Annotated in this window: 207 protein-coding genes, 2 tRNA genes, 1 other RNA gene and 2 other annotated features; of the genes, 182 read left to right on the top strand and 28 right to left on the bottom strand. The window is 47.2% G+C overall.

The features are described from left to right. Positions 1-60 precede the first annotated feature (60 nt). Positions 61-1,125 (bottom strand): ABC transporter substrate-binding protein, encoded by a 1,065-nt coding sequence (locus tag HP548_RS25845; RefSeq protein WP_175383207.1) that lies wholly within the window; start codon positions 1,123-1,125, stop codon positions 61-63. Positions 1,126-1,292: 167 nt separating this feature from the next. On the opposite strand from HP548_RS25845, the gene HP548_RS25840 reads away from it, so the two are divergent. Beyond that, positions 1,293-2,369, top strand: coding sequence for a FecCD family ABC transporter permease (locus HP548_RS25840; RefSeq protein ID WP_217504848.1), 1,077 nt, complete (start codon positions 1,293-1,295; stop codon positions 2,367-2,369). 2 nt (positions 2,370-2,371) lie between these two features. Then, a complete protein-coding gene (locus tag HP548_RS25835; protein WP_175383205.1) occupies positions 2,372-3,139 on the top strand; it encodes an ABC transporter ATP-binding protein in 768 nt (255 codons plus the stop codon). A gap of 223 nt (positions 3,140-3,362) precedes the next feature. Here HP548_RS25835 and HP548_RS25830 read toward each other — a convergent pair whose 3' ends face one another. Continuing rightward, positions 3,363-3,965 (bottom strand): TetR/AcrR family transcriptional regulator C-terminal domain-containing protein, encoded by a 603-nt coding sequence (locus HP548_RS25830; protein ID WP_143764563.1) that lies wholly within the window; start codon positions 3,963-3,965, stop codon positions 3,363-3,365. Positions 3,966-4,196: 231 nt separating this feature from the next. On the opposite strand from HP548_RS25830, the gene ssuD reads away from it, so the two are divergent. Next, positions 4,197-5,354, top strand: coding sequence for an FMNH2-dependent alkanesulfonate monooxygenase (ssuD, locus tag HP548_RS25825; RefSeq protein ID WP_175383204.1), 1,158 nt, complete (start codon positions 4,197-4,199; stop codon positions 5,352-5,354). A 71-nt stretch (positions 5,355-5,425) separates the two neighbouring features. On the opposite strand, the gene HP548_RS25820 is transcribed toward ssuD, so the two are convergent. Then, positions 5,426-5,992 carry a DUF421 domain-containing protein gene (locus HP548_RS25820; RefSeq protein WP_175383203.1) on the bottom strand — a complete coding sequence of 189 codons (567 nt, stop codon included), beginning with the start codon at positions 5,990-5,992 and terminating at the stop codon, positions 5,426-5,428. 225 nt (positions 5,993-6,217) lie between these two features. On the opposite strand from HP548_RS25820, the gene HP548_RS25815 reads away from it, so the two are divergent. The 12 genes from HP548_RS25815 (at position 6,218) to HP548_RS25760 (ending at position 18,712) form a co-directional block, all read left to right on the top strand. Further along, positions 6,218-6,709 carry a HEAT repeat domain-containing protein gene (locus tag HP548_RS25815; RefSeq protein ID WP_217504814.1) on the top strand — a complete coding sequence of 164 codons (492 nt, stop codon included), beginning with the start codon at positions 6,218-6,220 and terminating at the stop codon, positions 6,707-6,709. Between the two features lie 81 nt (positions 6,710-6,790). After that, complete coding sequence (gene rnhA / locus HP548_RS25810; protein WP_175383201.1) at positions 6,791-7,453, top strand: ribonuclease H; 663 nt, start codon at positions 6,791-6,793, stop codon at positions 7,451-7,453. Positions 7,454-7,648: 195 nt separating this feature from the next. Next, a complete protein-coding gene (locus HP548_RS25805) occupies positions 7,649-8,518 on the top strand; it encodes an alpha/beta fold hydrolase (protein WP_076288017.1) in 870 nt (289 codons plus the stop codon). Between the two features lie 155 nt (positions 8,519-8,673). Then, a complete protein-coding gene (locus tag HP548_RS25800; protein WP_076288018.1) occupies positions 8,674-9,663 on the top strand; it encodes a serine/threonine protein kinase in 990 nt (329 codons plus the stop codon). Between the two features lie 254 nt (positions 9,664-9,917). Then, positions 9,918-11,231: an ABC transporter substrate-binding protein gene (locus HP548_RS25795; protein WP_343054931.1), complete on the top strand. Its 1,314-nt coding sequence runs from the start codon at positions 9,918-9,920 to the stop codon at positions 11,229-11,231. 68 nt (positions 11,232-11,299) lie between these two features. Then, positions 11,300-12,181 (top strand): carbohydrate ABC transporter permease, encoded by an 882-nt coding sequence (locus HP548_RS25790; protein WP_076288019.1) that lies wholly within the window; start codon positions 11,300-11,302, stop codon positions 12,179-12,181. A 26-nt stretch (positions 12,182-12,207) separates the two neighbouring features. Then, positions 12,208-13,026 (top strand): carbohydrate ABC transporter permease, encoded by an 819-nt coding sequence (locus HP548_RS25785; RefSeq protein ID WP_076288293.1) that lies wholly within the window; start codon positions 12,208-12,210, stop codon positions 13,024-13,026. Positions 13,027-13,053: 27 nt separating this feature from the next. Next, the gene (locus HP548_RS25780) at positions 13,054-14,607 is read left to right on the top strand and encodes a DUF4127 family protein (protein WP_175383200.1); all 1,554 of its coding nucleotides are present in this window, start codon (positions 13,054-13,056) and stop codon (positions 14,605-14,607) included. Between the two features lie 17 nt (positions 14,608-14,624). Beyond that, positions 14,625-15,314: an N-acetylmannosamine-6-phosphate 2-epimerase gene (locus HP548_RS25775; RefSeq protein WP_217504846.1), complete on the top strand. Its 690-nt coding sequence runs from the start codon at positions 14,625-14,627 to the stop codon at positions 15,312-15,314. A gap of 6 nt (positions 15,315-15,320) precedes the next feature. Next, the gene (locus HP548_RS25770; RefSeq protein WP_076288021.1) at positions 15,321-16,148 is read left to right on the top strand and encodes a MurR/RpiR family transcriptional regulator; all 828 of its coding nucleotides are present in this window, start codon (positions 15,321-15,323) and stop codon (positions 16,146-16,148) included. A gap of 28 nt (positions 16,149-16,176) precedes the next feature. After that, positions 16,177-17,130, top strand: coding sequence for an ROK family protein (locus HP548_RS25765; RefSeq protein ID WP_175383199.1), 954 nt, complete (start codon positions 16,177-16,179; stop codon positions 17,128-17,130). Beyond that, entirely contained in the window at positions 17,120-18,712 is a 1,593-nt protein-coding gene (locus HP548_RS25760) for an FAD-dependent oxidoreductase (protein WP_175383198.1), read from the top strand. The genes HP548_RS25765 and HP548_RS25760 overlap by 11 nt, the downstream gene beginning before the upstream one ends. Positions 18,713-18,894: 182 nt before the next feature. Here the strand turns inward: HP548_RS25760 and HP548_RS25755 are convergent, their stop codons facing one another. Beyond that, the gene (locus HP548_RS25755) at positions 18,895-19,572 is read right to left on the bottom strand and encodes a hypothetical protein (RefSeq protein ID WP_175383197.1); all 678 of its coding nucleotides are present in this window, start codon (positions 19,570-19,572) and stop codon (positions 18,895-18,897) included. Here HP548_RS25755 and HP548_RS25750 point away from each other — a divergent pair. The 8 genes from HP548_RS25750 to HP548_RS25715 all read left to right on the top strand — a co-directional run bounded on the left by HP548_RS25750 (position 19,564) and on the right by HP548_RS25715 (position 28,580). After that, positions 19,564-24,123: an RHS repeat-associated core domain-containing protein gene (locus tag HP548_RS25750; protein ID WP_175383196.1), complete on the top strand. Its 4,560-nt coding sequence runs from the start codon at positions 19,564-19,566 to the stop codon at positions 24,121-24,123. The genes HP548_RS25755 and HP548_RS25750 overlap by 9 nt on opposite strands. Before the next feature lie 2 nt (positions 24,124-24,125). Beyond that, on the top strand, positions 24,126-24,431 hold the full coding sequence (locus HP548_RS34150; protein WP_099859436.1) for a hypothetical protein: 306 nt from the start codon (positions 24,126-24,128) through the stop codon (positions 24,429-24,431). A gap of 27 nt (positions 24,432-24,458) precedes the next feature. Continuing rightward, positions 24,459-24,962 (top strand): SMI1/KNR4 family protein, encoded by a 504-nt coding sequence (locus HP548_RS25740; protein WP_099859437.1) that lies wholly within the window; start codon positions 24,459-24,461, stop codon positions 24,960-24,962. 360 nt (positions 24,963-25,322) lie between these two features. Then, entirely contained in the window at positions 25,323-25,712 is a 390-nt protein-coding gene (locus HP548_RS25735; protein ID WP_175383195.1) for a hypothetical protein, read from the top strand. 135 nt (positions 25,713-25,847) lie between these two features. Further along, positions 25,848-26,429, top strand: a complete 582-nt coding sequence (locus HP548_RS25730) for a hypothetical protein (protein ID WP_099858423.1) — start codon at positions 25,848-25,850, stop codon at positions 26,427-26,429. A 42-nt stretch (positions 26,430-26,471) separates the two neighbouring features. Further along, complete coding sequence (locus HP548_RS25725) at positions 26,472-27,374, top strand: nucleotidyl transferase AbiEii/AbiGii toxin family protein (RefSeq protein ID WP_343054930.1); 903 nt, start codon at positions 26,472-26,474, stop codon at positions 27,372-27,374. Between the two features lie 141 nt (positions 27,375-27,515). After that, a complete protein-coding gene (gene imm48, locus HP548_RS25720; RefSeq protein WP_099858424.1) occupies positions 27,516-27,959 on the top strand; it encodes an Imm48 family immunity protein in 444 nt (147 codons plus the stop codon). Between the two features lie 84 nt (positions 27,960-28,043). Continuing rightward, positions 28,044-28,580, top strand: a complete 537-nt coding sequence (locus HP548_RS25715) for an RNA 2'-phosphotransferase (RefSeq protein ID WP_099858425.1) — start codon at positions 28,044-28,046, stop codon at positions 28,578-28,580. A 188-nt stretch (positions 28,581-28,768) separates the two neighbouring features. Here the strand turns inward: HP548_RS25715 and HP548_RS25710 are convergent, their stop codons facing one another. The 5 genes from HP548_RS25710 to HP548_RS25690 all read right to left on the bottom strand — a co-directional run bounded on the left by HP548_RS25710 (position 28,769) and on the right by HP548_RS25690 (position 33,411). Then, complete coding sequence (locus HP548_RS25710; protein ID WP_175383193.1) at positions 28,769-29,626, bottom strand: SDR family oxidoreductase; 858 nt, start codon at positions 29,624-29,626, stop codon at positions 28,769-28,771. A 136-nt stretch (positions 29,627-29,762) separates the two neighbouring features. Beyond that, entirely contained in the window at positions 29,763-30,188 is a 426-nt protein-coding gene (locus HP548_RS25705) for an Rrf2 family transcriptional regulator (RefSeq protein WP_063567255.1), read from the bottom strand. 110 nt (positions 30,189-30,298) lie between these two features. Next, a complete protein-coding gene (locus HP548_RS25700) occupies positions 30,299-31,123 on the bottom strand; it encodes a carbohydrate ABC transporter permease (RefSeq protein ID WP_175383192.1) in 825 nt (274 codons plus the stop codon). Beyond that, a complete protein-coding gene (locus HP548_RS25695; protein ID WP_175383191.1) occupies positions 31,124-31,996 on the bottom strand; it encodes a carbohydrate ABC transporter permease in 873 nt (290 codons plus the stop codon). A gap of 116 nt (positions 31,997-32,112) precedes the next feature. After that, the gene (locus tag HP548_RS25690; protein WP_175383190.1) at positions 32,113-33,411 is read right to left on the bottom strand and encodes an ABC transporter substrate-binding protein; all 1,299 of its coding nucleotides are present in this window, start codon (positions 33,409-33,411) and stop codon (positions 32,113-32,115) included. A gap of 176 nt (positions 33,412-33,587) precedes the next feature. Here HP548_RS25690 and HP548_RS25685 point away from each other — a divergent pair, with 176 nt between their 5' ends. Both HP548_RS25685 and HP548_RS25680 read left to right on the top strand, forming a co-directional pair. Continuing rightward, positions 33,588-35,468 (top strand): cache domain-containing sensor histidine kinase, encoded by a 1,881-nt coding sequence (locus HP548_RS25685; protein ID WP_175383189.1) that lies wholly within the window; start codon positions 33,588-33,590, stop codon positions 35,466-35,468. Between the two features lie 11 nt (positions 35,469-35,479). Then, a complete protein-coding gene (locus HP548_RS25680) occupies positions 35,480-36,232 on the top strand; it encodes a response regulator transcription factor (protein ID WP_246318208.1) in 753 nt (250 codons plus the stop codon). A 52-nt stretch (positions 36,233-36,284) separates the two neighbouring features. On the opposite strand, the gene HP548_RS25675 is transcribed toward HP548_RS25680, so the two are convergent. The 4 genes from HP548_RS25675 to nirB form a co-directional block, all read right to left on the bottom strand. Continuing rightward, positions 36,285-36,914, bottom strand: a complete 630-nt coding sequence (locus tag HP548_RS25675; protein WP_064636321.1) for a YfbR-like 5'-deoxynucleotidase — start codon at positions 36,912-36,914, stop codon at positions 36,285-36,287. Between the two features lie 187 nt (positions 36,915-37,101). After that, positions 37,102-37,884, bottom strand: a complete 783-nt coding sequence (locus tag HP548_RS25670; protein WP_175383187.1) for a formate/nitrite transporter family protein — start codon at positions 37,882-37,884, stop codon at positions 37,102-37,104. Positions 37,885-37,938: 54 nt separating this feature from the next. Continuing rightward, a complete protein-coding gene (gene nirD / locus HP548_RS25665) occupies positions 37,939-38,265 on the bottom strand; it encodes a nitrite reductase small subunit NirD (RefSeq protein ID WP_076288043.1) in 327 nt (108 codons plus the stop codon). Between the two features lie 70 nt (positions 38,266-38,335). After that, positions 38,336-40,765: a nitrite reductase large subunit NirB gene (nirB, locus tag HP548_RS25660; RefSeq protein ID WP_175383186.1), complete on the bottom strand. Its 2,430-nt coding sequence runs from the start codon at positions 40,763-40,765 to the stop codon at positions 38,336-38,338. Between the two features lie 298 nt (positions 40,766-41,063). Between nirB and HP548_RS25655 the strand changes: the two genes are divergently transcribed. After that, a complete protein-coding gene (locus tag HP548_RS25655; protein ID WP_175383185.1) occupies positions 41,064-41,771 on the top strand; it encodes a metal-dependent hydrolase in 708 nt (235 codons plus the stop codon). Between the two features lie 228 nt (positions 41,772-41,999). Here the strand turns inward: HP548_RS25655 and HP548_RS25650 are convergent, their stop codons facing one another. Continuing rightward, complete coding sequence (locus tag HP548_RS25650) at positions 42,000-42,317, bottom strand: hypothetical protein (RefSeq protein WP_076288046.1); 318 nt, start codon at positions 42,315-42,317, stop codon at positions 42,000-42,002. A gap of 201 nt (positions 42,318-42,518) precedes the next feature. Next, the gene (locus tag HP548_RS25645) at positions 42,519-43,592 is read right to left on the bottom strand and encodes a M42 family metallopeptidase (protein WP_099858432.1); all 1,074 of its coding nucleotides are present in this window, start codon (positions 43,590-43,592) and stop codon (positions 42,519-42,521) included. A gap of 616 nt (positions 43,593-44,208) precedes the next feature. On the opposite strand from HP548_RS25645, the gene spoVAC reads away from it, so the two are divergent. The 17 genes from spoVAC (at position 44,209) to leuS (ending at position 61,105) form a co-directional block, all read left to right on the top strand. Continuing rightward, the gene (gene spoVAC, locus HP548_RS25640) at positions 44,209-44,712 is read left to right on the top strand and encodes a stage V sporulation protein AC (RefSeq protein ID WP_076288048.1); all 504 of its coding nucleotides are present in this window, start codon (positions 44,209-44,211) and stop codon (positions 44,710-44,712) included. Then, positions 44,709-45,725 carry a stage V sporulation protein AD gene (gene spoVAD, locus HP548_RS25635; RefSeq protein ID WP_076288049.1) on the top strand — a complete coding sequence of 339 codons (1,017 nt, stop codon included), beginning with the start codon at positions 44,709-44,711 and terminating at the stop codon, positions 45,723-45,725. Before spoVAC ends, spoVAD begins: the two co-directional genes overlap by 4 nt. A gap of 3 nt (positions 45,726-45,728) precedes the next feature. Further along, a complete protein-coding gene (spoVAE, locus tag HP548_RS25630) occupies positions 45,729-46,079 on the top strand; it encodes a stage V sporulation protein AE (RefSeq protein WP_053781314.1) in 351 nt (116 codons plus the stop codon). Positions 46,080-46,286: 207 nt separating this feature from the next. After that, positions 46,287-47,243 carry an AAA family ATPase gene (locus tag HP548_RS25625; protein ID WP_053781313.1) on the top strand — a complete coding sequence of 319 codons (957 nt, stop codon included), beginning with the start codon at positions 46,287-46,289 and terminating at the stop codon, positions 47,241-47,243. 3 nt (positions 47,244-47,246) lie between these two features. Next, the gene (locus tag HP548_RS25620) at positions 47,247-48,494 is read left to right on the top strand and encodes a DUF58 domain-containing protein (RefSeq protein ID WP_099858434.1); all 1,248 of its coding nucleotides are present in this window, start codon (positions 47,247-47,249) and stop codon (positions 48,492-48,494) included. After that, entirely contained in the window at positions 48,491-50,704 is a 2,214-nt protein-coding gene (locus tag HP548_RS25615; protein ID WP_175383184.1) for a transglutaminase TgpA family protein, read from the top strand. Before HP548_RS25620 ends, HP548_RS25615 begins: the two co-directional genes overlap by 4 nt. 109 nt (positions 50,705-50,813) lie before the next feature. Next, complete coding sequence (locus tag HP548_RS25610) at positions 50,814-51,341, top strand: YqeG family HAD IIIA-type phosphatase (RefSeq protein ID WP_076288052.1); 528 nt, start codon at positions 50,814-50,816, stop codon at positions 51,339-51,341. After that, a complete protein-coding gene (gene yqeH, locus HP548_RS25605; protein WP_024628522.1) occupies positions 51,338-52,465 on the top strand; it encodes a ribosome biogenesis GTPase YqeH in 1,128 nt (375 codons plus the stop codon). Before HP548_RS25610 ends, yqeH begins: the two co-directional genes overlap by 4 nt. A 41-nt stretch (positions 52,466-52,506) precedes the next feature. Then, positions 52,507-53,370, top strand: coding sequence for a shikimate dehydrogenase (gene aroE / locus HP548_RS25600; protein ID WP_175383183.1), 864 nt, complete (start codon positions 52,507-52,509; stop codon positions 53,368-53,370). An 88-nt stretch (positions 53,371-53,458) separates the two neighbouring features. Further along, complete coding sequence (yhbY, locus tag HP548_RS25595; protein WP_063567269.1) at positions 53,459-53,752, top strand: ribosome assembly RNA-binding protein YhbY; 294 nt, start codon at positions 53,459-53,461, stop codon at positions 53,750-53,752. A gap of 15 nt (positions 53,753-53,767) precedes the next feature. After that, positions 53,768-54,358, top strand: a complete 591-nt coding sequence (locus HP548_RS25590; protein ID WP_175383182.1) for a nicotinate-nucleotide adenylyltransferase — start codon at positions 53,768-53,770, stop codon at positions 54,356-54,358. Beyond that, the gene (gene yqeK / locus HP548_RS25585) at positions 54,342-54,908 is read left to right on the top strand and encodes a bis(5'-nucleosyl)-tetraphosphatase (symmetrical) YqeK (protein WP_072734523.1); all 567 of its coding nucleotides are present in this window, start codon (positions 54,342-54,344) and stop codon (positions 54,906-54,908) included. Before HP548_RS25590 ends, yqeK begins: the two co-directional genes overlap by 17 nt. A 22-nt stretch (positions 54,909-54,930) precedes the next feature. Beyond that, on the top strand, positions 54,931-55,278 hold the full coding sequence (gene rsfS / locus HP548_RS25580) for a ribosome silencing factor (RefSeq protein WP_072734522.1): 348 nt from the start codon (positions 54,931-54,933) through the stop codon (positions 55,276-55,278). Then, a complete protein-coding gene (locus HP548_RS25575; RefSeq protein ID WP_063567272.1) occupies positions 55,275-56,180 on the top strand; it encodes a CvfB family protein in 906 nt (301 codons plus the stop codon). Before rsfS ends, HP548_RS25575 begins: the two co-directional genes overlap by 4 nt. 139 nt (positions 56,181-56,319) lie before the next feature. Beyond that, positions 56,320-57,090, top strand: coding sequence for a class I SAM-dependent DNA methyltransferase (locus HP548_RS25570; protein WP_076288056.1), 771 nt, complete (start codon positions 56,320-56,322; stop codon positions 57,088-57,090). Between the two features lie 177 nt (positions 57,091-57,267). Continuing rightward, the gene (locus HP548_RS25565; protein ID WP_175383181.1) at positions 57,268-58,224 is read left to right on the top strand and encodes a phosphotransferase family protein; all 957 of its coding nucleotides are present in this window, start codon (positions 57,268-57,270) and stop codon (positions 58,222-58,224) included. Positions 58,225-58,322: 98 nt separating this feature from the next. Further along, positions 58,323-58,589: a binding site (T-box leader), on the top strand. A gap of 71 nt (positions 58,590-58,660) precedes the next feature. Continuing rightward, positions 58,661-61,105: a leucine--tRNA ligase gene (gene leuS, locus HP548_RS25560; RefSeq protein ID WP_175383180.1), complete on the top strand. Its 2,445-nt coding sequence runs from the start codon at positions 58,661-58,663 to the stop codon at positions 61,103-61,105. On the opposite strand, the gene comER is transcribed toward leuS, so the two are convergent. Beyond that, entirely contained in the window at positions 61,086-61,931 is an 846-nt protein-coding gene (gene comER, locus HP548_RS25555; RefSeq protein WP_064636343.1) for a late competence protein ComER, read from the bottom strand. The two genes, leuS and comER, sit on opposite strands and share 20 nt — an antisense overlap. A gap of 186 nt (positions 61,932-62,117) precedes the next feature. On the opposite strand from comER, the gene HP548_RS25550 reads away from it, so the two are divergent. The 3 genes from HP548_RS25550 to HP548_RS25540 all read left to right on the top strand — a co-directional run bounded on the left by HP548_RS25550 (position 62,118) and on the right by HP548_RS25540 (position 66,307). Beyond that, entirely contained in the window at positions 62,118-62,723 is a 606-nt protein-coding gene (locus HP548_RS25550) for a ComEA family DNA-binding protein (RefSeq protein WP_246318207.1), read from the top strand. Positions 62,724-62,819: 96 nt separating this feature from the next. Then, positions 62,820-63,341: a deoxycytidylate deaminase gene (locus HP548_RS25545; RefSeq protein WP_076288061.1), complete on the top strand. Its 522-nt coding sequence runs from the start codon at positions 62,820-62,822 to the stop codon at positions 63,339-63,341. Between the two features lie 104 nt (positions 63,342-63,445). Further along, entirely contained in the window at positions 63,446-66,307 is a 2,862-nt protein-coding gene (locus tag HP548_RS25540; RefSeq protein WP_246318206.1) for a ComEC/Rec2 family competence protein, read from the top strand. A 621-nt stretch (positions 66,308-66,928) separates the two neighbouring features. Here the strand turns inward: HP548_RS25540 and HP548_RS25535 are convergent. Then, positions 66,929-67,231, bottom strand: a complete 303-nt coding sequence (locus tag HP548_RS25535) for a hypothetical protein (RefSeq protein ID WP_053781298.1) — start codon at positions 67,229-67,231, stop codon at positions 66,929-66,931. Between the two features lie 457 nt (positions 67,232-67,688). Here HP548_RS25535 and HP548_RS25530 point away from each other — a divergent pair, with 457 nt between their 5' ends. The 3 genes from HP548_RS25530 to holA all read left to right on the top strand — a co-directional run bounded on the left by HP548_RS25530 (position 67,689) and on the right by holA (position 70,769). Next, positions 67,689-68,237 carry an RNA polymerase sigma factor gene (locus tag HP548_RS25530; protein WP_024628507.1) on the top strand — a complete coding sequence of 183 codons (549 nt, stop codon included), beginning with the start codon at positions 67,689-67,691 and terminating at the stop codon, positions 68,235-68,237. Further along, positions 68,234-69,493, top strand: coding sequence for an anti-sigma factor family protein (locus tag HP548_RS25525; RefSeq protein WP_099858440.1), 1,260 nt, complete (start codon positions 68,234-68,236; stop codon positions 69,491-69,493). The genes HP548_RS25530 and HP548_RS25525 overlap by 4 nt, the downstream gene beginning before the upstream one ends. A 259-nt stretch (positions 69,494-69,752) precedes the next feature. After that, the gene (holA, locus tag HP548_RS25520) at positions 69,753-70,769 is read left to right on the top strand and encodes a DNA polymerase III subunit delta (protein ID WP_175383179.1); all 1,017 of its coding nucleotides are present in this window, start codon (positions 69,753-69,755) and stop codon (positions 70,767-70,769) included. 167 nt (positions 70,770-70,936) lie between these two features. Here holA and rpsT read toward each other — a convergent pair whose 3' ends face one another. Continuing rightward, on the bottom strand, positions 70,937-71,209 hold the full coding sequence (rpsT, locus tag HP548_RS25515) for a 30S ribosomal protein S20 (protein WP_024628504.1): 273 nt from the start codon (positions 71,207-71,209) through the stop codon (positions 70,937-70,939). A gap of 175 nt (positions 71,210-71,384) precedes the next feature. Here rpsT and gpr point away from each other — a divergent pair, with 175 nt between their 5' ends. From gpr to HP548_RS25425, 18 genes are all read left to right on the top strand, one after another. Next, on the top strand, positions 71,385-72,386 hold the full coding sequence (gene gpr, locus HP548_RS25510; protein WP_063567283.1) for a GPR endopeptidase: 1,002 nt from the start codon (positions 71,385-71,387) through the stop codon (positions 72,384-72,386). Between the two features lie 164 nt (positions 72,387-72,550). Further along, complete coding sequence (locus HP548_RS25505) at positions 72,551-73,846, top strand: stage II sporulation protein P (RefSeq protein ID WP_175383178.1); 1,296 nt, start codon at positions 72,551-72,553, stop codon at positions 73,844-73,846. A gap of 54 nt (positions 73,847-73,900) precedes the next feature. Then, entirely contained in the window at positions 73,901-74,260 is a 360-nt protein-coding gene (locus HP548_RS25500; RefSeq protein ID WP_099858442.1) for a DUF3679 domain-containing protein, read from the top strand. 146 nt (positions 74,261-74,406) lie between these two features. Next, entirely contained in the window at positions 74,407-76,221 is a 1,815-nt protein-coding gene (lepA, locus tag HP548_RS25495; RefSeq protein WP_099858443.1) for a translation elongation factor 4, read from the top strand. A 68-nt stretch (positions 76,222-76,289) separates the two neighbouring features. Then, on the top strand, positions 76,290-77,474 hold the full coding sequence (gene hemW / locus HP548_RS25490) for a radical SAM family heme chaperone HemW (RefSeq protein WP_024628499.1): 1,185 nt from the start codon (positions 76,290-76,292) through the stop codon (positions 77,472-77,474). A gap of 117 nt (positions 77,475-77,591) precedes the next feature. Next, on the top strand, positions 77,592-78,062 hold the full coding sequence (locus tag HP548_RS25485) for an N-acetyltransferase (RefSeq protein WP_063567287.1): 471 nt from the start codon (positions 77,592-77,594) through the stop codon (positions 78,060-78,062). A gap of 253 nt (positions 78,063-78,315) precedes the next feature. Next, a complete protein-coding gene (hrcA, locus tag HP548_RS25480; RefSeq protein ID WP_076288070.1) occupies positions 78,316-79,347 on the top strand; it encodes a heat-inducible transcriptional repressor HrcA in 1,032 nt (343 codons plus the stop codon). Positions 79,348-79,386: 39 nt separating this feature from the next. Then, positions 79,387-79,962 (top strand): nucleotide exchange factor GrpE, encoded by a 576-nt coding sequence (gene grpE, locus HP548_RS25475; RefSeq protein WP_076288071.1) that lies wholly within the window; start codon positions 79,387-79,389, stop codon positions 79,960-79,962. A 156-nt stretch (positions 79,963-80,118) separates the two neighbouring features. Continuing rightward, entirely contained in the window at positions 80,119-81,963 is a 1,845-nt protein-coding gene (dnaK, locus tag HP548_RS25470) for a molecular chaperone DnaK (RefSeq protein ID WP_076288072.1), read from the top strand. 129 nt (positions 81,964-82,092) lie between these two features. Next, entirely contained in the window at positions 82,093-83,217 is a 1,125-nt protein-coding gene (gene dnaJ, locus HP548_RS25465) for a molecular chaperone DnaJ (RefSeq protein ID WP_099858444.1), read from the top strand. A 152-nt stretch (positions 83,218-83,369) separates the two neighbouring features. After that, positions 83,370-83,738 carry a hypothetical protein gene (locus tag HP548_RS25460; protein WP_063567301.1) on the top strand — a complete coding sequence of 123 codons (369 nt, stop codon included), beginning with the start codon at positions 83,370-83,372 and terminating at the stop codon, positions 83,736-83,738. Between the two features lie 270 nt (positions 83,739-84,008). Then, entirely contained in the window at positions 84,009-84,188 is a 180-nt protein-coding gene (locus HP548_RS25455) for a YfhD family protein (RefSeq protein ID WP_024628492.1), read from the top strand. Beyond that, complete coding sequence (locus tag HP548_RS25450) at positions 84,181-84,573, top strand: hypothetical protein (RefSeq protein ID WP_076288074.1); 393 nt, start codon at positions 84,181-84,183, stop codon at positions 84,571-84,573. Before HP548_RS25455 ends, HP548_RS25450 begins: the two co-directional genes overlap by 8 nt. A 162-nt stretch (positions 84,574-84,735) precedes the next feature. Beyond that, positions 84,736-85,701, top strand: a complete 966-nt coding sequence (gene prmA, locus HP548_RS25445) for a 50S ribosomal protein L11 methyltransferase (protein WP_076288075.1) — start codon at positions 84,736-84,738, stop codon at positions 85,699-85,701. 3 nt (positions 85,702-85,704) lie between these two features. Beyond that, complete coding sequence (locus HP548_RS25440; protein WP_076288076.1) at positions 85,705-86,382, top strand: site-2 protease family protein; 678 nt, start codon at positions 85,705-85,707, stop codon at positions 86,380-86,382. A gap of 138 nt (positions 86,383-86,520) precedes the next feature. Beyond that, positions 86,521-87,285 (top strand): 16S rRNA (uracil(1498)-N(3))-methyltransferase, encoded by a 765-nt coding sequence (locus HP548_RS25435; protein ID WP_163761701.1) that lies wholly within the window; start codon positions 86,521-86,523, stop codon positions 87,283-87,285. Positions 87,286-87,287: 2 nt separating this feature from the next. After that, positions 87,288-88,634 carry a tRNA (N(6)-L-threonylcarbamoyladenosine(37)-C(2))-methylthiotransferase MtaB gene (gene mtaB / locus HP548_RS25430; protein ID WP_063567295.1) on the top strand — a complete coding sequence of 449 codons (1,347 nt, stop codon included), beginning with the start codon at positions 87,288-87,290 and terminating at the stop codon, positions 88,632-88,634. Positions 88,635-88,746: 112 nt separating this feature from the next. Then, positions 88,747-89,181 carry an NUDIX hydrolase gene (locus tag HP548_RS25425; protein WP_175383177.1) on the top strand — a complete coding sequence of 145 codons (435 nt, stop codon included), beginning with the start codon at positions 88,747-88,749 and terminating at the stop codon, positions 89,179-89,181. A 53-nt stretch (positions 89,182-89,234) separates the two neighbouring features. On the opposite strand, the gene HP548_RS25420 is transcribed toward HP548_RS25425, so the two are convergent. After that, positions 89,235-90,236, bottom strand: a complete 1,002-nt coding sequence (locus tag HP548_RS25420; RefSeq protein ID WP_099858450.1) for a Na/Pi cotransporter family protein — start codon at positions 90,234-90,236, stop codon at positions 89,235-89,237. 368 nt (positions 90,237-90,604) lie between these two features. Between HP548_RS25420 and HP548_RS25415 the strand changes: the two genes are divergently transcribed. The 30 genes from HP548_RS25415 to rnpB all read left to right on the top strand — a co-directional run bounded on the left by HP548_RS25415 (position 90,605) and on the right by rnpB (position 128,354). After that, on the top strand, positions 90,605-91,981 hold the full coding sequence (locus HP548_RS25415; protein WP_099858451.1) for a class I SAM-dependent rRNA methyltransferase: 1,377 nt from the start codon (positions 90,605-90,607) through the stop codon (positions 91,979-91,981). A gap of 198 nt (positions 91,982-92,179) precedes the next feature. Continuing rightward, positions 92,180-95,683, top strand: a complete 3,504-nt coding sequence (gene addB / locus HP548_RS25410) for a helicase-exonuclease AddAB subunit AddB (protein ID WP_175383176.1) — start codon at positions 92,180-92,182, stop codon at positions 95,681-95,683. Further along, positions 95,680-99,999, top strand: coding sequence for a helicase-exonuclease AddAB subunit AddA (addA, locus tag HP548_RS25405; protein ID WP_175383175.1), 4,320 nt, complete (start codon positions 95,680-95,682; stop codon positions 99,997-99,999). Before addB ends, addA begins: the two co-directional genes overlap by 4 nt. Before the next feature lie 71 nt (positions 100,000-100,070). Beyond that, positions 100,071-101,255: an exonuclease SbcCD subunit D gene (locus HP548_RS25400; RefSeq protein ID WP_175383174.1), complete on the top strand. Its 1,185-nt coding sequence runs from the start codon at positions 100,071-100,073 to the stop codon at positions 101,253-101,255. After that, entirely contained in the window at positions 101,252-104,671 is a 3,420-nt protein-coding gene (locus HP548_RS25395; RefSeq protein ID WP_175383173.1) for an AAA family ATPase, read from the top strand. Before HP548_RS25400 ends, HP548_RS25395 begins: the two co-directional genes overlap by 4 nt. A 430-nt stretch (positions 104,672-105,101) precedes the next feature. After that, positions 105,102-105,440 carry a hypothetical protein gene (locus HP548_RS25390; protein WP_076288085.1) on the top strand — a complete coding sequence of 113 codons (339 nt, stop codon included), beginning with the start codon at positions 105,102-105,104 and terminating at the stop codon, positions 105,438-105,440. Between the two features lie 205 nt (positions 105,441-105,645). Continuing rightward, complete coding sequence (locus HP548_RS25385; RefSeq protein WP_076288086.1) at positions 105,646-106,005, top strand: histidine triad nucleotide-binding protein; 360 nt, start codon at positions 105,646-105,648, stop codon at positions 106,003-106,005. Positions 106,006-106,194: 189 nt separating this feature from the next. Continuing rightward, entirely contained in the window at positions 106,195-106,368 is a 174-nt protein-coding gene (gene rpsU, locus HP548_RS25380) for a 30S ribosomal protein S21 (protein ID WP_005547957.1), read from the top strand. Between the two features lie 15 nt (positions 106,369-106,383). After that, a complete protein-coding gene (locus HP548_RS25375) occupies positions 106,384-106,827 on the top strand; it encodes a GatB/YqeY domain-containing protein (RefSeq protein WP_024628476.1) in 444 nt (147 codons plus the stop codon). A 336-nt stretch (positions 106,828-107,163) separates the two neighbouring features. Beyond that, complete coding sequence (locus HP548_RS25370) at positions 107,164-108,486, top strand: NfeD family protein (RefSeq protein ID WP_099858506.1); 1,323 nt, start codon at positions 107,164-107,166, stop codon at positions 108,484-108,486. A gap of 162 nt (positions 108,487-108,648) precedes the next feature. Next, complete coding sequence (floA, locus tag HP548_RS25365; RefSeq protein ID WP_076288088.1) at positions 108,649-109,659, top strand: flotillin-like protein FloA; 1,011 nt, start codon at positions 108,649-108,651, stop codon at positions 109,657-109,659. Positions 109,660-109,672: 13 nt separating this feature from the next. Then, positions 109,673-110,290 (top strand): hypothetical protein, encoded by a 618-nt coding sequence (locus tag HP548_RS25360; protein ID WP_099858457.1) that lies wholly within the window; start codon positions 109,673-109,675, stop codon positions 110,288-110,290. Positions 110,291-110,461: 171 nt separating this feature from the next. Beyond that, entirely contained in the window at positions 110,462-110,755 is a 294-nt protein-coding gene (gene yqfC, locus HP548_RS25355) for a sporulation protein YqfC (protein ID WP_024628472.1), read from the top strand. Then, positions 110,752-111,945: a sporulation protein YqfD gene (yqfD, locus tag HP548_RS25350; RefSeq protein ID WP_175383172.1), complete on the top strand. Its 1,194-nt coding sequence runs from the start codon at positions 110,752-110,754 to the stop codon at positions 111,943-111,945. Before yqfC ends, yqfD begins: the two co-directional genes overlap by 4 nt. A 6-nt stretch (positions 111,946-111,951) precedes the next feature. Further along, positions 111,952-112,923 (top strand): PhoH family protein, encoded by a 972-nt coding sequence (locus tag HP548_RS25345; RefSeq protein ID WP_076288091.1) that lies wholly within the window; start codon positions 111,952-111,954, stop codon positions 112,921-112,923. Between the two features lie 15 nt (positions 112,924-112,938). Further along, entirely contained in the window at positions 112,939-115,188 is a 2,250-nt protein-coding gene (locus HP548_RS25340) for an HD family phosphohydrolase (protein WP_175383171.1), read from the top strand. A gap of 34 nt (positions 115,189-115,222) precedes the next feature. Then, entirely contained in the window at positions 115,223-115,720 is a 498-nt protein-coding gene (gene ybeY, locus HP548_RS25335) for an rRNA maturation RNase YbeY (protein WP_063567028.1), read from the top strand. Continuing rightward, complete coding sequence (locus HP548_RS25330) at positions 115,720-116,091, top strand: diacylglycerol kinase family protein (protein ID WP_163755376.1); 372 nt, start codon at positions 115,720-115,722, stop codon at positions 116,089-116,091. Before ybeY ends, HP548_RS25330 begins: the two co-directional genes overlap by 1 nt. A gap of 242 nt (positions 116,092-116,333) precedes the next feature. Then, on the top strand, positions 116,334-116,747 hold the full coding sequence (locus tag HP548_RS25325; protein ID WP_076288093.1) for a cytidine deaminase: 414 nt from the start codon (positions 116,334-116,336) through the stop codon (positions 116,745-116,747). A gap of 41 nt (positions 116,748-116,788) precedes the next feature. Continuing rightward, positions 116,789-117,688 carry a GTPase Era gene (era, locus tag HP548_RS25320; RefSeq protein WP_076288094.1) on the top strand — a complete coding sequence of 300 codons (900 nt, stop codon included), beginning with the start codon at positions 116,789-116,791 and terminating at the stop codon, positions 117,686-117,688. A 104-nt stretch (positions 117,689-117,792) separates the two neighbouring features. After that, positions 117,793-117,933, top strand: a complete 141-nt coding sequence (locus HP548_RS25315; protein ID WP_076288095.1) for a YqzL family protein — start codon at positions 117,793-117,795, stop codon at positions 117,931-117,933. Between the two features lie 33 nt (positions 117,934-117,966). Continuing rightward, complete coding sequence (gene recO / locus HP548_RS25310; RefSeq protein WP_076288096.1) at positions 117,967-118,719, top strand: DNA repair protein RecO; 753 nt, start codon at positions 117,967-117,969, stop codon at positions 118,717-118,719. Positions 118,720-119,126: 407 nt separating this feature from the next. Next, positions 119,127-120,014: a glycine--tRNA ligase subunit alpha gene (glyQ, locus tag HP548_RS25305; RefSeq protein ID WP_024628463.1), complete on the top strand. Its 888-nt coding sequence runs from the start codon at positions 119,127-119,129 to the stop codon at positions 120,012-120,014. Further along, positions 120,007-122,082 (top strand): glycine--tRNA ligase subunit beta, encoded by a 2,076-nt coding sequence (glyS, locus tag HP548_RS25300; protein ID WP_175383170.1) that lies wholly within the window; start codon positions 120,007-120,009, stop codon positions 122,080-122,082. The genes glyQ and glyS overlap by 8 nt, the downstream gene beginning before the upstream one ends. A gap of 207 nt (positions 122,083-122,289) precedes the next feature. Then, positions 122,290-122,778, top strand: coding sequence for a YaiI/YqxD family protein (locus HP548_RS25295; RefSeq protein WP_090901596.1), 489 nt, complete (start codon positions 122,290-122,292; stop codon positions 122,776-122,778). 47 nt (positions 122,779-122,825) lie between these two features. Next, positions 122,826-124,646: a DNA primase gene (gene dnaG / locus HP548_RS25290; protein ID WP_076288099.1), complete on the top strand. Its 1,821-nt coding sequence runs from the start codon at positions 122,826-122,828 to the stop codon at positions 124,644-124,646. Positions 124,647-124,689: 43 nt separating this feature from the next. Next, positions 124,690-125,829 (top strand): RNA polymerase sigma factor RpoD, encoded by a 1,140-nt coding sequence (rpoD, locus tag HP548_RS25285; RefSeq protein ID WP_024628459.1) that lies wholly within the window; start codon positions 124,690-124,692, stop codon positions 125,827-125,829. A 184-nt stretch (positions 125,830-126,013) separates the two neighbouring features. Then, positions 126,014-126,772 carry a tRNA (adenine(22)-N(1))-methyltransferase gene (locus HP548_RS25280; RefSeq protein ID WP_099858458.1) on the top strand — a complete coding sequence of 253 codons (759 nt, stop codon included), beginning with the start codon at positions 126,014-126,016 and terminating at the stop codon, positions 126,770-126,772. Continuing rightward, positions 126,748-127,863 (top strand): Nif3-like dinuclear metal center hexameric protein, encoded by a 1,116-nt coding sequence (locus tag HP548_RS25275; protein WP_175383169.1) that lies wholly within the window; start codon positions 126,748-126,750, stop codon positions 127,861-127,863. Before HP548_RS25280 ends, HP548_RS25275 begins: the two co-directional genes overlap by 25 nt. A gap of 81 nt (positions 127,864-127,944) precedes the next feature. Further along, positions 127,945-128,354, top strand: an RNA gene (gene rnpB / locus HP548_RS25270) — RNase P RNA component class A. Positions 128,355-128,604: 250 nt separating this feature from the next. Here rnpB and HP548_RS25265 read toward each other — a convergent pair. Continuing rightward, complete coding sequence (locus tag HP548_RS25265; RefSeq protein ID WP_099858460.1) at positions 128,605-129,834, bottom strand: aminotransferase-like domain-containing protein; 1,230 nt, start codon at positions 129,832-129,834, stop codon at positions 128,605-128,607. A gap of 109 nt (positions 129,835-129,943) precedes the next feature. Here HP548_RS25265 and pdxR point away from each other — a divergent pair, with 109 nt between their 5' ends. Together pdxR and HP548_RS25255 are read left to right on the top strand one after the other, a co-directional pair. Beyond that, on the top strand, positions 129,944-131,464 hold the full coding sequence (pdxR, locus tag HP548_RS25260) for a MocR-like pyridoxine biosynthesis transcription factor PdxR (protein ID WP_175383168.1): 1,521 nt from the start codon (positions 129,944-129,946) through the stop codon (positions 131,462-131,464). An 85-nt stretch (positions 131,465-131,549) separates the two neighbouring features. Further along, entirely contained in the window at positions 131,550-131,807 is a 258-nt protein-coding gene (locus tag HP548_RS25255; RefSeq protein ID WP_064636406.1) for a hypothetical protein, read from the top strand. A 95-nt stretch (positions 131,808-131,902) separates the two neighbouring features. On the opposite strand, the gene HP548_RS25250 is transcribed toward HP548_RS25255, so the two are convergent. Next, a complete protein-coding gene (locus HP548_RS25250) occupies positions 131,903-133,780 on the bottom strand; it encodes a S8 family peptidase (protein WP_076288104.1) in 1,878 nt (625 codons plus the stop codon). 287 nt (positions 133,781-134,067) lie between these two features. On the opposite strand from HP548_RS25250, the gene HP548_RS25245 reads away from it, so the two are divergent. The 6 genes from HP548_RS25245 (at position 134,068) to thiI (ending at position 138,990) form a co-directional block, all read left to right on the top strand. Then, the gene (locus HP548_RS25245; RefSeq protein WP_063567014.1) at positions 134,068-134,574 is read left to right on the top strand and encodes a YpuI family protein; all 507 of its coding nucleotides are present in this window, start codon (positions 134,068-134,070) and stop codon (positions 134,572-134,574) included. A 165-nt stretch (positions 134,575-134,739) separates the two neighbouring features. Continuing rightward, on the top strand, positions 134,740-134,958 hold the full coding sequence (locus HP548_RS25240; protein WP_064636410.1) for a DUF1540 domain-containing protein: 219 nt from the start codon (positions 134,740-134,742) through the stop codon (positions 134,956-134,958). Positions 134,959-134,992: 34 nt separating this feature from the next. Then, positions 134,993-135,412 carry a hypothetical protein gene (locus HP548_RS25235; protein ID WP_175383167.1) on the top strand — a complete coding sequence of 140 codons (420 nt, stop codon included), beginning with the start codon at positions 134,993-134,995 and terminating at the stop codon, positions 135,410-135,412. A gap of 242 nt (positions 135,413-135,654) precedes the next feature. Next, positions 135,655-136,416: a lytic transglycosylase domain-containing protein gene (locus tag HP548_RS25230; RefSeq protein ID WP_076288106.1), complete on the top strand. Its 762-nt coding sequence runs from the start codon at positions 135,655-135,657 to the stop codon at positions 136,414-136,416. Between the two features lie 174 nt (positions 136,417-136,590). Then, positions 136,591-137,739, top strand: coding sequence for a cysteine desulfurase family protein (locus tag HP548_RS25225; protein WP_175383166.1), 1,149 nt, complete (start codon positions 136,591-136,593; stop codon positions 137,737-137,739). 6 nt (positions 137,740-137,745) lie between these two features. Further along, positions 137,746-138,990 carry a tRNA uracil 4-sulfurtransferase ThiI gene (gene thiI, locus HP548_RS25220; protein ID WP_076288108.1) on the top strand — a complete coding sequence of 415 codons (1,245 nt, stop codon included), beginning with the start codon at positions 137,746-137,748 and terminating at the stop codon, positions 138,988-138,990. A 130-nt stretch (positions 138,991-139,120) separates the two neighbouring features. Here thiI and HP548_RS25215 read toward each other — a convergent pair whose 3' ends face one another. Next, entirely contained in the window at positions 139,121-139,822 is a 702-nt protein-coding gene (locus HP548_RS25215; protein ID WP_062326458.1) for a TerC family protein, read from the bottom strand. Positions 139,823-139,925: 103 nt separating this feature from the next. Between HP548_RS25215 and HP548_RS25210 the strand changes: the two genes are divergently transcribed. The 6 genes from HP548_RS25210 (at position 139,926) to HP548_RS25185 (ending at position 145,690) form a co-directional block, all read left to right on the top strand. Further along, a complete protein-coding gene (locus tag HP548_RS25210; protein WP_076288109.1) occupies positions 139,926-140,585 on the top strand; it encodes a TerC family protein in 660 nt (219 codons plus the stop codon). 288 nt (positions 140,586-140,873) lie between these two features. Next, positions 140,874-141,368: a hypothetical protein gene (locus HP548_RS25205; protein ID WP_076288110.1), complete on the top strand. Its 495-nt coding sequence runs from the start codon at positions 140,874-140,876 to the stop codon at positions 141,366-141,368. Between the two features lie 177 nt (positions 141,369-141,545). Next, positions 141,546-143,390 (top strand): translational GTPase TypA, encoded by a 1,845-nt coding sequence (typA, locus tag HP548_RS25200; RefSeq protein ID WP_076288111.1) that lies wholly within the window; start codon positions 141,546-141,548, stop codon positions 143,388-143,390. Between the two features lie 299 nt (positions 143,391-143,689). Then, positions 143,690-143,986: a YlaH-like family protein gene (locus tag HP548_RS25195; protein WP_036614990.1), complete on the top strand. Its 297-nt coding sequence runs from the start codon at positions 143,690-143,692 to the stop codon at positions 143,984-143,986. 90 nt (positions 143,987-144,076) lie between these two features. Continuing rightward, positions 144,077-145,138 (top strand): LCP family protein, encoded by a 1,062-nt coding sequence (locus HP548_RS25190; RefSeq protein ID WP_076288112.1) that lies wholly within the window; start codon positions 144,077-144,079, stop codon positions 145,136-145,138. 99 nt (positions 145,139-145,237) lie between these two features. Beyond that, positions 145,238-145,690, top strand: coding sequence for a pyridoxamine 5'-phosphate oxidase family protein (locus HP548_RS25185; protein ID WP_063567005.1), 453 nt, complete (start codon positions 145,238-145,240; stop codon positions 145,688-145,690). A 7-nt stretch (positions 145,691-145,697) separates the two neighbouring features. Here the strand turns inward: HP548_RS25185 and HP548_RS25180 are convergent, their stop codons facing one another. After that, positions 145,698-146,393, bottom strand: coding sequence for a YhcN/YlaJ family sporulation lipoprotein (locus HP548_RS25180; protein ID WP_064636421.1), 696 nt, complete (start codon positions 146,391-146,393; stop codon positions 145,698-145,700). A 153-nt stretch (positions 146,394-146,546) separates the two neighbouring features. Here HP548_RS25180 and HP548_RS25175 point away from each other — a divergent pair, with 153 nt between their 5' ends. Both HP548_RS25175 and HP548_RS25170 read left to right on the top strand, forming a co-directional pair. Then, the gene (locus tag HP548_RS25175) at positions 146,547-147,881 is read left to right on the top strand and encodes a PhoH family protein (protein ID WP_076288113.1); all 1,335 of its coding nucleotides are present in this window, start codon (positions 146,547-146,549) and stop codon (positions 147,879-147,881) included. A 222-nt stretch (positions 147,882-148,103) separates the two neighbouring features. Beyond that, on the top strand, positions 148,104-149,384 hold the full coding sequence (locus HP548_RS25170; protein ID WP_175383165.1) for an ABC transporter substrate-binding protein: 1,281 nt from the start codon (positions 148,104-148,106) through the stop codon (positions 149,382-149,384). On the opposite strand, the gene HP548_RS25165 is transcribed toward HP548_RS25170, so the two are convergent. Both HP548_RS25165 and HP548_RS25160 read right to left on the bottom strand, forming a co-directional pair. Next, positions 149,376-150,455 (bottom strand): coiled-coil domain-containing protein, encoded by a 1,080-nt coding sequence (locus HP548_RS25165; RefSeq protein WP_083678793.1) that lies wholly within the window; start codon positions 150,453-150,455, stop codon positions 149,376-149,378. The genes HP548_RS25170 and HP548_RS25165 overlap by 9 nt on opposite strands. Before the next feature lie 181 nt (positions 150,456-150,636). Continuing rightward, the gene (locus HP548_RS25160; RefSeq protein WP_053781237.1) at positions 150,637-150,873 is read right to left on the bottom strand and encodes a DUF2626 domain-containing protein; all 237 of its coding nucleotides are present in this window, start codon (positions 150,871-150,873) and stop codon (positions 150,637-150,639) included. A gap of 315 nt (positions 150,874-151,188) precedes the next feature. Between HP548_RS25160 and HP548_RS25155 the strand changes: the two genes are divergently transcribed. From HP548_RS25155 to HP548_RS24975, 37 genes are all read left to right on the top strand, one after another. Beyond that, positions 151,189-151,839 (top strand): RsfA family transcriptional regulator, encoded by a 651-nt coding sequence (locus tag HP548_RS25155; protein ID WP_063567002.1) that lies wholly within the window; start codon positions 151,189-151,191, stop codon positions 151,837-151,839. A gap of 143 nt (positions 151,840-151,982) precedes the next feature. Next, the gene (locus HP548_RS25150; RefSeq protein WP_175383164.1) at positions 151,983-152,945 is read left to right on the top strand and encodes a ketopantoate reductase family protein; all 963 of its coding nucleotides are present in this window, start codon (positions 151,983-151,985) and stop codon (positions 152,943-152,945) included. Then, positions 152,945-153,319, top strand: coding sequence for a DUF3397 domain-containing protein (locus HP548_RS25145; protein ID WP_076288116.1), 375 nt, complete (start codon positions 152,945-152,947; stop codon positions 153,317-153,319). Before HP548_RS25150 ends, HP548_RS25145 begins: the two co-directional genes overlap by 1 nt. A 151-nt stretch (positions 153,320-153,470) precedes the next feature. After that, positions 153,471-155,168 carry a peptide ABC transporter substrate-binding protein gene (locus tag HP548_RS25140; protein WP_076288117.1) on the top strand — a complete coding sequence of 566 codons (1,698 nt, stop codon included), beginning with the start codon at positions 153,471-153,473 and terminating at the stop codon, positions 155,166-155,168. Between the two features lie 190 nt (positions 155,169-155,358). Further along, a complete protein-coding gene (locus HP548_RS25135; RefSeq protein WP_076288118.1) occupies positions 155,359-156,291 on the top strand; it encodes an ABC transporter permease in 933 nt (310 codons plus the stop codon). 47 nt (positions 156,292-156,338) lie between these two features. Then, positions 156,339-157,220: an ABC transporter permease gene (locus HP548_RS25130; RefSeq protein ID WP_371121656.1), complete on the top strand. Its 882-nt coding sequence runs from the start codon at positions 156,339-156,341 to the stop codon at positions 157,218-157,220. Between the two features lie 17 nt (positions 157,221-157,237). After that, complete coding sequence (locus HP548_RS25125; protein WP_099858468.1) at positions 157,238-159,001, top strand: ABC transporter ATP-binding protein; 1,764 nt, start codon at positions 157,238-157,240, stop codon at positions 158,999-159,001. A gap of 155 nt (positions 159,002-159,156) precedes the next feature. Then, complete coding sequence (bshC, locus tag HP548_RS25120; protein ID WP_175383163.1) at positions 159,157-160,788, top strand: bacillithiol biosynthesis cysteine-adding enzyme BshC; 1,632 nt, start codon at positions 159,157-159,159, stop codon at positions 160,786-160,788. Between the two features lie 45 nt (positions 160,789-160,833). Then, positions 160,834-162,099, top strand: coding sequence for an adenosylhomocysteinase (locus HP548_RS25115; RefSeq protein WP_076288121.1), 1,266 nt, complete (start codon positions 160,834-160,836; stop codon positions 162,097-162,099). Positions 162,100-162,374: 275 nt separating this feature from the next. Continuing rightward, positions 162,375-162,812, top strand: a complete 438-nt coding sequence (gene mraZ, locus HP548_RS25110; RefSeq protein WP_017687291.1) for a division/cell wall cluster transcriptional repressor MraZ — start codon at positions 162,375-162,377, stop codon at positions 162,810-162,812. An 18-nt stretch (positions 162,813-162,830) separates the two neighbouring features. Then, the gene (rsmH, locus tag HP548_RS25105; RefSeq protein WP_076288122.1) at positions 162,831-163,781 is read left to right on the top strand and encodes a 16S rRNA (cytosine(1402)-N(4))-methyltransferase RsmH; all 951 of its coding nucleotides are present in this window, start codon (positions 162,831-162,833) and stop codon (positions 163,779-163,781) included. A 27-nt stretch (positions 163,782-163,808) separates the two neighbouring features. Beyond that, positions 163,809-164,237, top strand: a complete 429-nt coding sequence (locus tag HP548_RS25100) for a hypothetical protein (protein WP_175383162.1) — start codon at positions 163,809-163,811, stop codon at positions 164,235-164,237. 50 nt (positions 164,238-164,287) lie between these two features. Then, entirely contained in the window at positions 164,288-166,618 is a 2,331-nt protein-coding gene (locus HP548_RS25095) for a penicillin-binding transpeptidase domain-containing protein (RefSeq protein WP_175383161.1), read from the top strand. A gap of 93 nt (positions 166,619-166,711) precedes the next feature. After that, entirely contained in the window at positions 166,712-168,676 is a 1,965-nt protein-coding gene (locus HP548_RS25090) for a stage V sporulation protein D (protein ID WP_053781224.1), read from the top strand. 130 nt (positions 168,677-168,806) lie between these two features. Then, a complete protein-coding gene (locus tag HP548_RS25085; RefSeq protein ID WP_099858473.1) occupies positions 168,807-170,294 on the top strand; it encodes a UDP-N-acetylmuramoyl-L-alanyl-D-glutamate--2,6-diaminopimelate ligase in 1,488 nt (495 codons plus the stop codon). After that, positions 170,294-171,706, top strand: coding sequence for a UDP-N-acetylmuramoyl-tripeptide--D-alanyl-D-alanine ligase (locus HP548_RS25080; protein ID WP_343054940.1), 1,413 nt, complete (start codon positions 170,294-170,296; stop codon positions 171,704-171,706). The genes HP548_RS25085 and HP548_RS25080 overlap by 1 nt, the downstream gene beginning before the upstream one ends. 12 nt (positions 171,707-171,718) lie before the next feature. Next, on the top strand, positions 171,719-172,687 hold the full coding sequence (gene mraY, locus HP548_RS25075) for a phospho-N-acetylmuramoyl-pentapeptide-transferase (protein ID WP_063566988.1): 969 nt from the start codon (positions 171,719-171,721) through the stop codon (positions 172,685-172,687). Between the two features lie 3 nt (positions 172,688-172,690). Then, positions 172,691-174,112, top strand: coding sequence for a UDP-N-acetylmuramoyl-L-alanine--D-glutamate ligase (gene murD, locus HP548_RS25070; RefSeq protein ID WP_175383159.1), 1,422 nt, complete (start codon positions 172,691-172,693; stop codon positions 174,110-174,112). A 48-nt stretch (positions 174,113-174,160) separates the two neighbouring features. Next, positions 174,161-175,258 carry a stage V sporulation protein E gene (gene spoVE / locus HP548_RS25065; RefSeq protein WP_099858475.1) on the top strand — a complete coding sequence of 366 codons (1,098 nt, stop codon included), beginning with the start codon at positions 174,161-174,163 and terminating at the stop codon, positions 175,256-175,258. Between the two features lie 7 nt (positions 175,259-175,265). Next, entirely contained in the window at positions 175,266-176,375 is a 1,110-nt protein-coding gene (gene murG / locus HP548_RS25060) for an undecaprenyldiphospho-muramoylpentapeptide beta-N-acetylglucosaminyltransferase (protein ID WP_076288129.1), read from the top strand. Between the two features lie 148 nt (positions 176,376-176,523). After that, entirely contained in the window at positions 176,524-177,429 is a 906-nt protein-coding gene (murB, locus tag HP548_RS25055) for a UDP-N-acetylmuramate dehydrogenase (RefSeq protein ID WP_076288130.1), read from the top strand. 17 nt (positions 177,430-177,446) lie between these two features. Next, positions 177,447-178,730, top strand: a complete 1,284-nt coding sequence (gene murA, locus HP548_RS25050; protein WP_175383158.1) for a UDP-N-acetylglucosamine 1-carboxyvinyltransferase — start codon at positions 177,447-177,449, stop codon at positions 178,728-178,730. Positions 178,731-178,788: 58 nt separating this feature from the next. Further along, complete coding sequence (locus tag HP548_RS25045) at positions 178,789-179,556, top strand: cell division protein FtsQ/DivIB (protein WP_163755308.1); 768 nt, start codon at positions 178,789-178,791, stop codon at positions 179,554-179,556. A gap of 293 nt (positions 179,557-179,849) precedes the next feature. Beyond that, on the top strand, positions 179,850-181,136 hold the full coding sequence (ftsA, locus tag HP548_RS25040) for a cell division protein FtsA (protein WP_076288132.1): 1,287 nt from the start codon (positions 179,850-179,852) through the stop codon (positions 181,134-181,136). A gap of 150 nt (positions 181,137-181,286) precedes the next feature. Further along, on the top strand, positions 181,287-182,399 hold the full coding sequence (gene ftsZ / locus HP548_RS25035; RefSeq protein ID WP_063566980.1) for a cell division protein FtsZ: 1,113 nt from the start codon (positions 181,287-181,289) through the stop codon (positions 182,397-182,399). A gap of 255 nt (positions 182,400-182,654) precedes the next feature. Then, entirely contained in the window at positions 182,655-183,635 is a 981-nt protein-coding gene (spoIIGA, locus tag HP548_RS25030) for a sigma-E processing peptidase SpoIIGA (protein ID WP_063567038.1), read from the top strand. Positions 183,636-183,646: 11 nt separating this feature from the next. Then, positions 183,647-184,369 carry an RNA polymerase sporulation sigma factor SigE gene (gene sigE / locus HP548_RS25025; RefSeq protein WP_017687308.1) on the top strand — a complete coding sequence of 241 codons (723 nt, stop codon included), beginning with the start codon at positions 183,647-183,649 and terminating at the stop codon, positions 184,367-184,369. A 111-nt stretch (positions 184,370-184,480) separates the two neighbouring features. After that, positions 184,481-185,263 carry an RNA polymerase sporulation sigma factor SigG gene (sigG, locus tag HP548_RS25020; protein WP_024628410.1) on the top strand — a complete coding sequence of 261 codons (783 nt, stop codon included), beginning with the start codon at positions 184,481-184,483 and terminating at the stop codon, positions 185,261-185,263. A gap of 200 nt (positions 185,264-185,463) precedes the next feature. After that, positions 185,464-185,853 (top strand): YlmC/YmxH family sporulation protein, encoded by a 390-nt coding sequence (locus HP548_RS25015; protein WP_409347677.1) that lies wholly within the window; start codon positions 185,464-185,466, stop codon positions 185,851-185,853. A gap of 51 nt (positions 185,854-185,904) precedes the next feature. Then, positions 185,905-186,798, top strand: a complete 894-nt coding sequence (gene pgeF, locus HP548_RS25010) for a peptidoglycan editing factor PgeF (protein ID WP_175383157.1) — start codon at positions 185,905-185,907, stop codon at positions 186,796-186,798. A gap of 6 nt (positions 186,799-186,804) precedes the next feature. After that, positions 186,805-187,506: a YggS family pyridoxal phosphate-dependent enzyme gene (locus tag HP548_RS25005; RefSeq protein WP_090901480.1), complete on the top strand. Its 702-nt coding sequence runs from the start codon at positions 186,805-186,807 to the stop codon at positions 187,504-187,506. Then, a complete protein-coding gene (locus HP548_RS25000) occupies positions 187,497-187,964 on the top strand; it encodes a cell division protein SepF (RefSeq protein ID WP_063566976.1) in 468 nt (155 codons plus the stop codon). The genes HP548_RS25005 and HP548_RS25000 overlap by 10 nt, the downstream gene beginning before the upstream one ends. Positions 187,965-187,971: 7 nt before the next feature. After that, complete coding sequence (locus tag HP548_RS24995; RefSeq protein ID WP_205524745.1) at positions 187,972-188,241, top strand: YggT family protein; 270 nt, start codon at positions 187,972-187,974, stop codon at positions 188,239-188,241. Positions 188,242-188,257: 16 nt separating this feature from the next. Then, on the top strand, positions 188,258-189,040 hold the full coding sequence (locus tag HP548_RS24990) for a YlmH family RNA-binding protein (protein WP_175383156.1): 783 nt from the start codon (positions 188,258-188,260) through the stop codon (positions 189,038-189,040). Between the two features lie 241 nt (positions 189,041-189,281). Next, positions 189,282-189,791: a DivIVA domain-containing protein gene (locus HP548_RS24985; protein WP_063566974.1), complete on the top strand. Its 510-nt coding sequence runs from the start codon at positions 189,282-189,284 to the stop codon at positions 189,789-189,791. Between the two features lie 58 nt (positions 189,792-189,849). After that, positions 189,850-190,141 (top strand) — a binding site (T-box leader). A gap of 590 nt (positions 190,142-190,731) precedes the next feature. Further along, on the top strand, positions 190,732-193,830 hold the full coding sequence (gene ileS, locus HP548_RS24980; RefSeq protein ID WP_076288136.1) for an isoleucine--tRNA ligase: 3,099 nt from the start codon (positions 190,732-190,734) through the stop codon (positions 193,828-193,830). Positions 193,831-194,059: 229 nt separating this feature from the next. After that, complete coding sequence (locus HP548_RS24975; protein WP_175383155.1) at positions 194,060-194,416, top strand: DUF5665 domain-containing protein; 357 nt, start codon at positions 194,060-194,062, stop codon at positions 194,414-194,416. Between the two features lie 12 nt (positions 194,417-194,428). On the opposite strand, the gene HP548_RS24970 is transcribed toward HP548_RS24975, so the two are convergent. Then, positions 194,429-195,166, bottom strand: a complete 738-nt coding sequence (locus HP548_RS24970; RefSeq protein WP_175383154.1) for a TraR/DksA C4-type zinc finger protein — start codon at positions 195,164-195,166, stop codon at positions 194,429-194,431. A gap of 220 nt (positions 195,167-195,386) precedes the next feature. Between HP548_RS24970 and lspA the strand changes: the two genes are divergently transcribed. The 8 genes from lspA to HP548_RS24930 all read left to right on the top strand — a co-directional run bounded on the left by lspA (position 195,387) and on the right by HP548_RS24930 (position 201,937). Further along, positions 195,387-195,881 carry a signal peptidase II gene (gene lspA / locus HP548_RS24965; protein WP_024628399.1) on the top strand — a complete coding sequence of 165 codons (495 nt, stop codon included), beginning with the start codon at positions 195,387-195,389 and terminating at the stop codon, positions 195,879-195,881. After that, positions 195,874-196,857, top strand: a complete 984-nt coding sequence (locus HP548_RS24960; RefSeq protein ID WP_143764570.1) for an RluA family pseudouridine synthase — start codon at positions 195,874-195,876, stop codon at positions 196,855-196,857. The genes lspA and HP548_RS24960 overlap by 8 nt, the downstream gene beginning before the upstream one ends. A gap of 109 nt (positions 196,858-196,966) precedes the next feature. Then, a complete protein-coding gene (locus HP548_RS24955) occupies positions 196,967-198,220 on the top strand; it encodes an LL-diaminopimelate aminotransferase (protein WP_063567860.1) in 1,254 nt (417 codons plus the stop codon). 210 nt (positions 198,221-198,430) lie between these two features. Next, entirely contained in the window at positions 198,431-199,321 is an 891-nt protein-coding gene (locus tag HP548_RS24950) for a decaprenyl-phosphate phosphoribosyltransferase (protein ID WP_076288301.1), read from the top strand. A gap of 32 nt (positions 199,322-199,353) precedes the next feature. After that, positions 199,354-199,986 (top strand): HAD-IB family hydrolase, encoded by a 633-nt coding sequence (locus tag HP548_RS24945; protein WP_175383153.1) that lies wholly within the window; start codon positions 199,354-199,356, stop codon positions 199,984-199,986. 26 nt (positions 199,987-200,012) lie between these two features. Next, positions 200,013-200,303 carry an EamA family transporter gene (locus HP548_RS24940; protein WP_090810048.1) on the top strand — a complete coding sequence of 97 codons (291 nt, stop codon included), beginning with the start codon at positions 200,013-200,015 and terminating at the stop codon, positions 200,301-200,303. A 4-nt stretch (positions 200,304-200,307) separates the two neighbouring features. Continuing rightward, positions 200,308-200,610 (top strand): DMT family transporter, encoded by a 303-nt coding sequence (locus HP548_RS24935; protein ID WP_076288302.1) that lies wholly within the window; start codon positions 200,308-200,310, stop codon positions 200,608-200,610. 25 nt (positions 200,611-200,635) lie between these two features. Then, positions 200,636-201,937, top strand: a complete 1,302-nt coding sequence (locus HP548_RS24930; protein WP_175383152.1) for a DUF6080 domain-containing protein — start codon at positions 200,636-200,638, stop codon at positions 201,935-201,937. 154 nt (positions 201,938-202,091) lie between these two features. Here HP548_RS24930 and HP548_RS24925 read toward each other — a convergent pair whose 3' ends face one another. Further along, positions 202,092-204,767 (bottom strand): YhgE/Pip domain-containing protein, encoded by a 2,676-nt coding sequence (locus tag HP548_RS24925; RefSeq protein WP_175383151.1) that lies wholly within the window; start codon positions 204,765-204,767, stop codon positions 202,092-202,094. 791 nt (positions 204,768-205,558) lie between these two features. On the opposite strand from HP548_RS24925, the gene pyrR reads away from it, so the two are divergent. From pyrR to HP548_RS24805, 24 genes are all read left to right on the top strand, one after another. Beyond that, on the top strand, positions 205,559-206,122 hold the full coding sequence (gene pyrR, locus HP548_RS24920; protein ID WP_076288144.1) for a bifunctional pyr operon transcriptional regulator/uracil phosphoribosyltransferase PyrR: 564 nt from the start codon (positions 205,559-205,561) through the stop codon (positions 206,120-206,122). Then, the gene (locus HP548_RS24915) at positions 206,122-207,033 is read left to right on the top strand and encodes an aspartate carbamoyltransferase catalytic subunit (protein ID WP_094939311.1); all 912 of its coding nucleotides are present in this window, start codon (positions 206,122-206,124) and stop codon (positions 207,031-207,033) included. The genes pyrR and HP548_RS24915 overlap by 1 nt, the downstream gene beginning before the upstream one ends. A 126-nt stretch (positions 207,034-207,159) precedes the next feature. Next, complete coding sequence (locus HP548_RS24910) at positions 207,160-208,464, top strand: dihydroorotase (RefSeq protein WP_175383150.1); 1,305 nt, start codon at positions 207,160-207,162, stop codon at positions 208,462-208,464. A gap of 406 nt (positions 208,465-208,870) precedes the next feature. After that, entirely contained in the window at positions 208,871-210,013 is a 1,143-nt protein-coding gene (carA, locus tag HP548_RS24905) for a glutamine-hydrolyzing carbamoyl-phosphate synthase small subunit (RefSeq protein ID WP_053784194.1), read from the top strand. Between the two features lies 1 nt (position 210,014). Beyond that, positions 210,015-213,233 carry a carbamoyl-phosphate synthase large subunit gene (carB, locus tag HP548_RS24900; protein WP_175383149.1) on the top strand — a complete coding sequence of 1,073 codons (3,219 nt, stop codon included), beginning with the start codon at positions 210,015-210,017 and terminating at the stop codon, positions 213,231-213,233. A 111-nt stretch (positions 213,234-213,344) separates the two neighbouring features. Next, positions 213,345-214,085, top strand: a complete 741-nt coding sequence (gene pyrF, locus HP548_RS24895; protein ID WP_076288148.1) for an orotidine-5'-phosphate decarboxylase — start codon at positions 213,345-213,347, stop codon at positions 214,083-214,085. Next, positions 214,082-214,723, top strand: coding sequence for an orotate phosphoribosyltransferase (pyrE, locus tag HP548_RS24890; protein ID WP_062326374.1), 642 nt, complete (start codon positions 214,082-214,084; stop codon positions 214,721-214,723). Before pyrF ends, pyrE begins: the two co-directional genes overlap by 4 nt. Positions 214,724-215,012: 289 nt before the next feature. Then, positions 215,013-215,933 (top strand): ABC transporter ATP-binding protein, encoded by a 921-nt coding sequence (locus HP548_RS24885; RefSeq protein WP_246318205.1) that lies wholly within the window; start codon positions 215,013-215,015, stop codon positions 215,931-215,933. Further along, complete coding sequence (locus tag HP548_RS24880; protein WP_099858485.1) at positions 215,896-217,011, top strand: efflux RND transporter periplasmic adaptor subunit; 1,116 nt, start codon at positions 215,896-215,898, stop codon at positions 217,009-217,011. Before HP548_RS24885 ends, HP548_RS24880 begins: the two co-directional genes overlap by 38 nt. Further along, positions 217,011-219,917, top strand: a complete 2,907-nt coding sequence (locus HP548_RS24875; protein WP_175383148.1) for an ABC transporter permease — start codon at positions 217,011-217,013, stop codon at positions 219,915-219,917. The genes HP548_RS24880 and HP548_RS24875 overlap by 1 nt, the downstream gene beginning before the upstream one ends. Positions 219,918-219,919: 2 nt before the next feature. Then, positions 219,920-220,783 carry an ABC transporter ATP-binding protein gene (locus HP548_RS24870; protein ID WP_063567873.1) on the top strand — a complete coding sequence of 288 codons (864 nt, stop codon included), beginning with the start codon at positions 219,920-219,922 and terminating at the stop codon, positions 220,781-220,783. Between the two features lie 21 nt (positions 220,784-220,804). Beyond that, positions 220,805-222,259, top strand: a complete 1,455-nt coding sequence (locus HP548_RS24865) for an ABC transporter substrate-binding protein (protein WP_076288152.1) — start codon at positions 220,805-220,807, stop codon at positions 222,257-222,259. A gap of 132 nt (positions 222,260-222,391) precedes the next feature. Further along, positions 222,392-222,556 (top strand): hypothetical protein, encoded by a 165-nt coding sequence (locus HP548_RS24860; protein WP_167666091.1) that lies wholly within the window; start codon positions 222,392-222,394, stop codon positions 222,554-222,556. 72 nt (positions 222,557-222,628) lie between these two features. Beyond that, positions 222,629-222,702 (top strand) — tRNA-Met (locus HP548_RS24855). A gap of 56 nt (positions 222,703-222,758) precedes the next feature. Beyond that, positions 222,759-222,832 (top strand) — tRNA-Ile (locus HP548_RS24850). 241 nt (positions 222,833-223,073) lie between these two features. Further along, positions 223,074-223,442 carry a hypothetical protein gene (locus tag HP548_RS24845; RefSeq protein WP_175383147.1) on the top strand — a complete coding sequence of 123 codons (369 nt, stop codon included), beginning with the start codon at positions 223,074-223,076 and terminating at the stop codon, positions 223,440-223,442. 23 nt (positions 223,443-223,465) lie between these two features. Continuing rightward, positions 223,466-224,698: a sialidase family protein gene (locus HP548_RS24840; RefSeq protein ID WP_076288154.1), complete on the top strand. Its 1,233-nt coding sequence runs from the start codon at positions 223,466-223,468 to the stop codon at positions 224,696-224,698. Positions 224,699-224,880: 182 nt separating this feature from the next. Continuing rightward, positions 224,881-225,078, top strand: coding sequence for a hypothetical protein (locus HP548_RS24835; RefSeq protein ID WP_175383146.1), 198 nt, complete (start codon positions 224,881-224,883; stop codon positions 225,076-225,078). 221 nt (positions 225,079-225,299) lie between these two features. After that, positions 225,300-225,725 (top strand): hypothetical protein, encoded by a 426-nt coding sequence (locus tag HP548_RS24830; RefSeq protein WP_076288156.1) that lies wholly within the window; start codon positions 225,300-225,302, stop codon positions 225,723-225,725. A 239-nt stretch (positions 225,726-225,964) separates the two neighbouring features. Next, on the top strand, positions 225,965-227,515 hold the full coding sequence (locus HP548_RS24825) for a tetratricopeptide repeat protein (protein WP_175383145.1): 1,551 nt from the start codon (positions 225,965-225,967) through the stop codon (positions 227,513-227,515). 87 nt (positions 227,516-227,602) lie between these two features. Continuing rightward, a complete protein-coding gene (locus tag HP548_RS24820; protein WP_175383144.1) occupies positions 227,603-227,773 on the top strand; it encodes a hypothetical protein in 171 nt (56 codons plus the stop codon). A gap of 172 nt (positions 227,774-227,945) precedes the next feature. Next, positions 227,946-228,629, top strand: coding sequence for a hypothetical protein (locus tag HP548_RS24815; protein WP_175383143.1), 684 nt, complete (start codon positions 227,946-227,948; stop codon positions 228,627-228,629). A gap of 107 nt (positions 228,630-228,736) precedes the next feature. After that, positions 228,737-228,859: a sporulation protein YjcZ gene (locus HP548_RS24810; protein WP_083678795.1), complete on the top strand. Its 123-nt coding sequence runs from the start codon at positions 228,737-228,739 to the stop codon at positions 228,857-228,859. Positions 228,860-229,030: 171 nt separating this feature from the next. After that, positions 229,031-229,360: a DUF1904 family protein gene (locus HP548_RS24805; RefSeq protein ID WP_175383142.1), complete on the top strand. Its 330-nt coding sequence runs from the start codon at positions 229,031-229,033 to the stop codon at positions 229,358-229,360. A gap of 80 nt (positions 229,361-229,440) precedes the next feature. Here HP548_RS24805 and HP548_RS24800 read toward each other — a convergent pair whose 3' ends face one another. Continuing rightward, positions 229,441-230,634 carry an MFS transporter gene (locus tag HP548_RS24800; protein ID WP_175383141.1) on the bottom strand — a complete coding sequence of 398 codons (1,194 nt, stop codon included), beginning with the start codon at positions 230,632-230,634 and terminating at the stop codon, positions 229,441-229,443. Positions 230,635-230,686: the final 52 nt, after the last annotated feature.

Raw genomic sequence — 230,686 nt, 5'->3', positions numbered from 1 at the left:
GAAATCTTTTCTCCTGCTCTTCCGATTTTCCATTCAAAATTGGAAGCAGATGTCCTGCAATTACTTGATCGGATTTGCTTTCATTTCCTGTTCCATCTTCTCAATGCCGTCCAGAATTTGATATCCATAACCCCAGAACTGACTGAAATCTGTTACGTAAATTTGTTTGTTTTTGATGGCATTCATGCTTTGCAGTGCAGGGTTGGCATACAGATTTTGAATCAGCTTGTCGATATCCGGTGAACCGGCATAAGCGGATAAGAGCAAGTAGTCTGGGTTTGCCGTGATTAGCTGTTCCACACTGACTTCGCCTTGCACGCCATCAAATGTATTTTTCAGTTTCAACAGGCTCAGTGCATCTAACTGATACGTATCATTATGCATACTGCTCACAGTAATCGTGTCTTCCGTAGCAGGAACGATGTAGGCAAAACGATGCTCAGATTGATCCGCCACACTTGACTTGATGGCTTCAACACGAGCTTTCAGGCTTTCTGTGAATTTTGCGGCGTTGTCCTGTACATCGAAGATTTGACCCAACTGTGCAATATCATTATAGAGGCTGTCCAATGTCCCTTGATGATTCGTGGTTTGCAGGAAGGTCCGGATGTTCATGTCGTTCAAGCCATCCACGGTACCTACACCCCAGTCTGCGTCTGCAAAGAGGTCCCCACGTCCCAGCACCAGATCCGGACTTGCGCCTACAACGAGCTCTTTACCCACGTAATCTTTGGACAAGACAGGAATTTTCGCAAAATCATCTGCGACATCAGGAGTAACCGTGCCATACAGTGCGGCGACTCCAACCATTTTATCGGTTAGCCCAAGCTTGATCAGCATCTCTGCAGCAGATTGGGTATTCGCGACGACACGCTCGGGGGCTTTCTCGAATGTTTGTGATTTTGGTTTCCACTCGCCACCTTCACCTGAGATGGTAAAGTTCTCAATCGTGAGCGGATAGGATGTTTTGCTTGTATTTTCTACTTGTGTTGCCGTTTCGGATGAATTGCTTCCCTCCACAACGGGGGTGGTAGTGGTGGAAGATGCTGCATTGGAACATGCGGCAAGCAAGAGTAACAGGAGACTTAAAGAAGCGAACCAAACGGTTCTGAATTTGAATTTCATCTAGCGACGAGCCCCTTTTCTTTATGTTTTTTAAATTGACAAAGATAATCATTCTCAATTATAATCCGAGAAAATGCTTTGTAAATAGCTAAATTTTTATTATTCAAATTCAAGTGATATTGATGGGGGAAAAGATGGCACAGACGGCTCAGATTCAGAAGCAGCGTATGGGAAAAAGGGAATCACTGATTCACAGCAAATCCGGTTTTGCAGTATTGATTGCCGCTTTAATCATCGTAATGGTTGTTTCGGTTGGGATTGCTGTATCCATTGGACAGGTGAGCATTCCGCTTGCCGAGTCTTATCGTATTCTGTTGTACAAATTAACCGGATTTCAATTCGGCTCTACGCCGATTGAGGCGGGGTCCTTTACGGATATCATCTGGCAGATTCGCTTTCCGCGTGTACTGATGGCCATGTTTATCGGTGCCGGGTTAGCTTTATGTGGTGCAGTTATGCAGGCTGCCGTGCAGAATCCTCTTGCAGACCCGTATATACTGGGGATCTCCTCAGGAGCTTCACTCGGGGCTACGTTTGCCATTCTGATCGGATTCGGCGCGATTGGCTGGCTTGGTCAGACCGGGGTGGCCTTCTGGGCATTTGCCGGAGCGATGGGTGCGTCCTTGCTGGTCCTCGCTCTCGCAGGTATTCGGGGGAAAATGACATCGGTCAAGCTGGTGCTTGCCGGGATGGTCATTAATGCACTGTGCAGTGCCTTTTCGAACTTTATCATTTATTTTGCCAACAATGCCGAAGGCATCAAGACCGTAACATTCTGGACCATGGGCAGTCTTGCCTCATCCGGATGGAACAAGCTTCCGCTGATTAGCATCGTTGTGCTCGTAGCCATTCTGTTCTTTCTGTTGCAATCCCGGGTCCTTAATACGATGCTGCTGGGTGACGAAGCCGCGGTTACGCTAGGGATTAATCTCAGTGTATATCGCAGGTTGTATATGCTGTTAACGGCTCTCGTCACCGGCGTAATGGTGGCAAGCTGCGGCATGATCGGTTTTGTTGGATTGATTATTCCGCATGTTGTGAGAGGGCTGGTTGGATCTGACCATCGTAAAGTCATGCCAGTATCCGTACTATTCGGTGCCATCTTCCTGATCTGGACGGATGTTATTGCACGATCACTGATTTCCAGCGTTGAATTGCCAATCGGGATCATTACAGCGATGATTGGTGCGCCGATGTTTATGTATATGTTAGTCAAAAAAGGCTACGGTTTTGGAGGAAAATAAACATGAAACTGAATGTAGAAAATGTATCCATATCGGTGCTGAACACGGATATTATCCGGGACATTTCTTTACAGGTAAAGGGCAAGCAATTCGTAGGCCTGATTGGCCCGAACGGTTGTGGCAAATCAACGCTGCTCAAGAGCATCTATAAAGTGATCAAACCACAGCAAGGAAAAGTATTTCTCGATGATACGGACATTTTGAAATCCAGCCCCAAGGTCGTGTCCTGGCATATGGGCGTTGTGGGTCAGTTTAACGAATTGAGCTTTGATTTTACTGTGCGTGAAATGGTCATGATGGGTCGCACTCCTCACAAGAAGCTGCTGGAGACGGATAATGAACGGGATTATGAAATCGTGGAACAGGCGCTGGAAAAGGTACATCTGACCGGACATGCGGACCGCAATTACGTGTCCCTGTCCGGCGGGGAGAAGCAGCGTGTGGTCCTCGCCCGAGTGCTGGCGCAGCAGCCCGAATTTCTGATATTGGACGAGCCTACCAATCATCTGGATATCAAATATCAGCTTCAGATCCTCAACATTGTGCGGAGTCTGGATATCGGCATATTGGCTGCGCTTCATGATCTCGAACTCGCTGCAGCGTATTGTGATTACCTCTATGTTGTGAAGCAGGGACAGATTGTGGTTCATGGCAAACCCGCCGATATCTTGACCCGTGAAATGATTGGTGAAGTATTCGACGTGGAATGTGAAATCTATGAAAATCCGGTTACCGGTGGCTTGGGTATTGCCTATTTGAGTACACGGTGAGACAAGGACTGTCTTAGCTGAAACTCACACATGTTCTCTCATTATCTCTTCCACTATAACTCCGGTTGCACAGGCAATTATGGACTAAGTAGCAGAAGAAGAACTGTCTTTAAGCGGAATATATGCTTAAATGACAGTTCTTTTTGTTCTAGAGTCTCAAGTGTCACATGTCACGTGTATTCAGATGTTGTGCATCACCTTTTTGGAGATGTGGCTATTCCCTCTAAACCAATGCTCCCATCGCTTTATATGTTCCTAACAGGGCAATGCGGGTTAATTGAAGAGCCATATGATGAGGTGAGTTTACCTTACTGTCAGCAAGCCATTTGTGAATAATTCCAATGGTGGAGAAGCTGATATGATCCAGCAGAATATCGAGAGGCACTTCTTTTTGCTCCATACCTAACTGGGATATCCGATCCAAAAACATCTCTCTAATCACTTCATTCATCCGGCTGTTGAAATTCCCAGCAGGATTAATGAGTACCATCACCCTATAGAATTCTTCATGCTCCAATATATGCTCGAACAATACTGCATAAATGGGATCTGGCTCGTTAAATGAAGGTAGACTCCCAAGGTGGGAATTCCGTTCCGCCAGTAACTGTTCAAGCAGTTGAAATTTCTCATTCACCATGCTATCCAATAAATCATCCTTGTCCAGAAAGTGGGCGTAAAAGGTAGATCGATTGATATTCGCTTGCTCGGCGATGTCTACGACACTAATTTCGGTAAAGGCCTTGTGTGGCAAAATTTTCAGGAGAGCTTTGGAAATCATCACACGGGTCCGTAAAATTCTTCGATCCACTCCACGGGATTCATTCACTTCTCATCACCTCGAAAACAACGGATTGTTCAACTTTGTTGAGCCTTCAAATGGTTTGGGGATGTAGATGAATAAGACATTTCGCAACACATCGGTCAAATGCGTTGTTTAACCGTCAGATTCTGGCTAATTGATCGTTGATATCCAACGGATAATAGCTATCATAATAAATAAAACACACCAAATCAATCGGAAAAATAAAATATAAGAAATAGGAATGAGGTCATACCTATGGAACTGTTTTGGTTTATTCCCACGCACGGGGATGGCAGGTATCTTGGAACAAAAGAAGGAGCTCGGGCAGTCAGTTATCATTACTGCAAGCAGGTGGCACAAGCCGCGGATGAACTTGGATATGCCGGTGTTTTGTTACCTACGGGAAAGTCGTGTGAAGATGCCTGGATTGTTGCTTCATCGCTGATTTCTTCCACGGACAGGCTTAAGTTTCTTGTCGCGGCGCGTCCAGGTCTGATGATGCCAACCACAGCTGCACGTATGGCCGCAACACTGGATCGTTTCTCCAAAGGAAGACTGCTGATCAATGTGGTGGCTGGTGGAGATCCAATTGAGCTTGAAGGAGAAGGGCTGTTCCTGGACCACGATGAGCGCTATGCGTTAGCCGATGAATTTCTGACCATTTGGCGGAAGGAATTGGAGGGAGAGGCTGTTGACTATGAAGGTAAATATCTGAAGGTTAAGGGTGGTTCCGTCCTGTATCCGACCATCCAAAAGCCACATCCACCACTCTATTTTGGTGGTTCCTCGGAAGCCGCAATGGAAGTGGCAGCGGATCATGTCGATGTGTATTTAACGTGGGGTGAGCCTCCGAGTCAGGTGCAAGCCAAAATTCATCAAATGCGGGAACTGGCTGCAAAGAAAGGAAGAAGCATTCGTTTTGGCATACGTATGCATGTTATTGTGCGTCCGACAGCAGACGAAGCATGGAAGGCCGCTAATGAGCTGATCTCCCATCTGGATGAGGAGACAATAACCGCTGCCCAGAAGATCTATGCCCGCATGGATTCCGTAGGACAGCAGAGAATGGCCAAGCTGCATAATGGGGATCGTTCCAACCTAGAGATTAGCCCCAATCTGTGGGCGGGTATCGGCTTGGTTAGGGGTGGTGCCGGAACCGCACTTGTTGGTGATCCCGATCAGGTCGCAGCCAGAATCAGAGAGTATGAAGAACTGGGGATCGAGACCTTCATTTTATCAGGTTATCCGCATCTGGAAGAATGTTATCGTACCGCGGAGCTGTTATTTCCAAAGCTTCAGTACTCGCAACATGGAGAAAGCGGCGATTCCTTTGTTGGTCCATTTGGAGAAATCATTGCCAATAACAACATTCCGGATCACATGGTCAAATCGGAAGTTTCCTCCAAGTCCTAATTTCATAACGGATTGCAGATTAAGGCAAAAAAAGACACCTGAAGGCATTCGCATTCGGGTGTCTATTTCATTTACTGTATCTTGGAGTCAATTGGACGCGAGTGTCCATCCTGGATGACCTCCTGGAACAGTTCATTGGATTCCGTGGACCACGTACCTTGCTTCAGGAGTGCTTCCAAATCGCCTACGGTTACTGGGCGTGCGTGCCGTTTGAGCACGTAACCGAGTTGCCCGTTTGGTTCCATCGTGGCCGTTTCCAGATCGGCAATACTTGTAATCCCTTTCTCCCGCAACTGCATCTCCAATTGGTCCACGGAGAAGCGCATGCGTTTCAAATTCGGCAGATTCAACTTCCCATCTTCCACAACAACCTTCGATTTTCCGCTCATCAGTTTTTCAAACCAATTAAACTTCAATTGTAACTGTTCAACAATCAGAAGTGTGAGGATAAATACCGCCGCTGACCCAATCGCTTTACCTAACTCATGATTCGCAATTGGCTGCACGATCGTTGTTCCGATCGAGATAATAATGACCGTTGTGGCTACACTCATTTGCGAGATAGATTTACGTCCAGCAATCCGCAGTAGAAACATACCAATCAGTACAAGCAAGATGGATTTCCATATCCAGTCCATTTGTTGTATTCCTTTCTGTACCAAATCATGTGTCGTATTTCTTAGCCTGTTCCTGATCTGGTTGAAATATACAATTGTTTAGGACAAGAGATGTGGATAAGGAAAATAGTCCCGACATTATAAGGACCATTATACTACATCCTAAAATAAGGAAATGACCGATATTATTATGGAGAGCTTTCTTCTAAAAAATGAGGAGTGATACAACGTACAATGTATACAAACATGTTACAAAAGCATCTTTCCCAAGGAGATATGGAAGGCGTTGTTAAACAAATAGCATATATTGGTGAAAAAAAGGATATAACTCAATTCGCTTTCTTGATTGAACTCCTGAAATCTACGGACAACGCCATACTACGCAACACAATTGCTATCGCTTTATCTGACATTGGAGATGATCGAGCAGTCGAACCGTTAATTGAAGTCATCACAGACTCCAAGACATCAGGAAGCAGAGGCACATTGCTATACGCTCTTGAAAACCTGAATTACATAGTACATATTGAGAACATTATTCCATTTATCGGTGATTCCAGTCTTGAAGTGAGCGCGCAGTCATTCATGTTGCTGGAGCAAATGATGGATAAGTTATCTGATTTACAAAACCTTAGGTGTCAAACAATTATTGAAATGCAAATCTCACATAACCAAAGCAAGCTTCTGGAAGTAGCATTAGAAATGTTGAAGAAATGGAGGTATCAAGTGCAGGGATAAGATAAACACGCTTCTTTCATTCTCACCTCCCTATCGTTTACAATAAGGAATTGAATGCAGCAAACGAAGGAGCGGGTCATATTGGCAAAGCAGAAATACTATGTCGTCTGGGCAGGAAAGCAGCCTGGCGTATACAGCACATGGGCGGAATGCAAAGCACAAACGGATCATTTTACCGGAGCAAAATATAAATCGTATGAATCGAAAGCCGCCGCCGAAGAGGCATATCGTGCAGGATGGAAAGGAAACTGGGGTACGGGTGCCAGTGGTTCAGGCGCTTCTTCGAAGACGAAGTCTGGCAGTAGCGGAAGAAGTGTGGGCATGGAGACCTCTGCAGAAATTGACTATGACAGCATCTCGGTTGATGTTGGTACGCGTGGGAATCCAGGGCCGGTGGAATATAAAGGCGTAGATACCCGCACGGGTGAGATTATTTTCTCCGTTGGGCCAATCTCCAAAGGTACGAATAATCTGGGTGAATTTCTGGCAATCGTACATGCCTTGGCGTATCTCAAAAAAGAGGGTAGTAGTAAGACGGTTTATACGGACTCCGTCAATGCGATGAAATGGTTGAAGCAAAAAGCGGTGTCCACCACGCTCGCAAGGGATGCTTCCACCGAAGAGATCTGGCTGATGATTGACCGTGCAGAGCAGTGGCTGCGGACGAATACGTACAGCAATAAAGTGCTAAAATGGCAGACCAAGCAGTGGGGCGAAATCAAGGCAGATTACGGCCGAAAATAGCCCTATTTCTCTACAATTTCTATATTATTAATTTTCTATGAGAAACGATGTTTACAATTTCCAGTTTCCATTCTATAATCAGTTCATTATGATAAGTTACACATATGAAGGAGCCTGTCATCAGCGGGCTCTTTTATATTTATGGACCTTAAAATCCATAAAATGTTGAAAGAGTATACTTTGCAGGAGGCAGACATGAGTTCCATTTATAGAAGTGAAGAAGGCAAGAGCAGCATACTTGAGGAATACGAAGCGTATGTTGAGCAATTGGGCGAAGGTTTTACACGAGAGTACGTCGAGACACGTTTTGGACAAACGCATGTTTTATTAACAGGTCCAGAAGACGGTAAGCCGCTATTTATTCTCCAGGGCGGAAATTGTGTGAATCCGATGACGTTGTCATGGTTCTCTTCTCTTTTCAAAGATTACCGGATTATCGCGCCGGATACGATCGGTCATCCAGGCTACAGTGAAGAAACACGAATTTCGGCAAGGTTTGATAGTTTGGCTTTGTGGATTTCTGATTTGCTGGATCACTACAAGATCGAAAAAAGTGCGTTTATCGGTCCTTCCTTTGGAGGCGGAATTATCCTAAGACTGGCAACTTACATTCCGGACCGAATTGCATGTTCTGTTCTGGTAGCACCCGCTGGACTGGCCGTAGGATCCAAAATTAAAATGGCTCAGGATATCGTGTTGCCACTCGTAACGTACAAAATGACTTCTTCTCCAACTTCTTTGCAAAAGATCGCGGATATCATGTCATGCAGTTGTATGAAAGAAATAGATAAAAATATAATCGGGAAAATCTTCAAATACGTCAGTCTGGAGCAGGATATGCCCAAGCTTACGGAGCAGGACGAATTGGTGAATTATACATCGCCAACTCTGCTGCTGGTGGGAGAAAAGGATGTCTTTTTCCCGGCAGATAAGGTCATTGAAAGAGCTCAGAAGATTATTCCGAATGTCAAAGCAATCAAATACGACACAGGTCATTTTCCTTCTCAAGACGTGTTGAAGCAGATGAACCAAGAAATTCAGCAATTTTTACAGAAGAATTATTAAATATAGAAATTTTTTAATATTTCCGCATGGTTGTGATTCAAATTGCATCATTTGGTTTATATACATGGTTGGCGATGAAACGCCTGTCTGGTTGGACCAAATGATGCAACATGCGGCAAGTCTTCCGATCGACAAGGTTGAAAAGAGGGTCTGTTATGAAAAAGGACAATTGCAAAATGGCATTGCAACGCAATGTAATTTTAAATGATACATATCAGGTAAGACATCTCATGGCTAGCAGTGAGCTGGCTATTGTATATGCAGGAAGAGATCGGAATACAGGTGCAAAAGTAGCAATCAAGGAGTTTTTCCCCCAGAGGCTTGCAGCACGTCAGGCTGACAAACGGGGAGTGTTCTGTTCTTCACGAGGTTTCAGTGGTCAGTATCAGGAACTTCTTGCTGCATTTTTGGTAGAAGGAGAGCTGTTATCGACATTGAATCATCCTCATATTGTGTCGTATGTGGATCATTTCGAAGAAAATGATACAGGGTATCTTGTTATGGAATATTGTACAGGGGTAACCTTAACCGAATATCTGATTGAGCGAAATCATGCGCTGGACGCGGCATTTATTACGGAGACATTGCTCCCGCTGGTAGATACACTGGACTATATTCATAAGCAGGGAATTCTTCATCGTGATGTGAAGCCATCCAATATTATGGTAATGGAAGACGGTACGCCCAAACTACTGGACTTCGGTTCAGCAGCTCGTTGGCCTGTACAATCCGGGGAAAAACAGGCGATCTTTACATCGGCCGGGTATTCGCCGCTTGAGTTCTACTCGGAGAAATCCAGTCAGGGACCGATGTCAGACATATATAGCCTGGCAGCGTTGCTTCATTATTGGACATGTGGGCAGCCCCCTATGGATGTTAAACAGCGACTGTTCCGCGATGAATTGCCATCTGTGCGTTCTCATAATGAGTATGTGAACCGGTGGCTCGCACGCGTTATTCACTGGGGATTATCAGTTCGTTCCGAGCAACGTTGTGCGTCTCTCGCATGGGTTAAGAGATCACTTCAAGTACAGGCCTGGATGTGGAAAATACGCAAACCTGGCACGGTAGAATGGGCTTTAGCTGAAAATGAACATACGCAAGTCTATGAAGCAGAGCCGAAGAAACAGCATGAGACGGCTTAATTGCAGCCTTGTCTTATACATATATTCGTAACACAAAAAAGCCAGTTTGGTCCTTACACGGACCGAACTGGCTTTTTTGTGTGTTTTTTTAACCTAAAAGAAAAATTATTTCTTTTTTTAATTTATTTCTGGAAGAATACTTCATTCTAACTCCAGGGTCTGCATATACTCCATTGGAAAGATGGAGTAATTAGTCAGGAAATCTGACGTAATCGCCGGCTCCCGTCTTATACCAAACTGAGGGGGAATGTTGTGTGACCACCAACAGAAAGGGCTTCACAGTATCTTTGCTGCTAGTCGTTATGATGTCTATGCTGCTTGCCGCCTGCGGAGGAAATGACAATACGGCTGGTACGCCGAGTCCGGGAAGCACTGGGGAGACGGGTGCGGAAGCGGGAAAGCCGGTGACGCTGGAGTTTTGGACGATTGCTTTACAGCCAACGTTCAACGATTATTTCAATGAATTGATTGCCAAGTATGAGAGCAGTCATCCTGGCGTGAAAGTCGAGTGGAAGGACTATCCATATGATGCCATTTCACAGCGTTTATTGACCAGTACGGCCAGTGGCAAAAGCCCTGATGTTGTGAACCTCAATACCGAATTCGCCAGTCAATTGGGAAGTAAGGGAGCGCTGCTGAATCTGAATGAATACCTGACAGATGAGGAAGCGAAGAGTTACTTTGAAGGCATTTATAATTCTACTGTTTTGGATGGCAAAGCTTACGCGCTTCCTTGGTACACAGGTACCGAAGTGCTGTTCATGAATACCAAGCTGGTGAAGGAGGCAGGCCTTGATCCGGCAAATCCGCCGCAGACCCGAGAGGAACTTGTGGAGTGGGCCCGTCAGGTCCATGAAAAGACCGGAGTGGCCGGTTATGCGCAGCAGCTTATTTCCAAGTTATTTCCAATCGACGGCATTCCGATTCTAAATGAGGACAAAACGGCCGCCGCTTTCAATACGCCGGAGGCAGAGGCGATGATCGCTCAAATGCGTGATCTGATGGCCGAAGGCGTGGTGCTGAAGGAGGATGCGGAATTCAGCAAGCAGATCCAGTATTTTTCCGGGGAGCAGGTCGCTTTCCAGTTGTCGGGTCCAACCTTTATCAACTTCATCAAGAAGTCTGCACCGGATGTTTACAAAAATACGATTGCTGTAACGCTCCCAACGGGCAAAGCGAACCTGCGGCTCTCCAATTCCATGGATCTCGTTGTGCCACAGAAATCCAAAAACCCCGAGCAAGCGGTGGAATTTGCCGCCTTTATTACCAATGCAGAGAACCAGACTGCCTTCTCCAAGGTAGCCAACACGCTGCCGTCGAGCAAAGCCTCCATTGAAGATCCGTTCTTTACGCAATCCGACGGATCGCTGGAAGCCGAAGCCAAGGTAGCCTCCTCTCAAAGTCTCGATAAAGCCACTGATTACATGGTCGGCGTACCGAATGCAGGAGATATCAACTCCGCATTGGCACGGGGCTTGCAGGAAATTTTGATGAACGGAGCAGATATTAAAGAAACGTTGAACGCAGTGGAGAAGGAAGTTAACCAAATTCTTAACCAGGAATCCTGAACTTATGCGGTACAGTCTGATGAGGGGGAGTACTCCCCCTCAATCCTAGAAGAGAGGGAGGCGTAGCCGTGTACAAGGCGATTCGATCCGAATCTTTTGCTGCATGGGCGTTTATGGCACCGGGATTGTTGTTTCTGGCAGTTTTCACCTTTTGGCCGATTATTTACGGGGTACCCCTCTCATTAACCGATTATTCTGTCATTACAGAGACACATTTCGTTGGTTTGGATAACTTTACCCGGGCCTTTCAAGATCACAATTTCCTGATTTCGCTGTGGAATTCGTTGGTGTATGTGTTGGTTGTGCCGGTGATTCAAATCATCTCTATCCTCATGGCCATTCTGGTTAACAGCCGAATTCCAGGTGTCAAAATGTTCAGGGCTGCCTACTACATACCGGTTGTAACTTCCATGGTCGCGGTGGCACTGATCTGGAGCTGGCTGTTGGGCAATAACGGCGTGGTCAATTACCTGCTGCTGAAGGTTGGCATTCTTAGTGAGCAGGTCTCCTGGCTTTCCACGAGCAGTACGGCGCTGTATGTGCTGATGTTCATCACCATGTGGAAGGGTCTCGGCTATTATATGATGCTCTATCTGGCTGGGCTTCAGGGAATTCCGGCAGATCTATACGAAGCCGCCAGAGTGGATGGAGCAGGACCACTGAGACTGATTATTCATGTGACGCTTCCGTTGCTGCGGCCGCATATTCTCTTTTGCACCGTAATTTCGGTGATGGGTGCCGTTCGTGTATTCGATGAGGTCTATATTCTCACCAAGGGCGGGCCGGGAACGTCCACGCTGACCTCAAGCGTTTATATTTTTCAAAAAGGGCTGGAGCAATTCAATTTCGGGTATGCCTCGGCGCTTGGGCTGATCGTCAGTGTGATGGTAGCAGCGCTCAGTGTGTTGGTGTTCCGGCTGAACCGGAGAGGCGGGGTGAATACCTATTGATTCGGCATACGCTTTCGTCTAAAAAAATGAAAAAAGCCCTTCGTCATTTGATCATTTATGTACTGTTGATTTTGCTCGCCCTGTTTATGATGGGTCCTTTTCTGTGGCTGCTCAGCGTATCGCTGATGCCTGGTCGTAATGTGTTTGCGAATCCACCAGCAATTCTACCAACCTTCATCGCTTTCGATAACTACGTGCAGGTGTGGGAGTTCATGGATTTTCCACGCTACATCATAAATACGGTGGTGATTACGCTCCTTGGGGTAGTGTTTAACATCTTCTTGTCCTGCCTAACGGCGTATCCACTCGCGACCTTTCGGTTCAGGGGACGTAATCTGGTGTTCACGCTGCTGATCTCGACCATGATTATTCCTTCGGCAACGGCGATGATTGTGCATTATTTAACGATTCAGGCCTTTCACTTGGGCAATACGTTTCTTGGTGTTGTGCTTCCGGCCGCGGTGTCGGTTTTTAACATCTTTCTGATGCGGCAAACGTTTCTGGGCATACCGACGGATATTCGGGATTCTGGCAAAATGGATGGAGCTTCCGAGTTCCGTATCTTCGTGCAGCTTGTCATGCCATTGGTTAAACCAGGTATTGCCGTCATTGGCTTGCTTGAAGTTATGGCATTCTGGAACAATTTCCTGTGGCCGATTGTCGTGCTGGATGATCCGCAGAAATATCCACTGGCAGCGGCCCTGACGTATCTGAACGGTCAATTCTCGTATAACTTCGGCTGGATTGCCGCCGGCACCATGATTTCGGTGCTGCCGATTATCATTGTTTTCCTTTTCACCCAAAAATACTATATGGAAGGCATCGCCGGAGCGATTAAAGGATAAAAAAACACAGAAAGGGTGAACGCATTCATGCCGAAGCAGTATAAGCTAACCTTTGTTCCGTTAGATGAACGGCCTTGCAATTATGAGTTTCCTTATTTGTTGGCACAGGGAACGGAATTCAAAGTTGAGCGTCCCCCACTTGAAATCATGGGCCTGAAAAAACGTCCGGGCGATGTGGAACAGTTATGGACCTGGTTTGAGGAGAGCTGTGCAAGGGCAGATGGAGCAATCGTTGCCTTAGATACGTTGCTCTATGGCGGGATTATTCCTTCCCGGCTACATCGGTTGAAGCCAGATGAACTGACGGCGCGTCTGGAGCGCCTTCGGGGGATCAAGCAGCAGTACCCGCAGCTAACCCTGTATGCGTTCCAACTGATTATGCGCTGCCCGCAATATTCCCTGTCCGATGAGGAGCCGGATTATTACGCCGACTGGGGAAGAGAGATTTTTCGCAAAGGTTTCATCAGCCATCGGATGGAGCTGGGGATTGCGACGGATGAGGAAATCCGCGAGCTGGCCGATATCGATAACCGTCTACCAATGGAAGTGCTGGAAGATTACCTGGGACGCAGGGCCATAAATATTGAAGCTAACAAGCAAGTGCTGGCTCTGGTCCAGGAAGGAATTATCGACTTCATGATTGTGCCGCAGGATGATTCGGCGCCTTATGGACATACAGCCAAGGATCAGGAGAAAGTGCGAGCCCGGATTACCGCCCTGGATCTGGAACTTAAAGTCTACATGTATCCTGGTGCGGACGAAGTTGGTTGCGTACTGCTCTCCAGAATGATGAACAAGGCTCGCGGCCGGATGCCGCTGGTGTACCCACGATTATCATCTGTTCAGGGGGCGTTTGTTACTCCGCTATTCGAGGATCGATTTTTCTATGAGACGCTCAAATATCAGATTTTGGCTGCAGGTGGGTTAATTGCATCCAGTGAGACTGAAGCAGATCTAGTGCTGTTGATTAGCACACCTGGAGAGACGATGGCGGAAGCGGTGTCGCAGCAGCATTCTTTTTACAGCTATGATGTATACCGAAACCTGATGGAACTGGTGGAATATGGACACTTTCTGCTCAGGAGCAAGAACAAGCCGGTGGCTGTAGCGGATGTGGGATATGCCAATGGTGGGGATCAGAAGCTGGTCAAGATGCTGCGGCAAAAAGACATGTTATTTGATCTGGCTGGATATGCCGCCTGGAATACCAGCTCCAACTCGCTAGGAACCGTCATTTCGCAGGCCATGATCTATCTGCTCTATGGTCGTACACAATCGCATCTTGATTTCCTCGCTCTCCGCTATGCTGAGGATGTTTGCTATTGTTCAGTCGTTCGGGGAGAACTTAGCAATGGCCCGGTACAGGAGATGGGATATGGCAAGTACTTGCTGGATGGGTCTCGTGGCCTTGTTGCTGCCCGAGTAGAGGAAAGGTTGCGACAAGAGCTTACTGTGCGGATCGATACTACAGCAGGGAGTATCCAGATTACCGATTGTTATATGCCATGGAACCGGATGTTCGAAGTGGGCCTGTCTGTACGATTCGTACCATCCAACCCAGGTAAGGAAAGCAGAATATAAGAGAGAGGGTGGAAACCCTGACAAAGGTAGTGCTGGAGAAACTGCATTTGGGGCTAATTGTTTCCTGCCAGGCGCTGGCTGACGAACCGCTGCATGGCGCGGCGATGATGGCTCGTATGGCAGCTGCTGCGGAGGAAGGAGGGGCCGCGGGTATTCGGGCGAATGGGGCAGCAGATGTACGTGCGATCAAGCAGACCGTCTCATTGCCGGTTATTGGCATCGTGAAGCGCAATTACCCGGATTCTGCTGTATATATCACCCCAACTCTCAGAGAAATTGACGAGCTGCTAGAGGCCGGAGCGGATATCATTGCATTTGATGCGACCCGCCAGAGCAGGCCGGAAAATCATACATTGGAGCAAATCACCGCCTATCTGAACGCAAATGGAGTAGTTTCCATGGCAGACATCTCCATTCTGGAGGAAGCTTTATATGCTGAGTCACTTGGAGTCAGCTGTGTTTCGACTACACTATCGGGTTATACACCGTATTCCCGGCAGCAGGAAGGGCCTAATTTGGAGCTGCTGGGAATGTCCGCACAGCGGTTGAAGATTCCGGTCATTGCCGAAGGGCGGATTAGTAAACCTTTTCAGGTAGAAGAAGCGCTTGATCTGGGGGCATACGCGGTTGTGGTGGGCTCCGCAATAACTCGGCCACAGCTAATTACCCGACAGTTCGCAGCAGTGACCAGAAAAAAGCGAGGATGAAGAGTAATGGAGATGAATGACCGAATTAATACGTATTATCCTTCCATGACCAAGTCGGAGCAGAAGGTGGCCAGGTGCGTACGGGACAATCCGGATAATATAATCTATTTTTCTGTGACTGAGCTGGCTGATTTTGCTGGTACCGGAGAGACCACGGTGATGAGATTCTGCCGTAAAATCGGGTTTAAAGGCTATCAGGATTTCAAGCTGATGCTGGCCCAGGGGCTGCCGAAACGGCAGAACCAGCCAGACGGCGAGCAGGGAGAGGACGATTACGCCGACCATTTATATGCCTCGATGGTGGGTGTGCTGCAATCCAGCTTGGGTATGCTGGATCGTAGCCAGTTGGAGCAGGCAGTAAAGTGTCTGGACAGTGCACGACATGTGCAATTCTTCGGCGTGGGCTCGTCAGGTATTACCGCTATGGATGCCAAGAACCGTTTTCTGCGTATCGGCCGACGTGCGGAAGCGAATTCCGACAGTCATATTCAGTCCATGATGGCGGTAACGATGGGAGAAGGTGACGTGGCTTTTGGCATCAGTGTGTCCGGCAGTACGCTGGATACCAACGATATGCTGATGAAGGCTAAACAAAACGGGGCTAAGGTGATTGCCATGACGAACTATGCCAAATCCCCCATTGCTTCTATTGCGGATATCTTGCTCTTGACCGCGGGGAAGGAGTCTCCCCTTGAAGGCGGTTCTGTAGGAGCTAAAATCTCTCAGCTGTTTATTATCGACTTGCTCTGCCAGGGACTGGAGCGCGAGCATGGTGAAGAGACTAAAAAGATGAAGGAATTAACGGCCAGGGCGGTTATCGACCGTATTTATTGAAGGGCTTGTGTGAATAGGGGGAAAGCGAATGCCGCAGGTCATTGGCGTAGATGTAGGTGGCACAGGCATTAAAGGGCTTGTGGTCAATGAAGCCGGAGTCGTTCGGGTGGAGGCTACATGTGCAACCGAGGCCCGGTTGGGCCGGAAGGCTATACTTGGCCAGCTGTGCGAGTTAGTAAGTGAACTGTTGTCTAGATGTGAAGAAGTGAAGGCCCTGGGTATTGCCTCGGCAGGAAGGGTGAATGTGGAGACGGGTGAAGTGATCCACGCAACGAATAATTTACCTGGCTGGCAGGGAATGCCACTGACACAGTGGGCAACAGCGGAATTTGGCCTGCCTTCAACTGCTGATAACGACGCCAATGCTGCACTGCTCGGCGAGGCGTGGCTTGGCACCGGCCGCGGTAAGCAGAACCTGGTTATGCTGACACTCGGAACTGGGGTCGGTGGGGCCAATATGGCATTTGGCAGGATGTTACGGGGAGTAGACTGGCGCGGTGGGGACTGGGGGCACAGTGTGCTGGTGCCTGACGGTCGGCCTTGCAATTGTGGCAAACGCGGCTGCGTGGAGCAATACATTTCCGGTAGTGCACTGATGCGGCTGGCGCGGGAACAGAAGGGCAACACGTATACTCACGGCCGAGAGATTATGACCGCTGCAAGACAGGGAGAAGCAATAGCGTTGTACATTCTAGAGCGTTACATATCTGATTTGGCCTCGGTTATTGCGAATATATCTGCCTCGATAGATCCGGAATTGATTATTCTTGGTGGCGGTGTGACCCATGATCAGGCTATATGGTGGCCGATGCTTACCGCTAAGTTGTCCAGTGTCGGATTGGCAGACCGGGTTGCAGTGGCTGAATTCGGTAACTGGGCAGGCTGTTTCGGGGCGGCGCAGCTGGCCTTGGAACACCTGCGTAAGGACGGCGTTGGCTGGTCTGAAGGCAGTGACAGGGAGGAGACAAAGCATGGGGATTGAGCAGGAGAAACGCAGTGATATCGTCATTATTGGCGGTGGTCTTGGCGGGACTGCAGCTGCGCTGGCTGCAGCCAAGGCAGGGCAACGGGTGCTTTTGACGGAAGAGACGGACTGGCTTGGCGGTCAATTGACCTCACAGGCGGTGCCACCGGATGAGCATCGCTGGATTGAGCAATCTGGCAGTACAGCATCGTATCGTGAGTTCCGCAGCCGAGTCAGAGATTACTACAGACGGAACTACCCGCTTACGGATGTCGCCAAGAGCGATCCTGTTCTTAACCCCGGTAATGGCTGGGTGAGTCGCTTGGCGCATGAGCCGAAAGTTGCGCTTGCCGTTTTGCATGAGATGCTTGCGCCTTACGTGAACACCGGTCGAATCGAGGTGCTCTATCATACTGTGCCAGTTCAGGTAGATACAGCAGGAGACCGGGTGACTGGCGTGACTGTGCGTGAAGAGCGAATTGGGAGATTAATTAAGCTCCAGGGTGCCTATTATCTGGATGCTACAGAATGCGGTGATCTGCTTCCCCTTGCGGGAGTAGAGTATGTAAGTGGAGCGGAATCTCGGCGGGATACGGGTGAGCCACATGCCCTGGATGAAGCGAACCCGCTAGACATGCAGTCGATTACCCATGTGGCGGCAGTGGATTATGTGCCGGGAGGAGACTTCACGATCCCTCGTCCGAGGGATTATGATTACTGGCGTCAGTATGTTCCCTCGTTCTCACTGTATCCGATCCTGAGCTGGTACGCTTCGGATGCCAATGATACATCCAAGCTGAAAGAGTTCACGATGTTCCCGAATGATCAGGGCATAACCCCCCTGTGGGATTATCGGCGGATCGTTGACCCGGCTATATGGTCAGAGTCACTGAATGATGGTGAAGTCACGCTGCTCAACTGGGCACTGAACGATTATTACGCCGGGCCAATCATTGGCGTATCGCCGGAGGAACGCGAGCGGCATCTCGAAGCGGCGAGGCAACTAACTCTTTCCTTAGTATACTGGCTTCAGACAGCAGCTCCCCGACTGGACGGCGGAAAGGGTTATCCGGGAGTAAGGCTGCGTGGAGATGTGCTCGGTACGGAAGACGGTCTCGCAAAAGCGCCGTATATTCGGGAATCACGGCGAATCCGAGGCGTATATACCATTACCGAGCAGGATGTGAGCAAGGAATTGTGCGGAGCAGAGGGAGCCAAACGTTACGAGGATAGTGTGGGTGTCGGCAGTTATCATCTGGATCTCCATCCAACAACCGTGAGTCAGCGGACTTTTTATATACCGAATCATCCCTATGAGATTCCGCTGGGTGCACTCATCCCGGTGCGAGTCAAGAACTTGCTCCCAGCTTGCAAAAATATCTCCATGACCCAGATTGCGAACGGTTGTTACCGTCTGCATCCCACCGAATGGAATATTGGCGAGGCTGCCGGAACCCTTGCCGCTTATGCCATTTCACAGCAAGTAGAGCCCTCAGAGGTGAGGGCTTCGGCGAAGCATCTTCACGACTATCAGGCACAGCTGATTCGCCAGGGTGTTCAGCTTCATTGGACAGATGCGGAACTGGCAGGGGAGTGTTAGACAGACTTTTAAGAGAACGTTGCTATCTTCAGAACACATAAGCACTCGAGATACCAAAGGGATAAAAAAATGATTCCTGTTCTGAACAGGAATCATTTTCTATAAGTCGATTAATTCTCTTTATGCATCTGTTTTTACAATAGTGTCATTGCAGATGATCGTTCTCATCAACACTGCGATGATTATCCCATGGTCTGCTGTGGATCTTTCTTTTGTCCTACATAGATATTAGTACTTGGTTTGATGGCTTTGTATCGAATTTCAATCTCCGTGACTCCATCTTCAAACGTAATATACAACTTTTCATTATACTCCAAAGCTTCTGTATGTCTGGGTTTCACTGGTGTTCGTCCCCGAACGACTGTGCAGTTCGTATCATGACGTACCAATAACGTTTCCTTTTTACCAGCCTCCAGCCAGATTCGTCCTGACTCCGGTACCTTAACCCCAATGTCCATACGATCAAATAGTTCACTGAGACTTACTTTTCGTCGCTCCAATGAAGTCAGTGGCCAATTCGTCACGGGAATATCTTCTCCGTTTGCAGTGGCCAAGAAATATCCTTCCAGCCTTCCGCGGAATACAGGTTTTGGTTTCAGCACAAACCAATACAGGGCGAAGATACCCCCGGCTGCGAGGAGACCGAGTCCCGTATATAGAAGTATCTTTTCACGTAAAGAATGAATTTTCAACTGGATGTCTGCGGTTACACTCGCGCCTTCAGAATCCGTGGCGGTCACCGTAATGGATGAACTACCGGTGTGGAGCGAAGACCAACGCAGTATATTACCTTCAATGACAGCGTCTCCGAGTTTGCGCTCACTCCCACCTTCTGCGAGGGCGAGAGGTTTATGTTTCATGAGGGCAATTGGGTCAATGCGATTGGAGGTAAGCAGGACTATCGCCTGATCGAATATGAGGATGCATCGGGGTATGTACTCATCGGCCCTGACAGGATAACGTACGAGTATGACGAGAAAGGGCGTTTGAGCAGCGTTGCGGACCGGTCAGGGAACCGGACGCGACTGGAGTATAACGATAACGGTATTAGCCGTCTGATTGCACCCGGCGGAAAGACTGTCTTGATGGAGTGCCGGGATGGTTTGTTAATACGGATGACCGACAATATTGGCAGATCCGTGATTTATGAATATGACGGCGACCTCCTCATGCAGGTAACCTATCCCAACCAGGGGAACATTCAATATACGTATTCGGAGCAAGGCTATCTTGAGAGCATAACGGACCAGAACGGAAATACCTATGTGACTAACATCTATGATGCAGCTGGCAGAGTAATCCGGCAAAGGGATGCTTACGATCAAATGACCGATATCCATTATAATGATGCTGATTCTGAAACGACATTTACTTTCCATGCGACGAATGTCGTGGAGACGTATCGCTATAATACAGATTACCTTGTAACCGATATCGTCTATCAGGATGGGACACGGGAATCCTTCGAGTATGATACGTATCAATTCAAGTGTGCACATACGGATACAGGTGGCCGGACTACTCGCTGGGAATATGACATCCATGGGCAATTGCTTACGGAGATTGCAGCGGATGGTACACAGCATAGCCAAGTCTATGATGAACAACTCAACCGCATCTCCGTATCGGTCAATAACATCGTGGAAAAGACATATGCCTATGACACGTTCGGACGTGTGCTGGAAGAGATACAAGCGATCGATGCCGAGCGTCGGGCGGTCACTGCCTATACCTATGATGTACAGGGTAGGACTCTCACCCGTCAGGATGCGCTTGGTCATGTAACCACATATGCCTATGAAGTTGTTCATTCGAATTCACCATCGTATGTCAGAGATGCTGAAGGCCAAGAATACCGTTACGCATTCGACGATGTGGCTCGGGTTATCCGTATAACGACGGCGTATGGATCAGTTGAATTTGAGTATAACCATCTCAATAAAAGAACCCGGATTGTGGATGCCGAAGGCAATACCACGCTGATGTTCTACGACAAGATGGGCAACATGATCAAGCAGGTGCAGCCGAATGATTACGTGGAACGAATCGATAACGGTAAAGGAACGGAGTATCGCTATGATGCATTGGATCATCTGATCCGGATCACCGATCCGCTTCATCAAACCCGAAGGTACCACTATGACATGTATGACCATGTACTGAAAGATGTGGAGCCGAACCAATATGATCCGGTACTGGATGATGGTCAAGGCACGGAGCATGTATATGATCATCGCGGCAACCGCATTCAGACCATACTACCCGATGGAGGGATTCATCGATTTAAATATGATGCCGCCGGTAATCTCGTGAAGTCCATCGGTCCAGAGCAATACGATCTGAAGACGGATGATGGACCGGGAACAGAATACGACTATGATGCCATGGATCGTCTGGTTCAGGTGACCAATGCAGAAGGGCATATCGAACGGCGTTACGCATATGATGCAGCCGGGCGGGTCGTCAAAGAAATGGACGGCAAAGCGGTGGACAGTGGTGACCAAGATGCCGAACGGTTCGGCACGTTGCATGGATACAATACGGCAGGATGGTTAATCGAAAAGCGGGAACCTGTTCAGGAAGGGATTTCCTCTGAAAGTGAGTCGAAGGTTAACGGGCACGTATTGTACCGCTTGTCCCGTTACGAATATGACCTTGCCGGCAACCTGGTGAAGGAAGAGCGAACGTCGGAATTCGTGACACGGGAGGGATATCCGGCGACGTATCACGGTATTACGTACGCTTATGATCGTAATCACCGCGTGACTCGCATCACGGACGACACGGGAGCAGACATTCGATATACATACGATTGTCTGAATCAGCGGACTTCCGAACGTTACAAGCTGAGTGAAGGCAAGGAGCGGCACATCCGCTACGAATATGACAAAGCGGGCAGGCTATTGCGCCAGCTAGACGTGCTTGACGGGGAAGACCTGCGTGATGAGCGCCAGGGAACGGTCACCGCAGAGACCAAATATGGGTATGATCGTAACGGGAACATGACCTACATCCGTTCGCCCGAAGGGTACGAAACGGAGATTAGCTATGATAGCACTGATCGGATCGTACAGATCAGCCGCCGGGAGCATGCGGGTGCGAAAGCCAGTTCCATGTACCTGAAGTACGACCGTAGCGGCAACATGACAGAAGAAACGGATACGCTGGGGCATAGGATACAGTATGCATACGATGTTCGGAATCGGCCAATCCGTTTTGTGGGCAAGGGCGGCAGAGTCAACCGTCTTTTCTACAATCCCGAAGGGAAAGTGGCGAAAAAAGTGTCCCCTGGCCTGTACGATGCAGCCCGTGACGATGGGGCAGGAATGGAATACACGTATGACGTGCTGAACCGTCTGACCGAAATCCGCAATCCGTTGGGCGAGATCATTCAGCAGCATGCTTTTAACCGGTACGGGGAGCAGGAAGCCGTGACGGAATACGGCGTCGAAACGAGGTATGCCTATACGTTGGCTGGCCAAGTGCGTCAAGTGTGGGGCAATGGCCCAAATCGTATCTCAGTCTTGCGACAGGAATACGAGTACGATGCCGCAGGGCATGTCGTAGGGATTCGGGATGGAGAAGGGCGGATGACGCGCCGTACACTGGACGGATGGGGCAACATTACGGCACTGACACGGCCGGACGGCACAACGGAGCACTATGACTATGACGTGGCGGGTAATCTGACTCGTTCTACGGATGCGAAGGGACATGCGACTCAGTATGCGTATAATTCCCTTGGTGAAGTGTCCGCGATTACAGGTCCAGACGGCTTGCCAATTACGTATCAGTATGACCGGGAAGGCCGCCTGGCCCGGCAGCAGGACCGGAACCAGCGAGTACTGGACATGGTCTACAATTTCAATGACCAACTCGTTCGCAGACGGGAGTTGTCCAGCGGTGAGGAAGAAACATACACCTACCGCGAAGACGGCCAGCTGATCTCGTCCGCGAATAACGAGGTGCGTTATGACTACGACTATAACGAAGACGGTTTGCTAACGGCCAAATATCTGAGCCGAATGGATGGCCTGACGAAACAGGCGAAGGACACGGCTCTGCGTCCAGTGCTGCGCTACGAATATGATGCAGAAGGCCAAACGGTGGCTCGCACGGATGCTGGCGGAACGCGCGTCGAATACGCATATGATCCGGTGGGGCGGGTTGTTGCCATCCGGCAAGGTGAGAAAGATCTGGCTCAGTACACTTATGCAGCGGGCAACCGAATCGCGTCCATGCTATACGGCAACGGTGTGCAGACCGCATATGAATACACGCCGGATGGACAGGTATCGCGGCTCCACACCCGCGCAGCGGATGGAACAGTATTGCTCGACAACCGATATGCGTATGACCAAAGCGGGAATACGGTTGGCTGTTATGGAACGGAAGATCGCGCAGAGTATCGTTACGATGCACTGGATCGACTGGTGGAAGCCCGGTATGCTGGATACGGTACGGAGCAATTCGCCTATGACGCCGCAGGCAACCGAGTCTCCCGTGTCTGGAACGGACAACGGACAAGTTACACTTACGATACAAGGAACCGCCTGCTCAGCCTGATTGAAGAAGCGTTGCGGGAAGAGCATGGGGAGCAAGGTGTAACGACCGATGAGAGGGCGAACGGGAAAAACATACGCTATACTTATGATGCCCAAGGCAATTTGATTCAGGAGCATCAAGGGGAGCAGGCGATAAACTATGCCTATGATGCATTCAACCGGACGATTCACGTGGAGCAAGCCGATGGCGGTGTGTTACAGCACGGCTACGACCCGGAAGGCTTGCGAAGCAGGCTGGATACGAATGGAACTGTACGTCACTTCGTGCATGACGGCTGGCATGTCGTCAATGAGTTGGACGAAACGGAGCGAGTGCAGGCATCTTATATACGCGGTCATGAATGGCTAACACAACTGGACGATCAGGGCGATGTGGCTTATTATGTAAATAATATCCACGGTGATGTGACTCACCTGACCGCACAACATGGTGAGATTCTGAACGCATACACGTACGATGCCTTTGGGAACATGCTGTCTGCACGAGAGCAGCGTGTAAATTCTTTCCGATATGCGGGAGAAATGCAGGACGCGCTGACGGGACATTACTATCTGCGCGCCCGGTTTTATAACCCGCTGATCGCGCGGTTCACGCAGGAAGACACGTACCGTGGCGATGGATTGAATCTGTATGCGTATGTCGCCAACAACCCGATCCGATACGTAGACCCGAGTGGGTATATGTGTGAGGTGAAGGGTGAAACGTATGCTAATCCAAAAGATAAAGTTGTTAAAGAGTATGATGTGGTACCCTATAGACCGACAACTGGGAAATATGGGCTTGAAAATCATCATGGTGTAATGAATGGGCTAAACAAAATGTACCGGGATATACTACATTTGTAAACGTGTCTCCTACAGTAGCTTTAAGTGTAGACAACCATAAGCTGACCAAAGAGATTTTTAGAGAATGGAGTCGAGAAAATTACGGTAGACCAGTTGGGGCTAAGATCGAATGGACTAAGATGTCTCCACAACAAATTCAAAAACTTTCTGAAGATATGTTTAATGCTTCTAAAACTCCCGATTCTGCACGTAGAGAATATTACAGAACGTTGAATCAATTTTTGTACAATTTACCTTCGTCGGGGGTAACGAGTAGGACTCAGAAAATGGAATTTTCAAATCAAATAAGGGATCTAATTTATAGGTGAAAATACAATCACAAAGGAGAAGAATAAATGAAAATAAAAACTATTGTTAAACAAATTGAACAATTCGATGATTGTATGATTTCTCCTCCTATAGGTTTACCTAGACTCAGTGAGAACCATATACTTCCTGAAGATGTGAAAGAGTTTTATCAAATATGTGGAGGGATAAAACTGTTTGAAGGGAAAGATTTTGGAGTTGATATTGTTTCTCCAGAAAAATTTGTTTTGGCAAACCCGGTCATAGTTAATGAGTTGTGCGAATATGATATTTCTTCTAATTGGTACATTATAGCTGATGATCGTAATGGAGATTTTCTTACAATGGATCTTCATAAAGATAGATTAGGGAGATGCTACGATAGTCACTGGGATACACATGCTGTTGCAGGAAGTTGTGCGATCATTTCTAATAGCTTTACAGAATTACTAAATAATCTTGTTGAAACGAAGGGGCAAGGGACTACATGGTTTTGGGATGAAGATGATTTTGAACCATTAGGAGACGCATATGATAATCTAACGAATGAATAGAGTTGTAACGTGGTACGGTTTATAATTATCACTTGTATTGTTTGTCTGCTTTAGATTTTTATATAGGAAGAGATAGTTAATATATCTTCCGTTCAGAAAGTACATTGAGTCGATACTTGATTGTAGTATGAAGCGCAAAATGTGCTCGAAATTTTAATTGCTCAAGCAATCACTTTATTATATCGAAGGTCTATTCCTATTAGGAATAGGCCTGTTTTATAATCTGTGGTTCAGAATTGAACTCAATTCGGTGATGCTGTAGACAGACGAATAACCTACACTTATGATGCATTCAACCGTACCATTCGAGTCGAGCAAACAGATGGCGGTGTTGTACAGCATGGTTACGACCGGGAAGGTTTGCGAAGCAGACTGGATACGAACGGAAGTGTAAGCTACTCCGTGCATGACGGCTGGCATGTCGTCAATGAGTTGGATGAAACGGAGCGAGTGCAGGCATCTTATGTACGCGGTCATGAATGGCTAACACAACTGGACGATCAGGGCGATGGGGCTAATATCCACAGTGATGTGACCCACCTGACGGGCCAACAGGGCCAGATTCTAAACGCGCATACGTATGATGCCTTCGGCAACATGCAGTCTACAAGAGAGGAACGAAGCAAGCCGTTTCTAATATACGGGAGAAATGCAAGAAGGCAAGTTAGTTTTTGTCTCCAAAAATTCTATATTACGGAGTGCCAACATTTTAATAAAGAATACACGAAGTTCTATGTTGTGATGACTTAATATAATTAAGATTATGAAAATAGCTGAACAATATAAAACAGGAAACCGATGAATAATTTAGAAGGTTATTCAGAAACTTCGATGACAAATAACGATTACATATAGCATCATAGAGAAATGACAGGGAGTGAGCGAATGGAATTTGAGTTTCATATTACAGTGAATGATTTAACGTTTGAAGAGAAGGAAAGCTTTATTGAACTGTGTCAGGTGGAGCAAGTTAAACCGGTTATGATCGTGCTGGATCAGGGGGAATACATCCATCAGCCGATGATTACAGGCTTAATACATAGTACTGATTTTGATGAAGTGAACAGCATCATTAAACAGATGGTCATAAGGTTCCAAGATAACGACTTTACAGTTGTACGAACAAAGGTAGAGGTTCCAGCGAAGGAAGAGAAGTATTTTCATCAACGAATGGTTGCGCATTCCATCCCGTATTTTGAATGGCATGGCAAAGTACAAGTGGATGATGTAGAAAGATTAAAGGAGCTATGTGAAGGCGATGGTGGGCATATTTCAAGGAACTCGCTGAATGCGAATGGGAAAATTAGATTTGTTACGGTCAGAGAATATAATAGTTCTGAAAAATTCTACAGAAGAGTAGAGAAGATACATAATATCTTACAGCAGAACAAGATCGAACTGTTAAAACAGCAATATGAACTCTGCATCTACGACAGCCGGGAAGAACTGGATCGTGGATGGATCTAACCGAATGTTGAGTACGATGAGATGAATAGAGGAGGAGAACAGGTGTCTGGAAAAAATGTACAATTACATAGTTTGAATGAGGATGAGAGATTCATTGTTGTATTAGAAGCTCTATTGAAGCGCGCTTCTCTGGTGAATAGTCCATTTGTATTAAAAGGAAGTTTGCTAACAAGACAGTATTTGGAGAATCCCAATATTCGTTACGTAGACGACATCGACTTTTTGTATGTAGGTCGAATTGAGACTGAGGACCAAGCCAATGAAATATTTACAGACTGGATGATCCGGGTGACGGAGATGGACCTGAATGACGGTATCGTATTTCGAAGCTTTAGTGAGAATGCCTTCTGGCGCAGAATAGACTACGCGATGGCGGATGATTTCCCAACGGTGAACACGGAGCTTGCCTTTTATATTGATAGTGAACCAAGGAGCGAAAATGAGTATGAAGATGAGGATGAGCTGCATCTTGATATATCCTTTAACCTCGAATTGAATGAGAAGTCTATCGCTCTATCGTACCAACCTATGGTTGGAGAAGCTTTTGTCGTTCCTCACACCGTGCCACTCTCCATTCAAATCGCTTGGAAGCTGCATCAAACGATAGTGAGGCCCCGATTCAAAGACTTGTATGATTTGCAGCATCTGTTGTCTAACCCGTCATACGATCAACAGGCTCTGCAGGAGACACTACAGACCCTGGTCAACGAGTGCAATATAGACCCAGCAATTACAAGAGAGGATATGAAAAAGGTACTGGTTAACGAACTGCATGATGTGTATTCGAGGTTAAACTACGATTACGACCTGCAATATTATGCAGGAAGTCGCAGTCCTGAAGTTTACTTTATGGAGTTTGTTTCGGAGCTCCGCAAAACGATGAATCACGCCGGGATTAATAGTTACGCTTATGATCATTTACCAAGTTGTACTACGCACAAATAGAGCTTCTCATATACAAGTAAGTTGAATCATTGTTTGTCTAACCGTAGATGAATTTGAAAGGAACACCCTATCTCCGATACAATGTTCTCATAGAGTCTGAGAGAATGGATCCAATATGGCTCAGAAATGGAGAATTACAATATGACTGATTTTATCAACGCTGACGATATTAACGACGTGATTTTGGCTGCGGCGGCTTCAGAGTTGGAGCAGATGGTGGGCAAAATATGTGAACTGATCGGTACGCCTTTGGAACAGACAACGGAACTGGAGCGTCAGGTGATAGCTGCTTTTGGATTTGGCGCGGTATATGGCATCACTCATCGGGATCAGCTGGCGGAGCCACAGGCTCATGCACTGAGCATCCGTATGCTGATTAAACCTTTTAACTATAGTGAGCAGCAGGCTGTAGATTTTGCCGATGATCTGATCCGGGTGGCTTCCGATCGGGAAGTTCATCCGGTGATGAACACGATTATTCATCGTGGCATCGATGGACACCGCCAGTTTAATCAGGAAGATGATGAGGGACTCGCCCGCAACATTCAGGAGATTTTAGCGGCGGTAAAACCGGAGAGAACCTGAAGAAGCAGAGCGATCACCCTTTCATGTAGTGGTACAGACAATATATGTCTATTGAATTGTTAACTTAATTGGGAGATGATCGCAATGGATCTGATGAAGTTAAGTAAAGAGCTCTCGTACGCCTTGCGTCACGCCCCTTGGGAGTATGAGCTGGAGCTGGACGAAGAGGGCTGGGTGGAGATTCCGCAATTGCTGGTGGCTTTACATGAAAGTCCACAGTGGAAAGACGTCACGGAAGCGGATCTGGAGCAGATGATTCAAGCTTCTGAGAAAAAGAGACATGAAATCTGTTCTGGCCGCATCCGGGCATTATATGGTCATTCGACTCCGCAAAAGATATCCAAAACACCTGCCGATCCACCGGAGATACTCTATCATGGCACCCCACTGCGGTCGGTTGCTTCCATTGTGGAGCAAGGTTTGCAGCCTCGTCAGAGGCAGTATGTTCATCTATCTGCAGATATGGATACCGCCAATCAGGTGGGACGAAGACGTGATGACGAGCCGGTAATATTGAAAATTAATGCCGCTCAAGCGGCCAAGGACGGAATTCTTTTCTATCATGGCAACGAAAATATTTGGCTGGCCGATCACATTCCGGTACGATATATCGAGCAATGATCGATGTAACGTTGATGGAGATTACCGATATCTAAATCGAATTCAAGTCACAATTAAACTAGTTTAGTATAAAGAGTACGTTCAACTGCTATATCTTTTTATAGATCGCTGTTACACCAAAAGGGACACATCCAACATTCGCTGGTGTGTCCCTTTATGATTCGAACTCTATTATCTTCTGCTTAAACTTACTTGCCCAAAATCGCTTTAACACCCTCACTCAATGGTTGAGCCGGACGGCCAAGTAATGTCTCCAGTGTATCACTCTCTACAGCCAGCGCGCCTTCACGGATGGCACTTTGCATATCAACGAGCATAGAGACTACAAAGTCAGGTAGACCTGCACCCTTCATGATGTCCGCATACGCAGCATCATCTACGTTTTGCACGTTGATGTCCTGTCCAAGTACTTCCCCAACGATGGCTGCTAACTCAGCTTGAGTACGAAGTTTACCAGACAACTCATATACTGAATTCTCATGTCCCTCACCTGTCAGTACTGCAGCGGCAGCATGCGCATAGTCACTGCGAGTAGCCCAGCCGACTTGGCTGGCGTTAGTTGCATGCACCCAAGGTGCGCCCTGGGTAGCTGCTTGAACGCTGCCTGCTTCATTTTCCAGGTACCAGTTGTTGCGCAGGAAGGAATAAGCAATGCCGGATTCGCGGATAGCCTGTTCTGTGGCACGATGTACTTCAGCCAGTGAAAGGGTGTTTTTCTCCGCATTCACAACGCTGGTATAAGCGATGAATCCAACGCCTGCTTTCTTGGCAGCGTGCACGGCAGCTTGATGTTGGCGAATACGGGTTTCATTGTCACCGTCTGTGGAGATCAGCAGCAGCCGATCCACGCCTGCAAATGCTTTTTCCAGCGTTTCCGGTTGATCGAAATCACCTTGACGAACGTCAACACCTTGAGCACGCAATGCTTCCGCTTTCTCCGGGTTGCGTACACTTACAGCCAAATCCCCAGCAGATACCGTTTGTAACAGAGCCTCTACGACCAGTGAACCCAAATGACCTGTTGCTCCAGTAACTAAAATTTTCATTGTATTTTCCTCCTATAAGGTATATTTTGTGTCGACACAAAAGTGAAATGTTAACTACATGAATAGATGTAATCGTATATGTTATAACAGGTGTGATTACAACGAAAGGTTTAAAAAAAGCTCGTAATGAGCTTTTTTATTCAGAGACATGAACCTGATCCATCATCTGTTGTATCGTTACACGTTTCAAACGCTGCTCCATAGCTAGCTGAGCCTCAATAAGTTCGGCGCGCAAGGTTTGTTCGATCATGCTGCCAACCGGACAATTAGGGTTCGGATGCTTGTGGAAGTTAAACAACTCGCCATCCTCCACAACCTCAAGCGCACGATATATATCCAAAAGGGTAATATCGGCGGGGTCCTTCAACAAAGAAGCACCGCCGACACCAGGTCTGACCTCAATCAGGCCGGCCTGTTTCAGCTTGGACATAATGCGCCGAATAATGACGGGATTGGTATTTACGCTTTTGGCGATAAAATCTCCCGTGCACTCATTGGGCACAACAGCGACCAGGGACAGCGTATGAACCGCAATGGAAAAGCGACTGCTGATTTGTTTCATGCATGATCACCACCGTTGTAACTATAATAGTTACAAATAAACGTGATGTCAATTATAAATTTCGAATTAGCTAAGTGCATTGAGTCCTCTGTTCTCATTTCGGATACATCTCAACCCTTAACCGCCCCGGAAGTCAGACCACCCACAATATATTTTTGCCCAATCAGGAACACAATCAACACAGGTAGGGAAGTAAGCACGATATCCGCACTGACCAGATTCCACTGAGCACTGAATTGTCCGAAGAAGTTATAGACAGCAAGCGTCATTGGCCACATCTCCACCGTGTTCAGCATATAGAGTGGAGCAGTAAACTCATTCCAGACACTCAGAAAATTAAGAACAAATACCGTAACCAGTACAGAGGTTAACAAAGGCACAATAATCCTGAGAAACAGCTTGATCCCGTTGCATCCGTCCATGATCGCTGCTTCATCCAGTTCTTTTGGAATATTGGATACAAACGCATATGTGATGAATAGCGAGATCGGAATACCCATCGCGGTATAGAGCAGAATCATGCCCACATGTGAATTAATCATGCCCAGCGACTTCATGACCTCCATTAATGGAATGTAGTTTAAGGGCAGCGTAATGCCCAGAATAAGAAAGAAATATAGGAACTTGCTTAACTTCGAATAATTACGTGATAACGTGAAGGCTGAGAACGCCACAACAAACACCAGCAGCAGGGAAGAAGCCGTTGAATGCAGCAAACTGTTGAAAAAGGAACCACCCAGGTGTCCCTGCTCATAGACGATTTTATAATTTTCAAAGATGAACTTCTCGGGCAGGGTCAGTTTGAGCACTTTGGCTTCGGCATCGGACTTGAATGAATTCAGCACAATGACGACAAAAGGAATCAGGACCACCAGGCTAAGAAGCCAAGCGAGTACATTTAACCCGATGGAAACCAGCTGTTTTTTCACACGCATCTAGTATTCCACCTTTCGGTTCATCAAGCGGATGATGAAGAAGGAGATGACAGCCATAATGACAAAGAGAATCGTGGATAATGCACTGCCGAGCCCCCAATAGCCTTTAGCAAAAGAGGAATACACCGCTGTGTTAATCACATCTGTAGCGTTGCCTGGTCCGCCATTGGTCAGTACATATACCGCATCAAATACCCGCAGCCCATACGTAATATTGAGTACCGTGGCGATGGTAATCGTCGGCATCAGCATTGGAATCGTGATTCGAAACAGCTTCTGCCAGAAGCCGGCACCGTCAATCGATGCCGCTTCATAATAATCGCGAGGAATGGCAAGCAGTCCAGCAATGAACAGCACCATAATGTACCCCATGCCTTTCCACGTATCCACCGCCATAATGGATGGCATTGCCCAAGTAAGGGAGCCCAGCCAGTTCTGGGCCAGAAAGTCCAGCCCCAGCGAACGCAGCGTCACGTTAACGAAGCCGTTGTTGGGGTCGAGCAGGCTTTTGAAGACCAGGCCAACAATCAGGAACGAAAGTACTTGGGGTGAAAATATGATCATGCGATGCAGATTGGCGGCCTTCACACCGCTGACGAGCAATAGAGCTAGAAATAGGCCCAGAACCGTCTTGGCGATCGCAGTGATCAGGGTGAAAAGGACTGTATTTTTAATAAAAAGTAAATACGTTGGATCACCCGCCAGAATGGTTCGGAAATGCTCCAGACCAATAAAGTTTTTCTCCGAACTGTAGCTGTTCCAATCAGTGAAGGAATAATAGATGCCCAGCAGGGCGGGAGCGACGATGAACAGCAGATACAGCACAATCGCTCCGGATGAGAAATACCAGGGATAGATCTTGTTCACATTCATAACCTGTTACACCTGTCCTTCCTGCCAAAATGCATGAGTGCATGGTGCCTCACCTCGCTGCATGTAATGGTGGTCAGCCACATGCCTCATGTGTTCATCCAGAATATGCGCTGTTATTACCAGGCCTCATCCTTCAGCACTTTGGCTTGTTCAGCCCGGCGTTTATCAATATTTTGCAGAATCTGATCCGGGGTCATCGCTCCGGCGAACATGCCGGAAAGATCCTTGCCGATATCCATCCATTGCGGATCAATGTACTTCACAGCGGCCTGCATGACCGTGCCTTTCTCATGATTTTTCTCGTAGTCGATATAGTCCTGTGTCAGCTTCGGTTCAATTTCAGGCCAGCAGATGGTCAGGTTGCCTTCACCCTCATCGAATACACGCTGCAGATGATCATGCTCCGTAATCCACCGGAAAAACTTCAGTACCTCTTCCGGGTGCTTGCTGTTTTTGTTGCCAAACATGGCTGCTGAACCGCCCGGATTCACACCAATCGTCTGATTATCGCCCCATGGCATCACGAAAAATCCCATATTGTCCTTCATGTCCGGATAGGCCTCAGACACTTCCTTTTCGGTGCCTGGGACTCGGAGCAGCATCGCTGCCTTCTCCTGACCAAAGGATTCAATGCCAGCCTCGACCGTGTTGGACAGAAAATCCTTGCCGAAGTAACCAAGATCCGCAAATTCCTTTAATTGTTCAATGACCGTCTTGAGCTGCGTCAAATCTGCCACTTTCATCTCATTGTTGTTCAGCTTCTCGTACGTTCCCGGCGTAGCTTGCTCATAGTTTGGACCGGTTTCGAATAAAGGCAGTACCTGATACCATCCGCTGGCAGGTGCCTGATAGAACGGAATGATGTCCTTGTCCTTGATCTTCTGACTGATTGCCTTAAACTCGGCGTAGGACGTTGGCGGCTGGATGCCGAGTTCTTCAAAAATGCGTTTGTTATAGTACACATACCATATTTTCGTTGGTGCAAAAGAAACCCCATACACCTTCTCTTTATAGCTAACCGTTGGTAAAATCTCTTCGGACATGCGTCCTGTAAATTCCTCATTGGTCAGATCGATTGCATTTTCCTCAGGTCTTACGTTGGCAGGCATGCTAAGTGGGTCTACATCGACATTAAAAATATCAGGAGCTTCGCCGGAGGCGAGCTTCACCTTAATCAGGTCACGCCACTGGGCATCAGGGACCACCTGAAAGTCAATTTTCACACCCGTTTCCTGCTCATATTCTTTAGCCATCGTTTGCATGATACCCGTACGTGGAATGCCGCTCTGACTTGTTCCGAACGTTAGCGTTACCTTCCCTGAACCTTCGGAACTTTCACCGGAGTTGCACCCGGCAAGAAGCAGGCTAGACAGCAACAGCGCACCTACAAGGGATAACAGAAATCGTTTTCTCATCAATGAACCTCCCATGGAATAAAGAATAATAGCTCTTGCCGAAACGCTTCATGTAAGCGTATTCTTATGTGGATAACTTTACGCTGAACGAAGAATGCGCTCAATAGACAAAAGCGTCTTGTTGGGTGGACATTTTCGAGTAAGTTGCAAGACATCATCCGATAACGAGGTGTGAGATGGTTAAGTACCGATTCAGAACGCTTCAGCAAAGCCTGTTTGCCTACTACTCTGGGGTATTTATTGTTTTTTCATTGATTGTGGCCAGCCTCTTGTATGTTTTTCTTGCCAATGACATTCGTAGTCGAAGTGCCGAACAGCAGAAACAGTTGGGGAATTCGATGGTGGGCAATCTGGATCAGGAAATCGTCAAAATGAATAATTTCTCCATGAACATCGTATATTCCAATCTGGTCAAGGAGCACTTCAGTCACTATTTATCTCCAGCGGAGGACAATGAACAGACGCTCACAAGTGACCCGGCGTTTTACAAGGATACAACAACGCTGATTGATGTCATTCTGGCGATCATTAGCAGCTCCAATACAGCCAAACAAGCTAATATCTATGATGTGAACGGTAAAATGCTGGGTGCCGGTGCGTTCAATGGCCAGCTGTCCGTAGATCTAACCCAAAGACCGTGGTACGAAGAAACGTGGGCGCGCAATGGCTGGCGTGTCATAAGTTTACTGGATGGTGGGGCATTACCGATGCCAACAGGGCAGGGGGAGTCAGGCAAACCATATCTTTCCCTTACCCGGGTGTATAAGGATGGGAATTATGTCTCGCAAGGTGTAGTCGAAATCTTGCAGGATGCTGGAACCGTGTTCCAGCATTTGAACGATGTGCAAGCGGGGAAAGAAGATTTGAGCGTCTATGTATTGAATGAACGTAATGAGCTTTTATATCCTTTTTTGTCCAATGAACATCCGTTAACAGCAATCCATTCCGACGTTGTTAACTTGATTCGTAACGACCACTATCCACCAGAAACGATGCAAGAAGTGGTAGATCCCAATGGAAATTCGAAGCAAATGATGACCTACACGACCTCGCAGGAGACCGGATGGACGGTTATCGTGATGCAGTCGAAACAATCCCTGTTTGCGAATCTGAATCGCATGGCTTTTCTGTTTATGGGGGCAACATTAGCTACCTTGATTCTTATTCTGCTCCTCTCATACCTGATCTCCAAACGTGTTACTTTACCGCTCCATCGTTTGCAGCGCATTATTCAGAAAACTGGCCTCCACGATCTGACCACGGGTCAGGACTCTGGCCAGTTGTTCAAGTTGGAAGTTCCGGGTTCCATCCGTGAGATGGATGAGTTGAATGATACGTTTATTCAATTGAATCAACAGCTTGTGCAATCCTTCCAAGACATGCTGGCGATCAAATCTCAGGAAACGGATGCCAGATTGCTGGCGTTGCAGTCCCAGATGAACCCTCATTTTCTGTATAACAACATCACGAACATCAGCATCATGGCGGAAGAGGGCATGAATGAACAGATCGTTGCGTTCTGTGGTCACATTGCATCCATGCTGCGTTACATCTCGGCTCCGAACAAAAGCGGTGTTCCATTGGAAAAAGAAATCGACTACTGTGAGCGATATTTGAAGTGTATGAAAATTCGGTTCGAAGATGATCTGCTTTATGAATTCCATGTTCCGGACTTGATGAAAAATCTTCAGGTCCCCATGCTGCTCATTCAGCCTTTACTGGAAAATGTCATGAAATATGGACTGCGTGATACTCCACCCTGGAAGCTGCATATCATTGGAGAGCTGGACACTTTGCAGGAGACCTGGCTAATGACAGTGGAAGATAACGGACCTGGCATGGAACCCGAGGCGCTTACGCTCATCCAGCAGTACATACAACAATCACAGGAATGGGAGCGTATGCCTGAACTTGAGATCAACGGGATGGGATTGAAAAACATCTGGATCAGACTCAAATTATGGTATGGTTCCGCGGCACATATGCATATTTCAAATAAACCTTCTGGCGGCGTCAGCATTACGATTGGCGGTTCCATTCGAAAGGAGCAAAGTTAAAACGCATGGTGATGACATATAGAACCATTATTGTGGAAGATGAGGCGTTAATTCGCCGCAATGTGTCCCGGAAATTCAGCGAGCTGGGCACACGGTTTGAGGTTATCGGTGAAGCTAGAAATGGACAGGAAGCATTGGAATTGATTGAACATACCGTGCCTGATCTGGTCGTTACCGATATTCAGATGCCCGTCATGAATGGACTGGAACTGGCGAAACATCTGTATTTTGCCTATCCGCATGTCAAGATCGTGATCTTGAGCGGCCACCATGAGTTTGAGTTTGCACGTCAGGCGATCAGTTACAAGGTAGAGGATTATCTGCTTAAGCCCCTCACGGAAGAACAGCTTCGATCGCTGCTGGATGCAATGGAATTAAAACTTGGCAAGGCAGGGGATTCGCTGGCACATGTCACTGCAATGCTGGATGAACAGGTGAAGCCGGAGGATATTGCAGAGGCCATCAAGTTGTATCTGAAACAGAACTATATGCATGAGATTACGTTGCAGGATATGGCAGGACAGATGCATTTTAGTGTGGATTACCTGGGGAAGTGTTTCAAAAAGGTGACGGGTGAAACCCCGCTCAAATACATGACAGGGCTTCGAATCAACGAAGCAAAACGCATGCTCGCGGCCTTTGAAGATATGGATATCAAGACAGTAGGTAAAGCGGTGGGATATAGTGATTCCCATTATTTTAGCCGTATTTTCAAAAACAAGACGGGACTGTATCCCAGCGAGTATCGCCAAAGGTTACAATAACGAAAAAAAGCCCTGTCCATGGCTCTTGAAGAACCACGATGACTGGAGCTGATTATTGTGACAAAGCATCTTCCGTAATTTGGCGGATATCAAATGGGGAGCGGTTGCCTTCCTCAATGATGTCAGGGAGAATATGTTCGAGGAAATAGTGTACACAGTGGAGGTCAATATTTTTGATTTTGATCAGGGCATATCGGTACATCACGATAAATTCCTTTTCTGTATTGCCACGCTGCAGTTCAGCAAACGCTTCGTACACCTGATCCATTTTGTCGGCTACTTCCAGAATAAGTCCTTCGACAGAATTGTCTTTGCCTTCACGCAGCTGCCTACGGAAAATCGGCTGGAACTCTTCAGGAATATTTTCGTTAATAAAATGCTCAACCATGCCTTCTTCTACCTGCTGTAGCATCGAACGAAGCTCCAGTGAATAATGTTTAACCGGCGTTTTGATATCACCGATGAAAATTTCGCCATAATCATGACTGCTGGTGATTTCGTATAGTTTCTTCCAATCGATGGCGACCCCATGCTGTTCCTCAATATCGGCAAGTGTTTTGGCATACTGGACGACTTTCCAGGAGTGGGCGGATACGCTGTGTTCCTCGAACTTGAATTTTCCCGGGGTACGAATAATGCGTTCGAGATCGTTGAGTGATCTAAAGTACGTATGAATTCCCATGTGTGCAATCATCCTTTTTTAGTTAAGTATGCACTAATTATAACTTGATTATGTCAACTACGGATTAACCCTGATACAGTCGAAGGTAAAGTAGAAGTCGAATCGCTAAATAGCAAAAAACCATCATGTCCTCCCGAATGTAGAATGAGAGAACCTGATGGCTTTTGTTGAAAAGAAGGCAATTGGGCTAGCCTTTCTTCCTCACGGGCGAAACAAACCAGTACGCCATACCTACAAACAGCGCACCGCCGATAATATTACCGAGCGTGACCGGAATCATGTTATGCATCCAGCCTGCTAGAGTAATTGTATCCGGGTGGTTTGGCAACAACCAGGACAAGGAGAGCAAAGTCATATTGGCGACGCTGTGTTCATATCCACTCGCAATAAAGGCGTACAGACACCACCAGATGAGGACGAGTTTGGCAATATCTTCTTTTGAACGGGCCGCCATCCAGATCGCCAGACAGACCAGCCAGTTACAGAGAATGCCACGGAAGAAAAGTTCACTAACGGGAGCAGCCATCTTTTTGGCAGAAACGACAAAAAGCAGATGTTCCGGAGTCGCCGTCTTGAAGAGACCGCTGCCCACAATAAGCAGACTGAGCAGAACGGCACCGATCAGATTGCCAAGGAAGACGAGTCCCCAGTTTTTGAGAGTATCCCGAATAGTAGTCCGACCAGCTAGTGTGCTCATTGTAAAGAACATATTGTTACCAGTAAACAGCTCCGATCCAGCAAAGATGACGAGTGTGAGGGCAAGTCCAAAAGACATGCCCATCAGCATCATCTGCAGTGGGGACTGGGCAGCAAGCAGTGGGGCACCGATACTGAATATCAGAATGATGCCAAGGCCTACATATGCGCCAGCCATCAAAGCGGCAACCATGTAACGTGGCAGGCTTTTGTTCATTTGATCTCGTTTTTTAACCGCTGCTTCAATAATTCCTTCAACATTTGATGTATACATGACGATTTCCCCCATTATGGTGCATCTGTCGTTGACAGTGAAAATCTTATATTGCTATAAAGCGACCCAGACTTGCCCGTTCTCGACCTTCACGGGATACATCTGCACTTGTCCCTGATCGGGGGCCTGCACAAGACCTGTGTTTAGGTCGATTTTCCAATCATACAGTGGATCGTACAGATAGTACCCTGAGACAATCCCTTCCGCCAGAGGTCCACCCTTGGGATGAGGATTTCTATTTTCTGCAGCAAAGATGGTGCCATCTGAGGTGCGAAATACAGCTAGTTCATGGTCTTTGATCTCAACCACTCTACCTATCTGCGGCAGAAATTCTTCGATCTCTCCGGCAGGATAGTAGATGGCCGATTGCTGTGTTGTCATATGAACATCTCCTTCATTATCACATTTACGTTACAGGGTCAATATATATCATAATGGCAGAGACAGAGGACTACGGTCGAGCAGAAACTTCTATGCCATGGAAAAGTTTGTTCTGGCCTTCCTCGTTACGCAGTGCTTTTTTCCAAGGATCTTCCACTTGCTCAAGAGCGAATTCGATTCGTTCCATAAGCGCCTTACGCTCTTTCACGTCTTCGACAACAACGGCTCGAATCTGCTCCAGACCCATACGTTCCACCCATTCGGATGTTCGCTCCAGGTAGTTGGCTGTCTCCCGATAATGCTGCATGATTGCTCCGCAAAGCTCAACTAGTTCTTCATCGGTCTTCACCTTGCACAGAGAGTCAGCCAATCTGGCCTTGATGCCGCCATTGCCTCCAATAAATATTTCCCAGCCGCCGTCATTGCCCACGATTCCGATATCTTTTGTACACGACTCTGCACAGTTACGAGGGCAACCGTTTACGGCATATTTGAACTTGGCAGGTAGATCGAGACGTTCGAACTTGCGTTCTAGCAGAGCACCCATCGCCATGGAATCCTGCGTGCCGAAGCGGCAAAATTGTGAGCCGACACATGTTTTGACCGTACGCAGTGATTTGGCGTAAGCATAGCCTGAAGGCATATCCAATTCAGCCCAGACTTTGGGCAGATCTTCTTTTTTGACTCCTATCAGGTCCAGCCGCTGACCTCCAGTCACTTTGACGGCTTTTACATCGTATTTGACCGAAATGTCGGCAATGCGTTTCAAGTCTTCCGGCGTTGTGACGCCGCCATACATGCGCGGTACCACCGTATACGTGCCGTCTTTTTGAATATTGGCATTCATACGTTCGTTGACAAAACGGGATTCCTTTTCATCCACATGAGTATCTGGTGCAATCATACCAAGGTAATAGTTAATGGCCGGGCGGCATTTGGAACACCCTTCGGGTTGATTCCAACCCAGAACATGCATGACCTCTTTGGTCGTTTGCAATCCTTTTTGTCTAATCTCCGCTACGATCTCATCCCGGTTGAGGGAGGTACAGCCGCAGATCCCCTGTTTGGCACCCGCTGTAAAGTTGTCTCCAAGCACATATTGCAAAATCTGTTCAACAACCGGTTTACAGCCGCCGCAGGAGCGGGTTGCACCCGTACAGGCTTTGATTTCGTCTACGCTGGTCAATCCCTCATTCGTAATGGCATCGACAATGGTTCCTTTGGTTACTCCGTTACATCCACAGACAATTTCGTCTTCTGCCATGGTTTCCACGGATGTGGCTTTTTTATGCCCACCGCAGCCTGTACCCATCAGTGAAGCATACAGTTCATCTGTCATCTCAGCCTGTTGTTTAATCAATTTCTGTAATTCGGCAGAATCCGTAATATCACCAAAGAGTACAGCGCCAACCATGATATTATCCCGAAGCAGAATTTTTTTGTAGGTGCGTTTCCAGTCGTCTTTATGTGAAATGATCGTATGTTCGGGACTGTCGATAAATTCACCGGTCGAAAAGACGTCTACGCCCGAAATTTTCAATTTCGTGGATACCACAGAACCTTCATAGGGAGCTGTATCAACACCGCATATATGTTTGGCCAGAATCATGCCCTGTTCAAACAGTGGGGCAACGAGGCCGTAGCATACACCGCGATGTTCGGTGCATTCTCCGACAGAATACACGTTATTTAGTGACGTCTGCATATAGTCATCCACTACAATGCCTCGGTTAACTTCCAGGCCACTTTCTCGGGCTACACCCGTATTGGGTTTGATGCCTACTGCCATGACAACAAAATCAGTGTTCAGCACGGAATCGTCTGCAAAACGAATACCTTCTACCCGTTCTCCACCGAGAAGCTCTGCGGTTTGTGCGCCCATCTTGAACCGGATGCCCTGTCGCTCAAGTTCGGTTTTTAACATCGCAGATGCCTGAGGGTCAAGCTGGCGTTCCATCAGATCCTGCATCAGATGCACGACTGTAACTTCCATGCCGAGCTGGACCAAGCCTTTGGCAGCTTCGAGGCCGAGAAGACCTCCTCCAATGACAGCCGCTTTTTTATATTGTTTCGCTGCTTCCAGCATGACGTTACAATCCGCTATATCCCTGAACCCAACGACCCCTTGTTTGTCATGACCCGGTACAGGAAGAATGAAAGAGCTGGAGCCGGTTGCGATGATGACTTTATCGTAAGGGAAACGTAAGCCTTCCGCAGTTACGACTTCACGTGTTTCTGACTCAATGCGTGTTATGGTTGTACCCGTATGGAGGGTGATACCGTAATCTTCATACCAATGCAGATCATTAAGCACAATATCATCAATTGTTTTGCTGCCTTCCAGCACATAGGACAGCATTATCCGATTGTAATTGGGATAGGGCTCTGTGCCAAAGACGGTAATGTCGAACCGGGAACTCAATTTCAAAATTTGTTCAACTGTACTTATGCCTGCCATACCATTACCGATGATAACCAGTTTTTCTTTATTTCCGTTCATGGTTGTATGCCTCCTTTATTGGATACTTTACGTTACCAGCATTTTTAGTGGATTATATTTAAATCATACCGTTCAATGTTGACATTATATGTGATTAATTTCACTAATAATGATAGAAGCTTCATAATGAAACAGGCTTATTCAGAATATCTACAGTAAAGGTGCGCAGGAGTATTCGATGGAGAAAGATTATAATTGAAATGAGAAATGCGAACTATTGTTCTTATATAGTTTTCGTTGTAAAATCTGGAGTGGACGGTTTATGTTCCCTATTTCTTCGAAAGGAAGTTTTTGCACCATGATGGGAAGATCCCACCTGATTATCGGGACCACTGTATCCCTCTCTGTTCTGCAGTTGGCCGGTATGCCTGTGACTGCACCGGCGGTTACCGTGGCTCTGATCGGTTCGTTGCTGCCAGACATTGATGAGCCGAATTCGCTATTGGTATCCAAAGCATTGCCGAACAGCCTCATTAGGCTATTACAGACAATCCTGCTGCCTGTCGCTGTATTTGTGTACTTCTATGTTCAGGCGAAACCATGGAATCTGCTGCTCGCCATTTTGATTGCGATGGTATCATTCCTGCCGTCGCGTTCCCTGCGCAAAGTGTTGATGTTTGCAATCGGATTGGGACTTGTATTTTATGGGCATGCATTCGCACCATGGAATCTAATTGCTGGCAGTCTGTTAATGCTCTGTACCACGTTAACCCACAGGGGATTGACACACACATTATATGGAACCGCCGTATGGACTGGGTTGCTCTACAGTACAACTCATTTGCAGGGGCCAGAGATCTGGGTAGCCGGAGGTACAGCCTATGTCATGCATCTATTGGCAGATTCGTTGACGAATCGCGGCATTCGTCCATTGCCACCACTCAAGTGGCGTATAAGGATTAATCTCATGAGTACGGGCACGAAGCAAGGGGCCGTTGTGGAAAATGTGTGCATTGTGCTGGCTTTTATTGTGGCCTGGATTGCATTCTCTCCTTTATTTCTGTGATATCTCAAAAATACCAGTCCTGCAATAGGACTGGTATTTCTTTGGTTCATATCCATCGCTGTATTCAATCTGGAGATGGTCAGATCATGTGGTTGTGGGTGTACTCGACAAACCTTCAATATCTGTTGAACCAAATACAAACAACATTACAAGGATAACTACAATTATCAGTTCGGCGAAGCCAATTCCGTCAAAGTCAGACATCATCCCAACCTCATTTCATCCTATCTAGGAATTTATCCTTTGTTGAAAAGCCCGAATAACATCATCCAGTGTCACGTCGCCCATTTCGTCTAGAAATTGGACTAGCTTATCGGCGTTAGACGGCGAAATATTTTTAAGTGTTTTGTACTGACCAACTAATTCAACAACGAGTGTGGCTTCTCGAAACAACGTTACGGCATCAACTCTTAATTTCCCACTTACGAGCAAGGCAGCAACGATAATCTCCAGATTTTTTCCTTTTAGGCTACCGTTGAGAAGGGTATTTGCAGCATTTGTTTTTTTGGAACCCTTATTCGATTTTCCATTCCTTCTCATTGCCATAATAGGTCCCCCACTACTTGATGTTTAGTTCTTCTACCGTTGTTATATCGTATGAATCTTTTCTATATATGTTCTAGCTATTAAACTAGTTGCAGCAAAAAAAGAGACGTCCTGCTGAAGCAGAACATCTCTTGAGGTTTTAATCTAAAAGAGGGAAGCCATGAAGCTTATGTAATTCAAGATCCTCCCCTGAATCGATCCTTACGCGTTTCCGATAATTGTGTTTAGTGTTGTCTGATCCAGACCCTTCACCAGTTTCACGAGCAATTCTTTTGCTGCATCATAGTCATCCGTATGAATAATGGAAGAAGAAGTATGAATGTAGCGGGCGCAGATGCCAATTACCGTGGAAGGCACACCGATACCGCTCAAATGTACCGCTCCGGCATCCGTACCGCCAGGAGAGATGAAATATTGCATTTTAATTTGATTGGATGATGCTGTGTCCTGAACATATTCAACAATACCGCGATGGGTGAACATGCCCGGATCGAAGATACGCAGTAAAGCACCTTGTCCAATATGTCCAAATGATTGTTTGTCTCCTGTCATATCATTCGCGGCACTGCAGTCCAGTGCGAAGAAAATATCCGGCTCAATCAGATTGGCAGCCGTGCGTGCACCGCGTAGCCCCAATTCTTCTTGGACTGTTGCACCGCAATAGAGAGTGTTTGGTAATTTTTCTTTATGCAATGCTTCAATCAGCTCAAGTGCAAGGCCTACACCGTAACGGTTATCCCATGCTTTTGCCATAATTTTCTTCGGATTAGCCATCGGTGTGAACTCACAGATCGGCACAATCTGCATGCCTGGGTGAATGCCCCAAGACTCTGCTTCTGCACGGTTATCAGCACCGATATCCAAGTACATATGGTTAAGATCTACCGGTTTATTGCGCTGGGATTCATCGAGAAGATGAGTAGGTGTCGAACCGACAACCCCTGTAATCCGGCGATCCGGAGTGATGAGTTCCAGACGTTGGGACAATACAGCCTGACTCCACCATCCACCGAGGGGGCGGAATTTGATCATGCCTGTTTCCGTAATGCCTGTGGTCATGAAGCCAACTTCGTCGAAGTGACCTGCAACCATGACTTTGGGTCCAGACGCTTCTCCTCGCAATACACCAAAAAGGCTACCCAGGCGATCCTGGACAAATTCATCCGTATAAGGAGACATTTGTTCTTTCATCCATCCACGAAGCTCGCGTTCAAATCCTGAAACGGAAGGGAATTCCGTTAATGTCCGAAACATTTCCAACGTTTTTTGATTCATGTGTCGACAACTCCTCTGCTTGTATGTAGATCAGGTCTCAGCAGAACGGCTGCCGGACTGTTGTCCTTCAAAAGAGAAGAACGTTTATTTAACCACTGGTCACACTACAGTATGAACCTTGCGCAAGTAATTGTCCATGGTTATGTCACGTATCTCAGGCATAAATACTTGCTCGTTTGATGATTCATCGGGTCATGAAATCCGCACCAAACACAGTCGACAAGCAGCAACATTGAATAAGCATAGAGTGAGGAACCATTTTGCTTAACCTTTTTCCATGAGGGTATTTAATATGCTAATAATTTCACTTGCCTGACAACAGGAAGGAGCTGGGACAATAGATGGAGCCACCCGATGAAGGCAATGAAACCATGCTTTGTATCGTCCTCTTTATTTTGCTCGTAATCATTCTGCTTTATTTATAACTTTCTCCAGACCTCTGATCCGGTGCTGAGCGACTCATCTGATTCAGCTGCTTTATCGTGCTGGAAACAAATGCTGTCTTTCGCCGGATACATAACTTTCCCAACCTTAACAAACAATGAATACAGGATTACACACAGTACATGCAGTCACATCTGTTGACTCATTTTCATTACAAGGGAGGTTCTGTATCTTGCCAGCTCAAACTAAGGGTAGTAGTAAAAAATCATCATCATCCCTGTCCATCAGTGAACAGGAATATAAAAAAGTCGCCAAAAAACATGAGCCTGCCCGTCCAATCTGGGCGAACTGTATTAAGGCATTCCTCGTTGGCGGATTGATTTGCGTCATTGGACAGGCTATCCAGGAAGCGTTTATGGCGGGGTTTGACATGACATCAAAGGAAGCTGCAAGTCCAACCGTTGCGGTCATGATCCTCATTTCAGTCATCCTGACCTGTCTCGGTGTCTACGATAAAATGGCGCAATGGGCGGGTGCAGGGACGGCTGTACCTGTCACGGGATTTGCCAACTCGATGTGCTCTGCAGCACTGGAGCATCGTGCCGAGGGACTGGTGCTTGGAGTTGGTGCCAACATGTTTAAACTTGCAGGCTCGGTCATTGTGTTTGGTGTTGTTGCTGCCTTTATCGTGGGAATCGTATACGCCATTCTCGGTTTTGGAGGTGGACATTTATGAAACGCTTGGGCCAACAAACCTGGCAATTTGAGAACCGTCCACGGATTATTGGCAAATCGGCAGTTGTTGGGCCAGATGAAGGCCAAGGGCCTTTAGTATCTGATTTCGATTATGTATATGACAATTTGGAGATTGGGGAGAAGACTTGGGAAAAGGCAGAACGCAAGCTTCTCGAACAGGCTTCTCAAATGGCATTAATCAATGCGAATATCACGAAGGAAGAGCTGCAGTTCTTTGTTGGCGGGGATCTGATGAACCAGATTATCAGTAGTTCCTTTTCGGCCCGTAAGCTGGGTGTACCTTATCTGGGGGTATTTGGTGCTTGTTCAACTTCTATGGAAACGTTGGCTTTAGCCTCACTCATTGTGGATTCGGGTGCAGGTGATTATGTACTGGCAGGTACGGTGAGTCACAACTGTACGGTGGAAAAGCAATTTCGCTATCCGACAGAGTACGGTTCACAGAAGCCGCCATATGCGCAGTATACGGTCACGGGCTCTGGCTGTGGTGTAGTCTCACGTACTGGTGAAGGCCCGGTAGTTACCAAAGCGACAATTGGCCGAATTATGGATATGGGCATCAAAGATCCCTTTAACATGGGAGCTGCGATGGCTCCAGCGGCAGCAGATACCATTGTTTCGCATTTCCGGGATACAGGTTTGGAACCGGGTTATTATGATCTGATCGTTACGGGTGATCTTGCTTCGGTTGGACTGCCCATCGTTAAAGAGCTTCTGCATAAAGAAGGTGTTCCAATGGAACAAACGGTCTTCAATGATTGTGGCCTGATGATATATAACCTGGAAAAGCAGCCTCAGGTTGTGGCTGGAGGAAGCGGCTGCGGATGTTCAGCGACCGTAACTTACGGTCATATTTTGAACCGGATGCAAAAGGGTGAACTCAATAAGGTATTGGTGGTCGCTACCGGTGCATTGTTGTCTCCACTTTCATATCAGCAGGGCGAGAGCATTCCTTGTATTGCGCATGCCGTAGCCATAGAAAAGGAGGGATAAAGGATGCAGTTTTTATGGGCATTTATTGTTGGCGGATTGATATGTGTCGTGGGACAACTTCTAATGGATGGTGTCAAACTGACTCCAGCACATACGATGAGTACACTTGTTGTCGCTGGTGCGGTTGCGGATGCGTTTGGGCTGTATGATCCACTCGTCAAATTTGCAGGGGCAGGCGCTTCCATCCCCATTACCAGTTTTGGTAACTCCCTCGTGCACGGGGCATTGACGGAACTGGAGAAAGAGGGATGGATCGGTGTCATTACGGGGATATTCGATTTGACCGCGGCGGGTATTTCCTCAGCGATAATCTTTTCTTTTCTCGCGGCATTGGTGGTTCGGCCCAAAGGGTAATAGAGCATGGCAGAGCTAGCCATTATATATGGAATCAGCAGAGGCTTCGGATAACTTCTATCCGAGCCTCTTTTTGTCGTAATCATGCGATAACTGCGGTGAATCTGACGCCTGGAAACAAATTATGAGTTCCTTCGAGTGTACGCGCGCCCTTGGATCATGTACAATAAAAGGAAATCTATATGCCTTTTTAGGAGGTTAGACCACATGCCTGTGCGCAAAGAGTCGATCCAAATCATATCAGCAGTTCGTTCTAATCTGGAATCATGCATAATGGGGAAATCCTTTGAAATTCAACTTTTGCTCACAGCTTTGCTTGCAGGCGGACACGTTCTGATTGAAGACGTACCAGGAACAGGCAAGACGCAGTTGGTTAAAGCGTTATCGAAATCCATGCGCGGAGAGTACCGCCGCATTCAATGTAATCCTGATATTTTACCAAGTGACATCACGGGGGTATCCGTTTTCCATCCACGTGATGAGCGTTTTTACTTCCGTCCGGGTCCGGTCATGACCAATATTTTGCTGGCAGACGAAATTAACCGGGCAACTACGAAAACGCAGTCCGCATTGCTGGAAGTCATGGAAGAGCGCAGTGTGACGGTAGATGGCGATACGTATGATTTGCCTCATCCATTTATGCTCTGTGCAACCCAGAATCCAATTGATTTCGAAGGAACATACACATTGCCGGAAGCACAGCTGGACCGGTTTATGTTGAAAATAAGTCTGGGTTATCCCGACAAGGATATCGAGAAAACGCTGCTGAAGCAGCATCAGTCGGGTCAGCCTGTTGATCGGCTTGAATCCGTAACCCATATGGATCAGATATCAGCCATTCAACAGGAAATCAAGGAAGTATTCATCGGTGATCCGGTCATGGATTATCTGCTTGATGTCGTTCGCAAAACTCGCTCCCACCCATCCGTATTGCTGGGCGCCAGCCCGCGGGCAGCCATTTCATTTATGATGGCCGTGAAGGCTTTTGCCTTTTTGCAAGAACGTGACTACGTGCTTCCGGATGACGTGAAAACGATGGCACCTTACGTCATCTCCCATCGGATTGTGCTGCGTCCCGAATCGAGACTGGACAGCATGAGCTCCGAAGCTGTATTAAATTCCGTACTTCAGCAGGTTCGTGTGCCCGTCTCCATGGGGCAATAATTGATGAAGCCGCTTTTGAGTACATTCAGAAGGGGAATACGCCACCCCCGCGTATGGAGCATCGCGGCGGTGTGGATGTGCTGTTTGGCTTATGTTTTATTCCAGGGAGGGAAGACCTCCCTGATGTTGCTGTCGATGGTGACTCTACTGTGTATTTACCTTGCAATTGCTGGTTTTAGCGGTGTACGGCGTACTCATGGCGTGCGCAAGCTCTCTTCTGGTCAGGATCATGAAGAGCTGCTGCATGCGGGTGATCAGGTACAGGTAAAGTTAAGTCTGAACATCCCGGGATTTTTACCCCTTCCATATGTGGTTGTGCGCGAAATGTTGCATCGGCATAACGGCGAATCCTGGTCTTTCAAAGAAAGCCTCATTCCCAGCATGCGAGGGTATGGTGAATTGTCATTTCAGACCCCACCGCTGGAGCGAGGAAAGTATGTCTTTTCCGAAACGGAATGTGCCAGCGAGGATATCTTTGGTCTGATCGAGCATCGGGGAACGTTCAAAGCTAAAGGCGAATTCCGGGTGCTGCCGCGGACGGTATTTATACCGTACTGGCAGCTGTATGACCGCAAATCACGGTTATCTGGTCCACAGACAGCCTTGACTCGCTCACGCAGGGAAACGACCCAGATTAACGGCGTGCGTGACTACGTTTATGGGGATCGCCTTTCCCGCATTCACTGGAATGCAACGGCTAAGACGGGAACGTGGAAGTCCAAGGAATTTGAACATGAGTCAGTACCGAAAACGATTCTGGTGCTGGATGCGCTGTCAGGCAGCTATGAACATGGTGAGGCCTTTGAACTGGCTGTGTCCACGGCTGCTTCGCTGCTGGAATATGGTACAAGAGAACGAATGGGTATGGGGCTGCTGACACTGTCGGAGAAGACATCATTTTTTGCTCCCAGTGAAAGTCCGATGGAACGGCAGAAGATGATTCATCATCTGGTAGATATCCAATATAACGGCCAGGAGAATCGGCTGCTGCCAGGTGTCGAGAAGATGTCACGTCAGTTTCCTCAAGGCGCGTATTTTGTAGTGATATCTCCCCAGAAAGATGAAAAAGTTCTCGAACTGCTCAGATGGGCTGACACACGGGGGATGACTCCTTGTCATATTCTGATTGAACCCACTGATTCCCGCCGGAGTTCCGAGTGGAATGCGATGCTGCGTGGAAGAGGCACAAGATCCTTTACCGTTTCCCATTTGCAGGAGCTTCCAACGGTTATGGGGGGAGGTAGTGTATGAGTACTAAAGGCCAAGAGCTGACATTGGGGAGAAGATCCTGGTATCATGCAGCTTCGTTGCTCTGGATTTTCCTGATTGGCATGCAGTGGATATCATTTACACAGGAATCCTGGTATACCGAGACCACTTCATTGGTACTGTGGACGCTCGCTGCGGTCAGTATTCTGGAAGTTATTCTGCCTTTCAAAATAATGATTCGAACCATAATCAAGGCGATTGTCCTTGTATATATTTTGCATAAGACATTAATTGATTACACGGTTTATATTCCTTACGGCACGTTAATGGAGCGTACAGAGCAATTTGTGCTGCACCTGAAACCTTACATCTGGTTCTCCCTGTGCGCGTGGGTGATGCTTGAAGCTGCCCTGCGTCTGGTGACTACAACGCGCCGAATTCTCGTTTTTCTGGGCATTAACATTATCTCGATGGGAATTCTGGACTCTTTTACCCAGTTTCCACTCTGGATTGAAATCGCCTGGGTTATGTTTGCAGGAATGGGATGGCTGGTATGTCAGCACTTCCGTAATTTCCAACTGCAATATCCACAAGGGTGGAAGCGAATTATCCGACATCCCTATAAAATTCTGGCGAACATTGCAATCATATTCTCTCTGATTATCGTAGCCAGTGTGAATATGCCGGAAGTCCCTCCTACCCTTACTGATCCTTATACCGCGTGGCGTAACTACACCGGAAGTTCGGGGAGTCAGACAGGCAACGGAACACTGGACATTCCGACAGCTACCGAGTCAGGATACAGCAGGGAAGACAACCAGCTTGGCGGAGGATTCAACTTCGACTATACACCTGTCATGTCCGTCACTACCAATGAGCGCAGTTACTGGCGCGGTGAGACGCGGGCAGAGTATACGGGAACAGGTTGGGATGATCGCGGACGAGGTGCGACAGAGGATGTTGAAGCGGGACAAGCTCTGGAGAATGATGAACCCGGAAATGTAACCACCAAGCAAGTCACTCAGAAAGTGACGATGTTGAATGATAACGTGTATCCGATCCTCTTTGGAGCCTATTCCATCTCGGAAGTCACATCTGTCAATGGTGAAGCGAATTCGGACCGGATGTTATGGAATCCGGAGCAGGCAGAACTTCATGTCGTAACAGACCGTCAGCAACCGCAATATCCGAAGACGTATACGATTGTATCCGAAGCGCCAGTTATTGTGGAAGATGAACTCCGTACCAAATCTTTTGATGATCTGTATACGAGCAACCCGGCAGACGATATGTACCTGCAGCTGCCATCCAGATTCCCTGATCGGGTGACGGACCTGGCCGCTGAAATTACAGCATCAGCAAATACGCCGTATGAAAAAGTGGCATTACTACAAAACTATTTACAACAAAATTTTGATTACACAAACAATCCGGATTTATCCCGAAAAGTAAGCAGTGATTTTGTAGAAGGATTTTTATTTGACATTCGTGAAGGGTATTGTGATTATTTCTCGACTGCGCTGGTTATGATGGCGCGCTCTGAAGGGATTCCTGCTCGTTGGGTGAAAGGGTACGCACCTGGACAGCTGTCGCTGAATTCAGATATGCAGGCCCCTCGCCAACCTGGGGCCGAGATCGAGACGACTTATACTGTAACGAATGCAGATGCACATTCTTGGGCTGAAGTTTATTTTGGCGAGTATGGCTGGATTCCGGTTGAAGCGACGCCAGGCTTTGACATGCCGCTGCTCACGGAACAACCAGATGTACAGCCTGTAGATGAGCCTGAAGAACAACCTGAAGAGGAACCGGTAAAAGAGGAAGAGCAGACTCCTGCGCCTGAACAGGCTTCATCCAGCATCCCGACTTTTGTAATCTGGGCTGCGGGAGCCATCATCGTATTGTGGGTGGCTTATATGTTCTGGCGAAACCGCCTCTCGCTTCGATTCTTCGTGCTTCGTCTGCGGACAGGTGGACCGCTAACGCCTGAACAAAAGGTAGTGGCAGAGACCGAACGCTGGATTCGATATGTGAAGCGCAAAGGGTTAACTCGAAGCGGCGACGAGACACTTCGTGAATCGGTAACTCGCTGGAGCCAAGCGAAACCAGCTGCAGCAGCGACATTGCATGAACTTCTAGCGAAGTTTGAACAGACTCGCTATAGTCCAGCGTCTGTAACTGCGGACGACTGGAAGGCAGTCTATCAGACCGCTTCGAAGCTGCGTAAGGAACTTAAAGCGGAACGGGCGTAATGTCGCCCGTCCCGTTTTTCCTTTTTTCCTATGCCATCAGGCGCTGTATGCATTTTCAGGAAAGACGGATTTGTGATATAGTGTGTCGTATGAAACTGAGGTGACTTCTTTGTTTGAAATGTTAATGCCCAAGCTGCGTGTAGACACGGTTTTTGACATTAATCTGGAAGAGCTATACGCTCAAGGCTACCGTGGAATTATAACTGATCTGGACAATACACTCGTTGGGGCCAAAGCTCCTGACGCCACGCCCGAACTGATCGAGTGGTTCGCACGTGTCAAAGAGGCTGGTTTCCAGCTCATGATTGTGTCCAATAACAATTTGAATCGTGTATCCCTGTTTGCGACGCCACTGGATATCCAGTTTGTGCATAGTGCACGCAAACCATCGAATGTTCCGTTTCGTAGAGCAATGAAAATGATGGAGTTAACTCCTGAAAAAACGATTGTCGTAGGCGATCAGATGCTTACAGATGTCTTTGGAGGTAATCGACTGGGACTTTATACGGTTCTGGTGTTGCCAATCTCCATCGGAGATGAGGGCTTCATGACCCGCTTCAATCGGCGCGTGGAACGGATTGCTCTAACGAGTTTGCGCAAGAAAGGCTTATGGCTTGAGGAGGAAAAGAAGAAATGACAGAACCGCATAACGGCAATATTGCCGTAAGGTGCAGCGGATGCGGAGTGCATCTGCAAACGGAAAACCCGGAATTACCAGGATTTATCCCCGAAAAAGCGTTGGATCGTGAACCCGTCATTTGCCAGCGTTGTTTCCGTATCAAAAATTACAATGAGTCATCATCCGTTACAGTGGATCAGGACGAGTTCCTGGCCCTGCTGAGCAAAATCGGGGATAAGGATGCACTTGTCATCCATATCGTTGATTTGTTTGACTTTGATGGCAGTATCATCTCTGGTTTGCAGCGTTTTGTAGGCAACAATCCGGTATTGCTTGCCGTAAACAAAACGGACTTGCTACCAAAAGTAACCAACTGGAACAAGGTCCGCAATTGGGTGCAGAAACAGGCCAAAGAACAAGGTTTGCGTACGGTAGATGTCGTTCTGTGCAGTGCGAAGCAAAATCAGGGCTTCGACCGACTGCTTGAGCTTGTTGGGACGTATCGCGGAGATCGTGACGTATACGTGGTTGGTGGTACCAATGTGGGTAAATCCACACTGATTAACCGTCTGATTCGTGACTACAGTGATCTCGAGCAGGAACTCACAACATCCCGCTATCCGGGGACGACGCTGGATATGGTTAATATTCCACTGGACGATGGAAAAGCTATTATTGATACACCGGGAATTGTATACCCTTGGCGTTTCAGTGAGATTGTATCCCGTAAGGATCTGGCTGCCATTATGCCGGAAAAACCGCTTAAACCGGCCGTTTACCAATTGAATTCTGGTCAGACGCTGTTCTTTGGCGGTATGGCTCGTTTTGACTTTGTAGAAGGAGATCGTCAGTCCTTTACATGTTTTATCAGCACTGCGCTTGATATTCACCGGACGAAGTTGGAACGTGCAGACGACTTGTATCGTGACCATCTGGGTGAGTTGCTGTCTCCACCAACACGTGAAGATGCAGCAGATATGCCTGAATGGACCAGACATGAGTTCCGAATCAAACGTGGTAGTCAGTCGGATGTATTCATTTCCGGACTGGGCTGGATTAAGGTTAACGGTGAGAATGGGGCCCTTGTAGCTGTTCATGCTCCAAAAGGTATTCGTGTATTGATCCGCCCATCCTTGATCTAATGTAATCACAGTAGCATTTTCATCAGATCGGAGGCGGAAGTATGTCGGAACAGAAAAAAACAAATCCTTCACTACCTGTCCTGCTTGGCGTCATGGGTGATCCTATTGCACATTCCAAATCGCCTGCCATGCATAATGCGGCTCTGCAGGCTGCAGGAGTGAATGGAATGTATATGCCACTGCATGTTCGTCCCGAGCAGCTGGAATCAGCCATTCGAGGCATTGTGGCGCTGGGGTATCGTGGTGTGAATATAACCATTCCGCACAAAGAACAGGTCATGCAGTATCTTGATGTCATTGATGAAAGTGCACGCCTGATTGGCGCGGTGAACACCATTGTTAATGAAGAAGGCAAGCTGACCGGGTATAATACGGATGGCATCGGTTATGTGCGTTCCTTGAAGGAAGAAGCTGTTCCTGAACTCGCAGGCAAACGTATCGCTGTACTGGGGGCTGGCGGAGCAGCGAGAGGTGTGATATACGCCCTTGCATTGGAAAAGCCTGAACAGATTAGTATTCTTAACCGTACAGCCGACAGAGCCGTAGCCCTTGCTTCCGATCTGCGGGCTCATGGACTGGGCGACATCACGGGTAGTGGAATGGAAGATGCTGCTGCGGTACTGGCTTCGGCAGATATCGTGATTAACACGACAGCCGCAGGCATGCATCCGCATGTAGATGACGTGCCTGTTGATCCTGCACTCATTCGAGCAGGCGCAGCAGTAAGCGACCTTATCTACAATCCGCTGGAAACTCGCCTGCTTCGCGAGTCAAGGCAGCGTGGATGTACTGTGCATGGCGGTCTTGGTATGTTTATATACCAGGGTGCGGTAGCCTTCGAGCACTGGCTCGGCATCCCGGCGCCCGTGGAGACGATGCGGCGAGCTGTGTTAGACAGTTTTTAATATTGTAAAAATATAATTGAACGGTCAGGCCCCGACAGTCATTGTGCTGTTGCTGAGGCTTGCTCACCATAAGGAGTATGGAGTATTCATGTTAAACGGTAAACAAAAGCGCTTTTTGCGTTCACAGGCACATCATCTGACCCCTGTATTTCAAATCGGCAAAGGGGGAACGAATGAGCACCTGTTCCGTCACATCGAAGATGCGATTGAGAAGCGCGAATTGATGAAAGTGCAAGTGCTCAACAACAATGACGAGGACAGAAAAGAGATGGCCGAAGAAGTTGCCCGTGAAACGGGTAGTGAGCTTGTACAAGTCATCGGTAACACAATCATCCTGTACAAAGAATCGCGCGATAACAAACAAATCGAACTACCTAGATAAGGGAGTGTGACGCGGGTGAAGATCGGTATCATGGGTGGTACGTTTGATCCGATCCACATGGGACACCTCCTGGCAGCTGAAGCGGCAAGGGATTCGCATGCACTGGATGAGATCTGGTTCATGCCTTCCCATGTTCCACCTCACAAACGCGGCGCCGGAGCTTCGGGACAGCAACGTCTCGATATGACGGAAGCGGCTGTGAAAGGTGTGCAGCAATATGAGGTGGTGGGTATCGAGATGGAACTTGGCGGAGTGTCTTATACCATTGATACCATGAAGGAGCTTTGGCGCCGCTATCCGCAGCATGAATTTTACTTCATTGTTGGAGCGGATATGGTGAACTATCTTCCCAAATGGGAGCAGATCGAAGAGCTCGCCGAACGTTTAACCTTCATCGGTGTGGGAAGACCGGGATTCCAGTTACATCTGGATGATCTACCAGACGAGTTACAGGATCGGGTCCTGCTGGCCGAGATGCCCTTGGTCGATATTTCATCGACAGCCGTACGCAGACGTCTTGCCAAAGGTCATTCGGTTCGTTTCATGATTCCTGATGAGGTGCACCAATACATTGTAAGGAGCGGTTTATATGGAACTAAGCCGTGACGAACTGATCCGCGCAGTTTCCGGTCAAATGCCAGAGAAGCGTTGGAAGCATACGCTGGGTGTCATGGAGTCGGCAGTGTTATTGGCTGAAAAATATGGTGCTGATCCTGTAAAAGCGGATTTGGCAGCAATCTTGCATGATGTGGCCAAGTATTGGCCCGTATCCGAGATGGAAGCGGTCATCCGTGATAATGGTTTAAACGAAGAACTTTTGCAGCATGACAAGCAGCTCTGGCATTCCGAAGTGGGTGCTTTTGTTGCCAAACGTGACTACGGCATTGATGATGAAGAAATTATTAATGCTATTCGCTGGCATACCTCAGGTCGAGTGGGCATGAGCCTGCTGGATAAAGTGGTATGTCTTGCGGATTATATTGAACCGGGAAGAGACTTCCCGGGAGTAAATCATATTCGCGAACAGGCTGAGCTCAGTCTGGAAGAAGGTCTAATTGCCGGTTTTGACTCAACGATCAGCTTGTTGATCTCGCAGCGCCGTGTCATTTACCCTTTGACCATGTTGTCGCGGAATGACTTGATTGCACATTTATAGATTAGATTATGGAGGTTGGTTCATGACAGTATCATCGAAAGAACTTATGAATATGGCGGTTGCGGCCGCTGACGATAAAAAAGCATCCAACATTGTAGCACTGGATCTGATTGGTATCTCGCTGGTAGCGGACTATTTTGTTATCTGTCACGGGAATTCCGATACTCAGGTACAGGCGATTGCAACAGAGATTCGTAAACAGGCGCATGCTGCCGGCGTGAATATCAAAGGCATCGAAGGTATGGATTCGGCACGTTGGGTATTGATGGATATGGGTGATGTGGTTGTTCATATCTTCCACCGCGACGAGCGTGAGTATTACAACATTGAACGACTGTGGTCTGATGCCAAAGTGGTGGAAACGGTATGAGTTTGATCGCAGGAACAGTCGTCAACTTGCCGGTTTCACGTGAAGTGTCTCCATTTGGCTACTTTTTGACGACAGGATCGGAAGATGTACTGCTTCACTATACGGAGCTCACACGGGACGTGAAAATTGGAGAAACGCTGGAGGTCTTTCTGTTCTTTGATACGGAAGATCGCCTTGCGGCAACCATGAAAAAACCATATCTCACTCTTGGCGAAATGGCACGTCTGGTTGTGGCTGATATTCACCCACGCCTCGGCTGTTTCCTCGAGATGGGGCTTGGGCGGCAATTGCTGCTCCCGATTCGTGAGCTGTCTGAATTGGAAGAGCTGCGTCCCCAGGTGGGCGATGAAGTCTTTGTTATTATGGAACATGACAAGCAGGGACGTTTGCGTGCGAAATTGGCCGGAGAACGTGAGCTTGCACCATTGTCTTTCCATGCGCCAACCTCATGGGTTAATCAATGGGTTGAAGCTACGGTGTACAAGACACTTCAGATGGGTACGTTTGTACTTGTTGAAGGTGGAGTGCTGGGATTTGGAGCCATTGGCATGATCCATTCCTCGGAGCGTAACCGGATGCTGCGTCTGGGTGAAAAGGTAAACTGCCGGGTAACTATGGTCCGTGAAGATGGACGTGTCAATCTGGCAATGTCTCCTCTCAAAGAGGTTGGTCGCAACGAAGATGCAGACAAACTGCTTGCTTTCATGAAAGAACGCCCTACGGGCGGCATGCCGTATTCGGATGCAACCCCGCCGGACATCATCAAGCAGCGCTTTGGTATTAGTAAATCCGCTTTCAAACGGGCCTTGGGCAAACTGATGAAGGACGGTCTGGTAACTCAAAAGGAAAACTGGACCTATCTGACAGAGTCTGTACCTCAGGATCAGAACGAGGACAAGTAGACAAACAGGTTTCATGGATCAAGTATGCGCTTGAATCCACAAGTAAAGGCAGGGCAAGGCTGGGTGAACTCCGGACGCCCCTGCTTTTTCTTTTGTTCAAAAGAGATTCGAAAATGAAATTGAAAGTGCGGTGCCTGACATGTCTTACCGGAAATTTGCCTATGTGTACGATGAATTAATGGAGGATATGCCTTATCCGGACTGGATAAGGTTTGCGAGAACGGCTTGGGAACGGCATGGCATGCCGAAAAGTGTGGCTGAACTGGGCTGTGGAACCGGCTCAATTACGATCCCACTGGTGAACTCCGGCTTTGAAGTTACAGGTATTGACCTGTCGGCGGACATGTTGTCTGTTGCGCGCAGTAAAATGGAGGCCACACCTCAAGGCCACCGCTTATATCGGGAAGGTAGTGTCCGCTGGGTCCAGCAGGATATGCGGGACTGGAGAGTTCCGGAGCCTGTGGACTCGGTGATATCGTTCTGTGATTGCGTGAATTATCTGCTTGAAAAAGAGGATGTCGTTCGTACCTTTCAGCGTACTTACGAGATGCTAAAGCCGGAGGGCACATTCCTGTTCGATGTACATCATCCGAATACCCTTATTCGATACGAAGAAGAGCAACCATTTGTGTTGGACGAACGCTCCGTATCGTATATTTGGACCTGTGATATGGATCAAGATCGGTGTGAGATAGAGCATCATCTAAGTATATTTTCACGTGTGGCTGAGAGCGGCAAGGATATGTACCAACGGTTTGAAGAGGTTCATGTTCAGCGCGCGTATGATCCGGACTGGATGAAGCTGGAGCTCACGAAGGCCGGCTTCAGAGATGTACGTGTATATGCTGATTTTGAGTGGAAAGAGGCGGGAGAAGGCGCACAGCGTCTATTCTATGTAGCCGTGAAATAGGAGTATGATATAGAACTGTCCTTATGATGTATAAGGGCAGTTCTTTGTCTATAAGATTGTTTTTTTATATGTAATAAAAGTTATTGCCAGTAGGGTTAAAGGAAGCCATAATAGTTGGATGGAAAACGTTTTCTAAATAGTAGAATCTTGAAAATTTAATTCCGGGTGGGATGTAGAATGGAAAGTACATACAAAACAAGGCTGACTTCTGAACAATTAGACAGAATTGTGCAGCAGCACTTTAACACAGGTATCCAAGAATACAAAGAGATGATCGACGGCTGGGCAAACCACGCTTACTTTATCACCAAGAAAGACGGACAGAAGGTTGTACTCAAAATTGCTCCTTCTAATGGCATTAAGCTGATGCGCTGTGAACAGCAAGTTATGGTTGCTGAGGTTGAGGCACTACGACTTGTGGCAGAACTTCAGGATGTACCCGTTCCCCGGGTATTGGCCTACGATCCATCGCTCACCCTGGTTCCGGCAGAATATTTTATTATGGAATACATGCCAGGAACGCCGTATAACAAAGTCAAAGATCAGTACAGTGCAGAAGAGCAGGAATCCATAGAGCAGCAGCTGGGTGCCCACAATCGTCGAATCAATGAAATTAAAGGAGAGAAGTTTGGTTACTTTTCCTCAAAGAAACCGCATTATACGACGTGGAGAGAAGCTTTCCTTTGCTTAATGGATGATATGCTGGGAGATAGCAAAGCAGCGGGTGTGGAATTTTCGATTCGTTATGAGGAACTGGAGCGTTTGATTCAAGAAAAATCGGATGTGCTGGATGATGTCAAAGAGCCTGTGCTTGTGCATTGGGATTTGTGGGATGGGAATGTATTTGTGGAGGCGGGGCAGATCACTGCCATTATCGATTTTGAACGTTCTCTTTGGGCAGATCCTCTGATGGAGCACTACTTCAGTCATTTTAATAATACACCGGGATTCCTCAAAGGCTATGGTAGAGCAGTTACAACAGACAGTGAACGAAGAAGAAGAAGTTTATATGATCTGTACTTTGATCTGGCGCTGAGAATCGAGTGTCCATATCGTCAATACGATAACAAGGAACACATTCAGTGGTCGATTGATAACCTAGAAGAAGGAATCAAGCGATTCCAGTCGTCTTAATTTGTATACTGATGCATGGCATTGCTTATACTCAACAGACAGTGTAATATTGACTTTAATGCTGTTTTTTTATATAATGTTTCCGATCATATCGTATACATATTTCGATGATAAGGATCAGTAGTGAGTCCTGTACATGACAGAGAGCCGGCGGTTGGTGCAAGTCGGTTGACAGTATTTCACGAACTCGCCTTGGAGAAATGCGGTGATTACACCATCTTGCAACCGACTCATTAACACTCCGGTTCAGGAATGGAAATCCGCATCGGTTAACCGCCGTTACAGGTCCAAAGGGAGTGGATGACGAAGCACGATCGTCCGCTAACTAGGGTGGTACCACGGGAATTCAACCTCTCGTCCCTAGCGCTGCAAACGCTACGGGATGCTGAGGTTTTTTTGTTGCAATAAAAGCGAATAACCAGAGGAGGAACAATAGATGAGTGAGAATCAACAGCCGAAACACGGCTATAAGCCACAAGACATGGAGAAAAGTTGGCAGCAATACTGGGATGACAACAAAACGTTTAAAACGGGTGAGGACCCGGCTAAACCGAAGTTCTATGCCCTGGATATGTTTCCATATCCATCCGGCTCAGGCCTGCACGTAGGTCACCCGGAAGGATACACGGCAACGGATATCGTATCCCGTTTCAAACGTATGCGCGGCTTCAATGTATTGCATCCAATGGGTTGGGACGCTTTCGGCCTGCCTGCTGAGCAGCATGCATTGGATACTGGTGAGCATCCACGGGATATTACATTCCGCAATATTGACAATTTCCGTCGCCAGATCAAATCACTGGGTTTCTCATATGACTGGGATCGTGAGATCAGTACAACAGACCCTGACTATTACAAATGGACGCAATGGATCTTCATCCAGTTGTACAATAAAGGCCTGGCTTATGTAGATGAAGTGCCTGTGAACTGGTGCGAAGCTTTGGGTACAGTACTGGCGAACGAAGAAGTTATCGATGGCAAGAGTGAGCGTGGTGGACATCCGGTCGTTCGTAAACCGATGCGCCAATGGGTATTGAGAATTACGGAATATGCAGAGCGTTTGCTGGAAGACCTGGAAGAGCTGGACTGGTCGGAAAGTATCAAGGATATGCAGCGCAACTGGATCGGCAAATCGACCGGGGCGGAAGTTACTTTTGCCATTGAGGGTCATGAAGAAGTCATCAAAGTGTTTACGACACGTGCAGATACTTTGTTTGGCGCAAGTTATGCTGTATTGGCACCTGAGCATGAGCTTGTGGAAGTCATTACAACGGCTGAACAGCGTGAAGCAATCAAGTCATATCAGGAACAGGCTGCTCGCAAAAGCGATCTGGAACGTACCGATTTGGCTAAAGACAAAACGGGTGTGTTCACAGGAACTTATGCAATCAATCCGGTAAATGGAGCGAAGGTGCCAATCTGGATCGCCGATTATGTTCTGGCTGGATACGGCACAGGGGCGATCATGGCCGTTCCGGGACATGACGCTCGTGACTGGGAGTTTGCAAAACAGTTTGGTCTGGACATCATCGAGGTTGTACAGGGTGGCGACGTGACACAAGAAGCGTATTCCGGAGACGGACCGCATGTGAACTCCGATTTCCTGAACGGATTGAACAACGAAGAAGCGATTGCGAAGATGATCGCCTGGTTGGAAGAGAACGGTAAGGGACAAGGCAAGGTCACCTATCGTCTGCGCGATTGGCTGTTCAGCCGTCAGCGTTACTGGGGTGAGCCAATCCCGATTCTGCATCTGGAAGACGGAACGATGAAGACGGTGCCGGAAGATCAATTGCCTTTGCTGCTGCCGGATATTGACCAGATCAAACCTTCGGGCACTGGAGAGTCACCACTGGCGAATGTTACGGAATGGGTTAACACCGTAGATCCGGAAACGGGAATGAAAGCACGTCGCGAGACGAACACAATGCCACAATGGGCCGGTAGCTGCTGGTATTACCTGCGCTTTATCGATCCGCACAATGACAAGGAACTGATCTCTCAAGAGAAACAGCAGCAGTGGCTGCCGGTTGATCTGTACATCGGGGGAGCAGAGCACGCAGTGCTTCACTTGCTGTACGCTCGTTTCTGGCATAAAGTGCTGTATGATCTGGGTGTGGTGCATACCAAAGAGCCGTTCCACAAACTGGTCAACCAAGGTATGATCCTGGGAACCAACAATGAGAAGATGAGTAAATCCCGTGGTAATGTTATTAACCCGGATGAGATCGTTAATGAATTCGGTGCAGATACATTGCGTCTGTATGAAATGTTCATGGGGCCTCTGGAGGCTACAAAACCGTGGAACGCTAACGGGGTTGAGGGCATGCATCGCTTCCTGTCACGTGTATGGCGTCTGTTCATCAACGAAGATACAGGTGCAATCCATGACAAGATCACAGCCGATGGTGGAACCGATGAGTTCAAGCGCACTGCACACAAGACAATCAAAAAGGTTACAGAGGATCTGGAACATCTGCGTTTCAACACAGCGATCAGCCAGCTGATGATCTTCATCAACGATGCATACAAAGCAGATACGCTGCCGCGTGAAGCCATGGAGAACTTTGTACAGCTGTTGTCACCGCTGGCACCGCATATGGCAGAGGAGCTGTGGAGCCGTCTCGGTCATGAAGGTGGAATCTCTTATGTAGCTTGGCCTGAGTATGATGAGTCCATGACGGTGGATGCCGAAGTGGAGATTGTTGTTCAAGTGAATGGCAAAATTGTAACCCGTGCTACGATCGTGAAGGATCTGGACGCACAGGGCATGCAGGACTTTACAATGGAACTGGCACCTGTGAAGCAGGCACTGGAAGGCAAGACCATTCGCAAGGTCATTGCCGTTCCAGGCAAACTCGTTAATATTGTTGCCGGTTAATCTCACCGGTTTTGAATAGTTCATCCAGCTTCAACAAATCTTCATCATATTTGTCGTGAGTCGTCTGGATCAGACTGTCAAAAACACCATTCAGACTTACCTTTAGCAGGGCAAGTGCCTGTGCGGTGATGCCGCCAGGTACAGCCACGCGAGCCTGAAGTTCTTGCGGGGTGTATCCTCCTTCGGTGAGCAGCTTGCCTGTTCCCAGGAGCATCTCGCCGGCAAGAGCGCAGGCGTCGGCTCGTTTGATGCCTGTAAGCTTGACGGCACTCTCGATCCATTGCTCCAGAAAGAACGATATGAATGCAGGTCCGCAGCTGGAGAAGTCGGATGTGATCCGGGTACAGGCTTCATCCACTTGATAGGGTCTGCCGATATGACTGAGCAGCCCTTCCAGCACAGCGCGGTCTTCGGTAGTCATTCGCTCACCGTGAATACACAGGGACGCTCCGCTGCCGACCTGGTGCGTAACGCTGGGGATAACTTTGGAGACTTTGCAAGGAAGTGAAGATTCCAGATGGCGCAGCTGCACGGGACTGGTGATCGAGACGATTATATGATTGGGATTCACGACAGGCAGGATGTCGTCAATGACATGTTTGAATTCAAGTGGCTTCACGCACAAAAAGATGATATTGCTGCGGATGACGGTTTCCCGGTTGCTCTGTGATTCATGCAGACCGGGGTAACGGAGGGATAACTGCCGTACTTTGGAAGGGGTTCTATTGCTGGCGGCGATCTGCCGTGGCTCAAGTGCACCGGATTGAATCAAGGCATAGATCAGCAGGCTGCCCATGCTGCCGGTTCCGATAAATCCAACCTTCATTGTTCAGGCCTCCTTTCATGCTTTACGGTAATGGCGCAGTTCTTTCCCTCTAGTGTATGCGTCAAGACCTGCTTCACATGACATGAAAATAGTACAGCTTGGTTTACCAGGCAAGTCCAACGGTTCGGAAGCACCGCCCGTGTTCAGAATAGATTTATTTTGAATCCAGGGAGAGGTGTGGAAGAGATGAGATGGAACAAGGGGATGACCATTGCTGCTGCGGTGGTCGGATGTATACTAATATTATGGTCGGGCAAAAGTGAACAGCCGCCTTCTGGCTGGGAACCTATGCAGCTCGCCACCGAGAAGCCGACGATAGAGCAGGAAACCCCTGCTGTACAGTCGGCTACTTTGGTTCAGGAACAAACGAAAGCTTCCGACGCAGAACAGAGACCGTCAACAACAGAGGCTCCTGTAGAGACTAATCTGGTTGATGCCACAGCAGGGAAAGTGGTTGATCAGACAGTTGCAGTGGATCAGACAGTTGCAGTTAAGCAAACGGATACTCCTACTGATGGGACACAAACGAAATCCGAGGCAGCGGTTGTTTCAACAGACAATAACCAAGCAATGGTGAGCAATGAAGCTGTCGACAATGGTAAAATTGATGTCAATACAGCTCCGGCAGCGAAGCTTATGGACCTTCCTGGAATTGGGGAGAAAAAGGCGCAAGCCATTATTGATTATCGTAATTCGCATGGTCCTTTTACAAAAGTCAGCGATCTGACCAAAGTGAAAGGAATCGGAATGAAGATGCTGGAGAAAATGGCTCCTTATGTGCAGATCAGGTAATCACGCAATATTAAATATTAGGATATAAGTTGAATTGGAAATGACATAAGAAAGAGGTATGGGTTCAACTTTTATCAGATGGGGAGGGAAACGGTTATGAGCACAGCAGACGTACGCAAAGACTGGGATACGTATTTTATGGACATCGCATATATGGTCTCTACCCGTTCCCGCTGTTCACGCCGCCATGTTGGCGCCGTACTTGTGCAGGGGAAGAAACTGCTTGGAACAGCCTATAACGGTGCGCCCATGGGGGTTCCGGACTGCTCTGAAGCAGGATGCATGATCTCGGAAGAATACGAGCTGGTGGTAACCGACGGTCAGGAGGAAATGGTTAAAAAGCAACGTTGCATTCGTACCATTCATGCGGAGCAGAATTTGCTTTTGTTCACCGATCGAATTGACCGCGAAGGCTCTTCTGTATATGTCACGGATGAACCTTGCTGGACTTGCTCCAATATGCTCGCGAATAGCGGTATTACAGAAATCGTGTTTCATCGCCCATATCCCAAGGATACAGGCAAGGTTACCAACATGATGAAGCAAAAAGGCATTACGTTTCGTCAGCTGGGAAATTACCAGCCTCCACGTGAGACGATGATGACGGTAAGTGATTAGAACCAAAATAATATTCAAATTTGCGGGGAAGAACCTCCGGTTGCTGTATCAGCTGCCGGGGGTTTTTCTGCGTTCATACGGGTGACACAAAGGAGGGGAAGCAAATGAAAGGCAGACCTTTACTGGTATTTACCGTCTGCTGGTTATGCGGTAGCGGGATGGCATGTGCATTATCGGGTTGGTCCTTGATCGTGGGATTGATCGGATCATTCGTTTGTCTGCCTCTTTTACTACGATGGATTGATATACGAGGTTGGTCCATCTTGTTGCTGATCGGAGCACTCGTTGGCGGTGCTGTGCACTGGGAATGGAATGATGCGCGGAATCGGAGCAGTCTGCCCGATATCAAACATACGGCTGCGGAGGATTTGGACGGTTATGCAGCTACATTCGAAGGAACCCTTATGTCGGATGTACGCATAGATGGGGATCGGGCCGATTTTGAAATGCTAGCCACGTCGATGCTTCCGCTATCCGATGCATCAACAGCAACAGTGTCGGAAGCGGGAACTGCGCCTAACGTGAGGGAACGTCTAATGGTCCAAGTTCGCCTGGCTGAGGAAGAAGAACAGCAAGTAGCAGCGGGGTGGAAGCGAGGAGATTCGATCACGTTGACGGGTGCGCTTACGCTTCCCGGCGAAGCCAGAAATTTTGGTGGGTTTGACTATCGAAATTACTTACGAACTCTTCAGATCCATTGGTTGTTTAAAGTGAAGGGGGCCAGTTCAGTAACCACCGTTCCGCCTGAAGGGCTGGGGAAACTCAACATCCTTCGGTGGAATGACATCGTTAGGCATAAGCTTGGCGCAGCGGTAGAACGGATATTTCCCGAACCTCATGCGGGCTATATGAAAGGTCTGATTATCGGGATGGCTAATGATATCGATCCTGATACATATGGACAGTTTTCACAGCTTGGTTTAACTCATATATTGGCGATCTCCGGAACACATGTCGCGGTTTATGTGGCATCGCTGCTGCTCCTTTTATCTTGGCTTAGGTTAACCCGAGAAACCTCGCTCACTATTGTGTTACTGCTAATACCTGCATATGTACTGTTGTCTGGCGGTTCGCCATCGGTCATTCGTGCGGGTATCATGTCCATGATTGGTTTGTATATGGCGCGGCGCGGGCTTGCGCGGGATGGATTGCAGATGATCAGTGCAGCAGCGTTGTTGATGATGTGGTGGAACCCGTATTTTTTATTAAGCGTGAGCTTTCAGCTATCTTTTCTGGTAACAGCTGGACTAATGATTTACATGCCACTGATTAATCGGATATTTAGCAGTTGGCCCAAGTGCCTTGCAGCAACAGCTTCTGTGACGGTAACAGCACAGCTCATTTCGTTTCCGGTCACGATTCTGTATTTCAACCAGTTTTCTCTGCTTTCATTTGTCGCTAACTTCCTGCTTGTATCTTTGATCAGTGCCATTGTACTTCCTCTTGGAACGGTTGCCCTGATTTTATCGTTTATTTGGATGCCTCTAGCCAAACCATTGGCGTGGATTGCTATTATGCTGAACAAATTGACCTTTGTAAGTGTGGAGTGGATGAACAGCTTGCCTGGTTTTGTGCTGATCTGGGCTACCCCATCGCTACTATGGATTGCAGCATATTATGCCGTTCTCTATGCACTTTTGAGGGTCCTTCATCGCGGCCGAGGTGACCAACCTGCAGTTCAGGGCACAGAAGAGGATACGGCTCCGCTGAATCGCCGATATGTTGGGGGGGCGCCTAAAGCGGCTCTGGGGCTGTCTGGATTGTCTAATGTATCATCACAAGGGTTAAACAAAGGTGGACGTGAGGCTAGTCCTGGTTCGATGACAACATTAAGTGCAAGTATTGCCTGGCCGGAGTATACAAGTGCATTTGCTGCGCAAGGGGCGGGTTTTTATTCTGGTGAACGGATGAACGTCTTCCACAAATGGATGTGTGCGCTGCTGGCTCTCAGCTTTGTGGTGGGATTATGGTGGGCATACCAGACACCGCAGCCTGCGGGGACCGGAGTGGTGCAGTTTTTGGATATAGGACAAGGGGACAGTACACTTATTACAACACCTGAAGGTAAACATATATTGGTCGATGGTGGGGGTACGGTTCAATTCGGGAAGTCTGAACAATCCTGGAAGACACGACGGGATCCATACGAAGTAGGGGCCAAGGTGGTCGTTCCTTTATTGAAAAAGCGGGGCATTCATCGGCTGGACGCCGTAATCGTAACCCATGCCGATCAGGATCATGCTGGGGGATTACAGGCTGTGCTCGAACAGATCCCGGTGGAACGGTTCATGTTTAATGGGACAACCAGTGGTACAGCCAATTTTGAGAAATTGCTGGATACCGTTATAGACAAGCAGATACCGTTATATGCCATTCGCCAAGGGATGTCTTACGATCCGGATAGAGAAACCAGACTTCATTTTATATATCCGGATCTGGAGAAAGTGATGGATACAGGAGAAAGATTGCCCGTCTCAGAACATCAGAATCATGATTCGGTTGTCTTTTTGCTGGAGATGGCAGGCGCCTCCTTATTGTTCACGGGAGACATGGATGCTGCAGCCGAGCAGGATCTGCTCTTTATGATTCAGGATGGATCGCTTGCAGCTTCGTTTGGACAGTACGATGCAGATGCTGCATTAGCAGATGGTACTGTTCAGGAGATGTTCACACGTCAATCGGGGGAGAATCATGAGGTTCCTGTCACCATAGATGTATTAAAAGTTGCACACCACGGTAGCAAAACATCGTCAACCGAAGCTTGGTTACAGTACTGGAATGCATCCGCATCCGTGATATCTGCTGGGGCCAACAATACATATGGACATCCCAATCCTGGTGTGCTTGAACGTCTTGTTGATTCGGGTACAGAGATCTATCGAACTGATCAAATGGGGGAGATTCAGATGAGGATCAAAGATGGAGAGATTGATGTGCGTTATAAGTTGACGATGGATGAATCATGAATTTTTGTGAGAGTTGGCTAAAATGGATTACTCTCTTGCTTTTGAAATACCAACTATTAAGCTAATTATAGTCGCACTGAATAAGTTAATCGTGTGATCGATTTCATCCCATGTTTTATGGCGTATTATCATATTGAATACAATAAATGATAGACTACAGGGTAGAAAAAATCCTAGGAAGTATTTTAAGAAGATTTTCAAATTCATAAATCTGCCTCATATCCGATTATAAATTTTGCTGCACCGTTGTGGACTCTATTTCGTTTGTGCGGCTCGAATTACTATAAAAATAGTGTCCCGATTTTCCGTTAGTTGTCTGATTTCGCTTCTATACAGACCTATATTTTCTATTTTAAGTTATAAAGCGGGATTAATTATGCTGTTTATGTGAATCTAATGTAAAATTTCGTGTAAAATATGTAATACTTCTGCGTTAATCATGTTCGCTCAATAAAGGTGAAATCTACACTGTCCCAATCCACAATCTTATTGTGATTTATTAATTTTCTGTATGAAGCACTTCATATGCTCAAAGAATGAAACCAAAAGCCCGCTTTCCGGATACTCCTCGGGGAGAATGCCGGAAAGCGGGCTCATTTTGGAATGACTTATAACAATGAATTATTCAACGCCATCTTTGAAGTGTTTACTCCAATGTTTGTCGCCTTTGTGCAACAGATCTTCTACGGTTTTCTCAAGCGTAAGCAAAAGTTGTGCTCTGACATCAAGCACGGTTTCTCTGTACAAGCGTTCTTCCGATCCGACGATTTTATCGCCGTATAATGCCTGTGCAGCGGTGTATTTCCGATGTTCTTCAACTAGGGTATCGATAGATTGCAACGCATGTTCCACAAAATGGGATATGCTTTGATATTCTTTGGGCATTTGTTCTTTTAACGCTTGAATTTTTGCAAGAGCTGGCATGCTCATCACCTCGTGTTATGAATGTAAATTTACAATACACTGTTTTCATGAAAATTACATTAAAATGAGCTTAAATTTGTACGAAATTTGAATTTTTTTATTTTCAATGCTATAAGTGTGGTTAGCTATAATGTATGCCATTGTCATTAAATTGAGTCGTGTAAGTACTGGAATGACTTTTGAGCTGGCTTGATGACTCGTTATGCAATTTCTGTTATTCTAAGAGAAGATTTCAGCGGCCCGAATACATAAGCCGTTATTTTGTTATGGCAATATAAGAAAAACGTCTATCCACGTACCCAGGGGAACAGAACGCGTTTAGTGGAAGTTTTTCTTGCGATATCAGGACGCGGTATCTCTGAAGTTTTACTTTATGATATCTAAAAAAAATACTTAACTTTGCAACAATTTTATTGATGGTCACGTCTGTAAGGTTGCAGGGAGAGGGGGATCCTTTGTGGTAGAGCCGGAACTCATCAGAGCCGCTCAATCGGGCGATCGCGACGCTCTAATTACCCTATTGCGGGACATTGAACAGCATGTTTATCGGACCGCATATTACATTCTAAATAATGAACAAGACGCTTTGGATGCTGCTCAGGAAGCGTTGATCCGAATTTACACCAAGATTAATTCATATGAGGAAAAGGCCCAGTTTAAGACATGGGTTCAGCGCATCGTCACGAATATCTGTATTGATAAATTCAGAAGAACCAAGCCCTCCGTCTCCATTGACGAGCATGATATGGTTTTTCAGGACAATCAGGATGTGGAATTCGAAGTGATGTCCACATATGTGGCAAAGGATATTCAGGATGCTATTAACAAGTTGCCTGAGCATCATCGTACCGTTATTGTTCTAAGATATTTGCAGGACTTATCCTATAACGAAATTGCGGATTGCCTCGATCTTCCGTTGAATACGGTTAAATCTTATTTATTTAGAGCCAGACAGCAATTACAGAATCTACTACAGGAGTATCAGAAAGGTGGTGTGACAGGATGAAATGCGAAGAGGTGGTGGAATGGATGCACCGGTATCTGGATCATGATCTGGGCGAGGCGGAAACTGCGCAGATGCTACAGCATGTGGCCCAATGTCCGGAGTGCGCTGAAAACTTTAGTTTGCTCAGAGCTCTCTCCAGAGAACTGGAAGATTTGCCGCAGGTAACCCCGAGATTCAGTCTGGTTGATGCCATTATGCCGCAACTGGATGCAATCGACGAAGCAAAGAGGGAACAAAGCAGTACCATACAGGAAATGAGTCCTGTCCCTGCTGCGTTTGAGAATTTACAGCGTTCAAGTGAGCGAAAACCGAAGCAAAAATGGTTGAATTCCATGGCAGGCCGTATGTCCATGGGTGCAGCAGCAGCAGCAGTTGTACTGGGCGTTGCCATTTTTGGGTATCAACCAGAGAAGATTGAGAATGCGGAAGTGATGATGAGCACTGGAAGTACTCAAGAAGGCGGGAATGAGGATCAAAATCCACTGAGCAGAGAGATTAACAATGAAGATTCTTCCTCCTCTTTACAGAGCGATAACAGTGTCTGGGTTGATAGTTCGGAAAGTCAGCCATCCGCTGAAGATAAACAAGCTCAAGAGATTGGTCCTAAAGAAGACAGTTCAGAGAAGGTGCAGGAACCTGAATTGAAGGAAGAACAAACTTCTAAACAGCCGGATACAGGGTCAGAATTGAACAAGAGTGATGCAACGAAAAACGCCCCGTCCAGTTCCAATCCTGCTGACAGTACCAAGAGTGTTGATCAGCAAAAAAGTCAAGATTCAGGAGCCAGTACTGGACCTTCGGGAGGTTCTACTGAGAGCGGAGCAACAGAGCCTGAAAATGGGGATGCACAATCATTCACTACTTCTCAGGATATGCCTGATGTTAAGGTAGAAGAGCCGACAGAGGGCCTGACGAGTCCTGATTCCGAGACAGGTATGGATGTTGCGGGAGGAAATAAAGGATTGACGGCCACCGATTCAGGTGCACTTGCCACCACGACTCCAAAAGAATGGAAATCACCCGATGGCTCCTATCTGGTCATGCTGCTCGGCGATCAGATCAGCATTTACTCTAAACCTGCCGCTGACTCGGATGTGCTAAATCTGGTTGAGCAACGTAATGTGGAGGGTACACTAAAATCTGCGAGCTGGTCTCAGGATAGCGCTGTATTTAATTACGAAACAGATCAAGATGGAACAACAGTGAAAAAATCGTTTAACGTGTCCACTGCCTCAAGCGGAACCTCTGCCAAATAGGCTGTAAATTATACGTTTGGCCTCAATAACTTGCCGAACATTTCTGTTGTATCAAGAATATATTGAAAGTAATAACAACGTCCTATCTCAGTTGGCATAACTGACGTCGTATGACCGCGCACCAGCTTTTTCTAGAATTGTTGGTGTCCGCGTTTATATAGATGTAGGACAGGGGGCCTTCATCCGTTAACCGGGTGTAAGGCCCCTTTGTTGTCTGTCACGTTTTCTGGTAGGATAAGAGGGATAAGGGGGCACCGTGATGGATGTAAAGAGTGCGACAAAGGCAATACGTAATGGAGAAACGGCTCCGGTATATGTGCTGTACGGAACGGAGAAGTATCAGATACAGCAATTTACGGATATGTTAAAACAACAGGTGATTGAAGAAGAGCACCGAGAATTTGCGATCATTCCATATGATCTCTCTGAGACACCTGTGGAGGTTGTCATTGAAGAAGCGGAGACGGTTCCTTTTCTTGTTCCACGTAAACTCATTATCGTTCGCGATGCTAATTTGTTTACAGCAGGCAAGGATTCCAAAATTGATCACCAGATTGATCGACTGCTTACATATATGGACAATCCGGCAGATTATAGTACGATTGTGTTTCTGGTTCAAGGGGATAAACTGGACGAACGTAAAAAATTAGTGAAGGCAGCGAAGAAACAAGCTGTTGTTCTTGCATTTGCTCCACTAAGTGGGGAGGAGTTGCTGGGTTGGATTGTAAAGCTGGCGAAGCAGCGGGATGTATCTTTTGAGGCTGGAGCGGCTGACACGCTTGTGAGCTATGCAGGAACAGGCCTTCAGACGTTATCTGCGGAAGTGGACAAGTTATGTTTGTTCGCTGGTAACGGAGGCACGATCAAGCGCGCGGATATCGAATCACTGGTGGCTCGAAGTACCGAGCAGAATGTGTTCGCTTTGGTGGAGGAGCTTGCTAACTTGAGGCTGGAGAAAGCGTTGGGTCTTTTTTATGAGTTGCTGAAGCAGCGTGAAGAACCAATCAAAATTGCTGCCTTGATTGCCCGTCAATTTCGAATTATGATTCAGGTAAAAGAGTTAGGGCAGCAGAGTTACTCCCAACAGCAAATTGCCAGCCAGCTTGGTCTGCATCCGTATGCTGTTAAAATTGCTGGTGAACAGGCTCGCAAGTTTCAGGCAGAACGTTTGAGGCTGATTTTGAGTCACCTCAGTGAACTGGATTATCAGATGAAGACCGGGGCAGTGGATAAAGTGCTCGGACTGGAGCTTTTCTTGTTAAGGCTTGGAGCTTAAACTTAGATATAACGGTAACACAAAGCGGCCTTTATTCCGTTGATGGTGAGATCATCGGAATAAAGGCCGCTCCGTTTCAATAGAGTGCTTATAGAATCAGATACTAAAAAATCCTGAAAGCTCGTGCTGTTCAGGATTTTTCCATTAGATCGTATAAGTAACGCTTCTTACGCTTGTGCGGAAAGAGCGTTCAGTTTTTTCGCCAAGCGAGACTTTTTGCGGGCTGCAGCATTTTTATGAACCAGACCTTTAGTTACAGCCTTGTCCAGCTTTTTGGAAGCAGCTTGAATCGCAGCTTTTGCAGTATCAACTTCGTTACTTACCAGAGCAGCATCAGCAGCTTTAACAGCTGTACGGAGTGCAGATTTCTGGGAAGCGTTGAGTGCGCGGCGCTTGTCGCTCGTTTTTACGCGTTTAACAGCGGATTTGATGTTTGGCATTACATTCACCTCCTGTAAGGCATTTGCATGAATACAAACGTTTCACAACTTAAAATATTCTAGCACGCTGGCATGCAAATTGCAACAGATTTTCCTATGATGTTCGACAGTGCTGCATAAAGCACACCATTTTCCCACACAATATGCTCAAATGCGGTAAGGGAGGCAGGGACAGATGACACTGGATTTGCAAAATTATGCAGTTCGTACCGACTTGGCAATTGACTCCAAGGAGATGGCTCAGGGGGGGCAGAAACAGACGATTCCCGGGCTGCGGGAGGATGTGGATGAGAAAGACGGTATTAAAATCACACGTATTGATGTGCTTGATGATGCAGCCGCTACAGCAATTGGGCGTGTAAAGGGGCACTATGTCACTTTGGAAGTTCCATCGCTTCGTAACGGGGATACCGATCTTCAGGAGCGGGTGGCGGCAGAATTCACGCGAGAGATGGAAGATTTTTTGGCCAAAGCGGGAATTAACAAGACGTCTAAGGTGCTGATCGTAGGTTTGGGTAACCTGAACGTCACGCCTGACTCACTTGGACCGCTGGTAGTGGAGAATCTGATGGTTACCCGCCAGTATTTTGAGCTGGTTCCGGATCAGGTTGCACCCGGTTATCGGGAAGTCAGTGCTATTGCGCCAGGTGTGCTGGGTACAACGGGTATAGAATCCAGTGACATCGTACAAGCGATCGTGGATCGAACGAAACCGGATGCAATCATTGCGATTGATGCGCTGGCTTCACGCTCCCTCGAACGTGTTAATACAACGATTCAAGTGGCAGACATCGGCATTCATCCTGGCTCAGGAATAGGGAACAAACGACGTGGACTGACACGTGAAATATTGGGTGTTCCCTGCATTGCCATCGGTGTACCAACCGTATGTTATGCATCGACCATCGTGAATAACGTCATCGAAATGATGCGTACTCATTTCCGGCAAGAGACTGATCAAACGAAACAGATTATGGGCATGCTGGACGATATCGGCGAAAATGACCGTCTCAGTTTGGTAAAAGAGGTACTGGAGCCACTAGGTCATGATCTGATCGTTACCCCCAAAGAAATCGATGAATTTGTCGAAGATATTGCCAATATTATTGCAACAGGTCTGAATGCCGCGCTCCATGATGCGGTAAATGCTGAGAATGTAGCTGCCTACACCCATTAATTAACACTTTGAAATTTAAAATGCTTGAGACTCCTGTGAAGAAGGTCCGAATCTATTGGACTTTCTTTTTTTGTATGCAATCTTCTTTTTCCTGTTCTATCAAATCTGGCAGGCTCATAGAGTTGAAGTATAAGCGTTGTCCAGCAGGGAAGGAGACAGAAGCAATGAACAAAATATTGGCCTGGAATATTGGTAAATGGAAAAAGAGATGTTTGCACGTGCTGGCTATGGGCCGTACGTTATTGTTGCTTATGATCATATCTGCTTTGTTTTTTGTTGTACTCGGTCTGGGGGGCATGGCAGAGAAGCGTTTGAATAGCTCACCTGTTTCTTCTATGAAAGGTTTTGCGGGAGCCGTTTCAAGTAGCTTTTTTGTGGACATGCTCGGCATGGAAATGCCGCATCTAACTCAGAAAGAACAAGCATCTGCATTTTCTGGTGAAAATCTGACTTCGTTTGTATTCCAACTGCTGACGAATGTTAATCCGCAAGACCCCAAAAGCCTGATCGCTAGAGAAATGCCGGGCATGGGTTCCAATCAACCCGTACTGCTGCGACCAGGCTCGGGAAATGAAAAAGCTGAAGCTCCAGAAGATTATCAGCCGGGTCCTGGACTAATTGATACGGCTTCGGCAGGCGGAGGGAAATCAGGTGGCGAGCAGCATATCCCACCAGGTCAGGATAATCCCGATCCATCCGATCCGCAGTATCCGGGTGATGGTGAAGTAAAGGGTGATCCCCCACCGAAGAATGGTGGTAAAGATGAACCGAGCAAACCAACGACAGGAAAAAAAGCGATTCTTGTTTACCATTCCCATCCACGTGAAGGATACAATCCTCTCTTGGGCACGAAGAGTGACAATCCTTCCTCTGGTAAATCGACTGGTAATGTTTTTCAAGTGGGAACCTACTTGTCCGACAGTTTGGAGAAGCTGGGGATTGGAGTGGAACATGCGCAAGAAGATTATCCAACCAAGGTCAAGGATTATAACTGGAATTATTCCTATAAATACTCCCGTCAGACGGTGAAAGCTGCACTTGCTCAAAATGACGATCTTACGTATCTCATCGATATCCACCGTGACTCTCAGCGTCATAACAAAACAACGACAACCATTAATAATCTGGGTTATGCCAAAGTATATTTTATTATAGGACATGAAAATCCAAACTGGCAGCAGAATGAAGCCTTTGCGGCCAAAATTCATAAGAAACTGGAAGCGAAATATCCAGGGGTGTCTCGCGGCGTCTGGGGTAAGGACGGCGGCGGGGCCAACAATGGCGAATACAACCAGACGCTTTCTCCCAACAGCATATTGATTGAGATTGGCGGCATCGACAATACAGCTGCTGAACTGGAGCGGACATCCAAAGTACTAGCCGACATGATCGCAGAGGTGTACTGGGATGATCAGAAAGTGGACAAAGCGAGTGCGGATAAGACGTCAAAAGGTGGCTAGTAGTCCTGATATGGAAGAATAGAAGAATCGAAGATATAACAGGAGGCGAGGAATGTGTCCAGATTCGGTAAAAGATTGTTTTCCATCTGTGTATTGATGTTGCTGGGTGTTCTGTTTGGAATGCAGCTGGCAGGCAGCAGCTTTAATAGGGGCGATGATTCGACTAGCAACCCTGCAGTGGTGAAAACGGAGCCGGTGTCACCGGTTGCCGAGTCTGTTCCGACCACGTCCGTACAACAGGAGGTTAAAGAACCTCCAGCAGTACCTGTTCTGTCACCGAGTCAGGTGCTTGGCGCAGAGCAGAGCAAAGCGCCGGTCGACGTACTGGCTGACAAAACGGCAGGTCTTCTTCAAAATCTGTCCCATAACGGAATGAAGTGGGTTGTATCCTTATTTAGCGGAGTCGCTGAATAAAAGGCTATGAAATATAGGCAAAATATACTCTTGGAAGTTCGCAATTGTGACGATAATTATAAAGTTGAGGCAACGCGGGATTGATGCACCCTGCATCAACTGTTATAATGAAGTGATTGACACTAGGCTGTTTCTGGGGGTAAGGAATGACTGACATTCGGGCAAGACAACGTAAAATTCGTAACTTTTCAATTATTGCACATATAGATCACGGCAAATCAACACTTGCGGACCGGATCTTGGAGTACACAGGTGCGCTAACTACACGTGAAATGCAAGAACAAGTATTGGACCAAATGGAACTTGAACGCGAACGTGGAATTACGATCAAGCTGCAGGCGGTAGCGCTAACTTACAAAGCCGATGACGGCGAAGAGTATCTGTTGAATCTGATTGATACGCCTGGACACGTAGACTTCACATATGAAGTATCACGCAGCCTTGCTGCATGTGAAGGTGCTTTGCTCGTTGTGGATGCGGCTCAGGGTATTGAAGCCCAGACGCTGGCTAACGTGTACCTGGCATTAGATAATGATCTTGAAATTTTACCGGTAATTAACAAGATTGACCTTCCAAGTGCTGATCCGGATCGGGTTAAACAGGAAGTGGAAGATGTCATTGGATTGGATACAAGCAATGCAGTTTTGGCTTCAGCCAAGGCGGGTATCGGTATCAAAGAGATTCTGGAGCAAGTAGTTCAAAGTGTTCCAGCTCCACAAGGTGATCCTGACCAGCCTTTGAAAGCGCTGATTTTTGACTCTCACTATGACCCGTACAAAGGCGTAATTGTTTACGTGCGTGTTATGGACGGCAAAATCAAATCAGGTTCCAAAATCAAAATGATGGCAACAGGCAAAACGTTTGAAGTCATTGAAGTTGGAGCGTTCAAACCTCGCATGACTATCGTGGACGAGCTGAACGTTGGTGATGTTGGATTTATCGTAGCAGGTATCCGGCATGTGGGTGATACACAAGTCGGGGATACGGTGACAGATGCCAAAAATCCAACACCTGAACCTTTGCCGGGTTACCGCAAAATTAATCCAATGGTATACTGCGGTCTCTATCCGATTGAAACATCGGATTATGTTGACCTGCGTGAAGCGTTGGAGAAATTGCAGTTGAACGATGCATCGCTCAGCTTTGAGCCGGAGACTTCCAGTGCACTCGGTTTTGGATTCCGTTGCGGATTCCTTGGACTGCTTCACATGGATGTTATCCAGGAGCGGATTGAACGTGAGTTCAACATTCCATTGATAACGACTGCACCAAGCGTAATTTACCACGTAACGTTGACCAATGGTGAAGTTATGCAGATTGACAACCCATCCAACTATCCTGAGGTGGGAAGAATTGATTACGTTGAAGAACCGTATGTTAAAGCTTCGATTATCGTACCCAATGATTATGTAGGTACCATCATGGAGCTTTGTCAGAATAAACGCGGTGAATATGTGAATATGGAATATTTGGACACAACTCGGGTTACCATTACGTATGAGATCCCGTTGTCCGAGATTGTATATGACTTCTTCGATCAATTGAAATCAAGCACCAAAGGATATGCATCCTTCGACTACGAGCTGTCCGGTTATCGTCAGTCTAATCTGGCGAAAATGGATATCTTGCTTAATGGTGAGCAAGTCGATGCCTTGTCCTTCATCGTTCACCGTGACCGTGCGTATAACCGCGGACGCATTATCTGTGAGAAGCTGCGCGAGCTGATTCCACGGCAAATGTTCGAGGTGCCGATCCAGGCATCTGTGGGTACCAAAGTTGTAGCTCGTGAAACGGTAAAAGCAATGCGTAAAAACGTACTTGCCAAGTGTTATGGCGGTGACATCTCGCGGAAACGGAAACTGCTTGAGAAGCAGAAGGAAGGTAAGAAGCGGATGAAGCAGGTTGGTAACGTAGAGGTGCCGCAAGAGGCATTCATGGCGGTGCTGAAAATTGATGATTAATAACCAATAAACCAAGCTGAAAGGGAAGCCGGATGGCTTTCCTTTTTTCAAATAGAGGGGGACTTGCCATGACATTGGCAGCACACAGCCGGAAAACAGGTGCACCCCAAGCGGTGTATCTTCACATTCCCTTTTGCACAAATAAATGTTTTTACTGCGATTTTAACTCCTATGTATTGAAGGACCAGCCTGTTATGCAGTACCTTGAAGCGCTGGAACGGGAGATGGAACATACGGTTAAAGCAAATCCGCCAGGAGAAATCAAAACCATATTTGTGGGCGGCGGCACGCCGACTGCACTGAAACCGGATGAAATGGCCGTATTCCTGAAGTCCGTTAAGACCTATTTCCCGAACTGGGCAGATGATATTGAGTTTTCAATGGAAGCTAACCCGGGTACGACGGACGCGGAAAAGCTTGCGGTTATGAAAGAAGGCGGAGTAAACCGCGTCAGCTTTGGAGTACAGGCTTTTCAAAATGATCTGTTGACAGGTATTGGCCGGATTCATAATACAGATGATGTATACCGCAGTTTAGAAAATGCCCGAGCAGCTGGATTGCATAACTTGTCCATTGACCTGATGTTTGGTTTGCCAAACCAGACCGTCGAGATGTTGAACGAGAGTATCGATAAAGCGCTGGAGCTGGATTTGCCGCATTACTCCATTTACAGTCTGAAGGTGGAAGAGAATACTCTTTTCCATACGTTGTATCAGAAGAACCAGTTACCGCTTCCTCATGAAGACGACGAGCTGCAAATGTATCTTCTATTAATGAAGCGTATGAAAGAAGCAGGTTACGGACAATACGAAATCAGTAACTTTGCCAAACCCGGCTTTGAGAGCCGTCACAATATCACGTACTGGCGCAATGAGGATTATTACGGTCTCGGTGCAGGTGCACATGGATATGTAGGCCGCGAACGCCATATGAATATAAAAGGTATAAACCCGTATGTTGAAGCTTCCAAAGGAGGTCTGCCGCGTCTCGATCATTTTGAGATCAGTCGCGCCGAGGCAATGGAAGATTATCTGATGGTAGGGTTGAGAATGCTGGAAGGTGCTTCATCCTCGCGGTTTAGCGATCAGTTCGGGGAGCCTATGGAGGAAGTGTTTGCGAAGCCTTTGGGTAAAATGCTGAATGCAGGACTGCTGGAGAAGACGCCAGACGGCTTCCGGCTTAGTGAGCAGGGCATCCTGTTCGGAAATGACGTTTTTGCCGAGTTTATCGGGTCTATATCGCTGAATTCGTAGCTTGAAATTCTATACGCTCTGTTGTATATTTATTCATATTGATTTTACAGAGCGTGTAATTTATACAACTACGAAGTCGGCTTTCCTCTGGAAAGCTTCTTATAGGAGGAGAGCTGGATGTCGGCCATATGCAGAAAAGCCGTACCGGAAGATGTTGAACCATTATTTGAAATGATTAAGGGCTATGCAGAGCGTGGGATCATGCTTCCGCGTTCACGGGAAGTACTGCAACGGCAGCTGGAGCACTTTGTTGTAGCAGAAGTGAATGGTCAGGTTGTAGGCTGTGGATCTCTCTGCCGTCTGGGAAATGATCTGGTGGAAGTCAGATCGCTCGGTATCTCCGAAGGTCACAAAGGCATGGGCATTGGCTCACTATTGCTGGACCGACTGGTAGAGGAAGCGGAGAAGCAGCAAATTCCCAAGGTCATGGCATTGACGTATGAAGTGTCCTTTTTTCTCAAAAACGGTTTTGCCGTGGTGAATAAGGAGATTTTCCCGGAAAAAGTATGGACCGACTGTGTTCATTGCAGCAAACAAGATTGCTGTGATGAGATTGCTGTATTGAAAGAGTTGAATATTTCAGCCTGATAAATGAATGAACCGTATGGATTGAGCCGAGTATACTCTATCTCACCTGCGGTTCTTTTTAATTCATGAGCTGTACAGTAAAGTTGTTATGTCTTGGAGACATTGGTCTATACTATAAATAGATGAGCGTACTCATCAAACTGACTTGACAATGCTCACGTCATTTTGGTATTTTTGTATTACCGCTTAGCACTCATCTAACCGGAGTGCTAACGACATGGGACAGTACAGTCAGAAGGAGGGAATACTCACCATGTTAACAGAGCGTCAACGAATGATTCTGAACGCTATAGTGGATGACTATATCCGTTCAGCTGAGCCCGTAGGGTCCCGGAGCATTTCCAAAAGGGGAGATGTTGGATACAGTCCGGCGACGATCCGTAATGAAATGGCGGACCTTGAAGATATGGGCTTTCTGGAACAGCCGCATACATCGGCAGGACGCATACCTTCACACAAAGGCTATCGATATTATGTCGATCATTTGGTTCCCTGGAATCAGGTGGAGCCACAAGAGCTGGACGACCTGAAGTCATTTTTCGCAGAAAAGCTGAACGTGATGGAACAAGTTATTCAGCATGCCTCAGTCATTTTGTCACATATGACGAATTATACTTCGATCCTGCTCGGACCGGAAGTTTTTCACACGTCACTTCGTCATTTTCAACTGCTTCCGCTTAATGAAAACGAGGCTGTAGCCATTATCGTAACGAACACGGGTCAGGTGGAGAACAAGACAGTTCAGATTCCACCCGAAATTTCGGTAGCGGAGATGGAGAATGTAGTTCGTTTATTAAACAGCAAGCTGGTTGGCGTGCCAATTTACAAATTAAAGTCTCGTCTCTACACCGAGCTTGGGCAAGAGATGGAACGGCATATTACACGTTATGAGGAAGTCATGCAGGTGCTGAACAGTGCCTTTGACAACGAGCATGACAATCGTCTGTTCCTTAGTGGTGCCACCAATATGTTGACCCAGCCAGAGTTTAAAGATATTGAAAAGGTAAAAGATATTCTTGACCTGCTGGATGAGACACCAACACTCATGAAATTGATGATGCCCGTGCAGGGTGGATCTGGTATTCAGGTGCGAATAGGTACCGAGAATGATCATGAAGCCTTCGCCAATTGCAGCCTGATAACGGCATCCTATTCATTGGATGGAGAGGCTTTGGGATCCATCGGAATTTTGGGACCTACGCGAATGGATTACGCACGTGTCATTCATATTTTAAATACATTATCCCGTGATTTGACGGCCATGCTAACGCATCGCTTCAAATAAGGGAATGAAGCATTTCATTCTTATAAGGAGGTGAACATCTTGAAAGAGGAGCAATCATTCGCAGCAGAAGAACAGGAACAACAAGCAACTACAGCAGCGGAACAGGAGCCTGTCAACGAAGCCGGAGCTGCAGAAGCACAGGCGGAAGAGATGACAGATCAGGAGCAAGATGAGATCGCACGTTTGAAGGCGGAAGCTGAGGAACATCAACAGCGTTTTGTCCGTGCGCAAGCTGATTTTGATAACTTCCGTCGTCGTACACAAAAGGAAAAAGAAGAACTGGCGAAATACGCTTCGATGAAGCTGGTCACCGAACTGGTGCCGGTCATTGATAACTTCGAGCGTGCCATGGCTACTGTACCGGAAGGTACTGAAGTCGAATCCTTCTCCAAAGGCATCGAAATGATCTTCCGTCAGCTGGAGACTGTGCTGAACAATGAAGGTCTGACGTCAATGGATACGGTAGGACAACCGTTTAACCCTGAATTCCACCAGGCGATTATGTCAGTGGAGAGCGACGAGTATGAAGAAGGTACCGTTGTAGAGGAAGTCCAAAAAGGCTATATGCTGAAGGATAAAGTACTTCGTCCGGCTATGGTCAAAGTTAGCTCATAATTTCTATTACAGAATGAATTGAGTTCACTCTTGATTGTACGATGCCACCGAAGTTTAATATAAAGGTTAGTACACACATAGAGCACGATTAGGAACAACAAATACAAATAAGGATCAATCTGATCCATTTAAATTGTCGAGGGAGGAAATTTTCCGATGAGCAAAGTAATCGGTATTGACTTAGGAACAACAAACTCATGCGTAGCGGTTATGGAAGGCGGCGAGGCTGTCGTTATTCCAAATCCGGAAGGCGCACGTACAACCCCATCCGTAGTGGGTTTCAAAAAAGATGGAGAACGCGTTGTCGGTGAAACGGCTAAACGTCAAGCGATCACAAATCCGGATCGTACGATCATCTCAATCAAACGTCATATGGGTACATCCCACAAAGAAACAATCGATAGCAAAGATTACTCTCCACAAGAGATCTCTGCAATCATCTTGCAAAAACTGAAATCCGATGCTGAAGCTTATCTGGGTCAAACGGTAACTCAAGCGGTTATCACAGTACCAGCCTACTTCAATGACAGCCAGCGTCAAGCAACAAAGGATGCAGGTAAAATCGCAGGTCTGGAAGTTCTGCGTATCGTCAACGAGCCAACAGCAGCAGCTTTGGCATACGGTATGGAGAAATCCGAAGATCAAACGATTCTCGTATATGACTTGGGTGGCGGTACATTCGACGTATCCATCCTTGAACTGGGTGACGGCTTCTTCGAAGTTAAAGCAACTAGTGGTGATAACCAACTGGGTGGCGATGACTTCGACCAAGTAATCATTGATTATCTCGTAAGTGAGTTCAAAAAAGATCAAGGCATTGACTTGAGTAAAGATAAAGCAGCGGTTCAACGTTTGAAAGATGCAGCGGAAAAAGCGAAAAAAGAACTTTCCGGCGTATTGACTACAACTATTTCCCTGCCGTTTATTACTGTGGCTGATGGCGTTCCTCAACATTTGGAGTTGAACCTTAGCCGTGCGAAATTCGAAGAAATCTCTGCTGGTCTGGTTGAGCGTACGCTTGAACCAACTCGTCGTGCACTGAGCGATGCTGGAATGACAGCTAACGATATCGACAAAATCGTCTTGGTTGGTGGTTCCACACGTATTCCTGCAGTACAGGAAGCAATCAAAAAACTGACAGGTAAAGACCCTCACAAAGGTGTTAACCCGGATGAAGTTGTAGCTTTGGGTGCTGCTGTACAAGCGGGCGTACTGACAGGTGACGTGAAAGACGTTGTATTGCTTGACGTAACTCCATTGTCCCTGGGTATTGAAACTGCGGGTGGCGTATTCACTAAAATGATCGAGCGCAACACAACGATTCCTACAAGCAAATCCCAAGTGTTCTCCACTTATGCAGACAACCAACCAAGCGTTGAGATTCATGTTCTGCAAGGGGAGCGTGAGATGGCAGCGGGTAACAAATCCCTCGGTCGCTTCATGCTGGGAGATATCCCTCCAGCTCCACGTGGCGTTCCACAAATCGAAGTTAGCTTCGATATTGATGCCAACGGTATCGTTAACGTATCTGCAACAGACAAAGGTACAAATAAAACTCAAAAAATCACCATCACTTCTTCCAGCGGTTTGAGCGATGCTGAAGTTGAGCAAATGATGAAAGATGCTGAGTTGCATGCTGAAGAAGATAAAAAACGCAAAGAACTCGTTGAAGCGAAAAACAGCGCAGATCAACTGATCTACTCTGTTGACAAAACGATCAAAGATCTTGGCGAAAAAGCTGACGCAGGTGAAGTTGAAAAAGCGAATGCTGCAAAAGAAAAACTGCAAGGCGTTCTGGCTTCCGACAATCTGGAAGACATCAAAGCCGCTACAGAAGAACTGACAGAGATCGTTCAACAACTGTCTGTAAAACTGTATGAGCAAGCACAGGCTCAAGAGCAAGCAGCTCAAGGTGCTGACGAGCAACAGGGTTCTGCAAAACGTGACAACGTTGTAGACGCTGATTACGAAGTTGTAGATGAAGATAAAAAACAAAACTAATTCACGATTTCTTGTGAATTAATCATCGGTGACGTTCGGATCGAAGGGAAAGTCATAGCCGGGGCTCCCGTGCTTTGGCTTTCCTTTTGTCACGATGTGCGATATGGTGAATGATATGGGGGTGGAAGAGTGGCTGAAAAACGTGATTATTATGAGGTACTCGGCGTCGGCAAAAATGCCAGCGACGAGGAAATCAAAAAGGCATACCGCAAGCTTGCCCGTCAGTATCACCCTGACGTAAACAAGGCTGCTGACGCGGAAGCCAAGTTTAAGGAAGTTAAAGAAGCTTATGATGTAGTCAGTGACGGTCAGAAGCGGGCACAGTATGATCAATACGGTCATATTGATCCAAATCAGGGCGGATTCGGCGGCGGTGGCGATTTTGGCGGCGGCGGCTTTGGCGACATCTTCGATATGTTCTTTGGTGGTGGCGGCGGTGGACGACGTGATCCAAATGCTCCGCAACGGGGGAACGATCTGCAATACACCATGACGATTGAGTTCAAGGAAGCGGTATTCGGTAAGGAAACTGACATTACCATTCCTCGTACCGAAGGCTGTGATACTTGTCATGGATCAGGTGCGAAACCAGGAACTAAACCAGAAACCTGTTCCGTCTGCCAAGGTAGTGGTCAACAGGAAGTGGTTCAAAATACACCGTTTGGCCGTATGGTCAACCGTCGTGCTTGTTCGAACTGTAATGGTTCTGGACAAATTATCAAGGAAAAATGTACAACATGCAGCGGCAGCGGTAAAGTGCGCAAACAACGCAAAATTCATGTTCGCATTCCAGCGGGTGTAGATGACGGCGCTCAATTGCGTATGACTGGTGAAGGTGAAGGTGGTCTGCGCGGAGGACCAGCAGGAGATCTGTATATTGTCATCCGTGTGAAATCACATGATTTCTTCGAGCGTGAAGGCGATGATATCTATTGCGAGATTCCGCTTACCTTTGCTCAGGCCGCATTGGGAGATGAGATTGAAATTCCAACGCTGTCTGAGAAAGTGAAGCTAAAAGTACCTGCCGGTACACAGACAGGAACGTATTTCCGTCTCAAAGGCAAAGGCGTACCACGCCTGCGCGGCATGGGGCAAGGGGATCAGCATGTGAAAGTCGTTGTAGTTACGCCTAGCAAGCTGAATGACGAGCAGAAAGACCTGCTTCGCCAAATTGCTGCGCTGGATGGAGAACAAACTCATGAGCACGAGCAATCCTTCTTTGACCGGGTGAAACGGGCTTTCCGTGGAGACTGAGTCTTAATCATTAATTTAAAAAAAGGACACCACAGCGGTTTTTCCGCAGGGTGTCCTTTTTTGCATAATATGGGCGCGCTTGCGGAAAGATACCAGACATGAGCATTCAGTGGTTTACTGATGTGCCGAAACTAGGGAAGCAGGTGAACCGGATGACCGAAAAAAATATTTTGGCTTATTTCCATAGCCCGGAGCAAGCGGAAGGGGCAGCCAAAAAACTGGAGGCATTACGAGTGGAAGACCTGTCTATCAATCGATTCAGTCGTTATGCGGGTGTCGGGCCAAGCGGAGCATCTTATACACCAGGCGTATCAGGCAGCTTTTCTTCCTGGGTACCAGGTGCTCTAGGCACAAATGCCAGCGCGGGAATCATGGCGGCAGCAGATCCTTCTGCGAGCGGTATGAGCGATGGCGGACAAGAGGGTCCGACAGGCAGAGATGTACTACTGACCGTTGTTGTTGACGAGGCAGTACATCACCGTGCCCTATCCATTATCGAACAAGCCGGCGGTATGATTTAGTTTCACCAAATCTATATAAGATGGACAGAGCATTACACTTTAACGGAGAGTGTAGAACCAATCTGAAGAAGTGAAGCGTTCGCCTGAAAGCATTCGCAAGAAAGCTACTTCGGAAGCATACGCTATCACCGGATTTCTCCCTTTAAGAAGGGAGATGAAGAAATCTGGGGATAACAGCGATCGGAGGATGGTACTACAGTCGGAGTGGTACAGTGTAACAAGTATTAGTTCATTTTATATAGATACCTATTTTGAAGGAGGAGCATAACGATGGCAGAACATGAACGTCCAGGCAAGATTTTGACGAAAACGGAAAAGATGAAGAGAATGCAGTCCGCCAAAAATGAGGATGTGGAATTCAGTGCCGAAGCTGCGGATCATGAAGATATAGAGGCTTTGCGCCGCAGTGAAGCGGCCGATCGTCGTCAGGGTCGGGAGATTCATGACTGAAGGTCGCTCTGCAGTGATTATCGAAGCAGTGTTTACAAGCTGGTCCGAGGCTGAATCTGCACGCAGAGCTCTGGAATTGCTGCACCCGAACCAATTGAGTATCGAGAGTCTGAATGACACATCGTCTTCAGTGGATCGGGGAGCGGCTGAGAGCACAGATAACTCAACCATGGCCGTGATTGGGGGATTCAGTGGTGAGCTGAATGTACTTTCCCTTATTAGCGACGAGACCGAAGTATTGTCGGGTGGACAAGTGTATGACGATCCGGAAGCTGGCTCTGAAGGCAGGCCCAAGCAAGAAATCTTGCTGACAGTATCCGTATCCAGTGACTCTCTCCCGCAAGCTGCAGAGATGATTACCCAGAATGGTGGACGCTTTTGCTAACAAGTTAATCGAGTGTAGTCATAATTAAAACAGGGTATTCGAGCAGTCAGGCTGCGGGTATCCTGTTTTTGTTGTTTCTTTTACTGCTGCGGTTTTGTACTCCTGCTCGCTTGTGTAGTACAATGGTTGGGATGTTTGAAAAATGAGGAGGAAAAACGAAGTATGTTATGGCATGAACTAACAATACATACCACAGAAGAAGCTGTGGAGATGATTTCGAATTTTTTACATGAAGCGGGTGCTGGAGGGGTCTCAATTGAAGAGTCCGGTACTTTAAATAAAAAGCGGGATACAACGTATGGCGAGTTGTACGAGTTTCCATTGAATGATATTCCTGAAGGCTTTGCGGTCATTAAAGGATACTTTTCCGAAGGTACGGACATGGATGCATTGCAATCTGAAGTAAGTCCACGCATTGAGCAACTTTCCGAATTCGATATCCAAACGGGGGAGGTTCGTTTTGAGACTCGAACAGTGGATGAAAATGACTGGGCGAACGCCTGGAAACAATATTTCAAGCCAGTACGTGTCTCGGAACGTCTAACCATTAAACCGACATGGGAAGAGTATACACCGGAAAGCCCAAATGAGAAAATTATTGAGCTTGATCCAGGCATGGCGTTTGGTACAGGAACACATCCAACCACTTCGCTTTGTCTGCGTACACTGGAATCGGTCATTCAGGGTGGCGAGGAAGTCATTGACGTGGGTACAGGCTCTGGCATCTTGGCTATTGGAGCTGTCCATCTCGGAGCAAAACATGTGCTCGCGCTGGACCTTGATCCGGTTGCGGTAGCAAGTGCCAAGGAAAATGTGGAACTGAATGGGCTGGGACAACAAATTACGGTGAAAGAGAGTGATCTGCTGTCTGTTCTGGGCAGTCAGGACCCTGCGCTGGGCGTGAAGCTTCCGGTGAAAGTTATCGTTGCCAACATTTTGGCTGAGATTATTATGCTGTTTGTGGATGATGTCTATCATGCGCTTGAGTCTGGCGGCGTTTATATTACTTCAGGCATCTGGAAAAATAAAGAGCAGCTTGTCCATGATGCGCTCGTTGCTTCCGGCTTCGAAATAAGTTCGGTGCACCGCGATGAGGACTGGGTCGCGTTTGTGGCCAGAAAGAGGTAACCGATGGACTTAAACTCGTTCTTTCGTTATCCGCTGGATCAACTGCCGTTTTTCCTGTTGGCGATTCTGATTGCTTTTACGGTGCATGAATTCTCTCATGCCTATTTTGCCAACAAATTCGGCGATCCAACAGCCAAGCTGCTGGGCAGGGTTACACTGAATCCAGTTGTACATTTTGACTTGTTTGGTGTGTTACTGCTCCTTATTGCTGGTTTTGGTTGGGCACGCCCTGTTCCAGTGAATCGGGCCAACTTTGACAAACCGAGATTAATGGGTGTCATTGTATCTGTAGCAGGGCCTGTGAGTAACTTGCTGCTCGCGATCATCGGTACGATCATCTATGCGTCCCTGGTTGGTTCGGGGGCATTGGGTGGCATTGAGAATGAACGGTTGCTTACGGCAATCTCCATGTTTTTCTCCATATTTAACCTGACGAACTTTTTCCTTTTTCTCTTTAATCTTATTCCGTTACCTCCATTGGACGGATATCGAATTCTGGAGGATATTCTGCCGCCTTCAATCAGCCGCAAACTACAAGGGGTAGAGCAATGGTCCATATTTATTTTCCTGTTGATCCTTGTTATTCCTCCATTGCAAAATGCGACGATTCAACCTTTATATCAATTTGCCCAGAATATGTATCTGGATCTGGCAAGGCTAATCATCGGTTTATATCGTTAGAAACGTATAGTGTATGGGACTGAAATACTGGTCAGAAGGACATAAAAGTTGTATGATCATCTGTGGCGATTGGATTCACGCTGGCCATCAGGCGGGGTGAATTCCAGTCATAACAGGATAGAATGGGTGGACAGACTAATGCAGCGTTATTTTGTATCTGCCGAACAGTTTAATGAACATTCCGTGGTCATCACGGGTGATGATGCACGCCATATCGGCAAAGTGATGCGTGGTAAACCTGGAGATAAACTGATTGTCAGTGACGGAAACTCCAAAGAAGCTTTGGTGGAGATTGAAAGCATCGAAGCCCAGCAAGTAACAGCGAATATTGTGGAATCTCTCGAAATGGACCATGAAGCGCGTATACGTGTAACCGTGGCTCAAAGCTTGCCAAAAGGCGATAAGATGGAGACGGTCATTCAAAGATGTACAGAGATCGGAGCGGTTTCCTTTGTTCCTTTCCTGTCTGAGCGTACGATTGTGCAATATGATGCCAAGAAAGAAGGCAAACGGTTGGAGCGGTGGCGCAAAATCGCCAAGGAAGCCGCTGAACAAAGTCATCGGAACCGCATTCCATCCGTCGAGCAGCCACTTTCCTGGAAAGGGCTGCTATCTTCTTTTGAGGGCTACAGTCTGGTATGTTATTGTTATGAAAAGGAAAATGGCAAGCAGTTAAGAGACGCTTTGAAGCCGTTTGTGGAGCAGCTTGCACCTGGTGCGAGTGCAGAAGTGTTGATCGTTGTTGGACCTGAGGGCGGATTCTCGGAGAGGGAAACGATTGAAGCCGATCAGGCGGGTGCTGTATCCGTTGGACTGGGCAAACGCATCTTGCGGGCCGAGACAGCTGGAATGGCGGCGCTAACTTGCGTCTTATATGAATCCGGAGAAATGGGGGGAATGTAATTATGCCATCCGTGGCGTTTTACACCTTAGGCTGCAAAGTTAATTTTTATGATACAGAGGCGATTTGGCAATTGTTCAAAAACGAAGGATACGATCAGGTAGACTTTGACGAACAGACAGCGGATGTATACTTGATTAATACTTGTACAGTAACCAATACCGGCGACAAAAAAAGCCGCCAGATTATCCGTCGTGCCATTCGGCGCAACCCGGATGCGATTGTAGCCGTTACAGGCTGTTATGCGCAAACTTCTCCGGCAGAGATTCTGGACATCCCTGGTGTGGATCTTGTTATCGGTACACAGGATCGGGACAAAATTTTGCCATATGTCAACGAAATTCAGGAATCTCGTCAGCCCGTCAATGCTGTGCGCAACATCATGAAAACGCGGGTATTTGAAGAGATGGACGTACCGGATTTTGCCGATCGTACCCGTGCATTTCTGAAAATTCAGGATGGCTGCAATAACTTCTGTACGTTCTGCATTATTCCGTGGTCACGTGGACTTTCCCGTAGCCGGGAAGCAAATAGCATCATCCAACAGGCTCATCAACTGGTGCACGCCGGGTACAAGGAAATTGTCCTGACAGGCATTCATACTGGTGGATACGGGGATGACATGGAGAATTACGATCTGACAGATCTGCTATGGGACTTGGATAAAGTAGAGGGCCTGGAGCGTATTCGGATCAGTTCGATTGAAGCCAGTCAGATTGATGATCGGATGCTGGATGTGATCAAACGTTCAGACAAACTTGTGCGGCACTTCCACATTCCGCTGCAAGCGGGTGATGATACCGTACTGAAACGTATGCGCCGTAAATATACGACCGAAGAGTTTTACAATAAAATGCTTCGCATTCGGGAAGCGATGCCGGATGTAGCGATTACAACCGACGTTATTGTTGGGTTCCCGGGTGAGACGGATGAGATGTTCCGTAACGGCTACGAGCTGATGAAGAAAATCGGTTTTTCCGAAATGCACGTATTCCCATATTCCAAGCGGACCGGAACACCGGCAGCGCGTATGGAGGATCAGGTGGATGAGGAAGTTAAAAATGCACGCGTGCATGAACTAATTGATCTATCCGAGCAAATGCAACTGGCATACGCCAAACAGTTTGTGGGGCAAGTACTGGATGTCATTCCTGAAGGTGAAGCCAAGGGCCGTGAAGGCAGTGGTAAACTGCACGGTTATAGTGACAATTACATTCAGCTGGTCTTTGATGGTTCCATGGATATGGTAGGCAAAGTATGCCGTGTCAAAGTGACCGAGGCGGGTGTGAATGAAAGCCAGGCTACGCTGGTTCGTGTGTTGGAAGAAAATCTCAAGTCCGCAGCGATGTAATCGAGGCGTCAGAAACAAGGATTTCATTTCCTTGGGGAGCGTACCCGTGGAGATGAGGTCCTTCTTTTTCCAAAAAAAAGATGAAGACAATTCCGTAATGGGGGAGAGCAACATGAACAGAAAAGAAATTTCGGCAGGCGGAGTCGTCTACCGCACGGGAGAAGACGGAAAGCTTCAAATTCAACTGATTGTAGATCGCTACGGCAAAACGACTCTCGCCAAGGGCAAAATGGAAGATGGAGAAACGGTGGAACAGACTGCACTACGTGAGATTCTGGAAGAGACAGGCATGGCTGGCCGAATAGTAGAACCCGTCGATATCATCGCCTATACGTATCAGCATGCAGAGCTTGGTCCGGTGGATAAGGAAGTTCATTATTATCTCGTTGAAGCGGAAAGCGGCGACCTGCAGCCTCAGATTGAAGAAATCAAAGGTGTGGATTGGTACACTCCGGAAGAAGCTTGGTCCAGACAGCAGCAAAGTGGATACGATAATAACGATGACATTTTACGTGTGGCACTGAACAAATTAGGCATTAACGTATAGCTAATTTCTGTTGCGTGACGTATCGCTACTGTTTGTTAAGAGCTTTTTGAGCATCAGGCCACGGGTGACTTCGCCACTGGGGTGGAGACCGGTGGTTTTTTGTGCCAAATCGGCAAGTAACAGAATGGCAAGGCAAGCAGTGAACTGGTGACGTTAAAAAGGGTCTGGGCGTGCGCAATCTGCGCCCCGTTATCCGCTGATAGCCAGGCCGAAGCTGCATGCAGCTGGCCGATCAGCGGCATAAATAGCAGCGCCCCCGCTATGTTTAATACGACATGGGAGGCTGCGACAAATTTGCCCGCGGATGCTCCGCCAGCGGCAGCAATCACGGCGGTGATACAGGTCCCCACGTTCGACCCGATCACAATAGCGATGCCGATCTCCACAGGCAGTACGCCTGTGGCTGCAAGCGTAATCGCCATGCTAATGACAGCTGCGCTGCTATGAATTAGGGCCGTCAGACAGGCACCTGCCAGAAAGCCCCACCACAAGCTGTCTGCTGATCGATCCAGAAACCACTGGAATACACCCATACTTCGCAGGGGTACGGCAATGGATTGCATCACTTGAATGCCTGTCATGACGAGGGCAAATCCAGCTGACGCGAGAAAGCTGTATTGCATCGTAAACAGTGTCCGGCGTGTGCGTTCAGGAGCGAACTGATTTCGTTCACCAAGCACAACAAAGACGGCCCAGCCTGTCAGAGACAAGGTAAGCAGAGGCAGGGAAACACGCCCAATCTGCAATCCGACCAACTCGGTGGTCAGGCACGTCCCGATGTTGGTGCCAAGAATAATGCCAAGTGTGCGTCCGTAGGTAATTAATCTGGCGTTCGCCAGTCCAATGGTTAGTACGGTGACGGCAGTACTGCTTTGCAGCAGGGCTGTAGCGCCCGCGCTAAAAGCCATGCCTTTCCAGGGAGCAGAGGTAGCCCGGCCCAGCCATCCAGCCAGCATGGGCCCGGCCATCCGCTGTAAGGCTGTTTCCATCAGCTTCATCCCGCCAAAAAAGATAAGAAGCCCATACAATAGGGGCAGCACAACATCTCTGAACATGAGTTAACATCATTCCTTCCGTGCATATCCTTATTCTCATCCTATGAGTAAATAAGGACAACCATGACAGGCTAACGGAATTCTGGAATCAACAGCGTCTGAAAGACCGAGAAGTTTCCTTAATGGTCACCCAAAATACCGCACCCCCAATCAAAAGATATGGAGATTCTGCAAACGTAGCGGAGGGGATGGAATTGGAACTGTAGAAGCGAAGCGTTCGCCTTTGTCTCCGGATTTTCCCTTTTGAGAAAGGGAATCAGAAAAATCTGGAGACAACAGCGATCGAAAGTCCAATCCATCCCCGTAGCGGTTACCTTTGCACCAAACCTATCTTTTCAACAACTAACTATGAAAGAAGTGGATCTATCTTGCCATCAGTTACACTGGAACGCAGCCGCAAAAAGCGGCTTGAACATGCACATCCATGGATATATAACAATGAAATTGCCTCTGTTGAAGGAAACCCCGAACCGGGAGATCTGGTCAATGTATTGAATCACCAAGGTCGCTATCTTGCGACGGGATACTATAATCCTGCATCTCAAATCACAGTTCGAGTCGTGGCGTATCAACCTTTGGAGTTTGAACAGATGGATACCGCGTTTTTTGCAGCGCGTTTCCGCGATTGCTTGCGCCACCGGGAGCGTTTTATCCAGGATGGAGAGGCATACCGTTTAGTTTATGGGGAAGCTGATTTCCTGCCAGGACTGATTGTTGACCGTTTTGGCAGCATCCTTGTTGTTCAATTGCTCACACTCGGCATGGACCGTTGCCGCGAAGCGATTGTACAAGCTCTAATTGAAGTGATGCAGCCGGAAGGCATCTATGAACGCAGTGATGTATCCATTCGTGAACTGGAAGGTTTGGAGCAGACGAAGGGACCATTGTACGGGGAGTGCCCTCGGCATGTCACGGTAACGGAGAATGGATTGCTTATTAAGGTGGATATCGTGGAAGGTCAGAAGACAGGGTACTTCTTCGACCAACGCGAGAATCGTGCAGCCATTGAACCACTTATGAAGGGTTGGGGTTATAAGAGTGGTATTACGCTCCAACAGACTGAGCAGGATGGTACGCAGCAGTTGCTTCCTGTGAATAAAAGTGGCAAGGTTGTGACGTTCCCTTATTGGGATGGGGCCACTGTGCTGGAATGTTTCTCCCACACAGGCAGCTTCACATTGAACGCCTGCAAATATGGAGCAAAAAAAGTAACATGTCTTGATATCTCAGAACATGCGATTGAAAGTGCACGTACCAACGTAGAGCTGAACGGTTTTACTGATCGGGTCGAATTTGTCGTTGCGGATGCATTCCAATACTTGCGTGAACAGGTGAAAGGCCTAGATGAGCGTAACGTACGTGCACGTGCTGGTGAACAGAAAGTGGATACGTCCAAAGCGCTTGCAGCCGGTGGTAAAACATTTGATGTGGTTATCCTCGATCCACCAGCCTTTGCCAAAACGAAATCAGCAGTCAAAGGCGCATGCCGTGGATATAAGGATATCAATCTCCAAGGAATGAAGCTGGTGAATGAGGGTGGGTATTTAGTAACGGCAAGCTGTTCATACCACATGCGTCCGGATCTCTTCCTAGAAACTATTGCGGATGCAGCCGAAGATGCAGGCAAAGTACTGCGTCTGATCGACTGGAAAGCAGCCGGTAAGGATCACCCGCAAATTTTGGGCGTAGACGAAGGTCATTACCTGAAATTTGCCATCTTCGAAGTACGCAGCAAAAAGAATTAATTGAGCGCGATTTCATTTTAAGATCGAATATACATTTACGCAAAGAGTCCACTGTTTTCATAAGCTGTGGGCTCTTTGCTATGCTCGTGGAGAAGCTTTCTGTAATTGCCGGATAGTGGCAAACGTATGTTCCGAACCAAGTCAGATATGTTATACTGGGAATTAAAATCTTGTTCGTGATGGTTTGGAGGATTAAACATGTCCGTACGCTTTGTTATTGGCCGGGCAGGCAGCGGTAAGAGTGCGCTGATTACCCGGGAAATCACATCCCTGCTTCAAAAGGAACCACAAGGTAAACCACTGATTCTTCTGGTCCCGGAACAGAGTTCGTTTCGAACTGAACAGTCACTTGTATCTTCAGGGGCTATTAAAGGTACCATGCGTGCTGAAGTGCTTGGTTTTCGCCGATTGGCCTATCGGGTAATGCAGGAGGCAGGTGGTTCTGCACGTATTCCCATTGGGGCTGAAGGCAAAAAAATGCTGCTCTACAAAGTGCTTCAGCGTCGTAAGGAAGAATTGAAGTTGTTTGGAGCATCAGGCAGCCAGCTGGGATTTATAGGAGACTTAAATGATTTATACAGTGAGTTTAAACGTTTTGAACTTGACCCCACTTCACTTGAAGAAGGACTTTCCGCATGGAATACTTCCTCTTCTGCACCGATTCTGGGAGACAAGCTGCATGACTTGCTACTTATATACCGTGATTATGAAAAGGAATTAACCGAACTATATATCGATGATGAAGACACGTTGACTGAACTGACAGAGCGGTTGCCGGAGAGCACGTTGCTGCAAGATGCACAGATCTGGATCGATGGATTTCAGGGATTTACTCCGCAGGAAATGAGTGTCATAGGAAAACTGATGCTGCAAGCTTCTTCCGTTACAATTGCATTGACGTTGGATCGTGCTTACGATCACGGCGCACTTCCAGCAGAATTGGAGCTGTTCCATCCCACAGCGAGTGCATACGCACGTCTCAAAGGCATGGCCGAGGACTTGGGTGTCCTTAATGAGACAACCGTGCTTCAACCGGAAGTTTTGCCGAGATATGAGGGCAGTCCTGGACTGGCGCATTTGGAGGCTGGCTTTGATCGCAGAGTTCGCTGGAAGAGCGAGGGGCGTGATGCAGGTGTCCGACTGTACGCCGCTGAGAACCGCAGGGCTGAGATGGAAGGAGCACTTCGTGAGATGCGTCGTCTGGCGCAAGATGAAGGTGCGCGTTATCGAGATATGGCAGTGCTTGTTCGTCAGTTGGATACATATGCCGACATTGCTGAGCCCCTATTCAGAGACTATGGCGTGCCTGTCTTTCTGGATCGGAGAAGAAATGAACTACATCATCCATTAGCGGAATTCATTCGTTCAGCACTCGATATCGTTCGCCGTCGCTGGCGTTATGAGGATGTATTTCGCTGTGTGAAAACGGATCTGCTGCTTCCACGGGGCGGTTCCATTACACGTGAAGATATGGACCAGCTCGAAAATTATATATTAGCTTGCGGAATTCACGGATACCGCTGGACAGATGGCAAGCCATGGAAGTATGTACCCAGCCTGTCCTTGGAAGACAACGATCAGGACGTCCGCAGCCGGGGTCGGGAACAAATGCTGTCCTTAATGGAAAAATGCCGTACAGTGATTGTTGATCCACTAGGTGCTTTTGAGAAACGAATGAGCAAGGCAAAGACAGCTAAAGACCAATGTGCGGCGCTTTACAGATTACTGGAAGATGCTGAGATTCCTTGGAAGCTGGATCAGATGTCTGCAGAAGCCAAGGCCCAGGGTGATCCGGAACGTTCGAGAGAGCATCGTCAAATGTGGGGTGCCGTTCTAGATCTATTAGATCAGATGGTTGATATGATGGGGGCCGAACGGCTGGATATCGATCTATTTGCTGGGCTGATGGAGACCGGATTAACCGAACTGAAGCTGGGACTTGTTCCTCCAGCGCTTGATCAAGTGTTGGTTGGATCGATGGATCGTACACGTCTTCAGGGTATCAAGTACGTATTTATTCTGGGTGCAGTAGATGGTGAACTGCCTGCTGTGCCTCAGGATGATGGTGTATTAACTGAGCAGGAACGGCTGTTATTGACAGAGAGAGGACTGGGGCTTGGGCCGGGAGCAACAAGACAAATGCTGGATGAACGCTTTCTGATCTATACCGCCCTGACAGCGGCGAGCAAGCAGTTATGGCTGAGTTATCCCGTTGCAGATGATGAAGGGAAAACATTACTGCCCTCGGAAATTGTACGACATGTACGGAAGATGTTCGGTCTGCATGAGCAGCCATTGCTTGCCCAGCCGCCAGTTACGGATGCTGAAGAGATACACTGGTCTTATGTTAACCATCCTGGTCAGAGCCTCTCTTATCTCATCGGACAATTGCGCAGATGGCGCCGTGGAGAAGATATTCCTGAAATGTGGTGGGCGATCTATAACTGGCATGTCTCTCGGGAGACGAGCAGACCTCAGCTGAAACAATTGCTTGGATCGGTCTTTTATCGCAATCGGGCGTTACCTCTACGTACGGCTACTAGCCGTAGATTATATGGCACAGAGGTAAGGACCAGTGTCTCCAGGATGGAGCGTTTTGTGGCGTGTGCGTTCTCCCATTTTGCATCCCATGGGTTGCGCTTGAAAGAGCGCCAGCTGTACCGCTTGCAAGCCCCTGATATTGGACAATTGTTCCATGCAGCCTTGAGTCAGCTTGCCATACGTTTGCGTGAGCAGAATCGTAGTTGGGGCAGTCTGTCTCCAGATGAATGTCGGAAGGAAGCGGAGCACACCGTGGAGCAGATTGCACCACAGTTGCAGGGAGAGATTTTGCTTAGTACCAAACGGTATGGTTACATCTTCCGGAAGCTGAAGGATATCGTTAGCAGGGCGTCGGTTATTCTGGGTGAACAGTCCAGACGGGGAAGCTTTGAACCGATTGGGTTGGAGCTTGATTTTGGGCCAGGTAAACCCCTGCCACCCCTTCGTTTTGAATTGGAAAATGGCTGTGTGATGGAGATCGTGGGTCGGATCGACCGTGTGGATGTGGCTGAAGGAGAGAATGGCCTGCTGCTGCGGGTCATTGATTACAAATCGAGCCAGACCGATCTCAAGTTGCATGAGGTGTATTATGGCTTGTCATTACAGATGCTCACGTACCTGGAGGTACTGCTTAGTGCTGCCGAGGAGTGGCTTGGAGAATCGGCTATGCCTGGAGGAACACTCTATTTCCATGTGCATAATCCGTTGCTTCAATCGGCGAATGGCATGACTTCTGAGCAGGCAGGACAAGAACTACTGAAACGGTTTAAAATGAAGGGCTTGTTACTCGCGGACCGGGATGCGATCGCTCAAATGGACAATACCTTGGACAAAGGCTATTCGGCCATTATTCCGGTTGCGCTTAAGGCAGATGGCAGTTTTTATAGCAGCGCTGCTGTAGCTACGCCAGAGCAATGGGATGCCTTGCTTGCTTCAGTTCGCAGTAATATACGTGAGATTGGCACCCGGATTACGGACGGGGATGTGGCGATTGAACCTTACCGTATCCAGCAGGAGGTTGCATGCACCTTCTGTCCGTACAAGCCAGTCTGTCAATTTGATGAAAATATCGAAGGCAATGAATATAATCTGTTGTCCAAACCGGGCAAACAGCAAATCTGGGACATGCTGTCTCATGACAAAGGAGGGGAAACATCATGACGATTATGCCAAAACCGGAGGAAAGCTTCTGGAGCGATGACCAATGGAGTGCCATCTCACAGAGTGGGGAAGACATTCTGGTTGCTGCTGCAGCGGGTTCCGGGAAGACGGCCGTATTGGTTGAACGGATTATTCGTAAGATTGCAGACCCCTCCCGTGGATTCAGCGTAGATCGTTTGCTTGTTGCAACATTTACGAAAGCTGCTGCGGCGGAGATGAAGCAGCGGATACGGGAAGCACTGGAACATGCACTTGAAGAGCAGCCTGCCGAAGAACATTTGCGCAAACAACTTTCACTACTTGGGCGGGCATCCATTACGACACTGCATTCATTCTGTATGGAGGTCATTCGTCGTTATTATCAGCAAATTCCGCTAAACCCGGCTTTCCGGATTCTGAATGAAAATGAAGCCGAGATTATGCGGCAGGAATTGTTGGAGCAGTTGTTTGAGGAAAAGTATGGGGAAGAAGATGAAGGCAGTACATTCCGCGAATTGGTGGATTGGTTCAGTGGGGAACGAAACGATGATGCCATGCATCGACTTGTGCAGCGTTTGTATGATTTCTCACGCAGTCATTCCTGGCCGGATCATTGGCTTGCGGAGATGGCATCTGCTTTTCAGGTGGAAAGTGTCGAGGCACTTGGGCATTCTGCATGGGTTCAGAGTATTTTGCGTGATGCGGCTCTTGCCCTAAGTGGTGCGGCTGGTCTGCTGCGTCAAGGAATCAGCATATCTATGCAGCCGGAAGGTCCGAAACCTTATGCAGATACATTAAAAGAAGATTTGGCAATGGTCGAAGAGCTTCTGTCAGCTGTTGAGGTCATGCCGTGGGAAAGATTGCCTGAAGTGTTTCAGCCAGCATCTTTTGGCAAGCTGAAGCCTTGCAAAAAGGACCAGACGGACCCGGGGTTACAAGAACAGGTCAAGGAACTGCGTGAGGCTGCGAAAAAAGCCGTTACGGATCTGAAAGGGTCATTGTTTGGAAGAAGTGCGTTTTCTTTCTGGCAGGAGCTGGAGCAGGCGGCACCACTAATGCAGGAACTGTCCAAGCTGGTCAGTGCATTTGGAGAGCGATATCGACAGGCCAAGCAGGAACGCGGACAGGTCGATTTCAGTGACCTGGAGCATTACTGTCTTCATATTTTGCGCCATGAGGATTCAACTCCTGAGCTATCGATGCCTTCGGATGCGGCAATGGAATATCGGGCACGTTTCGATGAAGTGCTGCTGGATGAATATCAGGATACTAATACGGTGCAGGAAGATATCGTCAGACTGATTTCCAGAGAAAATCCAGGAAATCGATTCATGGTTGGTGATGTAAAACAGAGTATTTACCGTTTTCGTCTGGCTGAACCCGGTCTGTTTCTGAACAAGTATCGTCAATACGCAGCGAATTCGGATATGGAAGTGGACGGAGAGAAAGAGTCATTGCATGCAGGAAGACGTATTGATCTTGCGCGTAACTTCCGCAGTCGTGCAGAAGTAGTCCACTCGGTCAATATGTTATTCAAGCAGCTCATGAATGAAGGGGTAGCTGAGATTGCCTATGATGAACGGGCGCAGCTCGCTTATGGGGCTACTTTCCCGGCAGAGACGCTTGGGGATGAGGCATACACACCTGAACTTATGCTGATTGATCGTCAAGGCGGAGGACCTGATCTGACGGAAAGCACGGACGAGAATGGAGATGCTCTGCCTTCTGCCGAGCTGGAGAGTGCCGAGCTCGAAACCGCCCAGCTGGAGGCTCGGGCCATGGCTCGACGTATTCGTGAAATGGTTGGAGATACGGATAAACCAGCCCTTAACGTTTATGATAAAGCCCTCAAATCCATGCGACCTGCGCGTTACGGAGACATAGTTATTTTGCTTCGTTCTGCCCTGATGTGGGCTCCACTCATGATTGAGGAATTCAGACAGCAGGGTATTCCTGCCGGAGGGGAGCAAAGCAAAGGGTATTTCCAGGCGACGGAAGTGGAAGTGATGTTGTCCTTGCTGCAGATTGTGGATAATCCAAGGCAGGATATTCCGCTTGCTTCCGTGCTTCGTTCGCCGATTGTCGGACTAGATGAAGAGGAACTGGCTCAGATTCGCCTTGGGGACAAGCGACAGTCTTTCTATGATGCTGTTGTATCGGCTACAGGAGCATTCAATAGTTCGTTAAATGTTGTCGGGCAGCATGGTGAGAAAGTTTCGAATCCGGATTCATCTGCAATCCAGCTGCAATGGCCCGAAGTCTGGTCAGAAATGGAGCAGGGGCAGCGGGAGTCGGCAGTATCCGCCGAAGCAGACGTTATCGAACGTATACATGAATCCTCTGTACATGCAGATACAGATGAGCTTCTGGATGCTGGTATAGATGCAAGTATGGGTGGACGTATAAGCGACGATGCGGATAGGGACAACGGTACCAGCACAGAGCTGCAACAAAAGTTAATTCGCTTTATGCGTCAGTTGGAACAGTGGCGGCTTGAAGCCAGACAAGGCAGCCTGAGTGAACTCATTTGGCGAATGTACCGGGAAACGGGTTATCTGGACTGGGTTGGCGGCCTACCGGGAGGCATACAGCGTCAAAGTAATTTGAAGGCTCTGTATGATCGCGCTCGGCAATATGAGGAGGCAACGGCTAATCGTGGGTTGTTCCGCTTCCTGACCTATGTATCCAGACTACGTGAGAACGGGGGAGATCTTGGCACCGTTTCAAGTGGTTCTGGTGAGCAGGACAATGCGGTACGCATCATGACGATTCACCGGAGTAAGGGCTTGGAATTCCCTATTGTTTTTGTCGGGGGCATATCCAAAATGTTCAATCAGCAGGATCTGAATTCGCCGTTTCTGATGCATAAGGAGCTGGGGTTTGGCCCGAGGTTTGTTGATCGTGAGAATCGGGTTGCCTATCCAACCTTGGCGAATCTGGCGATTCGTCGTCGTGCCCAGTTTGAGCTACTTGCCGAAGAGATGCGGGTGCTCTATGTGGCTTTGACCCGCCCAAAAGAGAAAATGATTTTGGTCGGTACTGTGAAAGATGTTGTTAAAAAGGCAGTGGCTTGGTCTCAGATTAAAGACAGTCCGGAACGGGTATTGCCTGACTATCTGCTTGCAGCAGGACGTAGTTATCTGGACTGGATCGGTCCATCCTTGATGAGGCATCCAGACGCAGCTTTGCTGCGTGAACTTGCGGGAGGCGCTGATTCATATGCTGCCTGTCTTGTGAATGATGAATCACGCTGGAGTATTTCTGTCATTTCTGCTGATCAAGTATCCCGGGAAATATTTGTGGATCAGACGCTTGGTGAAGAAGACGGCATGACAGAAGTGCGGAAACATCGAATTGCTGCCCTAAAAGCAGTTCAGCCTGTGGAGCTGTTTCCTTCCTCCACTGAAGAAGAGATGATCGAGGATACACAAGATGCAACACTACGAGACATCAGTGAGGAAGATGTATTTACAATAGGTGAGCAAGAGGGTGTACAGCTGCTTCGGGAAGTTGATAAACGGCTTTCATGGATGTATCCTCATCAAGCAGCAACGCAAGTAGCTGCCAGTACATCGGTTACCGAACTAAAAACATTGCTAGCCATGCAAGACCATCAGTCTTTACAGATGATGGAGGAAGTTGAAGAACAATCTGAGACTTCTGTGGATTATGAGGGCCGTGAAGTGAAGGATGGAGGATCGTCCTTTAAATTGCATCTACGTCGTCCCAAATTCATGGAGGAAAAACAATTGACTGGAGCCGAGCGGGGAACGGTGTATCATACGTTGATGCAGCATCTTCCTGTAGATGGTTCACCCATTGATTCGCAAATCGTTGAGCAGACACTTTTGCGGTTAGTTGAGCTCCAGATTTTGCTCCCCCATCAAGCAGAGGTTATTGAGTCTGATCAACTGGCCGAATTCTTCAATACAGAGCCTGGGACAGAATTGTTGCGTGCGGAGTGGGTGAAACGGGAGATTCCTTTTATTTATGGACTTCCGGCACATCATTCTCCTGCTGAATGGCTTCAAAGTCTGTCACCAGATGCAGGGATTCACACCTTGGAGGAAGACGGTAAGATGCAGGCATCACTAGAAAATGAAATGGTGCTGGTACAGGGGATTATTGACTGCCTGTATGAGGTGGATGGCGAGCTTATTTTGCTAGATTACAAGACAGACCGGGTGTTGGAACATCTCGGTGGACTGGACAAACTGACGGAAAACTATCGCTTTCAGCTGGAGCTGTATGGCCGGGCTATTGAGGATATTCTGGGTCGGAAAGTCGACCGGAAGTGGTTGTACTTTTTTGATGGCGGACTTGCTGTGAAACTATAAAGTGAAATTTTAAAACGGCCGGATGGAATTTGTATCATCGGATTTTGCATGAGAGAGGGGTTGAACGGACGATGCGTATTTTGCACACAGGGGACTGGCATCTGGGGAAAACGCTGGAGGGACGGAGCCGGCTGCGAGAGCAGGAGGATTTTGTGGATGAGCTTGTTCGACTCGCGGATGAGCAGCAGGCAGATGCCATATTGATGGCTGGAGACGTGTATGATTCTGTAAATCCGCCTGCATCGGCGGAACAGCTTTTTTATGAGGCCGCGGCGCGTCTGACAGAACAAGGAAGACCACTTGTGGTGATTGCCGGGAACCATGATCAGCCGGAGCGAGTGGCTTCGGTGACCCCGCTTGTGAACAGACAGGGAATTACACTTGTAGGTATGCCTACTTCAGAAGCAGTTACGATCCATGCAAAGCGAACTGGAGAGACTGCGCAGATTGCTGCATTGCCATACCCCTCTGAAGCGCGACTGAATGAACTGCTGACAACGGATGGGGACGAGAATGTGCTTCGCCAGGCATACAGCCGCCGGGTTGGCATGTTAATGCAGCGTCTGGCTGCGTCTTTTCGTCCGGATACGGTGAATTTGGCAATGAGTCATATTTATGTTCTGGGCGGAGTGGAAAGTGATTCGGAACGTCCCATTCAGGTAGGAGGGGCCTATACGGTTGACCCTTCTGCATTGTCAACAGGGGCGCAATATACAGCACTGGGGCATCTTCATCGTGCACAGGCAGTTAAAGGGGACGGTGTGATACGGTATAGTGGCTCTCCGCTGGCCTACAGTTTCTCCGAAGCGGGGCAGAGTAAGTCCGTCACCATGGTTGATCTGGCACCGGGGGGTGCCGCAAACGTGGAAGAAGTGCTGTTGACCTCTGGGCGTCCACTTGTGCGTTGGAAGGCGCGTGGCGGTCTGGCTGAGGTTTATCGTTGGCTGGATGAAGGGCGTGATCCTCAGGCTTTTATTGATATGGAAGTATGGCTGGATGACGCCATGTCTCTGAAAGAAATCCAGCAGCTTCGTAAGTCGCATGACGGGATCATCCATATCCGTCCGGTGTACCCCGAGATGGCAGCCGCAGGGCTTTTGGAGCAACGATCCGAGCTTCCCGTACATGAGCTTTTCCGCAAATTTTATCAGCGTCAGACAGGTGGGGCATTACCTGAAGACAGTCTGGTTCAATTGTTCCTGGAACTCGTCGATGAGGACGAGCCGGGTATGCGTGAGGAGGTCGAGGGAAATTGAAGCCGATTTTATTGAAAGTCGCAGGTCTGCAAAGTTATCGGGAGACTCAGGAGATTGATTTTACCGTTTTGACAGAAACGGGACTGTTCGGCATTTTTGGTCCTACAGGCAGTGGGAAATCTTCTTTGCTCGACGCGATTACGCTGGCGATGTACGGAAAAGTGGAACGTGCGGTTAACGGTACCCAGGGAATCATGAATCACGCTGAAGATTCGTTGTCCGTTGCTTTTACATTTGAACTTGTATCAGCAGAAGGCACAAGAAGATTTCGGGTGGAACGACGTTTCAAACGAAACAATGAGGTTTCGGTGAGCAACACCATCAGCAAATTCATTGAGACCGTCAACGGAGAGGAACAGGTGCTGGCTGATAAACTGGCAGACGTGAACCGATGCGTTGAAGATGTCATTGGGTTGAAAATGGATGATTTTACGCGAGCCGTTGTGCTTCCACAAGGTAAATTCGCTGAGTTTCTGTCCCTGAAAGGCAGTGAACGACGGCAGATGTTGCAACGTTTATTTCATCTGGAGAAGTATGGAGATCAGCTTGCCATCAAGCTCAGTCGGCGGGTGAAGGACAATGATATGGTTCATCAGTCACTGGCTGCCGAGCAGCAGGGGCTTGGGAATGCGAGCAAAGAGACGTTGGCGGAAACGGAGCTTCTTCTTCAAGCTGCTGTGAAACAGTCTGAATTGTCACGCAAAACGCTTGATGAAGCGATGAAGGAAGCCGAGCAGCTCGGCAAAGTCCGTGAGTTAAGTCATGAACGCCAGGCTCGTATGGAGGAACACGAAAAGCTGAAAGCACGTGCACCACAGATCGAAGCTGGGGAACAACGGCTGAAACTGGCCGGAGCGGCAGACGCAATACTCCCTTCATTGCAGACGATGCGTGACGCAGCAGCACAGCAGAAGTTACGTGAGGATGCAGCCGGGATTGCTCACCAGCAAGCGGTGGAACATGAACGGATGTCTGTACTGGAAGCCGAGAAGGCCGAGAAGGCACGTGTACAGATGGCTGAGGAAGAACCCAAGCTTCTGCTTCGATTGGAACAGCTGGAACAGGCCAAGGAGTTGCAACGGGAACGGGACGGACTACGAGAGGATCGTACCCGTCTTAAGCAGCTTTTGGACAAAGGACAGGCTGAACAGAGTGTCATCGGACAACAGCTGGAGAAGGAAAAAGAACTACAGCAGCGTGGCCGCAAACGGCGGGAAGAATTACAGGAAAGCCTGAAGCCGAATGAAGTGAAGTCCGAAGAACGCAGACAGCTGCAGGCTGCACTGGAATTGAAGCATCGTCTAGATACTGCGGCGGAGCAATTGCGCCTGAACAAGGCTGAGATGGAAGCCAATAAGCAGTCGGCTGTTCAGGGGGCAGATCGGCTGAAGCTGGCTGCCCAGGAAGAGAGCCGTCTGAGTGAACAGCGTCAGCATCTGATTGAACAGGCGGCAACGGGTCTTGAGGCCTTGCTTGCCTGTGAACAGGACATTGGCCGCGAACAGAGCCTGCTGGCAATGGCAGAGGAGCAGCTGCGCGGAACCATGCGTGAGCAGGAGCTGCATCGGCTCTCCTCCGCCTTGCGCGCTGAGCTGCGCGACGGCGAGCCATGCCCGGTGTGCGGCTCCGCACACCACCCGCTCCCGGCTGCGCCGCCGGGAGAAGGTCCGCCCGCAGGCGATGCGGACCTGGAACTGCTGCGCAGCCTGCACGCGGAGCTGCAGGAGCTGCGCTTTGGGCTGCGCCAGCAGCTGCACGAACGTCGCAGCCTGCTGACGCAGCTTGGCGCTGCGGCCGGCGAAGCCCCGGCCGCAGCCGAGGCCGCGCCTGCGGCTGCGGAGCCGGAGCCCGCCGGTTCGCCCGTACACGGGCGCTCCCCGGCGGACTGGGCGGAGCGTGCCGCCGCACTGCGCGAAGCCGCGCGGGCGCTGGCCGCTGACGCAGCGCCGCTGCAAGCGGAAGCCGCCGCGTTGCAGCAGGCGGCTGTAGGCGCGCAGCAGCGCCGCATGGAAGCGGCTGCTGCGCAGGAGGCCGGCCAAGCCGGACTCGCCCAGGCGGAGCGCCGGTTTTCCGAGAGTGAGGCCGCCGCAGCCGCATTGCACGGCCGCTGGGCCGCGGAACTGCCAGGCATCGCTCAAGAGCAGGCCATGGCCCTTCACCAGGCGATGCAGGAGCGCGACGCACTCGCAGAAGATATCAAGGAACGGCTGAACAAGAGCGTGACGTTCCTTGAGGAAAAGGAACAGCTGGTACAGTCCCTCCAGCAGAAGCTGGTTGAGTTGGACAAACAGCTGATTCAGTGGCAAACGGAATGGCAAGGAAACAGCAAACAGCTCGCCGAGAAGGAAGAACGTTTGCGCCAATGGGTTGGTGAGCAACGGGTCGAGGATTTGATTGCTGCGGCCCAGACTCGACTGGATGGGTTGCGGAAAATTGCTGCCGATTCAGCACAGCGTTTCAAGGAAGCGGATGCCTTGAAACAGGAATCGGCCAAGAAGGATGTCATGGCTCATCAAGCAGCAGCCTCGGCAGCAGAGCATTTGCAGCAGGCCCAGGAACGCTGGAAGAAGTTGCTGGAGCAATCCCCGTTTGATACTGAAGATGCGGTTGTTGAAGCGGCGATTCCGTCCCAAGAAGCCGAGCGATTGGCAGCGGAAATTCAGCAGCATCGGGAACGTGATCGTGAGCTTGCATCCCAACTTCGTGAGCTGGAACAAAAACTGGGCGGAGTCGTTGTATCCGAGGAACAATGGTTGGCATGCACAGAGCGACTCCAGCAGTCTCGTGCAGAGGATGAAGCGGCTCTTAGAGCCAAGGCGCGTGCAGAACGGGATCTGGAAGATGTGCAGCAGCGACACGTTCGCTGGACCGAGCTGGAGAACAAACGGGTAGAAGTGAGCCGACAAGGTGAGATGCTTAGCAAACTGCAAGCAGCTTTCAGAGGTAATGCGTTTGTCGAGTATATTGCAGAAGAACAACTGATGCAGGTTAGTCAGGCTGCTTCACAGCGTCTGCGCTTCCTGACCAAACAACGTTATTCACTTGAGGTGGATTCAGGTGGGGGCTTTGTCATCTGTGATGATGCAAACGGTGGGGTTAAACGTCCGGTATCCACCTTGTCCGGCGGAGAGACGTTCCTGACTTCGTTGTCACTGGCCCTGGCTCTGTCTGCCCAGATTCAGCTGCGCGGTCAGTACCCGCTGCAATTCTTCTTCTTGGATGAAGGGTTTGGCACATTGGACCCTGAATTGCTGGATACCGTCATTACATCATTAGAAAAACTGCATGATGACCGTCTTGCCGTCGGCATTATCAGTCACGTTCCGGAGCTGCGAGCACGCTTGCCACGTAAACTTGTAGTTATTCCAGCTGGCGAAGCCGGAGCTGGCTCTCGCGTAGTATTGGAAACATTATAGGGATTTGAAACAGAACACATACGATTGAATGATTCCAAATTGAGATTAATCTCCTCTCCTCATAAACCAATTACTAAAGTTTAATCCTAAGGGGAATCTCCTGATGGATTGAGGTTTGGTGGTTTGAGACTCATTTATATACTCGTTGTGAGAGTTGAGTGAGATAGCTCACAGATACAGGTTCATCCTGTTGTTATACTACAGTTAAGCCGACAAACTTTTGTAAGCACCCCGGCGGACGTCTGATCAGGAATAATCCTGGTTAGACGTCCGCGACAGCAGACTTCCGTATGGAAACTGCAACGGGGTGCTTCTTTTTTTTAATAGGAACTTATCTTGAAACTCTTGTCATGCACAGTGTCATTTCGCCCAGATCTGAATACGATGAAAGGGTGATGAAGAGCAGAACAGATTCGGGAGGCGATTAAACGTGGAAAAAGTAGAAGCGAAGAAACTGTGTAAGGAACACATGCATCGCTATGTATGTATACAGATGCATGACGGTGCCCATTACGATGGCATTGTGGAAAATGTGGATGATGATATGATTTATTTGGCTGTTCCCGTGGGGCATGAAGCCATGGTTAACCATGCAAATGCAAACTGGGGACCCAATATGATGCCGGTTACTTATCCCGCGCATGCACGGGGATTTTTCCCGGGCTATGGTTACCCGTATCCTTATTATGGTTATGGTCGCAGACGGTTCAATAGGTTGGTACTACCTCTGATTGGCCTCACTGCCTTAACTCTATTGCCTTATTATTAATAAAACGGTGAAAACAGTACTTTTACCGATGAAAATCGAACCTTTCACATCTTCGGTGTATTTTTGCACTTCTTTACTGAGATGTGAAAGGTTTTTCCTGTTACTTTTATTATTGAATTAAAACAGGTTAAATTGGACGTGAGTTTTCAGTTCCGGTATGATAGAAGGGTATACATAATTTTTAATTCAAAGGAGGGTATGAACAATGGATTGCTTATTTTGCAAAATTGTAGAGGGCAGCATTCCCTCCAATAAGGTACTGGAGAATGACCATGTCATCGTCTTTCATGACATCCAGCCCGCTGCACCGACCCATGTACTCGTTATTCCCAAGAAACATATTTCTTCCATGAATGAAGTAACGGCGGAAGACTTGCCGTTGATCGGGGAGATTCATTTGGCTGCGCAGGAAGCGGCCAAGCGTCTTGGCGTGGAAGAAACAGGTTACCGACTGATTAATAACTGCGGCAAGGATGGAGAACAAACCGTTCATCATCTGCATTATCATTTACTTGGTGGGACCCGACTTGGCGTGTTGACAAGTTTGTCAGACTCACACAAATAAACGATCCAAGTTACTCTAAATCAGGACTGATTCATATATGCATAAAAGGCATGAATATGAAGCTGAAGTTCACATAAAATAAATGATCATTACGTTAAGGTTGACACCTTTATTACCTTTCGCCTATAATGAAAGGTGATGAACCGTGTTATTGCTCTTGGACGGTCTGGTCGGAGGGAGGGAAAACTGGTGTCTGAAACTAAAGTTCGCAAAAACGAGACTATTGATGCTGCACTTCGTCGCTTTAAACGTTCCATCGCAAAAGATGGCGTATTGGCTGAGGTGAAGAAACGTAAGCATTATGAGAAGCCAAGCGTAAAGCGCAAGAAAAAGTCCGAGGCTGCTCGTAAGAGAAAGTTTTAGGAGGATTTTAACTACATGAATCTTAGCGAACGATTGAACGAAGATATGAAGCAAGCGATGAAGAGTAAGGACAAGTTCAAGCTCTCCAACATTCGGTTGATTCGTTCGACGATCAAGAATCTTGAAATAGATTTGAAAAGAGATTTGGATGATAACGAAGTGCTTGATATTCTGAGTCGTGAAATCAAACAGCGCAAAGATGCCCTCCAAGAATTTGACAAAGCGGGCCGTGATGACCTCGCGGCAAATGCAAAAGCGGAAATTGAATTACTCAGTCAGTACCTTCCCGCACAGCTTACCGAAGAAGAAATTAAAGTTATTGTACAGCAGACCATCCAGGAAACCGGTGCTTCTTCGAAAGCCGAGATGGGGAAAGTCATGTCTGCCCTTATGCCGAAAGTCAAAGGCAAAGCGGATGGCAAACTGGTAAATCAAGCAGTTCAACAATTTCTGCAATAAAGCAAATCAATAAACACCTCCTGACTTGTCAGGGGGTGTTTTTTCCGTTTTAGATCTTTGATACGTTACTCCGTTCCCAGAAGGAATTCGAAGTGTGATTAGAAATCGTTCATTTGTTCGAGGAAATTCACAAATATTGCTTTTAAATGGATAATATATATGATTATGGTTTTAAAATGTTGCAATTGCTTCCGGTTTCAAATATAATTTTAAGATTTTGAAACGAAATGTTGCATTGTACGTAATAAATACCATAAGCTGGACAGTATAACATTAATGGAAAAGGGGGGACTATTTGTGAAGGGAAAGCGCCGGAAGAAGCTTACGGGGCCATTGATGCTCATGATGCTACTGACGCTGCTGCTTCCTGTCTGGATTGGATCACCGTCAGCGCATGCAGCTGAGAAAAGTGGCGCCGTATATATTATTCCGGTGGATAAACCAATCGAGCAGGGACTTGGCAAGTTTATGGAACGCGGGTTCAAGGAAGCAGAAGAGATGAATGCTGGCCTGATCGTTCTGGATATCAATACGCCGGGAGGGCGTGTCGACACGGCAGAAGAACTGGGTACATTAATTAAGGAAAGCCCAGTTGAAACCGTTGCATTTGTCCGTGGAGATGCTGCTTCGGCCGGAAGTTTTCTGGCTTTGAATGCAGATAAGATCGTAATGTCGCCAGGCAGTATGATTGGTGCGGCAGCGATGGTGGACAGCACAGGTAAACATGTCGATGATCCGAAGTTGGTTGCATTCTGGAAGAGCAAGATGCAGGGCGCGGCTGAGAAAAGTGGCCGTGACGGTAAAATTGCAGCCGGAATGACGGATGTTAACATGGTCGTGGAAATGCCTGAGATTAATAAAACCAAAGAAAAAGGTGAAATTATTGCTCTCTCGGCTGAAGAAGCGCTGAAAGTGGGTTATGCGGACCATATCAGCAACACGCCGGAAGAAGCTGCAGCCTGGCTTGGTTACAGTCAAGATGATGTGTTCACCGTTCAGAGAACAGCCGCAGAGAACATATCCACATTTCTCACTAATCCTGTCGTCATGACGGTATTGCTATTCCTCGGAATAGCCGGTGTGATCATTGAGTTGATTGTACCTGGGTTCGGAGTGCCTGGTATTGTTGGTATCGTGTGCTTTGTGCTTTATTTCTCAGGGAACTACATTGCCGGTTTTGCTGGAGCGGAGACATGGGTGTTATTCACTGTCGGACTCATCATGATGATTCTGGAGATGTTTATCCCAAGCTTCGGTATTCTGGGTATTTTGGGATCGATTGCGCTTGTCGCTGGTGTCGTGCGAGCCGCCTATGATACAAGTGATGCATTTATATCGTTAGGTATTGCTTTTGGAGCCGCGCTGGTAGTCATTGCAATCGTTGTTATTCTGTTTAAGGATCGAGGCATATGGAATCGATTCATATTAAGTGATAGGCTCTCTGCTGATCAAGGATACTCTTCGGCAACAGAACGCAAAGAGTTGATCGGTTTGCAGGGCATCAGTCTGACTCCACTTCGTCCTTCGGGAACAGCGATATTTAACGGAGAACGCGTCGATGTGGTGTCGGATGGAGATTTCATTCCGATTGATACACCAATTATTGTGATCAAAGCGGAAGGTACCCGGATTGTGGTTCAACAAGCGTTACCGGTGTAACCCGCTCTGTTGCCGGAGTTGATTATAGCTTCGGCAATGTACATAACCATTCTACGGAGGCTGCTAGTGGAGTGGTGTGAATCAATGCACAGCAGCAAAGTTCCACAACGTTTTTATCATGTTTTTTACAAAAATCAAAATGCAAATGGAGGAATTTCGACTATGGAACCAACCTTGATTACGGTTTTGCTCATTGCGGTAGTTGCGATTATCGTATTGAGCGTATTCTTCAGCTTTTTCCCGGTTATGCTCTGGATTTCAGCCCTTGCATCGGGCGTACGCGTGGGAATTATCACGCTGGTAGCGATGAGACTAAGACGTGTAACACCTAGCCGGATCGTAAATCCACTGATTAAAGCAACCAAAGCTGGACTTCAATTGACAATGAATCAACTGGAGAGTCACTTCCTAGCCGGTGGTAACGTAGACCGAGTTGTCAACGCCCTGATTGCTGCACAACGTGCGAACATTCCACTCGAATTTGAACGTGCTGCTGCGATCGACCTTGCAGGTCGTGACGTATTGCAAGCCGTACAGATGAGTGTAAACCCACGTGTTATTGAAACGCCGATTGTTTCTGCGGTAGCCAAAGATGGTATTGAAGTTAAGGTAAGAGCGCGGGTTACGGTTCGTGCCAATATTGACCGCCTCGTCGGTGGTGCGGGTGAAGAGACGATTATTGCCCGTGTCGGCGAAGGTATCGTAAGTACAAACGGTTCCTCGAATTCCCATAAAGACGTCCTGGAAAATCCGGATCTGATCTCCCGTACCGTATTGTCGAAAGGTCTGGATGCAGGTACCGCTTTTGAAATCCTGTCTATTGATATCGCGGACGTGGATGTAGGTAAAAACATTGGTGCATTCCTGCAAACGGAGCAGGCAGAGGCCGATAAACGTATTGCACAGGCAAAAGCGGAAGAACGTCGCGCTATGGCCGTTGCTCAAGAGCAAGAGATGAAAGCGCGCGTAGTGGAAATGAGAGCGCGTGTGGTTGAGTCTGAATCCCAAGTACCTTTGGCAATGTCCGAAGCACTGCGTAGTGGTAAGATCGGTGTTATGGATTACATGAACCTGAAGAACATTGAAGCGGATACTCAAATGCGTAATACATTGGGAAAACCTGGTGAAGGTTCGAATTCCAACGATCAGGGTGATTCCAAAAACGGAAGATAGGCGGTGAGTGCATATGGGCCTATTTGAATGGATTTTTAACAATCTGTATATTGTAGCGGTCATCGCATTTGCGCTCTTTTCCTTCCTTGGAAAAGCAGCCAAGTCGGCTGATCCGAACAAAAAGCGTCCAAATAACGGGATGCCTACGTTTGGAGGAAGTGGTGATTCAGACCGGAATGATCGCTCGCGGGGCAATACCGCACCGCAGCAGTCATCGGGTCCTTCAGATCCACGCTATGATGAGCAATATGACGAACGGTACGATGAGCGGTATGATGACGATCAGTATGATGATCGATATGATCAAACCTACTCGCAGCCAGCAACGATATCTGCCCGTCCTGTGAATGACGACTTTGGAGGACAGGGTTCTCTGGGTGGAATGGAAAACTCCCTCGAAGAACAAATGAAAGTGATGGAGCAACGACAACGTGAAATTCGGGAGCGACTAGATCGTATTTCTACTGCAAATACACCAGTTGTGTCTGACTCCAGTTGGGATGAAGTTTCATCCAGCGAGTCTGGATCGCCTCAGCTTCGCCGGGAAGATATTCGTACTGGTGTATTGTGGGCAGAAGTTCTCGGTTCTCCGCGCTCTAAACAGCCCTTTGGAACACGAGGAAAACTATAACTTTATATTGTTTTAATAAGTGAAAGCCGTCTCTGGTGAGCATAATCCCAGACGACGGCTTTTTTTTGTTTCGGCCTCTTTTTATTTTCACATCTAACACGGTCCGTAGTTTTCATAATTCCAAGAATCTGAGCATAAGTTGAACTGTAGAGGAAGGGGGAAGACCTTCGAATGACCCGGATCAGCCGCAAGCTGCGCAGATGGACCAGTGAAGTTCTGGACCTGCCGCAGGACGTGCTTTACGATATGCCACGGTTAACCCTGATCGGCACAAAGCAATTGTATATAGAGAATCATCGTGGTGTCATTCATTTTACACCGGATCGCATCGTTCTGGCTCTCTCACAGGGTCAGCTGGAGATCAAAGGAACTGAACTGATGATTCGCAATATTTTGCCGGATGAAGTGGCTGTTGAAGGAACAATTCTGGATATTCATATGAATGGAGCGGAGGGGAACGGATGAAGCAGCCCAGTCTTTACAAACTGCGCGGAGCAGTCCGAATCACGGTCACTGGGGGGGATATTGAAGCATTAATCAATACGGTGGCAGAGCAGGGACTGGAAGTATGGGACCTGCGTGCCCACGACGGACGCAAGGCAGAAATGAATATTCTGCTGCCGCATTTTTTCAAGCTGCGTCCTTTGCTGAAACGGACAGGCTGCCGTGTAAAGGTGACACACCGCAGTGGATTTCCTTTTTTTGCAGCCCGTTTGTTAAGAAGAAAGTTCTTTCTGGGTGGCATGCTGTTTTTTGTAGCAGCTCTGTTTGCATTGTCATCAATGGTTTGGAATGTAGAAGTCAAAGGTAATGTGACGATTCCCACGGATGAAGTGCTCGCAGCAGCGAAGAAAGAAGGCATCTATCCCTTTCAGTGGGGATTTCGGCTGCAAAGCCAGGACAAGCTCTCCAGACAGCTCGCGCTGGCTCTGCCAGATGTAACCTGGATTGGGGTAAGCAAAGAAGGGACAACCATCACCATCCAAGTGGTGGAGTCAGCACAGCCCAAGCGTGAACCGCTGCTGAACCCGAGACATCTGGTCAGTAAAACAGATGCTGTAATCACTCAAATTTACGCGGAGCAGGGGCGCCCTGTCGTGCAGAAGGACATGCGTGTCAAGAAGGGGCAGGTACTAATATCCGGTATTTTGGGAGATGAAGAGAATACAAAGAACATTGTAGCCAAAGGGGAAGTACGCGGACTGGTGTGGCGAGAATATCAGGTCGAAGTCCCCCTTGTGCAGAAACATAATACGATGACTGGAGATAGCAAGGAACGTTTTTACATTGTGCTGGGGAAATGGGCGATACAACTCTGGGGATACGGGAATACGCCGTTTACCACATTTGATACCGAAAGTGATCATAAACCGCTGACCTGGAGATCGTTCACACTTCCCATGGGATGGCTGACGGAGAAAGATTTGGAAACTCGGGAACAAGAGGAGCAGCATACGATTGAATGGGCTAGAACGAAAGGATTGGAAGGAGCAAGAAACGATATTATCGCCAAAAACGGCAAAGGAACGAAAATTTTAAGCGAAAAAATTTTGCATGAGAAGAAAGAGAATGGTAAAGTTTATATGAAAGTATTATTTGAAGTGGAAGAAAGCATTGCGGAAGAACTTCCGTTAGTCCATAGTCAAGGAGAATGAGGCTATTTGTCAGAGCAAACACGCAGCATACGAATCTCCCTCCAAAGTGCGGGAGAGGGTCAATCTCTTTTTGGACCCCAAGATATTTTTCTGAAACTGATTGAATCCGAGATTCCCGCACAGATCGCATCCCGTGAAGCGGAGATTGTGATCCATGGCAACATTCAGAATGTGGAATCGCTTGAACAATTATTTGATGTGTTGTTGCAATTGGTACGTAACGGATACGTGTTAACCGAAAGGGACGTTAAGTATGCCATTGAGCTGGCAAAGGAACTTCGTGCAGACCAGCTTCTGGATCTGTTCAAAGGCGAGATTACAACGACGTACCGCGGTAAGCCGATCCGGGTTAAAACGATTGGACAGAAACACTATGTAACTACAATTAAAAAACGTGATGTTGTATTTGGTATCGGTCCTGCCGGTACAGGTAAAACGTATCTTGCTGTTGTGCTGGCTGTGGCAGCACTTAAGGAAGGAAGCGTCAAGCGGATCGTGCTCACGAGACCTGCTGTTGAAGCGGGAGAGAGTCTTGGTTTCTTGCCGGGCGATCTTCAGGAAAAAGTGGATCCTTATTTACGGCCACTGTATGACGCATTGTACGATGTTATGGGACAAGAGCAGACTGCGAAGGCACTGGAGCGAGGTTTAATCGAAATTGCGCCTCTAGCCTATATGCGGGGACGTACACTGGACGACTCGTTTATTATCCTGGATGAAGCCCAGAATACGACACCGGAGCAGATGAAAATGTTCCTAACTCGTCTCGGTTTTGGTTCCAAAATGGTCATTACCGGTGACGTGACACAAATTGATTTACCGCGCGGCAAAAAGTCAGGGCTTGTGGAAGCAAATGCAATACTGGGCCAAGTGGAAGAGATTGGATTTGTCTACTTTGCCGAGCAAGACGTTGTACGGCACTCCCTCGTCCAGAAAATCATCGTCGCTTATAACCACGCCGCAGAAAATCAAGAATAGAAAGGGATTGTCTCGATGACCTCGAAGGAACTGTCAAAAGGCAAATCTTTTCAAAATAGAGCTACAGGATGGAAGTATAGCGTGTGGGCACGCTATCTTCTGTTTTTGTTTCTGGTGATCCTCTTCTACGTGAGTCTTGCTTCCAAGCTGCTCCCAGAGCGGTATGATATTCAGGAAGGCACACGAAGTGAAGTGAATATTGCTGCGCCCATGCAGATCCCGAATACCAAGGCCACGCTGAAAGCGCAAGAAGAAGCCGCTGAACGTGTACAGCCGATGTTTCAGATCGTGCAAATGCGGAACGAAAATCTGATGACGACTCTGCTTGATCGTATTGATCGACTGAATCAGGATGATCAGATTTCCAGTCAGGACAAGATTGACATCTATCGTGATGAAATACCGCAGCGTCAGAAAGACTTTGTTTCCAATTTTATCAACAACAACCGGAAAGCGGGTACATACTCCGAAACTCTTTTGGAAGAGATCAGAAATGTGGTACAGGAGCAAAGCTACCGAATTCCGGAAGAGACTTATATCAAAATTTCACGTTTGACTTCGGAAGATATTCAGGAGATGAAGGCCGTTGCTCGGGATATTGTCTCCAGATTAATGACCGACCAGATTAGTGAGGCTACAACAGCTCGTGCCAAAGTGGCCGAGATGGTGAGTGTGAGCTCCCTAAGCAAGCGTACGCAGCGTGAGGTTGTGCAGGAGCTTGCTCGTCTTGTGGTCACGTCGAACCGCTTCTACGATGAAGAGGGTACAAAAGAAGCTAAAGTACAGGCTCGTGAGAACACTCAAACGGTCTTTATCAAGCAAGGAGATACACTTGTTGCCAAGGGTGAGATGATTACCCCGGAGATGTACACCCTTCTGGGCGAGAACGATTTGCTGAAAAACGAAGTAAACTATTGGCCTCAGCTTGGACTGCTTATGCTGTCCTGTCTGTTGTCGGCAGCGATTCTCATGTATATTCAGCAATTCAGCGGAACGCATTTCAAATATAACAATGCTCAGCTGCTGATGCTTGTTCTCATATTTATTATTACGATTGTGGTTATGCATGTTACTGCGATACTCCAGACCAGTGAGAATTCATACGTAGGCTTTCTTGCCCCTGTTGCCGTAGGAGCCATGTTAATAGCATTGCTGCTGGATACATCGCTTGCCTTTGTCTGCTCGATTATTATCGGCATGCTGTCGAGCATTATTTTGAATACACATCAGGGTCAAATTTTTGACTTTGAACTTGGATTCTTCGCGGTGTTGGTATCGTTTGTTGCGATCTTCGCCACCCATCGGGCAAGTCAGCGGTCTACGATCCTGAAAGGCGCCATTATGGTTTGTCTGTTCGGATCGATCGCAGTTTTCACGTTGGCTCTGATTGACTCAAGTGACTGGAACCGTACGACAACGCTCTATGGCATTGGATTTGCATTTGCCGGAGGCGTACTGACCGCCATACTGGTTATTGGGCTGATGCCGTTTTTCGAAACCTCATTTGGCATTTTGTCTGCGCTGAAACTGGTAGAACTGTCTAATCCCAATCACCCGCTATTGCGCAAATTGCTAACAGAGACACCGGGCACATATCACCATAGTGTGATGGTAGGAAACCTGTCAGAAGCCGCCGCGGAAGCAATCGGTGCCAATGGGTTGTTATGTCGGGTGGGCTCGTATTATCATGATATTGGCAAGACCAAGCGACCGATTTATTTTATTGAAAATCAAAACAATATGGAAAATCCGCATGATTCGATTGATCCAAAGCTGAGCAAGTCCATTATCGTTGCTCACGCACGCGATGGTGTGGAAATGCAGAAGGACTACAAGCTGCCGAGGCCTATTCGGGACATTGCTGAGCAGCATCATGGAACAACCTTCCTGCATTACTTCTATCACAAAGCACTGCGTCAGGCTGAGGAAGCAGGAGTGGAACCAGATTTCACGGAAGATGATTTCCGTTATCCAGGTCCCAAGGCTCAGTCCAAAGAGTCGGCGATTGTTGGCATTGCTGACAGTGTGGAAGCTGCGGTCCGTTCCTTGCGGAAGCCTACTGTGGAACAAGTGGAGTCCATGATCGAAAAGATTATTAAAGGTCGACTGGACGATCATCAGTTTAACGACTGTGATCTGACAATGCGGGAGCTGGATATTGTCGCCAAGACTCTTAAGGAAACCGTCATGGGTATATTCCACTCCAGGATTGAATATCCGGAAGAAATGAAGAAACCGAAGCCAACTTCGCCTGAAGCGGGTTGATTCGCTAATTATGACAAGACAGGAGTATGAAAGAATGAGTCTTAACCTAGCATGGAATAATGAACAACAGGATAAAGAAATCACCGAACCGATGATCGCAATGCTGGAGCAGCTGCTGAACCTGGCAGGGGAAGCAGAGGGTGTTGCAGACGGGGAAGTGGCCCTGACTTTCGTAGATGATGAGCAGATTCATGAGCTGAACCGTGATTATCGCGGCATAGATCGTCCAACAGATGTATTGTCTTTTGCAATGAATGAGACTGTGGATGAGGAACTGGATATTATCTACGAACTGGACGAGGATGAAGAAATGGAAGAAATGCCGGATGTTCTGGGGGATATTATTATTTCTGTTCCACGGACCATTCTACAGAGTGAAGAATATGGCCATTCATTTGAACGTGAGCTCGGGTTCCTGTTTGTTCATGGCTTCTTGCACCTGCTTGGATATGATCATCAGGATGAAGCCAGCGAAGCCGAAATGATGGGCAAACAGGAAGCGGTACTTGCCCAAGCCGGGTTGACACGATAATGAAAAGGCGCTCCTGGGGGATGGTATTCCGCAATGCTGCGGAAGGAATCGTATACGGGCTGCGGACTCAGCGGAATGTAAGAGTTCATACAGGAGTCGCCATTTTGATGTGTGCAGCCGGCTTTTTTTTCGGGATTTCCAGAACGGACTGGATGTTTGTACTGACAGCCGTTTTTCTGGTGCTTGTGACGGAGCTGATGAATACAGCAGTGGAAGCTGCTGTAGATCTGGCGCATCCGCATATACATCCGCTGGCAAAAGCGGCGAAGGACACCGCGGCCGGTGCAGTTTTGCTGGCTGCGGTGTTCGCCGTCATCATCGGGTGTGTCGTTTTCATTAAGCCGGTGATGAGCTGGCTAGGTTTGCTCTGATTTTGTTTTTGTTTTTAAATTACACACAATTGTATAGTTACTTGATGCAAACACGATAACGGAGAGGTCAGAAGAAACCTGAAGAAACGAAGTGTGCGCCTTTATCCCCGGATTTTCACTTTGAAAAAGTGAATCATAAAAATCTGGGGATAACAGCGCTCGGAAGGTTGTTCTGGCAGCGGAGTGTCCAGTGTAAATGCCCTAGTTAACTTTATAGTACACCCCAAAGGGAGAGATTAATTATGGATAATGGTTTGTTGATGCAAGAAGCAATTAAGGCACGTACAAAAGCGTATACGCCTTATTCTCATTTTGGTGTAGGTGCAGCTTTGCTTGACAGTGAGGGACATGTGCATCATGGTTGTAATATTGAGAATGCTGCTTACACGCCAGGTAACTGTGCTGAGCGTACAGCCATGTTCAGCGCGATTGCAGGAGGTAAGCAACCACGCAGTTTCAAGGCAATGGCGATTGTAGGAGATACAGACGGACCGATTGCTCCTTGCGGTGTATGTCGTCAAGTGATGTACGAACTGTGTGATCCGGACATGAAGGTCATTCTGGGTAACTTGAAAGGTGATCTGCAGGAGACTACAGTTGCCGAATTATTGCCATGGGCTTTTGGACCATCTGATCTGAACTCTGCTAAAAAGTAAAAACCAATACATTCCAGGCCTAGGCGCCTGAGGAGGAACATATGAAAAAACAAGCATTCAAATCCGGTTTTGTAGCCATTATTGGACGTCCCAATGTAGGTAAATCCACACTGATGAACCAAGTCATTGGACAGAAAATTGCGATCATGTCGGACAAGCCACAAACGACGCGTAATAAGATTCATGGTGTATATACATCGGAACAACAACAAATCGTTTTCCTGGATACGCCAGGGATTCACAAACGTCAATCCAAGCTGGGCGATTACATGAACCAGACCGCTTTGAACACGCTCGGAGAAGTTGAAGCTGCTCTGTTCCTGATCGATGCTTCTGAAGGCATGGGCGGTGGGGACCGTTATATTGCCGAACAATTGAAAAATGTGCGTACGCCTGTCATTCTTGTCATGAACAAAATTGATAAAATTGAGCCGGAAGCACTGCTTCCGCTGATTGAGGAATATCGCAAGCTGCACAATTTCGCTGAAATCGTACCTGTTTCTGCCATGCTCGGCAGCAATGTAAGCACGTTGCTGGAGCAGCTCGGCAAGTATTTGCCGGAAGGTCCACAGTACTATCCAGATGACCAGGTTACAGACCATCCGGAACAGTTCGTTTGTGCTGAGTTGATTCGGGAGAAGATTTTACAAATGACACGCGAAGAAGTGCCTCACTCCATTGCCGTAACGATTGAGGATATGAAAGTACAGGACAATGGCGTCGTTTATATTTCGGCTGTCATCTTTGTGGAGCGTGATTCGCAAAAAGGGATCATTATCGGTAAACAGGGTGCCTTGCTCAAAGAAGTGGGGAAACGTGCCCGCCAGGATATTCAAAACCTGTTAGGTTCCAAAATCTTCATGGACCTGTGGGTTAAAGTGAAGAAAGACTGGAGAAACCAGGATCGAGTTCTGCGTGACCTTGGCTTTGGCCGCGACTAATCGTCGGAATTGTATCCAGTAATTGCAACACATAGTTTACCTTGCAAGACTCCATCCTATCTGGTAGAAGCAGACGTCATTTCCGAAGAGAGGATGAAATTCCGATGCGAGATTTTTCGTGGAAGGTTTTTGCGATGACGGGGGATGTGGAATCCTATTTGTTGTATTCCGAGGCATGCAGCTCGGTGGGACAGGAGTCGGAACCTGCAAGGGAAGTGATTGAAGATGAAGAAGCCGAAGGTTAATTGGCTAATTCGGGAATGGTTAGGTGACGAGGCATGCTATACAGGGTGGAAGGGATTGTCATCCGCAGCATGGACTACGGCGAGGGAAACAAAATCATTACGCTTTGCACCGAAAGCGGCGGGAAAGTAGGGGTACTCGTCCGCGGTGCCAAAAAGCCCAAAAGCCGACATGCTGCACTGGTTCAGCCATTTACGTACGGTCAATATGTATATTTTCGTAACACCGGTCTGGGAACACTAAACGCAGGTGAGATTATGGAATCTTATCATGAGCTGCGTGAAGATCTGATTAAGGCCTCCTATGCATCTTATGCTTGTGAACTGCTGGATCGTGTGTTGCAGGATGAAGAGACAGGTACGTTCTGGTTCAAACAGTTGAAAGCCTGTCTTCAGGCGTTGAAGGAAGAGAAAGATCCGGTCGTCATCACAAGCCTGTATGAAATGAAAATATTACAGGCAGCCGGGTATGGACCTCAGCTTGATGATTGCATTTCTTGTGGTCACGAGCGTCCGGATGAACAATTATTTGTTAGTCCAAGACTTGGAGGCGTTCTGTGCCGTGCGTGCAAACACTTTGATCCTCCGGCGATGTCCGTGAGTCCGAAGGCGTTGAAACTCTTACGTCTGTTTGCACAGCTGGATCTGCAAAGGCTTGGTAATATATCGGTGAGCGAAGGCACCCGGGATGAGATTAAAAAGATCATGCGGGCCTTTATGGATCATCAGCTTGGCTTGAATTTAAAATCCCGTTCTTTTCTTGATCAAATGGAAAAGTACGGGATTTGAGTCGTCTTCATGTGAAATAAGTAATATATCTTGACTTCGTACTTATTTTTATATATTATGAACTATAATTTCTCTTTTGGAGACATGCATTGAACGAGAAAGTAGGAGACTTGATTTATTACATTCAGGAGCAGAGGTCGATTGACCTTACTAATCTTGTGTGAGCGAGCCGGGGATGGTGGGAGCCGGGTTGAATCGGTCTGTGAAATGGCACTCGGGAGCATGAATGACACGGAAAAGTGGGCTTGAATGAACAGGAACTTCTGTTTATATCTAAGCCAAGTAGGGTGGAACCGCGGGAATAGCTCTCGTCCCTATGTCTGTATAACAGGCGTAGGACGAGGGCTTTTTATTGTCTGTACCGTTCTAGGCTTGTTCATCACAAACCATCGAAAAGGAGCATGATTATGAATTTTCAGCAGATGATCCTCACGCTGCAACAATTCTGGGCCGAGCACAACTGTATTATTGTTCAACCATATGATACGGAAAAAGGGGCAGGTACGATGAACCCGATGACCTTTTTGCGTTCGCTTGGACCCGAGCCTTGGAAAGTAGCTTATGTAGAGCCGTCCCGCCGTCCTTCGGATGGTCGTTATGGAGAAAATCCAAACCGTCTCTATCAGCATCATCAATTCCAGGTTATTATCAAGCCTTCTCCAGACAATATTCAGGAGATATACCTGGAAAGTCTGAAACAGTTGGGTATTGATCCGCTTAAACATGATATTCGGTTTGTTGAGGACAACTGGGAGAATCCTTCCCTCGGCTGTGCTGGTCTTGGCTGGGAAGTATGGTTGGACGGTATGGAAATCACCCAATTTACGTATTTCCAACAAGTCGGTGGAATCGAGACGAATCCGGTAGCCGTTGAAATTACGTATGGTATGGAGCGTCTTGCCTCGTACATTCAGGAAAAAGAAAATGTGTTTGAGCTGGAATGGGTAGACGGTATTACATATGGTGATGTGTTCCGTCAGCCTGAATTCGAACACTCCAAATATACATTTGAAGTATCAGATGTCAAAATGTTGTTTACGCTCTTCAACATGCATGAAGAGGAAGCGAACAAGGCTATGGCACAGAATCTGGTTTTCCCGGCATATGACTATGTGTTGAAATGTTCACATACGTTCAATCTGCTGGATGCGCGCGGGGCAATCAGTGTAACGGAGCGTACTGGGTACATTACTCGTGTCCGTAACCTGGCTCGTCAAGTGGCTGCAACATATGTGGAAGAGCGTGAGAAGCTCGGCTTCCCGCTGATCAAGAAAGGGGGAGCTGAGCATGTCTAAGGATCTGTTGTTTGAAATTGGTCTGGAAGAAGTGCCTGCACGCTTCATGCGAGCAGCAATTGAACAGCTGCAAGATCGTGTCGTGAAATGGCTGGATGCATCCCGCATTGCTTACGGTGAAGTGAATGCGTATGCCACACCGCGCCGACTGGCTGTTTTGATCAAGGATGTTGCTGAGAAACAGGAAGACGTGGAGGAAGAAGTTAAAGGACCTTCCCGTAAAATAGCATTGGATGACAGTGGTAACTGGAGTAAAGCTGCACTCGGATTCGCCCGTAGTCAGGGTGTTGAACCGGATCAGTTCACATTTAAGGAACTGAGTGGCGTGGAATATATCTATGCTACCAAGAGCAGCAAAGGCGTGGAAACTTCCTCTGTAATCGGTCAGGGTTTGCTGGCTATACTGCATGCCATGACGTTCCCGAAATTCATGCGTTGGGCTTCGTATGATTTCAAATTTGTACGTCCGATTCGCTGGATTGTCGCTCTGCTGGGCAGCGATGTTATTGATTTGGAAGTTGCAGGCGTAAAGTCTGGTAATGTAACACGTGGACATCGTTTCCTCGGAAAAGAGGCGGTTATTTCGGATCCCGCTTCGTATGTGGAAGTGCTTCGTTCCGAGCACGTCATTGCGGATATCAAAGAACGTGAGCAGATGATTGTATCCCAGATCCAGGCACTGGCTGCCGAGAAGAAATGGGATATTGCGATCAAGGAAGATTTGCTGGAAGAGGTTCTGTTCCTGGTTGAGACACCAACGGTGCTGTTCGGAACATTCGAATCTTCATTTTTGAATATTCCACAAGAGGTACTGATTACTTCGATGCGCGAGCATCAACGTTATTTCCCTGTGCTTGATAATGATGGACAATTGTTGCCATACTTCGTTACGGTTCGTAACGGCGGCAGCGATTCACTGGATGTCATTGCAAAAGGAAACGAAAAGGTACTCCGTGCACGTCTGTCTGATGCCAAGTTCTTCTACGAGGAAGACCAGAAGCTGGAGATCAAGGATGCATTATCGAAATTGGAAAGTATCGTCTTCCAGGAAGAGCTGGGAACGGTTGGAGATAAAGTTCGCCGTATTCGCAAAATTGCGGATGGTCTGGCTAGCAAGCTGCAAGTACCAGCTGATGTAGCCGAAGCGGTGAATCGTTCTGCGGATATCTGCAAATTCGACCTTGTTACACTTATGGTGGGGGAATTCCCTGAACTGCAAGGTGTGATGGGTGAAGATTATGCCCGTAAAGCTGGTGAAAAAGAAGAAGTGGCCAAAGCGGTATTTGAGCATTATCAGCCACGTTTCGCTGGAGATCAATCTCCTGCTTCGCTCGTTGGAGCTATTGTGAGTGCAGCCGATAAAATGGATACAATTGTAGGTTGTTTCTCGATCAATATCATTCCTACAGGATCTCAAGATCCATACGCACTGCGCCGTCAGGCAGCAGGTATCGTACAAATTTTGCTGGATCACAATCTTCCGCTGACATTGTCCGATGTATTCGGCGTTGCACTTCAAGTGCATGCTCAGATGAACCTGTTGAAACGTGCGGATGAAGAGGTACGTAAAGATTTACAGGACTTCTTCGGTCTTCGAGTGAAAAAACTTTTGTCGGAAACGGTTCGTTATGATGTTGTGGATGCGGTGATTTCTTCCGGATTTGATGATATCAGCGCTGTAGTTCCAAAAGGTGAGGCACTCATGGCAGCTGTCCAAACGGGCGATGCCTTCAAAACAACTGTCGAATCCTTCAACCGTGTCGGTAATCTGGCTGCCAAAGCATCCAATGCTTCGGTTCATGCAGAACTCTTCACAGAAGAAGGAGAACGCCAGCTGCATGAGGCATGGAGCAAAACCAATGAGGAATATCGTCAGGTATTGTCTCAGCATGCTGCCGCTGAAGCGCTCGCAATTGCATCGGCTTGGAAGGAAGCGATCACCGTATTCTTCGATTCGGTTATGGTTATGGCTGAAGATGAGGCTGTGCGGGCGAATCGTCTGGCACTGCTTGCAGCCATTGACCGTGATCTGAAAGCTTTTGCTGATTTCTCCAAATTGGTCTGGTAATCGCATCCTTTTCTCCTCCGAGTAGACAGATCTGCGGCAAAGCATAAATTCAGTATTAAAGAAGGATATATGAGGGTATAAATATACGGAACGGATTGTGAAAAATTTATATTTACAGCCGTTCCGTATTTTAGCCTTTGATTTCCATAGACCGGTCAGAAGGATTTTGACTGGCTGGGGTCGTATATTACAATATGCAGATATTTTATGAAACCGGGTGGTCTGGCTTTGAGTGAGTTGAATGTACGCCATATTGTTGTGGATGGTGATGCTTGCCCGGTCAAGGCTGAGATCGCAGAAACAGCTCTCCGATTCAAAGTTCCTGTATTGATGGTTTCTTCATTTGACCATTTTCTTCAGGGCGGAGAAGGAGTGCGTACCGTTCAGGTTGATCGAAGTGATCAGAGTGCAGACCTTTACATTGCCAATCACATCAAGCCATACGATGTGGTCATTACACAGGATTATGGACTGGCGGCGCTCGCACTTGGCAAACGTTGTTATGTTTTATCATTTCGTGGTCGTGAATTTAATGATCGTGACATTGATTTCATGCTGGATTCCCGTCATACTGCGGCCAAAGCACGAAAAAGAGGGCATTATGGAAAAGGCCCAAAGCCTTTCACAGAGCAGGATCGGGAAATTTTTCAACATAAACTGACAAAACTTTTGAAAGATTTGCAGGAGAATGTGTAAGTTTATCGAATAATATTTACGTGTTAAAGAGATGAAGGTGGACCAAGATGAGTACCGGACAAGGCGGTATACCCGAAAGCATTATTGAATCGGTGTTACAGCAGCATGATATCGTCGATACGGTGAGCCGATTTGTACATCTGACCAAACAGGGGAAATATATGAAAGGCCTCTGTCCTTTTCATTCTGAGAAGACGCCTTCGTTTACAGTTACGCCGGAGAAACAAATTTTCTATTGCTACGGTTGCGGCACGGGTGGAAATGCCATCAAATTCAGGATGGAAATCGAAGGGTTATCCTTTCCCGAGGCTGTCAAGACGATGGCAGAAGAAAGCCATATTTCAATGGGGGACTGGCAAGGGCGCGAATCGGCTCATGTTAATCCAGAAACCGAACGTTTATTGGAAGCATATGAGCTTACCGCGAAGCTGTATCATTTCTTATTGAAAAATACAGAGCACGGTAAAGTGGCTATGGAATATTTACGCTCACGTGGGTTTAGCGACAAACTCATTGACCAATTCCAGATTGGCTATGCGCCTAATCGCTGGGATACCTTGGTACAATTTCTGGAAAAGCGCGAATTTCCGCTTGAAGAGATGGAGAAGGGTGGGTTACTGTCACCGCGAAACGAAGGTCAGGGGTATGTGGACCGTTTCCGAGACAGGGTCATGTTTCCGATTAACGGCAGGAGCGGAAAGCCGATTGCATTTGCAGGCCGCATTTTGGGAGACGGGCAACCGAAGTACCTAAATTCACCGGAAACCCGGTTATTTAACAAAAGCCGTGTTCTCTACAATCTGCATCATGCCAAAAATGCAATTCGCAAACAAAGGCAGGCCATATTGTTCGAAGGGTATGGCGATGTTATCTCCGCCTGGGATCAGGATATCCAGAATGGTGTAGCGGCAATGGGTACCGCGCTCACTGAGAATCAGGCATTGATGCTTAAAGGCATGTGTGATGAAGTCATCGTATGTTATGACGGCGATCGAGCAGGACAGGCTGCGGCATTCAAAAACTTTCCTATTCTTGAGGAAGCGGGACTGCAGGTCAAAATTGCTCTGATACCGGACGGGCTCGACCCAGATGATTTTATCCGCAAGCATGGTGGCGAGCGGTTCCGAAACCAGATTGTGGACGGTGCCGTAACGACTACAAAATTTAAGCTTATAAACCTTAAAAAAAACCATATACTGCTAGAAGGCGGCGGACAAATCGCTTATTCCAAGGAAGCGGTGAAACTTATTGCTCCTTTGTCTTCTCCTACAGAACGGGAAGTATATCTTCGGGAACTGGCTGCGGAAGTGGATGTATCATTTGAAACACTGAAGCAGGAGTGTAATGAAGAACGGGAGGCCATGAAAAATAACCTCCAGTATGGGGATAATAACCCGAAAAGGTGGAATAATGGTAGGCAACAAAATAGGCAGGTGCCTACACCCAATCTGTTGCCGGCTTACCACGCTGCTGAACGCAAACTGCTCGCCTGGATGCTTCAGGATGATGAGGCTGCCCAGTACGTGAATGAGCATCTTGGTGAAGCTTTTAACTTGGATGATCATGCAGCTATCGCTGCTTATCTATATGCCTATTATGCGCAAGGCAAACCGTCGGATACAAGCCGTTTTATGTCTTCACTGCATGACGACCGACTGGAAAAGACGGTCAGTTCAATCTCGATGATGGATGGTCCAGGTGAATGGAGTATTCAAGTGCTCGACGATTGCATCAGGGAAGTGCTGAAATATCCGCGTAAGAAAGAGTACGATCTGAAAAAAGAAGAAATGATTGCTGCAGAGCGGGCAGGTGATTCTGTACGCGCGGCACAAATTGCAATTGAAATGATTGCCCTAGAGAGACAGTGAACGTCTGAATGTTGGATGTTTCTAGGGAGGAGGGAGTCGAGTTATGGCGAATGATCAGCATACTGAACTAGAAACAGAATTGACACTGGATCAGGTTAAGGATCAATTGATTGAATCAGGTAAGAAAAGAGCTTCGTTGAACTACAAGGAAATTATAGAAAAACTCTCCCCATTTGAGCAAGATGCAGAGCAGATGGATGAGTTCTATGAACAACTGAGCGACCTGGGTATTGATGTCGTGAACGAAAATGATGAAGAGGTAACCCTTCGCCCTAGTGAAGATTCCGAGAACAACACCAGAGAGGGAGACGATGAATTCCACTTTGATGATGATCTCAGCCTTCCACCAGGAATCAAAATCAACGACCCTGTTCGTATGTATCTCAAAGAAATTGGTCGTGTACCTTTGTTGTCTGCGGATGACGAAGTAGAACTGGCTAAACGGATTGAAAACGGGGATGAAGAAGCGAAACGTCGTTTGGCTGAAGCTAACCTTCGTCTCGTGGTCAGTATCGCCAAGCGTTATGTTGGACGTGGAATGTTGTTCCTGGATCTGATTCAGGAAGGTAACATGGGTCTGATCAAAGCGGTTGAGAAGTTCGACCACAAAAAGGGTTATAAATTCAGTACTTATGCGACGTGGTGGATTCGCCAAGCGATCACCCGTGCAATTGCGGACCAAGCACGTACGATTCGTATCCCTGTGCATATGGTGGAGACGATCAATAAGCTGATCCGGGTATCCCGTCAGCTGTTGCAGGAACTTGGGCGTGAACCGACACCAGAAGAAATCGCTGCCGAGATGGATCTGAGTGTGGAAAAAGTTCGTGAGATTACGAAGATTGCTCAGGAACCGGTTTCCCTGGAAACACCGATTGGTGAGGAGGATGATTCCCATCTGGGTGATTTCATCGAGGATCAGGAAGCATTGGCTCCGGCGGATGCTGCTGCTTATGAGTTGCTGAAAGAACAGCTTGAAGATGTCCTGGATACTTTGACTGAGCGTGAAGAGAACGTGCTTCGTCTGCGTTTTGGTCTGGACGATGGACGTACAAGAACGCTGGAAGAAGTGGGCAAGGTATTTGGTGTTACGCGTGAGCGTATTCGTCAAATTGAAGCCAAAGCTCTTCGCAAATTGCGTCACCCTAGCCGCAGTAAACGGCTTAAAGATTTCCTCGAATAACATCACTATGGGAGACTTTCCGCAAGACGCTTAAGCGGCGGCGGGGTCTCCTTTATTTTTAAATTGAATATCTAAATTTCTTGGTTTTGGTAATTCATCCTTGAAATGTTTTATTGGATTTCATTTTATCGCTTTTCGTTGTTCAATGCAAATCAATAAATTAAATGAATGGTGTAGGTGCTTCATGAAACTTTCGAATCGATTACAGCGGATACATGATCAAATTCCCGAAGGAAGCCGCTTGGCTGACATTGGCTCAGACCACGCTTTGCTTCCGGTAGCAGCAGTACGCAGCGGGAAAGCAGCAGGTGCAGTAGCCGGAGAAGTCAACCCCGGCCCTTATGAAGCTGCACGCAAGCAAGTCAGCGATGCAGGCCTGAAGGAACGAATAACAGTACGTCGTGGAGATGGCTTGGATGTCATCTCTGCAGGAGAAGTGGATGTTATCACCATTGCCGGTATGGGAGGAGCACTCATTGCCTCCATTCTGGATCGTGGCCTCTCCAAACTGGATGAGGTCAAGCTTCTTATTTTGCAGCCTAATGTTGGTGAGGATATTCTCAGACGTTGGCTGCTAGAGCATCACTGGGTGGTGGTTGCAGAACAGCTGCTTGAGGAAGATGGCAAAGTGTACGAGATTATTACAGCAATGCCGCAAGAACTCAGTCCGATTGCCAATGAGGAAGTGTATCGCGCTCGTCCGCTTGAAGGCGGAGTGGAATTGACATCAGATTTGCTGCTGCGCATGGGGCCTTATTTAACTGACCGTCCAACGGATGTGTTTTTTGCCAAATGGGAGAGCGAAATCGTCAAGCTGCAAAGTGTTGTGCATTCCATCTCCAAATCAGATCAGGAGTCTTCACGGGACAAGGCGGCTGAGGTGGAGCGTCTTATTGTGAACTTGAAGGAGGTACTCTCATGTTTGCCAAAGGTCAAACTGTAATTCAATTGATGGAGCAGCTTGCTCCCAAACATCTGGCCGTGCCGGACGATCGGATTGGTCTTCAACTTGGCAGTTTGCAAAAGGAAATTACGCATGTTCTTATCGCGCTTGATGTTACGAACGAAGTTGTAGACGAGGCCATTCGGATTGGAGCCAATCTGATCATTGCGCACCATGCCATCATCTTCCGTCCGGTCAAGTCATTGAATACCGATACACCCATGGGGAAACTGTACGAGAAGCTGATCAAGCATGATATTGCGGTGTATATTAGTCATACCAATCTGGATGTGGCTGAAGGCGGCATGAATGACTGGATGGCCGAGGCCATTGGAATTGAGAGCAAGGAATCACTTGAGGATGTACATACAGATCATTTGTTCAAACTGGCTGTATTTGTACCTCGCACTCATCATGAGCAGGTGCTCCAGGCGATTCTCGAAGCGGGCGCTGGCAGTATCGGGCAGTACAACAAGTGCAGCTTCAATACGGAGGGCACAGGTACTTTTGTACCGGGAGAGGGGACACAACCTTTCATCGGTACAGAGGGACAGATGGAGCGTGTAGAGGAAATGCGGATAGAGACCATCGTACCGCAGAGTCTACGAAGCAAGGTTGTACAAGCGATGCTTAAGGCTCATCCATATGAGGAAGTGGCCTATGACCTGTATGCAATGGATTTAAAAGGCCGTACGCTGGGTCTGGGGCGCTTGGGACCACTCAAACAACCTAAGGCACTCGGTGAGCTGGTGGAGGTCGTTAAGGCCCAACTGGATGTGCCATACGTTAGGGTAGTAGGCGATCTCAATCGGCAAATCAAAAAAGCAGCAGTGCTTGGCGGTTCAGGCAGCCGTTATACCCTTCCAGCACGGTTCAAAGGTGCCGATGTCATCGTAACTGGAGACATTGATTATCATACGGCTCACGATGCGCTGATGGCGGGTATGTGTATCATTGACGCCGGGCATAATGCCGAAAAAATTATGAAACCGAAAACTGCGAATTGGCTGCGCTCACGTTTGGAAGACAAGCGTTATGACACGCAAGTGACTGCATCCGAGGTAAATACGGAAGTATTCCAGTTTATCTAAAAGCACTCGGGTTCATTGCTTCCTGTAAGATTAAGCTTGTTTGTAAACTCAAATGCCTGTATACTATGTAATGTTGTTCGGAAAGCTTGACAGACAATCGCTGGTGGCCTTCGTTGCCACGAGAGGAAAGTCCGGGCTCCACAGGGCAGGATGCTGGATAACGTCCAGTCAGCGCGAGTTGAAGGATAGTGCCACAGAAATGGACCGCCGATGGCCGGATTTTCCGGCACAGGCAAGGATGGAACCGAGGTGTAAGAGACCCCGAGGAACGCTGGTGACTTCGTTCCTGGTAAACCCCATCTGGAGCAAGACCTAATGGGACACAGTCGACTCTTCGGAGAAGGCAGCCTTAGCCCGAGGTGTGTCTAGGTTGGTCGCTTGAGCTGTGCAGCAATGTATGGCCTAGATAGATGATTGTCGCTTGTGGTGGGAGGGTAGTTCCCGTCTGAACCACGAAGAGCACAGAACCCGGCTTACGGTAAGCTTTCCTAACTACAACACAAACAGTAACAAATGCAGTCCACTATCAGTCACAGGCAAACAGAACGATTGTACCTGATGTGCCTGACTGATCAGAAGGACGCGATTAAACTTCAAAAGAATTCCTGCACTTGCAGGTCATATAAATAAGGCGTCAGACTTCGAAGTTTCTCGGGTCTGACGCCTTATTTTTGTTGTTAATTTTGTTGTTATTCGTTGGAATGAGAAATTGTTCCTAATGATACAGTGGATGACAGTTCGTTACAGTGTAACTACACTGTCCGACTGTAATGATGCATGCCAGCGTTGAATGGCACGGTCCATACGCTCTACAGCTTCGGGAAGAAGATCAGGATCAGTATGAGTAAAGTTGATCCGCATACGGTTCAGCTCCGGTGTACCCGCATAGAAGGAATCCCCTGGTACAATGCATACTTTCTCCTGAATTCCATAGGTAAACAGATTGCTGGCCAGCATGCTCTCAGGCAGTTGCAGCCATAGGAACATTCCGCCCTGCGGTGAGTTCCAAGAGATACCTTCCCACGATTTTGCAGCCATGAGAGTGGTCATTTTTTTCATCCGCTGTTCATAATCCTGTGAGATATTGCGAATATGCCCGTCCAGATCGAAAGACTCCAATAGCGCATGAAGTGCTCTTTGGTCGATGCTACTGGAATGCAAATCTGCCCCCTGTTTGGCGCGAGCAGCTATTTTGATAACATCTGGAGCAGCCAGTATCCAGCCAGTGCGGAGACCTGGAGCTACTGTTTTGGAAAATGTGCTGGTGTAGATGACATTGGAGGGACCCTCATAGGATTCCGCATCCAGTTGCGCCAGTGCAGGGGCATCCAGTTGTTCTGGTTTAAAGCGGATTTCACCATAAGGATCGTCTTCCAGGATCAGTACGCCATATTTCCGGCACAGATCCACCGCTTGTTGACGTCTGGCGCGACTCCATACTTTACCTGACGGGTTGGAGAACGTAGGGTTGATGTAAACGAGCTTTGGTCGATGGAGTTGCAGCTGTTCCTCCAGTGACTCAGGTAACATGCCGTCATCATCACAGGTAACACCGTGCGCCTCAGCCTGATAGGAATGAATGACTTGAAGGGCAGCCAGATAGGTTGGTGATTCAACCAGTACGCTGTCGCCTGGATCGAGCAAAATTCGGCACACCAGGTCGATGGATTGCTGGGAACCGGTAGTCAGAAGCATATGATCAGGTGAAGCGGGAATGCCCTTGGATTCAAGACGTTCTGCAATTTTGGCACGTAATGGTCGGAAACCTTCTGTCTCTGCATATTGAAGAGCAGCTGACCCCCCCATGAATACCTTTTCGTATGCTGCACGGATGGCTTCAAGCGGGAATGATGACTGGGCAGGTAAACCTCCGGCTAGAGAAATCATTCCCGGCGCCTGTGCAGCCTGTAACATGTCGCGAACGACAGAGGACGGGGTATTTTGTGCCATTTTGGACCAAGGGATATTCATATTATTCTCATCTCCTGTTATTCACTGTTATACTGATATTATAAACTATATTAGACGGAATGCAGTATAACAGTAAAATGCTGATCATAACAGTTGGGAGGGTGCATGTGTGCATATTGAATTGAAACGGGGAAGCAGCACCAAATTGTATGTTCAGATTGCCCTTACACTTGCTGACCGAATAAGGTCTGGACTAATCGAGCCTGGAACCCGTCTGCCGTCGGTTCGTAAAATGACGACTGATCTGGGCGTCAGCTTGGTCACCGTGTCCAAAGCTTATGCCGAGCTCGAAGCCATACAGCTGATTACATGTTCCCAGGGGAAGGGATGTTATGTCCGGGGCGCGCAAGAGCTGGAGAAAACGGAGGATATGGAAAGAACTCACCGTACTCATGCAAAGAATGAATCCAGCACACCTTGGAACTGGCAGATGGCTCTTGTGGATTACCTGCCCAGAGCTCAGCTCTGGAGACATTTTGATGCATCTCCACAAGTTAGATATGAGCTGCATATGTCGGCAATTCAGCCTGAATTGTTGCCAACACGAGAGATCATCGACAGTGCATACCGGCTTTCCTCGAATCATCCAGAGCGCATGGCAGCCTATGGGTCCTTTCAGGGGGACCGGGAACTTCGTCAGACGTTTTCCGGGCATTTTGCAGAAAGAGGTTTGCGGGTAATGCCTGAACGGATGCTGATTACGAGCGGTACCCAGCAGGGAATCGATCTTGTCGCGCGTACGTTTGTTGGTCCTGGTGATGTTGTTTACATGGAAGCACCGAGCTATACGGGAGCCATTGATGTGTTCACAAGCAGAGGAGCGAAGATTATTACGGTGCCGATGGATGACGATGGTATGCGTATTGATTTGTTAACCCGATTGTGTGATACATACCCGCCCAAGTTGATATACACCATTCCTACGTTTCACAACCCTACAGGCATTACGATGAGTGCCAAACGGCGTGCGCAACTGCTTAACCTTGCTCAAAGTTATCATTGTCTCATCTTGGAGGATGATCCGTTCGCCGACTTGTATTTCCGTGATCCTCCCCCTGCTTCCATTAAATCGATGGATGGGACGGGTCATGTGATATATATCAAAAGCTTCAGCAAAGTATTGTCTCCCGGCTGTCGTGTGGCGTGTGCGGTTGCAGACGGAAGTGTGCTCACCCGACTTGTTGCCGCCAAATCCACTGCGGATCTCGGAAGTCCGTTGCTAACACAAAAGGCGCTGCAATCGTTTATACAACATCAATACAGTGCGTATACAGCGCGATTGAGGGATGAGTTATATTCCCGGCTTCTTGCCGCATCAGCGGTACTGGAGGAACATGGTTCTCCCGGGATGTACTGGACTTTGCCTGATGGAGGACTAAACTTGTGGCTGCAATTGCCAGATGGTTTGGATATGCGTGAGCTGCACCGCCAGTCACTTGCCGCAGGTGTTTCTTTTTTGCCAGGCTCTGCTTGTTATGTGGGGGAAACGGATACGGCGAGTCTACGGATTTGCTTCACGGTTACGAATCAGGAGCTGTTATGCGAAGGGCTGCGGGTATTATGCATGGTCATTAATAACATTACACCGCAACAGGGTGGGGCAACGGCGGACAGGCTCCCGCTTATATAATTTTTCGGAACACGGACATACATCCAATCCACATCGGACCCAGTGCAATACGTTATAGTATCACTTGAAAGGGAGTTGGTTTGAAATGAACCATTTCTGTCCACCGCTTTGTCCGATTGTATGTGACCCAATCCAGGTTGTTGAAGATTACTACATCCCACAAATCGTACCCGTAATTCACCCGATTGAAGTCATCAAAAAACATCACTGTGTGCCAATCCATCATCACATGTATCCTGTCGTAGTCAAAGAAGAAGATCCTTGTTATGTTTCAAGCCACAACGGTAAGAAAAAATCCGTGAAAAAATCAAGCAAATCCCGCACAACTTCTCGCAAACGCTAGTGCAGCGGGTGCCCCGGGGAAATAGGTGAACATACCAAAGAGCAGCATACGCCCCGGGGCGCAGCTGCTTTTGTTTTTTTAAATCCAGTGTGCGGTTATTGTTTGATGTACTTTTTCATTGTATTGTCCATTTGCTGTCTCACATGTTGCGGCCAAAATTGAAGTGGGGCACTGTTGCCAGAGGCCGCCTCCAATGCTTTAAACACATCGATTTGACCATAACCGAAATACTTGTCATGACCTGGGTCTCCCAGATCTATGACGCTTTGACGCATGAGATCCATCACTTCTGTATTGGTCAGATCAGGGTTGAGTGAGCGAATCAAGCCTGCAAGTGCCGCTACATGGGGGCTGGCCATCGACGTTCCGGACAAGGCTGCATATTGGTTGTTCGGATACGTACTTGCAATGCTGGACCCTGGAGCCGTCACATCGACGTAATCCCCGTAGTTGGAATAGGAAGCTTTGTTCATGTCCGGATCCGTAGCAGATACTGCAAATACTTCCGGATAAGCGGCGGGATATCCTGGTCGTTCCGTATTGTCGTTACCGGTCGCTGCAATTAATACGATGTCGCGATCAAAAGCGTATTTGATAGCATCATGAAGAAATTGGGCATCGGCGTAGTTACCCAGACTCATGTTAATGACCTTGGCTCCATGGTCAGCAGCCCAAATGATACCTTCGGCCACAGCATAGGTTGTGCCTGAACCCGAATTGTCCAGCACTTTAACAGGCAGTACCTTGTTATACCAACTCATGCCTGCTACACCTTCGTTGTTATTCACAACAGCGCCGATGATGCCTGCTACATGTGTACCATGGCCTACGTCATCGAGCGGTTGGCTCGCCGGATCGACAACGTTATAACCTTTCAGCAGCTTACCCTTCAGATCGGGATGAGTCAGATCAACGCCGGTGTCTACCACCGCAACGATAACATCTTTGTTGCCCTTCGTAATATTCCAGCCGCGGTTAGTCTCAATGGCGGGCAAGTTCCATTGGTAATCGGAAAACAAAATATCATTGGGCACGGTTACATCTTTTTGTTCAGGAACGGTCTCATTGGTTAAATACATGTAGTGGGGTTCCATATATAGCGGATTCCATTTACGTTCGAAATAAGCATGTAATTGTTCATAATTCATATGTTCCGACCGAAAAACATACGTGTATCCCAGCTTGCGAGCCGATTGCGTCCGCAGGTCAGATTTAATCATGCGCATATCCCGTTCACCTGGATCCTGACGGAACCGAATGACGATTTCATTTTCGTAAAAATGGCTGGCATTGGCATTATCATGTCCTGTTTTTACAGTGATTTCTTTAAGGGTGTCGGGGTGCACAGACTCGATTTTGAATTTACCTTCACGCGGATAAGGAATCATGCGCAAATTTTTGCGCTGATGCTGTTCCACGGCATTCAGTACATTTTGGCTAAAGAGAGCGATGACGGCACGTTCTCCATCCTTGGAGGGCTGCGCCATAACAAAAAACTTTTCCTTGCCCAGAGGAAAGGAAGAAGACTCGAAGCTTTGACGTTTGCTCACTGCTTTCTTGGCTAGGGCGAGAGAATGTTCCAGCTTTTGCTGTTCCATTTTACTTCCTTTTGCTGCTGTTTTGTCAAAGTGCCGACTGCGTGATCCCTTGGTATTCATTACATCAATAGACCGTATATGATCATGTGTTTGTTGTAGCTCTTTAACGTATTGACTTATTTGCACATCATTCATTTTGGAGGTCTTCTCAAGCATGATGCTGAGGTGCTGTTTGGCATCTGCACGGGTGAGCAGATCGGTTGACTTTACATCCTGGACTTTAAGACGTTGTTTGCTCGCATGTTCCTCGTGTGGAGAATCGGGCATGGCACTTGGAGCAGGAACAGGGCGATTGGACGTTGGAAGCAAAAGCGTCAAGGCAAGTGCGCCCGCACCCGCGGCAATGGCCCAGTTAACCCATTTCGGTCTGGACATAAGGATGGAACCTCCTCGTTTATTTTGACAATCATCTTACAGTGCTCTGATTTCATCGTTGTCACTGGATATATCTATCGTTAGGAAAAGCGGTTATTTTTATGCAGGTGAACATCAGGTGAGCTGTGTGTAATGGGCATGTTCAGGAACAGAAAGGGAAAGCCTGATTAAGGGATACCGCTCGTCAACTTTTTATGGTAGGATAGTACCTGAGAATTCAAGGTCAGGGGAGAACCTCCCGTTGGCCGATCTATATGTAAGGACTTATTTAAGGGGGAGCTACCTTTATGTCAGCAGCCAATGTACAGAAAACATGTGAGTCAACTAGGGAAAAGTTAAAACCGGCTATCGATCGGATCGAAAAATTTTTGAATGAAAATGCCTTGCCTGAACTGGATCAGAATCAGACGGAGGAGTCATCAGCCTTCTACAAAGGATTTCTTTCGGATCTCCGTCATTTGCTCGTTTTTTCTGAAGTTTCTTACGAAAAACTTGGCGTTGTGCTGCGTCGTGCCAATTTTGATGTCGATTTTGCCGAAAAGGCTCTCTATAACACATACCATCAAAGCATAAACAGCTTTTTCTATCCTAAAAATGAATGTTACTCCGAAGATGGAAGATATGCTTACACTGGTCAGGATGCAATCCGTTTCCGTGATAAGCCAATTCGAGCAGTACGTGATGTCATTCTTGAGATATCCAAAACGTACGAAGAACTGCGCGATGATTTGGCTTTTTATGAAAGTGACTACCTAACGCAGCGTCGCATGCAAAACCAACGCAATCACGCGTAATTACATTTTCAACTTATATACGAATTGGACAAAACCGCCCTTGTGGCGGTTTTTTTGCGTTTTCTTTAACTGGCATTATAGATAAAGGATCATGTCATCATCTGGCATTTCGTTGGAGAATAGCCGATTTGCGGTGCGGAGACAATAGATGTCGAGGTGATAAAAATGAGCCAAGAGAAGCCGATCGTCAAATGCAGTGTTGCTAACTGCCACTTCTGGGGAGAAAACAATTTCTGCCAGGCTGATGCCATCATGATTGACATCGACCAACATGCCACCCGTCGCTTACATGAGGAATTTGCAGGAGAGACTTTTGATTCCGATCATCACGATCATGCCCGTACTTCATCTGCGACTTGCTGTCACACATTCAAACCGAAATGAGCAGTCATTCCCATTTATATGGAGGTGCTTTGCAATGAATAATGACCGTAGAGATGATCAATCGTTCCAACGTCCAAAAACGACTCCGTTAGATGAAAAGCAACGTCAGCGTGTAGACTATCCAAGACGTAGCCACAGAGAAGAGTATGGCGCAGAGGTAGCGCCCCCAACAGGTTCTATTCGAACAGAAGCTACGGAAAGAACAGATCATACCCCTGTGAAGCGTGAAGATGAAGACGGTGTTATGAAATCTACTGGCCGAATCTCCGGATATATGGGTCTGGCCTTTGGTATCGCATCCTTATTTATGTGGTCCATTGTCCTTGGTCCAGCTGCAGCGGTACTTGGTTACTATGCTTACGTCAATGGCCGGAAAACGGCGGGTGCGTGGTCCATCGGACTTGGCGCAGTGGCAACACTAAGCTATTTCTTCATGATTCCATTCGCCCGTTAATAAAGCACAAACATGATGTAATAAGCAATACACAAGTGCTTAACCAAACAGGATATGAGCTTATTATTTGCAGCCTTCTGCTCCCACCTTAATTAAATGGGGATTGCAGAAGGTTTTTTCGCATTTACGAAATAAAGTTGTATGATCGGTCTATTTTTTTGAAAACAATGGAACCTCTCTGTAAAATAATGTAGAATAAAGTCATAATCTACGTTTACATTATACGGGAGTGAATATAACTCATGCAGATTGATCCGCGCGCGTCGCGGCAGTTGCTGGAACTGCAATTGTCCAATAGTCTCAACGAAACAAATGCATCAGACGGAAACTCCGCTTCAACAGTGGATTTTGCCAGTATGATGGACGGGCTGCTCGGGACGAATTCAAATACTTTGAACAATACTGGTACCGTTGGCGAAGACGTGAATTCTGCTGCGATCTCCAAACGATCCAGTGACGGTCTGTTGTGGCTGCAACTGGGCAGTATGTATAACCCAGATACAAGTTCTGTTTCTTCCTCGAACAGTAATGTGGTTTCTTTATCTTCCCTGTTAAATACTGGAACAGGGGATTCGAGTGCATCTGTTCCTACTGATTTTGAATCTTTGATTGCTTCGGCGAGCGCCAAATATGGGGTGCCTGAATCATTGATCAAGGCGGTCATTGACACTGAATCCGGTTTCAATCCGAATGTTGTGTCTTCCGCAGGTGCCAAAGGACTAATGCAGTTGATGGATGGTACGGCAGCAGGGTTGGGAGTAAGTAACGCTTACGATCCCGCTCAAAATATAGATGGTGGAACCAAATACCTATCTCTCCAGCTTCAGCGTTTTGGTGGCGAGGTGAAGATGGCACTTGCTGCTTATAATGCCGGCCCGGGACGGGTTTCGAGTCTGGGTGTATCGAGTGACGCTGAACTGATGAGTGTACTTAACCGCCTCCCTTCGGAAACACAGGCTTATATTTCCAAAGTGGAGAAAGCACAGTCGAAATATACGGTATAAATGGTATAAACGACAGAAATGGCAACACAACAGTACGTCCAGGAAGAGATCAAACGCGGGAACAGCAGCCTTAAATGTGCTTAGTTCCTGTTTGGTCTTTTTGTGTTGAGCGGGGATCGTGTTACAATGCTCACTGTAGATTCCACAACGAACAGACAAGGAGGGGAACCTCATTTGAAATATTTTGATTATGCGGCAACAACGCCTCCTCATCCGGATGTCGTTCGTACAATGGCCGAGATTATGGAGGCCCAATATGGGAATCCGTCTTCAATACATGGATATGGTGAGCGAGCCCATCAACTGTTGCGCCGAGCGCGATCTGGTTGTGCCGCCGCCATTGATGTGAAACCAGAAGAAATCATATTTACCTCAGGCGCAACTGAGAGCAACAATCTTGCTATTAAAGGGGCGGCATTACATTACCAGTCTCGGGGCAAACACATCATTACAACTGCAACGGAACATGCTTCAGTATACGAGAGTTTTGTGCAGCTACAGCAGTGGGGCTGGGAGGTCACTTGGCTTCCCGTGGATTCCGATGGTCTGGTTAGCGCCCAGCAGGCAATGGATGCTATACGATCGGATACGGTGCTTGTGAGTCTGATGCATGTGAACAATGAAACAGGAGCGATACATCCAATTGCTGAAATTGGTGCACGACTGAAGAAGGAAGCACCAAAGGTGCTTTTTCATGTGGATGGCGTGCAGGGTTTTGGCAAGATAGAGGCTAAACCTGCGGCATGGGGCGCAGATTTGTACAGCTTGTCTGCTCACAAGATTCGTGGTCCCAAAGGAGCTGGACTTCTCTACGTACGAAGTGGAGTGGAGCTTACCCCTTTATTGTCAGGGGGTTCTCAAGAACAGGGACTGAGAGCGGGAACTGAAAACGTACCTTTGCTTGTGGGTATGGCGAAGGCGATGCGTCTCGCTGCGGAACGTCAGGCTGACTTTGCACAACGTACAACGATTTTGCGAAATCGTATTATGGAGGTCATAGATACGATTCCCGGACTTGTGTTAAATAGTCGTAAAGAGGGTGCTCCGCACATTGTTCATTTTTCCTATCCTGGGATGAAGGCAGAAGTGGCGCTGCATACCCTTGAACAACTTGGAGTAACTGTTTCTACACAATCTGCTTGCTCTTCGCGATCGGCTGAACCCAGCAGGGTATTGCTTGCTATGGGCAGGGATAATGCTTGTGCTGCTGGTGGATTGCGTATTAGTCTTGGAGATGAACATACAGAAGAAGATGTGGCACTGCTGGAGCAGGCTTTACATCAGATGGTGGCGCAGCTGCGCCCGTTGGAAAGGCGGATGTGATTTTAGATGAAATATGATATGCTGCTTCTCCGCTTCGGAGAGTTTATGTTAAAAGGAAAAAACCGTGCCCGGTTCGAAAAAACAATCATCACCCAGGTACGTTCTCTGCTCAAACCTTACCCAGGTGCAAGTCTGCGGAAGGAGTTTGGACGGTTGTATGTTGATCTGGGTGGTGAATCTCATACAGAACTGATTGCTGTGCTGAAACGAGTATTCGGCGTTACGTCGATCAGTCCCGTTAAAGTGACTCCATCTGAAACTGATCAAATCGTGGAGACTGCCGTTGCTTTTATGGATGAGAGAGAGTCTGAATTCAAAGACGGTACCACATTCAAAGTTAATGCGCGGCGTGTATGGAAAGAGTTCCCCAACTCTTCGCATGAAATGAACCATCTAGTGGGTTCTCCGATTCTTCGGAAATTCCAGCAGTTAAGTGTAGACGTGCGTCAACCTGACATTGAACTACGTGTGGAAATCAGGGACCAGGGCACGTATATCTTCAGTGAAGTCATTCCGGCCGTAGGTGGATTTCCCTTGGGTACAAATGGTAAAGCGATGCTGTTATTATCGGGTGGCATAGACAGCCCTGTAGCTGCATGGTCTTCGATGCGTAGAGGCCTGGAAGTGGAATGTGTACATTTTTACAGTTATCCGTTCACAAGCCAGCGTGCCAAAGAAAAGGTCATTGATTTGGCGCGTGCACTTGCTGATCATGCAGGCACAATTAAGCTGCATCTGGTTCCTTTTACGGAAATTCAAACAGCATTTACCCAACTGGGACAGGATAACTTGATCATCACACTGATGCGCCGCTCCATGTTACGTATTGCAACCAAGCTAGCTGAACGTGAACGTGCGCTTGCACTGATTACCGGAGATAGTCTGGGTCAGGTAGCAAGCCAGACCCTGCCAAGCATGAATGTCATTGGACGTGCGACGGATCTGCCGTTGCTGCGACCACTTGTCATGATGGACAAGCAGGAGATTATTACTCTGTCCAAACAGATCGGAACGTATGATATATCGATTTTGCCATATGAGGATTGTTGTACTCTTTTTGTACCGAAATCCCCAACAACGAACCCGAATCTTCGCATTGTGGACAAAATCGAAGCGACTATGAGTCAGCTACCGGAATGGGTGGAGCAGGCGGTGGAGAAGACAGAAACAATTACGCTGCATGCAGGTGAAAACTTTATGATAACCAATCAACAGGATGAAGTTAATGACATGAAAGAAGAGTGGTTTTGAGGAACCTCATTCTGGATTGAATGACATAATAAGCACTATGTTATCTGCATGAAGAAAAAGGACTGACCGATGTATTATCGGTCAGTCCTTTTTATGGTTGTGGCTGATGGGAATTTCACTTATTTAAAGCTTAGGAATACGAATGCTGCCGCTCTCCACCTGGTTTATTGCTGCTTGCACGTTTACGATATCCTGCAAACACGACACCAGCAGTGACGAGGACGATAAATAAGATTCTAAGTGCAGGATGCTCAGTGAAGAAAGGAACAAGGCGGTGTTCCTCTGTGATCATATTGGAAGCCGTATATCCCAGCACGATGGCTCCAAGATAAATAATCCAAGGGAAACGGTTAATTAATTTGATAAACAACGTACTGCCCCACACGATAATAGGTACACTGATCAGCAGTCCGAGTATAACCAGTACCAAATGCTGTTGTGCTGCACCAGCAACGGCGATGACGTTATCCAGTCCCATGGCAGCGTCAGCAATGACAATGGTTCGCACGGCTACCCAGAGAGAACTGCCAGCCTTGATATCCGAATGCTCTTCCCCTTGATCTGCCAATAGCTTGTACGCAATCCAGATCAGGAGTAATCCCCCAACAAGAAGCAGCCAAGGCACTTTAAGCAGCCAGAGCACAATCACAGTGGCTACAATACGAATTAAAAGTGCGCCGCCTGTTCCGTAAAGAATCGCCCTTTTCTGCACAGAAGGGTGCAAATTTCGAGCTGCGAGACCAATCACGATGGCATTATCGCCAGCCAGAATTAGATCAATAAATACAACGTTCAACAACGCTAGCCAAAAAGCGGGGCTAAACAGCTCCATACGATGTCACTCCTTCTATATATCCAAACCTCAGAAAGCTTGTTCAACGTTTAAGAATAGCATGGACAACTTTGACATACAAGTTAGAGTGGGGGGGAGAAGCATGGATACGCTATGGCTGTTGACCGAAATATTAATGATCAATCTGGTTCTGAGTGGAGATAATGCGGTTGTTATTGCGCTTGCAAGCAAGGATTTGCCGGTGAGACAGCGCAAGCAGGCGGTATGGTGGGGGGCTTTCGGCGCTGTAGTTTTGCGCTGTTTGTTAACCTTTGCAGCCGTACTGCTGTTGGGTATTCCTTTTATTCAGGCTGCCGGCGGTTTGCTGTTGCTCTGGATTGCTGTCAAGCTGCTGCTTCAGAATGAAGATGAAGTACATATTCGTAAGGCGTCCACGACCTGGAAAGCGATCCAAACTATTTTGATTGCTGACTTTGTCATGAGTCTGGATAATGTTCTCGCGATTGCTGCTCTCGCGGATGGGGACTTGGCGCTTACAGTCATCGGGATTGCCATAAGTATTCCGATTGTGGTGTGGGGCAGCGGGTTGATTGTCGGTTTGTTGAAGCGGTTTCCGATTCTGGTATTTGCCGGTTCAGGTATTCTGGCCTTCACAGCAGGTGAGATGGTGATGAATGATCCGAAGCTGGGACAGTGGCTTGGTGGCTTGGCAGCTGAGGCACATACACTGCTTCCTGTAGCTATGGCTTGTCTTGTAATCGCCATTGGAGGAGCACACAAGTTCGTTCGTCGAAACGTGTAAGTTGATTTGAGCAAATGGAAATGTGAATTTTCTGGCGAACTGCCCGTAAAGGGCAGTTTTTTGCTGTATTTATTTGTTCAGAAGAAATGGGTGAACTTGAATAAGTCATAGACCGATCATTTTAGGGTAATACAGGATAATGGAGAGAGGCGAAGTACGACATAAAGTGTAGTTTTTTGTATACACATCGGCTACACTAGAAGAAGGCTGGGAACATTCAGTCATCATGGAAAGTTTATAGTTTAGCTTACGGGGTACATAGCCAAATGTTATAAGAGGTGATTGTAGATGAGGATGAGAAATGAAAAAGCAATCGGAATATTTATTTTTATTGCAGGTTTAATAATTTTACTCGGGAAACTTGGTGTGTTTGGCTTTATTGGACGGCACTTCTGGCCTTTGCTCATCTTGTTGCCTGGTATTGCTCTTCATGCATTATATTATGCAAGGCTCACGCCATCATGGTCACTCGTTCCAGCAGGAACATTAACCGTCTATGGTCTGTTGTTCGGAATCACGAATACATGGGGCAGCGGATTGATGAGCAACCTGTGGCCTGCTTTTTTGCTTGGAATTGCCGTTGGTTTGCTTGAATATGCACTGGCTGATCATCGAAGACCTGCAATGGTACTTCCGGTTGCATTGGGCGTGGGCATCCTTTCAATTATTTTATTTGGATTTACACTGCTTCACACCGGTATTATCTACGTTCTGGCAGTAATTTTAATTGTAGGCGGGATGTGGTTGCTGTTTGGTCGAGGACGCCAAGGGAGAGGCTGGTAACATTCCCAGCGGTCTTTCAAGCGAAATATCTTGATTTTTACCTATGATCAACTATAATATAAGGGATATAGGCATGCGTCGGGATATCACCGACGCTTATTTTGGGTGAGTAACCTGCGAATTTGCGGGAAGTTTAGTAGATAAGAATTGAAATTGGAAAGGATATGGATACAAACCATGCATTCAAGAGAACACATTCGCAATATTGCGATTATTGCCCACGTCGACCACGGGAAAACAACGCTCGTCGACAAGTTGCTCCAGCAATCCGGTACTTTCCGTGATCACGAAACGGTACAGGAGCGCGCAATGGACTCCAACGATTTGGAGCGTGAACGCGGTATTACGATTCTGGCCAAAAACACAGCTATTACCTATAAAGATTACCTGATCAATATTGTGGATACACCAGGACACGCCGACTTCGGTGGTGAAGTGGAACGTATCATGAAAATGGTTGACGGCGTATTGCTCGTTGTTGATGCTTATGAAGGATGTATGCCGCAAACGAAATTTGTATTGCGTAAAGCACTGGAGCACAACCTTACACCTATCGTTGTTGTAAACAAAATTGACCGTCCAGCGGCTCGTCCGGCTGAGGTAATTGATGAAGTATTGGACCTGTTCATTGAACTGGGTGCCAACGATCAACAACTTGAATTCCCTGTTGTATATGCTTCCGCATTGAACGGAACATCCAGCATGGAAAGTGATCCTGCTAAACAGGATGACAACATGATGGCGATCTACAATACCATCGTTAGTCACATCCCACACCCTACCGAAAATGTTGAAGAACCACTTCAATTCCTCGTTACTTTGATGGACTACAATGAATACCTTGGCCGTATTGCCATTGGTCGTGTTAACCGCGGTGTGATCCGTCAAGGACAATCGGTAACGGTTATTATGCGTGATGGTAAGAGCAAAACTGCACGTATCGAGAAACTGTTCGGTTTCCAGGGTCTCAAACGTATTGAGACGGAAGAAGCAGGAGCAGGTGACATCGTCGCGATTGCAGGAATCAAGGACATCAACATTGGTGAAACCATCGCTGATCCAAACAATCCTGAAGCACTTCCAGTTTTGAAAATTGATGAGCCTACACTGCAAATGACGTTCCTCGTGAACAACAGTCCATTCGCAGGTCGTGAAGGTAAATGGGTAACTTCCCGTAAACTTCGTGAGCGTTTGTTAAAAGAATTGGAAACAGACGTTTCCCTTCGTGTTGACGAAACGGATAGCCCGGATGCATTTGTCGTTTCTGGACGTGGTGAGCTTCACTTAGGTATCCTGATTGAAAATATGCGTCGTGAAGGATATGAGCTTCAAGTATCCAAACCAGAAGTTATCGTTAAAGAAGTTGACGGTAAGAAAATGGAACCTCTAGAGCGCTTGTTGATTGATATCCCTGAAGAAAGCATGGGTTCCGTAATGGAGAGCCTGGGCGCACGTAAAGCAGAGATGGTTAACATGGTCAACACAGGTAGTGGCCAAGTTCGTCTGGAGTTCCTGATCCCAGCACGTGGTTTGATCGGATATAGCACCAACTTCCTGACATTGACTCGTGGTTACGGTGTAATGAACCATGCATTTGACAGCTACGCTCCAGTAGTATCCGGTCAAGTAGGTGGACGTCACCAAGGCGTGCTGATCTCAACTGAAACTGGTACATCTACGTTCTATGGCATGATGGGCGTTGAGGATCGCGGTACGCTCTTCTTGGAGCCGGGTACTGAAATCTACGAAGGTATGATTGTTGGTGAACATACACGTGACAATGATATCGTTGTTAACATCTGCAAAGAAAAACAACTGACTAACGTTCGTTCTTCTGGTAAAGATGATACGGTTAAAATTAAAACTCCGATTATCTTCTCGTTGGAACAGGCGCTTGAATATCTGAATGAAGATGAATATTGTGAGATTACACCGAAATCTATTCGTCTTCGTAAGAAGATCCTGAATAAATCCGAGCGTGAGCGTGCTGAGAAACAACGTAAAATGGCTTCGAAAGCCTAATAACAACAAAATAAACTATATAAGTTAACGTTTGATGGAACATAGAAGTTAACGATGTTATGCACAGTGGAAGTAGTGAAGGGATCGGGTTCGATTCTGCAGAAGCGAAGCGTTCGCCTTTATCCCCGGATTTTACCATTGAGTAAATGGATCAAAAAAATCTGGGGATAACAGCGATCAAAAGAACGATCCGATACCGGAACGGTCACCTCCGATGTGTGTCTTATTCAGAGTTATCGAAAGGGTTTCACAATAGTTAACTTATATCCTAGCATGAACACGAAAGGAGCTGGCTGTGCATGCAAGCATGGTTCGCATCACACCCGATCGTAGCCTACATCGTCATCTTTGTATTGATTACTTACGTATATAACAAGGTGTTTCGGGTACGTCAGAAATTGCCACTTGGTAAGGAAATCGTTCTCTATATTTTGATGGCGATGGGCACATTCATGCTTCTTATTTTTCAGATCGACAAGCTGCCCATCATTCAATGTTTGTTGGTCGCGGTTGGTTTGATGTTGTTAGTGAGAGTGCGTTATTTTATTGAAGGTCGTCAAAAGAAAAAAGCGGAAGCTGCCGCTCGAAACTCATAAATTCTGTATAGTATAGACCATCCGTTTTCCTTAGGGAAAGCGGTTGTCTTATATATAGGCCAAAACAGATGTGATAAAGGTGTTGAAGATATGAACTCGAATTCGAACGGACTGCCTCCACGGAGACAGGCACCGACTCAATCCGGCGCTTCTGGATCGAAGAACGGCAAAGGCAAGCAACCAAAGAAGAAGAAAAAGATGCGAACCTTTGGCAGACTGATTTTAAGTTTATTGGTTATTGCAATTGTGGTTGGCGGCGGATATCTCTATTGGGTATACAATCAGGTAGCTGATACGGGTATTGATAAGCCAGTACCGGCTGGAATGTCAGCCAAAACCAAACCCATTACGATGTTGCTGCTAGGTACGGATAACCGTCCCGAAACAGGTACGTATCTCTCGGATGTGGTTATGGTAGCTTCTCTGAATCCGGAGACCAAGACGGCAACCATTGTATCTTTACCTCGGGATACCCGTATTCAGTTGGATGGATATAAGGCGAATAAATTGAATTCCTATTATCCTAAATTTAAAGCCCAAGAAAAAACCTCTGGCAAAAATGCAGAGGACCAAATGAAAGAAATGATGGGAAAATATCTGAATGTGGATATTAATTATACAACGGTATTGAATTTTCAAGCGTTCCGTGATGCGGTTAATGCTGTAGGTGGCGTGGATGTGACAGTGGATAAAAACATGTGTTACAAAGATACGGCCGATGGCACGGATATTAACCTGGTAGCTGGTGCACAGCATTTGGATGGTAAAGAAGCACTTGATTTTGTTCGTTACCGTAAATCGAACTGTAAGCCGAAGACAGATGAATCCAACGACTTTGACCGAAATAAACGTCAGAATCAAGTGTTGAATTCCATGTTGGATCAGTTGAAATCACTGGGAGGCGTAACGAAGATTGGTAAAGTGATAGGCGCTGTTGACGATAACATGACAACAGATGTGGAATCAGAGCAAATGAAGAACTTCATTTCAACCTATTGGAATATTTCCAAATCGGATGTGCACTACACACCTGTAACCGGAGAGTGGAGAAGTCCATATGTATATATCAACGAAACTGAATTGGCTAATGCCAAACAGGCGTTGCAGGATACACTTTCAGGCAAAGTAACAGCATCTCCAACAGCTGAGTAACATTGATTCTTTTGGGATTGGAAGCAAGTTTGATGGTATGCTATAATATCATCAACAACGAATTAAGAATTGCATAAAGAAGATTAGGGGGCTGGTTGGATGTCCGAAGCCGTCACACAATTGACTGAATCTCTTTTACAGCAATTCAAGAACGAAACCTTTGTGCTTTTGAGCACCGTGGACATTGAATCTGGAGGTCCGACATCAACAGCAATCTCCTGGATTTATGCGGAGAATGCTTCTACCCTTCGTGTGGCGATTGATCATCGTTCACGTCTCGTGAACAATATGATCGAGAACCCGGCTATTACCGTCACCATTTTTGGAGAAGAGATGGTGTATGCGGTAAACGGACGTGCTTCCGTACGACAAAATCCGTTACAGGATGTTCCGTTTAATATGTGCTGTTTCGACATTTCCATTGAAGCGGTAAGAAACGCCCTTTTTTATGGAGCCCAGCTATCTTCTGTGCCTCAATTTGTCAAAATATATGATCAGCGTGCTGCTGAGAAATTAGATGAGCAGGTTTTTACTGCAATGAAAAAAGCCTAGTGAGAGATCACTGGGCTTTTTGTTGTCTTTTGTCTGAAGAATGCAGCTGCTGCATTTGTTGTTCACGTTCAACATGTTCATCCGGATTTTGACGGACTTTGACATCTTTGGGTAGTTGGGGAATGATCCGGCCCACCATGTCAGCAAGTTCTGAAGCGAAACCGGATATTGGATGACCTTGACGAATATGCTCACCAATTTCCTTAATGCGTTCAGTGACATCAGCATCTGCGGTAACAATGGAATCCACACCTTCCGGATCTTTGCGGAGGGCTTCGGCTACAGAGTATTTAATTGTACCTACTCGTGCACGCTCCAGTTCACCGTCGACATCAATGCCAACTACGGCTGTATTACCAAGAATGACACAGTTGGCATCTTTGACACCTTCCACTTGCTTGGCAAGTGTTTTGAGGTGGGTCACCCTTTTTTCATTTGGCATCCGATCGGCTTTGGTGTTGTCCATAACGTTTTTCTCATGAACCTCACCTGTATTTTCGGTCAGATGGTCCACAGCTGAAGGGTGCAACCGATCTTCCTGAGTATTGAGCATGTGAGATCCTTTCCTTTGGTCTTGCTGAGTTGTAACATTTCCTCCGTAACCTTTGGCATGCTGACCTTGTTGCTGCGAGGCATTACGTGTAGAACTGTTGCAGCCTGTAAGTATAAAGATCAGAAGCAGCGTGCAAACCCAATATTTCATAAATGTTCATCCTTTCCTGGAGTTTTTCAGAATGGTTGACAATTATTTTGTCCTAGTCGAATACATTTATGTATGGGAGCATGATTGTCCATGTCGCTGCTGAAAGATCAAACTTATCCATGCCTTTAACGACGCCGCTTTGGAGGGGATTGAATGAAAAAGATTTTTGTATTGGATACGAACGTGCTTCTGCATGACCCCAATGCCATATTTGCCTTTGATGAACATGAGGTAATCATTCCCGCGGTTGTACTGGAGGAGATCGACTCCAAAAAAAGAAATGCCGATGAAATTGGGCGTAATGCCCGTAATGTATCAAGACTTCTTGATGGGTTGCGTGAATTGGGACATCTGCACAGTGGCGTCCCTTTAGCTAATGGAGGCTATCTGAAAGTGGAACTGAATCATCGTAGTTTTGTAAAAGTACAGGAAATGTTTGGAGAGGTATCCAACGATAATCGGATTTTGGCCGTCGCACTGAATTATCAGATTGAGGAAAATGAGAAAGAGGTCGTTGAGCGACAAGTGGTTCTGGTCAGCAAGGATGTGCTTGTTCGTATCAAAGCGGATGTACTCGGTCTTTTCACACAGGATTACTTATCAGATCGAACGGCAGGCCTTAGTGAATTATATCCAGGCTATACTGCCCTGAAGGTTCATCCTTCGGTCATTGATGAGTTTTACACATATCGCTTCCTACCGATCAAACCGTTACAGTTGTCTTATTCGCTTTACCCGAATGAATTTGTAATTCTCAAGGATGAGATGGGAACCAATAAATCGGCTTTACTCAAAGTAAATACAGAAGGAACGAAGTTGGAACCACTTTTCCTTAGTAATGATAATGTATGGGGCATCAGTGCACGTAACGCGCAACAGCGTATGGCCCTAGAACTGCTCCTGAATGATGATATTCCACTTGTCACGATTACAGGAAAGGCGGGTACAGGAAAAACTTTGTTGGCGCTTGCTGCGGGTTTACTTAAAGTGGAGGATGATCATAAGTACAAAAAATTATTGATCGCTCGTCCGGTTGTTCCGATGGGGAAAGATATCGGTTATCTCCCTGGTGAGAAAGAAGAAAAACTAAGACCATGGATGCAGCCGATTTATGATAACTTGGAATTTTTGTTTGATACCAAAAAAGCAGGCGACATTGATAAAATTCTAATGGGTCTTGGCAGTATTCAGGTTGAGGCACTCACTTATATTCGTGGACGGTCTATACCAGGACAGTTCATCATTATTGATGAAGCGCAGAATCTGTCTCGACATGAAGTGAAGACTATTGTATCAAGGGTGGGCGAAGGCAGTAAAATCATTTTGATGGGTGACCCTGAGCAAATAGACCATCCTTATCTGGACTCAGCAAGTAATGGTCTGACGTATATTGTGGAGCGGTTCAAGCAAGAGGGAATCAGTGGACACATTATGCTGGAAAAAGGAGAACGTTCCAAGTTGGCTCAGCTTGCAGCGGATTTATTGTAAGGTAACGGGAAGTTTATTTCCCGGAAAATGTTTCTATTGAACCGGCTCTTAGGGCCGGTTTTTTGCTGGAAAAATAAAAATCAGTTATTGCACAGAACTCGATATGCTCGAGGTATGCAAAATATCGGAAAACTGTTTTTTGGCAGGATAGGACAAGAGCACTACTTATTTGTTACAATGAGTGTTGCAGGAAAAAATTAGGTGAGCAAGGAGGGGAAGTTAATGAAGCGTGGACACCAGGTTGTTTTGTTCGCAGTGCTACTGCTTTCGTTAACGATTCTGTCTCCCAGCTTTGATTTTAGAGGTTCACAGCTTAATCAGGAACGAGATTCGGAAAAAGATGCATTTCCCAACACGTCATCTCGTAGTGAAGACCAACATGCCCCATTAGAGATTGTAGTCTCGATGTCTGAGACCGACTTTAAATCGTTTAAAAAGATGGCTAATGAAGTAGCAACTTCTCAACATGTGGAAATCAGTCTTCGGAATTTGGAGCCAGTTACATATAAGCGAGTGCTTGATAATAAGTTTTCGGTAGGAGAGAGCGGGGATATTATTCTTCTGGATAGCGCGGAAGTTCAATATCATGCCAAAAAAGGACATCTGTATCCGTTAAACGGTACAACACTGTCCAAGTCTTTGGGAGAAACTGTGGTTGGCTTACGTGAAATGACAGAGTGGAATGGTTACCAATGGGGGATGCCGTTTGATTTTGACGCTTATGTACTCGCAGCCCGCTCTCCATTCCTAGACGAAGCCGGTTTGGCAGGTTTACCCGAAAATAAGGAGCAATGGATCAAACTTGTACAACAAGCAACACAAGATGGAACGGATTTGATAAGTATAAATTCAAATGACCTTCATGCGGTAAGTGCGTGGCTGAATCAGTTTGAGCCAGGCATGGCCCCCGACAAAATTAAGAAAGCGCAAACTTCTTCGCAGACGGAGGCATACCAACAAATCATACAGCTGTTGGATCAGATTCAGTCGCACATTACAGCCGAATCCATAAATCCGATGATCTTTTCTTCTGATGAGCAGACGGGAACTCCTATGGTAGTAACGTTGCTTTCTCGTTTGTTGAGTGGAGATAAAGCCGGGGCAGGCGATCAGAGCTCATCGGAGAAGATAGCTCTCAGTGCGTTGGAACCGCTAAGATCAAGAAGTCTTGTTATCGCAGCTGGCTCACTTGAGGCGGAAGAGGCCAGCCGCTGGATTGAAGGAATGACTTCCTCTACCGTGCAATCGGAGTGGCACCAACAGGCTAACTATTTACCAGCAAAGCAACAGGAACTAGATCTTGAGTCACAGAAACTAATAACGAAGTATGATACGACTGATGTAAAATCCTGGTTTCCAGCTGAATCTTCACAGGCCGTAATGACGGAAAGTCCTATACTAACTTCTGCCTTTCAAAAAAAGATACAACAACTTCTTGCGGGAGAGATTACGGCTAATCAATATGTCAAAAGTATTATTGCCTTGCAAAGCTCGTCAAAATGAAATGGCGAGCTTTACTTCAAGTATGCCTTCGCTTGTGGATACCTCTGTGGCTTTGACAAAGGACAGAATTTTCTGTGGGTAAAATCCGAGATCGAATTCTCGTTCCAGCATACGACGTGTGGTATCGGGTAGTTCTAACTGATTAAACACAAGTTTATCGACATGAAATCGAATTGAATTCTGCGGTTCATTTTCGACCGTATAATGACCTTCAATGCTTAATTGCAACTGATCACGCTGCCCGGAAGCAGTGATTCGATCTTTGTCGAACTGAAAGGCGAAGTCTTCAAAGATCGGATTCTGTGATCGAAGAAACGTATTCAGCTCATCTTGTCCAATTCGAATGGTGTACGATGTTCCAGTAGTGGAGATTCCTCCGTTTTGTTCTTGGATAAACTGTGGCAGGTTCTGCATAGCTGATGCCAAAGCTTTAAAATATCGCTTGACCTCGTATATGCCAATGTTCTCCCAATAGATGGTCAACTCATCCATCAATTTTTGCATGGCTGCAGCATCCCCGCTGGCAGCTACTTTTCCGTCCACTTCTTTCTGCAATGCAAGTACCCGTTCACGTTGATGTTGAAGATTATTTTTGAGTTCAGACAGCTCTGCAGAGGTCTGATTAATCTGGGCAGACGTTTGCTGCATCGTGCGATATCGATCTTGATACTTGTCCAGAACAGCCTGATCCCTGCCAATAATAATCTGATAGTAATCGTATAGAATGAACAGATCCTTAATGGATCTTGCTCCGAGTACCGTCATCAAGAGACTATCACGCTCCCCGGTATAGTAGGATCTTACAACTGCGCCCGCTCGGTCTTGCTGAGTATGTATCTGGTCTTCCTGTTCCTGAAGCTGAATGGATAACGTCTGACGCTGTTCGTCCAACTGTTTTTGTCTTGCTGTAATACGTTCGATTTCATGATCGATTTCGACGATGGATAGGCTTTGTTGCAGTATTTCGCGTGTTTCCTCAGATGAAGGCTCTCCATAGGCATAAGTCCAAGGTAGCTGGATCAAAAATATAATACATACGATGAAGCCGGGAATGCCGTATCGACGTTTCACCCATCATTCTCCTTTCCATACCTACATATGATGCGACCAGGCTTATCTCTTCCAGACAATATATGAAATAGATACGTGAAATATCCGTAGTGGTTACATAACACAAAGAATAGTCATTTAATCTGAAAACGACAAAAAAGCAATCCGACATTAGCCGGATCGCTTTGATGCTGCTGGCGGATTAGAGCGGCAAATCCATTTGGAATACGGTCCAATAGCTGAACCCTGTGAATGTCACGATCATATAGCCCCAGAAGAGCAATATGTACGTACGTTCCGTAAATTTCAAATATCCCAAAATGACAAAAAACGCAGTCTGCAGGAAAAAAAGCAAAGCCATTTCGACCAGGTCTCCCGCAAAAGCCATCAGGCCAATCGCTAGCGTGAAGAACCCGAGTACCCGAAACATGCGCGCCACGGTAAGTCCTCCTCTCCTATGTACGATCATAGATTGTCTACACAACATTATACCGGGAAAGGAAAAAGGTGTAAACAAAATTGGATATGAAAGCGAATTCTTTTTTTGGCCTAAAAGAGTTAAAGTATGGTTTGTTTTGCATATGTAACGTATGAGTACTCATAAATGTGGAAATACATTTTAGTATGAAATCAATTCTATGAACTCTATGAGAGGCATAAGAATGAATAAAGCAGCTTTTATACCTAATTCACATGCCGGGAACTCGGTTATGGGGACGGTTATTTTAGGATGTTGTTAGGAGGGTATTATAGCATGACTGCAGTGAGACAGGATGCTTGGAGTACAGAGGACGATTTGATTTTGGCTGAGGTTACTTTGCGTCATATTCGGGAAGGAAGTACACAACTGGCTGCTTTTGAAGAGGTTGGCGAAAAAATAGGCAGAACTTCTGCCGCTTGCGGTTTTCGCTGGAACAGCTGTGTACGTAAGAAATATGAGTCTGCTATAAGCAATGCTAAGGCTCAACGACAAAAACGAAGTTATCTCCGCAAACAACCGGCTTTGCTTGGACCACAAGTAGCAGCTTTGTCCACCCTGGATACAGAAGAAAATCTGTACAAGGCGGATGGTATTTCGGAAGACTCTCTATCCATCGATGCAGTTATACGATTCTTGCGGCAATGGAAGGGAACTGTACAGGAAAACGGTCGCCAGCTCAAAATGCTTGAGAAAGAGCTTCGTGAAAAAGAGGATGAACTTCATGAACTGCGTTGCGAGAATGATCGTCTGTCTAAGGAAGTGAATGAAGTACAGACTGATTATCGTGTTGTAAACGACGATTATAAAGCATTGATTCAGATTATGGATCGTGCTCGCAGACTTGCATTTCTGACAGAAGAAGAAGAGGAACTCAAAACGAGATTCAAAATGGATGCCAACGGGAATCTGGAACGAATTGAATAAAAGCAAACGATGTCTGATGATCAGCATTAGATTAGGCCCGTCACACCTCCGTTACATAACGGCGGGTATGATGGGTTTTTTGTTTGCTGTTTTTGTTCTATTATAGATAAAAGCAACTATTGGAGCAGAGGTAGGGATGCAGGATGATCATTGACATTGTAGGTTCAGGGTCACTGGGTCTTTTGTATGGAGGTAAGCTTCAGGACGCAGGCAACGAGGTTCGATTTTGGACAAGAACGGCCGAACAGGCAAACAAACTTAGTATCGAAGGATTTAAGGTCATTGAACAGGAGAAAACCATCCAGATTACACCTGATCATACCCAGGCCAAGCCGATTACGGAGTTAAATCGAGTATGGAAACACTCACCTGGAGATTGGCTACTATTAATGGTGAAACAGACAGCGATACATGATGTTATACGTGAAATTGGTTCATTGAAGACGCAAGTGCTCAACATCGCATGTTTCCAAAATGGGGTTGGGCATCTGGAACATGTGCAAACCAATATGCCACATTCCAATGTATACAGCGTCATAACCACAGAAGGGGCGAAACGACAGCAAGATGGAGTCATCCGTGCAGGTATAGGAGAGACCTGGTTGGGCAAAAGTGCAGATGTACGTATCTCATCTCTAACGCCAATGGATTCTAATGAACTCGTTCGTTTACAGGGACTTTTGCAGCAGGCAGGATTTGGCTGTACAGTGTCGAATGAAATCGATAAGCTGATTTATAGGAAGTTGTTAATCAATGCTGTCATTAACCCACTTACCGCGATATGGCGTATTCCTAACGGGGAGTTAATTACAAAGGAAGAGCGAATCATGTTTATGCGTCAGTTGTACGATGAGGCATTGGCGGTATACAGAGCAAGCGGAATACTTCTTGAGGTAGATGTGTGGGAACAAATCCTTTCCGTCTGTCGTTCCACAGCCTCGAATACATCTTCCATGCTGTCAGATGTTCTGCATGGACAAGAAACGGAGGTACAATCCATTAATGGGCAAATTGTAAGCATGGCGTATCGGTGTGGCCTGTCTGCTCCAACGCATGAAGTACTGCTTCATCTGATTGAAGGTATGCAACCGGAAGGAGTGAGTTAATGGGATTTTTTATTGTGCTGAGCATACTGCCGTTCTTTCCGTTTTTTCTTGTCTATTGGATCATGTATGGATGGAAAAAAGATAAGCGTGTGGCGCTGCGCTCGGCAATGGATGTTACAACCTTATTCCTTATATTCTCTGTATCGGCGTTATTCAACTTAACATTTGATTCGAATTTTGGATTTTATTTAACATTAATACTCATACTAATAGCGCTTGGATTCATCGGAGGGGCACAAAATCGGCTCAAAGGTAAGGTCGATGGGGGTAGAATGTTCCGGGCCGTTTGGCGCATGGCTTTTGTCATAATGAGTTTTGGATATGTTTTGTTTACTATATTTGGATTATTTAGATACTTCATGAAACAGATGTGAGGATACATAACGCAAAAGGGCTAAAAAATGTGTCGATTTTGTCGAAAACTGAAAAAAACATTACTTTCTGAAAAAGTAATGTAGATTTTTTTGACCGGTGGTTGTATAATCTATAAACATATACCACATCAATTTAGGGGGAAAGTGTTAGATGAAAAGGAAAAGTCTATTAGTCCTTTTGACGCTGATTTTGGCGTTCGGTACCGTACTTGCAGCGTGCGGATCGAAAAACGAAGGCACAGGTAACACCGATACTGGTTCTGCAACCGAAGGAAATGGTCTTGCTAAAGATCAAGTCCTGAAAATTAACCTGTCAGCTGAACCTCCTACGTTAGACCCGGCTCAAGCAAAAGACAGCCAAACCAACACTGTACTGAAATTCTTGTATGAAGGTCTTGTGCGTATCGACCCTGATGGCAAAGAAGCTCCAGGTGTTGCTAAAGACTGGACAATTTCCGAAGATGGTTTGAAATATGTTTTCAACCTGAACCCGGATGCTAAATGGAGCAACGGTGATGCAATCACTGCCGAAGACTTTGTACGTTCTTGGGAACGCGCTTTGAAACCGGAAACAGCTTCTCCATATGCTTACCAACTGTATTACATCAAAGGTGCTGAGGGTTACAACCTGAGCAAAGACGAAACATATAAAGGTACTAAAATCACAGACTTCTCTCAAGTAGGTGTTAAAGCTACTGATGAGCACACGCTGGAAGTAACGTTGGAAAACCCAACACCTTACTTCTTGGGTCTGACAGCATTCTACACGTACTACCCAGTACACAAGTCTGCTGACACGAATGACAAATTCTTCACAGACTACAAAAACATGATCGTTAACGGACCATTCACAATGGATCAATACGCTAAAGGTCAAAAAATCGTTGTGAAGAAAAACGATAGCTACCATGCAGCTTCTGACATCAAATTGTCTGAAATTAATATGTCCCTGACAAACAGCAGTGCTTCCGAACTGCAAGCTTACAAGTCTGGACAATTGGACTACACAGGCGCACCTAACGGTGAAATTCCTTCCGACCAAATTCCTTCTGTAAAAGCGGAATTGCCGGACGAGTTTAAAGCTACTGGTATTGCAAGTACTTACTACTACCAGTTCAACGTTAATGAAGCTCCATTTAACAACGTTAAAATCCGTAAAGCTTTTGCAATGTCAATCGAGCGTCAATTGATCGTTGACAAAGTAACACAAGGTGGACAAATTCCAGCTTTCGGCTTTGTACCTCCAGGTATCCGCGGTGAAAACGCCGAATTCCGTGATGAGCACAAAGACGACTACTTCACTGAGAACGTAGAAGAAGCTAAGAAATTGCTTGCTGAAGGTATGAAAGAAGAAGGCTACACAACATTGCCAGCAGTAACTTTGATCTACAATACTAGTGACGGTCATGCGAAAATCGCTCTTGCTGTTGCTGACATGTGGAAGAAAAACCTTGGTGTTGACGTGAAAACGGAAAACCAAGAGTGGGGCGTATTCCTTGAGAACCGTCAAAACCAAAACTTCCAAATCGCTCGTGCGGGCTGGTCTGCTGACTACAACGATCCGTACAACTTCTTGGAAATGTGGACTACTGGAAACACAAACAATGATTCCAAATTCAGCAATGAACAGTATGACAAAGATGTTAAAGAGACTGTAAAATCTGCAGATCCAGCTACTCGTATGGCTGCTTTTGCTGACGCTGAGAAAATCCTGATTCAAGATGAAATGGGCGTATTGCCGATTTATTACTACACTAACGTATCTTTGACTAAGCCTTACCTGAAAGGCATACAACTTGATTTCAGTGGAGCTATTGACTTCACTCGTGCATATCTGGAAGAGAAATAAGTTGTTCTGAAGTCTATATGATTACTTCGGGATATATATGTGGAATTCCATATATATCCCGATTTTTTTGTATGTGCACCGATTTTCCTTATAATTCTTGAAATTTCCGATAAATGGATTGGACATTATTCTTGTCTAATTCTACAATCGATTTGTATACAAAATATTGTTTTGTGGAGGTGTGCAAGGGTTGGTTAAGTACGTGCTGAAAAAACTGCTATTTATGCTGCTATCGCTTTTCATACTCGCATCAGCAACCTTCTTCCTGATGAAGGCCATTCCAGGTGACCCTTTTACATCCGAGAAAAAAGTATCACCTGAAATCCGGGCACTTTTAGAAGTGAAGTATGGTTTGGACAAACCGATGTATGAACAATACCTGAAGTATATGGGTGGAATCATTCAGGGTGATTTCGGGGTTTCTATGAAATACCTGAATCAAGATGTAACGGGTATGATCACTCAAACGTTTACAGCATCGCTGAAGCTAGGAATCTTTGCGATTATTATCTCAATTGTTGTGGGGGTTTTGTTGGGGCTTATTGCCGCAGTGTACCATCGCAAGTTGATTGATGATATTACGATGATTCTGGCTGTTATCGGGATTGCTGTACCGAGTTTCTTGCTCGCATCCCTGGTGCAATATGTTTTTGCATTCAAACTCGGCTGGTTTAATGTTATGGGCTTCGATGGCCCACTCGACTATGTGCTTCCGGTTGCCGCACTGTCAGCATCTCCAATTGCCTTTATCGCACGTTTGACGCGTTCAAGCATGTTGGAAGTGTTGCATGCAGATTACATCAAGACAGCCAAAGCCAAAGGTTTGAAATGGCCTGCTATCATGTTTAAACACGTTTTACGGAACGGTATTTTGCCAGTCGTTACTTATGTTGGTCCGATGACAGCAAATATCATCACGGGTTCCGTTGTTATTGAGCAGATCTTTAATATTGGTGGAATTGGTAAAGTATTTGTAGAGAGTATTACGAATCGTGATTACACGATGATCATGGGGATTACAATCTTCTATGGTATTCTCTTGATGCTTGCACGTTTCCTGACGGATATCGCTTACGTGTTGATTGATCCTAGAATTAAGCTAGAAAGCCGGAAGGGGGCATAACGTTGTCTGGCACGAATAACAACAATAATGAAACGGCGAACACAGGCCTGGATAGTCAGGCAGCGTTGAAATCGCAAGAGAGTGTATCGCTATTCAAAGACGCTATGTACAGACTTGCAACCAACAAGGCCGCTATGATTAGTTTGGCTGTTCTAGTCCTTGTTGTCATTTTCTCTATGATTGGTCCAACTTCGTTGTTCTCAAGCTATAATTATTATTCCAATGATTTGTTAAATGCCAATGCTGCACCGAGTGCTGAACACTGGTTCGGAACAGATGAACTGGGTCGTGATGTATGGGTAAGAACCTGGGTAGGTGCACGTGTGTCTCTTACTGTAGGTTTGGCTGCTGCTTTGATTGACCTTGTCATCGGGGTAATTTATGGAGCCATTATGGGCTTCTACGGTGGACGTGTTGATGGCATCATGAACAAGTTCTCTGAGATCTTGTACTCCCTGCCATACATGCTCGTTGTTATCCTGTTGCTGGTTGTATTGGAGCCAAGTCTGACAACGATTATCATTGCACTCACCATTACAGGATGGATCAGTATGTCCTGGATTGTGCGTGGCGAGATTATGCAACTCAAAAACAGAGACTTTATCCTTGCTGCTCGTTCCATGGGCGCAAGCACTGGACGTCAACTCTTCCGTCATTTGTTGCCAAATGCTGTCGGACCAATTCTCGTTACATTGACGTTGTCCATCCCAAATGCCATCTTCGCAGAAGCATTTTTGAGCTTCCTCGGATTGGGTGTATCTGCACCTAAATCCTCTCTTGGATCTATGATCAATGATGCACTTACAGGCTGGACGCTGTATCCTTGGCGGATGTGGTTCCCTGCAGGTTTGATGGTTATGACAATGCTCGCATTTAACTTGCTTGGTGACGGCTTGCGTGACGCGCTTGATCCGAAATTACGTAAATAGAAATAGGAGGTGGGATTATGGAGCCGATTTTAACAGTCAAAGACCTGAGTGTGTCATTTACGACGCGTTCTGGTGAGTTTGATGCCGTTAAAAATGTGAGTTTTGAACTTGGCAAAGGAGAGACGCTGGGGATCGTAGGTGAATCCGGTAGTGGTAAGAGTGTTACTGCCCAAACCATCATGAAATTGATTCCCTCCCCGCCTTCGAAGGTCAAAAGCGGAGAAATTACTTTTCACGGGCAGGACCTGCTGAATAAGACAGATAAACAGATGGAAGCCATCCGTGGTAAAGATATCGGCATGATCTTCCAGGATCCAATGACTTCTTTGAATCCTACCATCAAAATTGGTAAGCAAATTACCGAGGTACTGCGCAAGCATCAGAACATGTCCAAAAAAGAAGCTGAAAAAAGCGCATTGGAAATGCTCGAACTTGTAGGCATCAAAAATGCGGAAGCGCGTATGAACCATTATCCACACCAATTTTCCGGTGGTATGCGCCAGCGTGCTATGATTGCAATTGCCTTGGCATGTCGTCCATCCCTTCTGATTGCGGATGAGCCAACAACTGCACTCGACGTAACGATTCAGGCACAAATCTTGGATGTTATGAAAGACATGCAGCAAAAGCTTGGAACTTCGATCATGCTTATCACGCATGACCTTGGAGTAGTTGCAGGAATGTGTGACCGTGTTGTCGTTATGAAGGAAGGCGAAGTTGTTGAAACAGGAACAACTGCTGAAATCTTCAGTAATCCTCAACATCCATACACGATTAAATTGCTGAATGCTCTTCCTCGTCTGGACGAGCCTAAAAAAGAAAAGCCTACTCCAGTTGGTATTATCAAAGGTGCCAACAAGCCGCTGGTTCAAGTGAAGAACCTGAAACAATACTTCAATTTGGGCAAAGGGAACATTCTCAAAGCGGTTAATGATGTTAGCTTTGATATTTTTGAAGGCGAAACACTTGGAGTTGTAGGGGAGTCTGGCTGTGGTAAATCCACAACTGGCCGTACAATTCTGCGCCTTTATGAGCCAACAGGCGGAAATGTTAACTTTAATGGAACGGATATTTACAAGCTGTCCCCACGCAAGATGAAAGAAATGCGTAAAGATATGCAGATGATTTTCCAGGATCCTTATGCATCCTTGAACCCACGTTTCAACGTTATGGATATCATCGGTGAATCTCTTGATATTCATGGTCTGGCATCAAGTCGGACAGAGCGGAAGAGACGTGTTGAAGAATTGCTTGATCTTGTAGGTCTGAATCCTAGCCACGCACTCCGTTATCCGCATGAATTCTCAGGTGGTCAAAGACAACGGATCGGGATTGCACGTGCATTGGCCGTAGATCCTAAATTCATCATCTGTGATGAGCCATTGTCAGCATTGGACGTTTCCATTCAGGCTCAGGTCGTTAATTTGCTTGAAGAACTTCAGCAACGCCTCGGCTTGACATACCTGTTCATTGCGCATGATTTGTCCATGGTTAAACATATCAGTGACCGTGTAGCTGTAATGTACATGGGTAAAGTGGTCGAGTTGGCAGAAAGTGAAGAACTTTATGCTAATCCAATTCACCCTTACACCAAAACATTGCTGTCTGCGATCCCTGTACCTGATCCGGAAGTAGAAGCGAGCAAACGTCGCATCTTGCTGCCGGAAGAACAAGCACTTAAGAATGGATCTGGTGGTCCTGCAAGTGATCCATACAACCTGCAGAACGCTCAATTGATTGAGGTATCCAAAGGTCACTGGGTTGCAGAACCTTACGTATAAAAAGTACAAATTTCATTTGGACTTATCCATGAATATCAAACCGCCGACTTTGTTCGGCGGTTTTTTATTTTTTGATGCACTTTCTTTTGACGAAGAGGGCTCTCATTCGGTACAATCAAGAAAGGCTCTTTGAAGCAGAATAGGAGGCAGACCTCATGAAAGGTATTACCGAGGCACTCCGCAGCGGAAATCGACTTGCAGAAGACTATGTCTGTTCAAGGGATGCTGCGCGTGGCCTTTACGAGTATGACATTCGCTGGGAATCGGGGCTTCATACGCGTGCCGAGTGGCTAGATCAATCGGAGAACACACGTATTCCTCGTCAACGTCTGGCAGAGTATCTACGTATATATAATAAACGGGTGAACGATCATGGTGCTGTTCATGAATCCATCACACGTCTCGCGGAACAAGATGCGTTGGTTGTTACGGGAGGACAGCAAAGCGGCCTGCTTACAGGTCCGTTGTTTGTAATTTACAAAGCAGCAAGTGTGGTTGCAGCTGCGCGGGAAGCGGAGAACAGGCTACAACGGCCGGTCGTTCCCGTTTTTTGGATTGCAGGTGAAGACCATGATTGGGATGAAGTGAACCACACATACTTGCCTGACGCCAACGGTGACATGACAAAGATCAAGTTACAAGGGCGGTTTGCAGGCAGGGATTCTGTGAGTTATGTCCATGTGGAAACAGAACAATGGATGACCGTGCTGAAGCAGGTGGAGCATCTTTTACCGGATACGGTGCACAAACCAGGATTAATAAAGCTGGTTACGGAGATTCATCAGTCGAGTTCGAACTTGAGTGATGCGTTTGCCCGGTTAATCTCAGCGTTGTTTGGCAGCAGTGGACTTATTCTGATGGATGCTGCAGATCCAGACTTGCGCAGACTTGAGCAGCCTGTATTTGAACGTTTGATTCGTGAAAATGGGACATTACGCCAAGCATATGCACAAGGTGCCTCCGCATTGGAACAAGCCGGATATGCCATGCCAGCTGAAGTCGCGGAAGATGGGGCCAATCTGTTTTACATACATGAAGGGGCGCGGTTGCTTCTGATGTTGAAAGACGGCTTGTACGGCGACCGTAAAGGTCTGGTTTCATTTACAGAAGAACGACTGCTTCAGGAACTGGCTGAACATCCCGAGCGGTTTAGCAACAATGTATTGACCCGGCCATTGATGCAAGATTCCATTTTACCTGTAGCGGCTGTTATCTTAGGTCAAGGTGAGATCGCGTACTGGGGATTGACACGTGAAGCGTTTGCCCGGTTTGGGCTGCAGATGCCTATCTTGCTTCCACGTCTGTCCTTTACCATTATGGAAGATGTTCATCACAAACATATGAAGCAGTACGGTCTTTCTTTCCAGGACGTTCAATATCATATGGATGAAAAGAGGGAACAATGGCTGGCGCAACAGGAGACCTTCCAGGTCGATGAACAGTTCGAGCGCATTCAACAAGCATTTGCCGATCTATATCGTCCATTGCTTGATCAAATTTCAGAGATCCACCCTGGTTTGGACCGAATTGGAGATACCAATGTAGGCAAGATCAGCGAACAGATGCAGTATCTGCAACAGCAGACCCACAAAGCCATCAAAGATAAACATGATGTGAGTCTAAGGCACTGGAACGGGATGCAAAACTCACTCTTTCCCATGAACAAACCGCAGGAACGAGTGCATAACGTGCTCTTTTACTTGAACCGTTATGGAACCGAGTGGATTGAACAACTGATTGAAAGTCAGAACGAATTCCGTGGACAACACCAAGTGATCACGTTGTAGTGACCTTTTATAATAGAAGGAATAGATAATCGAGGAGGATGAGGAATGACTACCCCTGCATTGCAAAACAGTATCGTTAAAGATATGGGACTCGCTTCAGAAGGTCATCTGAAAATTGATTGGGTAGAAGCACATATGCCAGTGTTGAACCGCATTCGTCGCCAATTTGAACAGGATCTTCCGTTTAAAGGTTTGAAAGTAGCCATTTGCCTTCACCTTGAGGCCAAAACGGCTTATCTAGCGAAAGTCATTCAAGCTGGTGGTGCAGAAGTGACGATTACACATAGCAACCCATTGTCAACACAGGACGATGTTTGTGCTGCTCTGGTGGAAGACGGCGTTACTGTGTATGCCAAACATAATCCGGACCCTGTTGAGTTCAAAGAACTGCAACTCCGTGCACTTGAAGTGAAACCTGATCTGATTATTGATGACGGTGGAGACTTTGCCACTATTATTGCTTCTGAACGTCCTGATCTAGCTGCCACCATTCGTGGTGGAGCAGAGGAAACGACAACGGGCATCATTCGTCTGAAAGCTTTGGCGAAAGAAGGACAATTGCGTTTCCCAATGGTTGCAGTCAATGACGCTTATTGCAAATACTTGTTTGATAACCGTTACGGTACAGGTCAGTCTGCATTCGATGGTATCATCCGTACAACCAATCTGGTCGTTGCAGGAAAGAACGTAGTTGTAGCGGGTTATGGATGGTGTGGTAAAGGTGTAGCAATGCGTGCCAAAGGGCTCGGAGCAAATGTTATCGTAACTGAAATTGATCCTATAAAGGCCGTAGAAGCTCATATGGACGGATTCCGTGTCATGACGATGGTGGAAGCTGCAAAATTGGGGGATTTCTTCATCGCTGTTACCGGCAATAAAGATGTGATCACTGGAGAGCATTACGATGTGATGAAGGATGGAGCCATTCTTAGCAATGCAGGTCACTTTGACGTGGAAGTAAACAAACCTGAACTTGCTAAACGTTCCGATTCGATTCGTACCGTACGCCGCAACATTGAAGAATATCGCTTCAAAGATGGTCGTAAAATGTATTTGCTGGCTGAAGGACGTCTCGTAAACCTGGGTGCAGCCGATGGACACCCTGCCGAGATTATGGATACAACGTTTGCATTGCAAGCGCTGGGTCTGCGTTATGTGAGCGAGAACTATGCGGAACTGGGTAAAACCGTTGTTAATGTACCTTATGACATTGACCAACAAGTTGCCAGTTACAAACTGGAAAGCTTGAATATTGCCATCGACTCCTTGTCCGCCGAACAGGAAAAATATCTGGATAGCTGGAAATTCTAAGAGCCATCCATTAATTACAAGCTGATTAAGTGCTTCAAAGGGTTTAAAATGGTTTATTAATGATATGGCTCATATGCGGGTGTACGTGCGATTGCCCGTAAACGGGAAACGTCTTTGATCCTGAGTTTCAGGATCAAAGACGTTTTTTTGCGGTTGCGAAATTAAAAAAAGTAAAGCCTGTAAGAAGGGTTTTGATTTTTTTGTGCGAATCTATTATGCTTAGGTGGTGGAAAGTGGGGCAAAGTGGGAGAAACGGGTGAGGAGTGAGTGGGCCAATGTTTATGGGGGAGTTCCAACATAGCATTGATGACAAGGGTCGGGTTATTATTCCGGCTAAATTCCGCGAATCTCTGGGACCGTCTTTCGTTGTCACACGGGGTTTGGACCAGTGTCTTTTCGTGTACCCCATGGAGGAGTGGGGGGTCATGGAACAGAAGCTCAAAGCACTGCCATTGATGAAATCCGATGCACGTGCGTTTACCCGGTTTTTTTTCTCGGGTGCCACCGAATGTGAATTGGACAAACAGGGCAGGGTAAATTTGCCGGGCAATCTTAGAGAGTATGCCAAGCTGGACAAGGATTGCGTTGTTCTTGGCGTGTCGAACCGGGTGGAGATTTGGAGCAAAGGCATATGGGAGAGTTATTTCAATCAATCCGAAGAAGCATTCAACGACATTGCCGAAAAGCTGGTCGATTTTAATTTTGATCTATAAAGTCAGGAGGGGTGCAGGTTGTTTCACCACATAACCGTACTCAAAGAAGAGGCAACAGAGGGTTTAAACATCAAGCAGGACGGTATATACGTGGACTGCACTTTAGGCGGTGGCGGACATAGCTCCGTGATTGCATCCAAGCTCGGTCCAGGGGGGCGTCTGATCGCACTGGATCAGGATGATTGGGCTTTGGATAACGCGCGTGAAAAATTGGCTCCATATGGAGATCGGATTACATTGGTGAAAACCAATTTCCGTGATCTCGAACAGGTACTGAAAGAACTGGATGTACCGATGAAAGATGGCGTGCCACAGGTCGATGGTATTTTGTACGATTTGGGGGTATCATCGCCGCAATTCGACGAAGGAGAACGTGGATTTAGCTACAATCACGACGCTCCGTTGGATATGCGTATGGATCAGGACGCATCCCTTACCGCCAAAGAGATTGTTAACGAATGGCCGGAAGAGGAGATTGCCCGCATTTTGTATCGCTATGGTGAAGAGAAATTCTCAAGACGAATTGCTCGTGTCATTGTTGAAAAAAGGAAGCAGTCCACAATTGAGACTACTGGCGAACTGGTGGAATTAATCAAGGAAGGTATTCCGGCGGCGGCTCGTCGTACCGGAGGACATCCTGCAAAACGCAGTTTTCAGGCATTACGAATTGCCGTTAATGATGAGCTGGGCGCGTTCGAAGAAGCGTTACATCAGGCCGTTCGGTGCTTGGCACCAGGCGGACGTGTATCTGTTATTACTTTTCACTCACTTGAGGACCGAATTTGCAAACAGATTTTTAGCAGTTATCTGGAGAAATGTACATGCCCTCCCGATTTCCCGTTGTGTGTTTGCGGCGGTAAGGGTGCCATGCGTTTAGTGAACAGAAAGCCGCTGATTCCAACGGAAACGGAACTGGCCGAAAACTCCCGTGCTCGTTCAGCGAAGCTGCGCGTAGCCGAGAAACTGTAAATCAAGAGCGGAGGAGAGAGTCGGAGTATGGCATATACACGTGGTAATCTGGCAGTGAAAGAAAAAGCGTCCCAAGAACGTGTGACCCAGCAGCGGTACAAGGAAACCACCAAAGTGGTGACCCGTCGTACCGGTCTTCCGGCACGCGAGAAATTTTTGTATCTGATTACTCTAGTTGCAGTCATTGTTGTGGGTGGTGTTATGATGTCGCGTTACGCTCACATCTATGATCTGAATAAGCAGGCACAGACAACGTTGTCTGACGTGAGAGAAGCAGAGAGAACGATTGCAGATTTGCAAGTGGAAAAAGAAAAACTAAACAATTTGGTCATCGAGAATGCTCGCAAGCTTGGTTACGTTGAGGCTTCCGGCAAGGATGTCATTTTTGTACCTCGCTCAACAAGTACAACGAACCCGACAGGTACTGAATCGTCCTCGGATACAGCAAATAAGTAGAACATTTTGTATCAATCCTTACAAAGTGCTGAAGCAAAAGAGGTGTACCGATGGTAAAAAGAATAAAGATGCGCACGCTGCTTATAGGGGGATGTATTACCCTCTTTTTTCTTGTATTAATAACCCGCATCTTTTTTATTCAGGTTGTTAATGGCGGTATTTGGCAGGAAAGAGCAGCTGGATTGGTTGAACGCGAACAAACCATCAAGGCGAGTCGCGGGACAATCACAGACCGCAATGGTAACATTTTGGCGACGGATGCGCCTGCTTACACGGTATCTGTAAATCCGGAGATGATTAATCAACTTGGGATTGAAGATGTAGTTATTGACAGATTATCTGGATTGTTGGGTAAAAACGAGAGCGAAATGCGCGCACTTGTAACTGCCAAAGATAAGAATGGAAAGTTCTATAAGCAACGTGAAGTGCGAAGTGAAGGGTATAAAATTAATCCTGATTTGGCTGCTAAAGTAGAAGAATTTCGCAAAGAACTGAAAGATGACTACAAGGGTCAAAACGCGATTGTCATGACACAGGAGTCGAAGCGATATTATCCGGAAGAAACACTCGCCTCTCATTTGCTTGGATACATGAGCCGTGATGGGAAGGCTGTTAACGGACTTGAAGTCTCCTATGATGAACAGCTTACAGGTACAGATGGTTATCTGAACTATCAGAAGGATGCCAAAGGGTACAAGCTGCCTGATTCCCAGGACAACTACCTTCCACCGCAGAATGGAAGCAACTTAAAGCTGACGATTGATGATACAATTCAGTACTACATCGAAGATGCAATGAAAGAAGCGGTAGCCCAGTACAATCCACTGAGCATGACTGTCATTGCAGCAGATCCCAATACGATGGAGATTCTTGGTATGGCCAATTGGCCTAATTTCAATCCTAACACCTATTGGGAAACGCCGGATCAAAAAGACTTTATAAACCATGCGACACAATCCATCTATGAACCAGGGTCTACTTTTAAAATTGTTACTCTGGCGGGTGCGGTTGAAGAGAAGCTGTTTGATCCGAATGCCACGTTTGAATCCAAGCGAATCTATATCGGTGGCTATCCAATCAGTGATAACGGTCACGCCTATGGCCGGATTTCCTATTTGGAAGGTGTCAAACGTTCAAGTAACATTGCGTTTGTTAATCTGGGTTATAACATGCTTGGCGGTGAACGTTTGCGTCATTACATAGACCTGTTCGGTTTTGGTAAAAAGACGGGCATTGATCTGCCAAGTGAGTCAGCTTCACCCATTAAACCGCTGGTTTTCAAATCTGAAATTGCTACAGCCGCCTACGGTCACGGTCTTGTACAGGTAACGCCAATCCAGCAGGTAGCAGCCATTTCGGCTATTGCCAACGGTGGCAAACTTATGGAACCGCATCTGGTCAAAGAGATTATTAACCCGAATGATGGTACATCTGAGGTTATCAAGCCGAAGGTCGTTCGTCAGGTTATTTCCAAGGAATCTTCCAAACTGGTAAGCGGGTATCTGGAGCAGGTCGTTGCGGACCGTCAGATCGGTACTGGGCGTAATGCATACATTGAAGGTTATCGCGTGGCTGGTAAAACGGGTACAGCAAGAAAAGTTGTGAACGGGACATACAGCAAATCCAAAGACGTCGTTTCGTTTATCGGATTTGCACCTGTAAATAATCCCAAAATCGCGATGCTGATTGTAATTGACCAGCCTGACGGTGCCAATATTGGCGGCGGGACTGCGGCTGCACCGGTATTCAAAAAGATTGTCAGTCAAGCTCTTCAGTACATGGGAGTTCCCAAAGATACAGTAAAGACCACTGACAAAAAGTCAAAAACAACGCCGGTCGTTCAAGCTAAAGCTCCTGATCTGTCAGGTAAGACAGCCAAACAGGCTAGAAGCCAACTATTGAACGCCGGAATTGCCTATGAGACGCTTGGTCAAGGTGAAAATGTCATTCGCCAGTATCCTGTGGCAGGTGCAGCCATGAATCCTGGCCAACGAATCTACCTGTTGACCGAAGAAAGCAGCAAAATGAAGATCCCTGATCTGACCGGCGAATCACTACGAGATGCACTTGAAGTGCTCTCCCTCATGAAAGTGGGCGTGACCGTTAAAGGTGAAGGATATGTGGTGAAGCAAACGGAGCAGGTGGCAGGCGAACAGAGAACGGTTGAGCTTGTGCTGCAGACGGCCAAAGCGGCAGTTACCGGTATAGCAGATGAAGCTCCCGAGTCTTCTGATCCAGCATTAGGGGACGAGACTAACAATCAGGGAGCAACTGATGGAACGGCGAACACCGAAGAAACAGGCAAAACCGATACTACAAATCCACCTTCAAATGAGACAAAATCATCTGATAACACATCGGATGGGGCTTCGCTTCCATAGAGATCACAGACAGCTTGTTCTAACCCCCGGTTGTCCTGAATATTCATGAATTGAACACAATCATGATTTTGGGACGAGTGGGGGGATCTTTTCGTGAAGGGGTCAAGCGTAAATCTGCGGCGCAGGTTGTTATGGAGTTTAGTGATTTTAGTTCTCTTATTCTCAGCCTTGGTGATTAGGCTTGCTTATGTACAGTTAGGGAAAGGGCCGGAACTATCTGCGAAAGCGGAAGAGTCCTGGCGGCGGAATATTCCTTATTCAGCCAAACGGGGAGAGATCCTGGATCGAAATGGAACCTCTCTCGCCTACAATATAACCACACCAACCATTATGGCGATTCCTGCCCAGGTGAAGGAAGCGGAGACAACAGCAAGAGCACTGGCTCCTTTGCTGGGGATGACCGAAGAGAAAGTGCTGGCAACCATCAAGAAAAGAGAACTAATTGTACGACTACAACCCGGTGGCCGCAAAATTACGATGGAGAAGGCTCAGCACATCCGTGATTTGAAGCTTCCGGGTATCGTTGTTGCTGAGGATAATAAACGCTTTTATCCTTATGATGATCTGGCGGCCCATATTCTTGGTTTTACAGGCATTGATAATCAGGGCTTAACGGGTGTAGAGAAAAAGTATGATGATAAACTGAACGGTTTGAATGGCAGTGTGTCCTACTTGTCCGATGCGGCCGGAAGGCTAATGCCGGGCTCATCTGAGAAGTATGTGGAACCGAAGGATGGTCTGAACCTCAAGCTGACTATTGATAAATCGATTCAGTCCATCATGGAACGCGAGCTGGATCAGGCTATGGTCAAATTCCAGGCCAACTCGGCGCTTGCCATTGCAATGAACCCTAAGACGGGTGAAATCCTTGGCATGGCCAGTAGACCCGGATATGAACCAGCTGATTATCAGCAATATCCGGCCGATGTATACAACCGGAATTTACCGATCTGGATGACGTATGAACCAGGTTCAACGTTCAAAATTATTACGCTTGCAGCAGCACTTGAAGAGAAAAAAGTAAATCTGACGCAGGATCAGTTCTATGATCCGGGATTTGTTGAAGTTGGAGGCGCTCGCCTGCGTTGCTGGAAAAAGGGCGGTCATGGAAGCCAGACCTTCCTGCAAGTTGTGGAGAATTCCTGCAACCCTGGATTTGTTGCACTAGGTCAGAGACTGGGCAAAGAATCATTATTCTCCTATATTAAAGACTTTGGATTCGGCACCAAAACAGGCATCGATCTGAGTGGTGAGGCCAGCGGGATTTTGTTTAAACTGTCACGGGTTGGACCTGTGGAGCTTGCGACCACTGCTTTTGGTCAAGGGGTATCCGTTACGCCGATTCAGCAGGTAGCGGCTGTGTCAGCAGCTATTAATGGTGGTAAACTATACAAGCCATATGTTACAAAGGCTTGGGTTCATCCGGAAACGGGTGAAGTGATGGAAGAGGCCAAGCCGGAACTGGTTCGACAAGTCATCTCCGAAGATACGTCCAAGCAAGTACGTGAAGCACTGGAGAGTGTCGTTGCCAAGGGTACGGGACGTCCGGCGTTTATTGATGGATACCGGGTTGGCGGCAAAACGGGTACAGCCCAGAAGGTAATCAATGGACGTTATTCCTCTACCGAGCATATTGTATCCTTTATCGGTTTTGCTCCGGCGGATGATCCGCAGATTGTTGTGTATACTGCGGTGGATAACCCGAAAGGAATTCAGTTCGGCGGCGTGGTTGCTGCACCGATCGTACAGAACATTCTAGAGGATGCGCTGCATTATATGAATGTTCCGGTTCGGAAGGATCAGGTAGCCAAAGAATACAAGTATGGAGAAACGAAAATCGTGACGGTTCCCGATCTGACAGGAGCTACGGTCGAAGACCTGTATGAGGATCTGAATATGAACTTTATGCTGGCTAAATCCGGCAGTGGGAAATATGTCATTAACCAGGCTCCAAAGCCAGGAGCGCGGGTTGATCAGGGTTCTACTATACGGATTTATATGGGTGATGTTCTGAATGATATTCATGATCATACCAAGGAGGAAGGACAAGAGCCCTGATGGGGCTCTTGATCACCACCGCAACAAAATGCACTGAGTTGCGTTTCATTAATTGGCTGTGTTGACGATATTAATGATTACAGAGAACTGTTGAAATTGAAGTAAACTTGGAAAAAGTGAGGTTATTCATGTGCTTTTAAAACAACTTTCATCATTGCTGACAACCGCCCGTGTCATTGGCGAACCAAATACAGAATGTCAAAACCTACAGACAGATTCTCGCCAGGTACAACCGGGAGATCTGTTTATCTGTCTTCCAGGGCATACAGTTGATGGACATGACTATGCCGAGAAGGCTGTAAACGCTGGAGCTGTTGCTCTGGTTGTGGAACGAGAGCTGGATCTGCCTGTTCCGCAGTTGCTGGTAAAAGACAGCCGTTTCGCCATGGCTGTACTGGCGGATTCCTTTTTTGACTCGCCAAGCCTCAAGATGAATATGATTGGTGTAACGGGAACTAACGGAAAAACAACGACTACCTATTTAATTGAGAAAATCATGAGTGACTTTGGTCAAAAAACAGGATTAATCGGGACCATTCAAATGCGGTATGACGGGCGCACGTACCCGATGTCAGGCACTACACCGGAAGCACTTGATCTGCAGCGCAGTCTGAATGATATGGTTCAAGCTGGCACGGACTGTTGTGTGATGGAAGTTTCCTCCCACGCTTTGGAGCAAGGTCGGGTGAAGGGGACGGAATTCCGCACGGCTGTATTTACCAATCTGACGCAGGATCATCTGGATTACCATCATTCCATGGAGGAATATCGCGGAGCCAAAGGACTGTTCTTTGCACGGTTGGGTAACGGATATACCGCAGATGCTTCCAAGCGCAAATTTGCAGTGATCAATGCAGATGATCCAGCTGCTGCCTATTTTATATCTGTAACTGCAGCTGAAGTCATTACATACGGCATGGAGGAAAATGCGGATGTTCGCGCATCCCAGATTTCAATTACCTCGCAGGGGACTTCTTTCCATGTAGATACATTCAGAGGCAGCACCGATATTCGTTTACGCATGGTAGGCAAATTCAATGTGTACAACGCAATGGCTGCCATCGCTGCTGCTCTGGTTGAAGATATTCCGCTGGAGGAGATCAAACGTAGTTTGGAGACGGTGCCGGGCGTAGATGGACGTGTTGAGGCTGTTGACGAAGGACAGTCGTTCGCAGTCATTGTTGACTATGCTCATACACCAGATGGCCTGGAGAACGTATTGCGGACGGTGAAAGAATTTGCTGAAGGCCGTGTGATCTGTGTATTTGGATGTGGTGGTGACCGAGATCGTACGAAGCGGCCTCTAATGGGTAAAATTGCAGCGAAGTATAGCGATATCGTATTTGTCACTTCCGATAATCCGCGGACAGAAGATCCCGATCTGATTCTCAAGGATATTGAACAAGGCTTGATTGAAGATGCCATTCAACCTGACCGTTATACGATGATTGTGGATCGGCGCCAGGCGATTCATGAGGCTATTGAAATGGCAAGCCCTGCCGATGTAGTATTGATTGCGGGCAAGGGGCATGAGACCTATCAAATTATCGGCACAACCAAGACGGACTTTGACGATCGGATCATAGCGAAAGAAGCGATAAGGGGCAAATCCAATTGATAAAAAGAACAATGGCACAATTGGCCGAGATGTGTGGAGGAACACTAACTGACGTTGCTACTTATGGTGATGTTGGTGTTGAAGGTGTATTTACAGATTCGCGTAAGCCGGTTCAAGGCAGTCTCTTTATCCCTCTTGTTGGCGAAAGGTTTGACGGACACGAATTTGTGCAAACCTGTGTAGAGAAAGGCGCTGCCGGGGCTTTATGGCAAAAGGATCACGGAGTTGCACCTCAAGGTGCTGTGATTATTGTGGAGGATACTCTGGTTGCATTACAGGAGCTTGCGTCTTCCTATCTAAGAGAAAACAAGGCCTCCGTTGTAGGCATTACAGGCAGCAATGGAAAAACAACAACAAAGGACATTGTGGATGCCATTCTCTCTACAACGTTCAAAGTGCATAAGACCCAAGGCAACTTCAATAACCATATTGGTTTGCCACTTACCGTACTTAGCATGGAACCGGACACTGAGATCGTAATTCTGGAGATGGGCATGAGCGGCCGGGGGGAGATTGAAGAATTATCTTTAATTGCCCAGCCGGATGTCGCAATCATCACGAATATTGGAGAATCCCATCTACTTCAACTGGGATCTCGATTGGAGATTGCTCGGGCAAAAGTTGAAATTGCTGCTGGTATGAAACCAGGTGGATTGTTGATATATAACGGCGACGAACCGTTGATTGAGCAGGTTCTGGCAGAGCCAGCGACTAAGCTGCCTGAAGGACTTCAGCGGTATACATTTGGCTTGCAGACGGATAACGATGATTATCCTACTGGAATTATGAATGTACAGAGTGGGGTCGCTTTTACCACCAAGCAGTCTGGAGAGAGTGCTCTTACACTGCCATTATTGGGAACACATAATGTGGTCAACTGTCTTGCTGCATTAGCGGTTGCCCGTCATTTTGGAGTGGCTGCTGAACAGATTGTAGCAGGACTGTCACGTCTGAAATTAACCGGCATGCGCATCGAGATTATTAACGGCGTCAGTGGTTTGACCATGCTTAATGATGCTTACAACGCTAGTCCAACCTCCATGAAAGCCGCTGTGGATGTGCTGGAGGGCCTCAAGGGGTATCGGATCAAAGTCGCCGTGCTCGGTGATATGCTAGAACTGGGGCCTCAGGAGCATGAGCTCCATCGGGGAATCGGTGAATACATTACACCCGACAAAATGAATATGGTGCTGGCTTACGGCCCTTTATCTGCGAGTATCGCAGAAGGAGCAAGACAAAACATGCCAGCAGAAGCCGTACACACTTTTGAGAGCAAGGAAGAATTGACCCGATATCTACTGGAGAATCTCCAATCCAGAGATGTTGTCTTGTTTAAGGCCTCCCGGGGCATGAAACTGGAGGATGTGGTCGAAGCGCTAAAAATAGCTCCATTACAGAATAGAGTAGACTAGAGGGGTGAACCCATGGATTTTCAGGTATTACTGTTAACAATCGGTGTTTCATTTATTTTGGCGGTGATTGCTGCACCGCTCTTAATTCCATTGCTGCGTCGAATGAAGTTCGGACAGCAGGTGCGGGAAGATGGGCCACAGAGCCATCTGAAAAAAAGCGGAACACCTACAATGGGCGGAGTAGTTATTTTACTCGCGTTCACATTGGCCTTTTTGAAATTTTCAGCGGTCAAAAATACAGACTTTTACGTCCTACTGGTGGCTACACTCGGCTTCGGTCTGATCGGTTTCCTGGATGACTACATCAAGATTGTATTCAAACGTTCACTAGGGCTGACGGCTAGACAAAAGATGATTGGTCAGTTGTTTTTCAGTGCAGTGATGTGCTACTTACTGATCCAGAATGGACACAGTACAGCCATATCGATTCCGGGTACATCAGTCTCCTTCGACTGGACGGGATGGTTCTACTATCCGTTTGTGGTATTCATGATGCTTGCCATCACGAATGCAGTTAACTTTACCGATGGTCTGGACGGCTTGCTGTCTGGCGTGAGCGCCATCGCATTTGGGGCATTTGCCATTGTGGCGATGCAGGCAACATCGATGCCAGCAGCAGTATGTGCGGCGGCGATGATTGGTGCGGTACTTGGATTCCTGGTATATAACGCACACCCGGCCAAAGTGTTTATGGGAGATACAGGCTCCCTCGGAATTGGTGGTGCGATTGGTGCCGTCGCCATTGTGACGAAGACAGAACTTCTTTTTGTCATCATTGGCGGTATTTTCGTCATCGAAATCCTGTCCGTTATCATTCAAGTAGTATCTTTCAAAACTCGTGGCAAACGCGTATTCAAAATGAGCCCGATTCATCATCACTTTGAACTGAGTGGCTGGTCGGAATGGCGAGTTGTCATTACTTTTTGGGCGGTAGGCGCCATTTTGGCCGCTCTTGGACTTTATCTCAACAAGGGGTTGTAAACAATGAATCATCCTGAATCATATCGTGGACAACAAGTGGTCGTGCTTGGACTGGCCAAGAGCGGCGTGCAGGTCGCTAAAGTACTGGACCGTGCCGGCGCAATCGTTACAGTTAATGATAAAAAAGAGAGAGAACAGTGTCCCGAAGCATCCGAATTGGAGGCTTTGGGAATTTCTGTTGTATGCGGTGGACATCCGGACGACCTGATTCATAGTGATGTGAAGCTTGTAGTCAAAAATCCGGGCATTCCTTATCAGGCGCCTCCTGTGCAACAGGCACTTGCCTTAGGCATAGAAGTGGTGACTGAGGTGGAGGTAGCTTACCATTTATGCGCTGCGCCTATGATCGGGATCACGGGCTCTAACGGGAAAACAACCACAACAACGTGGGTAGGCAACATGTTGGAGCTTGCCGGTTTGAAACCAATCGTTGCCGGTAATATTGGAACGCCATTGTGTGAGGCGGCAGAGCAGGCTTCTGCGGATAACTGGATGGTGGTGGAGCTTAGCAGTTTCCAACTGAAAGGCACATCCGATTTCCGTCCGCGTATTGCCAGTTTGCTAAACGTTGCGGAGACTCATTTGGATTATCATGGGGACATGGATGATTATGTGGCTTCCAAAGCCAAATTGTTCTCCAACCAACAACCGGAGGATGTGGCTATCCTGAACTGGGATGATCCGGTATGCCGCGGACTAGTTCCATATATCAAAGCAAGACTGCTCCCATTCTCGCTGACAGAGAAGCTCGAAGCAGGGGTATATGCTGATCCTCCTTACGTGGATGGGGAAGAGGATGATGTGAAGCGCCAGGTGATCTATGCAGACGGTCAGGGCAACCATCATGTCATTATTGATGTGGAAGACATCGGAATACCAGGACGATTTAATGTGGGAAATGCCTTGGCAGCAGTAGCTATTGCTGTATCCGCTGGAGCCGATCCATCTGTGCTTGCTGCGCCTCTGGCTGACTTCAAGGGGGTTGAACACCGTCTTGAATATGTACTTGAACATAATGGAGCGGGCTATTATAACAATTCCAAAGCGACCAACTCCAAAGCAACCGTAATGGCGCTGAACTCCTTCAAGGAACCGGTCGTGCTTATTGCCGGAGGACTGGATCGTGGATCAGACATGATGGAATTGCTGCCATTATTCCAGGAGCGGGTGAAAGCTGTGGTTGCTATTGGAGAGACACGTGAGAAAATTGCCAAGGTCGCGGAACTGGCGGGATTAAAGCAAATTAAGGTCGTCGATAATGAGGAGGACGCTGCCCAAACGTTAACCGTTGCCGTGCAGGAAGCTTCACAGTTTGCAGCTCCAGGTGATGTGGTCTTGTTATCACCGGCATGTGCAAGCTGGGACATGTTTTCTTCCTATGAAGAGCGGGGACGCATTTTTAAAGAGGCGGCGCATAACTTGTAAGTAGGGGGGTGGAAAAGCCCCTACTTCCATGCAAGGGGTGGCCTCCTGATGAAACAGACGCGACCGGCGCCGGATTTCTGGCTCCTAATTTGTATTCTGGCATTGCTTGCCATCGGCATTATTATGGTATACAGTGCGGGCTCGGTGCTTGCTTTTCATGACTATGGTGATTCATTTTACTTTGTCAAAAGACAGCTGCTGTTCGCCGGACTTGGACTTGCTGCCATGTTTGTTACGGCAAATGTGGACTACCGGGTCTGGAGAAAGTATGCAAAGCCTATACTGATTGCCTGTTTTATAATGCTGATTGCGGTGCTGATTCCTGGCATCGGAGTTGTTCGCGGAGGAGCACGAAGCTGGTTGGGCATTGGCTCATTCGGCATACAACCTTCGGAATTCATGAAACTGGGTATGATCCTGTTTCTGGCTCATTGGTTAAGTAAGGAACCCGGCAAAATCAAAACGTTTACGACGGGGCTTCTGCCGCCGCTCGGTTTGATTGGTTTGGCCTTTGGTATTATTATGCTTCAGCCCGATTTGGGGACAGGCACAGTAATGCTGGGTGCATCAATGCTCATTATTTTCACAGCAGGAGCACGGATGAAGCATCTCTTGCTTCTTGCCCTAGGCGGTGTAGCGGGATTTGCCGCGTTGATTGCGGCAGCTCCTTACAGATTGCAGCGAATAACGGCTTTTTTGGATCCGTGGTCTGATCCACTTGGTGCCGGATATCAGATTATTCAATCTTTATATGCGATCGGCCCGGGAGGACTTGCCGGCTTGGGGCTAGGTATGAGTCGGCAAAAATACAGCTATGTACCCGAGCCACAGACGGATTTTATTTTTTCCATTTTGGCAGAAGAGCTTGGCTTCATTGGTGGAATGATTGTATTATTGCTGTTCCTGGTCCTGGTATGGAGAGGGATGCGTGTAGCCATGACGGTACCAGATGCTTTTGGCAGCCTTCTGGGCGTAGGTATTGTGGGTATGGTGGCTGTTCAGGTCATTATCAACATTGGCGTTGTGATTGGGCTTATGCCAGTTACGGGGATTACACTCCCACTCATCAGTTATGGTGGTTCCTCTCTGACCTTAATGTTGACAGCGTTAGGCATATTATTGAACTTATCCCGTTATGCGAGGTGAATGTACGATGCGAGTCGTTCTGAGCGGCGGCGGTACCGGTGGGCATATCTATCCGGCCGTTGCTATAGCAAGGCAATGTGAGGCGGAGAATCCCGACTCGACATTTTTATATATCGGTGGTACCCGTGGACTGGAAAGCAAACTTGTGCCACAAGAGAATATTCCGTTTCAATCGATTGATATCACAGGTTTTCGCCGGAAATTGTCCTTTGACAACGTGAAGACTGTGATGAGATTTTTGCAAGGTGTACGTAAAGCCAAGAAAATGCTCAAGGAATTCAAACCTGATGTTGTCATCGGTACGGGGGGCTATGTGTGTGGGCCTGTCGTATATGCAGCAGCCAAACTAGGTATTCCAAGTGTTATTCATGAGCAGAATGCCATTCCTGGGTTAACTAACAAGTTCCTTACTCGGTATGTGGACACGGTAGCTGTTAGTTTTGAGGGTTCGGAGAAAGCATTCTCTGGAGCCAAAAAGGTTGTGTATACCGGCAATCCAAGGGCTACAACGGTAGCTCAAGCCAGCCGTGATCGTGGATTTGCGACATTGGGTGTACCCATGGACAGCCGAGTTGTTCTTGTGGTCGGTGGTAGCCGTGGTGCGAAAGCAATTAATAAAGCCATGGTGGATATGGCACCGATGCTGGCCAAGCTTGAAGATGTGCATGTGGTCTACGTGACTGGTGATTCATATTTTGATGAAACGCGTGAAGCGATCCGCAGTTCCCTTGGAACGATGCCAAATCATCTGCATGTGTTGCCATACGTACACAACATGCCTGAGGTTCTTGCATGCACGTCGCTGATCGTAAATCGTGCAGGGGCATCATTCCTTGCCGAGATAACATCTCTAGGTATTCCATCCATTCTGATTCCGTCACCTAACGTGACGAATAATCATCAGGAGGCGAATGCTCGTACGCTTGAGGGTGGCGGTGCATCACTTACGATGCTGGAGAAGGATCTGACAGGCCAGGCGCTATATAAAGCGATTGCTGGAATTATGAATGACGAAGCGGCGCGCAAAAGGATGGCGGAAGCCTCCCGGCAGCTGGGGAAACCTGATGCAGCCGAAGTGCTTGTGAGCGAGATTCGGCGTCTTGCTGCAGGGCGTTAATGTGCGTTTTGGGCGATTGTCACACACACGGCGGGACTGACATAAGATACCCTATAAATCGTGACAATCGTTCCATGGCGCCGCAACACGGCTTGCAGCAACGAAAACTGCCGTGCTCATCGGTTTTGAAGTAAAGGAGGATATTAATATGCAGCAGTGGATATCGTTACTATCCCAGAACAATGTCGGCAAAGTTCTTGAAAACGAGCCGCTAGCCAAATACACCACATGGAAGATCGGCGGTCCTGCAGATGCGCTGGTCATACCGGAAAACAAGGAGCAGATGGTCAATCTCATCCAATTGCTGCACAAACATCAGATCCCATGGATGCAGCTTGGACGGGGTTCAAACATGCTGGTGTCTGACAAGGGAATACGCGGAGTTGTCGTGAAACCGGGAGAAGGTTTTGATTATGCCGAATTTCACGAGGGCGGGGTAACTGCTGGAGCGGCACATTCCTTTGTTAAACTCAGTGTTGTTGCTGCAAAGAAAGAGTGGACCGGTTTGGAATTTGGCAGCGGAATCCCCGGAACAGTCGGCGGAGCCGTATATATGAATGCTGGTGCCCATGGATCGGATGTGTCACGGATATTTCAATCCGCTGAGATTGTACTGGAGACAGGGGAATTGGTACGTTATAGCAAGGAGGACATGGAATTTGCCTATCGCCACTCTGTTCTGCATGACCGGAGAGGCATCGTGCTGGAGGCTACATTTGAACTACAGCAGGGAGAACGCAAAGTCATTTCGGAATCGATGGCGGCCTATAAAGACCGTAGACGCCGTACACAGCCACTGCAGATGGCGTGTGCTGGCAGCGTGTTCCGGAATCCCCCTGGTGATCATGCCGCCCGCCTGATTGAAGCAGCGGGGTTAAAGGGTATGACTCGGGGAGGCGCACAGGTATCCACCATGCATGCCAATTTCATTGTCAATACAGGCCAAGCAACAGCAGAGGACGTTATCACCCTAATGCAGCAGATTCAGAACACTATATCATCTCAAAACGGTATTAACCTGGTACCGGAAGTCTTCGTAGTGGGTGAACGGTAAACCCCGGAGGTGATACATTGGACAAATTGGTGATTGAAGGCGGGAAACCCCTCTCAGGATCCATACGCATCCATGGAGCAAAAAATGCCGCTTTACCGATCATGGCCGCAAGTTTGTTGGCAGACGGAGAAGTTACGCTGCACAACGTTCCACACTTGCTGGACATCGAAGTGATGCTGTATATCCTGGAACGACTTGGATGCACGTGTCGGCATGAACAGGGAACAGTGACGATAGATACATCGTCCATCCGGTCATATGATGTGCCTGAGGATCTCATGAAGCAGATGCGTTCTTCCATTTTTTTGATGGGACCATTGCTGGCTAAGTTTGGGCAAGTATCCGTGTACCAGCCAGGTGGCTGTGCCATTGGGGAACGTAAAATTGATCTTCACCTTCTGGGCCTTGAGGCCCTCGGAGCTTCGATTGAAGAGCTGGATCAGCAGATCATATGCCGTGGGCGCAAGCTGGTGGGAACAGACATTCATCTGGATTTCCCCAGTGTAGGAGCCACAGAAAATATTATGATGGCTGCCGTTACAGCTGAGGGTACAACAACGATATTTAATGCAGCCAGAGAACCAGAGATACAGGATCTGCAACATTTTCTGAATGCGATGGGTGCACGAATTATCGGTGCTGGAACGGATACGATCACCATTAATGGTGTGGAGAAACTCAAGCCTTGCTCTTATGAAATTATACCTGATCGGATCGTTGCAGGAACGGTGATGATTGCAGCCGCAGCAACGAGAGGGAATGTAACGCTTACACACTGCAATCCGGCCCATCTTACTTCCCTTATACATGTGTTGAAGCGTACTGGTGTTCAAATCACAGTCTGCAATGATATAATGACGGTGAGCTGTATGAGCCGTCCCAAATCAGTAGACCGCATTGTGACTTCTCCGTACCCTTCATTTCCAACAGACCTGCAGTCGCAAATTATGGTGCTGCTCAGTCTGGCCGACGGTTTCAGTGTGATGAAGGAAACGGTATTCGAGGGTCGGTTCAAACATGTGGATGAGCTGAATGTCATGGGGGCCGATATCTCGGTAGACCTGAATGCAGCATTTATCCGTGGCGTTCCCCGATTGTACGGGGCTACAGTGGAAGCAACCGATCTGCGTGCAGGTGCAGCACTAGTTATTGCTGGCCTTGCTGCCCAGGGAAAAACGGTTGTGGAGCAAGTGCATCATATTGATAGAGGGTACGATCGTATCGAGAAGCTCTTTCAGAGTCTTGGAGCTTCGGTTGAGCGACAGTCCCCCGTTTCGAAGCAGCTGGATTTTGCCAATTAACGTCCTTTGAGTCCCCTTCTTAAGGGAAGGGGGCCGGAGGCTTTGTGGAGCGCGACCTATGCCTAAAAGTCAAATTCCGGTTCTGAAGAAGAATCGGCCCAAACGAAACACAAGCCGTAAAATTGTTTTTATTCTCTTACTTCTTTTTATTGTATTACTTGCTGTACTTTTTTTTCGTTCTTCGATGAGTCGGATTTCGGCAATTGAGATTACGGGTAATGTATACACAACGACTTCAGAACTGCTGGAGAAAAGTGGGCTGAAGGAGGGCGAACAGTTTTTTGGGACAACCTCTGCTGATGTGATTGAGCGACTGAAAACGATCAAGGCTATATCAACCGTAACTGTGGATAAACAATTTCCAGGGACTATTCTTATCAAGGTGCAGGAATATCCAACGGTTGCGTATGAACTTGGTTCTGACGGTACGCTAAAAGCCATACTGGCAAGCGGGACAAGCTTAACGGTCCCTGCCACCATTGGTGTTGCGGTTGAGAAACCGATTTTGACCCAGTGGAAGGCGGATGATCCGCTCAAGGCCAAGCTGAGTGAAGAGTTGGCCAAGATCCCGAATGAACTAACGACGGATATTTCAGAGATTATTCCGAATCCTACACCTTCTTTCCCGGATCAGATTCGGATGTATACCAAGTCACAGTTTGAAGTGATTACAACCGTTTCTCTATTGTCCGATAAGGTAGAGTATCTCAACCAGGTCATTGAGACGGAACGTCCAGGGAAAATCACGATGCTGGAGGCCGATACGTACGTGCCTTTCATTCCGGATAACCCGGAAGAAGATGCTGAACCAGGAGCAACTCCCTGATTTCCGCCTTTATTCGGTTGATCAGTATTTAAAACCAGGCGGGATCGGGGTTTAGCCCCTTTTATCCAGTGAAAGTTGTTCTTTCTGAGACGAAGAAAAAATGATACACTTGAACTTATGGCACTTGAGTTGCCTCCTTCTTTTTTCTTCAAGGTTTTATGTCTCGCAACCAGATCTTGGCACCCAAAAAAATTGTAGAAAAAAGAGGGAAAGCCTAAAGTGTGTTGAATATATTTTAAGAGTGTTTAAACCCGAACGTATTTTACTATTTGGAGTCAGGAGGTGCCACAGACTTGAGCAACAATGACATCATTGTTAGTTTGGACATCGGTACATCCAAAATTCGCGCTATTATTGGGGAAATGAATAATGGAACCTTTAATATTATTGGAGTTGGATCTGCCGACTCGGAGGGAATTCGCAAAGGTGTAATCGTAGATATCGATCAGACGGTGCAATCGATCCGCAATGCAGTGGATCATGCAGAACGTATGGTAGGTATTCAAATATCCGAAGTGTATGTTGGAATCTCGGGAAATCATATCGGACTGATGAGCAGTCACGGTGTCGTGGCAGTGTCTAACGAGGATCGTGAAATCGGAGAAGAAGACATGGAGCGGGTGTTGAAAGCAGCCGAAGTGATTGCGGTTCCACCGGAACGGGAAATTATTGATGTTGTCGCCAAGCAGTATGTTGTAGATGGCTTGGAGGGCATACAGGACCCCCGTGGTATGATTGGTGTTCGTCTGGAAGTAGAGGCGACCATCATTACGGGTGCAAAAACCGCGATACATAATCTTTTGCGCTGCGTGGAAAAAGCGGGTTTGAAAGTAAGTGATTTGGTACTCATGTCACTTGGAGCAGGTCAGCTGGCATTGTCCAAGGATGAAAAAACGATGGGTTCCGTGCTTGTGGATATCGGAGCAGGGGCTACAACCATCGCCATCTTCGAAGAAGACAGTCTCGTTGCCACTTCAACGCTGCCTATTGGCGGGGAGTTTGTAACGAATGACATTGCCTATGGTCTGCGCACATTAACAGATCAAGCCGAAAAGGTAAAACTAAAATATGGCTGCGCATGGCTGGATGATGCTGCTGCGGATGTCATGTTCAAAGTAACACGGATCGGCAGCAACGTAGACAAGGAATTCTCTCAAGAGGATCTGGCGGCTATTATTGAACCGAGGGTTCAAGAAATATTCCAGATGATTTCTCAAGAAGTGAAGCGTCTTGGTTACAATGATCTTCCTGGAGGTTATATACTAACGGGAGGTACGGTCTCAATGCCGGGTGTTCTGCAGGTAGCTCAGCATGAGCTTGCTGCTTCGGTACGAGTTGCGGTGCCGGATTATATCGGTGTGCGTGACCCTGGCTTTACTAGCGGAGTCGGCATTTTGCACAGTGTAATCCGCAGTTTGCGTATTCGTCCCTCGAGCAACAACGGCGGTGGAAATAACAACAACAACAATAATAACAACAAAAAACCGACCAACCGTCCTAAGCCGAATACGGCCCAGGAATCGGAGCAGAAACCAGGTCTGTTCGAACGGCTGAAAAATATGTTCAGCGAATTTATATAAAAGGTTGAATCCATTTCATACAATTCTTGAAGCCGTCTGAATGCGCTGGTTCTAAAATAAACGCTTTCGTTCGTCGATATATGAAATTGATTCGGTTCAATCAAAAATTGGACGGGCCATCCATGCACATTGAGGGGGAGATGGAATAATATGTTGGAATTTGATTTCGAGATGGAGAGCTTGGCTCAAATTAAAGTCATCGGTGTAGGCGGCGGCGGAAGCAATGCAGTCAACCGAATGATCGAAAACGGTGTACAAGGTGTAGAATTTATTACGGTAAATACGGACGCTCAGGCGTTGCACCTCGCGAAATCCGAGCATAAATTGCAAATCGGTGATAAATTAACCCGTGGTCTTGGCGCTGGTGCCAACCCGGATGTAGGTAAAAAAGCAGCGGAAGAATCCCGTGATTTGATCATGAACACCTTGAAAGGTGCAGACATGGTATTTGTTACAGCGGGTATGGGCGGCGGTACGGGTACAGGTGCGGCTCCGGTTATTGCCGAAATCGCCAAAGAGTGCGGCGCACTTACCGTGGGTGTAGTTACTCGCCCGTTCACATTTGAAGGACGTAAACGTTCAAGCCATGCAGAGCAAGGTATTGAAGCTCTCAAGGAAAAAGTGGACACGCTGATCGTCATTCCAAATGACCGTTTGCTTGAGATTGTAGACAAAAAGACACCAATGCTTGAAGCGTTCCGTCAAGCAGATAATGTATTGCGTCAAGCCGTACAAGGTATCTCTGACTTGATCGCTGTACCGGGTCTGATCAACCTTGACTTTGCAGACGTTAAAACGATCATGCACGAGCGCGGATCTGCGCTGATGGGTATCGGTGAATCGACTGGCGAGAACCGTGCTGCAGAAGCGGCACGTAAAGCCATCATGAGTCCTTTGCTTGAAACATCCATCGAAGGTGCACGCGGGGTTATCATGAACATTACGGGTGGCATTAACCTGTCCCTGTATGAAGTCAATGAAGCAGCTGAGATTGTTACGTCAGCTTCTGATCCGGAAGTGAACATGATCTTTGGTGCCATCATTGATGAGGATCTGAAGGAGGAAATCAAAGTCACAGTTATTGCGACTGGCTTTGAAGATAAACCTGCTTCCCCACCACCAGGACGTAAACCCGCTCCAGCAAGTGAGCCTGCGGATAACCGTTCCCCGAACTTGCGTCCGTTCGGAAATCAGCCGAGCAATGATCAGCTGGATATTCCGACATTTTTGCGCAATCGTTCACGTAATAATAACAACGATTAATACGATAATAGATTTCATTGAAGACCCGGTGCTCCTGATGGAGCAACCGGGTCTTTTTTGTTTTTTTTATTATCCTATCACATCGTATTGAACAAATTCTGAACAACTGCTCTGAGTAATTCCGACAAAAAAAGTTGGAACGATCCCCCCATGATTAGACAGACTTTGAAAAGTGAGCTCCTTATACTTGTGAATATGCTCATGAATATCGGGATAACGTTATTTCGATATGTTGCGCGCAGGCAGGTGAAGAATGTGGTTGTATATGTGGATCTTATTTTTTTGACGAACCTGTGTATTGACGGTGCGCTCATCGGGCTGACGGCCTGGATGCGCAAAACGAAGCTGGTCTGGTGGCGATGGTTGCTGTCCGCGATCGTGGGTGCGCTGTACGTTGTCATGATGTTTGTGCCGGAGTTTGATTTTATGTTCACCTTTTTGATCAAGTTTGGATTGTCTCTGGTGATGCTGAGTATTGCATTTGGGTTTAAAGGTCTTCAGGCATTTATGAGGACCTTGGGTACCTTCTATGTAATCAATTTTGTCGCCGCAGGGGGAATTCTGGGTGTGCACTACATGCTGCAAAGCTCTGGGGAATTGTTCAACGGCATTTGGTTTACAGCATCAGGTGGAATGTCTTTTGATTTGAAAATTGCCTTCTGGTTCACGTTTGTCGTCTTTTTTGCCGTGCTTTTTCTATTCAAAGCCGTGCAGAGCTCCAAACGAAAAACAGACCGAATGACAACGTACTTGGGTAAAGTGGAGGTTTTTATTGATGATGTGACTATTTCTTGTACAGGCCTTCTGGATACAGGAAATCAACTTACAGACCCCCTTTCACGTATGCCCGTCATGGTAATGGAGGTATCGCTATGGCAAGACATGCTGCCTGCTGCTTGGAAGGGCAGGTTGAAGGATGAGGCGCCGGACAACCTTATCATGGAGCTCGATCAGGAGGACTTCCACTGGCAGGATCGTTTAAGGCTTGTACCCTATCGAGGTATTAACAAAGGAACTGCGTTTATGCTGGCGATGAAGCCAGACCGGGTGAAGGTAACGATGGATGAGATGTGTTATGAGACGACAAAGGTATTAATAGGGTTGGACGGGGGCGTATTGTCATCCGATGGAAAATACCAGGCCGTGATTCACCCTGAGCTTGTGCAAGATGCTGCTTCTGCGCAGTCTACGGCTATCTCTGCGGGAGCAACAGAAAAGCCGCTGAATGTGGTATAGGAGGAACGTACATGCTTGTAAAATGGAAACTGGTGGCGCAGCTGCAGTACTATCGTTTATTATTTCTGCTTGGTTTGAAAAGTGAAGAGATTTATTATATCGGAGGCAGTGAGGCACTACCGCCCCCGTTAACACGTGAAGAAGAAGAATTTCTGTTGCAAAAGTTGTCTTCTGGAGATTCCGCGATCCGTGCCATGCTGATTGAACGGAACCTACGACTGGTAGTCTACATCGCACGCAAATTCGAAAATACAGGTATCAATATCGAGGATCTGGTCTCCATCGGTGCAATCGGTTTGATTAAAGCCGTTAATACGTTTGACCCGGAAAAGAAAATTAAGCTGGCAACCTATGCTTCCCGTTGTATCGAAAATGAAATTTTGATGTACCTGAGACGTAACAGTAAAATTCGTACAGAAGTTTCTTTTGATGAACCACTCAATATTGATTGGGATGGAAATGAACTATTATTATCCGATGTACTCGGTACTGAGAACGATACAATCTATCGGAATATCGAAGAACAGGTAGACCGGAAGCTTTTGCATAAAGCATTGGAAAAATTAACCGAGCGGGAGCGAATGATTATGGAGCTTCGCTTTGGCTTGACGGATGGGGAAGAAAAGACACAAAAAGATGTCGCCGATCTGCTTGGAATCTCCCAATCCTATATCTCTCGTCTCGAAAAAAGAATCATTAAAAGACTCCGCAAGGAGTTCAACAAGATGGTCTGAACAGGAGCATTTTTCATAATGGGTATTAATGGCAAGGATGCCAAGTGCGAATAAAAAAGCCTGCCCCGGAGATAATGTACATTAATGTTTCTCCTTGGGAGGTAAATCACGATGACCCGAAACAAAGTCGAGATTTGTGGCGTGGACACCGCAAAATTGCCTGTCCTCACCAACACAGAAATGCGGGAATTGTTTCATTCCCTTCAGCAACACCATGATCGCTCAGCAAGAGAGAAATTAGTGAATGGCAACTTGCGTCTCGTACTCAGTGTCATTCAGCGCTTTAACAATCGGGGAGAGTTTGTCGATGATCTGTTCCAGGTTGGATGTATTGGCCTGATGAAAGCCATTGATAATTTTGATTTATCCCAGAATGTCAAATTTTCAACCTACGCGGTGCCGATGATTATCGGTGAAATCCGTCGATACCTGCGCGATAATAACCCAATTCGGGTATCTCGCTCATTGCGGGACATTGCTTATAAAGCACTTCAGGTGCGTGACAGCCTGACGAATAAAAATTCCCGTGAACCGACGATATTCGAAATTTCTGAGGTACTAAATGTGCCGAAGGAAGATGTGGTTTTTGCATTGGATGCCATTCAGGACCCGGTTTCGCTCTTCGAACCGATCTATCATGATGGTGGAGATCCGATCTATGTGATGGATCAGATCAGTGATGACAAAAACAAGGATGTGTCCTGGATTGAGGAAATTGCACTGCGTGAAGCGATGCATCGTCTCGGTCAAAGGGAGAAAATGATTCTGTCGATGCGGTTTTTCGAAGGAAAAACCCAGATGGAAGTGGCTGATGAAATTGGTATTTCCCAGGCGCAGGTATCCCGTCTGGAGAAATCAGCGATACAACAAATGCAGAAACATGTGAAGTCGTAACAAGGGGTTAGCGAAGAGGCGATCAAAGGAGAAATATATTCCTTTGATCGTCTTTTTGCTTTTTGGATTTCGACATCAGAGATATTTGGATTTGTTCGGTTTCCTTTCCTTCGAAAAAGAGGACATTTTTCGCGTATGAAACATATATTGTATAGAAGCGGAGAACGGGCAGAAGCGGATTAATCAGGGGGCGGGACCAAATGAAAGTGAACACAGGTGAAGCGGTGGGTAGCGGGATGAAAATTTCGGATTTTCAAACCAAAGATGTTATTAACATTACGGATGGAAAACGTCTGGGTCAGATTAGCGATTTGGAACTGGATCTGAAGCAGGGACGAATTGAAGCGATTGTTGTGCCAGGTTACAGTCGTTTTATGGGGCTGTTCGGTGGGGGAGCGGATCTGGTTATCCCTTGGAGAAATATTGTGAAGATCGGTTCGGATGTAATCTTGGTTAAAATGGATGAAATGAAGGAAAATAACTACGATGAGCGCGACCGTGAAGCCCGCTTGTATGACGAACAGAACAGCCGGATGGACCGGGTGGAACGTATTGAACGGTTAAATCGGAACCAGCGCCGAACGATATAACCGAGACAGAACGAGGTTCATTTGGTACACTGGAAGTTGTGAGGTGAGAAGATGGAACCGTTTATTTTGGATAAGGAAATGCGGTCGGGAAGCCAGAACTCAAATAGGGGTCCTGACCCGTTGTTATTATATGTGGAGCCGTGGAAATTGCAGTTTAAGCATATGAAAGCCGGTTTTACGACAAGGCAGGGTGGTGTCGGAAGCACACCTTACGCCAGTCTCAACTGCGCCTATCATGTGGGTGATGATCCGGCTGACGTGCTGAATAATCGCAAACTTGTGGCTGAAAAGCTGGGTTTCCCTTTGGAGTCCTGGACTTGTGGAGAACAAGTACACGGTAAACATGTGGCTGTCATCACGGCTGAAGAGCGGGGCAAAGGTTTGCTGGATCGACAGTCTGCATTACAGGATACGGATGGGTTGGTTACCAATGTGCCTGGTGTGCTGCTGACTTCCTTTTATGCAGATTGTGTACCCCTTTATTTCTATGACCCCGTACAACAAGCGGTGGGGCTTGCTCATGCCGGATGGAAAGGTACAGTTGCTGGTATAGCCGAATCGATGGTCGAAAAGATGGAGCAAGAATATGGAAGTCGCAGACAGGATATCCATGCTGCAATAGGTCCCTCTATTGGGGATTGTTGTTATGAAGTGGATGAAGCGGTTATGCAGCATGTACGGGTTTGGCTGGACCACTCCTCGGGTAATGATGAATACAAGAACTCTGCATCCAATCAAGTATATCGACCTGCCGCAAATGGCAAAACGATGTTAAACTTGAAAGAATGCAATCGACACATTATGATGAAAGCAGGAATATTGCCGGATCATATCGAATGTACAACTTGGTGTACAAGCTGCAATCCCGAGCTATTTTTCTCGTACCGTAAAGAAAATGGCATTACCGGGAGAATGGCGAGCTGGATTGGGCTGGAAGAGAGGTGACCCTCTGTGTCATTGGAGGAGCGTATACAACTAGTAAATCAGAAGATCGAAGCCGCGTGTCAGCGCAGTGGCCGTCAACGTGAAGATGTGAATGTGATTGCTGTCACGAAATATGTCTCACTTGAAACAACGGGAGCTGTGCTGGACCACGGTCTTGAGCATATTGGCGAAAACCGCTGGCAGGATGCACAAGCGAAATGGGAAGCATTCGGTCAGCAGGGAACCTGGCATTTTATCGGTCATTTACAGACGAATAAGGTGAAGGACGTCATCGGTAAATTCCGTTACATACATTCACTGGATCGTTTGTCCCTGGCCAAGGAGTTGGATAAAAAGGCGGCGTCTCTTGGCATCCAGGTGGAAACATTATTGCAGGTGAATATTTCGGGTGAAGAGAGCAAGTTTGGCTTGCAGCCTGAACAGGCGAGTTCCTTTTTGCGTGAAATCAGTTCGTTCAACAACCTGAAGGTCATCGGTCTGATGACCATGGCACCCCATGAGGAAGATCCAGAGCTTACACGTCCCGTATTCCGCGGACTGCGTGAGCTTAGAGACCATTTGAATGGACAAGCTTTGACAGCGGAGCCATTGACCGAGTTGTCGATGGGCATGTCCAATGATTTTGAAGTGGCGATTGAAGAAGGGGCAACCTGGGTTCGGCTTGGATCGATTCTCGTAGGAAAAGAGGAGGGTTCGCAATGGGCGTAATGAACAAGTTTATGAATTTCCTCGGGCTTCAGGAAGAGGAAGAGATTGTGGAACGTGAGCGTATGGCGGCACAAGAGGAACATGATCCTGATCAGCAGGAAGCTGAAACCTCAAGTCTCGATAAACGTAGAAACCAAAGGGGTAATAATGTGGTGAGCATTCATTCCCAGAAAAATGTTAAAGTCGTCCTTTATGAACCGCGTTCTTATGACGAAGCACAGGAGATTGCTGACCATCTGCGCTCCCATCGTACAGTTGTCGTTAACCTGCAGCGGGTACGTCAGGATCAGGCTTTGCGCGTCATTGATTTCTTGAGTGGCACAGTGTATGCACTGGGCGGCGGTATTTCAAAAATTGGCGGCAACATTTTTCTCTGTACGCCAGATACGGTTGAAATTCAGGGTTCAATTACGGAAATACTGGCTGACAGCGAGCAAGATTATAACAGAATGAGGTGAGCCACTTTTGTATCAGATTGAAAGCGTGTTGTACACGTTATACCAGATTTACTTTTACATGGTCATTGTCTACATATTGATGTCATGGCTTCCCAATGCACGGGAGAGCTTCATCGGTGAATGGCTAGGTAAGTTTGTAGAACCATATTTAAGACCTTTCCGCCGATTTATTCCGCCTTTGTTCGGTGTGTTGGATATTTCACCGATTGTGGCGTTGATCGTTCTTCAACTCGCGCTTAATGGGCTGATCTCCGTCCTCCGATACTTTGTATATTAAGGTAGGGTGAACATAGATGAGCGGTGAGATTTACGAGCATTTTAGTCATGATGAGCGGGATTTTGTGGATAAAGCCTCAGACTGGGTTGAACGGGCAGGTAAGTATCATGACATGAAGCTAACTGACTTTCTTGATCCCAGGCAGGTCTTTATTTTACAAACACTTGTGAACCGTCGAGATGATGTACAGATTCGTCTGGATGGTGGTTATGAAACAGCTGAACGTAAGCGTGCGCTGATTGCACCGGATTATCGGTATCTAGACGATGAGGATATGGGTATGCAGGTGATGAGCATTACGTCTGACGATCAGAAAATCAAAGAGCTGGAGCATGGGGACTATATGGGTGCCCTGCTCGGGCTTGGCATGAAACGTGGCAAGATCGGTGATATTCAAGTGCTGGAGGACGGATGCCATACGGTGGTGGCGTCGGAAACCGGCGCTTTTTTATCGCTTCAACTGAATCAGGTGCACCGGGTACATGTGTTTACGGAGCTGTTGGCACTGGATCAGCTGAAATGGTCCGAGAGCAGACTGGAGACGATGGATATTACTGTCGCTTCACTGCGTTTGGATGGCATCTGTGCAGATGTGTATCGGCTTAGTCGCAGTAAAGTTCTCGTTCCGATCAAGGCTGGCCGCTGTCGTGTGAATTGGAAAGTGGAGGAAGATCCGTCCAAAGCGCTGAAGGCAGGAGATGTGGTATCCATTCAAGGATTTGGTCGATTCAAGGTGATGGAACAGGATGGATTGACCAAAAAGGGACGCTGCCGCGTAAAAATCGGCAAATTTGCCTAAGAGTGTTGCAGGAAAACCCGCTTTCTTGTCGAAATGTTTAAGGTAAAGGTGCAAAAAACATTCGGTGTTTCCGATATACATTAAAGTGCAAAGGTTGATATGACCGCCAAAGGATCAGAGTCTGGTCCTGCATTCCGTATTCGTGCCAGGATTGGGCATCACATATACGGCCCCTTGGGTGGAACCCATATGCTGCAAACCTTCTCATTCCGGGAAGGAACTTTTACAGGAGGTGGACAGCATGCCATTAACGCCGCTGGACATACACAACAAGGAATTTTCCCGACGTTTGCGCGGGTATGACGAGGATGAGGTCAATGAATTCCTGGATCAAGTCATCAAAGATTACGAAGGCGTCATTCGCGAAAACAAAGAGCTGAGTAATCAGTTGCTGTCCGTTCAGGAGAAGCTTGATCATTTTGCAACGATTGAAGAGACGCTGAGCAAAACGATCATCATTGCGCAGGAAGCTGCAGATGATGTGAAGAACAATGCGAAAAAAGAAGCACAGTTGATCGTGAAGGAAGCCGAGAAAAATGCGGACCGGATCGTAAACGAATCTTTGTCTAAATCACGCAAAATTGCTTTGGAAGTCGAAGAGCTGAAAAAGCAGGCGTCCATCTATCGTGCCCGTTTCCGTACACTTGTGGAAGCACAGCTTGAATTGTTGACTCAGGATGGTTGGGAAGCGCTGGAGAGCCGGGAGCAGGAAGTCCGTGACCGTGAGCGGGAAATGAAGGAAATTTATTAGTCTATCCGCCTGGTTGACTTTTGCCTGTAAAGAGGCTATAACTATATTCATAATGAATAGTGATTCCATGACGGGTTCAGTACGTTATGATCTCATCCCTCAGAGAGTTGGCGTCTGGTGCAAGCCAATGGATGAGTTATAGCCGAATATCTCCCCGGAGAAGTGACGCTGAAGCGGTGAAGGATTGGCCGTGTGTAAGCGAAACCGTGAGCCGAACGTTACATTGGCACCCTGCTGTAGTTAAGCGGGGCATAAGCGCTGTTGATGACAGAGCATACCCAATTTATATTGGATGTGGTTTGTGATGAACAGAATTAGGGTGGTAACGCGAGCATAACCTCGTCCCTTTCCAGGGATGAGGTTTTTTTGTGTCCAAAAAAAGGCGAACGTACATGAGGCCCGAAGATGCCTCAAGGAGAGAGCCACTCGCCGGAGGAGCAGAGCGTCCGGCAGCAGGGTTTCGCCAAGGCAAACGCCCATGAGGCCCGAAGGTGCCTCAAGGAGAGAGCCCACCGCCGGAGGAGCGAAGCGTCCGGCACCGGGGTTTCGCCAAGGCGAACGCCCCATAAGGCCCGAAGGTGCCTCAAGGAGAGAGCCACCGCCGGGGGAGCGAAGCGCCCGGCACCGGGGTTTCGCCAAGGCGAACGCCCATGAGGCCCGAAGGACCTCAAGGAGAGAGCCCACCGCCGGAGGAGCGAAGCGTCCGGCAACTCCTTCTCGCGGTAAGGCCCTGCGGCGTTCCCGAAGGGGACAGCCGCATGAGGGCCGACTCCAACATAGACACCCTCGCCAACGCCACCGTAGCTCCCGCCAAAGACAACCCATTCCGGGTGTCCAGAGGGCGGAGCGCCTATGGGGTCCCCCTTGGTAAGGGGGATTTAGGGGGATTGAAACGCTTTTTGTGGACGGTCCACAATCCATACTTGAAAGGAAGATTATCATGCAACGAGTTGACGTCAAAGAGAAAGCACGCGCCAGAGAACTACGCGTGTTAAACAAATGGAAAACCGAGAATACATTCAAAAGATCCATCGAAAACCGCGAAGGTAAGCCGAACTTCGTATTTTACGAGGGACCGCCTACAGCCAACGGTAAACCGCATATCGGTCACGTACTGGGACGGGTCATCAAGGATTTCGTGGGACGTTATAACACGATGAAGGGTTACCGCGTCGTTCGTAAAGCAGGCTGGGACACACATGGTCTGCCTGTAGAACTGGGTGTTCAGAAAAAGTTGGGCATCTCCCACAAGTGGGAAATCGAAGATTATGGCGTGGAGAAATTCATTAACGAATGTAAAGCGAGCGTGTTTGAATACGAACAACAATGGCGCGATCTGACCGAAGGTATTGGTTACTGGACAGACATGAATAATCCGTATATCACACTTGACAACAATTACATCGAAAGTGTGTGGAACATTCTGGCGACGATTCATGAAAAAGGCCTGCTGTATCGCGGTCACCGTGTGAGTCCTTACTGTCCGTCTTGTCAGACTACACTTAGCTCCCATGAGGTAGCGCAAGGTTACAAAGACGTGAAAGACCTCAGTGCTACAGCCAAATTCAAGCTGAATGACAGCGGCGAATTCGTGCTTGCCTGGACAACAACGCCTTGGACATTGCCTTCACACGTTGCACTTGCCGTGAACCCGGATATGGACTACTCCCGTGTTCGTCAGGACAACGAAGTGTACATCATGGCGACTAATCTTGTTGAGAAAGTTATGAAGGATGCCAAAGGTGAATATGAAATCATCGGTGCCTTGAAAGGTTCTGACCTGGTTGGCAAAACGTATGATCCTCCGTTCAACTACGTGCAGGCTGAGAAAGCAAACATCATCCTGGGTGCAGGCTTTGTAACCGATGCAAGTGGTACAGGGATTGTACACATGGCACCAGCACATGGTGAAGATGACTATCGTGTATGTCGTGAGAATGGCATCAGTTTTGTGAACATGGTGGACCTGGAAGGCAAGTTTGTGCCACAGGTAACTGATTTTGCCGGACGTTTTGTTAAGGATTGCGATATTGATATCGTAAGATACCTGTCTGAAAAAGGACGTTTGTTCAGCAAAGAAAAATATGAGCACAGCTATCCGTTCTGCTGGCGTTGTGATACACCACTTCTGTACTATGCAATGGACAGCTGGTTTATCCAAACAACAGCAATCAAGGATCAGTTGATCGCCAATAACAGTGAAGTAGACTGGTACCCGGGCCACGTTCGTGACGGGCGTTTCGGGAAGTTCCTTGAAGATCTCGTAGACTGGAATATCAGCCGTGACCGCTATTGGGGAACGCCATTGAACATCTGGGTGTGCGAAGAGACAGGTGAACAATTCGCTCCGCATAGCATCGCTGAACTGCGTGCTCGTGCAATTGGCGACGTGCCTGAGAATCTGGAGCTGCATAAGCCGTATGTAGATGACGTCAAAGTCATGAGCTCTTGTGGCAAATATGAAATGAAACGCACACCGGAAGTGATCGATGTCTGGTTCGACAGCGGCTCCATGCCGTTTGCCCAGCAGCACTATCCATTTGAAAATAAAGAAATATTCGAACAGCAATATCCGGCAGACATGATCTGCGAAGGAATTGACCAGACGCGTGGCTGGTTCTACAGCTTGCTGGCTGTATCTACACTTTTGACAGGCAAAGCGCCTTACAAAGCAGTTATGGCAACAGGCCACGTTCTCGATGAGAACGGACAGAAGATGTCCAAATCCAAAGGTAACGTTATCGATCCTTGGGAAGTTATCGAAGAATACGGTACAGACGCATTCCGCTGGGCATTACTGTCTGACAGCGCACCATGGAACAGCAAACGTTTCTCCAAAGGCATCGTGGGCGAAGCGAAATCCAAAATGGTGGATACGTTGGTCAACACCCATGCATTCCTGACGCTGTATGCTACGATTGATGGATTTGATCCACAGGAGCATCCATTCAAGTTGTCTTCACACAATCTGGACCGCTGGATTTTGTCAAGACTGAATAGCCTGATTCTCGTTGTAGAAAAAGCGCTGTCTGTTAACGACTATCTGAACTCTTCCAAAGCCATTGAAGCGTTTGTAGATGAACTCAGTAACTGGTACATCCGTCGTTCACGTGACCGTTTCTGGGGTAGTGGATTGACAGAAGACAAACTGGACGCTTACCGTACACTTACCGAGGTGCTGGTGACTACTGCCAAGCTCGTGGCTCCATTCACACCAATGCTTGCAGAAGATATCTATCTGAACCTGACTACCGGTGAGAGTGTGCACATGGATGATTATCCGGTTGCCAATGAAACGCTGATTGACTTGAATCTGGAGCAGGATATGGAGACAGCACGCCGAATCGTGGAACTTGCCCGTAATGTCCGTAACGAAACAGGAATCAAGACACGTCAACCGTTGTCCGAACTGATTGTTTCTCTGGATAAAGGCTTCGATCTGGCAAGTTATGAAGAGATCATCAAGGATGAGATCAATGTCAAGACTATTCGTACTGAGCATGATGATGCGGATTTCGTTGATTTCACTTTGAAGCTGAACCTGAAAGTAGCGGGTAAAAAATACGGTAAAAACGTAGGGTTCTTGCAGAATTTCTTCAAGGGAATGTCAGCAGATGAGACGCGTAAAGTGGTGACAGAAAATCTTCTGAACGTTGTTTCTCCAGAAGGCGAAGAGCTGCAAGTGACGGGTGAAGAACTGCTGGTGGAGAAACAAGCCAAATCCGGTTTTGCCTCGGCATCCGGCTATGGTCTGACGGTAGCTCTCAATACGGAGATTACAGCAGAACTCGAACAGGAAGGTTGGGTCCGTGAAGTCATTCGTGCAGTTCAAGACACACGGAAGAAGCTGGATCTGCCGATTGAGAAAAGAGTACGTTTGACGCTGGATGTAGACTCTGCTTTACAAGAAGCGATTAAGGCTTTTGATCATGTGCTGCGTGAAAATGTGCTCGTTACCGAAGTTACCTTCGGAACGAATGATTCAATGCAGCGCATTGAAGCTGGAGGCAAAGCCATCGGTGTTTATATCGAGGGGTAATACTGTAATTCTCACGTAAGGCGTTCCTGAAGAAAGGATTGCTCTGTCAGACTTTAACGGGGACAGAGTAACTCTATTTCAAATAGGACAGTATATAGAGACAGACATGCCAACGAGCCTCAGATGCAGGAGATCAATCCTGTGTCCTGGCTCGTTTGGTTTTTCAGCAAATGGGCAATGATTTCTATTGTGCAGACATTCTATATACATCAAAGGAACTGAGTAAATTATGAACGAACAGGATACCCAATCGCCATCTAATTCAGAATCCACGACGCAACCCAAAAATGCGGAGGACAAGATTGAAGAACTTCACAAGCTCACTAACCGGCTCGCGAATGAACTTGAACGTTCACGAATCGCACAGTATACGGAATTACTGAACCGGCCGTGGAAGCTGATCGGACTTAATCTGTTGTCTGGCGCCGCAAGGGGCGTGGGGATTGCCATCGGTTTTACTTTTTTTGCAGCAACGATTATTTACGTGTTACAAGTGCTAGGCGCGCTTAATCTGCCCATCGTGGGTGATTACATCGCAGATATTGTACGGATTGTGCAGCGACAGTTGGAATTAAACACTTATTAGAGTACCCGTAGCTTAATACGTGTCATCTGACTCGACATCCGGTTCTAACAGACCTTCGCCTTCACGGTTCTCCAGATACTGTCGATATTGCCGATTGCGCACGATGGACACGTCATGACCGTAGATATCGGTTGCAACAAAGCTCTCATATGCCTCAACGCATCCCTCGACTTCGTCAGTGGCTTCAATCGCCATAACGTCATAACTGTCGATGTCGCGTCCCTCAGCCATAGCGGGAGTATTGGAGGTACCCCAACTTTCAACAATCTGCCATGCGTCTTCGCCGTCAAAACCGTTCTGGTCATCACGTTCATCCAGGCTTGTGCGGCCAAAGGCAGGGGCGAGGAATTCTTCCTCGACAGGGCGATTTTCGGAAACAACCGTTTCCGGTTGATGCTTTTTGCAGTATTTGGTGTAAGGGACAGCTTGCATGCGTTCATAGGGGATAGGTTGCTGACAGACGGCGCAAGTTCCATAATGACCTTCTTCGATGGAATGCAGGGCAGAATCGATGCGCTCCAATTGAAATTCATCATGCTCCAGCAGGGAAATATCCTTTTCGCGATCATACATCTCGGTAGCTACATCACCCGGATGGTTGTCAATCGGTGATAATTCGCCTGTCTGAAGCTTCATGGAGTCACCAAGACCATAATGTTCGTTCTGCTCAAGTCTATGTTCAATATCGCGCTTTTCAGTTAACAATTGGGAACGTAAGGATTGCAGTTGTTTGGCAGTGAAATGTGACATCATTTTCCCCTTTCTGTTCCGTATGAACTCCGGATTTTAACTCTGTTGTAGGATGTACCATTTCGTGCAGAATTACAGAAGGGAAATGTTATCGTTTTTGCCATGCAGGCTGCGGCTAACCGCGTCGTGGACGATTTCCAAACAGCTGTGCTACAATGAACAAGTCTGGCGTAAAGCCTGGTATCGTTTGGAAAAGACAAGAACGGAGTGACAAACAAACGTGGTGTATTATATCCTCGCTTTTATCGTATTTTTAGTCGATCAGGGAACGAAGTTCCTAATTGCAACCCGGATGGAACTTAGAGATGAAATTCCGGTGATTGGCAATTTCTTTGTCATCACATCACATCGTAACTCAGGTGCAGCTTTTGGTATTTTACAGGATCAACGCTGGTTCTTTATTGTGGTTACACTGGTTGTCGTGGTGGCTTTGGTTTGGTATTTGCAAAAGGTAAAAGATACTCCGCACAAATTGCTGCCTGTAGCGCTTAGTTTGGTGCTTGGGGGGGCTATTGGTAACTTCCTGGATCGGGCTTTGACCGGAGAAGTTGTCGATTTTATCCAGCTTAATTTTGGTAGCTATACGTTTCCCATTTTCAACATAGCCGACTCGGCGATCTGTATCGGTGTGGTACTGATTATTGTAGAAACGTTGCTTGAAGGACGGCGCGAGAAAGCAGCCGCAAAGGTCGAAGGGAATGAACATCATGAGTAAATCGCAAAATGAAGAACAGACTAACGGAGACACATCAACGCATGACGATGAACTCTTGAATGGCAATGATCGTATGGAATGGACGGTTGCTGCTGAACATAATAAAGAACGAATTGACAAATATATTACAGAATCCATGGATAACGTATCGCGCTCCCAAGTTCAATTGTGGATCGGAGACGGATTCGTAACGGTGAACGGGGCTAAAGTCAAAGCTAATACCAAATTATCTGAAGGCGATCTGGTAGAGCTTTTGATCCCTGAACCGACGACTGTAGAAATTATTGCTGAAAATATTCCACTTGAAGTGGTGTATGAAGATAGTGATTTGATCGTTATCAACAAACAGCGTGGCCTTGTTGTACATCCAGCACCAGGACATACGTCAGGAACACTTGTTAATGCATTGATGTATCACTGTAAAGATCTCTCAGGCATTAACGGCGAACTGCGTCCGGGTATTGTTCATCGGATTGATAAGGACACATCAGGTCTAATTATGGCTGCCAAAAATGATCGTGCTCACGCCTCACTGGCCGCTCAACTCAAAGAACATAGTGTGAATAGACGATATATTGCACTCGTTCATGGGCATCTTAGCCATGATCAGGGTACGATTGATGCACCGATTGGTCGAGATACCAATGATCGCAAAATGTATACCGTGACAGAGCGTAACAGTAAACATGCGGTCACGCATTTTACCGTCACCGAGCGCATCAATGACTACACGTTGTTGGAGCTGAAATTGGAGACAGGGCGTACCCACCAGATTCGTGTTCACATGAAGTTTATAGGTCATCCGCTTGTTGGAGATCCGACGTATGGTCGTAACAAAGGAATCAAAATGCAGGGACAAGCCCTGCATGCCGCGATTCTCGGTTTTGTACATCCAACGACCGGAGAATACCTTGAATTTACAGCTCCGCTTCCGCAGGATATGGAAGATGTTCTGGCCTCACTGCGTAGCCGCTGACAACTCTAGAAAGTACAAATGTTCGGATAATTTGTCCATGGTTTTGAACTCGCAAATGCTTCATATTAAAGTGTAGAAATTTGCGTCAAATGAGGAGATGAACAAAATCATGAGTATCGATAAATATCAGGAAACGTACATTCAGACTAATTTTGCCGACCGTATTGGCGGCTCCAACTATGGTAAAGACACCAACATCTATAAATTCGAGAAAATCAAACGTGCCAAAGCTTCGGCTAAAAAAGATTTTCCCAATGTAGAACTGATTGACCTCGGCGTAGGTGAACCAGACGAGATGGCAGATGCAGGCATCGTAGCTGCATTGGCGGAGCAAGCCTCCAAACCTGAGAACCGTGGATACGCGGATAATGGTATTCCTGAATTCAAGGAAGCGGCAGCTGCTTACCTGAAAAATGTATTTAATGTTGAAGGTATCGATGCATCAACTGAAATCGTGCATTCCATCGGCTCCAAGCCAGCTTTGGCGATGATGCCTTCTTGCTTCATTAATCCAGGTGATGTAACGATTATGACGGTGCCAGGGTATCCGGTTATGGGTACACACACCAAATACCTGGGTGGCGAAGTGTTCAACATTCAATTGACCAAGGAGAACAACTTCCTGCCAGATCTGTCGGCTATTCCGGAAGATATCGCGAAACGAGCGAAGTTGCTCTATCTGAACTATCCGAATAACCCAACGGGAGCGAGTGCTACCGTAGAGTTCTTTACGGAAGTGGTTGAATGGGCGAAGAAATACAGCGTAGTCGTTGTACATGATGCTCCATACGCAGCATTGACTTATGACGGCAAAAAACCGTTCAGCTTCCTGTCTGTACCTGGTGCGAAGGATGTGGGCGTAGAATTGCACTCCCTGTCCAAGTCCTATAACATGACAGGCTGGAGAATTGGTTTTGTTGCAGGTAACCCGCTTGTTGTTAAAGCATTCAGCGACGTAAAAGACAACAATGACTCCGGTCAGTTCATCGCGATCCAAAAGGCTGCTGCTTATGGATTGAACCACCCGGAAATCACGGAAAAAATCGCCGAGAAATATTCCCGTCGTCACGACCTGCTGGTAGCTGCACTGAACGAGCTGGGCTTCCAGGCTGAGAAACCTAAAGGTTCCTTCTTCCTTTATGTTGAAGCTCCAAAAGGTATTGTCGGAGGCCGCCGCTTTGAATCAGGCGAAGACTTCTCCCAGTTCCTGATACGTGAGAAACTGATCTCTTCGGTGCCTTGGGATGATGCCGGTAACTTTGTTCGTTTCTCCGTTACCTTTGAAGCTAAAGGGGAAGAAGAAGAGAAACGTGTTATCGCTGAGATTAAACGCCGCCTAAGCGACGTGCAATTCGAATTTTAGTTTAAATTCACATAATCATAATGATGTAATGGAAAGAAAGAAGAGACCGGAAACGGTCTCTTTTTTTATGCAAAAAAATATAAATTCTTCCTGTAATCCCTTTACAAAATTATACAAGCAACATATGATTAGATCTTTACGTTATTTATATAAGTCAGAAGTTGCTTTTGAAGGGAGTTATGGAAATTGTTATCATCACGTACCAGTACCGTGTCTACACCTGCTGCAGGGACAGGCAATACCATTTCAGGGTTGCTAAAATTATTGAGGCCGAAACAATGGACCAAAAATTTGTTGTTATTTGCCGCGCTGCTTTTTTCTTTTGAGGAAATTCGGACGGAGACCATTCTATCGACTTTGCTAGGTTTTATTTTATTTAGCCTGGTTGCAGGCTGCGTTTATATTTTAAACGATTATGTAGATCGCGACAGAGATCGTCAGCATCCGGTGAAGATGTTCCGTCCCCTTGCTTCTGGACAGGTCAATCCGGCTCACGCCTTGCTGTTTGGAATACTGTTATTGATCTTTTCGCTCGGGACAGCCTTCGTAATGAACCCGTTATTCGGAGTGTTATGTATTGTTTATTTCCTTCTGAATGTATCGTACTCATTTGTACTGAAACATCTCGTTATTTTGGATATGATGACCATTGCGGCTGGGTTTGTACTTCGTGCGATTGCGGGCGGTGTGCTGATCCATGTACCATTTACGCCGTGGTTTCTCATCTGTACGATGCTTTTGTCCCTATTCCTGGCTATTGGCAAACGGAGGAATGAACTTACCCTGCTTGAGGGAAATACCGGTTCACACCGTAAAGTATTGGATAACTATTCGATTACGTTATTGGATCAGTTCAATACCATTGTCACAACGGCGACCATTATCAGTTATTCGCTCTTTACGTTCACATCCGATCGCACCATTCATTTAATGTGGACGATTCCTTTGGTTATATACGGCATGTTCCGTTATCTGTATCTGATTCATATGAAGAACCAAGGGGGTTCGCCTGATCGAGTTCTATTTGAGGACAAGCCCATCTTAATCACCGTTGTTTTGTATGTCATCAGTGTTGTTTCTATTTTCGCTATTTTTGAATAAAACTAGAGTCAGAAAGCTAGAGGGGGATCAGGGTGAAAAGCACGAAAGTCGCCATCTTTGATATTGATAAAACGATTATACGCAGAGATTCCATGTTTCAGTTTGTACATTACAGCGTTCGGCGTTACCCATGGCAGGTATGGAGATTGCCTGTAATTGCATTTCATACTGCGTTGTTCAAGTCAGGTCTGATGACCGTTGAGCGTGTCAAACGTTCCTATTTCAAGAGCATTGAGCGCATGTCCGAAAATGATCTGGAGCATTTTTTTGATACACGATTGCGTACGGCCATTTTTGCAGAGGCAAGTGTAGAGATGCAGCACCGTAAGGAAGCAGGCTATCATGTATTGCTGGTGACCGCATCTCCGCATGCCTATATGAAATATTTTAAAAATTTCCCTTGGGTGGATCATGTCATTGGTACCGATCTGGTTCGTCACTCGAATGGATATACTTGTAGGATTGAAGGCAGCAATTGCAAAGGGGATGAGAAGGTTCGCCGTATTCAGGCCTATCTGGATGAGAAAAAGATGGTGATTGACTATGAGCAATCCTGCTCTTACTCCGACTCCTTATCCGATCTTCCAGTGATGCAGTTGGTGAGTCAGCGATACTTTATTAACAAGCGCGTGCCAGAGATGGAGGCATTGTCGTGGGGGAGATAAAAGGGCGCCACACAGGCAAGCTGTTGATGCTTGTCTCCGCTTTTCTTACAGCGACGGGACAACTGTTCTGGAAGTGGGGGCTGACCGAGTGGATCTATCTGGGCATCGGCTTTCTATGTTATGGGCTTGGTGCCATTTTGATGATCAAGGCTTTTGCTTTGGAAAAGCTGTCTGTGGCCTATCCTTTGATGTGTGCCAGCTATGTGTTTGCGCTGATCTATGGTTACTTTTTGCTAGGAGAAGAAATTACGGTGCAGAAGCTGGCCGCTGTTGTGCTGCTTGGAATCGGGGTGACGTTGACCAGTGTTGATCGATAGCTGGATGATTGCTGTATTAATTGCAATGACCCTGTGTGGAGCGATGGGGGGAGCGGGTTTGAAAGCCTACGCCACCAGCCGCAAAAAGCTGCATGTTCTAATGGGGCTAGGATTTTACGGTACAGGTGCGCTGCTGAATATTGTATTGTTGAAATTTCTCCCCTTAACGGTTGTGCTGCCTGCCAATGCATTAACGTATGTGTGGACGCTCATTATAGCGCGCTTTGCCTTTAAGGAAACAGTGGGTCCTTTGCGCTGGATCGGTGTCGCTTGTATTATGGGCGGGTTGTGTTTATTGGTTTTCTAGAATAATTGAAACTGGATGTGAACGCATGAAATTTTTGGACTTCATATTTTATAATCGCAGGACCAATTGGACGGCATTTTGCCTTTTTGCGGGTTTTGCTCTTTTTTACGCTCTCATGAATGGGCCTTACGTGACATACATAGGGAATCATGCCGAGCTGCTTGGCTCATACACGCCATTTAGTACGACGCAGTTTCCACTTAATTTATTTAACTTCGATCCTTCCATGTATTATGGAGATAACAGTTCTTCGGTAATTCATCCGTTAATTTCATTTCTAGCAGTCGCGCTTGAAGCAGGTGCTCAACTGTTGGGCGGAAATTGGTTCTTTCTTGTCCTGCAGTCCCTTGTGAATGCAGGTTCGGTTGTGCTGGTATTTTTGTTTTTGAATCAAAAAGATAAACAAATCACCACACCGTTACTTTTCGCTGTACTGTTCGGTTTCAGCTCCTATCTGATGTTTACCGCGTTGATTCCGGATTCGTATCCGTACGTACAGTTTGTTATCCTGTTCTCTGTGCTGTATATGCAGTACAACCGTGAACGCAAAGATGTCCGTTACATCCCGAATGCGCTGCTGGCATCCATCAACTTTGGACTGACATCGACGAACATTGTACCGCTTGCGGCCGCCATGTTTTTTAATTTACGTACGTGGCGTAACAAATCTGGTTGGAAAAAGTATATCGGGATTATGGCACTGGCTGTTGCCTTCATTGTAGTATTGACTGGGATACAGTACATCGCGTTTGGCGGTCGCAGTTGGGTCAGCAATTGGTTGCTTGGTATTCAAAATGGGGGAACAAGCTATGCCACTCCATTTCAGTTCGCAGTTCATTGGAAGGCTCTAAGCCTGCTAACAATTAATCCGATGCTGTCACCGAAAGTGCATTTGCTGGACCCGGGCATGGTCGCGTTTGTAACGGATCTATCCCGTTCTAATCCGATCTATGTTCAGCTTACGGGAATTTTTATTCTGCTGCTGTCGCTCACGGGGTTTATTAAAGGGATACGTGAACGGGAAGTGTGGACTCTTGTGCCATACATTCTGTTTGCATTTTTACTTCATATCGTTGTTGGTTTTGGGCTTGCGGTATTTCAATACGATATGTACCTGTATGCAGGACACTATCTGTTTGCGTTTTTCCTCCTCGGTGGGGGCTTCGTCATCGGTCTCCGTCCGGGGCTAGGTAAAAAAGTGCTAATAGGCTTGATCATGTTATGTATTCTCGTCACCGCAGGCAACAACATCTATCGGCATGTAGAAACATTAACAACCATTAAGCAGTCCTATGATCAGTTGGAACAGGAACGTACAGTGAAATAATCAGAGGTTTTAATTATCTATATAATGAGACAAGGCCACTGGACTGTAGATCCAATGGCCTTGTCTTGTTTGGCATGATTCATTCGATATGTGCATGTTGGTTTCAAACAAAAGACCCACTGCATTCATTGCGCAGAGGGTCTCAGGGACACTTTTAAGCAATGATTTTGGTCTTCTTGGCATTCTCGGCTGAACGTTTGGTGAGACTGCTGAGTGGACGTTTCAAAGCGAGTGCAATGATGAGACTCAGCGCGATAAACATGCATAACCACAGAATATCCTTAATGGCAGTCGACCACAGGATGCCGCCGACCGACTCACGTAGCAGGCTGATCGCATACGTGAAGGGCATGAACGGATTCAATGCCTGGAAAAAGGGCGATGTCATACTGATCGGAAACGTCCCGCCGGAGCTTGAGAACTGGAACACCATGAAGATGATCGCGATCCCTTTTCCGATATTCCCAAAAACGGACAGCAAGGTGTACGTTATGGTGACAAATACGGCACTCACCAGCATGGCAAATAGGACAAACCACAGTTTATCTGCGACATAGGTGCCGAGGATCAAGATATCTCCCAGGCTGACACAGATCGCCTGAAGCAATCCAATCGTCAGAAAAGTGGCAAGACGTCCAAGATACAACTCGTACCCCCGGAACTTGCCTTCTGGATTCTCAGCTTCGGCACGAAGCAGGGAAATCAGCAGCGTTGAGCCGACCCACAAGGACAGCACGCCATAAAATGGTGACATGGCTGATCCGTAATTCGGAATCGGGTAAAGCTGCTGTTCCTTGATTTGCACCGGACTTGCTAGGAAAGCACTTTCTTCTTCAATGTCGCCGCGTAAAAGCTTGGCGAGCTCGGCAAACTGGTTATTGCCTTCGACTTCTCTAAGTTTGTCTGCTGCCTTGCTGATGGCACTTTCCAATGCAGGCAGATCATCACGTACCAGCGTGGCAACACGATGTACTCCTTGTTCGACCTCCGGAAGCTGATTTTGTACAAAATCGGATGCCTTGCTTATCTGTTTCTCAGCATTGGGCAGATCGTTCCGAACAAAATCAGCCGCTTCATTCAGCTTGGTCCCCAGCTTGGGCAGATCGTTTCGTATTAATGAAGACACTGTGTTCAAAGCTTGGATAAAGCCTTCACTTTTATTTGCGAGCGTCTCCGATATCTCATGAATCTTAGATTGTATTTGGGGCAGTTCGCTCTGGATTTTTGTCAATTCAGTCTGCCCAAACGTAATGCCTTCTTTGGCTGATGCAAGAATGTCCGCAATATCCGGAATTCGATCTCTTGCTCCCTGTAGTGTATCTGCTGAAGTGGAAAGGATAGACCTCAGCTTATCCGTACCAGCCGCAAGAGCCGGCGATATTTCGCTCTCGTAGGTGTTCATGAAATTCCCAATGCCGCTGCTAATCTCCTTGGAGAGAGCATTTAACTGGGCGATGACGTCTGCGGGTGGAGTTGTATTGCGACGCAGAGAATCACTGATAATCCCAGCCAGGCGGATTTGCAACTGAAGTTTATCTGAAATGGTGTTCAGCTGCGTAATTTTATTAGCAAGTGGATGGCTTGGAAGCAAGTTGTCGATTTTGCCCAGTAGTTCTGCCATACTGTCGACGAGTTTTACCGCAATCCCCAAGCGGGCAGCGATCCGGTCCAGATCTTCTGCTGTCGGCAGTTTAGTAAGATCCGTATTCTGCAATTGCCCAAATACGTCTGACGCAGCGTTTGCGATTTGTTGCACCAACAGCAGGTTTTGCCGGATTGCCGGGCCTATGGCCTGAAATGCTTCTTCACTGGAATCCACAAACCGATTCAAGCCTTCGGCCAGCTCAATCCCGTTACCAGCGATTTGGGATACTTTGTCCAGATCTTGCTCTGCGGCGGTTACGATAGAGAGAGCCTTATCGGTTTTATCCAGGGCCGTTTGGATGACACCAGATACCTGACCAAAGTTCGCATCCACTTCTTGAATACGTTCTACGGCTTTTTGAATATCGGGAATCCGCCCCTGAATAGCCAACACCTCGGATGCCGCATCATTAATTTGAGGCCAATACTCCTGTACCTTGAGCACATATTGTGCAGCTTCATTGATTTCGGGTAGTTTTTTTTCGATTTCGACGATCTTTTGAGCATCTTTTACGATACCAGGCATGGCTTTTTCTACTTCCAGTACCTTTTGACCTGCAGCTTGTATATCCGGAAGATTTTTCTCAAGCGTGAATATGCCATTCTCCATCTTGCGCAAAGTTGGAAGCTGGGCATTGATCTCAACTCCGGCTTCCTTCAATTTGGTTAGAACAGCCTGACTGACGGCTTCCGTGAAATTTTCATTGATTTGTGTTGTAATCGCAGATACACCAGAGCCTGTGATTTTTGGAGCGATGGCATTAACCTTCTCGTTAACGGTATAGATTACCTCTGGGCGCTCCAGCTTCCCGTCAACGATACCTGTAATTTTGGTTGAAAAGTCCCCAGGAATGAGCAGGCTTGCATAATACTCTCCTGTTTGTACACCACGATCAGCCTCAGTCTGGTCCACAAAAGTCCATCCCAGCTTTTCGTTCTGTTTCAGGCTGGACACCAATTCGTCTCCAATATTGACGTTAGTTCCTGCAACAGTTGCACCCTTGTCCTCGGTTGTCACCGCAATTTTAATTCCTTGGGTGTTACTGTACGGGTCCCATACGGACTTCACGTTGACCCAGTCATACACCCCGGGTAGTAAAATAATAGCCACAATTAGAAAAATACCTGTGGGAACCTTCAAAATATGCAACCAGTCTGTTTTGTAAACTTGCCAAATGTGACGCATAACTTCCTCCTAAATGTAAATAAATGTAGGTCTTATCTTATTTCTATGTCGCGTATTTGTAAATCCTTATGTATATCGGCTTTATTGAAGCATCAATGAATTGTTTCATGTTTATAAACTTTACCCATTTCACTGGGGACTAATGCAGAGCCTTCATGTATTCCGTGTTTCTTGACGTTGAACTCTAAAATTAGAAGAGATGGATCATATTGAAAATGCCTTCAGAACTTAAAATAGTTATGACTAAACTCATTGCATGTTCCAAAGGGGGAGAGCTTTGTCTCAACTTGGATTATAGTCAGAGGATTATTTTGGTTGTAAGGTTCTCTGCAATTTCCTATGGATAAATATACAGAATTATTGTATAATTATGAATAACGAATGAAATGTGATGTGTTTGGATGTTTTTCAGCCGAACTGCTGATTCTAGTTCTAAAGGGAATACAGTAGTGGAATTTCGCCTGTGATGTTGAGGTGTTGACAGAGGGTTGTCTTTCTGTCATAATTCATGAAGACAAACGGACATATTGAGTATAGAACCCTGTGAGGTCCTTCAATATGAACGACATGAATAGCACCTTTAAATCAGTCCCGTGAGACTGGCAAGGTAACGTGAACGATACATCGTTTTTTTGCTGCGGCAAATGAAGCGATGCATCCCGAGAGTAAACTTTCTTCAGAGCGGTCTGAAGTTCGGAGACTCCTTGCCAATAAACACGGCAAGGAGTCTTTTTTGTTCTCCTCGTCACGGGGCCATGATCTGAAAGGTAAATCCTGAGGAGGCTGAACGCATGAGCACAGAGACACATGTCATTATGGATGAAACCGCGATCCGCCGCGCATTAACACGGATTGCCCATGAGGTTTTGGAGAAAAACAAAGGCATTGAGGGCTGTGTACTGATCGGAATTCGAACACGGGGTGTATACCTCGCAGAACGGATCGCCGCCAAGATTGAAGAAATCGAAGGTACACCGATCCCTTGGGGAGAACTCGATGTGACCCCTTATCGCGATGATCGCTTGGATGAGAATAAAGCGAATCGCAAGGAACTGTTGACGATGACACCTGAATCACTTTCGATTCATAACAAAAAAGTGATTTTGTTCGATGATGTGCTTTATACCGGACGGACGATTCGCGCAGCGATGGATGCCCTGATGGACTGTGGAAGACCACAGAACATTCAGCTGGCGGTTCTCGCAGATCGCGGACACCGGGAACTTCCGATACGACCTGATTTTATCGGCAAGAATGTGCCAACTTCCAAATCAGAGGAGATCGTGGTTGCGCTCATGGAAACGGACGGACAGGACGAAGTCAAGATCATTCAGAACCGGGGGGAACAAGCATGATGATTACACAACCAGCATTGAAGGACCGGAGCTTGCTTGGCCTCAAGGAACTTAGTCGCGATGAGATCGAATCCATTCTGAACAGAGCAGCACACTGGGAAGCGCAGAAGGAGAAACTGGTTCCTGTACTGGAATCCCACTTCGTAGCCAACATGTTCTTCGAGAACAGCACGCGTACTCGCTTCTCATTTGAGATGGCGGAAAAACGTCTGGGTGCACAAGTACTGAACTTCACGGCGGCTGCATCAAGCGTGGAGAAAGGTGAATCCATCTATGATACGGTACGCACACTGGAGTCCATGGGCATCGACGCAGGGGTGATCCGATTGAAACCTTCGGGGGTTCTGCAACAACTGGCTCAGAAAGTGAATGTTCCACTGGTGAACGCCGGAGATGGGAATAACGAGCATCCTACACAGGCGCTGCTGGATCTCTACACGATGCGGAAGGCTTTCGGTGAGCTGAAAGGTTTGCGTGTGTCAATTATCGGAGACATCCTACACAGCCGTGTAGCTCGCTCTAATCTGTGGGCACTGCAAAAGTTTGGTGCAGATGTGCGCTTCTGCGCACCGCAAACGATGCAGGCACCGGAGCTCGCAGAACACGCACCTTATGTAGGTCTGGAAGAAGCTCTCGATGCGGATGTAGTCATGATGCTCCGAGTTCAACTGGAACGTCATAAACATGGCTTGATTACTTCGGCTGAGGATTATCGCGAACACTATGGATTGACGGAAGAACGGGCGTCACGCCTGAAACCAAGCACAATCATTATGCACCCTGCTCCTGTGAACCGAAATGTCGAGGTGGATGACGCGGTAGTGGAGAGCGCAGCATCGCGGATCTTCCCGCAGATGGCAAACGGTGTTCCAATCCGCATGGCGGTCATGGAACGTGCGATGAAACTGTAACAGGGTCTGGCTGTGGGTCATAGGCTGACGGGACGGAAGTTCTTATAGAGCAATGTGAGGGTACACGATAAAGAAAATCATCCGGCTTATCTGGCAAGTCGGACAGAACCGAAGCGGAGGGCAATTATGCTACAGATTATAAAGAACGCGAACATCTTGAATCAACAAGGGGAACTTGAACGGAAAACGATCATTATAGATGAAGGAAAAATTCAAAAGATCGCTGGAGTGGAAGACGAAGCGGTACTGAAAGCAGAGCAATCAGCGCATAGCGTAACCGATGCTTCAGGCAAACTGGTCATTCCCGGTTTGATTGATATGCATGTGCATCTGCGTGAGCCTGGATTCGAGCATAAAGAGACGATCGAGACGGGTGCCCTTTCGGCAGCACAAGGCGGTTTTACAACGATTGCATGTATGCCGAACACAAGACCGGTAACCGACAGCGCGGATGTCGTTAAGCTGGTTTTGGATAAAGCCAAAGAAGCCGATCTGGTAAAAGTACTGCCTTATGCAGCTATTACGAAGAACGAGCTTGGACGTGAGCTTACGGATTTCGCTGCATTGAAAAAAGCGGGTGCGATTGGATTCACGGATGATGGCGTGGGCGTACAAAACGCTCAAATGATGAAAGATGCTATGAGCCTTGCAGCAAGCATGGATATGCCAGTCATCGCTCACTGTGAAGACGACTCATTGGTAGTTGGCGGATATGTGACAGAAGGCGAGTTTTCGAAGCGTCACGGTATCAAAGGTATCCCAAATGAATCCGAGGCCATCCACGTAGGCCGTGATATCCTGCTTGCAGAAGCAACGGGAGTTCACTACCACGTCTGCCACGTAAGTACGGAGCAGTCGGTTCGCTTGATTCGCCTGGCGAAGTCCATCGGTATTAAAGTAACTGCTGAGGTATGTCCGCACCATCTGGTATTGTCTGATGAGGATATCCCAGGTATGGATGCCAACTGGAAGATGAACCCGCCCCTTCGCTCACCACGCGATGTGCAAGCTTGTATCGAAGGTTTGCTGGACGGAACGCTGGACATGATCGTTACCGATCACGCGCCGCATAGCGAAGAAGAAAAAGCAAAAGGCATGGAGCTGGCACCTTTCGGCATCGTCGGATTCGAAACAGCTTTCCCGCTGTTGTACACGAAGTTTGTGGAAACAGGGCTTTGGAGCCTAGACTTCCTCGTGAAACGCATGACAGCTGATCCGGCACGGGTATTCCGGCTGGATACTGGCAAACTGGAAGAGGGAGCACCTGCGGACATCACGATGATTGACCTGAACGAGGAAAAAGCGGTTGATCCTGCAACGTTTGCAACCAAAGGAAGAAACACACCATTCACAGGCTGGAAGCTGAAAGGCTGGGCCACACAAACATGGGTGGACGGCAAAAGCGTGTGGAATAATACGGTACAACAGTAAAACGGCACCTTGCTGAAACCGCTACATCAATTACATCATCAGGTTTTGAATAATTGATCAAACAACTAGTCTTCATAACTCTAAATTAACAACCTATACACCAGTAACATCTTTACAACTAACTCGAGGCAGACCATGCCGAGAGTCAAACATACGAAACAAAGAAAAGTTGAATAATGATTTTTGAACTTGGACACGAACGTAACTGCGGAGTGGGCAGAAAGAACCCGAAGAAGCAAAGCGTTCGCCTTTATCACCGGATTACTCCATTTGAAGAATGGGATCAAAGTAAACCGGGGATAACAGCGATCAAAGGGTTTTCTGCCCACGAAGCCGCACCAAACGTAACGTCTCCCAGTTCAACTCAAAGTATTCAACTTTGATAAACACAGAGGAGTGAAATGGGATGCAGGCACAGGCAAGATTATTGTTGGAAGACGGCACACTGTTCACCGGGAAAGCATTCGGTGCTGAAGGTGAAACAACAGGTGAGGTCGTTTTTAATACGGGAATTACAGGCTATCAAGAGGTGCTTTCGGATCCTTCTTATTGCGGTCAAATCGTAACCATGACGTACCCACTGATTGGTAACTACGGCATTACGCGTGACGACTTCGAGTCGATTCGTCCGTTCGTACATGGTTTTGTGGTACGCCGTCATGAGCCGACACCAAGTAACTGGCGTGCGGAATACAGCGTAGACGATTTGCTTAAAGAGTATGGCATCGTTGGGATCAGCGAGATTGATACACGGATGCTGACTCGCCGGATTCGTCACCACGGCACAATGAAAGGAATTCTCACAACAGGATCGAAACCTGTGGAAGAGTTGCTGGAGATGATGGGAGACACCAGCATCGCTGAGCTGCGTAACCAGGTTCCTATGACTTCTACTCAACATGTTTACAACAGCCCGGGAACGGCTGAACGCATTGTATTGGTTGACTACGGTGCAAAAACAGGTATTTTGCGTGAACTCAGCAAACGTAACTGTGACGTTGTCGTAGTTCCGCATGATGTAACAGCGGACGAAATCCGCCGCATGAACCCGGATGGCATCCAGCTGTCCAACGGCCCTGGGGACCCGAAAGACGTTCCTCACGCGGTTAAAATGATCAGTGAACTGCTCGGCGAATATCCGATCTTCGGAATCTGCCTGGGTCACCAACTGTTCGCACTTGCGGCAGGAGCCGACACAGAGAAGCTCAAGTTTGGACACCGTGGCGGAAACCACCCGGTTAAAGAACTGGAGAGCGGACGTTGCTTCATCACATCTCAGAACCACGGTTACACTGTAAACGAAGAATCCGTGAAAAATACGGAGCTTGAAGTGACACATATCAACAATAACGATAAGACCATCGAAGGTCTGAAACATAAAACATTCCCGGCGTTTTCCGTTCAGTACCACCCGGAAGCAGCGCCAGGACCATATGATAACAGCTATCTGTTCGACCGCTTTATCGAGATGATTCGGGAACACAAGATTACTCACCCGCAACAGCCGCGTCAAGCCGTACTGGCAGCCGCAGTGAAAGGAGCACAATAACATGCCGATTAACAAAGATCTCAAAAAAATCCTGGTGATTGGTTCAGGTCCAATCGTCATCGGTCAAGCGGCCGAGTTCGACTATGCCGGTACACAAGCATGCCAGGCACTGAAAGAAGAAGGCGTGGAAGTTGTACTCATCAACAGCAACCCGGCTACGATTATGACGGATACCAACATGGCTGACAAAGTATACATCGAGCCAATCACACTGGATTTTGTAACGCAAATTATTCGTCAGGAACGTCCAGACGGTTTGCTGCCTACCCTTGGCGGTCAAACAGGTCTGAACATGGCTGTGGAACTGGCACGTGCCGGTGTGCTTGAACGTGAGAATGTTAAACTACTCGGAACTCAGCTCACTTCCATTGAGAAAGCGGAAGACCGTGACTTGTTCCGTGATCTGATGCGCGAGCTGGAACAGCCTGTACCTGAGAGTGTAATCGTAACTACACTTGAGGAATCACTTGATTTTGCGAATGAGATTGGTTATCCAATCATCGTCCGTCCAGCTTACACGCTTGGCGGAACAGGCGGCGGAATCTGTGCCAACGAAGAAGAACTGCGTGAGACAGTCGTAGCAGGTATTCGGTATAGCCCGATCGGTCAATGTCTGGTTGAGAAGAGCATCGCAGGCATGAAAGAAGTCGAGTATGAGGTTATGCGGGACAAAAACGATAACTGTATCGTAGTCTGCAACATGGAAAACTTTGACCCGGTAGGTGTTCATACAGGTGACAGTATCGTTGTAGCACCAAGCCAGACGTTGTCTGACCGTGAATATCAAATGCTGCGCTCAGCTTCCCTGAAAATTATCCGTGCCCTCAACATTGAAGGTGGATGTAACGTACAGTTTGCGCTTGATCCGCACAGCTTCCAATACTATGTTATCGAAGTTAACCCACGGGTAAGCCGTTCTTCGGCACTAGCTTCCAAAGCAACGGGATATCCAATTGCTAAGATGGCTGCCAAAATTGCCATGGGTTACACACTGGACGAAATCGTGAATCCGGTAACGGGCCAAACATATGCATGCTTTGAGCCAACACTGGACTATATCGTGAGCAAAATCCCACGCTGGCCGTTTGACAAGTTTATCTCAGCGAACCGCAAACTGGGTACACAGATGAAAGCGACAGGCGAAGTTATGGCGATTGGCCGTACATTCGAAGAGTCAATTCATAAAGCTGTTCGTTCCCTGGAAATCGGCGTACACCGTCTGTATCTGAAAGATGCCGAAACCCTTGATGAAGAAACGCTGAACGAGCGTCTGGTCAAAGCTGACGATGAGCGTATCTTCCTGATCGCTGAAGCATTCCGCAGAGGGTATACATTGCAACAGCTTCAAGATCTGACGAAGATTGACTGGTGGTTCCTGGATAAACTCGAAGGGCTGATCCGCTTCGAAGATCGCATTCGTGAGGAATCCGAATTGTCCTCCGAAACCTTATATCAAGCGAAGCGTCTTGGTTTCACAGACCGTGCCATTGCTGAGCTGCGGGCTGAAGGTCAACCAGGAGGTACGCTAACGAAAGAAGCTGAAGTCAGAGCACGTCGTGAAGAGGAAAACCTTCGTCCAGTCTACAAAATGGTAGATACATGTGCAGCTGAATTTGAAGCAACAACGCCATATTACTACTCTACTTACGAAATTGAGAATGAAGTCATTCCTTCAGATAAGAAAAAAGTAGTTGTGCTTGGTTCCGGTCCAATCCGGATCGGTCAAGGGATTGAGTTTGACTACTCAACAGTACACGCAGTATGGGCTCTGCAAAAAGCAGGCTATGAAGCAGTTATCATCAATAACAACCCGGAGACCGTGTCTACGGACTTTAATACATCGGATCGCTTGTACTTTGAACCCCTGTTCTTCGAAGATGTAATGAACGTTATCGAACAGGAACAGCCTGTAGGTGTTATCGTACAGTTTGGTGGCCAAACGGCAATCAACCTGGCAGCACCACTGCGTGCCGCTGGTGTAACGATTCTCGGAACAGATCTGGAAAACATTGATGAGGCAGAGGATCGCAAGAAGTTCGAGCGTTTGCTCTCCCGTCTGGAAATTGCACAACCAAAAGGGAAAACAGTCATTTCGGTAGATGATGCGGTTGAAACGGCTCAAAGTCTGGGCTACCCGGTACTGGTTCGTCCTTCCTATGTACTCGGCGGTCGTGCGATGGAGATTGTGTACTCCGATGCAGAATTGCTGACATATATGGAGCAGGCGGTTAAAATCAATCCGGAGCATCCGGTCCTGATCGACCGTTACATGATGGGTAAAGAGGTTGAGGTTGACGCGATCTGTGATGGTGAAACGGTATTGATTCCGGGGATCATGGAGCATATCGAGCGCGCAGGGGTTCACTCCGGCGACTCCATCGCGGTTTATCCGCCACAGCACCTGTCCCAGGATCTCAAAGAGAAAATTGTAGAGATTACAATCAAGATTGCAAAAGAACTGAAAACGATCGGTTTGGTTAACATCCAGTTTGTTATCCATAAGGGTGAAGTCTACATCATCGAGGTGAACCCGCGTTCATCCCGTACAGTACCTTTCCTGAGCAAAGTAACCAACATTCCGATGGCGAACTTGGCAACACAAGCCATTCTGGGCGTGAAGCTGAAAGACCTCGGATATGTGGACGGTCTGTGGCCTGAATCGGATCATGTTTCCGTAAAAGTTCCGGTCTTCTCCTTCGCGAAGCTGCGTCGTGTGGAACCAACGCTTGGACCTGAGATGAAATCCACAGGTGAGGTTATGGGTCGTGACCCGAATTACGCTAAAGCGTTGTTCAAAGGTCTCATCGGTGCAGGCATGAAGATCCCAGCTACCGGAGCAATCGTGGTAACGGTAGCCGACAAAGACAAAGAGGAAGCTGTTCCACTGCTTGAAGGTTTCTATAGACTGGGATACAAAATCATGGCTACCGGAGGTACGGCAGCTGCGCTTGAAGCAGCGAACATTCCGGTGACGACGGTAAATAAATTAAGTGAAGGTTCGCCGAATATTCTCGATATGATTCGCAGCGGCGAAGCAAACTTTGTGTTCAACACGCTGACCAAAGGCAAAACCCCGCAGCGTGACGGATTCCGTATTCGTCGTGAGGCGGTAGAGAACGGCATTGTATGTATGACTTCACTGGATACGATCCGTGCCCTGTTGATCATGCTGCAAACGATCAACTTCTCCTCTGAGGCTATGCCGGCTCTTGTACAATAAATAAGACGATTTGTCACTGATCAAGGACATCAGTCAGCCTTCGGGCTGGCGGGATGTCCTTTATATCGGGCAAAAACGGAAAAATCAAGCTTTTGGAAGGAGCGCTGGAATATGAATCACCCGAATTTCAACGAAATGGCTGGCCGTCTGATGGTGGCACTCGATTATCCCGGAGCAGAGCAAGCACAGGAATTGGTACAAGCTTTAGAAGGCATTCCCTGCTATCTGAAGGTGGGCATGCAGCTCTTTTACGCCGCTGGCCCGGACTTCATTCGCGAGCTGAAGTCGAAGGGGTACTCGGTATTCCTTGATGTGAAGATGCATGATATTCCCAACACGGTTCGTGGGGGTGCTGAAAGTATCACCCGTCTGGGAGTGGATATGTTCAATGTGCATGCAGCTGGAGGTACAAGCATGATGCGTGCTGCCCGTGAAGGTGCAGAGGCGGCTCTGGCTGCTGATCCTTCTCTTCGCAGACCTGAGATTATTGCGGTTACCCAGCTGACCAGTACCAGTCAGGAAACGATGAATACCGAGATCGGCATCCAGGGCAGCGTTGAGGCAGCAGTAGTCCGTTATGCAGGACTGGCCCATGAGGCAGGTCTCGATGGCGTCGTTGCTTCCCCGCTGGAAGTACCGGCGATCCGCGCAGCCTGTGGCAGTGATTTTCACACGGTCACACCAGGCATTCGTCCAGCAGGAAGTGGACTCGGAGACCAGACTCGTGTCCTGACGCCAGGTGAAGCCATTGTCAGAGGCAGCCATTACATTGTTGTAGGCAGACCAATTACGGGCGCTCCCAATCCGCGTGAAGCGGCAGAAACCATTTTGAAGGAGATGTTGAACGCATGATCGAACTTACTGAGATTCCTAACCATATTGCTTCCCAACTGTTGAAAATTAAAGCGGTGGCGCTGCGTCCGCAGCAGCCATTCACCTGGACATCCGGCATCAAATCACCAATCTATTGTGATAATCGTCTAACGATGTCTTATCCCGAGATTCGTAACGACATCGCTGAAGCTTTTGCTGCGATCATTCGTGATCAATACCCCGATGCAGAAGTCATCGCAGGTACTGCAACTGCGGGTATCCCACATGCTGCCTGGGTGGCGCAAAAGCTGAATCTGCCGATGGCTTACATTCGCGATAAAGCCAAAGGACATGGCAAAGAGAACCTGATTGAAGGTCTGATCACTGAGGGGCAGAAGGTTGTTGTCATTGAAGACCTGATCTCGACAGGTGGCAGTTCAATCAAGGCCGCTGAAGCAGTACGTGTAGCTGGGGCCACTCCACTGGCAGTACTGGCGATTTTCAGCTATCAGCTGGACAAAGGCATTAAGGCTTTTGAAGAAGCGGGAATTCCGCTGCAAACTCTGTCCAATTACACAGCTCTGATGGATGTAGCTTTGGCTGAGGGTACAATCCAGGAAAGTGATTTTGAACTGCTCAAATCCTGGCGTGAAGATCCTTCTTCATTTGGTAAATAATATCATTCACACCGGATTGAAAGGTTTGCTTGTGAACGGTATCAAAATTGTAATGATTGCCGCCATAGAGGCAAATTCATCGAATATTCAAGAGGCATCCCGCTCGTTGGGGTGCTTTTTTCGTTTGTTCATCAAAATATTAACTTTTTCACGGGAACGTTGTAAAAAGCTTGTAACTTTTAGTTGTGATCCGTCGTTTATAATGCAGTGTAGTATGGAATAGATTTCTATTTTTAGTGTCTTGATGAAGTGAACGGGATATGAAGAAAGGATGAGCGTGATTGCTGGCATGAAGAATTTATTTTCCAAAATCAGACCTGCCAAGAGCCAGTCAGGCGAGGACAGTGCAGTCGGACAAACGGAGCATAGGGAACCAGTCGGGCAGGAGGAATCGGCATACATAAGTGAACCGCAGAATACATCCATCGATCCGCACGACATAACCAGTGAAACAAGCCAGGAGGAAGTTGCGGTTGCAGCAGCTGAACCTGAAGTGAAGTCCAAGTCCTCCAAGAAGGATCTGTTGCCTCCATATGACGGACCTGTGCTAGAGGTTCGCAATGTTCATCGCAGTTTCCAGACGGGTAGCCGTATTATTCATGTGCTCAAAGGCATCGATATGGAAGTGAACCCGCAACAGCTGGTGATGTTGAAAGGGCGGTCAGGTTCAGGGAAAACGACGCTACTCAATATGTTGGGTGGGCTGGATCAGCCATCAAGTGGAGATATTCTGTTCTCCGGCCAGCCTCTTCAGGATTGGGGCGACCGGCGGCGGACCGCTTTGCGGCGCAGAGAAATTGGTTTTATTTTTCAGGCGTATGCACTTATGCCTTTGTTGTCTGCCTGGGAAAATGTAGAGCTGTCGCTGCGCATGGCGGACGTGCCGCGTTCGGAATGGAAGGACAGGGTAGGTCATTGTTTGGATCTGGTCGGACTAACCAAACGGGTCAAGCACCGTCCATTCGAGATGTCCGGGGGAGAGCAGCAGCGGGTGGCCATCGCCAAGGCGATAGCCCACAGACCGAGATTATTGCTCGCGGATGAGCCGACAGCTGAACTCGATTCCAAAATGGGAGCACAGGTTATGGCTGTATTTCGCAATATTATTGAAGTTGAACAAGTAACGATCTGTATGACTACACACGATCCTACGATTTTGGAGGTTGCGGACCATGTTTATGAAATGGCGGACGGCAGATTTATCAAGTAAAGGGGCCGCTCCGAAGAGGGGGAAACGCGCAGCGCTTATTGTGCTTAGTGCGATAGTGGCTGCAACGATGTCCGGCTGCTCTTTGCTGCCGGCTGAGACAGAGGAAGAAGTACTTCCGCCGATTACACCGCCAACGATCTCCAAGAAGCCGGAATATGAAGTTCGGACGGAGACGCTGGAGAAGAAAGTAAGCGGAAGCGGCAAGATGATGAGCCAGCGGGAGGAAAAGGTGTATTTTACGCTGGACGGTATGCATATCAAAGAGTTGAATGTAAAACCAGGGGATAAAGTGAAAAAAGGTCAACTTCTCGCTGTTCTTGATGTAGAGAGTGTGGAGAAGGAAATCCGGGCCAAAAACCTTCAGATTCGCAAATCGGAAGTGCAAATGAAGGAAACACTTCGCAAACGGGATGAGATGGACCCGGTAGAGTTCGAAGAGTCCACGATTGCCTTTGAAGAGCTACGTCAGGAACTCGCCGATCTGGAGGATCAGTTGGGTAAAGCCACTTTGACCGCTCCATTCGGTGGAACAATCATTGCTGTACAGGTGGAGAAGGGCGCGGCTGTCAAAGCTTATGACCCGATTGCGACCATAGCAGATACATCCAACCTGGTTGTCGCAGCTACGTTTGCCAAGGAAGATCTGGAAAAGTTCTCGGCTGGCATGAAGGCGGATGTGGACATTAATGGCGCAGGCAAAGTGGCTGGCAAAGTCAAAGTGATGCCTGTTGCCCAAGCATCGGGAAGTGGAAGTGGTACCGGCGGAGGTTCAGGGGAAGGCGGAACGCCTCCAGCAAAAGAAAGCCTGGATCAATATGTGATCGTCTCACTGGCGAAAATGCCGAAGGGTGTTGAACGCGGTACACCTCTAACGGTGTCAATTGTCACGCAGCGTACAGAGAACGCGATTGTCATTCCTGTATCCGCTCTGCGCTCCATCGGTTCAAGAACGTACGTGCAAGTGGTGGAGAGTGATGGAAGCAAGCGTGAAGTGGACGTAGAAGTCGGGCAGCAGACATCCACGGATGTGGAGATTCTGAAAGGTCTGACCGTTGGACAGAAAGTAGTGGGCCGCTAATGGGGCTGCCATTGCTTCGACTGTTGTTCCGCAAAATGTGGAACACTCGCTGGATGACGTTCAGCACACTGATCGGACTGATTGTGGCGGTAGCGTTCACCGTTAGTATTCCAATGTATGCCGATGGTGCGCTGAAGCGGGTCGTGGCCCAGACGCTGCAGGATAACAGTGAGGGACTGCCAGCCGGCTCGTTGCTCATGAGTTACCAGGCACCTGGTGGTGTGAAGACAGACACACGTGGTCTGGAAGAGGTGGATCGATATATTCGTGAGGATGTGCCTCGTGACATCGGATTTCCTTTTCATACGTATGTGAACTCCCGTTCCATCCGCAGCACGGAAGTGAACCCGGAAGACCCGACGAAAGTGGATGCCAGCCGGGTCCGCAGCATGAGTCTGGGTACGATGACAGGCCTGGATGCACAGGTTAATTATTCTGCGGGAGTGAAGCCGGGCAACCAGGTCAAGGACGATACGATTGAAGCGGTTATGCTCGAAGAGGGTATGTATCGTAACGATCTGCATATCGGAGATGTTCTGGAATATCCGATTTACAGCGGTCTCGATATTACGTTGCGTGTGAAGATTATAGGTTCTTTCAAAGCCGATGATCCTAGCAGCCCGTATTGGGTACAGGGATTTGACGGTATGATGAATGGACTATATGTGGATGAATCGGTATTTAATAATGTTTTGCTAAAGGAAAAAGGGATCCCTCTTCAGAATTCACGTTGGTATTATGCATTTGATCTGAAAGAGATTCAAACGAGCCAGCTCTCGGGATTGACCTCTGTGCTGGAAAGGCTGGATATCGATCTGTATCAGCGGTTGAAGGATACGAAAGTGGACATCACCTTCGGGGATCTGCTGAAACAATTCCGCAGTCAGAGTCTGCAATTGCAGACCATGCTGTTCACATTGGCAGCACCGATGATTGCGATGGTCTTTTATTTTATAGCCATGAATGCTAGACAGTCACTACAAAAGCAGGAAAGTGACATCGCGGTTCTTCGCAGTCGCGGAGCTTCTGCCCGGCAGATCTTCTCTCTTTATCTGCTTGAAGGTATATTCCTGGGAGCGATTGCTCTTGTCATCGGCCCGTTTCTTGGATGGTTTATGGCGAAAAGCATCGGTTCAGCGAGCGGATTCCTGTCGTTCGTGGATCGGAAATCCATTCCAATTGGAATATCAAAGGAAGCCATCCTGCTTGGCCTTATCGCCGTGTTAGTGGCAATCATAGCCTCGCTCATTCCGGCAGTAACCTATGCGCGGGCCACGATTGTATCGGCTAAGCGTCGGCAAGCACGTACAGATCGTGCGCCGGTATGGCAGCGCTGGTTCCTGGATATCGCGCTGTTGGGGCTCGCAGGATATGGATACTACTTGTTCTATGAACGGCAAATGTTGACGTTCCAGACCGGAATGACGACAGATCAGCTTCAGGTGCAGCCGTTTCTGTTCTTTGTACCGGCACTCGCGATCTTTGCACTGGGACTGTTCTTCTTACGGTTGTTCCCGTGGATTTTGAAGCTGATACAGCTGATCGGGCGTAAGTTTCTCCCGGTTCCACTGTATCTGACACTGACGCAACTTTCGCGTTCATCATCTTCTTATTATCCCTTGATGATCCTGCTTGTATTGACACTCGGACTCGGTGTGTATAACTCGGCGGCGGCTCGTACCATTGATCTGAACTCAACCGAGCGCACATTATATCGCTATGGTTCGGATGTTATTATGCAGACGGTATGGGAAGGCACACCTGAGGTTAAGCCAACGGGTTCCGGACAAAACGGAGGTTCAGGCGGTGGACAGGGTGGAGGAAACGGTAGTGGTGGTTCTGGAGGCGGCGGTAACGGTGGTGGAGGTGGAACAGGTGGGGGCGGTGGTACTTCACAACCCACGAAGATGATCTATTCCGAGCCACCTTTTGAAGTGTTCCGCAGCCTGAATGGTGTCGAACATGCAGCGAGAGTGCTGCAAACGAAAGGCAATATTATTGTCTCTGGCAAATCAGGTGGACAGGGAATGCTGGTGGGGATCGACAATGTGGATTTTGCCCAAGTGGCGTGGTTCCGCAACGATCTGTTCCCGGCTCATCCTTATAAGTACCTTGACTTGCTTGGAAAATATGAAGGGGCCGTATTGATCTCTTCCAAATTTGCAGACAAATTCAAGCTCAAAACCGGAGACCTCGTCTCCATTGGTGTACAGGGCCAGGCGATTGAATTTGTGGTCTTTGGCATTATACCTTACTGGCCTGCCCAGTATCCGGATCAGATGCCGTTTTTCATTGCCAATCTGGATTACATCTATGATCAGGTGCCTCTGATTCCATATGAGGTCTGGCTTAAGATGGAGCCGGATGCCAAAGTCGCTCCTTTGATGGAGAAACTTGCAGCTGAAGGCATTGAGTTATCGTCTGTACGCGATGTGCGTACAGAGCTGGTATCCCAGGGCAAACATCCATCAAGGGGTGGAGTGTTCGGCATATTGAGTCTCGGATTCCTTGTGTCGGTGATTATTTCCCTAATCGGATACATTCTGTACTGGTTCTTCAATCTATCCGGGCGTGTAGTACAGTTCGGTGTCCTGCGGGCGATGGGGTTATCCAGGGCGCAATTGAGCGGTATGTTGCTGCTGGAGCAGGTGTTCACGGCAGGTCTGTCCATCATTCTTGGTATTGGCATTGGTCAGGTATCCAGCCGTCTGTTCCTGCCCTTCCTGCAAACGACAGATAATGTGTCCGCACAGGTACCTCCGTTCCGAATTGTATTTGAAGAGAAAGATATGTTGCAACTGTACGGCGTGACCGTGGTCATGCTGATCATTGGAGCAACGATGCTGCTGTGGCAAATCCGCAGGCTGCGTGTTCACCAGGCAGTCAAAATGGGAGAGGAGAGGTAAACGTGATCCAATGCGAAGGACTTGTCAAAATTTTTAAATCCAGCGATGTGGAAGTCGTTGCCCTTCAAGGTCTCAATCTGACTGTCAATCAAGGTGAAATGATGGCCATTATCGGTAACAGTGGTAGTGGTAAATCCACATTGCTCAACATTCTGGGTGGACTTGATCGTCCAACAGCTGGTACAGCCGTTGTCGGGGATTGGGATTTGCTGAAAATGACAGATGCCCAATTGGTGGAGTACAAACGTCACACCGTAGGGTTCATTTGGCAAAATAACGGCCGTAACCTGCTGCCATACCTTACAGCACTGGAAAACGTGGAAACGCCCATGATTTTGGGAGGCAAGAGAGATCGCGCCTATGCCATGCAGCTGCTGGAGTGGGTTGGACTGAAGGATCGCATGCACAACAAGCTGCATCAATTATCCGGTGGGGAGCAGCAGCGGGTGGCAATTGCCATCTCGCTATCGAATCGCCCCAAGCTGCTGCTTGCCGATGAGCCAACAGGTTCGGTGGATTCAGAGACATGTGATACCATCATGGGCATTTTTCGCAAAATGAACAAGGAGCTCGGGGTCACGATTGTAATTGTTACTCATGATCTAACCCTTGCTGGTAAGGTGGACCGCATCGTGGCGATTCGGGACGGTTTGACTAGCACCGAGTTTGTGAAACGCAATCCGAATCTGGATGACGAACATGGCTTATCGGAGGCTGGAGCCCCGGATATTCATGAAGCTTTTGTCATTATTGACCGGGCGGGACGTCTTCAGGTGCCCAAGGAGTATCTGGAGGCGCTGTCCATTGATAATCGTGCCACATTGGAATTTGACGGTGAACGTATTGTCATTACACCGCCAAGATAATTTTAGAGGGGGAATTGGGAGATGAAGAACAGGTTTTGGGGAAAACGGGTGCTAGCCGTGCTGGCTACAGCCAGTCTGGCTTTGCCGCTGCTTGCGGGTTGTACAGCGAGTGAGTCCAAGGATAACGAGCAGCGTGTACTGCGTGTAGCGACGTTATGGGGGGGGCAGGATGACAGTTATTTCCGTCAGCAGTTTACCGATGCTTTTGAACTGACACATCCAAATATAACGATTGAAGTTGTACCAGCGGTAGATCAGGGCAGCATGTATGGGTATGGTAACCAGGAAGAACAGCAGGACATTCCGGATACGATGGAAAGCTTGAAGAAGATTATGACAGGAGATAACCCGGTAGACGTCATCGTGGCTGATACGGCGACAGTCAAGTCGTTAATTCAGGAAAACATGGTGAAACAACTGGACCCACTGATGCAGGAAGACAAGTTTGATACTACGGATATTGTGCCAAGTGTTCTCGAAGGAATCAAGGATTTGGGAGATCAGAGCATCTACGCTTTGACGCCAACGTTTTCCTCTTCAGCTTTGTTCTATAACAAGGGTATGTTTGAAAAAGCAGGCGTTGAGCCTCCAACGGATAACATGACTTGGGATGATATTTTCAACTTGGGTACACGCCTTACCAAAGGTGAAGGAAAAGACCATGTATTTGGTTTCTCTTTCAGTACCTATCAAGGCGGTTCTCCATACTATACGATGTCGCAGTATTATAACTCTTTGCAGCTGAAAATTTTTGATGACAAAGCGGAGAAAATGACTGTAGATTCTCCTCAGTGGGAGAAAGTATGGAGCACGATAAGCAAACTCGCCTTAGATAAAGTCATCCCTAAAGGAGACGAACCGCAGGATAATCAGGATGAGAGTGGACGTTATAATCCGCTTCAGGGTGATCTGTTCCTGAGTAGCAAAACAGCCATGGTGATTGGAGATTACAGTTACATTAATCAATTGATTGATGCCAATAAAAATGCGGATAAAATGAAAGGTTTTACGAAGGTAGACTGGGATGTTGTCACTCCTCCAGTGCATCCGGAGGCTCCTGAAATTGGAGGCAATATTTATCTGAGCAACCTTATGGCCATTAATAGTTCAGCTCAGAACCCTGATGATGCGTGGGAATTGATCAAGTATATGAACAGTGAAGATTGGGCGAAGATCAAAGCGCGCAGCAGTTACGAGATGGTTTCTCGGAAAAGCTTCATTAAACCGAAGGATGGTTTGGATTACAACATTCAGGCATTCTATACATTGAAACCTGTACCTCCGACTAATACGAACTTGGATAAAATGTATCAAAAAATGCCGAACCTGTGGCAAGTAAGTGATAAGGGTATGGAATACTTCAATCAAGTTCTTGCGAACAAAAAAACACCAAAAGAAGCGCTTGGTGAATGGGCAGCCAAAGGGAACGAGATGCTGGAGAAATTGAAAAAGAACCCTAAAGCCACGTTTCAATAAAAGTTAGATGATCTTGTAATAAAATCATAGATGCAGCCGCTGGAGATTTATATCTTCGGCGGCTATTTTTATGGAATTGGGGTATTCTACAAAAGCAGGGATAAATGATGACTTCAAGAAAGGACGAGTGGAATGCACTGGGTATATTTCAGCAAATTGTATGCAACCAAATTTCAGGCAGGGTGTCTTGCAAAACGGATGGAGCAGGATGGGTGGATTTATGGCCATAACGAGCCGGCTGAAGTGGAAGTATATCGTTCAAAAAAGGGAAGATATGGCGTGCGCTTTATCCCCTAAACATTACCCCTTGACTTAATGGGTGGGTATGGTGTATATTAATTAAGTCGCTGTTTTAATATTTCTTACTGACGCGGGGTGGAGCAGCCCGGTAGCTCGTCGGGCTCATAACCCGAAGGCCGCAGGTTCAAATCCTGCCCCCGCAATTTAGTTTTACTGGATGATTCACAGCCATCATCTGAACGTTATACATTTTTGTTCAGGGCCCTTAGCTCAGTTGGTTAGAGCGGTCGGCTCATAACCGATTGGTCACAGGTTCGAGTCCTGTAGGGCCCATTCTCTCAAAACCCTTGCGTAGCAAGGGTTTTTTTCTATTGTTACAAACTCAAAATAAATACTAACTGAGCCTGGAACAAGCCTGCAAAAGCCCGATGGTGATCATCATCATCATTCTTTGCTGTTTTATCAAGGCTTTTTTGTTGTGTTCTCCTTTAACAAAGAACCGGTACTACTTTAAATGATAGGCGCGTACAAATAGTGTAGTTAATTTGCGGTTCAAAGAGGAGGGATGGTTCGATTGCCAAACTCTACAGGATTGATTTACAATTCACCAACAGGTGCAAGTATGGCTACTCAGATTCTTGTAACTTGTTTAAATGATTCACTTAATATTCCTGTGAATATCGAGATTGAAGCGTTTAAGTGGGACACTACTCAGAATGCCAGAATTCCAATTGGGCACGATTTATTTCAATTAGGACCCCAAGCTTCTCGGACCTTGATTTATGCGCTGAATGGTGCAGCTTTTTATGAAGTCCAAGCGGACTACTTTAGTGCTACGAGTACGATCATTCATGTGTACGGCATTGATTCTATGGGTGAGATTATTCAACGCGTTTTACAGTCTGAAATGATATGGGTTGACCGATTTACGAATATTCCTTAACTTACGAATTGGAGGTGAGTGGTTTGCCCGTTGTAAATATTACAGGAGCACTTGGTGGAAATCAGTTCGAACCTTCTATTGCTACCAACGAATTGCTTCCCAATATCATGTGTGCGGTTGCAGTAGATACAAGTACAGGCCCTACGCTCATTGGGTTTTACCGTTCAATTGATACTGGGCAGACATGGACAACGACAATTTTGCAGCAACCTGCCGGATATGCTGGCGCCGAAGCACCAACCATTGATTACACATTTCCGAGTACGTTCATAGTGACAGTCCATATATTTAACGGTGATAATGACGGTACAATTATTAGTTACACGTCCCTAGATGATGGGGTGACTTGGACTCCTCCCGTGTTTGTGAACAGGGGATATGGTCTTATCGTTCATAATGATGAACCGTATATTGCAGTGGATCGAACACCTGGAAGTCCTTATCGGGGCAACGCGTATGTGGGGTACACACCTCTCGCTACCTTGGCATCGTCCATTTTTTTGCAGAGATCATTAGATCAGGGTACAACGTGGCAGACTCCAAGCCGAATTTCAAGCCCGAGAGGTTTTCATGATAGAAGTGCTATAGCTATAGGTTTTACAGGTGAGGTATATGCAGGATATATTACTACGGGTCCGGACAGTCCGTACGCTTTACTTCGCATCTCGTACGATGGAGGGGCTACGTTTCAGCCACCTATTCAACAACAATCCACGTTGATCGCTTCTGTTGTGCCTGCACCATCTCCCTTACCTGTCACGAATTATGCTTTTCGAGTTCAGACGAACCTGGGCTTGGGAGCTGACATATCCAATGGAACCTTTAGTGGGACGGTCTATGCAACCTGGAATGATGCGCGGAATGGATACACCGACATTTTTCTATGCAGTTCACCGGATGGGCTTCTATGGTCAGATCCCGTTAGCATTACCGGAGCACCTGCTGGGTCACAAAATTTCTTCCCCTCCATCACCGTATCGCCATTCACAGGAACTGTAAGGGTTATTTATTATTCCAATCAAATTGACGGGTTTCTTTTAGATGTGTTTGTGGCTGAATCGTTTGACGGAGGAGCAACCTTCGCAAATCGCAGACTCACGACGACTTCATTTAATCCTAATGGCAATTCCTCTACACCTACAGTATTAATTGGTGATTATATCACCGCTACAACGTATGCTCCCGATAATTTGGCAGCAGTTTGGATGGCAACCACACCGCCCACTGGAAAATTGGACGTTTATTTTGGAAGTTGATGAATTCCAAGTTATGATGAGAATATTTCAAATAAACAACGGTAAGAAAGCTCTGTTGGCACAATGCTACGGAGCTTTCTTTGACAGGCTCATGTGAACGAACTTGCAAACGAAACTGATACCATAAATATATGGTATCATTGTTAAAATATATGTTGTAAAGGTGGTGACAACTTAAAGTTATGAATGGTGCTAGTGCTGTCAGTTTTGTAGGGATTTTAACTATATTTATTTTCATTGGTTTGGTTGGTCTGATTTTATATGCTGTGTTTTCTATGGCAATAAAAAGATCTGGTTTAAGAGAGGAAATCTCAGGTTTGAAACAAGAGATTCGATTATTAAAAAAGAAATTGGAGAAAAACGAGCATAAACTTGAATAGTTATTCTAAAATGACGAATATCCAAAAATGAAGATAGTATATTCAATCAGAATGAAGTCGCTAATTTGCAAAATTTGAAAGATAAACGATAGAGGCACTGCCGTAGCAATACGGGCAGTGTCCTTTTAGTGTGCCTTTTTTTCAGAATATCAGTGTCTGTCCATGCCATATAGGAAATCTCACATATACTATCATATTCCAAACAATAGGAGGTAGATTTCATGAGCCAATTTATTGATGCGAGAACGTCCCAGAATGCTAGTTTGGCGAACTCCATTGCAATACCGATTCTTGTTACTAATACGCCACAATTATTTGGCCAGATTGGACTTGTAACTAGCGCGGGTATTGGTGCTAATCCGAGGGTGCAATTCAAAGGAACCGTTTCAGTTCAACTTCCCTTGGCCCTCGTTGGAATAACGATAACGATTGTCAGAGGAACCTTGGCAACGGACCCTGTCATCTATTCTGCAACGTCTACGTTCAGCTTGAGCATTCTGGCTCCTCAGATCATTACGTTCTCTGCGGATGATTTCAATCCACCAGTCACACCTCAATTGACGTACACTGCATTCGTCAGCTCTAACTTGCTGGGTACGATTCGTGTAGGTCCAGAGAACTTTGATGGAGTCTTGTATTCGGACTAAACTTTGAGCGCCCTTGCCAACAGTTCGTTATAAATGAAGCATAAATGTATTAACGAATATGGCCTACCTTGAGAAAGGTAGGTTTTTTCTATTTTACAGGAGTGCGGTTTAGCACTTCATTGGATCAGGCATCGTTTATGATATAATGCGTTAGAGATTAAGGGAACGGTCTATGAGTGCATGGGATTGTAAGTCCAAAAAGTCGATGAAATTATGAATGGAAAGCAGGTTTTCAACCAATGATGCAAAACGAAGGACAACGATTCCGCTTCAGTGAAGCTCCGGTATGGGACTGGCAGCGGGCATACTATGAACAGAAAGGACTGCACGCTTGGACCGAGAATCAGGTTCCGCAATATATTACGAGTAACCCCATGATTGCAACGGCGTATGCAGAGATGATTTTTGGTTTTCTTCAAGATCTCGCCAACAAAGGAAAGACGGCTGAGACGGTGATCATTCTGGAACTTGGAGCGGGCGTAGGCCGCTTGGCTTACCAAATTCTGCTCAAACTGACAGAGTTGAAAGATTTTGCAGGCGTGGAGCTGCCTGCTTTTCGATATGTAATGACCGATCTGGTCGAAGATAATGTATTGGGCTGGAGAGAGCATCCGTCTATGCAATCCTTTATTGACCAAGGAATACTGGATTTTGCACGTTTTGACGCGATACAGGACACTGAGTTGGATCTGGTAGTGGCGGATACAGTTATTCGACCAGGCGATCTGAAGCAACCTTTGCTGTTGATTGCCAATTACTTTTTTGACAGCATTCCACAGGAATTAATTTATGTCGGTGAGGGTGAGATATATGAGTGTGACGTACTGGTCCAATCTCCAAAATCTCCTCTTCATTCGGAGCCTGCCGAGTTACTGCAAAACATGATACTGAGTTATGAATACCGCCGTGCACCTGAGTACAGTGCAGAAGACTATCCCTATCAAGGGCTTATCGCTCTGTACAAGGAAGAGTTGGAGGATTCGCACATTATGTTCCCGGCAATCGGTCTGTCCTGTCTCGAACGATTAAACAAGTTATCAGAGTCGGGATATGTGTTGATTACTGCGGACAAAGGGGACCATCGACTGGACAACTGGAAGTTTGCCGAGCCGCCTGAATTCGTACTTCATGGGAGTTTTTCTTTAACGGCGAATTATCATGCCATTCAATATGTATTGGAAGGGCAAGGAGCCCACACTCGCTTTACAACACATCATTATAAGGATCTGAACGTTGGATGTATGTTGATGGTGGACGAACCGTTAGGGTACGTGAACACACGGTTGGCGTATCACCGATTTGTTGAACGTTTTGGACCCGATGATTTCTTTAGTATGAAAGAATGGATGGATCATCAGGTAGAGCGAATGGAACTGAAGCAGATTATACCATTCTGGCGTCTGGGCGGATATGATGCTGAGTTTTTGATTCATAGTGCCAACCGAATTTCGAACCTTCTACCGGATGCAAGCGACGAGGAAATGCTTGATATTCAGTCTGGGATTCACATCATGTGGTCTTCATATTATGTAATGGAGCGGCTAGGAGATGTAGCGTTCCTTGCAGGTCAGTTGTTATATGGGATGTACATGTATGAGGACGCCAAGCGATTTCTGGAGCTGTCGTTAGGTGCTGATTCAAGTAAACAAGACTCAGCGGTGCTGTACGACTTGGCCGTGTGTTGTTATGAACTTGAACTGGAAGAAGAAACACTGGCTTACACGCGGAAAGTACTGGCTTTGGAACCTGATCATGAAGAGGCAATGGATTTGCTGAAAAGCTTCGAATGACTATAAAGATTGAAACTTACTTCTCTTCATCGTATTATTAGGATGATCACACAAAAATTTCCTGTATACGGAAGAGGAGATGAGTACATGAAGAAGGTTCTGACCATTTTGCTTTATCCACTTGCGGCGGTTGTGGGAGCGTTGGGCACGAATTCAGCTGCGGCTGGCGATATGGTACTTTTTGCGAAAGATATAGCTACAGATCGAGGTTATGACGGGCAGGAGATTTATGATAGAATTGAACACAGAAACTCCTAACTACATATCATTTAAACTGTAAAAGTAATTGTTAGATTAGCGTTATTCCAAAGACAATTACTCTTGAAGCGAAGTGTGATGAGCAGGAATCCTGCCTGTACAGCAGCCTTTAAGCCGGTTTCGTACCTGATACAGGTATGAACCGGTTTTTTTCATGAATGGGGGATAAACGTTGAAGATTATTATTGGACAACCCAGGTTGGAACAACAATTGCTGCAGCTGGAGGCGGAATTGAAACAACATCCAGAAGTGGATGTGTTACTCTTTCCTGAGGGCTACTTGAATCAGAATGTGGAAGAGGCTAGACGTCTGGCGGCTGTATATGGAACGATGATTGTGTCAGGTCATCGCAGGTTGGATGAACGTCCCAAGGACCGTGCGATCATCATTAACAAAGCTGGGGAGACTGTATTGGAGAAAGCTAAGTATACCGCTGCTGAGGTCGTTAAGGAACAGGACTGGACCATAAGCACATTGTTATGTGACGAACTGGTGCTGCAAGGATTTCGCAATGAGAATATTGGCAGAGTGGATATCATTATGCATTCCATTGGTGTGGGGATGTTCAGTGAAGAGCAGTATACTGAGTGGATTGAAGAAGCACGGCGGATGGCGATACAAAATCATTGCATTGTTATGGGGATCAGCCATGCGGACGGTTCATATCGTGACAGTGAAATTTCAATACCAATCGCCTATTGCATTGCCCCGGATGGTCAAGTGGTCTTGGCGTCCAGAAACGATACGCGTACTCGTTTGATTGTCCTGGAGAAGCAAAATACTGCAGACCTCTATCGTGAAGTATCAGGAAATCATGTGAACATTCAAGTCATTCCTTTGGCATCATTCAACTGACAGAATACACAATGATTGGGCCGGTTAGCTTGCCGTATAGCCCGGTCATTCTTATTCGACTCGACATATGTTATGGCATACCTTGAAATTTAAAGGAGGCCAATCAAATGAGTCAAGTTGGATACGGTTGTGGCGGCAATGTTGGTGGATTTGGCGGATGGACTTCCACAAGCGCAATTCTCGTACTCTTCATCCTGCTCGTAATCATCACTAAATCTTTCTGGCTGTAAGCCACTGTAGAACAAAGTGAGATCCTGGTTACGTGTATGCTCCGCTGAGACTTCAGCGGGGCTTTTCTGCGTTTCTATGAAAAAAATGATATGATGAAAGAGATTTGACAACCGAAAACAATGTGCTTAAAATCACATAAGAGACTAATAATAGAGATTGAAGGGATAGCAATGCCGTTTATTCGTTTTAAAGGATTCACAGGACCCCAACTGGAGGAAGTTGTACCCCGCATCACGGAGCAATTTGCGTTGATTACCAATATTCCGCGGGAGAGAATGAAGGCAGAACGTCATGACGTACAAGCCCTTACTGCTTCTCCGGCTTCAGTAGAGATCTTGATGTTCCAACGTGATCAGGAGATTCATAATCGGATTGCTTCCTCAATGCAGGTTATTTTGGAAGAAGCGGATTTGCCTGATGTTCATATTTTCTTCAATATACTGTCACCAGCGTTGTATTATAAACAGGGCAAACCGTTGACAGATTACCGATTGGATTGAGAATAAAATGGCTGCTCCGATGATATTCGGAAGCAGCGGAGACGAGCAGATGTGTGCTCGTCTTTTTTTGATTCAATCATTTACTCTTTAATTCGATTTAACCGGAAAGAGCAAAGGGAGGAAATGATGAATAAGGCACCGCCAATCAAATACACCAGCCGAACCCCCATTTGGTCAGCGATCAGACCGAAGACTACCGTAGATATGCTCATGGCAGTGGATAGAACAATCCCATGCGCTGCGTATACCTTGGACAAAAATTCGACGGGCACACTGCTCTGAAAAGCAGTTTGCTGTGCAATATCGCGGATCTGATAAGCAGGACCCATAAGCACACACAATACCAGAGCAAGCCAAGGAAGGCTGTTTAAACCGTATGCGATGGTCAGCAAGCTGAAGAGAAGAGAACCTATGGCCATACTGGAGATCAGGTGCTTCTGTATACGAGAGGCCAGGGCAATGGCCAAAATTCCCCCAAGAATGGTGCCGGCAGAATAGCTGGAGTTGATAAGTCCCCACCAACCTTCCTCTTGGCCCAAAGCTTCTTTCACAAAAGCAAGCGTGATAGCGCCGATCCAGATGGAGCCAGCAAGTCCTTCAACCAGGTCCATGAACGTTATCAGGCGCAACGACCGATTTTTCCAAAGAATAAGCCAACCTTCCCTTAATACATCCCATCTGGAAGTCGATTTCTCGACTTTCTCCTGAATATCGTGGGTAAGTGAACTGATCGTAATCATTAGCAGCAGGACAGCCCAGGATAAGCTTGTAGCCGCCCAGAATGTTTGTGAAGCGCCCCAGTGCATCACGATGAATCCTGTCATCGCATATCCAATGATCGTCACGGTCTGAGTAGAGAACGAGAGAAAACTATTCGCCTTCACCAGATCTTCTCCTTGAACCAATCGTGGAGTTAATGTGTTTATTAATGGAGATTCCCATCCATCCAGGAACGAGAGGATCGCTGTTCCCACAAGCAGGAGAGGAATGTGTGCAGTGAGATCGGTAAATGCAATGGCGATTCCGGTAATCATCAAAGTTTTGGCTAAAGGAATGCTAATAATCAGCTTGGAGAATGCGAAACGGTTCACAAGCAGTGGTGTAGTAAGCCCTGCGACGATACGCGCTGACATTTGAATGAATGGAAACATCGCAGCGTAAAAGACAGACCCAGTCTGACCGTAAATAAACGTCGTGATAACCATGATATATATAACATTAATGAGAGAAAGCAGCGTTTTGGCAGCCCAATATGGATAAAATGCGATGTTCATGCTAAGGTGTCCTTTCCACAACGATATTTATATATTACGGGGATCGTTGCAA

The organism is Paenibacillus taichungensis, assembly GCF_013359905.1.
In the GTDB taxonomy this organism is placed as follows: Bacteria; Bacillota; Bacilli; order Paenibacillales; family Paenibacillaceae; genus Paenibacillus; species Paenibacillus taichungensis.
This window is presented reverse-complemented; position numbering and strand designations above follow the sequence as displayed.

Excerpts from the sequence above, each read along its gene's own strand:
- HP548_RS25770 (WP_076288021.1), top strand. The coding sequence starts at position 15,321 with ATGGAGATGAATGACCGAATTAATACGTATTATCCTTCCATGACCAAG.
- HP548_RS25460 (WP_063567301.1), top strand. The coding sequence starts at position 83,370 with ATGACCGAAAAAAATATTTTGGCTTATTTCCATAGCCCGGAGCAAGCG.
- HP548_RS25535 (WP_053781298.1), bottom strand. The coding sequence starts at position 67,231 with ATGCCAGCTCTTGCAAAAATTCAAGCGTTAAAAGAACAAATGCCCAAA.
- ssuD (WP_175383204.1), top strand. The coding sequence starts at position 4,197 with ATGGAACTGTTTTGGTTTATTCCCACGCACGGGGATGGCAGGTATCTT.
- sigG (WP_024628410.1), top strand. The coding sequence starts at position 184,481 with ATGACCCGAAACAAAGTCGAGATTTGTGGCGTGGACACCGCAAAATTG.
- HP548_RS25370 (WP_099858506.1), top strand. The coding sequence starts at position 107,164 with ATGCTCATGATGCTACTGACGCTGCTGCTTCCTGTCTGGATTGGATCA.
- thiI (WP_076288108.1), top strand. The coding sequence starts at position 137,746 with ATGAAATATGATATGCTGCTTCTCCGCTTCGGAGAGTTTATGTTAAAA.
- HP548_RS25575 (WP_063567272.1), top strand. The coding sequence starts at position 55,275 with ATGAGTTTGATCGCAGGAACAGTCGTCAACTTGCCGGTTTCACGTGAA.
- HP548_RS25550 (WP_246318207.1), top strand. The coding sequence starts at position 62,118 with ATGAGATGGAACAAGGGGATGACCATTGCTGCTGCGGTGGTCGGATGT.
- pyrR (WP_076288144.1), top strand. The coding sequence starts at position 205,559 with ATGAGCACAGAGACACATGTCATTATGGATGAAACCGCGATCCGCCGC.
- HP548_RS25145 (WP_076288116.1), top strand. The coding sequence starts at position 152,945 with ATGGGATTTTTTATTGTGCTGAGCATACTGCCGTTCTTTCCGTTTTTT.
- murG (WP_076288129.1), top strand. The coding sequence starts at position 175,266 with ATGCGAGTCGTTCTGAGCGGCGGCGGTACCGGTGGGCATATCTATCCG.
- pgeF (WP_175383157.1), top strand. The coding sequence starts at position 185,905 with ATGGAACCGTTTATTTTGGATAAGGAAATGCGGTCGGGAAGCCAGAAC.
- HP548_RS24865 (WP_076288152.1), top strand. The coding sequence starts at position 220,805 with ATGAAGAACAGGTTTTGGGGAAAACGGGTGCTAGCCGTGCTGGCTACA.
- HP548_RS25250 (WP_076288104.1), bottom strand. The coding sequence starts at position 133,780 with ATGTCCAGACCGAAATGGGTTAACTGGGCCATTGCCGCGGGTGCGGGC.
- HP548_RS24970 (WP_175383154.1), bottom strand. The coding sequence starts at position 195,166 with ATGTCACATTTCACTGCCAAACAACTGCAATCCTTACGTTCCCAATTG.
- HP548_RS25235 (WP_175383167.1), top strand. The coding sequence starts at position 134,993 with ATGAATAATGACCGTAGAGATGATCAATCGTTCCAACGTCCAAAAACG.
- HP548_RS24825 (WP_175383145.1), top strand. The coding sequence starts at position 225,965 with ATGATGCAAAACGAAGGACAACGATTCCGCTTCAGTGAAGCTCCGGTA.
- HP548_RS25820 (WP_175383203.1), bottom strand. The coding sequence starts at position 5,992 with ATGGACTGGATATGGAAATCCATCTTGCTTGTACTGATTGGTATGTTT.
- HP548_RS25435 (WP_163761701.1), top strand. The coding sequence starts at position 86,521 with ATGCAGCGTTATTTTGTATCTGCCGAACAGTTTAATGAACATTCCGTG.
- HP548_RS24940 (WP_090810048.1), top strand. The coding sequence starts at position 200,013 with ATGCTTGTCTCCGCTTTTCTTACAGCGACGGGACAACTGTTCTGGAAG.
- yqfC (WP_024628472.1), top strand. The coding sequence starts at position 110,462 with ATGACCCGGATCAGCCGCAAGCTGCGCAGATGGACCAGTGAAGTTCTG.
- glyS (WP_175383170.1), top strand. The coding sequence starts at position 120,007 with ATGTCTAAGGATCTGTTGTTTGAAATTGGTCTGGAAGAAGTGCCTGCA.
- HP548_RS24925 (WP_175383151.1), bottom strand. The coding sequence starts at position 204,767 with ATGCGTCACATTTGGCAAGTTTACAAAACAGACTGGTTGCATATTTTG.
- HP548_RS24820 (WP_175383144.1), top strand. The coding sequence starts at position 227,603 with ATGAAGAAGGTTCTGACCATTTTGCTTTATCCACTTGCGGCGGTTGTG.
- HP548_RS25440 (WP_076288076.1), top strand. The coding sequence starts at position 85,705 with ATGGACTTAAACTCGTTCTTTCGTTATCCGCTGGATCAACTGCCGTTT.
- mraZ (WP_017687291.1), top strand. The coding sequence starts at position 162,375 with ATGTTTATGGGGGAGTTCCAACATAGCATTGATGACAAGGGTCGGGTT.
- floA (WP_076288088.1), top strand. The coding sequence starts at position 108,649 with ATGGAACCAACCTTGATTACGGTTTTGCTCATTGCGGTAGTTGCGATT.
- HP548_RS25800 (WP_076288018.1), top strand. The coding sequence starts at position 8,674 with ATGAAAAAGGACAATTGCAAAATGGCATTGCAACGCAATGTAATTTTA.
- HP548_RS25715 (WP_099858425.1), top strand. The coding sequence starts at position 28,044 with ATGGATCTGATGAAGTTAAGTAAAGAGCTCTCGTACGCCTTGCGTCAC.
- HP548_RS25705 (WP_063567255.1), bottom strand. The coding sequence starts at position 30,188 with ATGAAACAAATCAGCAGTCGCTTTTCCATTGCGGTTCATACGCTGTCC.
- HP548_RS25420 (WP_099858450.1), bottom strand. The coding sequence starts at position 90,236 with ATGTTCAGAGATGTTGTGCTGCCCCTATTGTATGGGCTTCTTATCTTT.
- HP548_RS25620 (WP_099858434.1), top strand. The coding sequence starts at position 47,247 with ATGAAGCCGCTTTTGAGTACATTCAGAAGGGGAATACGCCACCCCCGC.
- carA (WP_053784194.1), top strand. The coding sequence starts at position 208,871 with ATGCAGGCACAGGCAAGATTATTGTTGGAAGACGGCACACTGTTCACC.
- HP548_RS24880 (WP_099858485.1), top strand. The coding sequence starts at position 215,896 with ATGTTTATGAAATGGCGGACGGCAGATTTATCAAGTAAAGGGGCCGCT.
- HP548_RS24955 (WP_063567860.1), top strand. The coding sequence starts at position 196,967 with ATGAGTATCGATAAATATCAGGAAACGTACATTCAGACTAATTTTGCC.
- HP548_RS25455 (WP_024628492.1), top strand. The coding sequence starts at position 84,009 with ATGGCAGAACATGAACGTCCAGGCAAGATTTTGACGAAAACGGAAAAG.
- HP548_RS25780 (WP_175383200.1), top strand. The coding sequence starts at position 13,054 with ATGCCGAAGCAGTATAAGCTAACCTTTGTTCCGTTAGATGAACGGCCT.
- rsfS (WP_072734522.1), top strand. The coding sequence starts at position 54,931 with ATGACAGTATCATCGAAAGAACTTATGAATATGGCGGTTGCGGCCGCT.
- HP548_RS25525 (WP_099858440.1), top strand. The coding sequence starts at position 68,234 with ATGAAATGCGAAGAGGTGGTGGAATGGATGCACCGGTATCTGGATCAT.
- HP548_RS25150 (WP_175383164.1), top strand. The coding sequence starts at position 151,983 with ATGATCATTGACATTGTAGGTTCAGGGTCACTGGGTCTTTTGTATGGA.
- hrcA (WP_076288070.1), top strand. The coding sequence starts at position 78,316 with ATGTTAACAGAGCGTCAACGAATGATTCTGAACGCTATAGTGGATGAC.
- HP548_RS25385 (WP_076288086.1), top strand. The coding sequence starts at position 105,646 with ATGGATTGCTTATTTTGCAAAATTGTAGAGGGCAGCATTCCCTCCAAT.
- leuS (WP_175383180.1), top strand. The coding sequence starts at position 58,661 with ATGAGTGAGAATCAACAGCCGAAACACGGCTATAAGCCACAAGACATG.
- HP548_RS25615 (WP_175383184.1), top strand. The coding sequence starts at position 48,491 with ATGAGTACTAAAGGCCAAGAGCTGACATTGGGGAGAAGATCCTGGTAT.
- HP548_RS25330 (WP_163755376.1), top strand. The coding sequence starts at position 115,720 with ATGAAAAGGCGCTCCTGGGGGATGGTATTCCGCAATGCTGCGGAAGGA.
- HP548_RS25140 (WP_076288117.1), top strand. The coding sequence starts at position 153,471 with ATGAAAAGGAAAAGTCTATTAGTCCTTTTGACGCTGATTTTGGCGTTC.
- HP548_RS25540 (WP_246318206.1), top strand. The coding sequence starts at position 63,446 with ATGAAAGGCAGACCTTTACTGGTATTTACCGTCTGCTGGTTATGCGGT.
- typA (WP_076288111.1), top strand. The coding sequence starts at position 141,546 with ATGCATTCAAGAGAACACATTCGCAATATTGCGATTATTGCCCACGTC.
- HP548_RS25325 (WP_076288093.1), top strand. The coding sequence starts at position 116,334 with ATGGATAATGGTTTGTTGATGCAAGAAGCAATTAAGGCACGTACAAAA.
- spoVE (WP_099858475.1), top strand. The coding sequence starts at position 174,161 with ATGAAACAGACGCGACCGGCGCCGGATTTCTGGCTCCTAATTTGTATT.
- HP548_RS25245 (WP_063567014.1), top strand. The coding sequence starts at position 134,068 with ATGTCAGCAGCCAATGTACAGAAAACATGTGAGTCAACTAGGGAAAAG.
- HP548_RS25565 (WP_175383181.1), top strand. The coding sequence starts at position 57,268 with ATGGAAAGTACATACAAAACAAGGCTGACTTCTGAACAATTAGACAGA.
- murB (WP_076288130.1), top strand. The coding sequence starts at position 176,524 with ATGCAGCAGTGGATATCGTTACTATCCCAGAACAATGTCGGCAAAGTT.
- HP548_RS25295 (WP_090901596.1), top strand. The coding sequence starts at position 122,290 with ATGAAACCGGGTGGTCTGGCTTTGAGTGAGTTGAATGTACGCCATATT.
- era (WP_076288094.1), top strand. The coding sequence starts at position 116,789 with ATGAAAAAACAAGCATTCAAATCCGGTTTTGTAGCCATTATTGGACGT.
- HP548_RS25125 (WP_099858468.1), top strand. The coding sequence starts at position 157,238 with ATGGAGCCGATTTTAACAGTCAAAGACCTGAGTGTGTCATTTACGACG.
- yqfD (WP_175383172.1), top strand. The coding sequence starts at position 110,752 with ATGAAGCAGCCCAGTCTTTACAAACTGCGCGGAGCAGTCCGAATCACG.
- addB (WP_175383176.1), top strand. The coding sequence starts at position 92,180 with ATGTCCGTACGCTTTGTTATTGGCCGGGCAGGCAGCGGTAAGAGTGCG.
- HP548_RS24910 (WP_175383150.1), top strand. The coding sequence starts at position 207,160 with ATGCTACAGATTATAAAGAACGCGAACATCTTGAATCAACAAGGGGAA.
- gpr (WP_063567283.1), top strand. The coding sequence starts at position 71,385 with ATGACACTGGATTTGCAAAATTATGCAGTTCGTACCGACTTGGCAATT.
- HP548_RS25190 (WP_076288112.1), top strand. The coding sequence starts at position 144,077 with ATGAACTCGAATTCGAACGGACTGCCTCCACGGAGACAGGCACCGACT.
- yqeK (WP_072734523.1), top strand. The coding sequence starts at position 54,342 with ATGGAACTAAGCCGTGACGAACTGATCCGCGCAGTTTCCGGTCAAATG.
- HP548_RS24810 (WP_083678795.1), top strand. The coding sequence starts at position 228,737 with ATGAGTCAAGTTGGATACGGTTGTGGCGGCAATGTTGGTGGATTTGGC.
- rpsT (WP_024628504.1), bottom strand. The coding sequence starts at position 71,209 with ATGCCAAACATCAAATCCGCTGTTAAACGCGTAAAAACGAGCGACAAG.
- HP548_RS25205 (WP_076288110.1), top strand. The coding sequence starts at position 140,874 with ATGAGGATGAGAAATGAAAAAGCAATCGGAATATTTATTTTTATTGCA.
- HP548_RS25180 (WP_064636421.1), bottom strand. The coding sequence starts at position 146,393 with ATGAAATATTGGGTTTGCACGCTGCTTCTGATCTTTATACTTACAGGC.
- HP548_RS25275 (WP_175383169.1), top strand. The coding sequence starts at position 126,748 with ATGTTTGCCAAAGGTCAAACTGTAATTCAATTGATGGAGCAGCTTGCT.
- HP548_RS25710 (WP_175383193.1), bottom strand. The coding sequence starts at position 29,626 with ATGAAAATTTTAGTTACTGGAGCAACAGGTCATTTGGGTTCACTGGTC.
- HP548_RS25815 (WP_217504814.1), top strand. The coding sequence starts at position 6,218 with ATGTTACAAAAGCATCTTTCCCAAGGAGATATGGAAGGCGTTGTTAAA.
- HP548_RS25690 (WP_175383190.1), bottom strand. The coding sequence starts at position 33,411 with ATGAGAAAACGATTTCTGTTATCCCTTGTAGGTGCGCTGTTGCTGTCT.
- pyrF (WP_076288148.1), top strand. The coding sequence starts at position 213,345 with ATGAATCACCCGAATTTCAACGAAATGGCTGGCCGTCTGATGGTGGCA.
- mtaB (WP_063567295.1), top strand. The coding sequence starts at position 87,288 with ATGCCATCCGTGGCGTTTTACACCTTAGGCTGCAAAGTTAATTTTTAT.
- rpoD (WP_024628459.1), top strand. The coding sequence starts at position 124,690 with ATGGCGAATGATCAGCATACTGAACTAGAAACAGAATTGACACTGGAT.
- HP548_RS25230 (WP_076288106.1), top strand. The coding sequence starts at position 135,655 with ATGCAGATTGATCCGCGCGCGTCGCGGCAGTTGCTGGAACTGCAATTG.
- HP548_RS25115 (WP_076288121.1), top strand. The coding sequence starts at position 160,834 with ATGACTACCCCTGCATTGCAAAACAGTATCGTTAAAGATATGGGACTC.
- ileS (WP_076288136.1), top strand. The coding sequence starts at position 190,732 with ATGCAACGAGTTGACGTCAAAGAGAAAGCACGCGCCAGAGAACTACGC.
- HP548_RS25650 (WP_076288046.1), bottom strand. The coding sequence starts at position 42,317 with ATGGCAATGAGAAGGAATGGAAAATCGAATAAGGGTTCCAAAAAAACA.
- spoVAE (WP_053781314.1), top strand. The coding sequence starts at position 45,729 with ATGCAGTTTTTATGGGCATTTATTGTTGGCGGATTGATATGTGTCGTG.
- carB (WP_175383149.1), top strand. The coding sequence starts at position 210,015 with ATGCCGATTAACAAAGATCTCAAAAAAATCCTGGTGATTGGTTCAGGT.
- HP548_RS25170 (WP_175383165.1), top strand. The coding sequence starts at position 148,104 with ATGAAGCGTGGACACCAGGTTGTTTTGTTCGCAGTGCTACTGCTTTCG.
- HP548_RS24990 (WP_175383156.1), top strand. The coding sequence starts at position 188,258 with ATGAGCGGTGAGATTTACGAGCATTTTAGTCATGATGAGCGGGATTTT.
- HP548_RS24830 (WP_076288156.1), top strand. The coding sequence starts at position 225,300 with ATGAGCCAATTTATTGATGCGAGAACGTCCCAGAATGCTAGTTTGGCG.
- HP548_RS25175 (WP_076288113.1), top strand. The coding sequence starts at position 146,547 with ATGAAAAAGATTTTTGTATTGGATACGAACGTGCTTCTGCATGACCCC.
- glyQ (WP_024628463.1), top strand. The coding sequence starts at position 119,127 with ATGAATTTTCAGCAGATGATCCTCACGCTGCAACAATTCTGGGCCGAG.
- mraY (WP_063566988.1), top strand. The coding sequence starts at position 171,719 with ATGGATTTTCAGGTATTACTGTTAACAATCGGTGTTTCATTTATTTTG.
- HP548_RS25265 (WP_099858460.1), bottom strand. The coding sequence starts at position 129,834 with ATGAATATCCCTTGGTCCAAAATGGCACAAAATACCCCGTCCTCTGTC.
- HP548_RS25570 (WP_076288056.1), top strand. The coding sequence starts at position 56,320 with ATGTCTTACCGGAAATTTGCCTATGTGTACGATGAATTAATGGAGGAT.
- HP548_RS25765 (WP_175383199.1), top strand. The coding sequence starts at position 16,177 with ATGCCGCAGGTCATTGGCGTAGATGTAGGTGGCACAGGCATTAAAGGG.
- HP548_RS24935 (WP_076288302.1), top strand. The coding sequence starts at position 200,308 with ATGATTGCTGTATTAATTGCAATGACCCTGTGTGGAGCGATGGGGGGA.
- HP548_RS25000 (WP_063566976.1), top strand. The coding sequence starts at position 187,497 with ATGGGCGTAATGAACAAGTTTATGAATTTCCTCGGGCTTCAGGAAGAG.
- comER (WP_064636343.1), bottom strand. The coding sequence starts at position 61,931 with ATGAAGGTTGGATTTATCGGAACCGGCAGCATGGGCAGCCTGCTGATC.
- HP548_RS25740 (WP_099859437.1), top strand. The coding sequence starts at position 24,459 with ATGAAAATAAAAACTATTGTTAAACAAATTGAACAATTCGATGATTGT.
- dnaK (WP_076288072.1), top strand. The coding sequence starts at position 80,119 with ATGAGCAAAGTAATCGGTATTGACTTAGGAACAACAAACTCATGCGTA.
- yhbY (WP_063567269.1), top strand. The coding sequence starts at position 53,459 with ATGTTAAACGGTAAACAAAAGCGCTTTTTGCGTTCACAGGCACATCAT.
- HP548_RS24835 (WP_175383146.1), top strand. The coding sequence starts at position 224,881 with ATGAATGGTGCTAGTGCTGTCAGTTTTGTAGGGATTTTAACTATATTT.
- HP548_RS24915 (WP_094939311.1), top strand. The coding sequence starts at position 206,122 with ATGATTACACAACCAGCATTGAAGGACCGGAGCTTGCTTGGCCTCAAG.
- sigE (WP_017687308.1), top strand. The coding sequence starts at position 183,647 with ATGCTTGTAAAATGGAAACTGGTGGCGCAGCTGCAGTACTATCGTTTA.
- HP548_RS25675 (WP_064636321.1), bottom strand. The coding sequence starts at position 36,914 with ATGGGAATTCATACGTACTTTAGATCACTCAACGATCTCGAACGCATT.
- murD (WP_175383159.1), top strand. The coding sequence starts at position 172,691 with ATGAATCATCCTGAATCATATCGTGGACAACAAGTGGTCGTGCTTGGA.
- hemW (WP_024628499.1), top strand. The coding sequence starts at position 76,290 with ATGACATTGGCAGCACACAGCCGGAAAACAGGTGCACCCCAAGCGGTG.
- holA (WP_175383179.1), top strand. The coding sequence starts at position 69,753 with ATGGATGTAAAGAGTGCGACAAAGGCAATACGTAATGGAGAAACGGCT.
- HP548_RS25755 (WP_175383197.1), bottom strand. The coding sequence starts at position 19,572 with ATGAAACATAAACCTCTCGCCCTCGCAGAAGGTGGGAGTGAGCGCAAA.
- HP548_RS25625 (WP_053781313.1), top strand. The coding sequence starts at position 46,287 with ATGCCTGTGCGCAAAGAGTCGATCCAAATCATATCAGCAGTTCGTTCT.
- HP548_RS25095 (WP_175383161.1), top strand. The coding sequence starts at position 164,288 with ATGGTAAAAAGAATAAAGATGCGCACGCTGCTTATAGGGGGATGTATT.
- HP548_RS25375 (WP_024628476.1), top strand. The coding sequence starts at position 106,384 with ATGAATCTTAGCGAACGATTGAACGAAGATATGAAGCAAGCGATGAAG.
- ftsZ (WP_063566980.1), top strand. The coding sequence starts at position 181,287 with ATGTTGGAATTTGATTTCGAGATGGAGAGCTTGGCTCAAATTAAAGTC.
- HP548_RS24985 (WP_063566974.1), top strand. The coding sequence starts at position 189,282 with ATGCCATTAACGCCGCTGGACATACACAACAAGGAATTTTCCCGACGT.
- HP548_RS25195 (WP_036614990.1), top strand. The coding sequence starts at position 143,690 with ATGCAAGCATGGTTCGCATCACACCCGATCGTAGCCTACATCGTCATC.
- spoVAD (WP_076288049.1), top strand. The coding sequence starts at position 44,709 with ATGAAACGCTTGGGCCAACAAACCTGGCAATTTGAGAACCGTCCACGG.
- HP548_RS25315 (WP_076288095.1), top strand. The coding sequence starts at position 117,793 with ATGCGAGATTTTTCGTGGAAGGTTTTTGCGATGACGGGGGATGTGGAA.
- HP548_RS25045 (WP_163755308.1), top strand. The coding sequence starts at position 178,789 with ATGCCTAAAAGTCAAATTCCGGTTCTGAAGAAGAATCGGCCCAAACGA.
- HP548_RS25240 (WP_064636410.1), top strand. The coding sequence starts at position 134,740 with ATGAGCCAAGAGAAGCCGATCGTCAAATGCAGTGTTGCTAACTGCCAC.
- HP548_RS24860 (WP_167666091.1), top strand. The coding sequence starts at position 222,392 with ATGCACTGGGTATATTTCAGCAAATTGTATGCAACCAAATTTCAGGCA.
- HP548_RS24975 (WP_175383155.1), top strand. The coding sequence starts at position 194,060 with ATGAACGAACAGGATACCCAATCGCCATCTAATTCAGAATCCACGACG.
- HP548_RS24960 (WP_143764570.1), top strand. The coding sequence starts at position 195,874 with ATGAGTAAATCGCAAAATGAAGAACAGACTAACGGAGACACATCAACG.
- HP548_RS25505 (WP_175383178.1), top strand. The coding sequence starts at position 72,551 with ATGAACAAAATATTGGCCTGGAATATTGGTAAATGGAAAAAGAGATGT.
- HP548_RS25185 (WP_063567005.1), top strand. The coding sequence starts at position 145,238 with ATGTCCGAAGCCGTCACACAATTGACTGAATCTCTTTTACAGCAATTC.
- HP548_RS25450 (WP_076288074.1), top strand. The coding sequence starts at position 84,181 with ATGACTGAAGGTCGCTCTGCAGTGATTATCGAAGCAGTGTTTACAAGC.
- HP548_RS25730 (WP_099858423.1), top strand. The coding sequence starts at position 25,848 with ATGGAATTTGAGTTTCATATTACAGTGAATGATTTAACGTTTGAAGAG.
- HP548_RS25700 (WP_175383192.1), bottom strand. The coding sequence starts at position 31,123 with ATGCGTGTGAAAAAACAGCTGGTTTCCATCGGGTTAAATGTACTCGCT.
- HP548_RS24885 (WP_246318205.1), top strand. The coding sequence starts at position 215,013 with ATGAAGAATTTATTTTCCAAAATCAGACCTGCCAAGAGCCAGTCAGGC.
- HP548_RS25360 (WP_099858457.1), top strand. The coding sequence starts at position 109,673 with ATGGGCCTATTTGAATGGATTTTTAACAATCTGTATATTGTAGCGGTC.
- HP548_RS24805 (WP_175383142.1), top strand. The coding sequence starts at position 229,031 with ATGCCGTTTATTCGTTTTAAAGGATTCACAGGACCCCAACTGGAGGAA.
- HP548_RS25845 (WP_175383207.1), bottom strand. The coding sequence starts at position 1,125 with ATGAAATTCAAATTCAGAACCGTTTGGTTCGCTTCTTTAAGTCTCCTG.
- aroE (WP_175383183.1), top strand. The coding sequence starts at position 52,507 with ATGTCGGAACAGAAAAAAACAAATCCTTCACTACCTGTCCTGCTTGGC.
- HP548_RS25680 (WP_246318208.1), top strand. The coding sequence starts at position 35,480 with ATGACATATAGAACCATTATTGTGGAAGATGAGGCGTTAATTCGCCGC.
- nirB (WP_175383186.1), bottom strand. The coding sequence starts at position 40,765 with ATGAACGGAAATAAAGAAAAACTGGTTATCATCGGTAATGGTATGGCA.
- HP548_RS25685 (WP_175383189.1), top strand. The coding sequence starts at position 33,588 with ATGGTTAAGTACCGATTCAGAACGCTTCAGCAAAGCCTGTTTGCCTAC.
- ybeY (WP_063567028.1), top strand. The coding sequence starts at position 115,223 with ATGAGTCTTAACCTAGCATGGAATAATGAACAACAGGATAAAGAAATC.
- HP548_RS25155 (WP_063567002.1), top strand. The coding sequence starts at position 151,189 with ATGACTGCAGTGAGACAGGATGCTTGGAGTACAGAGGACGATTTGATT.
- HP548_RS25400 (WP_175383174.1), top strand. The coding sequence starts at position 100,071 with ATGCGTATTTTGCACACAGGGGACTGGCATCTGGGGAAAACGCTGGAG.
- HP548_RS25255 (WP_064636406.1), top strand. The coding sequence starts at position 131,550 with ATGAACCATTTCTGTCCACCGCTTTGTCCGATTGTATGTGACCCAATC.
- prmA (WP_076288075.1), top strand. The coding sequence starts at position 84,736 with ATGTTATGGCATGAACTAACAATACATACCACAGAAGAAGCTGTGGAG.
- HP548_RS24930 (WP_175383152.1), top strand. The coding sequence starts at position 200,636 with ATGAAATTTTTGGACTTCATATTTTATAATCGCAGGACCAATTGGACG.
- HP548_RS25280 (WP_099858458.1), top strand. The coding sequence starts at position 126,014 with ATGAAACTTTCGAATCGATTACAGCGGATACATGATCAAATTCCCGAA.
- HP548_RS25750 (WP_175383196.1), top strand. The coding sequence starts at position 19,564 with ATGTTTCATGAGGGCAATTGGGTCAATGCGATTGGAGGTAAGCAGGAC.
- HP548_RS25340 (WP_175383171.1), top strand. The coding sequence starts at position 112,939 with ATGACCTCGAAGGAACTGTCAAAAGGCAAATCTTTTCAAAATAGAGCT.
- HP548_RS25805 (WP_076288017.1), top strand. The coding sequence starts at position 7,649 with ATGAGTTCCATTTATAGAAGTGAAGAAGGCAAGAGCAGCATACTTGAG.
- HP548_RS25545 (WP_076288061.1), top strand. The coding sequence starts at position 62,820 with ATGAGCACAGCAGACGTACGCAAAGACTGGGATACGTATTTTATGGAC.
- HP548_RS25485 (WP_063567287.1), top strand. The coding sequence starts at position 77,592 with ATGTCGGCCATATGCAGAAAAGCCGTACCGGAAGATGTTGAACCATTA.
- lepA (WP_099858443.1), top strand. The coding sequence starts at position 74,407 with ATGACTGACATTCGGGCAAGACAACGTAAAATTCGTAACTTTTCAATT.
- HP548_RS25015 (WP_409347677.1), top strand. The coding sequence starts at position 185,464 with ATGAAAGTGAACACAGGTGAAGCGGTGGGTAGCGGGATGAAAATTTCG.
- HP548_RS25215 (WP_062326458.1), bottom strand. The coding sequence starts at position 139,822 with ATGGAGCTGTTTAGCCCCGCTTTTTGGCTAGCGTTGTTGAACGTTGTA.
- pyrE (WP_062326374.1), top strand. The coding sequence starts at position 214,082 with ATGATCGAACTTACTGAGATTCCTAACCATATTGCTTCCCAACTGTTG.
- HP548_RS25655 (WP_175383185.1), top strand. The coding sequence starts at position 41,064 with ATGATGGGAAGATCCCACCTGATTATCGGGACCACTGTATCCCTCTCT.
- HP548_RS25760 (WP_175383198.1), top strand. The coding sequence starts at position 17,120 with ATGGGGATTGAGCAGGAGAAACGCAGTGATATCGTCATTATTGGCGGT.
- HP548_RS25645 (WP_099858432.1), bottom strand. The coding sequence starts at position 43,592 with ATGAATCAAAAAACGTTGGAAATGTTTCGGACATTAACGGAATTCCCT.
- nirD (WP_076288043.1), bottom strand. The coding sequence starts at position 38,265 with ATGACAACACAGCAATCGGCCATCTACTATCCTGCCGGAGAGATCGAA.
- HP548_RS25695 (WP_175383191.1), bottom strand. The coding sequence starts at position 31,996 with ATGAATGTGAACAAGATCTATCCCTGGTATTTCTCATCCGGAGCGATT.
- HP548_RS25100 (WP_175383162.1), top strand. The coding sequence starts at position 163,809 with ATGGCATATACACGTGGTAATCTGGCAGTGAAAGAAAAAGCGTCCCAA.
- bshC (WP_175383163.1), top strand. The coding sequence starts at position 159,157 with ATGAAAGGTATTACCGAGGCACTCCGCAGCGGAAATCGACTTGCAGAA.
- HP548_RS25425 (WP_175383177.1), top strand. The coding sequence starts at position 88,747 with ATGAACAGAAAAGAAATTTCGGCAGGCGGAGTCGTCTACCGCACGGGA.
- recO (WP_076288096.1), top strand. The coding sequence starts at position 117,967 with ATGCTATACAGGGTGGAAGGGATTGTCATCCGCAGCATGGACTACGGC.
- HP548_RS25840 (WP_217504848.1), top strand. The coding sequence starts at position 1,293 with ATGGGAAAAAGGGAATCACTGATTCACAGCAAATCCGGTTTTGCAGTA.
- HP548_RS25210 (WP_076288109.1), top strand. The coding sequence starts at position 139,926 with ATGGATACGCTATGGCTGTTGACCGAAATATTAATGATCAATCTGGTT.
- HP548_RS24800 (WP_175383141.1), bottom strand. The coding sequence starts at position 230,634 with ATGAACATCGCATTTTATCCATATTGGGCTGCCAAAACGCTGCTTTCT.
- dnaG (WP_076288099.1), top strand. The coding sequence starts at position 122,826 with ATGAGTACCGGACAAGGCGGTATACCCGAAAGCATTATTGAATCGGTG.
- HP548_RS25670 (WP_175383187.1), bottom strand. The coding sequence starts at position 37,884 with ATGTATACATCAAATGTTGAAGGAATTATTGAAGCAGCGGTTAAAAAA.
- HP548_RS25785 (WP_076288293.1), top strand. The coding sequence starts at position 12,208 with ATGAAAAAAGCCCTTCGTCATTTGATCATTTATGTACTGTTGATTTTG.
- HP548_RS25835 (WP_175383205.1), top strand. The coding sequence starts at position 2,372 with ATGAAACTGAATGTAGAAAATGTATCCATATCGGTGCTGAACACGGAT.
- imm48 (WP_099858424.1), top strand. The coding sequence starts at position 27,516 with ATGACTGATTTTATCAACGCTGACGATATTAACGACGTGATTTTGGCT.
- HP548_RS24875 (WP_175383148.1), top strand. The coding sequence starts at position 217,011 with ATGGGGCTGCCATTGCTTCGACTGTTGTTCCGCAAAATGTGGAACACT.
- yqeH (WP_024628522.1), top strand. The coding sequence starts at position 51,338 with ATGACAGAACCGCATAACGGCAATATTGCCGTAAGGTGCAGCGGATGC.
- addA (WP_175383175.1), top strand. The coding sequence starts at position 95,680 with ATGACGATTATGCCAAAACCGGAGGAAAGCTTCTGGAGCGATGACCAA.